The sequence below is a fragment of the Curtobacterium sp. PhB146 genome (genome assembly GCF_004342995.1).
Classification (GTDB): domain Bacteria; phylum Actinomycetota; class Actinomycetes; order Actinomycetales; family Microbacteriaceae; genus Curtobacterium.
Genome location: NZ_SMBN01000001.1, coordinates 168,972 through 396,202 on the forward strand (window position 1 = coordinate 168,972; position 227,231 = coordinate 396,202).

Annotated in this window: 223 protein-coding genes (2 of these 223 cut by a window edge); 67 read left to right on the forward strand and 156 right to left on the reverse strand. The window is 70.7% G+C overall.

Annotated features, from left to right (window positions below; translation table 11 throughout):
* The 6 genes from EDF33_RS00805 to nagA all read left to right on the forward strand — a co-directional run.
* A protein-coding gene (locus EDF33_RS00805; protein ID WP_132099080.1) for a GNAT family N-acetyltransferase crosses the window boundary here: on the forward strand, positions 1-503 show its 3' portion. It extends 424 nt beyond the left edge of the window; 503 of the gene's 927 nt are visible here — the last part of the coding sequence; its start codon lies off the left edge, out of view; it ends in the stop codon at positions 501-503.
* 76 nt (positions 504-579) lie between these two features.
* The gene (locus EDF33_RS00810) at positions 580-1,005 is read left to right on the forward strand and encodes a MarR family transcriptional regulator (RefSeq protein ID WP_123340932.1); all 426 of its coding nucleotides are present in this window, start codon (positions 580-582) and stop codon (positions 1,003-1,005) included.
* A 100-nt stretch (positions 1,006-1,105) separates the two neighbouring features.
* Positions 1,106-2,446, forward strand: coding sequence for an MFS transporter (locus tag EDF33_RS00815; RefSeq protein ID WP_132099081.1), 1,341 nt, complete (start codon positions 1,106-1,108; stop codon positions 2,444-2,446).
* An 84-nt stretch (positions 2,447-2,530) separates the two neighbouring features.
* Positions 2,531-3,391 (forward strand): formyltetrahydrofolate deformylase, encoded by an 861-nt coding sequence (gene purU, locus EDF33_RS00820; protein WP_123293261.1) that lies wholly within the window; start codon positions 2,531-2,533, stop codon positions 3,389-3,391.
* Positions 3,392-3,399: 8 nt separating this feature from the next.
* Positions 3,400-3,807 carry a YrdB family protein gene (locus EDF33_RS00825; protein ID WP_123671482.1) on the forward strand — a complete coding sequence of 136 codons (408 nt, stop codon included), beginning with the start codon at positions 3,400-3,402 and terminating at the stop codon, positions 3,805-3,807.
* Entirely contained in the window at positions 3,804-4,970 is a 1,167-nt protein-coding gene (gene nagA / locus EDF33_RS00830) for an N-acetylglucosamine-6-phosphate deacetylase (protein WP_132099082.1), read from the forward strand. Before EDF33_RS00825 ends, nagA begins: the two co-directional genes overlap by 4 nt.
* Here the strand turns inward: nagA and EDF33_RS00835 are convergent, their stop codons facing one another.
* From EDF33_RS00835 to EDF33_RS00855, 5 genes are all read right to left on the reverse strand, one after another.
* On the reverse strand, positions 4,971-5,273 hold the full coding sequence (locus EDF33_RS00835) for a hypothetical protein (protein ID WP_131921940.1): 303 nt from the start codon (positions 5,271-5,273) through the stop codon (positions 4,971-4,973).
* 48 nt (positions 5,274-5,321) lie between these two features.
* Complete coding sequence (locus tag EDF33_RS00840; protein ID WP_132099083.1) at positions 5,322-5,885, reverse strand: hypothetical protein; 564 nt, start codon at positions 5,883-5,885, stop codon at positions 5,322-5,324.
* Complete coding sequence (locus EDF33_RS00845) at positions 5,869-7,740, reverse strand: alpha/beta hydrolase (protein ID WP_132099084.1); 1,872 nt, start codon at positions 7,738-7,740, stop codon at positions 5,869-5,871. Before EDF33_RS00845 ends, EDF33_RS00840 begins: the two co-directional genes overlap by 17 nt.
* Entirely contained in the window at positions 7,737-8,015 is a 279-nt protein-coding gene (locus tag EDF33_RS00850) for a hypothetical protein (protein WP_132099085.1), read from the reverse strand. The genes EDF33_RS00845 and EDF33_RS00850 overlap by 4 nt, the downstream gene beginning before the upstream one ends.
* A 67-nt stretch (positions 8,016-8,082) precedes the next feature.
* Positions 8,083-10,539, reverse strand: a complete 2,457-nt coding sequence (locus tag EDF33_RS00855; RefSeq protein ID WP_243692320.1) for a GH92 family glycosyl hydrolase — start codon at positions 10,537-10,539, stop codon at positions 8,083-8,085.
* 126 nt (positions 10,540-10,665) lie between these two features.
* Here EDF33_RS00855 and EDF33_RS00860 point away from each other — a divergent pair, with 126 nt between their 5' ends.
* A complete protein-coding gene (locus EDF33_RS00860) occupies positions 10,666-11,556 on the forward strand; it encodes an alpha/beta fold hydrolase (RefSeq protein ID WP_132099086.1) in 891 nt (296 codons plus the stop codon).
* 8 nt (positions 11,557-11,564) lie between these two features.
* Here the strand turns inward: EDF33_RS00860 and EDF33_RS00865 are convergent, their stop codons facing one another.
* Complete coding sequence (locus EDF33_RS00865; RefSeq protein ID WP_132099087.1) at positions 11,565-12,461, reverse strand: SDR family NAD(P)-dependent oxidoreductase; 897 nt, start codon at positions 12,459-12,461, stop codon at positions 11,565-11,567.
* 77 nt (positions 12,462-12,538) lie between these two features.
* On the opposite strand from EDF33_RS00865, the gene EDF33_RS00870 reads away from it, so the two are divergent.
* Positions 12,539-13,114, forward strand: a complete 576-nt coding sequence (locus EDF33_RS00870) for a TetR/AcrR family transcriptional regulator (RefSeq protein ID WP_132099088.1) — start codon at positions 12,539-12,541, stop codon at positions 13,112-13,114.
* On the opposite strand, the gene EDF33_RS00875 is transcribed toward EDF33_RS00870, so the two are convergent.
* Positions 13,056-13,343, reverse strand: coding sequence for a hypothetical protein (locus tag EDF33_RS00875; RefSeq protein WP_123293251.1), 288 nt, complete (start codon positions 13,341-13,343; stop codon positions 13,056-13,058). The genes EDF33_RS00870 and EDF33_RS00875 overlap by 59 nt on opposite strands.
* A 45-nt stretch (positions 13,344-13,388) precedes the next feature.
* Between EDF33_RS00875 and EDF33_RS00880 the strand changes: the two genes are divergently transcribed.
* The gene (locus EDF33_RS00880) at positions 13,389-14,576 is read left to right on the forward strand and encodes an aminotransferase class I/II-fold pyridoxal phosphate-dependent enzyme (protein WP_132099089.1); all 1,188 of its coding nucleotides are present in this window, start codon (positions 13,389-13,391) and stop codon (positions 14,574-14,576) included.
* 9 nt (positions 14,577-14,585) lie between these two features.
* On the opposite strand, the gene nagB is transcribed toward EDF33_RS00880, so the two are convergent.
* Positions 14,586-15,371 (reverse strand): glucosamine-6-phosphate deaminase, encoded by a 786-nt coding sequence (gene nagB / locus EDF33_RS00885; protein ID WP_132099090.1) that lies wholly within the window; start codon positions 15,369-15,371, stop codon positions 14,586-14,588.
* 59 nt (positions 15,372-15,430) lie between these two features.
* On the opposite strand from nagB, the gene EDF33_RS00890 reads away from it, so the two are divergent.
* The gene (locus tag EDF33_RS00890) at positions 15,431-15,910 is read left to right on the forward strand and encodes an NUDIX domain-containing protein (RefSeq protein WP_123936898.1); all 480 of its coding nucleotides are present in this window, start codon (positions 15,431-15,433) and stop codon (positions 15,908-15,910) included.
* 179 nt (positions 15,911-16,089) lie between these two features.
* On the opposite strand, the gene EDF33_RS00895 is transcribed toward EDF33_RS00890, so the two are convergent.
* Genes EDF33_RS00895 through EDF33_RS00910 form a run of 4 tightly spaced genes read right to left on the reverse strand, consistent with a single transcriptional unit; the run spans position 16,090 to position 20,196 of the window.
* Positions 16,090-17,160 carry an ABC transporter ATP-binding protein gene (locus EDF33_RS00895; RefSeq protein ID WP_132099091.1) on the reverse strand — a complete coding sequence of 357 codons (1,071 nt, stop codon included), beginning with the start codon at positions 17,158-17,160 and terminating at the stop codon, positions 16,090-16,092.
* The gene (locus tag EDF33_RS00900) at positions 17,157-18,071 is read right to left on the reverse strand and encodes an ABC transporter permease subunit (RefSeq protein WP_132099092.1); all 915 of its coding nucleotides are present in this window, start codon (positions 18,069-18,071) and stop codon (positions 17,157-17,159) included. Before EDF33_RS00900 ends, EDF33_RS00895 begins: the two co-directional genes overlap by 4 nt.
* Complete coding sequence (locus EDF33_RS00905) at positions 18,068-19,048, reverse strand: ABC transporter permease subunit (RefSeq protein ID WP_132099093.1); 981 nt, start codon at positions 19,046-19,048, stop codon at positions 18,068-18,070. Before EDF33_RS00905 ends, EDF33_RS00900 begins: the two co-directional genes overlap by 4 nt.
* A gap of 5 nt (positions 19,049-19,053) precedes the next feature.
* Positions 19,054-20,196, reverse strand: coding sequence for an ABC transporter substrate-binding protein (locus tag EDF33_RS00910; protein ID WP_132099094.1), 1,143 nt, complete (start codon positions 20,194-20,196; stop codon positions 19,054-19,056).
* A gap of 194 nt (positions 20,197-20,390) precedes the next feature.
* Here EDF33_RS00910 and EDF33_RS00915 point away from each other — a divergent pair, with 194 nt between their 5' ends.
* On the forward strand, positions 20,391-20,828 hold the full coding sequence (locus tag EDF33_RS00915) for a YdeI/OmpD-associated family protein (protein ID WP_131877561.1): 438 nt from the start codon (positions 20,391-20,393) through the stop codon (positions 20,826-20,828).
* A 144-nt stretch (positions 20,829-20,972) separates the two neighbouring features.
* Here the strand turns inward: EDF33_RS00915 and EDF33_RS00920 are convergent, their stop codons facing one another.
* From EDF33_RS00920 to EDF33_RS00970, 11 genes are all read right to left on the reverse strand, one after another.
* Positions 20,973-21,836 carry an NAD(P)H-hydrate dehydratase gene (locus tag EDF33_RS00920; protein WP_132099095.1) on the reverse strand — a complete coding sequence of 288 codons (864 nt, stop codon included), beginning with the start codon at positions 21,834-21,836 and terminating at the stop codon, positions 20,973-20,975.
* The gene (locus EDF33_RS00925) at positions 21,826-22,566 is read right to left on the reverse strand and encodes a histidine phosphatase family protein (RefSeq protein ID WP_132099096.1); all 741 of its coding nucleotides are present in this window, start codon (positions 22,564-22,566) and stop codon (positions 21,826-21,828) included. Before EDF33_RS00925 ends, EDF33_RS00920 begins: the two co-directional genes overlap by 11 nt.
* A gap of 33 nt (positions 22,567-22,599) precedes the next feature.
* Positions 22,600-23,571 carry a hypothetical protein gene (locus EDF33_RS00930; protein WP_132099097.1) on the reverse strand — a complete coding sequence of 324 codons (972 nt, stop codon included), beginning with the start codon at positions 23,569-23,571 and terminating at the stop codon, positions 22,600-22,602.
* A gap of 289 nt (positions 23,572-23,860) precedes the next feature.
* The gene (locus EDF33_RS00935) at positions 23,861-26,974 is read right to left on the reverse strand and encodes a glycoside hydrolase family 38 C-terminal domain-containing protein (protein WP_132099098.1); all 3,114 of its coding nucleotides are present in this window, start codon (positions 26,972-26,974) and stop codon (positions 23,861-23,863) included.
* Between the two features lie 37 nt (positions 26,975-27,011).
* The gene (locus EDF33_RS00940) at positions 27,012-27,842 is read right to left on the reverse strand and encodes a carbohydrate ABC transporter permease (RefSeq protein ID WP_173169120.1); all 831 of its coding nucleotides are present in this window, start codon (positions 27,840-27,842) and stop codon (positions 27,012-27,014) included.
* A gap of 68 nt (positions 27,843-27,910) precedes the next feature.
* Positions 27,911-28,795 (reverse strand): sugar ABC transporter permease, encoded by an 885-nt coding sequence (locus EDF33_RS00945; protein ID WP_235035790.1) that lies wholly within the window; start codon positions 28,793-28,795, stop codon positions 27,911-27,913.
* Positions 28,796-28,969: 174 nt separating this feature from the next.
* Entirely contained in the window at positions 28,970-30,328 is a 1,359-nt protein-coding gene (locus tag EDF33_RS00950) for an extracellular solute-binding protein (protein WP_132099099.1), read from the reverse strand.
* A 225-nt stretch (positions 30,329-30,553) separates the two neighbouring features.
* Positions 30,554-31,396 carry a PhzF family phenazine biosynthesis protein gene (locus EDF33_RS00955; protein WP_123936908.1) on the reverse strand — a complete coding sequence of 281 codons (843 nt, stop codon included), beginning with the start codon at positions 31,394-31,396 and terminating at the stop codon, positions 30,554-30,556.
* Between the two features lie 122 nt (positions 31,397-31,518).
* Positions 31,519-33,930: a lamin tail domain-containing protein gene (locus EDF33_RS00960; RefSeq protein WP_132099100.1), complete on the reverse strand. Its 2,412-nt coding sequence runs from the start codon at positions 33,928-33,930 to the stop codon at positions 31,519-31,521.
* Positions 33,931-34,080: 150 nt separating this feature from the next.
* Positions 34,081-35,028, reverse strand: coding sequence for a hypothetical protein (locus EDF33_RS00965; RefSeq protein WP_132099101.1), 948 nt, complete (start codon positions 35,026-35,028; stop codon positions 34,081-34,083).
* 82 nt (positions 35,029-35,110) lie between these two features.
* Positions 35,111-36,391 carry an ROK family transcriptional regulator gene (locus EDF33_RS00970; RefSeq protein ID WP_132099102.1) on the reverse strand — a complete coding sequence of 427 codons (1,281 nt, stop codon included), beginning with the start codon at positions 36,389-36,391 and terminating at the stop codon, positions 35,111-35,113.
* Between the two features lie 85 nt (positions 36,392-36,476).
* On the opposite strand from EDF33_RS00970, the gene EDF33_RS00975 reads away from it, so the two are divergent.
* Together EDF33_RS00975 and EDF33_RS00980 are read left to right on the forward strand one after the other, a co-directional pair.
* Positions 36,477-36,932, forward strand: coding sequence for a GNAT family N-acetyltransferase (locus EDF33_RS00975; protein WP_111085338.1), 456 nt, complete (start codon positions 36,477-36,479; stop codon positions 36,930-36,932).
* Between the two features lie 30 nt (positions 36,933-36,962).
* Complete coding sequence (locus tag EDF33_RS00980; RefSeq protein ID WP_243692321.1) at positions 36,963-37,310, forward strand: MGMT family protein; 348 nt, start codon at positions 36,963-36,965, stop codon at positions 37,308-37,310.
* A 39-nt stretch (positions 37,311-37,349) separates the two neighbouring features.
* Here EDF33_RS00980 and EDF33_RS00985 read toward each other — a convergent pair whose 3' ends face one another.
* From EDF33_RS00985 to sucC, 8 genes are all read right to left on the reverse strand, one after another.
* Positions 37,350-37,775 (reverse strand): DUF805 domain-containing protein, encoded by a 426-nt coding sequence (locus EDF33_RS00985; RefSeq protein ID WP_123293233.1) that lies wholly within the window; start codon positions 37,773-37,775, stop codon positions 37,350-37,352.
* Positions 37,776-37,812: 37 nt separating this feature from the next.
* The gene (locus tag EDF33_RS00990; RefSeq protein ID WP_243692322.1) at positions 37,813-39,717 is read right to left on the reverse strand and encodes an ABC transporter ATP-binding protein; all 1,905 of its coding nucleotides are present in this window, start codon (positions 39,715-39,717) and stop codon (positions 37,813-37,815) included.
* Complete coding sequence (locus EDF33_RS00995) at positions 39,714-41,522, reverse strand: ABC transporter ATP-binding protein (protein WP_111085340.1); 1,809 nt, start codon at positions 41,520-41,522, stop codon at positions 39,714-39,716. Before EDF33_RS00995 ends, EDF33_RS00990 begins: the two co-directional genes overlap by 4 nt.
* A gap of 582 nt (positions 41,523-42,104) precedes the next feature.
* Complete coding sequence (gene purH / locus EDF33_RS01000) at positions 42,105-43,739, reverse strand: bifunctional phosphoribosylaminoimidazolecarboxamide formyltransferase/IMP cyclohydrolase (RefSeq protein ID WP_132099103.1); 1,635 nt, start codon at positions 43,737-43,739, stop codon at positions 42,105-42,107.
* Positions 43,736-44,329 carry a phosphoribosylglycinamide formyltransferase gene (purN, locus tag EDF33_RS01005; protein WP_123936914.1) on the reverse strand — a complete coding sequence of 198 codons (594 nt, stop codon included), beginning with the start codon at positions 44,327-44,329 and terminating at the stop codon, positions 43,736-43,738. The genes purH and purN overlap by 4 nt, the downstream gene beginning before the upstream one ends.
* 41 nt (positions 44,330-44,370) lie before the next feature.
* Positions 44,371-46,353, reverse strand: coding sequence for a DUF6350 family protein (locus EDF33_RS01010; protein WP_132099104.1), 1,983 nt, complete (start codon positions 46,351-46,353; stop codon positions 44,371-44,373).
* A 141-nt stretch (positions 46,354-46,494) separates the two neighbouring features.
* Positions 46,495-47,382, reverse strand: coding sequence for a succinate--CoA ligase subunit alpha (gene sucD, locus EDF33_RS01015; RefSeq protein ID WP_123340958.1), 888 nt, complete (start codon positions 47,380-47,382; stop codon positions 46,495-46,497).
* A gap of 11 nt (positions 47,383-47,393) precedes the next feature.
* Positions 47,394-48,563 carry an ADP-forming succinate--CoA ligase subunit beta gene (gene sucC, locus EDF33_RS01020; protein WP_132099105.1) on the reverse strand — a complete coding sequence of 390 codons (1,170 nt, stop codon included), beginning with the start codon at positions 48,561-48,563 and terminating at the stop codon, positions 47,394-47,396.
* A 357-nt stretch (positions 48,564-48,920) separates the two neighbouring features.
* On the opposite strand from sucC, the gene EDF33_RS01025 reads away from it, so the two are divergent.
* The 6 genes from EDF33_RS01025 to EDF33_RS01050 all read left to right on the forward strand — a co-directional run bounded on the left by EDF33_RS01025 (position 48,921) and on the right by EDF33_RS01050 (position 52,237).
* Positions 48,921-49,355 carry an ester cyclase gene (locus EDF33_RS01025; protein ID WP_132099106.1) on the forward strand — a complete coding sequence of 145 codons (435 nt, stop codon included), beginning with the start codon at positions 48,921-48,923 and terminating at the stop codon, positions 49,353-49,355.
* Positions 49,356-49,398: 43 nt separating this feature from the next.
* Positions 49,399-49,692, forward strand: coding sequence for a hypothetical protein (locus EDF33_RS01030; RefSeq protein ID WP_123340961.1), 294 nt, complete (start codon positions 49,399-49,401; stop codon positions 49,690-49,692).
* A gap of 61 nt (positions 49,693-49,753) precedes the next feature.
* Complete coding sequence (locus tag EDF33_RS01035) at positions 49,754-50,119, forward strand: hypothetical protein (RefSeq protein ID WP_132099107.1); 366 nt, start codon at positions 49,754-49,756, stop codon at positions 50,117-50,119.
* A 92-nt stretch (positions 50,120-50,211) separates the two neighbouring features.
* Complete coding sequence (locus EDF33_RS01040) at positions 50,212-51,015, forward strand: oxygenase MpaB family protein (RefSeq protein ID WP_165918687.1); 804 nt, start codon at positions 50,212-50,214, stop codon at positions 51,013-51,015.
* A 5-nt stretch (positions 51,016-51,020) separates the two neighbouring features.
* Complete coding sequence (locus tag EDF33_RS01045) at positions 51,021-51,629, forward strand: hypothetical protein (protein WP_111085350.1); 609 nt, start codon at positions 51,021-51,023, stop codon at positions 51,627-51,629.
* Positions 51,629-52,237 carry an FHA domain-containing protein gene (locus EDF33_RS01050; RefSeq protein WP_132099109.1) on the forward strand — a complete coding sequence of 203 codons (609 nt, stop codon included), beginning with the start codon at positions 51,629-51,631 and terminating at the stop codon, positions 52,235-52,237. Before EDF33_RS01045 ends, EDF33_RS01050 begins: the two co-directional genes overlap by 1 nt.
* A gap of 52 nt (positions 52,238-52,289) precedes the next feature.
* On the opposite strand, the gene EDF33_RS01055 is transcribed toward EDF33_RS01050, so the two are convergent.
* On the reverse strand, positions 52,290-56,711 hold the full coding sequence (locus tag EDF33_RS01055; RefSeq protein WP_132099110.1) for an FtsK/SpoIIIE domain-containing protein: 4,422 nt from the start codon (positions 56,709-56,711) through the stop codon (positions 52,290-52,292).
* A 107-nt stretch (positions 56,712-56,818) separates the two neighbouring features.
* Between EDF33_RS01055 and EDF33_RS01060 the strand changes: the two genes are divergently transcribed.
* From EDF33_RS01060 to EDF33_RS01105, 10 genes are all read left to right on the forward strand, one after another.
* On the forward strand, positions 56,819-57,115 hold the full coding sequence (locus EDF33_RS01060; protein ID WP_071404660.1) for a WXG100 family type VII secretion target: 297 nt from the start codon (positions 56,819-56,821) through the stop codon (positions 57,113-57,115).
* A gap of 100 nt (positions 57,116-57,215) precedes the next feature.
* A complete protein-coding gene (locus tag EDF33_RS01065) occupies positions 57,216-57,545 on the forward strand; it encodes a hypothetical protein (RefSeq protein ID WP_123936922.1) in 330 nt (109 codons plus the stop codon).
* Positions 57,546-57,547: 2 nt separating this feature from the next.
* Entirely contained in the window at positions 57,548-59,434 is a 1,887-nt protein-coding gene (locus EDF33_RS01070) for a putative T7SS-secreted protein (RefSeq protein ID WP_347812760.1), read from the forward strand.
* Complete coding sequence (locus tag EDF33_RS01075; protein ID WP_131877598.1) at positions 59,431-60,294, forward strand: hypothetical protein; 864 nt, start codon at positions 59,431-59,433, stop codon at positions 60,292-60,294. Before EDF33_RS01070 ends, EDF33_RS01075 begins: the two co-directional genes overlap by 4 nt.
* Positions 60,294-60,974 (forward strand): hypothetical protein, encoded by a 681-nt coding sequence (locus EDF33_RS01080; protein ID WP_132099112.1) that lies wholly within the window; start codon positions 60,294-60,296, stop codon positions 60,972-60,974. Before EDF33_RS01075 ends, EDF33_RS01080 begins: the two co-directional genes overlap by 1 nt.
* 5 nt (positions 60,975-60,979) lie before the next feature.
* A complete protein-coding gene (locus EDF33_RS01085) occupies positions 60,980-61,564 on the forward strand; it encodes a hypothetical protein (RefSeq protein ID WP_165918688.1) in 585 nt (194 codons plus the stop codon).
* A gap of 24 nt (positions 61,565-61,588) precedes the next feature.
* On the forward strand, positions 61,589-62,440 hold the full coding sequence (locus EDF33_RS01090; protein ID WP_132099114.1) for a phosphoribosyltransferase family protein: 852 nt from the start codon (positions 61,589-61,591) through the stop codon (positions 62,438-62,440).
* Positions 62,437-64,029, forward strand: coding sequence for a nicotinate phosphoribosyltransferase (locus EDF33_RS01095; RefSeq protein ID WP_132099115.1), 1,593 nt, complete (start codon positions 62,437-62,439; stop codon positions 64,027-64,029). The genes EDF33_RS01090 and EDF33_RS01095 overlap by 4 nt, the downstream gene beginning before the upstream one ends.
* Positions 64,026-64,676 (forward strand): NUDIX hydrolase, encoded by a 651-nt coding sequence (locus tag EDF33_RS01100; protein ID WP_132099116.1) that lies wholly within the window; start codon positions 64,026-64,028, stop codon positions 64,674-64,676. Before EDF33_RS01095 ends, EDF33_RS01100 begins: the two co-directional genes overlap by 4 nt.
* A gap of 18 nt (positions 64,677-64,694) precedes the next feature.
* Entirely contained in the window at positions 64,695-65,330 is a 636-nt protein-coding gene (locus tag EDF33_RS01105) for a pyridoxal 5'-phosphate synthase (protein ID WP_132099117.1), read from the forward strand.
* Positions 65,331-65,346: 16 nt separating this feature from the next.
* Here EDF33_RS01105 and EDF33_RS01110 read toward each other — a convergent pair whose 3' ends face one another.
* From EDF33_RS01110 to EDF33_RS01135, 6 genes are all read right to left on the reverse strand, one after another.
* Positions 65,347-65,727 (reverse strand): hypothetical protein, encoded by a 381-nt coding sequence (locus EDF33_RS01110; RefSeq protein WP_132099118.1) that lies wholly within the window; start codon positions 65,725-65,727, stop codon positions 65,347-65,349.
* A 331-nt stretch (positions 65,728-66,058) separates the two neighbouring features.
* Positions 66,059-68,479 (reverse strand): GNAT family N-acetyltransferase, encoded by a 2,421-nt coding sequence (locus EDF33_RS01115; RefSeq protein WP_243692323.1) that lies wholly within the window; start codon positions 68,477-68,479, stop codon positions 66,059-66,061.
* Complete coding sequence (locus tag EDF33_RS01120) at positions 68,476-69,852, reverse strand: SidA/IucD/PvdA family monooxygenase (protein ID WP_131877614.1); 1,377 nt, start codon at positions 69,850-69,852, stop codon at positions 68,476-68,478. Before EDF33_RS01120 ends, EDF33_RS01115 begins: the two co-directional genes overlap by 4 nt.
* Positions 69,849-71,270, reverse strand: coding sequence for a pyridoxal-dependent decarboxylase (locus EDF33_RS01125; protein ID WP_131877616.1), 1,422 nt, complete (start codon positions 71,268-71,270; stop codon positions 69,849-69,851). The genes EDF33_RS01120 and EDF33_RS01125 overlap by 4 nt, the downstream gene beginning before the upstream one ends.
* A 150-nt stretch (positions 71,271-71,420) precedes the next feature.
* Positions 71,421-73,865 (reverse strand): UvrD-helicase domain-containing protein, encoded by a 2,445-nt coding sequence (locus EDF33_RS01130; RefSeq protein WP_132099119.1) that lies wholly within the window; start codon positions 73,863-73,865, stop codon positions 71,421-71,423.
* A 12-nt stretch (positions 73,866-73,877) separates the two neighbouring features.
* The gene (locus tag EDF33_RS01135; RefSeq protein WP_132099120.1) at positions 73,878-74,888 is read right to left on the reverse strand and encodes a glycerophosphodiester phosphodiesterase family protein; all 1,011 of its coding nucleotides are present in this window, start codon (positions 74,886-74,888) and stop codon (positions 73,878-73,880) included.
* Positions 74,889-74,994: 106 nt separating this feature from the next.
* On the opposite strand from EDF33_RS01135, the gene EDF33_RS01140 reads away from it, so the two are divergent.
* A complete protein-coding gene (locus tag EDF33_RS01140) occupies positions 74,995-76,002 on the forward strand; it encodes a DUF817 domain-containing protein (protein ID WP_132099121.1) in 1,008 nt (335 codons plus the stop codon).
* Positions 76,003-76,038: 36 nt separating this feature from the next.
* Complete coding sequence (locus tag EDF33_RS01145) at positions 76,039-76,911, forward strand: Bax inhibitor-1/YccA family protein (RefSeq protein ID WP_111083414.1); 873 nt, start codon at positions 76,039-76,041, stop codon at positions 76,909-76,911.
* A gap of 304 nt (positions 76,912-77,215) precedes the next feature.
* Here EDF33_RS01145 and guaA read toward each other — a convergent pair whose 3' ends face one another.
* From guaA to EDF33_RS01170, 5 genes are read right to left on the reverse strand one after another with little or no spacing between them, the layout of a single operon-like run.
* Positions 77,216-78,796, reverse strand: coding sequence for a glutamine-hydrolyzing GMP synthase (gene guaA / locus EDF33_RS01150; RefSeq protein WP_111083415.1), 1,581 nt, complete (start codon positions 78,794-78,796; stop codon positions 77,216-77,218).
* Entirely contained in the window at positions 78,793-79,239 is a 447-nt protein-coding gene (locus EDF33_RS01155; RefSeq protein ID WP_132099122.1) for a DUF3817 domain-containing protein, read from the reverse strand. The genes guaA and EDF33_RS01155 overlap by 4 nt, the downstream gene beginning before the upstream one ends.
* 10 nt (positions 79,240-79,249) lie before the next feature.
* Positions 79,250-80,029 carry an SURF1 family cytochrome oxidase biogenesis protein gene (locus EDF33_RS01160; protein WP_123671443.1) on the reverse strand — a complete coding sequence of 260 codons (780 nt, stop codon included), beginning with the start codon at positions 80,027-80,029 and terminating at the stop codon, positions 79,250-79,252.
* Positions 80,030-80,034: 5 nt separating this feature from the next.
* Positions 80,035-81,486, reverse strand: coding sequence for a cation:proton antiporter (locus EDF33_RS01165; protein WP_132099123.1), 1,452 nt, complete (start codon positions 81,484-81,486; stop codon positions 80,035-80,037).
* 3 nt (positions 81,487-81,489) lie between these two features.
* The gene (locus EDF33_RS01170; RefSeq protein WP_071260110.1) at positions 81,490-82,020 is read right to left on the reverse strand and encodes a TrkA C-terminal domain-containing protein; all 531 of its coding nucleotides are present in this window, start codon (positions 82,018-82,020) and stop codon (positions 81,490-81,492) included.
* A gap of 75 nt (positions 82,021-82,095) precedes the next feature.
* Between EDF33_RS01170 and EDF33_RS01175 the strand changes: the two genes are divergently transcribed.
* The gene (locus EDF33_RS01175) at positions 82,096-82,596 is read left to right on the forward strand and encodes a hypothetical protein (RefSeq protein ID WP_132099124.1); all 501 of its coding nucleotides are present in this window, start codon (positions 82,096-82,098) and stop codon (positions 82,594-82,596) included.
* A gap of 133 nt (positions 82,597-82,729) precedes the next feature.
* Here EDF33_RS01175 and EDF33_RS01180 read toward each other — a convergent pair whose 3' ends face one another.
* From EDF33_RS01180 to EDF33_RS01210, 7 genes are all read right to left on the reverse strand, one after another.
* Entirely contained in the window at positions 82,730-84,616 is a 1,887-nt protein-coding gene (locus tag EDF33_RS01180) for a glycerol-3-phosphate dehydrogenase/oxidase (protein WP_131877628.1), read from the reverse strand.
* Positions 84,617-84,681: 65 nt separating this feature from the next.
* Positions 84,682-85,800: a GuaB3 family IMP dehydrogenase-related protein gene (locus EDF33_RS01185; RefSeq protein WP_123293181.1), complete on the reverse strand. Its 1,119-nt coding sequence runs from the start codon at positions 85,798-85,800 to the stop codon at positions 84,682-84,684.
* Between the two features lie 71 nt (positions 85,801-85,871).
* Positions 85,872-86,063: a hypothetical protein gene (locus EDF33_RS01190; protein WP_123936942.1), complete on the reverse strand. Its 192-nt coding sequence runs from the start codon at positions 86,061-86,063 to the stop codon at positions 85,872-85,874.
* Between the two features lie 189 nt (positions 86,064-86,252).
* Positions 86,253-87,071, reverse strand: a complete 819-nt coding sequence (locus EDF33_RS01195; RefSeq protein WP_123293180.1) for an ABC transporter ATP-binding protein — start codon at positions 87,069-87,071, stop codon at positions 86,253-86,255.
* A complete protein-coding gene (locus tag EDF33_RS01200) occupies positions 87,068-87,970 on the reverse strand; it encodes an ABC transporter ATP-binding protein (RefSeq protein WP_123293178.1) in 903 nt (300 codons plus the stop codon). Before EDF33_RS01200 ends, EDF33_RS01195 begins: the two co-directional genes overlap by 4 nt.
* Entirely contained in the window at positions 87,963-88,949 is a 987-nt protein-coding gene (locus tag EDF33_RS01205) for a branched-chain amino acid ABC transporter permease (RefSeq protein WP_123293176.1), read from the reverse strand. The genes EDF33_RS01200 and EDF33_RS01205 overlap by 8 nt, the downstream gene beginning before the upstream one ends.
* A 12-nt stretch (positions 88,950-88,961) precedes the next feature.
* Complete coding sequence (locus EDF33_RS01210) at positions 88,962-90,356, reverse strand: branched-chain amino acid ABC transporter permease (protein WP_235035783.1); 1,395 nt, start codon at positions 90,354-90,356, stop codon at positions 88,962-88,964.
* A gap of 242 nt (positions 90,357-90,598) precedes the next feature.
* On the opposite strand from EDF33_RS01210, the gene guaB reads away from it, so the two are divergent.
* The 3 genes from guaB (at position 90,599) to EDF33_RS01225 (ending at position 94,082) form a co-directional block, all read left to right on the forward strand.
* Positions 90,599-92,101 carry an IMP dehydrogenase gene (gene guaB / locus EDF33_RS01215; RefSeq protein ID WP_123293173.1) on the forward strand — a complete coding sequence of 501 codons (1,503 nt, stop codon included), beginning with the start codon at positions 90,599-90,601 and terminating at the stop codon, positions 92,099-92,101.
* A gap of 74 nt (positions 92,102-92,175) precedes the next feature.
* Entirely contained in the window at positions 92,176-92,559 is a 384-nt protein-coding gene (locus EDF33_RS01220) for a VOC family protein (RefSeq protein ID WP_131877630.1), read from the forward strand.
* 191 nt (positions 92,560-92,750) lie between these two features.
* Positions 92,751-94,082 (forward strand): ABC transporter substrate-binding protein, encoded by a 1,332-nt coding sequence (locus tag EDF33_RS01225; protein ID WP_123936943.1) that lies wholly within the window; start codon positions 92,751-92,753, stop codon positions 94,080-94,082.
* Positions 94,083-94,184: 102 nt separating this feature from the next.
* On the opposite strand, the gene rarD is transcribed toward EDF33_RS01225, so the two are convergent.
* Positions 94,185-95,147: an EamA family transporter RarD gene (rarD, locus tag EDF33_RS01230; RefSeq protein ID WP_207906611.1), complete on the reverse strand. Its 963-nt coding sequence runs from the start codon at positions 95,145-95,147 to the stop codon at positions 94,185-94,187.
* A 154-nt stretch (positions 95,148-95,301) separates the two neighbouring features.
* The gene (gene groES / locus EDF33_RS01235; protein WP_110893972.1) at positions 95,302-95,598 is read right to left on the reverse strand and encodes a co-chaperone GroES; all 297 of its coding nucleotides are present in this window, start codon (positions 95,596-95,598) and stop codon (positions 95,302-95,304) included.
* 160 nt (positions 95,599-95,758) lie between these two features.
* On the opposite strand from groES, the gene EDF33_RS01240 reads away from it, so the two are divergent.
* Positions 95,759-96,949, forward strand: coding sequence for a class I SAM-dependent methyltransferase (locus EDF33_RS01240; protein WP_132099125.1), 1,191 nt, complete (start codon positions 95,759-95,761; stop codon positions 96,947-96,949).
* Here EDF33_RS01240 and EDF33_RS01245 read toward each other — a convergent pair.
* The 6 genes from EDF33_RS01245 to EDF33_RS01270 all read right to left on the reverse strand — a co-directional run bounded on the left by EDF33_RS01245 (position 96,942) and on the right by EDF33_RS01270 (position 104,117).
* Complete coding sequence (locus EDF33_RS01245; RefSeq protein ID WP_132099126.1) at positions 96,942-97,733, reverse strand: DUF4190 domain-containing protein; 792 nt, start codon at positions 97,731-97,733, stop codon at positions 96,942-96,944. The two genes, EDF33_RS01240 and EDF33_RS01245, sit on opposite strands and share 8 nt — an antisense overlap.
* 89 nt (positions 97,734-97,822) lie before the next feature.
* Positions 97,823-98,878 carry a tRNA (adenosine(37)-N6)-threonylcarbamoyltransferase complex transferase subunit TsaD gene (tsaD, locus tag EDF33_RS01250; protein WP_111083431.1) on the reverse strand — a complete coding sequence of 352 codons (1,056 nt, stop codon included), beginning with the start codon at positions 98,876-98,878 and terminating at the stop codon, positions 97,823-97,825.
* Positions 98,865-99,422, reverse strand: coding sequence for a ribosomal protein S18-alanine N-acetyltransferase (gene rimI / locus EDF33_RS01255; RefSeq protein ID WP_243692324.1), 558 nt, complete (start codon positions 99,420-99,422; stop codon positions 98,865-98,867). Before rimI ends, tsaD begins: the two co-directional genes overlap by 14 nt.
* Entirely contained in the window at positions 99,419-100,054 is a 636-nt protein-coding gene (tsaB, locus tag EDF33_RS01260) for a tRNA (adenosine(37)-N6)-threonylcarbamoyltransferase complex dimerization subunit type 1 TsaB (RefSeq protein WP_132099127.1), read from the reverse strand. The genes rimI and tsaB overlap by 4 nt, the downstream gene beginning before the upstream one ends.
* A gap of 20 nt (positions 100,055-100,074) precedes the next feature.
* On the reverse strand, positions 100,075-102,687 hold the full coding sequence (locus EDF33_RS01265; protein WP_132099128.1) for a polynucleotide kinase-phosphatase: 2,613 nt from the start codon (positions 102,685-102,687) through the stop codon (positions 100,075-100,077).
* Positions 102,684-104,117, reverse strand: coding sequence for a 3' terminal RNA ribose 2'-O-methyltransferase Hen1 (locus EDF33_RS01270; RefSeq protein WP_132099129.1), 1,434 nt, complete (start codon positions 104,115-104,117; stop codon positions 102,684-102,686). The genes EDF33_RS01265 and EDF33_RS01270 overlap by 4 nt, the downstream gene beginning before the upstream one ends.
* A gap of 165 nt (positions 104,118-104,282) precedes the next feature.
* Between EDF33_RS01270 and EDF33_RS01275 the strand changes: the two genes are divergently transcribed.
* Entirely contained in the window at positions 104,283-104,510 is a 228-nt protein-coding gene (locus tag EDF33_RS01275; protein WP_123936950.1) for a type II toxin-antitoxin system VapB family antitoxin, read from the forward strand.
* On the forward strand, positions 104,507-104,911 hold the full coding sequence (locus tag EDF33_RS01280) for a DUF5615 family PIN-like protein (RefSeq protein WP_123936951.1): 405 nt from the start codon (positions 104,507-104,509) through the stop codon (positions 104,909-104,911). The genes EDF33_RS01275 and EDF33_RS01280 overlap by 4 nt, the downstream gene beginning before the upstream one ends.
* A 49-nt stretch (positions 104,912-104,960) precedes the next feature.
* Here EDF33_RS01280 and tsaE read toward each other — a convergent pair whose 3' ends face one another.
* From tsaE to glmS, 5 genes are read right to left on the reverse strand one after another with little or no spacing between them, the layout of a single operon-like run.
* Positions 104,961-105,473, reverse strand: coding sequence for a tRNA (adenosine(37)-N6)-threonylcarbamoyltransferase complex ATPase subunit type 1 TsaE (gene tsaE / locus EDF33_RS01285; protein WP_243692325.1), 513 nt, complete (start codon positions 105,471-105,473; stop codon positions 104,961-104,963).
* A complete protein-coding gene (gene alr, locus EDF33_RS01290; RefSeq protein WP_165901382.1) occupies positions 105,470-106,636 on the reverse strand; it encodes an alanine racemase in 1,167 nt (388 codons plus the stop codon). The genes tsaE and alr (EDF33_RS01290) overlap by 4 nt, the downstream gene beginning before the upstream one ends.
* Complete coding sequence (alr, locus tag EDF33_RS01295; protein ID WP_131877648.1) at positions 106,633-107,736, reverse strand: alanine racemase; 1,104 nt, start codon at positions 107,734-107,736, stop codon at positions 106,633-106,635. Before alr (EDF33_RS01295) ends, alr (EDF33_RS01290) begins: the two co-directional genes overlap by 4 nt.
* Complete coding sequence (locus EDF33_RS01300; RefSeq protein WP_123293157.1) at positions 107,733-108,107, reverse strand: holo-ACP synthase; 375 nt, start codon at positions 108,105-108,107, stop codon at positions 107,733-107,735. Before EDF33_RS01300 ends, alr (EDF33_RS01295) begins: the two co-directional genes overlap by 4 nt.
* Before the next feature lie 7 nt (positions 108,108-108,114).
* Entirely contained in the window at positions 108,115-109,962 is a 1,848-nt protein-coding gene (gene glmS, locus EDF33_RS01305; protein WP_123936953.1) for a glutamine--fructose-6-phosphate transaminase (isomerizing), read from the reverse strand.
* Positions 109,963-110,032: 70 nt separating this feature from the next.
* On the opposite strand from glmS, the gene EDF33_RS01310 reads away from it, so the two are divergent.
* Positions 110,033-110,518 carry a glutathione peroxidase gene (locus tag EDF33_RS01310; RefSeq protein ID WP_111083439.1) on the forward strand — a complete coding sequence of 162 codons (486 nt, stop codon included), beginning with the start codon at positions 110,033-110,035 and terminating at the stop codon, positions 110,516-110,518.
* 27 nt (positions 110,519-110,545) lie between these two features.
* Positions 110,546-111,490, forward strand: a complete 945-nt coding sequence (gene coaA, locus EDF33_RS01315) for a type I pantothenate kinase (protein WP_123339480.1) — start codon at positions 110,546-110,548, stop codon at positions 111,488-111,490.
* 227 nt (positions 111,491-111,717) lie between these two features.
* Here coaA and glmM read toward each other — a convergent pair whose 3' ends face one another.
* From glmM to truA, 5 genes are all read right to left on the reverse strand, one after another.
* Positions 111,718-113,091 (reverse strand): phosphoglucosamine mutase, encoded by a 1,374-nt coding sequence (glmM, locus tag EDF33_RS01320; RefSeq protein ID WP_132099130.1) that lies wholly within the window; start codon positions 113,089-113,091, stop codon positions 111,718-111,720.
* Between the two features lie 22 nt (positions 113,092-113,113).
* Positions 113,114-113,599, reverse strand: coding sequence for a 30S ribosomal protein S9 (gene rpsI / locus EDF33_RS01325; RefSeq protein WP_111083442.1), 486 nt, complete (start codon positions 113,597-113,599; stop codon positions 113,114-113,116).
* A 37-nt stretch (positions 113,600-113,636) separates the two neighbouring features.
* Positions 113,637-114,083 carry a 50S ribosomal protein L13 gene (rplM, locus tag EDF33_RS01330; RefSeq protein WP_071259898.1) on the reverse strand — a complete coding sequence of 149 codons (447 nt, stop codon included), beginning with the start codon at positions 114,081-114,083 and terminating at the stop codon, positions 113,637-113,639.
* A 331-nt stretch (positions 114,084-114,414) separates the two neighbouring features.
* Entirely contained in the window at positions 114,415-117,528 is a 3,114-nt protein-coding gene (locus EDF33_RS01335; protein ID WP_207906612.1) for an ExeM/NucH family extracellular endonuclease, read from the reverse strand.
* An 81-nt stretch (positions 117,529-117,609) separates the two neighbouring features.
* A complete protein-coding gene (truA, locus tag EDF33_RS01340) occupies positions 117,610-118,497 on the reverse strand; it encodes a tRNA pseudouridine(38-40) synthase TruA (RefSeq protein ID WP_243692326.1) in 888 nt (295 codons plus the stop codon).
* Positions 118,498-118,672: 175 nt separating this feature from the next.
* Between truA and EDF33_RS01345 the strand changes: the two genes are divergently transcribed.
* Together EDF33_RS01345 and EDF33_RS01350 are read left to right on the forward strand one after the other, a co-directional pair.
* Positions 118,673-119,686, forward strand: coding sequence for an ATP-binding cassette domain-containing protein (locus EDF33_RS01345; RefSeq protein WP_123293153.1), 1,014 nt, complete (start codon positions 118,673-118,675; stop codon positions 119,684-119,686).
* Complete coding sequence (locus tag EDF33_RS01350; protein ID WP_123339476.1) at positions 119,683-120,516, forward strand: ABC transporter permease; 834 nt, start codon at positions 119,683-119,685, stop codon at positions 120,514-120,516. The genes EDF33_RS01345 and EDF33_RS01350 overlap by 4 nt, the downstream gene beginning before the upstream one ends.
* 10 nt (positions 120,517-120,526) lie before the next feature.
* Here EDF33_RS01350 and EDF33_RS01355 read toward each other — a convergent pair whose 3' ends face one another.
* The 8 genes from EDF33_RS01355 to infA all read right to left on the reverse strand — a co-directional run bounded on the left by EDF33_RS01355 (position 120,527) and on the right by infA (position 128,247).
* Positions 120,527-123,733: a BTAD domain-containing putative transcriptional regulator gene (locus EDF33_RS01355; RefSeq protein ID WP_131877650.1), complete on the reverse strand. Its 3,207-nt coding sequence runs from the start codon at positions 123,731-123,733 to the stop codon at positions 120,527-120,529.
* A 41-nt stretch (positions 123,734-123,774) separates the two neighbouring features.
* Entirely contained in the window at positions 123,775-124,893 is a 1,119-nt protein-coding gene (locus EDF33_RS01360; RefSeq protein ID WP_123293150.1) for an aromatic acid exporter family protein, read from the reverse strand.
* A gap of 157 nt (positions 124,894-125,050) precedes the next feature.
* Positions 125,051-125,620, reverse strand: a complete 570-nt coding sequence (gene rplQ / locus EDF33_RS01365; RefSeq protein WP_131845954.1) for a 50S ribosomal protein L17 — start codon at positions 125,618-125,620, stop codon at positions 125,051-125,053.
* Positions 125,621-125,683: 63 nt separating this feature from the next.
* Complete coding sequence (locus tag EDF33_RS01370) at positions 125,684-126,679, reverse strand: DNA-directed RNA polymerase subunit alpha (protein ID WP_071259847.1); 996 nt, start codon at positions 126,677-126,679, stop codon at positions 125,684-125,686.
* Positions 126,680-126,869: 190 nt separating this feature from the next.
* The gene (gene rpsK / locus EDF33_RS01375) at positions 126,870-127,268 is read right to left on the reverse strand and encodes a 30S ribosomal protein S11 (protein ID WP_017885507.1); all 399 of its coding nucleotides are present in this window, start codon (positions 127,266-127,268) and stop codon (positions 126,870-126,872) included.
* Between the two features lie 9 nt (positions 127,269-127,277).
* The gene (rpsM, locus tag EDF33_RS01380; protein WP_058728274.1) at positions 127,278-127,652 is read right to left on the reverse strand and encodes a 30S ribosomal protein S13; all 375 of its coding nucleotides are present in this window, start codon (positions 127,650-127,652) and stop codon (positions 127,278-127,280) included.
* 186 nt (positions 127,653-127,838) lie between these two features.
* Positions 127,839-127,955, reverse strand: a complete 117-nt coding sequence (rpmJ, locus tag EDF33_RS01385; RefSeq protein ID WP_071276701.1) for a 50S ribosomal protein L36 — start codon at positions 127,953-127,955, stop codon at positions 127,839-127,841.
* Between the two features lie 70 nt (positions 127,956-128,025).
* Positions 128,026-128,247, reverse strand: a complete 222-nt coding sequence (infA, locus tag EDF33_RS01390; protein WP_017885509.1) for a translation initiation factor IF-1 — start codon at positions 128,245-128,247, stop codon at positions 128,026-128,028.
* 294 nt (positions 128,248-128,541) lie between these two features.
* Between infA and EDF33_RS01395 the strand changes: the two genes are divergently transcribed.
* Positions 128,542-129,828: an LCP family protein gene (locus EDF33_RS01395; protein ID WP_165901022.1), complete on the forward strand. Its 1,287-nt coding sequence runs from the start codon at positions 128,542-128,544 to the stop codon at positions 129,826-129,828.
* A 129-nt stretch (positions 129,829-129,957) separates the two neighbouring features.
* On the opposite strand, the gene map is transcribed toward EDF33_RS01395, so the two are convergent.
* The 44 genes from map to EDF33_RS01615 form a co-directional block, all read right to left on the reverse strand.
* Entirely contained in the window at positions 129,958-130,791 is an 834-nt protein-coding gene (gene map / locus EDF33_RS01400; RefSeq protein ID WP_123293145.1) for a type I methionyl aminopeptidase, read from the reverse strand.
* Positions 130,792-130,797: 6 nt separating this feature from the next.
* Positions 130,798-131,388: an adenylate kinase gene (locus EDF33_RS01405; protein WP_123293144.1), complete on the reverse strand. Its 591-nt coding sequence runs from the start codon at positions 131,386-131,388 to the stop codon at positions 130,798-130,800.
* On the reverse strand, positions 131,385-132,707 hold the full coding sequence (secY, locus tag EDF33_RS01410; RefSeq protein WP_111083457.1) for a preprotein translocase subunit SecY: 1,323 nt from the start codon (positions 132,705-132,707) through the stop codon (positions 131,385-131,387). Before secY ends, EDF33_RS01405 begins: the two co-directional genes overlap by 4 nt.
* 147 nt (positions 132,708-132,854) lie before the next feature.
* On the reverse strand, positions 132,855-133,319 hold the full coding sequence (rplO, locus tag EDF33_RS01415; protein ID WP_027466723.1) for a 50S ribosomal protein L15: 465 nt from the start codon (positions 133,317-133,319) through the stop codon (positions 132,855-132,857).
* The gene (rpmD, locus tag EDF33_RS01420) at positions 133,316-133,501 is read right to left on the reverse strand and encodes a 50S ribosomal protein L30 (RefSeq protein WP_173168934.1); all 186 of its coding nucleotides are present in this window, start codon (positions 133,499-133,501) and stop codon (positions 133,316-133,318) included. Before rpmD ends, rplO begins: the two co-directional genes overlap by 4 nt.
* On the reverse strand, positions 133,501-134,346 hold the full coding sequence (gene rpsE, locus EDF33_RS01425; protein WP_131877654.1) for a 30S ribosomal protein S5: 846 nt from the start codon (positions 134,344-134,346) through the stop codon (positions 133,501-133,503). The genes rpmD and rpsE overlap by 1 nt, the downstream gene beginning before the upstream one ends.
* Positions 134,343-134,717 (reverse strand): 50S ribosomal protein L18, encoded by a 375-nt coding sequence (gene rplR, locus EDF33_RS01430; protein ID WP_031259041.1) that lies wholly within the window; start codon positions 134,715-134,717, stop codon positions 134,343-134,345. The genes rpsE and rplR overlap by 4 nt, the downstream gene beginning before the upstream one ends.
* A gap of 2 nt (positions 134,718-134,719) precedes the next feature.
* Entirely contained in the window at positions 134,720-135,256 is a 537-nt protein-coding gene (rplF, locus tag EDF33_RS01435) for a 50S ribosomal protein L6 (protein WP_111083459.1), read from the reverse strand.
* A 6-nt stretch (positions 135,257-135,262) separates the two neighbouring features.
* Entirely contained in the window at positions 135,263-135,661 is a 399-nt protein-coding gene (gene rpsH, locus EDF33_RS01440) for a 30S ribosomal protein S8 (RefSeq protein ID WP_017885519.1), read from the reverse strand.
* Between the two features lie 153 nt (positions 135,662-135,814).
* Complete coding sequence (gene rplE / locus EDF33_RS01445; protein WP_111083460.1) at positions 135,815-136,408, reverse strand: 50S ribosomal protein L5; 594 nt, start codon at positions 136,406-136,408, stop codon at positions 135,815-135,817.
* Complete coding sequence (rplX, locus tag EDF33_RS01450; protein ID WP_111083461.1) at positions 136,408-136,767, reverse strand: 50S ribosomal protein L24; 360 nt, start codon at positions 136,765-136,767, stop codon at positions 136,408-136,410. The genes rplE and rplX overlap by 1 nt, the downstream gene beginning before the upstream one ends.
* Before the next feature lie 3 nt (positions 136,768-136,770).
* Positions 136,771-137,139, reverse strand: a complete 369-nt coding sequence (rplN, locus tag EDF33_RS01455) for a 50S ribosomal protein L14 (RefSeq protein WP_111083462.1) — start codon at positions 137,137-137,139, stop codon at positions 136,771-136,773.
* Positions 137,140-137,170: 31 nt separating this feature from the next.
* A complete protein-coding gene (rpsQ, locus tag EDF33_RS01460) occupies positions 137,171-137,455 on the reverse strand; it encodes a 30S ribosomal protein S17 (RefSeq protein WP_111083463.1) in 285 nt (94 codons plus the stop codon).
* Positions 137,455-137,775, reverse strand: coding sequence for a 50S ribosomal protein L29 (gene rpmC / locus EDF33_RS20650; RefSeq protein ID WP_111083464.1), 321 nt, complete (start codon positions 137,773-137,775; stop codon positions 137,455-137,457). Before rpmC ends, rpsQ begins: the two co-directional genes overlap by 1 nt.
* A complete protein-coding gene (rplP, locus tag EDF33_RS01470) occupies positions 137,775-138,194 on the reverse strand; it encodes a 50S ribosomal protein L16 (RefSeq protein WP_111083465.1) in 420 nt (139 codons plus the stop codon). Before rplP ends, rpmC begins: the two co-directional genes overlap by 1 nt.
* Before the next feature lie 2 nt (positions 138,195-138,196).
* On the reverse strand, positions 138,197-139,009 hold the full coding sequence (gene rpsC, locus EDF33_RS01475) for a 30S ribosomal protein S3 (RefSeq protein WP_017885527.1): 813 nt from the start codon (positions 139,007-139,009) through the stop codon (positions 138,197-138,199).
* Positions 139,009-139,401 (reverse strand): 50S ribosomal protein L22, encoded by a 393-nt coding sequence (gene rplV / locus EDF33_RS01480; RefSeq protein ID WP_111083466.1) that lies wholly within the window; start codon positions 139,399-139,401, stop codon positions 139,009-139,011. The genes rpsC and rplV overlap by 1 nt, the downstream gene beginning before the upstream one ends.
* Before the next feature lie 25 nt (positions 139,402-139,426).
* Complete coding sequence (gene rpsS / locus EDF33_RS01485) at positions 139,427-139,708, reverse strand: 30S ribosomal protein S19 (protein WP_017885529.1); 282 nt, start codon at positions 139,706-139,708, stop codon at positions 139,427-139,429.
* Between the two features lie 11 nt (positions 139,709-139,719).
* On the reverse strand, positions 139,720-140,559 hold the full coding sequence (gene rplB, locus EDF33_RS01490) for a 50S ribosomal protein L2 (RefSeq protein ID WP_111083467.1): 840 nt from the start codon (positions 140,557-140,559) through the stop codon (positions 139,720-139,722).
* Positions 140,560-140,577: 18 nt separating this feature from the next.
* Positions 140,578-140,877, reverse strand: a complete 300-nt coding sequence (gene rplW, locus EDF33_RS01495; RefSeq protein WP_111083468.1) for a 50S ribosomal protein L23 — start codon at positions 140,875-140,877, stop codon at positions 140,578-140,580.
* Positions 140,874-141,533 (reverse strand): 50S ribosomal protein L4, encoded by a 660-nt coding sequence (gene rplD, locus EDF33_RS01500; RefSeq protein WP_111083469.1) that lies wholly within the window; start codon positions 141,531-141,533, stop codon positions 140,874-140,876. The genes rplW and rplD overlap by 4 nt, the downstream gene beginning before the upstream one ends.
* Positions 141,534-141,535: 2 nt before the next feature.
* Positions 141,536-142,192 (reverse strand): 50S ribosomal protein L3, encoded by a 657-nt coding sequence (gene rplC, locus EDF33_RS01505; protein ID WP_027466731.1) that lies wholly within the window; start codon positions 142,190-142,192, stop codon positions 141,536-141,538.
* Positions 142,193-142,204: 12 nt separating this feature from the next.
* Positions 142,205-142,513 (reverse strand): 30S ribosomal protein S10, encoded by a 309-nt coding sequence (gene rpsJ, locus EDF33_RS01510; RefSeq protein WP_017885534.1) that lies wholly within the window; start codon positions 142,511-142,513, stop codon positions 142,205-142,207.
* Between the two features lie 510 nt (positions 142,514-143,023).
* Complete coding sequence (locus EDF33_RS01515) at positions 143,024-143,851, reverse strand: DarT ssDNA thymidine ADP-ribosyltransferase family protein (RefSeq protein WP_132099131.1); 828 nt, start codon at positions 143,849-143,851, stop codon at positions 143,024-143,026.
* 79 nt (positions 143,852-143,930) lie between these two features.
* Positions 143,931-144,908 (reverse strand): DNA topoisomerase IB, encoded by a 978-nt coding sequence (locus tag EDF33_RS01520; protein ID WP_123936960.1) that lies wholly within the window; start codon positions 144,906-144,908, stop codon positions 143,931-143,933.
* A 205-nt stretch (positions 144,909-145,113) separates the two neighbouring features.
* Entirely contained in the window at positions 145,114-146,301 is a 1,188-nt protein-coding gene (gene tuf, locus EDF33_RS01525) for an elongation factor Tu (RefSeq protein ID WP_123293136.1), read from the reverse strand.
* 147 nt (positions 146,302-146,448) lie between these two features.
* A complete protein-coding gene (gene fusA, locus EDF33_RS01530; RefSeq protein ID WP_111083473.1) occupies positions 146,449-148,566 on the reverse strand; it encodes an elongation factor G in 2,118 nt (705 codons plus the stop codon).
* 87 nt (positions 148,567-148,653) lie between these two features.
* Positions 148,654-149,124: a 30S ribosomal protein S7 gene (gene rpsG, locus EDF33_RS01535; RefSeq protein ID WP_055950927.1), complete on the reverse strand. Its 471-nt coding sequence runs from the start codon at positions 149,122-149,124 to the stop codon at positions 148,654-148,656.
* Positions 149,125-149,129: 5 nt separating this feature from the next.
* The gene (rpsL, locus tag EDF33_RS01540) at positions 149,130-149,498 is read right to left on the reverse strand and encodes a 30S ribosomal protein S12 (RefSeq protein ID WP_017885540.1); all 369 of its coding nucleotides are present in this window, start codon (positions 149,496-149,498) and stop codon (positions 149,130-149,132) included.
* Positions 149,499-149,727: 229 nt separating this feature from the next.
* Positions 149,728-150,939, reverse strand: a complete 1,212-nt coding sequence (locus EDF33_RS01545) for a hypothetical protein (RefSeq protein ID WP_131877656.1) — start codon at positions 150,937-150,939, stop codon at positions 149,728-149,730.
* A gap of 36 nt (positions 150,940-150,975) precedes the next feature.
* Entirely contained in the window at positions 150,976-151,461 is a 486-nt protein-coding gene (locus tag EDF33_RS01550) for a DUF6121 family protein (RefSeq protein ID WP_131877658.1), read from the reverse strand.
* Positions 151,462-151,488: 27 nt separating this feature from the next.
* Positions 151,489-152,055, reverse strand: coding sequence for a hypothetical protein (locus EDF33_RS20025; RefSeq protein WP_165918689.1), 567 nt, complete (start codon positions 152,053-152,055; stop codon positions 151,489-151,491).
* 176 nt (positions 152,056-152,231) lie between these two features.
* Positions 152,232-152,933: a hypothetical protein gene (locus EDF33_RS01560; RefSeq protein WP_132099132.1), complete on the reverse strand. Its 702-nt coding sequence runs from the start codon at positions 152,931-152,933 to the stop codon at positions 152,232-152,234.
* A gap of 1 nt (position 152,934) precedes the next feature.
* A complete protein-coding gene (locus EDF33_RS01565; RefSeq protein WP_132099133.1) occupies positions 152,935-153,705 on the reverse strand; it encodes a hypothetical protein in 771 nt (256 codons plus the stop codon).
* A complete protein-coding gene (gene pilM, locus EDF33_RS01570; RefSeq protein WP_132099134.1) occupies positions 153,702-154,754 on the reverse strand; it encodes a type IV pilus assembly protein PilM in 1,053 nt (350 codons plus the stop codon). Before pilM ends, EDF33_RS01565 begins: the two co-directional genes overlap by 4 nt.
* A gap of 66 nt (positions 154,755-154,820) precedes the next feature.
* Complete coding sequence (locus tag EDF33_RS01575; RefSeq protein ID WP_165918690.1) at positions 154,821-155,678, reverse strand: A24 family peptidase; 858 nt, start codon at positions 155,676-155,678, stop codon at positions 154,821-154,823.
* Positions 155,679-155,680: 2 nt separating this feature from the next.
* On the reverse strand, positions 155,681-157,573 hold the full coding sequence (locus tag EDF33_RS01580; RefSeq protein ID WP_132099136.1) for a hypothetical protein: 1,893 nt from the start codon (positions 157,571-157,573) through the stop codon (positions 155,681-155,683).
* On the reverse strand, positions 157,570-158,232 hold the full coding sequence (locus EDF33_RS01585) for a prepilin-type N-terminal cleavage/methylation domain-containing protein (protein WP_132099137.1): 663 nt from the start codon (positions 158,230-158,232) through the stop codon (positions 157,570-157,572). Before EDF33_RS01585 ends, EDF33_RS01580 begins: the two co-directional genes overlap by 4 nt.
* Complete coding sequence (locus EDF33_RS01590) at positions 158,232-159,575, reverse strand: prepilin-type N-terminal cleavage/methylation domain-containing protein (RefSeq protein ID WP_132099138.1); 1,344 nt, start codon at positions 159,573-159,575, stop codon at positions 158,232-158,234. The genes EDF33_RS01585 and EDF33_RS01590 overlap by 1 nt, the downstream gene beginning before the upstream one ends.
* A gap of 78 nt (positions 159,576-159,653) precedes the next feature.
* Positions 159,654-160,124, reverse strand: a complete 471-nt coding sequence (locus EDF33_RS20655) for a prepilin-type N-terminal cleavage/methylation domain-containing protein (RefSeq protein ID WP_279388033.1) — start codon at positions 160,122-160,124, stop codon at positions 159,654-159,656.
* A 185-nt stretch (positions 160,125-160,309) separates the two neighbouring features.
* Positions 160,310-161,542 (reverse strand): type II secretion system F family protein, encoded by a 1,233-nt coding sequence (locus tag EDF33_RS01600; RefSeq protein WP_132099139.1) that lies wholly within the window; start codon positions 161,540-161,542, stop codon positions 160,310-160,312.
* Complete coding sequence (locus EDF33_RS01605) at positions 161,542-163,065, reverse strand: type IV pilus twitching motility protein PilT (RefSeq protein ID WP_123936973.1); 1,524 nt, start codon at positions 163,063-163,065, stop codon at positions 161,542-161,544. Before EDF33_RS01605 ends, EDF33_RS01600 begins: the two co-directional genes overlap by 1 nt.
* Positions 163,066-163,084: 19 nt before the next feature.
* Entirely contained in the window at positions 163,085-164,752 is a 1,668-nt protein-coding gene (locus EDF33_RS01610; protein ID WP_111083486.1) for an ATPase, T2SS/T4P/T4SS family, read from the reverse strand.
* A gap of 178 nt (positions 164,753-164,930) precedes the next feature.
* A complete protein-coding gene (locus tag EDF33_RS01615; RefSeq protein WP_132099140.1) occupies positions 164,931-165,959 on the reverse strand; it encodes a GNAT family N-acetyltransferase in 1,029 nt (342 codons plus the stop codon).
* Positions 165,960-166,044: 85 nt separating this feature from the next.
* Here EDF33_RS01615 and EDF33_RS01620 point away from each other — a divergent pair, with 85 nt between their 5' ends.
* Positions 166,045-166,440 (forward strand): VOC family protein, encoded by a 396-nt coding sequence (locus EDF33_RS01620; protein WP_111083488.1) that lies wholly within the window; start codon positions 166,045-166,047, stop codon positions 166,438-166,440.
* A 129-nt stretch (positions 166,441-166,569) separates the two neighbouring features.
* Here EDF33_RS01620 and rpoC read toward each other — a convergent pair whose 3' ends face one another.
* The 6 genes from rpoC to EDF33_RS01650 form a co-directional block, all read right to left on the reverse strand.
* Complete coding sequence (gene rpoC, locus EDF33_RS01625) at positions 166,570-170,451, reverse strand: DNA-directed RNA polymerase subunit beta' (protein WP_111083489.1); 3,882 nt, start codon at positions 170,449-170,451, stop codon at positions 166,570-166,572.
* Between the two features lie 45 nt (positions 170,452-170,496).
* Positions 170,497-173,985, reverse strand: coding sequence for a DNA-directed RNA polymerase subunit beta (gene rpoB / locus EDF33_RS01630; RefSeq protein ID WP_111083490.1), 3,489 nt, complete (start codon positions 173,983-173,985; stop codon positions 170,497-170,499).
* 470 nt (positions 173,986-174,455) lie between these two features.
* Positions 174,456-175,067: a hypothetical protein gene (locus EDF33_RS01635; protein WP_132099141.1), complete on the reverse strand. Its 612-nt coding sequence runs from the start codon at positions 175,065-175,067 to the stop codon at positions 174,456-174,458.
* 306 nt (positions 175,068-175,373) lie between these two features.
* Positions 175,374-176,024: a response regulator transcription factor gene (locus EDF33_RS01640; protein ID WP_132099142.1), complete on the reverse strand. Its 651-nt coding sequence runs from the start codon at positions 176,022-176,024 to the stop codon at positions 175,374-175,376.
* Positions 176,021-177,388, reverse strand: a complete 1,368-nt coding sequence (locus tag EDF33_RS01645) for a histidine kinase (protein ID WP_132099143.1) — start codon at positions 177,386-177,388, stop codon at positions 176,021-176,023. The genes EDF33_RS01640 and EDF33_RS01645 overlap by 4 nt, the downstream gene beginning before the upstream one ends.
* Complete coding sequence (locus EDF33_RS01650; protein ID WP_132099144.1) at positions 177,385-177,918, reverse strand: hypothetical protein; 534 nt, start codon at positions 177,916-177,918, stop codon at positions 177,385-177,387. The genes EDF33_RS01645 and EDF33_RS01650 overlap by 4 nt, the downstream gene beginning before the upstream one ends.
* Positions 177,919-178,060: 142 nt before the next feature.
* Here EDF33_RS01650 and EDF33_RS01655 point away from each other — a divergent pair, with 142 nt between their 5' ends.
* From EDF33_RS01655 to EDF33_RS01680, 6 genes are all read left to right on the forward strand, one after another.
* Positions 178,061-178,903, forward strand: coding sequence for a fused MFS/spermidine synthase (locus EDF33_RS01655; protein ID WP_123339452.1), 843 nt, complete (start codon positions 178,061-178,063; stop codon positions 178,901-178,903).
* A 115-nt stretch (positions 178,904-179,018) separates the two neighbouring features.
* Positions 179,019-179,708, forward strand: coding sequence for a DUF4064 domain-containing protein (locus EDF33_RS01660; protein WP_131877683.1), 690 nt, complete (start codon positions 179,019-179,021; stop codon positions 179,706-179,708).
* Positions 179,709-179,833: 125 nt separating this feature from the next.
* Entirely contained in the window at positions 179,834-180,664 is an 831-nt protein-coding gene (locus tag EDF33_RS01665; protein WP_123936981.1) for a hypothetical protein, read from the forward strand.
* Positions 180,661-181,152: a SprT-like domain-containing protein gene (locus EDF33_RS01670; protein ID WP_131877685.1), complete on the forward strand. Its 492-nt coding sequence runs from the start codon at positions 180,661-180,663 to the stop codon at positions 181,150-181,152. The genes EDF33_RS01665 and EDF33_RS01670 overlap by 4 nt, the downstream gene beginning before the upstream one ends.
* Positions 181,153-181,199: 47 nt before the next feature.
* The gene (locus tag EDF33_RS01675; protein ID WP_111083499.1) at positions 181,200-181,895 is read left to right on the forward strand and encodes a CGNR zinc finger domain-containing protein; all 696 of its coding nucleotides are present in this window, start codon (positions 181,200-181,202) and stop codon (positions 181,893-181,895) included.
* Positions 181,896-181,971: 76 nt separating this feature from the next.
* Positions 181,972-183,231 carry an Nramp family divalent metal transporter gene (locus tag EDF33_RS01680; RefSeq protein ID WP_131877687.1) on the forward strand — a complete coding sequence of 420 codons (1,260 nt, stop codon included), beginning with the start codon at positions 181,972-181,974 and terminating at the stop codon, positions 183,229-183,231.
* Positions 183,232-183,249: 18 nt separating this feature from the next.
* Here the strand turns inward: EDF33_RS01680 and EDF33_RS01685 are convergent, their stop codons facing one another.
* Both EDF33_RS01685 and EDF33_RS01690 read right to left on the reverse strand, forming a co-directional pair.
* Positions 183,250-183,552, reverse strand: a complete 303-nt coding sequence (locus tag EDF33_RS01685) for a DUF427 domain-containing protein (protein ID WP_111083501.1) — start codon at positions 183,550-183,552, stop codon at positions 183,250-183,252.
* A gap of 67 nt (positions 183,553-183,619) precedes the next feature.
* The gene (locus EDF33_RS01690) at positions 183,620-184,225 is read right to left on the reverse strand and encodes a hypothetical protein (RefSeq protein WP_243692327.1); all 606 of its coding nucleotides are present in this window, start codon (positions 184,223-184,225) and stop codon (positions 183,620-183,622) included.
* A 97-nt stretch (positions 184,226-184,322) separates the two neighbouring features.
* Between EDF33_RS01690 and EDF33_RS01695 the strand changes: the two genes are divergently transcribed.
* On the forward strand, positions 184,323-184,955 hold the full coding sequence (locus tag EDF33_RS01695; RefSeq protein WP_123671409.1) for a GNAT family protein: 633 nt from the start codon (positions 184,323-184,325) through the stop codon (positions 184,953-184,955).
* A 3-nt stretch (positions 184,956-184,958) separates the two neighbouring features.
* On the opposite strand, the gene EDF33_RS01700 is transcribed toward EDF33_RS01695, so the two are convergent.
* On the reverse strand, positions 184,959-185,726 hold the full coding sequence (locus EDF33_RS01700) for a carbonic anhydrase family protein (RefSeq protein WP_132099145.1): 768 nt from the start codon (positions 185,724-185,726) through the stop codon (positions 184,959-184,961).
* 74 nt (positions 185,727-185,800) lie between these two features.
* Between EDF33_RS01700 and EDF33_RS01705 the strand changes: the two genes are divergently transcribed.
* The 3 genes from EDF33_RS01705 (at position 185,801) to EDF33_RS01715 (ending at position 187,357) form a co-directional block, all read left to right on the forward strand.
* Positions 185,801-186,283 (forward strand): hypothetical protein, encoded by a 483-nt coding sequence (locus EDF33_RS01705; RefSeq protein ID WP_132099146.1) that lies wholly within the window; start codon positions 185,801-185,803, stop codon positions 186,281-186,283.
* A gap of 131 nt (positions 186,284-186,414) precedes the next feature.
* Entirely contained in the window at positions 186,415-186,987 is a 573-nt protein-coding gene (locus tag EDF33_RS01710; RefSeq protein WP_123293403.1) for a DUF1684 domain-containing protein, read from the forward strand.
* Positions 186,988-186,997: 10 nt separating this feature from the next.
* Complete coding sequence (locus EDF33_RS01715) at positions 186,998-187,357, forward strand: GntR family transcriptional regulator (protein WP_165901018.1); 360 nt, start codon at positions 186,998-187,000, stop codon at positions 187,355-187,357.
* Between the two features lie 113 nt (positions 187,358-187,470).
* Here EDF33_RS01715 and EDF33_RS01720 read toward each other — a convergent pair whose 3' ends face one another.
* Complete coding sequence (locus EDF33_RS01720; RefSeq protein ID WP_131877693.1) at positions 187,471-188,304, reverse strand: endo alpha-1,4 polygalactosaminidase; 834 nt, start codon at positions 188,302-188,304, stop codon at positions 187,471-187,473.
* Positions 188,305-188,592: 288 nt separating this feature from the next.
* On the opposite strand from EDF33_RS01720, the gene EDF33_RS01725 reads away from it, so the two are divergent.
* Together EDF33_RS01725 and EDF33_RS01730 are read left to right on the forward strand one after the other, a co-directional pair.
* Entirely contained in the window at positions 188,593-190,200 is a 1,608-nt protein-coding gene (locus EDF33_RS01725) for a DEAD/DEAH box helicase (RefSeq protein WP_131845925.1), read from the forward strand.
* Between the two features lie 143 nt (positions 190,201-190,343).
* On the forward strand, positions 190,344-190,553 hold the full coding sequence (locus tag EDF33_RS01730; protein WP_111083508.1) for a CsbD family protein: 210 nt from the start codon (positions 190,344-190,346) through the stop codon (positions 190,551-190,553).
* Between the two features lie 103 nt (positions 190,554-190,656).
* Here the strand turns inward: EDF33_RS01730 and EDF33_RS01735 are convergent, their stop codons facing one another.
* Complete coding sequence (locus EDF33_RS01735; RefSeq protein ID WP_111083509.1) at positions 190,657-191,199, reverse strand: NUDIX hydrolase family protein; 543 nt, start codon at positions 191,197-191,199, stop codon at positions 190,657-190,659.
* A gap of 73 nt (positions 191,200-191,272) precedes the next feature.
* Here EDF33_RS01735 and EDF33_RS01740 point away from each other — a divergent pair, with 73 nt between their 5' ends.
* Complete coding sequence (locus tag EDF33_RS01740) at positions 191,273-191,890, forward strand: prolyl oligopeptidase family serine peptidase (protein WP_132099147.1); 618 nt, start codon at positions 191,273-191,275, stop codon at positions 191,888-191,890.
* A gap of 173 nt (positions 191,891-192,063) precedes the next feature.
* Here EDF33_RS01740 and EDF33_RS01745 read toward each other — a convergent pair whose 3' ends face one another.
* Positions 192,064-192,711 carry a PadR family transcriptional regulator gene (locus EDF33_RS01745; RefSeq protein ID WP_235035855.1) on the reverse strand — a complete coding sequence of 216 codons (648 nt, stop codon included), beginning with the start codon at positions 192,709-192,711 and terminating at the stop codon, positions 192,064-192,066.
* Between the two features lie 170 nt (positions 192,712-192,881).
* Here EDF33_RS01745 and EDF33_RS01750 point away from each other — a divergent pair, with 170 nt between their 5' ends.
* Together EDF33_RS01750 and EDF33_RS01755 are read left to right on the forward strand one after the other, a co-directional pair.
* On the forward strand, positions 192,882-197,672 hold the full coding sequence (locus EDF33_RS01750; RefSeq protein ID WP_132099148.1) for a DEAD/DEAH box helicase: 4,791 nt from the start codon (positions 192,882-192,884) through the stop codon (positions 197,670-197,672).
* Positions 197,665-198,444 carry a DNA-formamidopyrimidine glycosylase family protein gene (locus EDF33_RS01755; protein ID WP_132099149.1) on the forward strand — a complete coding sequence of 260 codons (780 nt, stop codon included), beginning with the start codon at positions 197,665-197,667 and terminating at the stop codon, positions 198,442-198,444. Before EDF33_RS01750 ends, EDF33_RS01755 begins: the two co-directional genes overlap by 8 nt.
* A gap of 37 nt (positions 198,445-198,481) precedes the next feature.
* Here the strand turns inward: EDF33_RS01755 and EDF33_RS01760 are convergent, their stop codons facing one another.
* On the reverse strand, positions 198,482-199,408 hold the full coding sequence (locus tag EDF33_RS01760) for a LysR family transcriptional regulator ArgP (protein ID WP_132099150.1): 927 nt from the start codon (positions 199,406-199,408) through the stop codon (positions 198,482-198,484).
* Positions 199,409-199,478: 70 nt separating this feature from the next.
* Here EDF33_RS01760 and EDF33_RS01765 point away from each other — a divergent pair, with 70 nt between their 5' ends.
* Positions 199,479-200,240 (forward strand): LysE family transporter, encoded by a 762-nt coding sequence (locus tag EDF33_RS01765; protein WP_131877704.1) that lies wholly within the window; start codon positions 199,479-199,481, stop codon positions 200,238-200,240.
* Between the two features lie 14 nt (positions 200,241-200,254).
* On the opposite strand, the gene EDF33_RS01770 is transcribed toward EDF33_RS01765, so the two are convergent.
* The 7 genes from EDF33_RS01770 to EDF33_RS01800 form a co-directional block, all read right to left on the reverse strand.
* On the reverse strand, positions 200,255-201,730 hold the full coding sequence (locus tag EDF33_RS01770; protein WP_123293079.1) for an amino acid permease: 1,476 nt from the start codon (positions 201,728-201,730) through the stop codon (positions 200,255-200,257).
* Between the two features lie 191 nt (positions 201,731-201,921).
* Positions 201,922-202,794: a hypothetical protein gene (locus EDF33_RS01775; RefSeq protein WP_207906613.1), complete on the reverse strand. Its 873-nt coding sequence runs from the start codon at positions 202,792-202,794 to the stop codon at positions 201,922-201,924.
* Positions 202,795-202,812: 18 nt separating this feature from the next.
* On the reverse strand, positions 202,813-203,634 hold the full coding sequence (locus EDF33_RS01780) for an alpha/beta fold hydrolase (protein ID WP_165918691.1): 822 nt from the start codon (positions 203,632-203,634) through the stop codon (positions 202,813-202,815).
* A gap of 152 nt (positions 203,635-203,786) precedes the next feature.
* Complete coding sequence (locus tag EDF33_RS01785) at positions 203,787-204,047, reverse strand: type II toxin-antitoxin system RelE/ParE family toxin (protein WP_123293075.1); 261 nt, start codon at positions 204,045-204,047, stop codon at positions 203,787-203,789.
* Positions 204,044-204,304, reverse strand: coding sequence for a type II toxin-antitoxin system Phd/YefM family antitoxin (locus EDF33_RS01790; RefSeq protein WP_123293073.1), 261 nt, complete (start codon positions 204,302-204,304; stop codon positions 204,044-204,046). Before EDF33_RS01790 ends, EDF33_RS01785 begins: the two co-directional genes overlap by 4 nt.
* Before the next feature lie 28 nt (positions 204,305-204,332).
* The gene (locus EDF33_RS01795; RefSeq protein WP_111083519.1) at positions 204,333-204,845 is read right to left on the reverse strand and encodes an MGMT family protein; all 513 of its coding nucleotides are present in this window, start codon (positions 204,843-204,845) and stop codon (positions 204,333-204,335) included.
* Positions 204,842-206,440, reverse strand: coding sequence for an AlkA N-terminal domain-containing protein (locus tag EDF33_RS01800; protein ID WP_243692328.1), 1,599 nt, complete (start codon positions 206,438-206,440; stop codon positions 204,842-204,844). The genes EDF33_RS01795 and EDF33_RS01800 overlap by 4 nt, the downstream gene beginning before the upstream one ends.
* Positions 206,441-206,737: 297 nt before the next feature.
* Here EDF33_RS01800 and EDF33_RS01805 point away from each other — a divergent pair, with 297 nt between their 5' ends.
* On the forward strand, positions 206,738-207,295 hold the full coding sequence (locus tag EDF33_RS01805; protein WP_131878082.1) for a molybdenum cofactor biosysynthesis protein: 558 nt from the start codon (positions 206,738-206,740) through the stop codon (positions 207,293-207,295).
* A gap of 34 nt (positions 207,296-207,329) precedes the next feature.
* Here EDF33_RS01805 and EDF33_RS01810 read toward each other — a convergent pair whose 3' ends face one another.
* The 5 genes from EDF33_RS01810 to folE all read right to left on the reverse strand — a co-directional run bounded on the left by EDF33_RS01810 (position 207,330) and on the right by folE (position 210,985).
* Entirely contained in the window at positions 207,330-207,872 is a 543-nt protein-coding gene (locus tag EDF33_RS01810) for a type 1 glutamine amidotransferase domain-containing protein (protein WP_111083520.1), read from the reverse strand.
* 115 nt (positions 207,873-207,987) lie between these two features.
* Positions 207,988-208,641, reverse strand: coding sequence for an HAD-IA family hydrolase (locus EDF33_RS01815; RefSeq protein ID WP_111083521.1), 654 nt, complete (start codon positions 208,639-208,641; stop codon positions 207,988-207,990).
* A 48-nt stretch (positions 208,642-208,689) separates the two neighbouring features.
* On the reverse strand, positions 208,690-209,460 hold the full coding sequence (locus EDF33_RS01820) for a pyrimidine reductase family protein (protein ID WP_131877708.1): 771 nt from the start codon (positions 209,458-209,460) through the stop codon (positions 208,690-208,692).
* Positions 209,457-210,395, reverse strand: coding sequence for a dihydropteroate synthase (folP, locus tag EDF33_RS01825; protein ID WP_131877710.1), 939 nt, complete (start codon positions 210,393-210,395; stop codon positions 209,457-209,459). The genes EDF33_RS01820 and folP overlap by 4 nt, the downstream gene beginning before the upstream one ends.
* The gene (gene folE / locus EDF33_RS01830) at positions 210,392-210,985 is read right to left on the reverse strand and encodes a GTP cyclohydrolase I (protein WP_123293064.1); all 594 of its coding nucleotides are present in this window, start codon (positions 210,983-210,985) and stop codon (positions 210,392-210,394) included. The genes folP and folE overlap by 4 nt, the downstream gene beginning before the upstream one ends.
* Before the next feature lie 176 nt (positions 210,986-211,161).
* Here folE and EDF33_RS01835 point away from each other — a divergent pair, with 176 nt between their 5' ends.
* On the forward strand, positions 211,162-212,634 hold the full coding sequence (locus EDF33_RS01835) for an NCS2 family permease (RefSeq protein WP_131877712.1): 1,473 nt from the start codon (positions 211,162-211,164) through the stop codon (positions 212,632-212,634).
* 144 nt (positions 212,635-212,778) lie between these two features.
* Here EDF33_RS01835 and EDF33_RS01840 read toward each other — a convergent pair whose 3' ends face one another.
* Positions 212,779-213,231: a hypothetical protein gene (locus EDF33_RS01840; protein ID WP_131877714.1), complete on the reverse strand. Its 453-nt coding sequence runs from the start codon at positions 213,229-213,231 to the stop codon at positions 212,779-212,781.
* Positions 213,232-213,366: 135 nt separating this feature from the next.
* On the opposite strand from EDF33_RS01840, the gene EDF33_RS01845 reads away from it, so the two are divergent.
* Positions 213,367-213,627, forward strand: coding sequence for a hypothetical protein (locus EDF33_RS01845; RefSeq protein WP_131877716.1), 261 nt, complete (start codon positions 213,367-213,369; stop codon positions 213,625-213,627).
* 19 nt (positions 213,628-213,646) lie between these two features.
* Here EDF33_RS01845 and EDF33_RS01850 read toward each other — a convergent pair whose 3' ends face one another.
* Positions 213,647-214,906, reverse strand: a complete 1,260-nt coding sequence (locus EDF33_RS01850; RefSeq protein ID WP_132099151.1) for an MFS transporter — start codon at positions 214,904-214,906, stop codon at positions 213,647-213,649.
* On the reverse strand, positions 214,903-215,475 hold the full coding sequence (locus EDF33_RS01855) for a helix-turn-helix domain-containing protein (protein WP_123671389.1): 573 nt from the start codon (positions 215,473-215,475) through the stop codon (positions 214,903-214,905). Before EDF33_RS01855 ends, EDF33_RS01850 begins: the two co-directional genes overlap by 4 nt.
* A 90-nt stretch (positions 215,476-215,565) precedes the next feature.
* Between EDF33_RS01855 and EDF33_RS01860 the strand changes: the two genes are divergently transcribed.
* Together EDF33_RS01860 and EDF33_RS01865 are read left to right on the forward strand one after the other, a co-directional pair.
* Positions 215,566-216,081: a DUF1697 domain-containing protein gene (locus EDF33_RS01860; protein WP_132099152.1), complete on the forward strand. Its 516-nt coding sequence runs from the start codon at positions 215,566-215,568 to the stop codon at positions 216,079-216,081.
* Positions 216,078-216,464 carry a VOC family protein gene (locus EDF33_RS01865; RefSeq protein WP_123671387.1) on the forward strand — a complete coding sequence of 129 codons (387 nt, stop codon included), beginning with the start codon at positions 216,078-216,080 and terminating at the stop codon, positions 216,462-216,464. The genes EDF33_RS01860 and EDF33_RS01865 overlap by 4 nt, the downstream gene beginning before the upstream one ends.
* An 80-nt stretch (positions 216,465-216,544) precedes the next feature.
* On the opposite strand, the gene EDF33_RS01870 is transcribed toward EDF33_RS01865, so the two are convergent.
* Complete coding sequence (locus EDF33_RS01870; RefSeq protein WP_131845909.1) at positions 216,545-219,055, reverse strand: glycosyl hydrolase family 65 protein; 2,511 nt, start codon at positions 219,053-219,055, stop codon at positions 216,545-216,547.
* A gap of 76 nt (positions 219,056-219,131) precedes the next feature.
* Complete coding sequence (locus EDF33_RS01875; RefSeq protein ID WP_132099153.1) at positions 219,132-219,899, reverse strand: HAD-IA family hydrolase; 768 nt, start codon at positions 219,897-219,899, stop codon at positions 219,132-219,134.
* A 145-nt stretch (positions 219,900-220,044) separates the two neighbouring features.
* Between EDF33_RS01875 and EDF33_RS01880 the strand changes: the two genes are divergently transcribed.
* Positions 220,045-221,400 (forward strand): APC family permease, encoded by a 1,356-nt coding sequence (locus EDF33_RS01880; RefSeq protein WP_132099154.1) that lies wholly within the window; start codon positions 220,045-220,047, stop codon positions 221,398-221,400.
* 24 nt (positions 221,401-221,424) lie between these two features.
* On the opposite strand, the gene EDF33_RS01885 is transcribed toward EDF33_RS01880, so the two are convergent.
* The 4 genes from EDF33_RS01885 to hxlB all read right to left on the reverse strand — a co-directional run bounded on the left by EDF33_RS01885 (position 221,425) and on the right by hxlB (position 223,978).
* Positions 221,425-222,165 carry an alpha/beta hydrolase gene (locus EDF33_RS01885; protein ID WP_132099155.1) on the reverse strand — a complete coding sequence of 247 codons (741 nt, stop codon included), beginning with the start codon at positions 222,163-222,165 and terminating at the stop codon, positions 221,425-221,427.
* The gene (locus EDF33_RS01890) at positions 222,162-222,656 is read right to left on the reverse strand and encodes a GNAT family N-acetyltransferase (RefSeq protein WP_132099156.1); all 495 of its coding nucleotides are present in this window, start codon (positions 222,654-222,656) and stop codon (positions 222,162-222,164) included. Before EDF33_RS01890 ends, EDF33_RS01885 begins: the two co-directional genes overlap by 4 nt.
* A 120-nt stretch (positions 222,657-222,776) precedes the next feature.
* A complete protein-coding gene (gene hxlA / locus EDF33_RS01895; RefSeq protein ID WP_111083537.1) occupies positions 222,777-223,403 on the reverse strand; it encodes a 3-hexulose-6-phosphate synthase in 627 nt (208 codons plus the stop codon).
* Between the two features lie 11 nt (positions 223,404-223,414).
* The gene (hxlB, locus tag EDF33_RS01900) at positions 223,415-223,978 is read right to left on the reverse strand and encodes a 6-phospho-3-hexuloisomerase (RefSeq protein WP_132099157.1); all 564 of its coding nucleotides are present in this window, start codon (positions 223,976-223,978) and stop codon (positions 223,415-223,417) included.
* A gap of 111 nt (positions 223,979-224,089) precedes the next feature.
* Between hxlB and EDF33_RS01905 the strand changes: the two genes are divergently transcribed.
* Positions 224,090-224,935, forward strand: coding sequence for a LuxR C-terminal-related transcriptional regulator (locus tag EDF33_RS01905; protein ID WP_132099158.1), 846 nt, complete (start codon positions 224,090-224,092; stop codon positions 224,933-224,935).
* On the opposite strand, the gene EDF33_RS01910 is transcribed toward EDF33_RS01905, so the two are convergent.
* Together EDF33_RS01910 and EDF33_RS01915 are read right to left on the reverse strand one after the other, a co-directional pair.
* Positions 224,919-225,620, reverse strand: coding sequence for a response regulator transcription factor (locus tag EDF33_RS01910; protein ID WP_131877734.1), 702 nt, complete (start codon positions 225,618-225,620; stop codon positions 224,919-224,921). The two genes, EDF33_RS01905 and EDF33_RS01910, sit on opposite strands and share 17 nt — an antisense overlap.
* A protein-coding gene (locus EDF33_RS01915; RefSeq protein ID WP_132099159.1) for an ATP-binding protein crosses the window boundary here: on the reverse strand, positions 225,617-227,231 show its 3' portion. The gene runs 878 nt beyond the window's last position; the window shows 1,615 of its 2,493 coding nt (coding positions 879-2,493); its start codon lies off the right edge, out of view; the stop codon is at positions 225,617-225,619. The genes EDF33_RS01910 and EDF33_RS01915 overlap by 4 nt, the downstream gene beginning before the upstream one ends.

Here is a 227,231-nt window from a genome sequence, read left to right on the forward strand (position 1 = left end):
CGACGGAGCGGGTGAGTGTGGCGTGGACGCCGGACCGAGGGCTGCCGATGCCGTCCTCGCTGCGCTTCCGCGCCGGTGACGACGACGAGTTCGTGGACCTGTTCGCCCGCGTCGCGGTGGGGAGCCTCGACGCCCACACCGTGGCGTCGGTGGACGAACTCGGCCCGCGGGGCGCCGCCGCCGACGACCTCGAGTTCTACCGCTCGCTGCCGGGGTCGCGCGACGGCTGGCGGGTCGCGCTCGACCCCGACGGCCTGGTGGTCGGGTTCGTCCTGGCGACGCGGACGGCGTACGACGCGGCGATCAGTTTCATCGGCGTGCTGCCGCAGCACCGTGGGCGCGGTGTGGTCGACGGGCTGCTCGCCGAGGGGCTGCGCGTGCACGCCGAGGCCGGGGAGCCGAAGGTGGTCGGCACGACGGACGCGGCGAACACCCCGATGCGCCGGGCGTTCGAACGGGCCGGCTTCGTGGTGACGAAGCGCCGCATCGTGTTCGAGCGCTGAGCCGATCCGGAGCGGCGGACCCGGAACTCGCAAGGCGACCTTGCAAGTTGCACTGTCGAAGTAGTACCGTGTCGGTATGGAATCACCCGATCCGACCGCGCTCGCCGGCGACCTGCTGACGCTCTACGGTCGGATCCGTCGCACGCTGCTGACCGGCAAGGCCGACGAGGTCACGGCGTCCCAGACCGCCGCGCTCGGCCGCCTGCTGCGGTACGGCGAGAGCACGGTCGCCGAGCTCGCCCGCGCCGAGGGCGTCCGGCCGCAGTCGATGGGCGCGACCGTCCAGGCGCTCGAGGACCTCGGCCTCGTCGAACGACGTCCAGACCCCGCCGACGGCCGCCGTGCGCTCGTCCGCGCGACCGACCAGGGCGCCCGTGCCCGCGAGGACGCCTGGACCACCCGCACCCGCGTCCTGACCGACCGGCTCGCCGCGCTGCCCGACGCCGACCGCGACACCGTCGCCCGAGCGATCGCGATCCTCGCCCCGCTCACCGAACGCTGACCCCGGAAGAAGCACTCCCACGTCCACCTCGACCACTCCCACCCCCGTCGTCACCCCGGGCAGCACCGGCAGTGGCTTCGGCCCGAAGCTCCTCATCCCGGTGCTCGTCGGGCCGCTGCTCAACCCGATCAACACCACGATGGTGTCCGTCGCGCTCACGCCGATCTCCCGCGACCTGGGGATCGGTGCGGCGCAGGCGATCTGGCTCGTCGCCGCCCTGTACCTGGCGAGTGCGATCGCGCAGCCGACGATGGGCAAGCTCGCCGACCGCTTCGGCCCGAAGAAGGTGTTCCTGACCGGGCTCGTGATCGTCGGTGTCGCCGGGGTCGTGCCCGAGTTCCTGACCGGCTTCGGCGGCGCGGTGTTCGCCCGCGTGCTCATCGGCATCGGCACCTCGTCGGCGTACCCGGCGGCACTCACCACTCTCCGACAGCACTCGGCGCGGATCGGGAAGCCGACCCCGCCGCTCGTGCTCGGAGCGCTGTCCATCACCTCGCTCGTGTCGGCGGCGGCCGGGCCTCCGCTCGGCGGCGCGCTGATCGCAGCGTTCGGCTGGCACGCGATCTTCCTGGTGAACGTGCCCCTGGCGGGGTTCGGCATCGTCGTGGCGTCGATGTGGCTGCCGTCCGACCGTCACCGTCCGCGTGACGACGAGGCCCTGCCCGTCCTGCAGGCGCTCGACCCGTTCGGCATGCTGCTCATGACGGGCACCGTCTCGGCGCTGCTCGTGTTCCTGCTCGACCTGTCCGCCGGCCTGTGGTGGCTGCTCGCGGTGGCGATCGTGCTGTTCGTCGCCCTCGTGCTGTGGGAGCTGCGCGCGGTCCGACCGTTCGTGGACGTCCGGATGCTCGCTCGGAACGGCGCGCTGTCCCGCACCTACGTGCGACTGTTCCTGACCTACCTGCTCGCGTACACGATGACCTACGGGTTCTCGCAGTGGGTGCAGGACGTCGCCGGGTACTCGAGCGACGTCGCCGGGTACATCCAGCTGCCGGCCGCGATCGTGGCCGGGATCGCGTCGTTCGTCGTCGCCCGGAAGACCGCCGTGCGCGGACCCCTGATCGTCGCGGCCGTCGTGCCGATCGTCGGCGGGGCGCTCCTGCTCTTCCTGCACACCGGGTCGCCGGTCGTGCTGCTCGCGCTGGCGCCGGCGCTGTTCGGCGTCCCGCAGGCCCTGGCGTCGGTGTCGAACCAGGCGGCGCTGTACCGGCTCGTGCCCGCGTCGTACATCGGCACCGCGGCCGGGTTGTCCCGCACGGCGGTGTACATCGGGGCGATCGGGGCCTCGTCGCTCATCGGTGGTGTGTTCGGCCAGGCCCCGACCACACCGGACCTGCACGTGCTGGCGTGGGTGATCCTCGGCGTCGCGGTGCTCCTGACGGTCCTGACCCTGGCCGACCGCCGCCTCCGCACGGCCGCCGCCGCCACGCCCGCTTCGTGAGCAGAAATGGTCGGGTCGCGTCACGGCACTCGACCATTTCTGCTCACGAAGCACCGCGCTCGCCGCGCCCGGTACCCTGATCCGGTGACCGACCCGACCCCCACGCACTGGACCCTGACGCTCGTCTGCGACGACCAGCCCGGGATCGTGCACGCCGTCTCCGGAGCGGTCGTCGCCGCCAACGGCAACATCACCGAGTCGCAGCAGTTCTCGAGCGTCGACACGAACACGTTCTTCATGCGCCTGCAGGTCATGGCGCCGGTGGACCGCGCGACCTTCGAGGCAGCCCTCGCCCCCGTCGCCGCCCGGTACGACGCCCGCGTCCAGCTCGACGTCGTCGGTCGCCCGCTGCGCAGCCTCGTCCTCGTGTCGAAGGCCGGCCACTGCCTCAACGACCTGCTCTACCGCCAGCGCGGTGGGCAGCTGCCGATCGAGGTCCCGCTCGTGCTGTCCAACCACCCGGACCTGTCCGAGCTCGCGTCGTTCTACTCGGTGCCGTTCGAGCACCGTCCGGTCACCGACGCGGACAGCAAGGCGGCCATGGAGCGCCGTGTCCTCGAAGCGGTCGAGGAGCACGACATCGAACTCGTCGTGCTCGCCCGCTACATGCAGATCCTGTCGCCGGAGCTCTGCGCGGCGCTCGAGGGCCGTGCGGTCAACATCCACCACTCGTTCCTGCCCGGCTTCAAGGGCGCGAACCCCTACCGCCAGGCGCACGCACGCGGCGTGAAGCTCATCGGTGCGACGGCCCACTTCGTCACGAGCGACCTCGACGAGGGCCCGATCATCGAGCAGAACGTCGTGCGCGTGGACCACACGAAGGACCCCGCCGAGCTGGTCTCCATCGGCCAGGACGAAGAGTCCCGCACCCTCACCCAGGCAGTGCGCTGGATCGCCGAGGACCGCGTCCTGCTCGACGGCGCCCGCACCATCATCTTCAAGTAGGCAGCACCATGACGAACGCCCCGCAGTCTCCCGTCGACTGGGAAGCAGTCCCCGGCCCGGCACCCGCCGGCAGGCAGCGACGGCCGTTCGACGTCTGGCGCGTGCTCCGCGTCCTGGTCTGCACGTTCGGCCTGCTCTCCCTGGCGTTCTGGGGCTACTGGTCGTGGCAGCTCCCCCTGCCCGGTTACCTGTTCATGGTCGGCGCCCCGCTGTTCGCGGCCGTCGTCTGGTACTTCTTCCGCTCGCCGGCGTCGCCGATCGAGACCGACATCGTCGGCAAGACGATCGTCGAGGTCGCGTTGGTCATCGCCGCGGGCGCGACCTGGATCTCCATCGGCCACCCGGTCGTGGGCTTCGTCTTCATCGTGATCGCCGCCCTGAGCGGCGTGATCGCGTTCCGCAGGGAGACCGCATGACCGCCACGGGCCTCCAGGCCGGCCGGGAGGCCCAGCGCACCCTGGTGCGCGCATCCCGCGTCGTCGACGCGGCCGGGTCCACGGCGGACGGCTGGGTCCTGCTCGCCGGTGACGTGGTGCACGCGGTCGGCTCCGGCCCCGAAGCCCCCGCGGCGGACCAGGTCGTCGACCTGGGCGACGCGGTCCTGACGCCCGGGTTCACCGACCTGCACGGGCACGGCGGTGCGACCGAGTCGTACGAGGACGACTCCTTCGCCGAGTCGCTGGCCGTCCACCGGGCGCACGGCACGACCCGGTCGGTCCTGTCCCTCGTCGCGAACCCGGTCCCCGCCCTCGCGGACTCGCTCGCGCGGATCCGTTCCGTGATGGCGACCGACCCACTCGTGCTCGGCGTGCACCTGGAGGGGCCGTTCCTGTCCCCGCACAACAAGGGCGCCCACAACGAGTCGTTCCTCATCGACCCGTCGCCCGCAGCGGTCGACGCGCTGCTCGAGGCCGGCGAGGGCGTCATCCGCCAGGTCACCATCGCGCCGGAACTGCCGGGCGCGCTCGACGCCGTCCGCCGGTTCGTCGCCGCCGGGGTCACCGTCGCCGTCGGCCACACCGTCGGCATGTACGACCAGGCCCGTGCCGCGTTCGACGCCGGTGCGACGCTGCTGACCCACGCGTTCAACGCGATGCCGGGGCTGCACCACCGTGCACCGGGGCCGATCGGTGCCGCGGTGGCCGACGACCGGGTGACACTCGAGCTCATCCTCGACGCCGTGCACGTGCACCCGGTCGTCGCGGACACCCTGTTCCGCGCTGCCCCGGGCCGGGTGGCGCTCATCACCGACGCCATGGGCGCTGCGGGCGCTGCCGACGGCTCGTACCGGCTGGGATCGCTCGACGTCACCGTGACCGACGGGGTCGCGCACGTCGCCGGGACCGACACCATCGCGGGGTCGACGTTGACGCAGGACGTGGCGTTGCGGAACGCGGTCTCGCTCGCCGGACGGACGCTGCCCGAGGCCGTCGCGGCCCTGACGAGCGTGCCGGCCGCGGCGCTGGGGCTCGGCGACCGACTGGGGCGGCTCGCGCCGGGGTACGCGGCCGACCTCGTGGCGCTGTCCCCGGCGCTCGAGGTGCAGCGGGTGTGGGGCGGCGGGCGCGAGCTGCGCTGATCAGCGCCGGACGAGTGCCCCCGCGACGAGCCGGAGCAGCAGGGCGACCGCGCCGAGCCCGGCGACGGCGACCCCGATGACGACCACGATGACGAGCCGGGTGAGGAAGTGCACCTCGGACTCGTCCTCGCGCACGCCGAGGGACGACGCACCCACGAACACGAACACCGCCGCGATGAGCAGCAGCCCCCCGATCCAGGTCGTGGCACGCAGGGCGGCCGGTGCTGGTGGCCGGTTGCGATCGTCCGGGGTCGTCGGTCGGGCCTTGGCGCCCTCGGTCTCCCAGTCGGCGAGTTCGGTCATGGTGCTCCCCCTCTGTCGGGTCGATCGTAGGGCCTGCCGGTCCGTCGGTCAGGGCAGGTCGGTGGGGCGTGGGTTCAGTGGTTCACCGAACTTCGGTGCCTTCCCCGGCACGCAGTGCCCGTCGATGGACACGTCGGCGTAGGAGTCGAACGCCTGGAAGAAGATCGCGAACCCGTCCGGAGCGGTGCCGCGGAGGTATCCCTGTGGGTAGCTGATGACGGTTCGCCGCGGCGTGAGCTCCTCGTCGTGCTCCACCACCGCACCGTCGTACCCGATCCCGGCGAGCGCCGTCACGACCCGCTCGGCGACCTCGTCGGGCGTCCCGGGGAGCGGGAGTCTCCGGGTGCTGGCGTACGTGTACTGGGCTGCGTCTTCGCCGTCGCTGCCACAGATGAGCCAGGCTGGATCGTCATCGCCCCAGCCGTCCTCGCCGACGACCGACCGGACGGCAGCGAAGACGTCCAAGACGTCCTGGTGGGATTCTTCGACGTTCATCGACGTGTCCTTCCGCATCGGGGAGTACGGGGCGACGTCGGCGCACCCGGCCAACAGCATCGTGACGGCGATCGATGCCACGACGGCTCCGCCCCACCGTTCAGAGCCTCGGGTCACCGGTGAGTCCTGTCTGCCAGCCGTACATGAGCCAATCGTCCTTCGTCTGCTGCCGCATCCGGTCGAAGGGACCGCCCTGTTCGGGGATCTCGTCGCCACGCCCCATGGCGGCCAGCGCGCTGTTGTGCTGCGCCGTGGTGCCGTCGTCGAAGTACGAGTACCGGCCGTCGCCGTTCCCACCGACGTAGGGGCCGTGCTGCGTGACGCCGTGCAGCGTGCCGTCACTGCCCCGCTGGGTCTCCGAGCTGAACTCGTGCGCGTCCCACGAGGACTCGGTCGGATCCCGCCGACCCGACAGGTTCTGGCCGGTGACGGCCCAGCCGTCCTTAGCGCCCTGGCTGGCGAAGACCTCGCCCGCCGGCACGTGCAGCGCCGAAGCCTTCGGTGCGACGTCCGTGACCCCGGCCGAGCCGAGCAGCACCACGTGGTCGGCGTGGGTCCTCGTCAACGCGATCGTCGCCACGTTCGTGCCGTAGGAGTGCCCCAGCACGGTCAGGTCGGCGTCGCGTCCGGCGGCGGCGCGTGCCGCGTGGAACCCGTCGAGGTCGGCCACGAGCCGGTCAGCGCCCTCGTGCGCCCGGCCGTTCGCGACCACGGCCGCGAACGACGGGTCGTCGGCCATCGGCGGGTGGTAGCCGATCCAGGACACCACGGCGATGTCACTGCGTCGGACACCACCCACGCGAGCTTGCTCGCGGCGCATGCCCCGTGCGATCGCGCTGTAGTTCTGCACCGTTCCGCGCTGGTCCGTCGCGGTGTTCATGCCCGGCACGATGACGCTGACGTGCGCGGCGCGGTCGAGGTCACCAGCGACGATCTGCGCGAGTGGTGGACGGTCGTCGACGAGTGACACGAGCGACACCGGGGTCGTGTCGAGGGTGTCCTGGATGTTCCGGTAGGCATCGCGCTGCCGCGACCACGTGGACAGCTCCGCTCGGGCGGCGGCAGCTCCGGCCGGGGTCTTCGCGGCGTCGAGCTGCTCCCGCCAGTGCGCGACCTGCCGTTCCGCGTGGGCGAGCCGGTCGACCAGCACCGTCGTGTTCGCCCGAACCCGTGCCCAGTACGCGACGCCGTTCAGGTTCCCGATCACCGTGGGCAACGCCACGACGAACGCCCGCTGGGCTGCCGACGGCGCTCCGTCCGGGCCGGACATCGCCTGCCACCACCCGGCGACGTCGGTGGCGTCGAGCCCTGCGAGACGCCGGGCGATGCGCGGGTCGTCCCGCAGCGCCGCGATGCTCTCGCGGTCGAGGGTGCCGAGCCAGGTGGTGAACTGCCCGTCGCTCATCGCCCGGGCGGCCGCAGCCGAGACCAGGCCGCCGAGCACCGCTCGGTCGTCGAGCGCAGACGCCGCCGCACGGTCCGCGGCAGCGCGTCGGGCGACGAGCTCGTCCCACTGCGCCGACAACCTCGCCTCGAGCCCCGCGAGCCAGACGCCGCTGTTCTGCACCTGCTGCAGGAGGACCTCGTCCGCCTCGACCGCATCGGGTCCGGCCGCCGTCCGGGTCGCGGCGCGGACCGCCCGCGCGTTCACCACGATGTCGTCGGCCGTGTTCCGGAGCGCCGTCTGCAGGCGAGCGGCTTCGTCCTGGATCTGCTGGACCTCGCGCGCGTAGTCGGCGAGCGCCGTCGCCGCGGCGTCCAACCGTGCGGCGACGCGGTGCGCACTCGCCGGCACCGTCGCTGCGACCGTCAGGAACTGCTGCTGCGCTGCGCCCTGCCACCCGGCCGCCGCGGACTCCGCCGCGACGAGCACGTGACGGGCTCCGTCGCGGACGGCATCCGCGTGCTCGTCGTGCAGGCGGGCGACGCGTTGGATGCCGTCCGGGTCTCCGGCGGTGGGGTCGGCACTCACCGGACCCGCCGGGCGAGGTCGGCGTCGGCACGCAGGACCGCTTCGGCAGCGGTGGTCACGTACCCACCCAGGGTGTCCGCGTCGTCACCGAGCGAACCGATCATCGCGTCGAGGGCCCGGGCCGACTGGACGAACGCCGACTCGACCGTCGCCGACCCGAACGTGCCGCTGTCCGCCCCGGACAGCGCACGCTCGGACCGGAAGTCACCAGCCGCCTGCAGGACCCCTCGTGACACCTCCTGCATCGTCGACAGGTCGACCACCAGATCCCCCATGCTGCCCCTTCCGCCCTCCGGACGGGGTCAACATATCAGTACTGGAGTACGACGTGTCAAGCGCTGTTCAGCGGTCGATCGGGCGTCCCCGAGTGCCGCTCGCCCACGTCGTGTCCGCCGTGTCCCCGACCCGGAGCGACAGCGTGCCGCCGCGGGTGACGAAGGACGCCGGGACCCACGACTTCTCGAGGGTCCGCCCGTCCAACCGCGCACCGTGCACGTAGGGCGCCGTGCCGGAGGACCGCACGACGATCCGCTCCCCGCTCGACCGCCGGATGTCGACCGAGCTGAACGTGGGGCTCCCGATGAGCATCTCCGCCCGCCCCGGCGTCTGCGGGAACAACCCGATCGACGCGAAGACGTACCAGGCGCTCATCGTGCCGAGGTCGTCGTTGCCCGGCAGCCCGCTCGGCCCGGTCGAGTACGCGTCGTCGACGACCCGGCGCACGGTCTCCTGCGTCTTCCACGGCTTGCCGAGCGCGTTGTACATCCACGGCGTGTGGATGTCGGGCTCGTTGGTCGGGTCGAACTTCGTGGCGTCGCCGCCGGTCACCGCGAACGCACCAGTGCTGTCGTGGAAGAACGCGTCGAGTCGCGCGACCGCCGCGTCGTCGCCACCGAGTGCGGTCGACAGCCCCTGCACGTCCTGCGGCACGAGCCACGTGTACTGCGCGCTCGTCCCCTGTGCGAACCCGGTGCCGGTCGAGGGCGACCAGTCGGGCGTCCACGATCCGTCGGCCTGCCGCGCGGCCTGGTACCCGACGGCGGCGTTGAAGGTGTTCTTCCAGTACTCGCCACGAACGCTGAACATCCGGGCATCGGAGCGCAGCCCGAGGGAACCCGCCCAGTACCCGAGCGCACTGTCGGAGATCGAGTCCTCGAGCGTCTCGGCAGCGCCGCCCCAGCACGAGCAGTCGTCGTTCGCGGCGTACTGGCGCTGCAGGTACTCGTCGAGCGCCGGGCGTTGCGCCAGGCACTGGCCCGGGCACCCGATGTCGCTCTCGGCGTCGGCGTTCTCGACGGTCGCCTGGTGCTTCAGCGAGGCGTAGGCGGCCCGCACGTCGAAGTTCCGGACCCCCATCGCGTACCAGGTGGCGAGGGTCGCGGCCGAGGGGTCACCCGTCATCACGTGCGTCGGCGCCCCGAGGTGGAGCCAGCGGTCCCACACCCCACCGTTCTGCTGGGCGAACCGCAGCATCGACTGCGCCATGTCCCCGGCGACGTCCGGCCGCAGCAGTGCGAGCAGTTGGATCTGCGCCCGGTACTGGTCCCACCCGGAGTACGTGCCGTAGACGGCGCGGTGCCCTCGGTCCATGCGGTGCACCCGCTGGTCCGGCCCCAGGTAGCGGCCGTCGCGGTCGTTCAGCGTGTTCGGCTGCATGAGCGCGTGGTACACAGACGTGTACAGCTGGGTGGTGCGGTCCGCGGTGCCGCCTCCGACGCGCAGACGCGACAGTTCGCGGTTCCAGGAGGCCCGTGTGCCGGCCGCCACACTCGCGACGGTCGAGCGCTGGGTCACCTCGCCGTCGCGGTTCGCGATCGCTCCTGCGGCGCTCACGTACGAGATGCCGATCTTCGCGTGCACCGTCGCACCGCGACGCGCGTCGAACCCGACCCACGCGCCGGAGCCGCGTCCGGCACGGTCGGCGCCGGTCAGGTAGCCCTCCCCACCGGAGGAGGACGTGCCTCCCGGTCGGACCGTGCCGTCCTGCCAGGTGCCGGTGCTCGTGAAGGCCTTGTCGAAGGTGGCCGTGAAGAACAGCCGGTAGTAGCTGCGCCGGTCGGGGTTGGTGGCCCCGCCGCCGTTCGCCCGGCGGCTGCAGAAGCCGCCGGTGAGGACGCTGCCGCTCACCGTGCGGGTGCGGGCGTCGACGCGGGTGGTCGCGGCCTCGCTGCCGTTGATCGAGTTCGAGGTCCGGAAGAGCAGGTTCGCGGCCTTCCCGGCGGGGAACGCGAACTCGCCGATCCCGGCCCGGGTGGTGACGGCGAGGTCGGTGCGGACGCCGTTGTCGAGTGCGACGCCGTAGCGCCCGGGGCTCGCGGACTCGTCGTCGTGCGAGTAGCCGGCGGCGTAGACCGCGTCGGTGCTGTCGGCCGACGGCGACGTCGTGATCGGGGTCGTGACCGGCATGATCGGCACGTCACCGGCGGCCCCCGGCGCGCAGCCGGCACCGTTCAGGTGCGTCAGGCTGAACCCGCGCAGCCGGTTCACGTCGTACGAGTAGCCGTTCGCGACCGGCGTCGAGGTCTGGTCGCCCGCGGTGCCGGTGGGACTCCACTGGAGCATGCCGAACGGTGCGGTCGCGCCGGGCCAGGTGTTGCCGTCGCCGCTCGTGCCGATGAACGGGTCGACGTACCGGGCGGGATCGGAGACAGTCCGCCCCGCCTGCGCTGCCTGCCCTGACGGCGAGGCGACGGCCGGCGCGGCGACGACCCCCGTCCCCAGCAGCGCGGCGATCGTGGCCACCGCGGCGAGCGGGAGCGGGCGGACGAGCGGGCGACGGTGCACGCGAGAACGGTTCACGTCGGCGACGCTAGCCCCCTCGGACGGGGGACGCGCGATCCGTCACCGAGCCCTCTCCTGCTGTTCACCACGGTCGGCGTGTTCGGGGCCCGCAGGCGGGTTCACCGCCGCTGGTAGCGTCCGGGCATGGTGTCGACGACCGACGAACCGGCCCGAGGACGCGTCCGCGACCTGCTCGGGCTGCCGTCCCCTGACGAGCTCCGTCCGGTGGCGGTCCGCCTGGAGCCGCTCGGACGCGACGGGTCGGTGCGGTGGGCACGCGTCGAGCTGGACACGGCCGACGGCGACACCATCCCGTGCTTCCTCCTGACCCCGGACCACGGCACGGGAACGGACGTCATCGCCGTCCACCAGCACGCGGGCGACTTCACCTCCGGGAAGAGCGAGACCGCCGGGCGGGCGGGGGATCCGACTCTCGCCTACGGCGTGGTGCTCGCTCGCAGTGGGGCCCGCGTGGTCATCCCCGATCTGATCGGTTTCGAGGAACGCCGACGCGACTGGACTGACGACCCGGCGGCCGACGAACGCCTCGACGCGCTCTTCCGTGTGGCGGACGGCAGCAGCCTGCAGGCGAAGCACTCGCGTGACATCGCCACGGTGACGTCCTGGATGATCGAGACGAGTACTGCCGACACCGAACTCGGCATCGTCGGACACTCCCTCGGCGGACAGGTGGCGCTGTTCGCACTCGCCGTGGACGCCCGACTCACGCGGGGCGTGGTCAGCTGCGGACTCGGGACGCTGGCCTCGTTCGAGGACGCTCGGATCCGCCACAACCCGGCCTGGTTCGTCCCGGGACTCACCGCCGCTGGCGACATCCCCCTGGTCGCGTCGGCCGTTGATCAACCGGTCCTCGTCGCGGCGGGACGGGACGACGGACTGTTCCCCCTCGCCGGCGTCCGGCGCGTCCTCGACGCGTTCCCTCCGGGTGTCGCGACGACCGAGGTGTTCGACGGCGGCCACACGATGCCGGCGCGCATCACGGAAGCGGCACTCCGGCACCTGCTGCCCACGTGAACGGATGATCAGGACCCGTCGCGCACCGCGACCTGGTCCACGAACGCCCGGACGCGAGCGCGGAACGCCGGGTCCGCCGCCGGGCCCTGCACCGGCACGACGTGCAGCCGCCGGTCACCACGGCGGAGGGCAGGTCCGACGAACACCCCCTCGGTGACGTCCGGGGCGGTGGCTGCCCAGAGGGTCGAACGAGCGCCGTCCGCAGCGGTCCGGGCCAAGCTGCGTGCGACCATGCCGCCGAGGCGCTGTGTCAGGGTCTCCGCCTGGCCGTTCATCCCCGTCGCCGCGATGCCGGGGTGCGCGATCACCGACCGGATGTCCGAACCGGCAGCACGGAGTCGTTCACCGAGGTCGACGCTCAGCGCTGCGGCCGCGGTCTTGGAGTCGGTGTACACACCGAACTGCGAGTAGTCGTCCGGACCGTCGACCCCGCCCGGACCGGGCACTCGGCGGGTGCGCTGCGACAGGTTCGAGCCGACGAGCACGATGCGGGGCGACGGCCCGCCGAGCAGCGGGAGCATCGCCTCGGCGAGCACGGCCGGCCCGACGACGTTCGTCGCCCAGGTCCGTTCGATGCCCTCGTCGGTTCGCCCGAACGTGCCGATCGTCGCACCGGCGTTGTTGACGAGGGCGTCCACGGCGATGCCGTCCTCGGCGAGCTGCCGGGCGAACGCCGTGACGGACGCGACGGACGCGGTGTCGACGAGCCGCGCCTCCAGGTCGAGCCCCACGGGGAGGACGCGAGCCGCCTTGTCGAGGTCACGCACGCCGGCGACGACGCGGGCGCCGGCCGACGCGAGGGTCGTGGCGACGACGAGGCCGAGCCCACCAGTCGCGCCGGTGACCACCACGGTCCTGCCGTGCTGGTCGGGCATCGCTGCCGGTTCCCACTCGAAGCTGTCCATCGTCGTCTCCTGCTCGTTCGGCGCACCCAATCGGATGATTCATCCGGAACGCTAGCACAACCGGATAGAGTGTCCACATGACGATCGCGATGGCCCGACCCGAGGCGCTGCGCTCCGACGCCCAACGCAACCGGACGGCACTGCTCGACGTCGCCCGCGCCTTCGTCGACCGGGGCGAACCGGCCCTGCTCAACGCCGTCGCGCACGAGGCCGGAGTGGGGGTCGGGACGGCCTACCGGCACTTCCCGAGCCAGCAGCACCTGCTCGAAGCGCTCGCGATCGACGCGCTCGAGGACATGCTCGACCAGGTCCGCGACGCCGTCGTGCTGCCGGACGCAGCCGATGCGCTCCGCGGGGTCGTCACGGCCGCGTTCCGGAGCATGGTAGACGACGCAGCCCTCGGTGACCTGCTGACGAACGGCGGGTTCTCCTGTGCGGACACCGCTGCCCTCGCCGGCGACCTGGTGGTGTCCGTCGACGCGCTGCTCGCGCGGGGACGCACCGAGGGGATCGTCCGGACGGACGTCGACGCCGACGACCTCCGCCGACTGCTGTGCGGGCTGCGCGAAGCGGCCGTCGCCGGCGGCACCCGGGTCAGCGATCCGGAGCGCTACGTCGAGATCCTGCTCGCCGGGCTCCGTCCGACGAGCTGACCGACGCCCTGATCGCGGCGAGGCCGACGAGCGCCCCGAACCCGCAGACGGCCACCGCCGCCACCGCGACCGCGATGTAGGCCGCTTCGGTCGAGGACCCCCGGTAGGGCATGTCGTCGAGCCATCCCAGTCCGGCGATCACGATCACCAGGCCGATCGCGACGCTGCCGGCCACCACCAGCACCGCATCACGGGCGGCCCGGAGCACGGTGCGCGAGCGGTGTTCCACGGGTTCATCCTGCCGGGCGGCGGCGGGCACTGTCAGGATGGGCGCATGAGCGTCATGGTCTCCGTGTTCGATGCGCACCGCAGCCGTACGAGCGAGAAGTACACCGCCTACCCGCCGGACGTCCTGCCGATGTTCGTCGCCGAGATGGACTCGATGCTCGCGGAGCCGGTGCGCGACGCCCTCGTCGCCGCGGTCACCAACGGTGACACCGGGTACGTCGGCCACGGTCGTGCGCTGCCCGAGGCGTTCGCGGACTTCGCCGAGAGCCGGTGGGCCTGGCGCGTCGACCCCGACCTCGTCCGCACCACCACCGACGTGTCGGTCGCTGCGGTGGAGATGCTCCGCCGGATCATCGAGCCGGGCGACCAGGTCGTCATCATGCCGCCCGTGTACCCGCCGTTCTGGGAGTACGTGTCCGAGGCCGGCGGCACCGTGACCGAGGTCCCGTTGCTCGCACCCGACGGCCCCGCGGACCCGTTCGACACCACGGCCGGTTGGCGGATGGACCTGGACGGCCTCGCGCAGGCGTTCGCCGACGGCGCGCGTACCGTGCTGCTCTGCAACCCGCACAACCCCCTCGGCCTGGTGCACGACCGCTCGTCGCTCGTCGCACTCGCGAAGCTCGCCGCCGAGTGGGACGCCGTGGTCGTCTCGGACGAGATCCACGCGCCGCTCGTGCACGCCGACGCGGTCTTCACGCCGTTCCTGGAGTCCTGCCCCGAGGGCGCCGCGCTCGGGGTCTCGTTGACGAGCGCGAGCAAGGCCTGGAACCTCGCGGGCACGAAGTGCGCGCTCATCGTCGGCGCCTCGGAGCGGGCCCGTGCCTGGTTCGACGCCCTGCCGACCGAGGTCGTCGAGCGCACGGGCATCCTCGGGTACACCGCGAGCGTCGCCGCGTTCAGCGAAGGGGGGCCGTGGCTCGCGTCCCTGCTCACCGAGCTGGCCGCGAACCGCCGCACCCTGGCCGAGCGGATCGGTGACGTCCTGCCCGGGGCGGAGTACCGGCAGCCGCAGGCGTCCTACCTGGCGTGGCTGGACCTGCGCGCCCTGCCGTGGGGCGACGACCCCGCGGCGCTGCTGGTCGACGAGGCGAAGGTGGCGCTCGCCTCCGGCCCGGCGTTCGGACGCCAGGGTCAGGGCTTCGCGCGGCTGAACTTCGGGTGCTCGGCCGAGACCCTGGACGACGGCCTCAGCCGCCTGCGCACCGCGTTCCGGCAGCGTGCAGACGGCTGATCGTCGGTCCTACTCGAACACCTGCCAGGCCGGCTTGTTCGCGTACGTGTAGCGGTAGTAGTCGGCGAGCTGCAGGCCGGCCGCGGCTTCCTCGTCGACGACGACCGTCGCGTGCTCGTGCAGCTGCAGCGCCGAACCGGGGACGAACGAGCTGAGCGGCCCCTCGACCGCGGCGGCGACCGCGTCGGCCTTGGCGGAGCCCTGCGCGACGAGGACGAGCTGCCGGGCGTCGAGGATGGTGCCGAGCCCCTGCGTCATGCAGTGCGTCGGGACCTGCTCGGGCGAGTCGAAGAACCGGGCGTTGGCGTCACGGGTCGACGGTGCCAGGGTCTTGATCCGGGTGCGCGAGGCGAACGAGGACGTCGGCTCGTTGAACCCGATGTGCCCGTTCGCTCCGATCCCCAGGATCTGCACGTCGATCCCGCCGGCGGCACGGATCGCGGCGTCGTACTCCTTCGCCGCGAACTCGAGGTCGTCGGCACGACCGTCGGGCACCCGCACCCGCGAGGGGTCGAACCCGAGCGGCGCCACGACGTCGCGCGCGATGACGCTGGCGTACGACTCCGGGTGCTCGAGCGGGATGCCGACGTACTCGTCGAGGGCGAACCCGCGAGCCTCGGCGAACGAGATCTCGCCCGCACCGACCCGACGCTGCAGGTCGGTGTAGATGCCCTGCGGGCTGGATCCGGTGGCGAGACCGATGACGGCGGACGGCTTCTTGGCGACGACGGACGCGATCTTGGCCGCGGCGACGCGACCGACCTCAGCCGGCGTGGGCAGGATGATGATCTCCACACGCCCATGCTACTGGTCATGACCAGTCTCCGACAGGGCGGGATCGGTAGCGTGGGGACATGCCCACCCCCGACTTCGTCCTGTCCCTCCGCTCGAGGATCGGCACCGATCCGCTGTGGCTGACGGGCGTCACCGCGGTGGTCACGCGGGGTTCCGGTGCCGACCAGGAGCTGCTCGTGGTCCGTCGTGCGGACAACGGCGCCTTCACCCCGGTCACCGGCATCGTCGACCCGGGCGAGGAACCGGCCGTCGCCGCCGAGCGCGAGGTCCTGGAAGAGGCGGACGTCGTCGCCGTGGCCGAACGGCTGGCGTGGGTGCAGGTGCTGCCGGAGATGACGTACCCGAACGGCGACCGGGCGCAGTACCTCGACCTCGTGTTCGCCTGCCGGTACGTCTCGGGCACGCCGAACCCGGCGGACGGCGAGAACACCGAGGCGTTCTGGGCCCGGCTCGACGACCTGCCCGACATGCCCGCGAACATGCGGGCCCGCGTTGCGGCCGCCCTGTCCGACGAGCGCGAGGCGCGCTTCCAGCGCTGACCCCACCGGACGGGAGGCCCGGTGCCAGGCCGTCACGCGCCTCCCGTCCGCCCGTGGTCGCGTCCACCCCGCGAAAGCGACAGTGTGCCGCCGACGTTCCGCGGGGAACCGTCGCTTTCGCGGAGGGGACGCGCCTGGCCCGGCGAGGACTGTCGCTTTCGTCGAACGAGCAGTCGCGGTCAGGTGAGCGGGGCCACCGCCACGGGGGCGCCGAGCAGGCGGACGGCGACGGACTCGCCGGCGGCGCGACGGTCGCCGACCTCGTGCTGCACGGTCACGACGGTGTCGTCGTCGAGCCGGACCGTGGTGCGGCGGATCGAGCCGAGGAAGCTCGACGACACGACGGTGCCGGTGATGCCCTCCGGGGCGAAGGCGACGTCCTCCGGTCGGACGTAGGCGAGCACCGGCCCGTCGGCGGCCGAGGCGTCGAGCGCGGGCACGCGGAAGCCGTACACGAACACGTCGCCGCCGCGCAGGTCGCCCTGCAGCCGGTTCGACTGGCCGACGAAGTCCGCCGTGAACGCCGACGACGGAGAACGGTAGAGCTCCTCCGGCGTGCCGATCTGCTCGATGTCGCCGGCATTCATCACGGCGATGCGGTCGGAGACGGCGAGCGCCTCTTCCTGGTCGTGGGTGACGAACACCGTGGTGATGCCGAGGTCGCTCTGGATGCGGCGGATCTCCTCACGGAGCGAGACCCGCACCTTGGCGTCGAGGGCGGACAGCGGCTCGTCGAGCAGGAGGACGCGGGGCCGCGTGACCAGGGCCCGGGCGAGGGCGACGCGCTGCTGCTGGCCACCCGACAGCTGGTGCGGGTAGCGCTCGGCGAACTCGCCCAGGTGCACCATGTCGAGTGCCTCGACGACGCGGCTCCTGCGCTCGGCGGCGGGGACACGGCGCATCTCGAGGCCGAACGCGACGTTCTGCCGCACCGTCATGTGCGGGAACAACGAGTACTGCTGGAACACCATCCCGATGTCGCGCTTGTTCACCGGGGTGGTGGCGACGTCCTGGCCGTCGATGCGGATGGCGCCGGCGTCGATGGCCTCGAGGCCGGCGAGCGCTCGGAGCGCCGTCGTCTTGCCGCAGCCCGACGGCCCGAGCAGGGACACGAACTCGCCCGGTTCGACGCGGAGCGACAGTCCGGCCAGGGCCCGGTGCGTGCCGTAGTGCTTCTCGACGGCCTCGAGCTCGACGACGGCGCCGGTGGAGGCGAGGGACGCCGGGGCTGCCGGTGCGGTGACGGTCATGCGGACTCCTTGACGCGGGTGGTGCGGACGGTGCGGGTACGGCCGCCACGACGGCCCGTCCCGATGCGGCCGATGACGACGAGCAGGACGAAGCCGAACACGAGGGCCGCGACCGAGAAGATCGCGGCGACGTACGGGTCGGTCTGCTGCACGAGCACGAGGGCGGTCTGGAAGGTGGTGCGGGACAGGAACGCGGCGAGCGTGTACTCGCCGAGGACCACCGTGATGGTGAGGAAGCACGCGGCGGTGATGCCCCGGCGGAGGTTCGGCAGGAGCACCCGCCAGGTGACCGTCCACCACGAGGCGCCGAGCGACCGGGCGGCCTCGGACAGCACCGTCATGTCCGTCGCGGTGATGGCGGCGGCGATCGGGCGGAACGCGAACGGCAGCGTGACGATGCCGATCGCGAAGGCCAGGGTCCAGGCACCGGACCCGAAGACCCGCGAGACCACCTGGTACACGGGGATGAAGCCGACGACGAGCACCACCACGGGGACCGTGATCGGGACGATGCAGACGAACTCGAGCACGCGGCGAAGCTTCGGGTAGCGCAACGCCGTGATGATCTGGGCGGGCAGCAGGACGAACAGCACGATGCCGACGGTGATGACCGCGATGAGCAGCGATGCCCCGAGGCCGTCGAACACCGGCTGGTAGGTGGACGCGTTGACCGGGTCGACGATGGCCGCCCAGTGCGCGAAGGTCAGACCGTCGTCGGTGCCCTGGCGGAAGGTGAACTGCACCAGCGCGGCCAGCGGGACGGCGAGGACGATCCCGACGACCGTGAGCACGGCCGTGGCGGTGCCCCGTGACGGGGCCGTGCCGAAGCGGCCGACGCGGGGCGGGCCTCCCGTCCGACCGGACGCGACCGACGTCGGACGCGACGGCCCCACCGGCGTTGCCGCGCTCATCGCTGCCACCTTGCGGCCCGGCGTTGCAGCAACGAGTACGCGCCCATGACGACCGCCATCACGACGACCATGCCGAAGGCGAGCACCCCGGCGACGTTCTGCAGACCGATGAGCGTTTCGCTGGTGAGCTGCGTGCGGATCGTGAGCGGCACGATGCCGCCCTGCGAGATGAGTGCCGCGGCGGTGGCGAACGACGAGAAGCCGTTCGCGAAGAGCAGGAGCAACGAGCCCCAGAACGCCGGTGCGAGCACGGGCAGGGCGATCCGGCGCCAGTACGTGGCGCGGGAGGCGCCGAGGGTGGCGGCGGCCTCGCCCCACTGCGTCTTCACGCCCTCGAGTGCGGGCATGAACGTGAGCACCATCAGCGGCACCTGGAAGTAGACGTAGGGGATCACGAGACCGGGCACCGTGTAGAGGAAGGCGCCGGTCGCGTTGCGGTCGACGTCGACGAGGGACACCAGCCACGTCGTGACGAGGCCCTGCACGCCGATCGTGGCGATGAACGCGAACGCGAGCATGACGCCGCCGAACTGGGCGAGGACGCTCGCGGCCGAGTCGATCATCGACCGGACGAGCCCGTCGGGCCGCAGTGCCGACAGTGCCCAGCAGACGAGCGCTCCGATGACGGCGCCGATCACGGCGGACACGGCGGACAGGCCGAACGAGCCGCCGAAGGCCCGCAGGACGGGGGGCTCGGCGAACGCTGCGAGGTTCGCGAGGGTGAACGCGCCGTCGTCGGTGAAGAACCCGCTGCCGACCGCGATCACCGCGGGGACGGCGAGGAAGAGCAGGACGTACGCGGCGAACGGGGTGAGGCCGAGCCAGGCCAGGCCGACACGGCGCCGGACACGGGGTCCGGCGCCGTGACGGACGGCATCGGCGGACGCTCGTGCGGACGGCGGGAGCACGGGGCTCGTCGCGCTCGTCGCCGGTGCGCTCGCCGCTGGCGCGGGCGCGCCCGCCGATGCGGTGGTCATGCTGGTCAGGACCCCATGGTCGAGGACCACTTGGCCGACAGCACCTTCGCGGCGTCTGCCACCTGCGCGTCGGTCAGCTCGACGTAGTCCTTCGGCGCACCACCGGCGGCGTCGAGGGCGTCCTGGTCGACCTTGCCGGACTCCTCCAGGGCGGCGAGGGTCGACGGGAACGCACCGGCCTGCAGGTACAGGTTCTGCGCCTCGGGGCTCGCGATGTACTCCTGCCACAGGCGCGCTGCGGCAGGGTGCGGGGCGTCCTTGTTGATGGCCTGCGAGTAGTACGAACCGAGCGCCTGACCCTCGGGCACGACGGTCTTCCAGTCCTTGTTGCCGCTCGCACCCGCTGCGGGGCCCCACGCGAGGTTGTTGTACGACCACTGGATGACCACGGGGGTCTCACCCGAGGCGACCGTGGCCTGCGTGGGCAGCACGTTCTGGAAGTTGCCGGCCTGCTTGAGCTTGCCGAAGTAGTCGACGCCCTTGGTGATGTCGTCGGCCGAGCCGCCGTTCTCGAGCGCGGCCAGGTAGACCGCGGACGCAGCCTGGTTCGCCTGCGTCGGGTCGCCCGCGATGGAGACCTTGCCCTTGTACTCGGAGCCGAGCAGGTCCGTCAGGTCCTTCGGGGCGTCCGTGATCTTCGACGAGTCGTAGCCGATCGACATCAGGCCCGTGTAGTCGCGGGTCCAGGCGCCGTCCTGCTCCTTGAGCGTGTCCGGGATGTCGCTCCAGTTCGCGACCTTGTAGTCCGTCAGCAGGTCGAGGTTCTCCTGCAGCACGGCGTTGCCGAGGTCGAGCACGTCGGGAGCGGTGGACTGCCCCTTCTGCGACTTCACCGCGGCGACCTCGTCGGCGCTGGAGCCGTTCGGGTTCGCGGAGTTGACCTTGATGTCGTACTTCTTCGTGAAGCCGTCGATGATCTTGCCGTAGTTGGCCCACGACGGCGGCAGCGCGATGACGTTGAGCTGTCCCTCGGCCTGCGCGGCCTTCACGAGGGCGTCCATGCCACCGGAGGCCTCGGCGCTCGTGGCGGTCTTCCAGTTCGTGTCGTCCTTCGTCGTGCTGGCCGAGCTCGTGGCCGAGCATCCGGCGAGGGTGACGATCGCTGCGGCGGCGAGGGCGATGCCGGCGATGGTGCGCTTGTGCTGCACGGGAGGTGCCTTTCGGGTGGGTGCTGCGGGTGCTTCAGGCGGGGCCGCGGTTCTCGGCCCGGGACGATCGTGGAGGCGGCCGGTTTCCGGCCCGTGCTGCGCCGGTGAACGGCTGCGGAACAGCGGGTGCGGCTGTACGATCTCGCCTGGCGGCACGCTCGGTGCGTGCTCCGGTTCACGGCCTGGAGGCACGGATGCAGTTCACGACGACGGTCCTGCTGGCGAGGAAGACGGCGACAGGGCTCCCGGTCCCGTCGTCCGTGATCGATGCGTTGGGTGCGGGGAAGCGCCCGCCAGTGGTGGTCACGATCAACGGCGGCTACACCTACCGGTCCACCGTCGGGGTCATGGACGAGCAGTTCCTGGTGCCGCTGTCCGCGTCGCACCGCGAGGCCGCGGGCATCGCTGCCGGGGACACCGTCGAGGTCACGCTCGTCGTCGACACGCAGCCCCGGGTCATCGACCTGCCCGACGACCTGGCGGCGGCGCTGCAGGAGGCCGGGGTCCGTGCGGCCTTCGACACCCTGTCGAACTCGCGGCAGCGAGCGCTCGCCGACCCGGTGTCGCAGGCGAAGGCGCCGGAGACCCGAGCGCGGCGCATCGCGAAGGCCGTGGAGGCGCTGCGGGGCTGAGCGGCGCGGGGCGGGGCGGCGCGGGGCGGGCGGCGCGGGGCGGCGGCGTACCTGGTCGATTCGGGCATACCTGGTCAGAAGTTCCTGGCAGGTATGCCCGAGAGCATGAGGTATCGCGCGCGCTCTGGGAAAGAACGGGCGAGCTCAGGCGCCGAGTTCGACGAGCACCCGCGGGATCTCGGTCACGAGTTCGCTCGCCAGGTACCCGAGGGGCCCGACCTGCACCGCGAGCCGATCACCGGCAGCCGCGTGCACGTAGGACGCCCACGCCACCGCCTGTGCCGGTTCCGCGCCACGAGCGAGCAGGCCGGCGACCGCACCCGACAGGACGTCGCCACTGCCGCTGGTGCCGAGTCCTCCGGAGCCGGTGCCCTTGATCCAGCTCCGCCCCTGGGGAGTCGCGATGGCGTCCCCCAGGGCCACGACCGCACCGAACCGCTGCGCGATCGCCATCGCGTCGGCCACGTCGTCGTCGCTGCCCTCCCGACCGAGGAGCCGTTCGGCTTCGCCGGAGTTGGGCGTCATCACCAGCCGACCCCGGAGCGGTTCCAGACGGTCCCGCACGTCGGCCGCCACCCCGAGGGCGAACGCATCGAGCACGACGGTGGTCTGTGGTCCGACGACGTCGGCGAGTCCGGCCACCAGGTCACGGGTGCCGTTCGGCTCGTCGAGTCCCGGGCCGACCAGCAGCGCGTCCGCACTCGCGGCGGAGGTGGCGATGCCCTCGATGGCGCCCACGGCGACGTGACCGTCCGCGTCCTCGTCGAGCGGTTCGACACCGGACTCGGGCACGGCGACCGCGACCTCGTTCGCGATGCTCCGCCCCACCGCGAGGGTGAGCCGCCCCGCTCCCACCCGGAGCGCAGCGAGCGCCGAGAGCATCGCGGCGCCGGGCGTCCGCGCTGCGCCGCCGACCACGAGCACCTGCCCGCGACCGTACTTGCCGGCGCCGGGCTCGGGGAGCGGCCAGTCCCGCAGGAAGTTCGGGGTGACGGTCTCAGCGGACATGCTCGTCGTCCTTCCGGCCGGTGTGCGCAGTGACCTCGTCGTCGTCGAGGTGCCCGACGGAGGAGAACTCCTCGAGCACCCACGGTGCGCCCGCCCGCTCGCGGCGGAGTCGGGTGAGGGAGGCGTTCGCGACCGCGTGCGTCCGAGCGAACTCCATGAGCGCCGGCTCGTCGAGGTCGAGGCACACCGCCACGACCAGCATCACGACGGCATCGTGCGCCGCGACGACGAGCCGCTCGGTGCCCTCGATCCGTTCGACGTCGACCAGTGCCGATCGGAGCCGGAGCATCACATCGGCCCAGGACTCGCCGCCCGCCGGCCGGTGGTAGTACTTGCCGAGCCACTGCCGGCGACGTTCCTCGTCGGGGTACCGGTTCCGGACACCCCGCAGGGTGAGCAGGTCGAGCACACCGAGCTCGCGGTCGCGGAGCCGCTCGTCCACCCGTTTCTCGGGCTCGGCCAGCCCGCCGGCCCCGAGCGCGATCTCGATGGTCTGCTGCGCACGCAGGTACGGCGAGACCCACAGCGCCACGGGGACTTCGTCGATGCCACGATCGGCGAGTTCCTGTCCGAGCGACCGCGACTGCGACTCGCCGAGCGGGCTCAGCGGGACGTCGGCGTCCCGGTACTCGACGTCGATGACGTCGTCGCCCGCGCCCTCTGCTCGGGCGGCGGCGACGTTCGCGAGCGATTCACCGTGGCGGACGAGCCAGATCTCCTGCACTGCCATGCCGCCACGCTAACCACGCCGCGCTGAGCCGGCTCACCGACGCCCACCGACTGCGGTGCGGCGGGCGCTCCGGACCGGGCGGATCGCACACGGCAACCCCGCGGCGCGGAACCGGAGCGCCAGCGCATCGAGGTCGAACAGGTCCCGCCACTCGAGCCGGATGATCGTCCGCACACCCGGCACCGTGAGCAGCCTGGCGTGGCGACGTTTCTCGTCCAGGAACACCTCGGTCTGGCTGCGACCGCCGAGGTACCGGTCCTGCGTGTACTTCGCGCGTCCGTCGATCTCGACGACGACGCCTTCTGCGGGGAACCAGAAGTCGACGGCGGACCGGCGACCGTCGACGACGAACTCCTGCTGCAGCACGGGGGCGGGCAACCCGAGCTCGCGGAAGACCACGCGCGCGAGTGACTCCGCCGGCGACCCCGAACGCCCGTCGGCCAGGTCGAGGACCTGCGCGGCCCGGGCCCGCCCGCGAGCACTCGGGTGCACCGCTCGCCACAGCTCGTCGCGCTCGGTCCCGTTGCGCAGCGCAGCGTCTGCCATGACGACCCCAGTGCGCAGGTCCCCGCTCATCGCGATGTCGATCACCGTCCGCGGGACCGCGGTCACGGCGAGGTCACCGATCCGGACCCGTTCAGCGCCGGACACCGGTCTCGTGTGCAGGACCAGCTCGGGGGTCCTGCCCCGGTACATCGACTCCGGCACGGTGGCGTGCACCGGGACGCTCCACCCGCCGAGCGCGGGCAGCCCGTGCACCGCGGCCGCCGAGTCGTGCGATGCCGTCGCCCGCGAGCCGAGCCGGCCGAGCCGCGCGTACACGCGGGTGACGTACCGCTGCCGTGGCCCGGCCGCGTCCCACGCTGCGCCGTCGACGAACGCGTTCGGCCCTGCCCGGACGAGTCGGCCCGGACCCTGGAGTCGGGTCCGGCGGCGCAGGGTGGTGGCGTCGAGTCCGGCCTCACGCGTGGCCGAGGCCCGGAGGATGGGCAGCGGTTGGTTCATGGAGGAGACGTTGCCCGACCCGCCACGCGCCCAGCGGGCTGACGTCGAGGTCTGTGGACGGGCCTCCAGGCCTGCCCGCCTGGGGAGGGAGGACGTTCCTTCCCAGAACGGCCGCGATGCCAAGCGGAATCGGGCGTACCTGGTCGGAACTTTCGACCAGGTACGCCCGAATCGACCAGGTACCCACCCACCCACGCCCGCACCACGCACAGAGCGGCGCCGGACGGAACGCACCCGTGTCCCGTCCGGCGCCGCGGTCTCTCCCCCGAGGGGGACCGGCCCCGCTGCCTCAGGCCCGGCGTACCCGCAGGGTCACGATCTCGAAGGGCCGGAGCGTGAGCACGACCGGCTCCCCCGAGTCCCACGAGTCCCCCAGCGGGCGTTCCAGCAGGTCCACCGTCGCCACCGAAGCGACGTCGAACCCGAACGACACCCCGACGTCGGTCGCCCGACCGCCGGAGGCCTCGTACAGTCGAACGACCACGTCACCGGAGCGGTCCTCGGCGAGCTTCACGGCCTCGACCAGGACCTGCGGCGACGACACCGAGACCAGCGGCGCAACCCCGGTCGTCCCCTCGACCGAGCGCACCGGCAGGTTCAGCCGGTAGCCGGAGTCGGCGGCGTCGAGCACCGACGCCCCCACCCGCAGCACGGTCCGGAACACGTGGTGCCCCTGGTCGGCGTTCGGGTCCGGGAACGTCGGTCCGCGCAGCAACGACTCGCGCACGAGCGTCGTGGTCCCGCCGTCGGGCCGCGTCGAGCGTGTGATGTCGTGTCCGTAGGTGGAGTCGTTCGCCACCGCGACGCCGAACCCGGGCTCGGCGACGTGCACCCAGCGGTGCGCCGACGTCTCGAAGCGGGCGTGGTCCCACGAGGTGTTCTGGTGGGTCGGCCGGTCGATGTGCCCGAACTGGATCTCGCTCGAGGCGGACGACGCACGGACGTCCACCGGGAACGCGAGCTTCAGCAGCTTCTGGTGCTCGTGCCAGTCGACCTCGGTCTCGATCACCAGCTCTGCGAGCCCGGCGACCGCCGAGTACCGGGTCGTGAGCGTCGACGACCCGAAGGACCGTTCCACCACGAGCGAGGAGCCGTCGATCGCGACCGACGACGCTGACAGGACGGTGCCGTTGCGCTGGTACGCGCGGTCGATGTCCCACGCCTCCCACTGGTTCGGGGTGTCGCGGAAGACGGTGTACTCGGCAGCTGCCGCACCCGGTGCGATCGCGTCGCGCCCGCTGGCGCGGTCGACGAGCGACACGACGTGGCCAGCGCCGTCGATGGTCGCCGTGACGACGCCCGTGTCGAACACGAAGTGGTCGCCAGAGCGGACGGGAGGCACGGGTCGCGGTTCCGAGCCGAGCGAACCACCCAGGGCGGCCGCGTCTCCCGCCGCGACCGGCGAGGCGTTGAAGCGCACGACGTTCCCGGACGAGCCGCTCCCGCCGACGGCGTCGGCGCCGGACGGCGCGTCGAGCAGCGCGCTGCTGCCGCCGGCGGCGGCCGACGACGAGGCCCCGACCCCGGCGAGCGCCGCAGCACCCCCGTTCGCGAGCGCGGTCGTCGCGTTGCCGATCAGCCCTTCGAGCACCTCGGCGATCTGCGCGTAGTTCTCCTCGGCGTTCTCGTAGACCCAGGCGATCGAGGACCCCGGCAGGATGTCGTGGAACTGCTGCAGCAGGACGGTGTGCCAGGCGCGCTCGAGCTCTTCGCAGGGGTAGTCGAGCCCGAGGCGCACGGCCGCGGTCGACGCCCACAGCTCGGCTTCGCGGAGCAGGTGCTCGGAGCGACGGTTGCCCTGCTTCGTGCGGATCTGCGACGTGTAGGTGCCACGGTGGAACTCGAGGTACATCTCGCCGGACCACACGCCGGGGGTCGGCAGCACCCGTTCGAGCTCCTCGAAGACCTGGGCGGGGGTGCCGAGCTGCACGCGCGGCGAGCCGTCCAGGTCGTGCTGGCGTCGGGCGGCTGCGACCATCTCGCGGGTGGGTCCGCCGCCACCGTCACCGAAGCCGTAGAGCAGCATCGAGGTGTTGGCGACGCCGCGCTCCTTGTTGTTCCGTTCGCCCCGGTGCAGATCGGCGGCGGAGACGTCGGAGTTGTAGGTGTCGGCCGGCGGCAGGTGCGTCAGGACGCGCGAGCCGTCGATGCCCTCCCAGTGGAAGGAGGTGTGCGGGATGACGTTCGTCTCGTTCCACGACGGCTTCTGGGTGACGAACCACTTCGAGCCGGCGGCGCGGACGATCTGGGGCAGCGCACCGGAGTAGCCGAACGAGTCGGGCAGCCAGGCCTCGGGGGTGTCGATGCCGAACTCCTCGAGGAAGAAGCGCTTGCCGGCGACGAACTGTCGTGCGAGCGCTTCACCACCGGGCAGGTTCGTGTCCGACTCGACCCACATGCCACCGACCGGGATCCACCGGCCCTCGGCGACGCGCTGCTTGATCCGGGCCCAGATCGACGGGTAGCCGTCGCGGATCCACGCGTACTGCTGCGCCGACGAGCACGCGAAGGTGAAGTCCGGGTCGCGGTCCATCAGGTCGAGGACGTTCGAGAAGGTGCGGGCGCACTTGCGGATCGTCTCGCGCACCGGCCAGAGCCAGGCGGAGTCGATGTGGGCGTGGCCGACGGCGATCGCCCGGTGTGCGGCGGCACTGGCGGGGACGGCCAGCACGGGTGCGAGGACCTGACGAGCATCGGTTGCGGTGCCGGCGACGTCGTCGGGGTCGAGCGCGTCCGCTGCCAGCTCGAGCGCGTGCAGGATGTCAGCGCCGCGGGTGCCGTCCGTGGGGAGTTCCGCCATCAGGCCGCGCAGGACCCAGAAGTCCTGCTGCAGCTCCCACACGGTGTCGTCGCGCTCGACGAGTTCGAGGGCGCGCACGCGGTAGATCGGCTTGTCACCCGCGGTGGAGCGCGACCCGAGGGGCGTCGCGCCCTGGAACGAGTCGCCGCCGATGTCCGGGTTCGCGCCGGCCTCGACGTACATCTCGAACGACTCCCCTGCGCCGACCTCGACCGGCACGGTGTCGTTCCGCGGCTCGACGCCCTTGATCGTGGAGCCGTCGGGCCGGTACGCCAGTCCCTCGGCCTGGAACCCCGGGTGCCGCTTGGTGAACCCGAGGTCGACGAGCAGTTCCGCAGTGGTCCCCGGCGCGGTACCGAAGTCGGCGGGGACGGTGCCGGTGATCCGGAACCAGGTGGTCCCCCACGGCCGGCCACCCCAGGCGCTGCCCACGGTGAACGGTGTGTACGCCTGCTGGACGGCGGAGTCGAACGGCACCGGCTCGTCCGGCACCTCCCACGCCTCGATCGTCACCGGCGCCGAGCGGCGGTGGACGGCGGGGTCGACACGGTCGCGGACGAGGCGGGCGATCCGGGCCTCGACGAGCGGTTCGTCCTGGTGCATGTGGTTCCTTTCGAGAGAGCCGGCCGGGGCCAGCAGATCAGCCCTTGATGCCGCCGGCGAGGGCGTTGCCGCCGCCGAGGCCTCGGGACACGATCACGTAGAGGGCGATGACGGGCACGGAGTAGACGATGGAGAACGCGGCGAGCTGTCCGTACGCGACCGCCCCGTTCTGCCCGAAGAAGTTGAAGATGCTCACCGCGGCGGGCACCTTGTCGGGCGAGAGCAGCAGGACGAACGGGACGAAGAAGTTCCCCCACGCCTGGATGAACACGAAGATGAACACGACGGCGATGCCCGGACGCATGAGTGGGACGACGATGCGCGTCAGGGTGGTCATCATCGACGCCCCGTCGGTCCACGCAGCTTCTTCGAGCGAGATCGGCACGGAGTCCATGAAGTTCTTCGCCATCCAGATCGCCATCGGCAGCGACGTCGCGGCGAGGAAGAAGATGCAGCCCCACACGTTGTCGATCAGGTTGAGCGACACGAACAGCGCGTAGACGGGCACCATCATGGCGGTGATCGGCAGGCCGGTCCCGAACAGGATGCTGTACAGGAACGGCTTGTTGACGCGCATCTTGTAGCGGGACAGCGGGTACGCGGCGAGCAGTGCGAAGACCACCGTGACGACTGCCGTGCCGCCGGAGAGCAGCAGGCTGTTCGCGAGCGGGATGAACGACAGCTCGGGTGTGAGCACCTTGGTGAAGTTGTCGAGCGTGAACTGCGTCGGCAGCTTCACGGACAGCGACGCCTGGGTGTCGACCGAGGCGAGGACGAGCCAGAGCAGCGGGACCGCGAAGCACACCGCGATGACGAGCAGCACGGTGTTCGCCACCCACCGCATGGTGCGGCCGCGGGGCGACGTCATGTGCAGCGAACCGGGAGCGGTCACCGAGCGGGTGGTGGTCGGGTCGAGGGACGGGGCAGCGATGGCCATCAGTCCACCTCCGGCTTGAGGGCTCGGATGTAGATGATCGAGAAGACCGCCCCCACCACGAGCAGGATGGTCGCGATCGCGGTCCCGAAGCCGAGCTGCGAGAACTTGAACGCCTCTTGGTAGGCGAGGATCGGCAGGGTCGACGAGTTCGTGCCCGGCCCACCCCCGGTCATCACGAAGATGAGGGTGAAGACCGACAACGTCTGCAGCGTCGTCAGCATCAGGTTCGTCGAGATGCTCCGTCGGATCACCGGCAGGGTGATGTAGACGAGGCGCTGCCACCCGGTGGCCCCGTCGACCTCGGCGGACTCGGTGATCTCCTCGGGGACCTCCTGCACGGCGGCGGAGTAGACGAGCATCGAGAAGGCCGTACCGCGCCAGATGTTCGCCAGGATCACGGCGAACATCGGAAACGTGTAGAGCCAGTTCGGTCCGCTGATGCCGATGGACTTCAGGAACTCGTTGAGCGTGCCCTCGTCGTTGAAGAACGCGTACGCGGCGAACGAGGCGACGATCTCGGGCAGGACCCAGGCGGCGACGACGAAGGTACCGACGATCGCGCGGACGGCCTTGTTGGCCGAGCGCATCAGGAGTGCGAGGCCGAGCCCCAGCACGTTCTGTCCCACGACCGCCGAGGCGAGCAGGAACACGACCGTCAGGATGACGGACTTCGGGAAGTCCGGGTCCTGGAACAGTTCGACGTAGTTCTGGAAGCCGACGAACTGCTGGTCAGCAGCGCCGGCGCCGGTGAGTGCGGAGTTCGTGAACGACCCGTAGAACGAGGAGATGACAGGGCCGAGCAGGAAGATGACGAGCAGGACGAGGGCGGGCAGGAGCGGGACCGCTCGACCGACGTTCCGCAGTGGTCGCCGCTTGCGCGGCACGGGTGGATCGGTGCGCTTCGGCGCACCGGGCGCCGACAGCGTCGGCGCGAGGGGGGTGCTGGACACGATGGGTGCCTTCCGGGTGCGGAGGGGTTCCGAAGGTGGGGAAGGACGGACCGGGAGGCGCGGTGCGGGGCCGCCCCGCGCCTCCCGTCCGTCAGTGGGTGACGTCCGTCAACCAGCCGAGACGGTGTTCTCCTTGCCGACCACCTGCGTGACGGCCTTGTCGTACACGGCAGCCGCCTGCTTCGGTGTCTGCTGTCCGGTCATCACCGACTCCATCGCGACCTGGATCGCGTTGGACACCTGCGAGTAGTCACTCGTCGCCGGGCGGAAGTTCGTGTTCTCCACCAGTCCGGAGAAGAACTTGAACGTCGGGTTGGCGTCGGTGTACGCGGTGTCGTCCGCGACGTCCTTGCGGACGGCGATCTGGCTGTTCTCGGTGTCGTACTGCAGCGAGCCGTCCTTGTCGAGGAAGCTCGTGATGAAGTCGAACGCCGCCTGCGGGTTCTTCGACTTCGCGCCGACCGCCAGGGTCCAGCCGCCGGACATCGAGTTGTAGCCCGGGTCCTGACCGTTCTGCGTCGGCATCGGTGCCTGACCCATCACGTCGTTCCACTCGGCCCACGGCGCGGTGCCGGACTTGAGCCACGTGCCGGACTGCCACGAACCGTCGAGGTCGATCGCGAGCTTGCCCTTCGGCAGCCACGTCTGCGCGATGGTCGTGCCGACGTTCGTGTCGAGCGCCTGCTGCGGTGTCGGGCCGAGGCCGCCCTGGTAGACGTCCTTCACGAACTGCAGCGAGTCCTCGAACTGCTTCGAGCCCGTGACCCACTTCTTGTCCTTGTAGAGCGTGTTGCCGGAGCCGTCCGCCCCGTACAGGAGCATCTCGAAGCCCTGCATGGTCGACGCCTCGCCCTGCGCCTTGCCCGAGTAGATGTTGAACGGGATGAGGTCGGGCTTCTTGTCCTTGATCGTCTTCGCCGCGGCGAGCACGTCGTCCCAGGTCTTCGGCTGCCACGGCACGGGCAGGCCGACGGACTTGAAGATGTCCTTGTTGTACCAAAGCGCGCGGGTGTCGGTGCCCATCGGGACGCCGTAGATCTTGCCGTCGTCACCCTGGCCGGCCTGCTTGGCGTTGTCGAAGAACTGGTCCCAGTCCTTCCACTTCGCCGTGTACTTGTCGAGCGGCAGGAGGTAGCCGGCCTCGGCGTCGGCCTTGACGAGGAACGTGTCCTCGTACATGACGTCGGGAGCCGTCGCGGGCGCCTTGTTCATGAGCGCGAGCTTCGTGTAGTAGTCGTTGCCCTGGGCCTGGATCGGGACGAGCGTGACCTTCTTGCCCGGGTTGTCCTTCTCGTACTCCTTCTTGACGACCTTCATCTGGGCGTCGAGCTGCTGGAAGGCTCCGAACTTCTGGTACGCGATCTTGATCGTGTCGCTCGAGGCGGACCCCGAGGCTGAGCAGCCTGCCAGGCCGACCGCGGCGACGGCCACGGCTGCGAGTCCGGCGATGATGCGGGTGCGTTTCATCGGTGCTCCTTTGCACGGGTGACATCCGCGGGCTCCATCGCCCGCGCGCAGGATTAGTCCAGCGTATGGACTTATCCGTGTCAAGGAGTTTTTCGCGCCGCGCGCGTCGGGTGCGCGTGGTCGAATCGGGCGTGCCGTGCCGAATCGGGCGTACATGGTCGGAACTTTCGACCAGGTACGCCCGATTCCGCTTCCCATCCCACGCGCTCTGGGAAGGAACGGCCGTCAGTCGATCGGGGTCGCGCTCCCCGTCACGGTGATCCCGCCGGACTCCGGCACGTCGACGAGCAGCAGGCTCGGACGACCGACGTGGCGCCCCTGCCGGATGACGACGCGGTCCCCCGGCTCGACGGCACCGACCTCGCGCAGGTACGCCCCGGTCGACGCCGCAGCCGAACCCGTCGCCGGGTCCTCGGTGATGCGGCCGGCGGGGAACAGGTTCCGCGCCTCGTACTCGCGCTCCCCGGTCCGGAGCAGCACCGTGACCGTCCCCTGCCAGCCGGCCTCGCGCTTGAGGTCGGCGAGCGGGCCGGGTGCGAACCGGAACTGATGGAAGAGCTCCGGGTCGTGCAGCACGACCACCGGGTGCCAGTTGCCGGCGAAGGACTCGAGCACCGGGAAGCCCGGCGCGATGTCGTCGGCCGTGAGCCCGAGCAGGTCGAACAACCGCGTGAGGAGCGCCGGGTCGATGTCCCGCGTCGCCGGTTCGACACTCGTCATCGCGACCTGGACCACTCCGTCCGGGCCGGTGGTGGCGTCGAGGGCGACCTCGCCGGCGGCCGTCGTGAACACTCGGCGGCCGAGCCCCTGCCGTTCGGCGAGCGCCACCGCGAGCGCGACCGTCGCGTGCCCGCAGAACGGCACCTCGGCGGCGGGCGAGAAGTAGCGGACGTGCGGGCCGGTCGCCGTGGTGCCGACGACGAACGCGGTCTCGGGGTAGCCGACCTCGCGGGCGACGGCGAGCATCTCGTCGTCGGAAAGCGCTGCTGCGTCGAGGACCAGGCCGGCGGGGTTGCCGCCCCCGGGCTCGGCAGCGAAGGCGGTGTACCGGAGGACGTCGATGCTCATGCTGCGACGCTACTGCGGGGGCGGCGAGGACTGCTGATCACGCATGGTGAGCAGGAATGGTCGGGTCCGCTGAGCGAACCCGACCATTCCTGCTCACGAAGTGCCCCCGTGGGGCGTGGGGGCTACTCCGCCGCCGCCGCCTTGCGACGGCGGACGATCAGCACACCCGCACCCGCGGCGAGCAGCAGGAACGCGATGAGTGCGCCGGCACCGAGGCCCTCGGCACCCGTGAACGCGAGCTGCCCGTCAGCGGTGATCGTGATCGGGGTCCAGCCCAGCACCGTGCCGTCCTCCGCGGTCACGACGATGCGGTGCTCGCCAGCCGGAGCATCGGCCGGGATCGTGACGCGCACCGTGCCGTCAGCGCCGACCGTCACGGTGCCGAGCAGCGTCGGCGTCGAGTACAGCCACACGTTCACCCGGTCGCCGGCGTACTGCGTGCCCACCGTGACCGTGATGGTCTCCCCCGCGCGGGCGGACGACGGGGCCGAGACGCTCCCACGGTTCGTGTCGGTCAGGCCGGTCTCCGAGGGAGCGACCGGGGCGATCGGAGCGGTCGGCGACGGGGTCGGCGTCGGTCCACCGGTCCCGGGGGTCGGCGCAGGCGTCGATCCGCCGTCACCCGGAGCGGGGGTGGGCGTGGGGGTCGGAGTCGGCGTCGGCGTCGGGTCCGTGCCCGGGTCGGTGCCGCCGCCCTCGCACGGGTACGTCCCGGTGCGGAGCGAGAACCCGTTCGTGTCGTTGTCGTCGGCGTAGAAGGTCGCACGCTGCCCGTCGGCGCAGACGCCGGAGATCGCGAAGCCCTCGTTGGCGAGCGTCCGGTCCGCGTTCGACGGCGCCTCGAAGACCTTCGCGGCGGTGAAGGCACCGTCGGTCAGCTCGTAGAGCGCGGTGCGTCCGGCGCAGGCGTCGTCGCACACCACCCAGAGCGCGTCGAGGGTCGGGTCGAACTGCACGTCGGCGACGACCGCGAACGGCAACCCGATGGTGGCAACGCGCTGGGACGAACCGTCCGCCATCAGGGCGTAGGCGTAGACGCTCGCGGTGCCCTCGACGCCGACGAAGAAGAGCCCCTCGCCGTGTCCGGCGTACGTCGACGGTGTGTAGGCCGCGCCGGTGTGCTCGTCGGCGAAGCCGTGCTCGGTGAGCCACGAGTCCGGGATCCAGGTGACGCCCTCGAGACCGGCGTTCGCGCCGAGCCCCGGGAAGTCGGCTGCGAGGTTCCACTCGTCGGTGGCGCGCAGCGACGACTCGGATCCGTCGGTGGTGGCGTACCGCAGGACCGACGGACGGCTGGTCTTCGACACGTCGTTGTCCCGCTCGGTCGACACGTACACGGCGCCCGGGTCGTCGCTCGTGACGGTGACGCCCTCGGCGTCCGGGGTCCCCGTGCCGTCGGCGTACCGCAGGTCCGTGCCCGCGGCGTTCGACGGCGCCCAGCCACCCTGCCCGTCCGAGGTCAGGTGGTAGAGCAGGCCGTCGCCGTTCTGCACGGCCCAGAGCTGGCCGTCCTCGGACGTGCTGGACGCGGTCCAGTCGATGCCGCTCAGGTCACCGGTGAAGGTGTCCTCGTCGTCGAGCACGGTCTCGTCCGGGCCGCCGGGCCAGGGCTCGGCGGTGACGACTCCGGCGAACCGGTTCGCGGTGCCCTTCGTCGACTCGGCGGTCTCGGCGAAGTCGCCGGTGCCGTCCGGGTTGCGGCCGTACGTGGCGGCAGCGTGGGCCGTCCACGAGTACGAGTCGACCAGCGCACCCCGCGGATCGAAGACCCGGGCGGAGTCGGCCTTGCCGAGCCCGAAGCCGAAGTCCGCCTCGTCGAGGACGGTGAAGCCCCCGGCCGCGATCGTCGTGCCGGCAGGGATCGTGTACGCGTGGTCGTCCTCGCTGTCCTTGAGGACGTACCCGCCCAGGTCGACCGTGGTGCTGCCGACGCTCGTCAGCTCCACCCAGTCGCCGGGGGTGCCGTCCTGCGACTCGACCTCGTTGATGCGCACGGGCGAGGAGCAGTCGTTGGCGGCCCCCTTCGTCGACGCGGTGGTGTCGACCAGCGCACCGGTCCCGTCGGCGCACCGGCCGTACGTGACGACCGCGTGGCTCGTCCACGAGTACCGGAGCACCAGGTCGCCGGCGGGGTCGTACACCCGCGCGGTGTCGGCGCCGCCGAGTCCGAAGTCGAACCCGGGCGCGGTCGCCGAGAGCTGGTCGATGACGAAGTACCCGCCGGGGGCGATCGTCGAGCCGGCGGGCAGGACGTAGGCGTCGTGGGTGCTGTCGTCGTCGAGGAACGCGTACCCGGTCAGGTCGATCGACGCCGACGACGTGTTCGCGAGCTCGACCCAGTCGGTGTCGTCGCCGTTCGACTCGACCTCGTTGACGACGAGGCCGTTCGGGGCGGCGGCGCCGACGCTCGGGTCGTCGTCACCGACGGCGGCGAGTGCCGGGCTGGCCGTGACGACACCGGCGCCGAGGGCCAGCGCGGTGACGATGGCAGCACCGAGCTGCACGGAGCGGGGGCGCAGGGCAGGAGTGCGCATGCAGGTCCTTCTCGGGAGGGGAGGGGAGACCTGCACGACTGTTCAGCACCCGGGCATCCGACCGGTGGCCGCCCGGTGAACGACAGGTGTCGCGCGGCGCCCGAGCGCCGGGATCCCTCGGTGACGCGACCCCGCAGTGCCCGGGATCCCTCAGCCCTGCGCGACTCCGGAGAAGTCGGGCGACCCGTCGGGCAGCGCCGGCAGTGGCGTGCCGTCGACGTACCGCGGCCACGCCAGGGCACGCGACGACGTCGGACGCGGCTCGTACCGGTACCGGTCCGCGCTGACCGGGCCGGCGGCCGTGGCAGCCGTGACAGCCGTGACAGCCGTGGCAGCCGTCGGGGCATCGGGCACCGGAGTGGCGGCCCACGTCGCGATCGGTGTCGCGGGCGCCGTCGGGGGTGCTGCCGGCGGCGCTTCCGGCGTCGGCCACGCTCCGACCGCCCCCGCCGGGACGGCGCCCCGCGGGCGGAAGAGCGCGTTGCTGAGCGGGACGACGACCGTTCCGAGCAGGTCGAGGATGACCACCACCCAGACGAGTCGCCAGTAGCCGCGGGCGTAGTCCACGTCGGGTGCGAGCAGCGGGATCGACAGCAGCAGTGCGAGCAGGGCGATGACCCCGACGGTGGCCTTCGCGACGACCTGGAGCGCCGGTGTCGGGTACCGGCGGTGGATGACGAGCAGCAGGTGCACGTGCAGGAGCGCCACGCGGGCGACGCCGACGAGCCAGATCCAGTGCCAGAACCGCTCGCCGACGAGCCAGAGGCCGTCCTCGCCGGAGGAGTCCGTCGGGGCGAGCCACACCTTGTACAGCCCCGCGACGAGCAGGTACATCGACGTGGCGATGCTGACGAACGCGAACGTGCCCGATCGGCGTGACGAGACGTCGGCGTCGTACCAGGACAGCAGGGCGAAGACGACCACCACGACGATCGTCAGGAGCAGCTGCACCGCGACCCGTCCGAAGTCGCCGACCAGCACCGCCACGATGCCGACGAGCCCGGCTGCGACGACCGCGCCGATGATCGTCCGGAACACGAGTGGCCGGACCTTCGCCCAGCGTCGGTCGATCGTGCCCGCGGCGCCGTTGTCCGTCATGTGTCCCCCGTCGTTCGCCGCCCACCTGGCGGATCCGTCGGTTCGCAGCGTAGCGGGCGGTGCGAGCCGCCCCTGACCGCCGTCAGCGGCGGATGAGCAGCCCGCTCGCCCGCGGGGACAACGCGGCGTCGAGCACCAGGCACGCTGCTCCCACCGCGGCGACGTCGGCACCGCGGTCGCTCTCGACCACGTCGACCGCGTGCTTCGGCACGAGCAACGGCGACCCGACGATCGCCGCGCGGGCGGCCGGCAGTGCGGCACTCGCGATGCGGGACCAGAACGGTCCGCCGAACACGACCCGGTCGATGTCGAGCAGGTTCACGATGACGACGGCGGCGTCGCCCATGACGGTGCCGGCCTCGGCGGCGAGCGTGATCGCGGCCTTGTCGCCGGCAGCGATGGCCTCGGCGAGTTCGTCCCAGGCACGGTTCACCGCGTCGACCGACCCGTCGGACGGCACGGGCGAGACCGCACCGGCAGCGTCGCCGCCGCCGGACAACGCCACCCCCCGCTCCCGCGCGATCCGCACGAGCCGGTCCGGCGCCACGGCCGCACCCACCTCTCCCCGGGTGCCGGACCCGTCCGGGGTGCCGGCGAGTGATCGCTGGTCGACCATGATGTGCCCGGCGTCCCCGGCGTTCGACCCGACCCCGCGCACGGGTTCGTGGTCGACGACGAGCCCGACGCCGAACCCGGTGCCGAAGTACACGAACGCGAAGTTGCGCGCCGACGACTCCCCCGCCAGGAACATCTCGCCGACCGCGGCGGCCGTGACGTCCTTCTCGAGCAGGACGGGGTAGCCCGTGGCCTCGGCGAGCGCGTCGCGCAGGGGCACGTCACGCCACCGGGGCAGGAACGGCGGGTCAACGACGATGCCGGCGTCGACGTCGATGGGGCCGGGGCTGGCGATCCCGACGCCGAGCACCCCGTCGACGTCCACGCCGGCGTCAGCGATCAGACCGTCGACGGCGGAGCCGATGGTGCGGACGACCTCGGACGGGTCGTCGGCGGTCGGCGTCGAGGTGGTGGACGAGGCGACGACGGTGCCGGCCAGGTCGAGGAGCACGTAGGTGACGACGGCCGGGTCGACGTGCACGCCGACCGCGTAGCGGCTGCCGGGTTCGAGCCGCAGGATGGTGCGCGGCTTGCCCCGACCGGCGACGACGGTGCCGGACTCGACGATCATGCCGGCCTCGATCAGGAACCGGGTGACGTTCGACACCGTCTGCGCGCTGAGGCCCGTTCGCGAGGCGAGTTCGACGCGGCTCAGGCCGTCCGGCGAGCGTCGGACGGCATCGAGCACGACCGTGCGGTTGAACCCGCCGATCGACGGGAGGTTCGCTCCACGCCGATGTTCTGCCATTCCGCGACCATACCGCGGCAACGGTGCGGTCTCGGTCTGCCGTCCGCGCTGGCCCCCACACGGGTCGCACCGTTACCCTGGCCGCATGGCCGACCTGCGTCTCGAAGAACTCTCCGCGAAGACCGCTGCCGCGGCGAACTCCCTGACGCTCAAGCCGGGTCAGGAACAGTTCGTGCAGCCGACCACCTACGGGGTCGCCGAGTCCGACGTCAAGCCGAGCTCCGCGTGGACCCGGGTGGTCCTGGACGGCGACGAGGTCCTGGGCCTCATCATCGGTTCGTTCGACGCGGACAACGCGCAGGAAGAGCTGCGCAGCGCCATCTGGCGGGTCAACGTCGCCGGCACGGCGCAGGGTCGCGGCGTCGGCCGCTTCGCCGTGCACGGCCTGGCGGACGAGGCCCGCAGCCGTGGGCAGGAACGCCTGACGGTCGTGTACGAGCCCGGTGGCGACGACAGCCCCGAGGCGTTCTTCCGTGCAGTCGGCTTCGAGGTCGTCCGCGAGACCCAGTACGGCGACCACTTCGCGGTCCTGACGCTCTAGTACGTCTCCGACGACGTACTCACCGACGACGTGCCCGAGGACGACGCCCCCGCGCCGGAGCAGGACTTCGGGGCGGCGGTGGCCGAGGTGGTCCGGATGATCCCGCCGGGTCACGTCATGACGTACGGCGACGTCGCCGCGGCGCTCGGCTCACGCGCGTCGCGTGCGGTCGGCAAGGTGATGGCGCACGAGGGCGCCGACCTGCCCTGGTGGCGCGTGGTGCGCGCGGGTGGGCACCCGCCGCTGCACCACGAGGCCCGTGCGCTCCAGCACTACCGCGCGGAGGGCACGCCGCTCGTGCAGGGGACGGCGGCCTGGAAGCTCGACATGCGTCGTGCCCGCTGGTCGCCGTCCACGGATGCGGACGACCCGTTCTGACGCCCGGCCCACGCACGTCGGCCGTCCGTCCGCCGGCGGTCAGCGGTCGAAGCGCTCGCCCTTCGGGCTGGTCGGGATCAGGCACAGCACGTACACGACGAGCGAGCCGATGCCGGGCACGACGTGCAGGAACTGCCAGAAGCCGGACAGGCCGGCGTCGTGCAGCCGTCGGGCGCCGAGGGCGAGCGACCCGATCAGGGTCGCGAGGCCCCAGAGGACGAACAGGTAGGACCCAACGGGGTTCTCGAACAGCGCGGTGTCCGGCGTGAACGCCTGCGGGACGAGCTGCAGCACGAGTCCGATCGCGAGCGACGTGATCCACCACCACCAGAACTCGGCACGCGAGGCCCGTCCGGTGAACACGGTGTACTTCCGCCAGAACCGCCGGACGGCCTCGGTGAAGGGTGCGCCGTAGAAGGGGTCGCGCAGGGCGACGCCGCCGGGCTGCACGCTGTCGTTGCTCATGGAGCAAGCCAACCACGTGGTGCAGCCCGGCTGCGTCCTACACGAGCGAGTCGCGCCAGGCCGCGTGCAGCTGGGCGAACCGCCCGGTACCCGAGATGAGGTCGGCGGGGGTGCCGTCCTCGACGATCTTCCCGTGTTCCATCACGAGCACGCGGTGGGCGATCGCGACCGTGGACAGGCGGTGCGCGATGATCACCGCGGTGCGGTCGGCGAGCAGGGTCTCCAGCCCTTCCTGCACCAGCCGCTCCGAGGGGATGTCGAGCGACGCCGTGGCCTCGTCGAGGATGAGCACCTTCGGGTCCGCGATGAACGCCCGCGCGAACGAGAGCAGCTGCCGCTGTCCCGCCGAGACACGACCACCGCGCTTGTTCACGTCGGTGTCGTACCCGTCGGGGAGCGCCATGATGAACTCGTGCGCGCCGACCGCCTTGGCGGACCCCTCGATCTCGGCGCGGGAGGCCCCCGGCTTGCCGAGCGCGATGTTGTCCGCGACCGTGCCGGAGAACAAGTAGGCCTCTTGCGTGACCATGACGATCGCGCGGCGCATGTCCTTCGTGTCGAGGTCGCGCAGGTCCACGCCGTCGAGCCGCACGGAACCGTGCGACGGGTCGTAGAAGCGCGCCATGAGCTTGGCGAGCGTCGACTTGCCCGCGCCGGTGGATCCGACGAGCGCGATGGTCTGCCCGGACGGGATGTGCAGGTCGAACTCCGGCAGGACGACCTTGCCCGCGTTGTACGCGAACACGACCTCGTCGAAGTCCATCTTGCCCGTGGCGTCGGCCAGCTTGGTCGGCTTCACGGGGTCCGGCACGCTCGGCCGCTCCTCGAGGACGCCGGAGATCTTCTCCATCGCCGCCGAGGCCGACTGGTACCCGTTGTAGAACATCGCGAGCTCCTGCGCCGGGTCGAAGAAGCGCTTGGCGTACAGCGCGACCGCGAGCAGCGCACCGACCTCGAGCGTCCCGCCGACGATCCGGAAGCCGCCGACGACGACGACCGCGGCGAGCGTGGCGTTGCCGATGAGCACGAGCACCGGGTCGAACGTCCCGAACAGGTTGAACACCTTCGTGTTCGCCAGCCGGTAGTCCTCGACGAAGCCGCCGTACTCGTCCTTGTTGCGCGACTCCTTGCGGAACGCCTGCACGGCACGGATCCCCGTCATCGTCTCGACGAAGTGCACGATCACGCGCGCCGAGGTGACGCGGGTGGCGCGGAACAGCGTCTGCGAGTTCTTCTGGAACCAGCGGATCAGGAACCAGAGCGGCACGAGCGACACCGCGAGCACGAGCCCGGACGTCGGGTCGAGCAGCACCAGGGCCACGGCGGTGAACACCATGTACAGCACGCCCTGGATGAGCTGGTTCAGGCCGGAGTCGAGCAACTCACGGATCGAGTCGAGGTCACTCGTCTGGCGGGAGATGATCCGGCCGGACGTGTAGGTCTCGTGGAACTCGAGCGACAGCCGCTGCGTGTGCAGGAACACCCGCTTGCGCAGGTCGAACAGGATCGCCTGGCTGATCCGTGCGGCGAGCACGGTGTACCAGGCGGTGAGCACCGCGCCGAGGACGGCCACGACGATGTACGTCGCGACGACGCCGAACGCCGGCACCCAGTCGTTCTGGTCCATCACGGCGGGCAGGGCGTTGTCGATGCCCCACGCGATGAGCGCCGGGCCCGCGACGGTGCCCGCCGTGGAGACCACGACGACGATCCCGAGCAGCACCAGGCGGAGCTTCAGCGGGGCCGCGAGGGAACCGAGCAGGGCGAGGGAGCGACGCCGCAGGCGCTTGCTCTCCGCCTTGGTGAAGTCCTCGCGCTCCTCGCCGCGCACGCCCAGGGTGGTGATCGAGGCGGTGACGGGCGCGGCAGACTGCGCGTCCGCAGCGTCGTCGGTGACCGGTGCCGTGCCTCCCGGCAGGTTCTGGTCCGTCTGCTGGCTCATGCCATCGCCTCCTGTCGTGCGGTCGCGTCGTCGTCGTCGAGCGACGAGATGACGTAGCGGTAGTGCTCGTTGGTGGCCATCAGGTCGTGGTGGGTCCCGACGGCGGTGACGACGCCGTTCTCCATCAGGGCGACCCGGTCGGCCAGCGTCACCGTCGACGGACGGTGCGCCACGATGAGCGACGTGGTGTCGGCGAGCACGCGCCGCAGGCCCGCCTCGACCCGTGCCTCGGTGTCGACGTCGAGCGCCGACAGCGGGTCGTCGAGCACGAGCACCGACGGCCGCGCGGCGATCGCGCGAGCGAGCGCCAGGCGCTGGCGCTGTCCACCGGACAGCGACAGCCCCTCTTCGCCCACCCGGGTGTCCACGCCGTCGGGCAGGTCGTCCACGAAGGACGCCTGCGCGATGTCGAGTGCCTCGCGCATGAGCGCCTCGGCCTCGGCACCCTGCACGTCCGGTCGACCGAGCAGCACGTTCTCACGCACGGTCGACGAGAACAGGGTGGCGTCCTCGAAGGCGACGCCGACGTGCCGGCGCAGTTCTTCGCGGGTGAGGTCGCGGATGTCGACCCCGTCGATCGTCACCGATCCGCCGGTCACGTCGTACAGACGCGGCACGAGCGAGAGCAGCGTCGTCTTGCCGCAGCCCGTGAGCCCGACGAGCGCCATGGTCTCGCCCGGCTGCAGCTGCAGCTCGACGCCGTTGATCAGGTCCGGGTACTGCGGCGCGGAGTCCTGGTACCGGAAGTGCACGCCGTTGAACGACAGTGCACCGTGCGGCTCCGCGATCGTCTTCGGGTCCTGCGGGTCCGTGATCGTGTTCTCGGAGTCCATGACCTCGAAGAAGCGGTCGACCGCCGTGCGGGTGTCGAACGTCATCGAGAGCAGGAAGCCGATCGACTCGATCGGGAACCGCAGCACCGTCGCCGTCGCGAAGAACGCGAACAGCTGACCGACGGTCATCTCGCCCTGCGACGCAAGCCAGATGCCGGCGAGCAGGCACAGCGCGAACGCGACGTCCGGCACGAGCAGCAGCCACAGCCAGATGCTCGCGATGGCCTTCGCCTTCTTGATCTCCGTGCCGCGCAGGGCTTCGGCCTGCTCGCTGAACTCCTCGAGCTTCGACCCGCCGCGGCCGAACGCCTTGAGCACGCGGATGCCGTGCACCGACTGCTCGACACTCGTCGCGAGGTCACCGACCTGGTCCTGGCTGCGGCGCGCGACGACGGAGTACCGACGCTCGAACAGCAGCCCGTTGATCCACAGCGGGATCGACGCGATCAGGAAGATCAGCCCGAGCAGCCACCCGAAGGTGAACAGCACGACGAAGCCGACGACGATCGTCACGACGTTCACGACGAGCAGAACGACACCGAAGGCCAGCCAGCGGCGGATCAACGACAGGTCCGACACGGAACGGGACAGCAGCTGCCCCGACTCCCACCGGTCGTGGAACGCGACGGGCAGGTCCTGCAGCTTCGCGTACAGCGAGTTCCGCATGCTGGCCTCGATCCGCGTCGAGGGGCGCATCACCATCCGGCGGCGCGAGGCGATGAAGAACGCCTCGAGCACACCGAGGGCGAGCACGCCGAGGCCGGCGGGCCAGATCTGTGCGCCGTCCTTCGATGACAGCGGGCCGTCGACGAGCCACTGCAGGACGTAGGGGATTGCGAGCGCCACCAAGGAGGCTCCCATCGCTGCGGCCATGCCGCCGATGAGGCGCCCCTGGTAGGGCTTCACGTAGGGGTAGATCCGCGCGATCGCGCGGAAGGTGGACGGGCGCGCCGTGGTGGGCGACTTGGACATGCGTTGCGTCCTCATGCGTCTGCCGGGTCCCCGGGTCGCGCTGCGCCCTGGCCGCCTGCTGCTTGCTTGCTGCTGGCGTGCGGTGCGTGCGCGGCCTCGACCTGGAGGCTCGGTGTGGCGTTGCGTGGTGATCGTCGGCCGGGCGCGTGGTCGCGCCTCCGCCGTCACTCGCGTGACGTCGGTCGGGCCGGAGGGCACCGGGAGACACTCGTCCCCCGGGTTCAGGCGGGTGGTTCGCGGACGCTGGTCGTGCGGCGCCGCGAGGCCGTGGGAACGGCCTGGCTAGACGGCGGCCGCGACGCGCGGTCGCGGTGCGATCAGGGATCGCCGTGCGGGAGTGGTCCCCACGACGGACACGAGACCTGCACGGGCGGCCGTCGCCACGGTTCCGGTCATGTTGTCCATCGTCACTCCAGTCGTCGTCTTCGTCACCGTTGTGTCCGCGGTGCCACCGGTCCCGAGGGACCGTCGGCTGCCTGTCGCGGAGCCTTACAGACTATTCACAGTGACTCTCAGCGCGCAATAGGGTGCCGCGATTTGTTCACTTCAGTGGAGGAAGTGGTGCTCGCCTCAGTGCTCGCCTCAGTGGAAGAAGTGGCGCTCGCCCGTGAAGTACATCGTGACGCCCGCGGCCGTCGCCGCGGCGATGACCTCGTCGTCGCGGACGCTGCCACCGGGCTGGGCCACCGCGCGCACACCGGCGTCGAGCAGCACCTGCAGGCCGTCGGCGAACGGGAAGAACGCATCGGACGCCGCGACGCTGCCGGTCGCGCGGTCACCGGCACGGTTGACCGCGAGGTGGCACGAGTCCACCCGGTTGACCTGGCCCATGCCGACCCCGACGCTCGCGCCCTGGTTCGCCAGCAGGATGGCGTTCGACTTGACCGAACGGCTCGCCTTCCACGCGAAGGCCAGGTCGGCGAGGGTCTGGTCGTCGGCGGGCGCGCCGGCGACCAGGGTCCACGTGGACTGGTCGAACGCCGTGAAGCGGTCGGCGTCCTGCACCAGGAAGCCGCCGGAGATCTGCTTGACCTCGCGCGGCGCCAGGGCGAAGTCGGCCGGCAGCGTGAGCAGGCGGATGTTCTTCTTGCGCGACAGGATCTCGAGCGCCTCGGGGTCGAAGCCCGGGGCGACGACGACCTCGGTGAAGATGTCCTTCACGGTCTCGGCCATCGCCACGGTGACCGGACGGTTCGCGGCGATGACCCCGCCGAACGCCGACAGCGGGTCGCAGGCGTGCGCGGCGGCGTGGGCCGAGGCGATCGGGTCGGCGGCGTCCGCCGGGGCGATCGCGATGCCGCACGGGTTGGCGTGCTTGATGATGGCGACCGCGGGGGTGTCGAAGTCGAACGCCGCACGGACGGCCGCGTCGGCGTCGACGTAGTTGTTGTACGACATCTCCTTGCCGTGCAGCTGCGTCGCCTGCGCGATGCCGGCGCCGTCGGTGCTCGTGTACAACGCGGCTGCCTGGTGCGCGTTCTCGCCGTAGCGGAGCGTGGCCGACAGGTCGGCGGTGAAGCCGAGGTGCTCGTCGAACGCGCCGGGCGTCTGGATGTCGCCGCTGGTCGTCGGCGCCGCAGCGGCCGCGACGACGTCGCTGGCGAAGTAGGACGCCACCGCGGTGTCGTACGCCGCGGTGTGCGCGAAGGCCTGGGCCGCCAGACGCTTGCGGAGCTCGAGCGAGGTGCCGCCGGCGCGGATGGCCTCGACGACCTCGGCGTAGGACGACGGTGAGACGACGATCGCGACGTTCGGGTGGTTCTTCGCCGACGCACGGACCATCGCGGGGCCGCCGATGTCGACGTTCTCGACCACGGTCGCGGTGTCGGCACCAGAGGCCACCGTCTCGACGAACGGGTACAGGTTCACGACGACGAGCTCGAACGCCGCGATCCCGAGGTCGGCGAGCTGCTGCTCGTGCGACTCGAGGCGCAGGTCGGCGAGCAGACCGGCGTGCACCGACGGGTGCAGCGTCTTGACCCGGCCGTCGAGCGACTCCGGGAACCCGGTGACGCTCGCGACGTCGGTGACGGCGTACCCGGCGTCACGGATCGTCTGGGCGGTGGACCCCGTCGACACGATCTCGACACCCGACTCGGCGAGGGCACCGGCGAGCTCGAGCAGGCCGGACTTGTCGCTCACCGAGATGAGTGCGCGGCGGACCGGCACCACGTCACGGTCGCGGTAGAGGCTGGGGTCGGCTGCGTGCACGCTCATGCGCTCGGGGTGCCCTTCAGGTCGGTGGTGCCGTTGGCGATGTCGAGGATGGTCTGGATGAGCAGGCGGCGCTCGACCGGCTTGATGCGGTCGTGCAGCGTCGACTCGGAGTCGCCCGGGAGCACGGGGACGCGCTCCTGGGCCAGGATCGGGCCGGTGTCCACGCCGTCGTCGACCGCGATGACGCTCGCGCCGGTCTCGGTGACGCCGGCTGCCAGGGCGTCCCGCACGCCGTGGGCGCCGGGGAACTCGGGCAGGTACGCCGGGTGGGTGTTGATGATGCCCGGGGCGAACTCGGACACCACGGCCGGGGGCAGCAGGCGCATCAGGCCGGAGAGCACGAGCAGGTCGGGCGACCACGGGCGGATCTGCTCGGCGAGCTCGTCGCCCCAGGCCGCGCGCGAGTCGAAGCGGGAGAACGGCACCGTGAAGGTGGGGATCGAGAACTCCTCACCCAGACCGAGACCCTCGGCATCGCGGTCGGCACCGATGGCGACGACACGGGCGGGGTACTCGGCGTCGAAGGTCGCTTCGAGCAGGGCTCGGAGGTTCGACCCGGTACCGGAGATCAGGACGACCAGTTCGAGCACGGCACCAACCCTACCGGGACCCGCGCGACGTGACGTCGGCGCTAGCGATCGTCCTTCGGGCGGCGCCACCAAGGCAGCTCCTCGTCGGGGATCTGGTCGGTGACGTCCCAGTTCGTCGGACGGGCCGCCTGGGTGGGAACGGCTGCGGGGGCCTCGGGTGCGGCCGGTTCGTCGTCGACGTCGTCCCGTCCGGCGACGAACTCCTCGGTGCTCCACGGGAACGCCGGCTGCGCGTCGGTGTGGTCGGGCGTGGACGTCGACGTGGCGGGCCGTTCCGGAGCGGGCGCAGGGCGCTGCTGCTCCGCTACGGCGTCGGCACCGGTCACGCGGTCGCGGAGTCCACCGGCTCGCTCGCGGAGTCCACCGGCACGCTCCCGCACACCGTCGGCGGCACCGTGCAGTCGATCGCGGAGGGCACCCATCGCGGCGCGTCCCGACGAACGGGGTTCGCTCGGGCTCTCGTCGGCCAGGCGCTCCGAGGCGACAGCGTCGGTCTTCGCCCAGGCCGGCAGTTCCACGTCGTGGTCCGGATCGCGCGGGGGCGTCCGAGGCGTTGCGACGGGCGCCGGCGCGACCGGCTCGTCGGCGATCGGTTCCGTCGGGCTGTCCACGGCGGTGCGGGGGCGGGCAGCGGTCGACCCGTCGTGGGACTCCTCGACCACGAACCGGTGCACGTCGGTGGTCCGTCCCGCGCCGGCCTGGTCGAGCGCGGCGAGCAGCGATCCCGTCCCGGCCTCGGCTCCGGTCCGGTCTGCGTCGTCGTCGTCCGTCTCGGTCCAGCGCTCCCGTGTCCAGCCCCGGTCCGGCAGGCGGACGAGGTCGCTGCCCGCGGCGAGGGCGATGACCGCCGGCAGGCCGATCTCGAGCGCGGCGAACCCACCCACCACCAGGGCGTGCGGGCCGACGTCGGCCAGTCGTCCGGGGCCGAACGATCCGGACGACACCCAGGCGATCAGCCCGGTCAGGACACCCGCGACGATGCCCGTCGCGACACCAGCGAGCGCTCGGTGGAGTGCGGAGTCGGCGTTCCCCAGCGCACGGACGAGTCGCGGGCGCATCGAGCCGCCGATCGCGAAGCCGGCGATCACCGGTACCAGGATCCAGACCAGGCCGAAGGTGTGGCCCGAGGTCGGCAGTGCGCCGAACACCGGCAGTCCGGGGATCGGTCCGAGGGTCGTGGCGATCGGGGACACGCTCGAACCGGTGCCGATGGCGAACCCGGGGCCGATCAGCCACGACGTCGCCCACCCGACGAAGTCCGGCAGGAACGCGAGCTGCCCGACGGTGAGGGCGATGCCGCCGATCACACCGGCGTGGGACTGCTCGTACAGGGTGATGACCTCGGCGAACGAGGTGAAGAGCAGGAACGCGACGACGACCCCGGCGAACGCGACGACGACTCCGGTGGCGGCGGTCCCGGCACGGAGACCGAACCCGGCGATCGCACGCCAGAGCACGGGCACGCGGTCGAGCAGGTCGAGCACACGCTGGGTGGCGGGGTCCGCCGGCAGGTCGCGCCGTCGTCGGCAGACCTCCGAGCTGATGAGCGCCGGGATCCCGAACCACAGTGCGGGCAGGACCACGGCCTGCCAGATCGTCGGCTGCGTGGCAGCGGAGGTCGACGACAGCGCGACGCCCAGGCCGAGCGCCGCGACGACCGCCGTCCCGACCAGCAGGCCGGTGGTGCGGTGCTCGGTCTCCGCGAAGCGTCGACCCGCACGGGCGCCGAGCCAGGCGGTCACGACCGCGAAGCCGAGCGCCGCGAGCGTCACGTGGATGGGATCGGCGGCACCGCTGACCCCGGAGCTCTTCGCCAGCGCGGACCCGAGCAGGAACGAGACGTCGACGCCGTGGCCGACGAGCCAGACGCTGCCGGTGGCCTTCCAGAACACGTCCCAGTCGATCTGCAGGCCGTACTCGAAGCCCCACAGCAGGGTGAGCGGCACCAGTGCGATCCCGATGCCGACGCCGACCGTCACGACCGCCTCGATCGCGGCGAGCAGAGCGGTTCCCAGGCGGTTCATCGCAGCGAGGATACGTGGAGGCGTGCCCTGCGCTGGTCAGCCGCGCTGGCCACCCACGCAAAACACCGGTGCTCGTCGACCGAACACGCGCAGGACGCGGTTCGACGGACGAACACCGGTGTTTGCGGAACGGACGAACCGCTAGCGGGCGGCGACGACCTCACGCAGCAGCGCAGCGGTCTCGGACGGCGTCTTGCCGACCTTCACGCCTGCGGCCTCGAGCGCCTGCTTCTTCGCCTCGGCGGTGCCGGCGGAACCGGACACGATCGCTCCGGCGTGGCCCATCGTCTTGCCCTCGGGGGCAGTGAAGCCCGCGACGTACCCGACGACCGGCTTCGTGACGTGCGCCTTGATGAACTCGGCTGCGCGCTCCTCGGCGTCGCCACCGATCTCACCGATCATCACGATGGCCTCGGTCTCGGGGTCGGCCTCGAACGCGGCGAGCGCGTCGATGTGCGTCGTCCCGATGACCGGGTCGCCGCCGATGCCGATGGCGGTCGAGAAGCCCAGGTCCCGCAGCTCGTACATCATCTGGTAGGTCAGGGTGCCCGACTTCGAGACGAGGCCGATCGGGCCCTTGCCGGTGATCGTCGCCGGGGTGATGCCGACGAGCGACTCCCCCGGGGTGATGATGCCGGGGCAGTTCGGGCCGATGATGCGGGTCGTCCCACCGAGCGCCTTGGCGTGCGCCCAGAACTCGGCGGCGTCCTGCACCGGGATGCCCTCGGTGATGACGACGACGAGCGGGATCGCGGCATCGATGGCCTCGAGCACGGCGTCCTTGGCGAAGGCCGGCGGCACGAAGACGATGGAGACGTCGGCACCGGTGGTGTCGATGGCCTCGCGCACGGTGCCGAAGACGGGCAGCGACACGTCCCCGTGGGTGACGGTGGTGCCGGCCTTGCGGGCGTTGACGCCACCGACGACCTGGGTGCCGGCCTTGAGCATGAGGGCGGTGTGCTTGGTGCCCTCGCCGCCGGTGATGCCCTGGACGATGACCTTGGAGTCCTTGTTGAGGAAGATCGACATGGTCAGTCCCTTCAGGCCGCGGCAGCGGCGAGTTCGGCGGCCTGCTCGGCCGCGTCGTCCATGGTCGCGGCGACGGTGACGAGCGGGTGCGCTGCCTCCGCCAGGATCCGACGACCCTCTTCCACGTTGTTGCCGTCCAGGCGCACGACGAGCGGCTTGGTGGCCGCGTCACCGAGGATCCCGAGGGCGGCGACGATGCCGTTCGCGACGGCGTCGCAGGCGGTGATGCCGCCGAAGACGTTCACGAAGACGCTCTTCACCTGCGGGTCGCCGAGGATGACGTCGAGGCCGTTGGCCATGACCTCGGCCGAGGCGCCGCCGCCGATGTCGAGGAAGTTCGCGGGCTTCACGCCGCCGTGGCGCTCACCGGCGTAGGCGACGACGTCGAGCGTCGACATGACGAGGCCCGCACCGTTGCCGATGACGCCGACCTGACCGTCGAGCTTGACGTAGTTCAGGCCGTGGGCCTTCGCCTTGGCCTCGAGCGGGTCCTCGCTGGCGGAGTCCTCGAGGTCCTTGTGCGCGGGGTGGCGGAAGTCGGCGTTCTCGTCGAGCGAGACCTTGCCGTCGAGCGCCAGGATCTGGCCGTCGCCGGTGCGGACGAGGGGGTTCACCTCGACGAGCGTGGCGTCCTCGCCCTTGTAGACGTCGTAGAGCTTCGAGAAGACGTCGGCCACCTGGTCGACGAGCTCCGCCGGGAAGCCGGCCTGCTCGGCGATCGCGCGACCGGCGGCCGCGTCGATCCCGGTGAGCGGGTCGACCTCGACGCGGGCGAGCGCCTCGGGCTTCTCGACTGCGAGCTGCTCGATCTCCATGCCGCCCTCGACGCTGGTGAGCGAGAGGTAGGAGCGGTTGGCCCGGTCGAGCAGCACGGAGAAGTAGAACTCCTCGGCGATGTCGGCGCCCTGGGCGATCATGACGCGCTGCACGGTGTGGCCCTTGATGTCGAGCCCGAGGATGACCTGGGCGTGCTCGAACGCTTCGTCGGGGGTCTTCGCCACCTTGACGCCGCCGGCCTTGCCGCGCCCGCCGACCTTCACCTGGGCCTTGACGACCACGACGCCACCGATCTTCTCGGCCGCCGCTCTCGCCTCTTCCGGGGTGTCGGCGATGATCCCCTGGAGGACGGGGACGCCGTAGGACTCGAAGAGGTCCCTGGCCTGATACTCGAAAAGATCCACGCTGTTCTTCTTCCCGCACGGTTCGTGCGATCGGCATCGGTTTCCCGGTCGCGCACTCCACATCGAGGGTCGCTCGATGTCGAGACAACGGCCGTCACGCAGCCTAGCGCGGCGACATGGACGTCGAGACAACGGGCGGCGCGGGACGCAGGGGAAGGCGCGGTCGCTCGACCACCCGTCGGCGACCGCGCTCCACTCCCCCGAGCACCGGCAGTGTGCACGGCCACCGTGACGGGGAGGTGTCCCGCAGGTGAACTCGCGCACCCTGGACGCCGCTCTCACCGACCCGGCGTACACCGGAAAGCCCGAACCACCGGCAGGCCCGAACCACCGGATGGCCCGAACGAAGGAGCGCGCATGACCGCGGAACAGAACCAGCAGGCACAGGAACGACTCGGCGAGATCCTGGAGGCGCGGGCCTTCGACCGCTTCCCCGAGGTGTGGGCCGAGGACGTCGTGGACCACGACCCCGCGCCCAGCCAGCAGCCCGGCCTCGCGGGGATCGTCGACTTCTGGACCGAGTTCACCACCGCGTTCCCGGACCTCACGCTCGAACCCGACCCGCTCGTCGTCACGGACGACTACATCACCGCGGTGTTCACGATCCGCGGCACCCACACCGGTCCGTTCCAGGGCCACGCGGCGACGGGTCGCACCTTCGAGGTCCGCGGCATCCAGGTCTCGAAGTTCCGTGACGGCAAGATCGCCGAACGCTGGGGTGCCACCGACGAGAAGGGTCTGGCGGAGCAGCTCGCGCTCGGCTCCGGCGACGTCCACTTCGTCAGCGCCTGAACACCATCGGACACCCGGCACCACCCACACCCAGGAGGACACCATGAGCGATCCCGGTATCAGCCCCGTCGACGACTTCGAGGCCCAGCAGCGCCGCGACGACGACATCGACCGCGAGCACGTCGGCCCGTACGAGGTGGACGAGTCCGAGGAGTCCCTCGAGACCGTGACGAACGACGCGGTCGCCGGCGAGACCGTCGAGCCGCAGCCCGGTGACGGTACCGACGACGGCCCGACCGGCGGCTCCCCACGCGAGGGCTCCCCCGACCTGTGGGAGCACGACGCCGACGAGGACCGGCCGGACCTGGGGGGCGACCTCGGCACCAAGCCGCTCTGACTGGCACCGCATGACCAGCGGCCCCCAGGGATCCGCGGAACACGGCCCGTAGCATCGGGCCGTGTTCCGTCGTGTCCGAGCCAGCGTCCGCAGCATGCCGTCGGCCGCCCGCCTGGTGGCGATCGCGGCGATGCTGCTCGTCGCAGCCTCCGCACACCTCGCCGCGCAGTCCGAGCCGGCAGGTCGATGGGTCCCGCTCCTCGCGGTCGCGGTGGTCGGAGCCGTCGTCACCGGAGCACCGAGCCGCCTCTGGCCGCTCCCCGCGATCTGGCTCGTGGCCACCCTGCTCGCCCTGACGGGCGACGTCCGGGTCGACGGCACGTACCTGGTGGCCGCCCTCGTGACCGGCGCGGTCGCGCTCGTCGCGGCGATCGCCGCTGATCTCGTCCCCGTCCTGCGGGCGCGACGCCGACGGGGTGGACCGTGACCACCCCACGGCCTGGAGGCCCGGTGCCGGGCCCGCCACGTCCCTCCAGTCACGGCCGTCACCCCGCTGGCGCGGTGCGCCGGAACCGGCTGGTGGGGCCCACCTCCCGTCCGTCGTCCGGTCGCGTCCACGACCGCAGCCTGCGTCGGTTCCTCGCCGACAGCACGCCCGTGGCCGCGGGCGGCCGCGCCATCCTGCTGCAGATCGCCGACCCGGTCGTCGCGGCGGGGGTCCGTCGGCACTCGGACTTCGCCCGTCGACCGCAGCAGCGGCTGGCCCACACCCTGATGTTCGTGTACGCCGTCGTCTCCGGCACGGAGCAGGACGCCGCGATCGCCGCGGGTTTCGTGAACCGGGCCCACGCCCCCGTGACCGGCGCGGACGACGTCGACCGGCAGCTGTGGGTGGCCGCGACCCTGTTCGACTCGGCTCGTCGGGCGCACGAGCTGTTCGGCGCTCCCGTCACGGCGGAACGCGCCGAAGCCGTGCTCGCCGCGTACGCCCCGATCGCGACGACGCTGCGGGTGCCCGCCGAGCGCTGGCCGACCTCGGTCGCGGCCTTCGACGAGTACTGGGCCGACGCCCTCGACCGGCTCGAGGTCACCGACGACGCCCGCGGGGTGGTACGTGACCTGCTCCACCCGCGGTTCGCGCCGCTCTGGGTGCGTGCCGCGATGCCGCTCGTCCGGATCGTCACGGTCGGGATGCTGCCGGAGCGGCTGCGGACCGCGTACGGGTTCGCGTGGGGGCCGCGCGAGCAACGGCGGTTCCAGCGGACGGTCGTCGCGGTCAGCGGCGTGCGGTCGGTCCTGCCCGGGGCCCTGCTGCGGCTGCCGGGTCCGCTGCTGCTGCGGGCGATGCGCCGGACGGCCGGGCGACACGCCACGGTACGGTAGCGGGCATGTCGGTCGACCACTTCGCCATCACGGTCCCGCGCTCCTGGTTCGAGCTGCCCGTCGAGCCGGAGCGCCGCGACGACCGGATCAGCGCCCTGGTGCAGGAGCGCATCGAGGACCAGCGCGAGCTCTGGGACCACCGGACCGAGATCGTCCGGGCCCTCCGTCGGTTCGCGCGGTCGGCGTGGGACAGCGGTGCGCGGTACTGCGCGGCCTTCGCCGAGCCGAGCGAGGACGGCATCGTCTCCGGCGCCCTGACCGTCACGGTCCTGCCGGCGCCCGAGGCCGGGGGCGACCCGCTCGCCGCCCTGACCGACCACGTCGCCGCGCTCGGCGGTGACGACGACGGCATGCACGTCGACGTGCACGAGGTCCCGCGCGTCGGTCGGGTGCCGCGCGTCTGGGGCGTCTCGACCGTGCAGGCGCCGGACGGCCGCGGCTCGTTCGACGTCGTGCTGATGCAGACGTTCGTGCCGGCCGGTGACCAGGTCGCGCTGGTGAGCGTGTCCTCGCCCGCGACCGACCTGGCCGAGCCGCTGTACGAACTGTTCGAGACCGTGACCGACACCTTCGAGCTCATCGACTCGGCCACCGTCGGCGGCGGGGTCGACTGATGCGGATCTGGCCGTTCCGGAAGCGTCGGAAGCCCGTCGGGCCCGTCGTCGAGCGGGTCACCGTCGACGACCTCGCGCGGATGGCGCAGCGCGGCGAACTCGCCCGCGCGGTCGTCACGCCGCCGCCGGCTCCCCGCGCCAGCGCCGACCGGGTGCGGGCGACCGTCGCGCAGCTGCCCGGGCGTCCCCTGGGCTCCGCCGGTGGCACGGCTCGCCGTGACGCGGCTCCGGCCCGGCAGACCGCGGCGGCCGTCCTGGTGCTCGACGACCACCAGCGGGTGACCGTGTCCGGTGGCGGGCTGATCGGCCGTGACCCGGCGAGCGCCCACCCGGACGGCGGCTACGCGCACATGATCGCGCTCGAGGACCCGGACAAGCTGCTCAGCCGCACGCACCTGGAGTTCGGCTTCGGTGCCGAGGGGTCGCTCTGGGTGCTCGACACGGCGTCGGCGAACGGGGTCGAGCTGCAGCGGCCGGGGTTCCCGGCGACGATGGTGCCGCCGGCGCAGCGCACCGTGGTGCAGCCGGGCGACGTGGTCGTGTTCGGCGGCCACACGCTGCGCGCCGAGCCGCAGACCGCGCTGGTCGGCGAAGCCCCACTCGGCTGACGCCGAGCGGCGCGGCGGCGCGACGCTGGCGCGCGACGTCGCGCTGTCCCCGTCAGTCGGCGGGCACCTGCATCAGCCGCAGCGCCTGGTCGGCGTCGTTGAGCAGCGCCCGACCCGGCACGCGGTCCTGCGTCACCAGGCTCTTCGACAGCTTCGTCCCGATCAGGTCGCCGTCGACGGTGCTGAGCGGCGCGAGCAGCATCCCGCGACGGGCCTTCTTCGCGTCGACCTGCCAGCCACGGAACCCGCTCGCGACGCCCTCGACGTCGCCGGCGATGACCAGCCCGACCGAACGACCCCGGTCGGAGTCCATGACCGCCCGGAACACCGGTTCGGCCGGGGTCTCCTTGAGCGCCTCGGCGTCGTCGACGAGCACGAGCGTGAAGCCGTCCGAGCCGGTGTCGATCGCGGCGGAGAGGCCCTCGGCCCCGATCCCGCCGTCGGTGACCACGGTCGCGCGCGGTGCACCCTCGAGTGCGCGGAGCGGGGAGTCCCGCGGCGTGACCGCGACGACCGACCCACCTGCGGACAGGACGTGCCGGGCCATCGCGACGAGCGCGGTGCTCTTGCCGGAGCGCGGGCTGCCGGCGACGATGAACACCGGGGTGTCGTGCACGAAGTCGTGGGTGAAGAGCCGGAGCTCGTCGCCGCCGACGCCGAGCGCGACCCGGCCGACCGAGGCGTCCGCCGAGGGCAGGTACCGCACGGCCTCCTCGAACGTGATGGACCGCGGCAGCACGTCGATCCGGAACGGCTTCGGCACGGTTGCTGGGACGTGGGCGCGGACCTCGTCGCCGATGCCGCGGATCGCCGCTGCCTGGTCGCGTCCGCCGAGGCCACCGGGGAGCACGGCGACCTGGGTCTCCGTCGCGGTGGCGTTCCGGAAGCCGCGGCCGGGCGGGATCGACTCCGGCAGCTTCTTGCCGTTGATGCCCTCGTAGTTGTAGTCGCCGCGGTCGGCCAGGGCGAGCAGCAGCTTCCGCTCCACCTGACTCGACATCCGGCCGGAGGTCAGCGTGCGGTCACCGGAGACGATCAGGTGCACGCCGACGCCGACGCCCTCGCGCAGCAGCGTCTGGACGGCGTCGTGCAGCGCACCGTTCTCGGCGTCGGCCAGGGTCGCCATGAAGCTCTCCCACTGGTCCAGGAACACGACGACGTGCGGCAGCGGGGTGGTGTGCTCGTCGGACCGCTGCTCGGCGATGGACGAGTACCCGCCGCTCGCGAAGGCCGCCTGGCGCTCCTGCACGGTGCGGAGCAGGATGCCGAGCAACCGCGAGACCCGGTCAGGCTCGTGCCGCTGCACCACGGCACCGCAGTGCGGCAGGGCCCCGAGCGCGAGCAGGGCGCCGTTGCCGCAGTCGATCCCGTACATGTGCACGTCACCGACGCCGAGGCGCAGGGCCATCGCACCGGCCAGGGTGCGGAGCGTCTGGCTGCGGCCGGAGCGCGGCGACCCGATGACGAACAGGTGGCCGTCGGCGTCGAGGTCGAACACGGCGGGGCGCTGCTGTTGGTCGGCGGGGTGGTCCTCGATGCCCCAGGCCACGGCGAGCGGCGGCAGCTCGGTGGCACCGGCAGCACCGGCGGCTTCGACGTCGTCGAGTCCGACGACCGCACCGAGGGGCGGCAGCCACGGCTTCCGCTGCTCGGGGGTGCCGAGGGCGCGGGTGGCGTCGCCGATCGACGCGACGAGGACGCTCAGGTCGGTGACCTCCACGTCGCTGGCGGCGGCCTCGACGGCTGCCGGGCGGGGGGCTGGTTCGCTGTACGAGGCGAAGGTGAGTTCGCGGACCAGGGCGGGCCGGGCCTCCTGGTCGTCCGTGCCGGGCCGACGCCCGCCCACCCGACCGGACTGGAAGGGCAGCAACGAGGCCGCGCCGAGCCGCACGTACGCGCGACCGGGCGTCGTCTTCGCGATCCGCGCGGCGTCGTTCGCGCCGATGACGTCCTGGCTCTCCGACTGGTCGGTGACGCGCAACGCGATCCGCAGGTTCGTGTTGGCGCGGATCTCGGGCGACACGACACCGCCGGGGCGCTGTGTGGCGAGCACGAGGTGGATGCCGAGCGACCGACCGCGCTGGGCGATGTTCACCAGGCCCTTGACGAAGTCCGGGAGCTCGCGGGCGAGCGAGGCGAACTCGTCGATGACGATGAGCAGCCGCGGCAGGCTCGGGATCGCGTCGCCCGACGCCGCGCGCTTCGCCTGCAGGTCCTGGTAGTCCTCCAGGTCCTTCGCGCCGACCTCCGCCAGGGCGTGCTCGCGGGTGCGCAGTTCCGCGCCGAGCGACTCCAGCGCCCGCTCCACCTGGTGGGTGTCGAGGTCGGTGACCATGCCGACCGTGTGCGGCAGGTCGACGCAGTCCTTGAACGCCGCACCGCCCTTGTAGTCGACGAGCACGAAGTTCATCTCGTCCGGCCGGTTCGCGACGGCGAGCGACGCGACGATCGTCTGCAGCAACTCGGACTTGCCGGAACCGGTCGTGCCGGCGACGAGTCCGTGCGGACCGTCGTTCCGCAGGTCGATCGCGAACGGCCCGTCGATCGAGGCGCCGATGACGGCGGTCGTGCTGCGTCCGCCGAGCAGCCACCGGGCCTGCACGGCCTCGGACGTCGGCGGTTCGAGCTGGAGGACGTCGAGCAGCCGCGCCGACGACGGGATGGCGCCGTCCTGCACGTCCGGGCTGGCGTCGACGATCGGCGACAGCGACCGGGCGACCCACTCGAGCCAGTCCTGGTCGACCAGGTCGGGTCGGGCATCGTCGATCCGCTCGCTGCGCTGCTGCGTGACCCGGATCCGGTCGTCGCGGACCACGACCACGGCGTCGCACTCCTCGGGCAGGAGCCGCTCGTCCAGGTCGAGGCAGATGCTGAACACCCCGACCGACGGCCCCTCCTTCAGCACCTGCACGAGCGACGGCATCGCACGCAGGCGTCGGGCGCCGTCCATCACGACCACGATCTCGTCGGCCGGCGGCGTCTTCTTGCCGATGCCGGCTTCCTTCCGGGCGTCGATGACCGCCGCGAGCTCGGCGATGGCCCGCGCGGTCGTCGCGGCGTTCGAGGCGATGCTCGTCATCGGCTGGTCGGCGCCGTCGCGGCGGACGTGCGGCAACCAGGACATCCACTCCCACAGCGCGGTCCGGGTGGTGTCGGTGAGCAGCGTGAAGGTGACGTCCTTCGGGCTCTGCAGCGTCGCGAGCTGCGCGACCACCCAGTTCGCCAGCCGTCGGGCGTCGTCGTCCGGGCCGGCGATGCCGATCACGCCGCGCTCCGCCAGGCGGATCCGGACCGGCACGTCGGTCGCCTCCCACGCGACGGTCCGCTTGTGCGACAGCTGTTCCGGGTCCTCGATGGTCACCTCGGAGCGCTGCGTCGCCGTGCCGACGCGGACGAGCAGGTGGTCGGGGTCGGTCCGACGCCGCTCCCACAGGCGCGGCAGCGGCGTGACCGCCGTCTCGTAGACGGCAGCCGGGTCGGGGGCGCTCGCGATCCAGCGTGCCCGTTCGGACTGGAGGCTCTCGGTCGCGTCCGCCTCGATGCGCGCCTTGGTGTCCTCGTACTCCACGATCCGCTGGCGGTACGTCTTCTTGCCCTGACGGCGACCCTGGAGGCCCGTGATGATCATCAGGATCGGCGACAGCAGGGCGATGAGCAGGTAGATCCAGCGACCGGTGGTCGACACGAACATCACGGCCATGCCCATCGGCGCCAGCGCCATCAGGATGGGCAGCGCCCGCGCCGGGGGCTCGGTCGGCGGGGCCGGCAGCTGGTAGCGGGTGTGCTCGTCGGGCGGGAGGATGCGCGGCGGGCGGTTGTACTCGAGCGACATGCCGTCGTCGGCCAGGGACAGGTGCGCCCCACGGTCCGGCGCCCGACCGAAGCCGAGCAGGACCCCGCCGATCGCCAGCTGCGCGGTCTCCGGCCAGTCGGTCTCCTCGGTGACGGCAGCACCGTCGAGCACCGCCCCGGCGAAGCCGTTCGCCGGACGGACCTTCGCGCCGTCGGCCGTGACCGACACGAGCAGGGCGACCTCCGGGACGGTCTCGGCCCCGGTGGCCTCGGCCTCGACCTCGGCGGTGGTGCTCACCGGGATGCGCACCGTGGCGTTCGTCGCCGTGCCGATCGTCACCGTGCCGGTGCCCACCCGCACGATGGTGCCGGCGTGCAGGCCCGAGACGATCCGGATCTCGGCGTCGGTCAGCGGACGGAGCGGCTGCGGCGGCACCTGCTCGAGGCTGCGGGCCACGACCACGCCCTCGCGCACACCGGACTCGGCGACCGTCGCCGCCAGGTCGAGCGGCTGCTCGCCGACGAAGTACGCCGGGGTCCGTCCGGAGGCCACGACGTCCGTCGCGATGAGGCGTTCGGCCTCGGCGACGAGCTCGCCGACCGCACGGGTGTCGTCCCCGTCGACGTAGACGTTGGCGGTCTGACCGCTCTCGCGGTCGACCATCGTGAACGTGAAGGTCATGGCATCCCCCGTAGCATTGACTACATGTCGCAGGACGATGGTAGTGTCCCCTGCAACACGCCCCGTTGGGGGGACATGACGAAACTCCGGGGAAAGGGAGTCACACCGTGGCGAACATCAACGTCTCGTACGCAGACCTCGAGGCAGCAGCCTCCGACCTCAAGGCGGGTCAGGCGGACATCGAAGACCGTCTCTCCGCCCTGCAGCGCAAGATCCAGCAGCTCATCTCCGACGGCTACGTCACCGACAAGTCGTCCGTCGCGTTCGGCGAGTCCTACGACGAGTTCAACCGTGGCGTGACCCAGACCGTCCAGGGGCTCGAGGGCCTGTCGACGTTCCTGTCGAAGGCGTCGCAGACCCTGTCCGAGACGGACGAGTCGCTCGCTTCCGGCCTCAAGGGCTGACACCGCTGACGACCCCGTGTCCCGCGATCGCGTGGGGCACGGGGTCGACGCGGTTCCGGTGGCGGTGGCTTCCGGTTCGTGATCGGGGAGGGATTGTTCCGTGGCTTCGAGACTGCTCGTTGACCTGATGGGGCTCGGGGAGCTCCAGACCGACCTGTCGACCGTGCACAGCACGCTCGAACAGGCGCACAAGCGCGTCGACGCGTCCGACGACGAGATCGGCTCGGGCACCGTGCAGGACGCCCTGCACGACTTCGACCACCGCTGGGGTGACAAGCGCGACAAGATCAGCGACTCGACGAAGGCGCTGGCGGACATGCTGAGCGCGTCCGTCGAGACCTACACCGAGACCGACGAGCAGCTCGCACAGGCACTGCAGGTCAACGACGAGAACGGCGGCGGCGGACCCGCTGCCTCGAGGGCGGAGTAGTCATGGGGCGGCCGTCGGGGTGGGATGTCGTCGATCAGGGTGATGATCCGGTCAAGGGTGATCCGTCGACGTTGCGGATGATGTCGCGGGAGTACCAGCGCATCTCCGACGCAGCCGATGACGCCTCGACCCGGCTGAAGTCGGTCAAGGGGTCCGGGTGGCTGACCGACTGGGAGGGTGAAGCCGCCGACGTGTTCGTCGATGCGATCGAGGACACCCCGTCGGACCTGACCAAGCTCGTCGACTCGTACGAACTCGCCGCGACCGCGTTGTCGGGGTGGGCGGACACGGTCGATGACACCCAGTACCGGGCCGACGGTGCGCTCGCGGACGCGAAGGACGCCTCCGGGGACCTCGCCGCGGCGCAGGACCGGCTCTCCGACGCGCAGTCGAACCTGTCGCACTACCAATCGGCATCGTCCGACCTGTCGAAGGTCGCGGACGATTACCCGGCCGGCTCCGAGGTGCCGGACGGGGTGGACGTACCCTCGCCGGCGCAGCTGCGGGCGGCGTCCGACAACGCCTCCGTCGCGCAGGGGTCCGTGTCGTCCGCGCAGGGCGACATCGCGGCGGCGCAGTCGCGGATCGACGCGGCGAAGCGGCTCGTCGCGGATGCGAAGGGTGACTGGCAGGACGCCGAGCAGCGGACCGCGACGAAGATCGGTGAAGCAGCCGACGCGGGCCTCGGGAAGCAGTCCACGTGGGACAAGATCTTCGGGTCCGAGGCGTGGGAGACCATCGTCTCCATCGCGAAGGTCGTCGTCGCCGTGGGCGGCATCATCGTCATGATCATCGGCGGGCCACTCGCCTGGATCGTGCTCGGCGCAGCCCTGCTCGTCCTCGCCGACACCCTGTACAAGATGTCGAAGGGCACCGCCGACGGGTGGGACCTCGCCTTCGCGCTGCTCGACTGCATCCCGGGGATGAAGGGGATCACCACCGCGGCGAAGATCGGCGAGGAGTTCGCGAAGGGCGCCTCACTCGCTGCCAAGTTCAGCTCGGCCGGTCGACACGTCGCCTCGGAGAGCCGACAGCTGTTCGCGCCGGGTCTGCACCTCGTCAACAACCTGCGCCACGGTGCAGCCCTCCGCTCGGTCGAGTCGCTCCGCGCCCTCGCCGTGCACGGCGGTTCCGCGGCGGTCGGTGCACTCCGACGTCCGGGCGACGGCTTCATCGCCTCGGTCCGGTCGATGCCGGAGATCGCGAACAAGGCCACGCAGGCGTACTGGGACAACGGCGGGTCCTCCCTCGCCGAGCTCGCGCGGCACTGGCAGGGTGGCAAGGGCGGCTTCCAGAGTGGCTACCTCGGTGTCGACCGCTGGGCGAACGGCGACGCCGACTCGCTCGTCGGGCAGACGCTCCAGATCAGCGGTCCTGGCCACGGCAACTTCTACGTCCCTGACGGCACCATGCACGCCGGCGGCAGCGCCTCGAACTACAGCGAGTCCGTGCAGGTGGGCGTCCAGTCCCACGCCGGTCACGACGGCGTCCCGGCAGGAGCGTCCACGCACCCCGACTACCGCAACACCGGCGACAGCTACCTGGTGAACCAACCGCTGCCACACGCCGAGGGCACCGCGCAGGCGAACACCCAGTTCGGCGGTGGCGGGCAGCACCAGCTCTTCACGGACAAGTCGACGAGCGACCTGGTGAACACCGGCGTGCTCAGCCCGGTCGACCAGGCGGGGAACGTCGTCCCCGACGGGATGAACCAGGTGCTGATGGACCCGGCCACGCGGAGTCCACAGCCGGGGGTCCTCACGACGAACCAGTACGCGAACGCGCTGCACGACCTCGGCTCGCGCGGGCCGGCCGTCGCGGCGGGCATCGTGACGGCGCCGTGGGACATCAGCGAGGCGACGCAGTCCGTCCAGGACCGACTGCGGTGACCCGCAGCGGCGTCACCCGGGCGGGTCACGAGCTCCTGGACCGTTCACCGTCCTGGAACGCCCTGCCCGAGCGCGCCGCGGACGGCCGGTGGACCATCACCGACACCGTCGACCCACTGTGGCCGGAGTACGGCGCGAGCCTGCGACTGCTCAACGCCCTGTCGGACGATGGCCACGAGGTCGAGGATCTCGACGGCACGCTGTTCGAACGCGGGCGACAGGTCGTCGTCCCGCGCGCGGCGCTCGTCCACACGACTTCCGCACCCGCGGTCCTCGAGTCGGTGGCCCTGCCGGACTCGTTCCACGTCGCATCGTTCGCCGTCGACGGCCGGACCGACGCGAACATCGAGGACGGCTGGCGGAACGAGTACGAACCGCGCCGCTTCCGCACGACGTTGAGTCCGGACCGAGCAGCGATCGACCGCCACGAACCCGGGGTGGTGCCGACGACGGTGTCCCGCATCGAGAAGACCGTGGAACCCCTGCCGGCCGATGCCCGCGGAACGTACACCGTGCCGTCGACCGGCCCGTACGAACAGGGTTGGGGCAGACTCGCTCCGATCGTCCGCACGATCGGCGACCTCGGGTACGACGTGCGTCCCGACCTCGGCGCGTACGCGACGCTGTCCGGTGTCGTCCGCCCGACGTGGGGCACCGAGATCCGCGGAGCCGACGACTGGGCCGAACTGCTCGCCCGGTTCGTGTTCCCGCAGGGCGTCCAGTCAGAGGTACTCTCCGACGGGTACGCGATCATCCGCGACATCCCCCACCCCGGCGACCCGCTGCACCCGACGTTCGCGCTCGTGTTCACACCCCCGTCGGCAGCACGACCGAGCCTGTTCGCGAGGATCTTCTCCTGATGAGCACCACCACGAACCTCACCTCCGCACAGCGACGCGCCCTGATGGTGCGCTCGCGGTTCGCGTTCGCAGCTGCCGAGGTCGTCGCGCTCCGACACGACGAGCAGGGAATCCCACTCGGCGTCGTCAGCCCCGAGGGCATCCCCCTCGCGCTGGCCTTCACCGATCCCGCAGCGGCCGTCGCCCGCATCCCGGCCGGGGTCGCCGCGACGCCGCTGTCACTGCCGATGTCACGTCTGGTCGCCGGCCTGCCCACTGACTGGGGTCTCGTGCTCGACATCGACCAGCCCTACCCGCAGGTCGTGCAGCCAGACGAGAAGCAGACGGTCATCGCCGCGGGTGGTCCGTTCCCCGACGGCGCCGAGGTCACGCTCCGCCCGGCACCGTCCGCGTCCCAGGGGTTCTCCGACGCACTCGCCGAACGAGCTCCGCTCACACCGGGCGTGGTCCGGGTGTGGCTGTTCCGCCACGGTGTCGACATCGTGCCCGAGGACCTCATGGTCGTGGTGGCGACGGCGGACCGTGACGCCGCGTTCGCCTTCTCCGAGATCGTGTTCGAGGTCGCACGCGCGCACGACGTGCCGGTGCCGGTCCTCACCGCCTGGATCGACGAGCTCCCCGTCGAGCACGCCACGTGGGTGCGTCAGCAGCCGCCGCTCGCGCACGTCGAACGGCACTGAGCCCGATGCACCGTGGACACCCGGCGGTCGTGGTCCAGCGGGTCGGCGTCCCGGTAGAACTGCACGTGGTCGTCGACTCGCGTGGCCGACCGGAACGGGAGCAGGCCGACCGCGGTGCCGCGGTGCAGTGGGCCTACAGCGATCCGACCGACCGTCCGACCGGTGCTGGGACCCAGTGCATCTCCAGCGACACACTCCGCCAGCGCGAGGCCACGGGCTCGGTACGGTTCGTCATCGACCCGGCGGGCCCGTCCCGCGCCGGTACGGAGTTCCTCCCACCTCCTCGGCCGCCGGTGCTCGCCACGCTCCGGTCCGTGACGCCGACGCCGCTCGGGACGGCCGCCGGCCTCTGGGCCGCGATCACCGCCGACACCGTCTCGCCCGGGCGGTTGCTCATGCTCCGTTCGGGTCGGTGGTCGCTCCCCGTGGTGCTGGCCCGAGACCCCCGGGCGACGGCTGCGGCGATCAGACACGCCCTCGGCGACCGCCCGCACCCGGCGATCTTCGTGGTGGAACGTCCCTCAGGGCTGCCGCGGCCGTGGCGGGCTGGAGCGCAGGCAGCGATCGAGGCCGCGTTCTTGTCCTTCTGACAAATACCGTAGTACGGTCGAGCCATGGCAGTCGAACTCAGCACCTGGGACGCCCAGGGCAACCAGATGACACCGACGTTCTCCACCATGCGGTTCCCCGCCGGTGAAGCCCACGTCAAGGTCGCGAACGACACCGCCGAGCCGGGGGGACTCATCGAGATCGCGACCCTGCGCGGCACGAGCGGCGACGACCTGATCATGCTCGGCATGTGGGCGGACGCCGTGCGGCAGCGCGGATCGAGGTCCGTCGCGCTCGTCCCCTACCTGCCCGGAGCCCGGCAGGACCGCGGCTTGCCGTTCGGCGCGAAGGTCTACGCGGACGTCCTCAACGGCTTCCACCTCGACCAGGTCATCGCGTTCGACCCGCACTCGCCGGTCATCGTCGGCCTGGTCGACAACCTGACCGTCGTCACGAGCGAGCAGGTCGTCCGTGACGCCGTGGTCGGCGCACCCGAGCACGACGGCGGCGCCCAGTACACCGGCATCATCGCTCCGGACAAGGGCGCGGTCCCCCGTGCAACCGCGGTCGCCGAGGCGTGCGGGCTGCCGCTCTACCGGGCCGAGAAGCACCGCAACCCCGACACTGGCAAGCTCGACGGCTTCACCTGCGAACCCCTGCCCGAGACCGGCCGGTTCCTGGTGGTCGACGACATCTGCGACGGCGGCGGCACGTTCATGGGGCTCGCGGGCTCGACGGGCCTACCCAAGGAACGCCTCGGCCTCTGGGTCTCGCACGGCGTCTTCTCCGGCCGGGCAGCACAGCTCGCCGACCACTTCGGCGAGATCGTCACCACCGACTCGTACCCGGCGCAGAACGCCATCGACGGCCTGCGCACGATCGCACTCACCCCCTACCTGACGGAGCAGATCCGATGACGCAGACCACAAGCACCACGACCACCGCGAACGCCGGAACGACCACCGGGATCGAGCCGCGCATCACCACGGCGAGCCCGATCGCGCCGCTACTGGCCGTCGACGGTTACAAGCACTCGCACCGGCAGGTCTACCCGGCCGGCACCACCCGCATCCTGATCAACTGGACGAACCGGTCGAACGCGCACATGCCCGAGTCGACGCACGCCGTGGTCTTCGGGCTGCAGGCGTTCATCCAGCGCTCGCTCGTCGAGGCCTGGGCACCGTTCTTCGCGGCGGACGAAGACGAGGTCGTCCGGCTCTTCGACGAAGCGCTGCAGAGCTACTTCGGCCCGAACCACATCGGCACCGACCACGTCCGGGCCCTGCACCGCCTCGGCTCCCTGCCCCTCGAGATCCGTGCACTGCCCGAGGGCACCCTCGCACCGATCGGCGTCGCGACCCTGACCGTCGAGAACACGATCGACGAGTTCTACTGGCTGCCCAACTACATCGAGACCGCCCTGTCGGCGTCGATCTGGCACCCGTCGACGGTCGCAACGAAGGCGCTCGAGTACCGCGACCTGATGGAGGACTGGGCCGCCCGCACCGGCGCGGTCCCGGCCGGCATCGACTTCGCCGCGCACGACTTCTCGTTCCGTGGGCAGTCGAGCATCGAGTCGGCCGCAGCGGGCGGCGCGGGCCACCTCCTGTCGTTCCTCGGCACCGACTCGATGCCGTCGCTCGACTTCATCGACCGCTACTACCCGGGCGACAACGGTTGGGTGGCCGCGAGCGTGCCCGCCACCGAGCACAGCGTGATGTGCGTCCGCGGCGCCGACGGCGAGCTGGCGACCTTCGAGCAGATCCTCGACGTGTACCCGACGGGCATCGTGTCGGCGGTCAGCGACGGCTTCGACCTGTTCAAGGTCATCACCGAGACCCTGCCGCAGCTCAAGGACCGCATCACCGGTCGTGACGGCAAGCTCGTCATCCGACCCGACTCGGGCGACCCGGTCGACATCGTCACCGGCACCGTGCACGGTGTCGACGAGGCGGAACTGTTCGCCGCCGACCGCAGCCACGAGCAGAAGGGCGTCGTCGAACTGCTCGACGAGATCTTCGGGCACACCGTGAACGAGCAGGGCTTCAAGGTCCTCGACCAGCACATCGGCGTCATCTACGGCGACAGCATCACGCTCGACCGTGCCCGTCGCATCTACGAGCGCCTGGCCGCCAAGGGGTACTCGAGCGACAACATCGTGCTCGGCATCGGGTCGTACACGTACCAGTACATGACCCGCGACAACCTCGGCAGCGCGGTCAAGGCCACGTGGGCACTCGTCGACGGCGAGCCCGTCGACATCCAGAAGGACCCGAAGACCGGCAGCGGCAAGAAGAGCGCGAAGGGCCGCATCGCCCTGCACCGCGACGAGACCGGCGAGATCCGGCAGACGGACCAGGCCACGGCCGACGACGAGGCGACCAGCCTGCTCCAGCCGGTGTGGGCCGACGGCCGCTTCACGCGCCTCCAGTCCTTCGCCGACGTCCGCCAGACGCTCCGCGACGAGCGTTCGGCTCGTGCCACCCGCCGGGGGGCCACCGCGTGACCGACGCCGCAGCGGCGATCCGCGACCAACCGCTCATCGCGATCGACGTCGTCCCGGTGTCCTTCGTGACGACGGACGGTCTACGGGTCGCCACCGCGCGTCGGGCGTACGCACCGTACGCCGGACAGGAAGCGCTCCCCGGCGTGCTCCTCGACGGCACCGAGATCCTCGCCGACGGTGCGCGGCGCGCCCTGCGGACCAAGACCGGCGTCGGCTCGACGGCGGTACGCCACCTCGCGCAGGTCGGCGCGTTCGACGGACCCGACCGCGATCCACGGAGCGCCGCGATCAGCATCGCGTTCCTCGCGGTCATCGACCCGGAAGCGCACGCCGACGCGACGTGGCACGACGTCGGCAGGCTGCCGCTCGGGCTGCCGTTCGACCACGACCGCATCGTCGACTCGGCGCTCGAGCGCGCACGGGTCCTCCTCTGGTCTGACCTGCCGTTCACGCGAGCGCTGCTCGGCGATCCGTTCACCACGGCGGACGCCGCTCGGCTGCGGATCGCCCTGACAGGGACCACACCAGACCCGGGCAACCTCAACCGGACGCTCCGTACGAACACTGCGCTTGCCCGGGTCGACCTCCCAGCGAGTGCGGGACCCCGGGGCGGGCGTCCCCCGGCAGCCTGGACGTGGCAGGACTGAGCACGGTTGGGTGGACCCATGTCCTCTTCCCTGTCCGGTGACGACTCTCTGCACCTGCCCGAGTTCGACGCACCCCCGGCGTCGCCGCTCGACCTCGCGCAGCAGTGGCTGGATGCCGCGGACGAACGCGACGTCTCCGAGCCGAAGTCGATGACCCTCGCCACGGCCGGTGCGGACGGCCGGGTGTCCGCCCGCACGGTCGACGTGAAGCGACTCGACGACCGCGGGCTCGTGTTCGGCACCTCGACGCTGAGTCCGAAGGGTCGTCAGCTCGCCGACAACCCGCACGCGGCGCTGCAGGTCTACTGGCGCGAGACCATGCAACAGCTCCGGTTCGAGGGCCGGGCGGTGCAGCTGTCCGACGATGAATCCGACGCGCTGTTCGCCGACCGGTCGCCGAAGTCCCGCGCCGCCACCGCCATCGCGGACCAGTCCGCCGTGCTCGAACCGCGGACGCTGCAGGACTTGATCGACGACGCCAACGTGCTGCTCGACGAGTCCGACGACGCCGTGCCACGGCCGGCTGGGTGGGTCGCGTGGCGGCTCGAGCCCGACGTGGTGGAGTTCTGGCACGGCAGCCGCGACCGGATGCACCGCCGCCTGCAGTACGTGCTCGCCGACGGCGCCTGGTCGGCCACCCGCCTGCAGCCGTAGTCGAGTCCGCTCCCGGTCAGTCCCGCTGCCACCACGACGGCTTCGCGGACTCGACGGTGATCGTCAGCGACCGCGCGTCGTCGGACTTCCTGCCCACCACGAACACCCTCGCCGTGGGGTCCGCGGCCATCAAGCGCCACACCGGCCACGTGTGCGGACCGAGCTTCGGGTCGTACCACGGCCCCGGTCCGTTGTCGCTCTCGACCAGCGCGCGCCGAACGCTGGCCGGGTCGAGTTCGGGAACGCCAGCAGCCCGTGCCTGCGTCAGGACACGAGCGACACCAGCATCGACGGCCGTCGACCGCGCGGCCCGGGCCAGCCGTAGCCGGCGTCGCGTGACCAGGTACCCGAGGGCGATGAGCCCCGCGGCAACCAGCACCGTGCCGACCAGGACCACTGCGGTACCGCGGTCTCTCGGCTGGTCCGCGACGACGACTCCCCCGACAAGGACCGCCCCGCCGAGCAACAGTCCGGCGCCTCGGATGCGCCTGACTAGCCGGAATGCACGGCGCCAGGTCTGATCCGCGTCGACAACGTGCCCGATGTCGACCGTGACCTCACCCGTCGCGCCGCCCCCGCCCGTCTGCACCCGTCCAGCACCCCGCACCCCGCACCGGCGCCGCTCCGGCTGGTGCGAGGTTGACCACTCCGTGCGCGCTTCTTGCGCTGCACGGAGTGGTCAACCTCGCACCGAGTAGGTCCGCCGTCCGCCGTCCGCCGCGCAGCCCCTACCGTCCGATCGGGTTCGCCATCGCCCCCGCCCGGATGAGCGACGACGACTGGTCCGCCAGGTCGACCATCGACAGGGTGTTCCGCAGCTGCAGCCGGTTCAGGCAGGAGTGCTCGAACGTCGGCACCCGCAGGTCCAACGGACGGCGGCGGTCCGGGTGCGCGGCGGCGTGCGCGTCGATGCACTCCCCCACGACCTCCCAGAACCGGCCTTCCGGCAGCACTCCGTCGTCGTCGAGGATCGCCGCGACGAACCGCAGCACCCCGTCGAACACGTCGGTGAACACCGCGAGCGCGGCTTCGTCGTCGGACACCGGGTGCACGATCCGGTCGATGTCGGCGGGCACGGGGCGATCGTCGTGCCGCCCGAGCACCGCGGCTTCCTCCCCGATGTCCTTCATGACGGCACGGACCACGGCACCGTCGCGGACGACGAGCACGAGGTTCTCGCCGTGTGGCATGAACACCAGGTCGTGCACGGTCAGGCAGTGCACGACGGGCAACAGGTAGGCGTCGAGCCAGCGCCGGACCCACTCGTCGGCAGGCAGCCCCGACGCCTCGATCAGCGCTGAGACGACGGCGTTCCCCGAGGCGTCCCGGTGCAGCAGCGCCGCCATCGTCAGCAGCCGCTCGCCGTCCGTCACCCGTGGCAGCGGGCTCTCCCGCCACAGGGCCGCGAGCATCTTGCGCTGCGGCGACGACACGTCGACCCGGTGGTACGCGTCGCCGGTGTAGCCGATGGCGGCATGCTCACGGAGCACCGAGAAGCCGGCGGCAGTCAGCGTCGGGTCGGCGGTGACGATCGACTCGACCCAGTCGTTCACCGCCGGAGTGTTCCGCATGTACGCGGGTGACATCCCCCGCAGGAACCCCATGTTCTGCACGGCGAGCGCCGTCTTGACGTACGAGCGCGTCGGGTCCGAGCGGTCGAACGCGGTGCGGATCGACTGCTGGGGCTGGTACTCGTCCGGCCCCTCGCCGAGGTCGACGAGGTCCTGCCGGCCCAGGTCGGGTGCGAACGTCACGGCGATCCGGTGCTGCCACTGCCAGGGGTGCACCGGGATCCACACGTAGTCGTCGGGGTCGAGGCCGCGGGACACGAGCACGGCCCGGAACCCAGCGATGGTCTGCGGGTCGAGCTCGGCCGACCAGTGGTCGCGCTCGGTCCGGTCCGCGGCGAGCGCCAGGTGCGTGTGCTGGCGTCGGGCGGCGAGCCATCGGTAGCGGAACCGGCCGCCGACCTCCGGCGCGAAGGCCCGGTACTCGTCGAGCCCGAACCCGATCCGCCCGTTCGCGGCGACGAAGGCTGGGTGACCCTCGGTCATCGCCGCCTCGACGTCCTGGAACGAGGCGACGGCAGCCTCGACGGAACCGCCCGCCCGCCCACGCGCGAGCTGCGCGGCGGACGGGCCGCCCCGCCGGTGCTTCGCAGCCGCGCTCGCCAGGGTCGACGCGATCTCCTCCAGGTACGTGCCGAGCAGCTCGTCGGGGATCCCGAGCACCTCGTGCAGTTCGAGCACGAACTCCTGCGCACTGAGCGACGCCGGCGTCCCAGCGCGAGTGCGCGTCAGCGAGGCTTCGTCGATCGACCAGTGTTCGAGCACGTGCTGCCGTGCCCGGAACCGGTAGGTCGAGTCCCCCGCGTCGAGCCGCCACCCCTCCCCGTCCGGCACGGGTTCGATCAGCCGCTCGTGGGTGAACTCGGCGATGGCCTTCGCCACCAGGTGGCGTTCAGCGGGTTCCAGGTGCTCGGGTCGCAGGTGCGCGGCCGGTCCGTCGTCGTCGGGCACGCCGATCCGGTCGGTGTCGAGCACCGACAGCAGTGCCCGCTTGCCGTCGACGTCGACCTGGCGCAGCGCGCGGAAGCCCACCTCGGCGTTCTTCGCCTGCACCGCGGTGTTCCGCACGTCCGGCTCGACGACGACCCGCCGCGCGCCGAGGACGTCGCGGCAGTGCTCGACGACGGCGCGCATCACGGCGCTCGTCAGTCCGTGCACACGACGGTCAGCGGGCGCCGGCGCGACGAGCAGGTGCATCCCGACGTCGCCGGGTTCGGCCGCCCACACGTCGGTGAGCAGGACGGCGGCGGGGTCGTAGGTCTCGACCAGGAAGCACGGCTCACCGTCGCGTCGGCCGAGCCACGCAGCCTGCGCCGGGTCCGCCTGCACGCCGGTCAGGTAGTCCCGGACGCCGTCCACGTCGAGGTCGCCCATCTCCCACCACGACGACGCCGGGTGGGCGAGCCACGACTGGACGACGGCGGCGTCGCGTTCCGGGTCCACGGGTTCGACGGCCAGGAGGCCCGGAGCAGCTCCGGCAGACACCGTCGCCTCGGGCGCACCGGCCAGTGCAGTGCGCGTCACATCTGTGCCCGTCAGATCCGTGCCCGTCAGATCGGCGCCCGTCACGTGCGCGCTCATGCGGGCACCTCCGTGCGCTCGGTCGCCTGCCGGGCCGGCGCGCGGTGCGCACCGGCGGGAGCGGCGGTGGACTGGTCCGTGGCGGGCAGGCCGAACTCCTGGAAGGCGATCCGGGCCTCCAGGCCGTACACGGGGCGACCCGTGACGGACCGGATGATCGATGCGTTCCGCCACGCACCCATGCCGAGGTCGGGCGCGGTCAGGCCGTGCGAGTGCTCCTCGGCGTTCTGCACCCAGATGCGTCCGCCGAGGGTGTCGACGTGGTGATCGCGCGCGACGGCCAGGCGACCACGGGAGTCACGGGCGACGAGGTGCTCGACGGGGTCGAGGAACCGTGGCGTGCGCGGCGTGTAGCCGGTCGCCAGGACGAGCCGCTCGACCTCGTGCTCGTACGTCTGGTCGAGCTGCTCGTGGCGGAGCGTCAGCCGGTACGTCCCCCGGTCGGCGAGCCACTCGGCGTCGACGACACTGGTCTCGGTGCGCAGGGTCGTCGGGATCGGGCCTCGAGCGCTGATCCGGTACAGCTGGTCGTAGAGCTCGTCGACCAGGTCCGCACTGATGCCCTTGTACAGCCCGCGCTGCTCGCGCCCGAGGCGGTCGCGAGCATCCTCGGGCAGGCCGTGGAAGTGGTCCGTGTACTCCGGACTCGTCATCTCGAGCGTGAGCTTCGTGTCCTCCATCGGGAAGAACCGCGGCGACCGGGTGATCCAGTCGAGTCGGTAGCCGTCCTGGCGCAGGTCCTCGAGCAGCTCGCGGTAGACCTCGGCAGCGGACTGCCCGCTGCCGACCACCGCGATCGAGGCGGCACCGCGGAGCGCGTCACGGTTCGGCAGGAACTCGGCGGAGTGGATGACCGGTCCGGCGATCCCGCGCAGCGGGGCGGGGACCGACGGCTCCGTCCCGATGCCGACCACGACGTGGCGTGCGCGGTACGTCTCGGGACCCTGATCGGTCTCGGCGTGCACCGTGAACACGTCCGTCGCCGGGTCGTGCTCGACCGCCGTGACGGACCGGCCCCACCGGAGCGTGTCGAGCCGGTCGGCGGCCCAGCGGCAGTAGGCGTCGTACTCGCTGCGCAGGGGGTGGAAGTCCTCGCGGATGTAGAACGGGTACAGGCGGCCGGTCTCCTTGAGCCACGCGAGGAACGAGAACGGCGAGGTCGGGTCGGCCATCGTCACCAGGTCCGCCATGAAGGGCACCTGGATCGTGGCGTCGTCGAGCATCATGCCGTGGTGCCAGGCGAAGCCGTCGGCGGCGTCGAGGAACACCGCGTCGAGGTCGTCGAGCGGGTCGGTGAGGCAGGCGAGGCCGAGGTTGAACGGGCCGATGCCGATGCCGATCAGGTCGTGGACGGGCTGCTCATCGTGGCTCATCGGATCGCTCCTTCCGTGGTGGTGGTGACGGCTCGGACGCGCTCCGCCGTCGCGGCGACGTGGTCGAGCGAGGCGCGCATCTGCGCCGGGGTGGTCTCGGGGTTGAGCAGCGTCAGCTTGTTGCAGGGTCGGCCGTCGATCACGGTCTTCGCGATGAGGACCCGGCCCTCGGCGAGCAGCGCCGCACGGATCGGGGCGACGAGCGCGTCGGCCTGCTCGTCGGTCACGCCGGCCGGCTGCCAGCGGAAGAGCACGGTACTGAGCTGCGTCGGGGCGACGAGCACCAGGTCGGGGTGCTCCTCGACGATCCGGTGGGTGGCGGCAGCGAGGTCGATGACGGCGTCGAACGCGGTGCCGATCGCGTCGGCCCCGGTCGCGCGCAGCGTCGCCCAGAGCTTCAGGGCGTCGAAGCGGCGGGTGGTCTGCAGCGACTTGTCGACCTGGTTCGGCTCGGCGGCGTCCTCGGGGTTGAGGTAGTCGGCGTACCAGGCCGTCCGGCGCAGGTCGGCCGGGTCACGGACGAGCAGCGCGCTCGAGGACACCGGCTGGAAGAAGGACTTGTGCAGATCGGTCGTCACGCTGCGCGCCCGCTCGATGCCGGCGAGCAGGTGCCGACGCGTCGGGGAGACGAGCAGCCCGCAGCCGTACGCGGCGTCGACGTGCAGCCAGACGTCCTCCAGATCACAGACGTCGGCGATCGGCTCGATCGGGTCGATGACCCCGCGGTCGGTGGTGCCGGCGGTCGCGACGACCGCGATCGGCGTCCCGCCCGCTGCCCGGGTCGCGGCGATCGCCTCCGCGAGGGCTGCCGGTCGCATCCGACCGGCGTGGTCCGTGGCGACGTCGACCACGGCCTCGAGACCGAGGAGTCGTGCCGACTTCGCGATGCTGAAGTGGGTCTCCGCCGTCGTGAACACGGTTCCGGCCACGCCGACGGCTTCGCGCGCCAGCAGCAGCGCCTGCAGGTTGGACTGCGATCCGCCCGAGGTGAACACCCCGTCGCCGGCAGCGAACCCGGCACGACGGGCCAGCCAGTCGACCACGTGGCGTTCGATGTCCGTGCCGATGCGGGACTGGTCCCAGGTGTCGACCGACGGGTTCACCGCGGCGAGGACGGACTCGGCGGCGACCGCGGGCAGTGCGACCGGGCAGTTCAGGTGCGCGAGGTAGCCGGGGTCGTGGAACCACACGGCCTCGCGGACGAACAGGTCGTCGAGTTCGGCGAGCGCCTGTGCCGTCCCGACGGGAGCGGCGTCCAGGTCGACCGCGCGCACGCGGTCGTGCAGCGCGTCCGGGGCGGTCGCGGTCGTCGGGCGGTCGACGGTGGCGAGTCGGTCGGCGAGCTGGTCCACCGTCGACCCGACGGTCGACCGGTAGCGCTCGGCGTTGGCAGTGGTCAGCAGTTCGATGGGTGTCACGTTAGGTAAGGCTAACCTCACCTGCTTTTCGGTGTCACCCGAACAGGGGTGGACTCCCAGGTCTCGGGCGTGGCGAGACGTCCTCGTGCCCACGACGAACGCACCCCGCCGGGGAACCGGCGGGGTGTACGGACGTTCAGCTAGCTCCGGCTAGAGCTTCTCGATCGGCGCGATCTTGATGAGCAGCTTCTTGCGGCCCGCGGAGTCGAACGCGATCTCGGCGATGCGCTTCGCGCCCTGGCCGGTCACCGCCGACACGGTGCCCTCGCCGAAGTCGACGTGCTTGATCCGGTCGCCGGCGACGAGTTCCATGTCGCCGTTGTCGCGGACCTGGCCGGACACCCGGTTCGCCCACTCGGTCTTCGGGCGGGTCTTCGACGCAGCGGCCGCGCGGTCGTACGAGCCACCGCCCCAGCCGCCACCGCCGCGGTAACCACCGCCACCGCCGCCGCCGATGCCGCCCTCGCGCTTCGCGTTGAGCGCGCGGGGCTGCGTGCCACCACGGCTGTTCGCCATGCCCGGCGACTGCTTCCACTCGATGAGCCCCTCGGGGATCTCCTGCAGGAAGCGCGACGGCATGGCGACGTTGACGTCACCGAACTGGGCGCGGGTCATCGCCAGCGACAGGAACAGGACCTTCTTCGCGCGGGTGATGCCGACGTAGAACAGCCGGCGTTCCTCCGACGGACCACCCGGTTCGTTCGCGGACATCCGGTGCGGCAGCAGGTCTTCCTCGACGCCGGTCAGGAACACGGCCTCGTACTCCAGTCCCTTGGCCGTGTGCAGGGTCATGAGCGACACCGTGCCGGACGAGTCGTCGAGCTCGTCCGCCGCTGCGACCAACGAGACCTCGGTCAGGAAGTCCGTCAGCGTGCCCTCGGGGTTGTTCTTCTGGAACTCGCGCGTCACCGCCACGAGCTCGTCGATGTTGTCGGCCCGGGCGGCGTCCTGCGCGTCGGGCGACTTCCGCAGGTTCTCGAGCAGGTGGGAGCCGTCGAGCAGCTGGGTCAGGGTGTCGACGACCGGCTGCGTCGGGGCCTTCTCGGACACGGAGTCCAGCAGCGCCGCGAACTCGGTGATGGCGTTCCGCACCTTCGGCCCGAAGCCGAGCTCACCCGCGTGCCGCAGGGAATCACGCATCGTGGTCTCGTGCTCGTCGGCGTAGCGCTGCAGGGTCGTCTCGGTGACGGAGCCGATGCCGCGCTTCGGCACGTTGAGCACACGACGGAGCGCCATCGGGTCGGCGGGGTTCGCCACGGTGATCAGGTACGCCATGGCGTCCTTGATCTCGGCGCGCTCGTAGAACTTCGTGCCGCCGAGCACCCGGTACGGGATCGCGGCACGGATGAAGATCTCCTCGAGCGCACGGGTCTGCGAGTTCGTCCGGTAGAACACCGCCATGTCGCGGTAGTCCATGCCGTCCTCGCGCAGGCGCTGGATCTCGTCGGCGACGAACTGGGCCTCGTCGTGGCCGGTGTACCCGGTGAAGCCGACGATCTTCTCGCCCGCGCCGACGTCGGTGAACAGGTTCTTCGCCTGACGGTCGAAGTTGTTCGCGATGACGGCGTTCGCGGCGTCGAGGATGGTCTGCGTCGAGCGGTAGTTCTGCTCGAGCAGGATCACCTTCGAGTTCGGGAAGTCGCGCTCGAACTCGACGATGTTGCGGATGTCGGCCCCGCGGAACGCGTAGATCGACTGGTCCGAGTCGCCCACGACGGTCAGGGACGCTCCGGCGATCGACCCGTCGCGCTCGCGCATGCGGGCGACGTGCTGGCCGGAGTCCTCGAGCTTGTCGACCTGCTCGACCGGCACCGGACGCGTGAGCTCGCGGATCAGGGAGTACTGCGCGTGGTTGGTGTCCTGGTACTCGTCGACCAGGATGAAGCGGAAGCGCCGCTGGTAGAGCGCAGCGACCTCGGGGAACGCCCGGAACAGGAAGACGGTCTGACCGATGAGGTCGTCGAAGTCGAACGCGTTCGCCCGGCGCAGGTCGTTCGTGTACCGACGGAAGACCTCGGTGAACATGACTTCCTGCGGGTCGTTCACGTTGATGTTGCGCGCGTACGAGTCGATGTCCTGCAGCTCGTTCTTGAGCTTCGAGATCTTCGACGCCGCGGCGCCCACCGTGAGCCCGAGCGTGTCCGCCTCGAGGTCCTTGATGATCCGCTTCAGCAGGGCCTTGGAGTCGGCGGAGTCGTAGATCGTGAACGACTGCGCGAACCCGAACCGCTCCGCCTCGCGCCGGAGGATGCGCACGCACGCCGAGTGGAACGTCGAGATCCACATGCCGTCGGACTCGCCACCCACCAGGGCCCGGACGCGCTCACGCATCTCGGCCGCGGCCTTGTTCGTGAAGGTGATCGCGAGGATCTGCGACGGCCAGGCTTCACGGTTGGCGAGCAGCAGCGCGATGCGACGCGTGAGGACGCTCGTCTTGCCGGATCCGGCACCGGCCACGATCAGCAGGGACTCGCCGCGGTACTCGACGGCTTCCTTCTGCTGGGGGTTCAGACCCGCGGTGAACGGGTCTTCGTACGCACGGGCACCGGCGCCCGGCTCGGGCGTCGATTCGAAGGGGTCGAGCACGATCGTCATGTTCGGGACAGTCTAAGCGGGACCCCCGACAGCCGACCGGGCGAGGACCGCCAGGTCGGTGTGGTCCGCGAACACCCCGTCGAGGCCGGTCCGGATCACCGAGGTGTACCAGCGCTCCCAGTCACCGAAGGCCGCGACGTCCCCACCGCGGCGCAGCGGCCCGGGCAGGAACCGGTTCTCCGGTCGGAGCGTCCACGTGTACACCGCGAGGCCCACGGCGTGCGCCCGGTCGACGACCGCGCTCCGGACCGGCGTCGGGTCCTCGAGCGCGACGCTGTCCACCCCGGCCATCAGCGTGCCGAGGTCGACGCTGATGCCGTGGAACTCGGTCGCGAACGACGCGAGCGCGTCCTCGGAACGCTCCGCAGCGTAGGTGGGGGCGAGCGATCCGTGGGACGCGACCTCGTCGGCGGCGCTGCCACGGGCCTCCTGGAGGTACACCAGCCGGCCACCCGTGTGCCGCTCGCGCAGGTCGCGGAGCACGCCCTTCTCGAAGCTCTCGACCGTGAGCCGCTCGTCACGGCGCCACCCGGCGTCCCCGAGCGCGCGGTCGACGAGTTCGTCCATCGGGAAGCCCGCGCGGTCGAAGAAGGCCGCGTGCTTGACCTCGGCGACGAGCCCGACCGGACGAGGCGCGGCGTCGAGGATCGCGAGCAGGTCCTCGAGGCGCAGGATCGGCTCCTCGCCGTCGTGCTCGGCCGACCCGGGCCGCAGCGCGGGAAGACGTTCCCGGGTGCGGAGCGTCTGCAGCTCGGCCCAGGTGAAGTCCTCGGTGAACCAGCCGGTCAGGCTCTGGCCGTCGACGGTCTTCGTCGTACGCAGGTGCCGGAACTCCGGGTGGTCCGCGACGTCGGTGGTGCCGGACACCTCGTTCTCGTGGCGGAGCACGAGCACGCCGTCCTTCGTGGGCACCAGGTCCGGCTCGATCGCGTCGGCACCGAGCTCGATGGCGAGTTCGTACGCGCTCCGCGAGTGCTCGGGGCGGTAGCCGGACGCACCGCGGTGGGCGATCACGAGGGTCATGGCGCGACCCTACTGGGCCAGGGTGACGGCGGGCCGCCCTGTGTCGCGGGACACACGCGCCCGGCCGGAGCCCGTGCATCTCAGCATCGGCGCTGACCATCGCTGCATGACCGTCCGATCGCTCTCCACCGCCGTCGAGGCCCGGATCGACCGTGCCGCCCGCCGACTGCTCGACGCCGGGCACCAGCCGCACCGGCCCGTCCGGTTGTTCGTCACCGAGTTCCTGGTGTTCGGTGCGAAGCAGGCGTGGGCGTGCGCGTTCGGGGCGCTGCTGCTCGGTTCGATGGCCGTGGCCTCACTGACCGTGCCGGCGGCGTTCCGGAACGACGCGCTGACCGTCGTGGCGGTGCTGCTGCAGCTCGGCATGCTCGTGTTCGGGCTCGAGACCGTGCGGGAACTCCGGGTCGTCCTGCTCTTCCACGTCGTCGGCACCGCCATGGAGGTCTTCAAGACGCACATGGGCTCGTGGTCGTACGAACCCGGCGGGCTGTTCGTGGTCGCCGGGGTCCCGCTGTTCTCCGGGTTCATGTACGGCGCGGTCGGGTCGTACATGGTCCGTGTGCACCGCCTGTTCGACCTGCGGTTCGACCGGTACCCGCGGCAGTGGCTGCTCGCCGTCGTCGCTGCCGGCGTGTACCTGAACTTCTTCGGGCACCACTTCCTGCCCGACGCCCGCTGGGTCCTGCTCGCACTCGTCGTGCTGCTCTTCGCCCGCACGACCATGCACGTCCGGATCCACCGAGCGACGATGCGCATGCCGGTGCTCGTCGCCATGGGACTCGTCGCCGTGTTCATCTGGTTCGCCGAGAACGTTGCGACCTGGGCCGGAGCGTGGAGCTACCCCGCGCAGCTCGCCGTCTGGCACCCGGTGGCCCCGACGAAGATCGTGGCGTGGTTCCTGCTCATGACGATCTCGGTCGCGCTCGTCACCTGGCTCTACCCGGCGGTGCCGTCGGGCTCGGCGCTGCCGTCCGGCTCGGCGCGTTGGACGGCGGACTCTCGACGACTTCGAGGCGCGCGCGCAGCGGGTGCCCATAGGCTGCCGTCGTCAGGGCCTCCGCGCCCGCGTCCGCTCGCCGCGAATCCTCAGCCTTCCGCGACCGAGCGCACCTAGGCTGAGAGGACTCATATCTCCTAGGAAGAGGACACCATGGCCTTCAAGCCCGGTTTCGACCAGTCCCCCGCCTTCAACGCCCAGGGACCCAACACCTGGGGCGGGCGCGGCGCTGGTCAGCAGCAGGCCGGCTGGGGACAGACCCCGCAGCAGGCACAGGGCGGGATGACCCCCGAGCAGCTGCAGTACATGTACGACCGCCCGGCGGCATCGACGGTCGACACCGACCGCATGTCGTACGAGGACACCATCGTCAAGACGCTGCTCGCCTTCGGCGTGCTGCTCGTCGGTGCGGTGGCCGGTTGGAACCTGCCCCCGATCGTGTGGATCGTCGGCGCGATCGTCGGGTTCGTCCTGGCGCTCGTGAACACCTTCAAGAAGAAGCCGTCGCCGGGTCTGATCCTGACATACGCGTTCTTCGAGGGGCTCTTCGTCGGCGGGATCTCGAACTTCTTCGAGTACAACTTCACGCAGACTGGCGGCATCGTCGCCCAGGCCGTGTTCGGCACCCTCGGGGTGTTCGCGGTCACGCTGCTCCTGTTCCTGTCGGGCAAGGTCCGTGCGACCCCGAAGGCCACCCGCTTCTTCCTCATCGCGATCGTCGGGTACATGGCGTTCTCGCTCGTGAACCTCGTCCTGATGTGGACCGGTGTGACCCAGAGCGCCTTCGGCCTCATGGGTGTGACGTTGTTCGGTATCCCGCTCGGCGTCCTCATCGGCATCTTCGTCGTGGTCATGGCGGCGTACTCGCTGATCCTCGACTTCGACCAGATCAAGACCGGTGTCCAGCGTGGCGCCCCGAAGATCTACGCGTGGACCGCGGCGTTCGGCCTCATCGTGACGCTCGTCTGGCTGTACCTCGAGATCCTGCGCATCCTCGCCATCGTCGCGAGCAGCGCGCGCAACTAGTACCACCGCGTACACGAAGGGCCCCGGCGCTGCCGGGGCCCTTCGTCGTTCCCGGGGTGCTGTGGGCGGGAGCGGCGGCAGCGCCAGTGGTCGCAACACCCCGCCGGTCGCCCGGCGAGTGGTCACGAAGTGTCGCCCGGGCCGGGGCCAATCGACAGTTCGTGACCGCTCGGCCCCGGGCCCGCGGGGTGTTGTCGCCACTCGACCACCCCCAGCAGCACCCATTCCCCCGGCAGCGCCGCCCCCGCACGCGCGGAGGCCCGGCACGCAGGGCGTGCCGGGCCTCCGGTCGTTCAGGGGAGCGTCACTCCCACTCGATCGTCCCCGGCGGCTTCGACGTGACGTCGAGCACGACCCGGTTGACGTCGGGCACCTCGTTCGTGATGCGGTTCGAGATCTTCGCGAGCACGTCGTACGGCAGGCGCGTCCAGTCCGCGGTCATGGCGTCCTCGGACGAGACCGGACGGAGCACGATCGGGTGCCCGTACGTGCGGCCGTCACCCTGGACACCCACGGAGCGGACGTCGGCGAGCAGGACGACCGGGCACTGCCAGATCTCCCCGTCGAGACCCGCTGCGGAGAGTTCCTCGCGCGCGATCTTGTCGGCGGCGCGGAGCAGCTCGAGCCGCTGCTTGTCGACCGAACCCACGATGCGGATGCCGAGCCCCGGTCCGGGGAACGGCTGGCGGCCGACGATGACCTCGGGAAGGCCGAGCTCGCGACCGACGGCACGGACCTCGTCCTTGAAGAGCGCACGGAGCGGCTCGACGAGCTCGAAGGTCATGTCCTCGGGCAGGCCGCCCACGTTGTGGTGCGACTTGATGTTCGCGGTACCCGCTCCGCCGCCGGACTCGACGACGTCGGGGTAGAGGGTGCCCTGCACGAGGAACTTGACCTCGCCGTCGTCACCGTCCCCACGCGCCTCGAGCACGAGCGCCTCGGCAGCGGCCTCGAACGTGCGGATGAACTCGCGCCCGATGATCTTGCGCTTCTGCTCGGGGTCGCTCACACCGGCGAGGGCGTCGAGGAACTGCTGCTCGGCGTCGATCGTGATGAGCCGGACACCCGTGGAGGCGACGTAGTCCTCTTCCACCTGCTTGCGCTCGTCGGCACGGAGGAGCCCGTGGTCGACGAAGACGCAGGTGAGCTGGTCACCGACGGCCTTGTGCACGATGGCTGCGGCGACGGCGGAGTCGACCCCGCCGGACAGGCCGGCGATCACGCGGTTCGACCCGACCTGGGCTTGGATCCGGGCGACCTGCTCGTCGATGACGTTGCTCGAGTTCCAGTCGCCGGGCAGACCGGCGGCGCGGTGCAGGAAGTTCTCGAGGACGGCCTGGCCGTGCTCGGAGTGCTTCACCTCGGGGTGCCACTGCACGCCGTAGAGCTTGCGCTCGTCGGACGCGAAGGCGGCGACGGGGGTCGACGCGCTCGACGCGAGGACCTCGAACCCCTCGGGGGCCTTCGCCACGGAGTCGCCGTGCGACATCCACGTGACCTGGGACCCGGGCTGCCCGCCGAGCAGGACGCTGTCGGTGCCGCTGACGTCGACGGACGTCGCGCCGTACTCACGCAGGCCGGTGTTCGCGACCTCGCCACCGAGGGCGGTCGCCATGGCCTGGAAGCCGTAGCAGATGCCGAGCACGGGGACGCCGAGGTCGAGGATGTCGCCGTCGAGGGACGGTGCACCTTCTTCGTACACGGACGACGGCCCACCGGACAGCACGATGGCTGCGGGGTCCTTCGCGCGGATCTCCTCCGCCGTGATGGAGTGCGGGACGATCTCGCTGTAGACGTTCGCTTCACGGACCCGACGCGCGATGAGCTGCGCGTACTGGGCCCCGAAGTCGACGACGAGGACGGGACGCTGTTCGGTCTCGCTCACCGAGCGGCCTCCTTCTCACGCTGCTGGGCAGCGATCAGCTCGTGGTAGGTGTCCATGGCCTTCTGCTGCATGCGGTGTTCGACCACGAAGGACATGAACGGGATGATGCCACCGAGGGCGATGAGCAGGAAGCGGGGGGGCTTCCAGCGCATGATGCTCCACAGACGGAAGTCCGTGAAGAGGTAGAGGACGTACAGCCAGCCGTGCGCGATGAGGATCGCGATCGACAGGTTGAACGTGCCGGGTGCTTCACCGGCCGTGCCGTTCGGCACGAAGAACGGGCCGTTGCCGAGCTGCATCTCGAGCTGGAGCGGCGTGTACTTGATGATGACCTCGATCACGAGGGCCAGCAGCAGCACACCGGTGATGTACGCGGAGACGCGGTACCACTTCACCGCACCCGGGATCTTCGGGATGTCGCGGGTTCGGACGGTCAAGGCCATGACGACCAGCCTACCGTCGGTCCGCGAGGGCCCCGTCGACGCTGAGGGCAGCCTCACGCCGCTCCTCTTCCTCGCGCTCCCAGGCGTCCTTCACGAACCGGTACCAGAGGAACACCGCGAAGCCGGCGAAGACGACCCACTCGATCGCGTAGAACAGGTTCAGCCAGTCGAACTGGACCTCGCGCGACGGCGCCCGGTCGGCGATGGTGCCGAGGTCGGCGGCCTGCGCGGTGGCACCGTCGGCGACGACGTACCCGAGGTACATCCGGTCGTCGAACGCCTTCCAGGTGTTCACGAAGCGCGCGGGTGCCACGGCGGAGTACTCCGCCTGCTTGTAGGTGTCCTGGTCGGGCGACTCGGCGGGGTAGTACCGGCCCTGCACCGTGAGCGTCTGCCCGTCCGTCAGGCGGTCACCACCGGCGACGGCGGCCGACCGTTGGTCGGACCACCCGATGACGACCGGGAGGCTCGCCCCACCATCCGAGTCCACCAAGTGCCCGACGGTCTGGTACGTCCCACCCCCGGTGCGGCCGGTCAGGATCGTGGTGTCGCCGGCGACGAACGTGCCGGTGACGGTGACCTTCTGGCCGGCGATGGTCTCGCTCGCGGGCTCTTCCGGGGCGGTGACCGCCTCGAGCGTCTTGCGGGTCTCGGTGGTCGCCGGCAGCGGCTTGCCGTTGGCGATGCTCCGCTCGAGCTGCCACTTGCCCAGCCCGGCGAACACCGCCGCGAGCACGAGCGCCAGCAACAGCAGCGCGATCCACCTCGGTCGTCGGGCAACGGCCCACATCTGTATCAGTACTCCGGATCGCGCTGTCGGACCGGACGCTCAGGGCGCTCGGTGGGGATCTCGACGGGCGACGTGACGGGTTCGTCGGTCGCCTCCGGTGACCCATTCTCCTGCTCGTCCCTGCCAGCGGCCTCCACGAGCGCGAACTCCTCCGCGAACTGGCGGTCCCGCTCGGCACGGCGGACCGCGGCGGCGGACGCTGCCTCGGCCTCCTCGGCCTCTGCTGCCTCGGCGGCGGCAGCCGCGGCGACCGCTCGGCGGCCACCGAGTCGTCCGCGCAGGCGGGCGAGGCGGGCGGGACGCACCACGAGGCGGCCGATCCGCTCCGAGTTCACCGCGAGCAGCGGCCCGAGGATCGCCATGACGAGGACGTAGAGGCCCGCGAACGCGGTGATCCGGGCCTCCAGTCCGGCGGCAGCCGAGAGCGTCGCGAGGATCAGCGCGAACTCGCCACGGTTCACCAGGATGACGGCGGTGTTGATCCCCTGTTGGACGTTGAAGCCGTTCATGCGCGCGACGATCTGCCCGGCGACCGCGTTGAGCACGACCGTCATGCCGATCGCACCGAGGACCGGCCAGAGCACCTCGCCGAAGGTCGACAGGTCGAGGCCGAGGCCGAAGTTCACGAAGAAGAACGCGGCGAAGACGTCACGCATCGGCAGGGCGAGCTGTTCGATGCGGTCGCGGTACCGGGTGGCGCCGCAGAGCAGCCCGATGACGAACGCGCCGATGGCGTCGGTCACGCCGAGCAGGTCGCCGATGCCACCGAACATCACGGCCAGCCCGAAGAACAGCACCGTGAAGAGTTCGTCGTCACGCGTCGCGAAGATCTTCGACACCCACTTGCCGGCGAACCGGGCGAGCGTGAACATCACGATGAGGAAGCCGAACGCGAGCGCGAGCTTGCCGACGACGGCCCAGGCGTTGGTGTCGCCGGACAGCACGACGGAGACGATCGCCAGGTAGACGGCGATGAAGACGTCCTCGATGACCGTGACGCCCAGGATCATCGGGGTCTCGTCGTTCGCGAGTCGTCGCAGCTCGATGAGGAGCTTCGTGACGATCGCGCTCGACGAGGTGGCCGTCATGCCGGCGATGATCAGGGCTTCCCGGGTGCCCCAGCCGAGCGAGAACCCGAACGCGAACCCGACGCCCATGTTGATGACGACGTAGGTGCCGCCCGACACCAGGAGCTTGCCGGCGTTGCCGTAGAACTCCTCTTGGTCGAACTCCAACCCGAGGTTGAACAGCAGCAGGATGAGCCCGAACGTCGCGATGAGCTCGATCGTGTGCGACTCGACGTTCAGGCCGATCCACGGCGTGTGCGGGCTCGCGATGAGCCCGACGATCATGTAGATCGGGATCGCCGGCAGACCGATGGTCTTGCCGAGCCGCCCGAGCACGTAGGCGATGACGAACAGCACACCGATGGTGAGCAGTTCACCGCCCAGGTGCATGCGCTAGCTCTTCCGCGGGGCCTCGGCCGATGCGGCCGCAAGCTCTCCGCTGCGGTAGAAGGAGAAGGCCTTGGCGACCTTCTCGGGGGAACCGGCGACGACGATGGTGTCACCGGGGAAGACGACGAAGTCCGGCGAGGGTGCCGGGTTGGCGCTGTCGCCACGGACCACGGCCACGACGGTCAGGCCGATGAAGCCGGAGTCGTGCAGGTCGCCGAGCGGCTTGCCGGCGATCGCGTCGTCGTAGTCGACCGAGAACCAGTCGATGGACAGCCCGGGGATCTCGTCGAGCTTGTCGAGGCCCTCGGTGATCCGGGTGCCACCCAGGAGTTCGGCGAGGGTGTGCGCCTCGTCCTCGCTGAGGCGCAGCGAGACCTTCTCGGACTTGTCGGCGCCGTCGGAGACGTCGGCGAACGAGATGAGGTCGGAGTGACCCGACCGGTGCGTGATGACACCGCACTTGCCACCGTCGTCGGTGTAGAAGCTGTGCAGCACGCCGACTCCGGGGAGTTTGACGCGATGGACGTCGACCATGATGGCTCCCTTTTCGAGTACGCCCATGCTAACCACCGCACGGCCCCGCGCATTCCGGTCGCTACTGTTCTGTGGATGGGGAGAACTCGGATCGTCGTCGGGGTCGTCGGGACGCTGGTCGTCACGCTGTACGCGGGGTTGCTGGCGCTCAACGCGCTCGTACTCGATCCGCTCGGCGCGGTGCCGGGGCAGTCGCTCGGTGCGATCTACGGCCACCTCGACGCGCAGGGGTACCGGGTGCGGACCGACGTCGTGGCCGTGCTCGTGATCGCGGCGGTCGGCATCGCGTTGGCGGTCACGGTCCTGATCGTGACGCTGGTCCGGCGGACGATGGCGCACTTCGCTGCCGCCTGGCTGCTGGCGATCGTGGCCGCCGGCGCCGTCCAGGTGTTCGGTTCCGGTTTCCAGCTCGGGATGGACGTGGCCGACGGGTACGGCATCGGCGGCGAGGACCACACCATCTGGGCCGGTGTCCTCTACGTCACCAGCCTCGTCGCGCTGCTCGCGATCCCGGTCGTGCTCGTGGTCGGCGAGCGACGCCGTGGCCGCGCCGTGTCGGGGACGCTGACCGCCTGACGGACACACCACGGGCCTCCCGTCCGGTGTTCCCGGTCGGGGCCCACGCCGCCGGTTCCGGGGCGACGCGCCAGCGGCGTCACGGCCGTGCCGGTGGGGAGAGGCCCGTGGCCGCGTCCGCAACGCGCGGTCGCTACTCCGGCTCGCTCGTCTTCTCCCCCACCACCTGCTCGTCGGACGCCTTCGCGCCCTCCGCGCCGCTGCTGCGGCCGCCGCCCACGACGACGTCGTCCTCGTCGAAGCCGAACGCGATGTCCGGTGCCTCGAGCCGCACCCGGTCCGCGCTCTCGTCGTCGGGCTGCAGCTGCGACTCGCGTTCCGCGGCCACACGCTTCAGGTAGTTCGACACCTCGTGTTCGGTGGTCTCCTGGTCCCAGCCGAGCACGTCGGCCATGAGCTTCGCGGCGACCGGGGCCGCCGACTCACCACGGTCCCAGGCCTCGATCGAGATGCGGGTGCGGCGGGCGAGGACGTCCTCCAGGTGCAGGGCCCCCTCGTGCGAGGCGGCGTACACGACCTCGGCACCGATGTAGTCGTCGGCTCCCGGCAGCGGCTCGGCCAGGGTCGGGTCCTGCTCGACGAGCTGCAGCACCTCGGTGGCCAGGGTGCCGTAGCGGTTCAGCAGGTGCTCGATGCGGACCTTGTGCACGTTGAAGCTGCGGGCGGTCCGTGCGCGGCGGTTCCACGCGGCCGGGTAGCCCTCGGCGCCGAGCAGTGGGATGTCCTCGGTCGTCGACGCCGGGACCTTGCCGTCCATCGCGGCGACGGCCTCGTCGATGGCGTCCTTGCCCATCACCCGGTAGGTGGTCCACTTGCCGCCGGCGACCACCACGAGCCCGGGCACCGTGTGCGCCACCACGTGTTCGCGGCTGAGCTTCGAGGTCTGGTCGGACTCCCCCGCCAGCAGGGGACGGAGGCCGGCGTAGACGCCCTCGACGTCCTCACGGGTGAGCGGGACGCGGAGCACCTTGTTGACGTGCTCGAGGATGTAGTCGATGTCGGCCGCGGTCGCCGCCGGGTGCGCCTTGTCGAGGTACCAGTCGGTGTCGGTCGTGCCGACCAGCCAGTGCCGGCCCCACGGGATCACGAACAGCACGCTCTTCTCGGTGCGCAGGATCATGCCCATGTTCGACTGGAACCGGTCGCGCGGGATGACCAGGTGCACGCCCTTCGACGCCCGCACCTTGAACTGCCCGCGGGTGCCGATCATCGCCTGGGTGTCGTCCGTCCAGACGCCCGTGGCGTTCACGACCTGCTTCGCGCGGATCTCGAACCGCTCGCCGGTCTGGATGTCGTGGGCCTGCGCGCCGACCACGCGCTCCCCGACCTTGATGAAGCCCTCGATCCGGATCCGGCTCGCGGCGTGCGCGCCGTAGGACGCCGCCGTGCGGACGAGTGAAGCGACGTAGCGGGCGTCGTCGACCTGGGCGTCGTAGTAGGTCATGCCGCCGACGAAGGCGTCCTTCTTGAGCGACGGCATGGAACGGAGCACCTGCGTGCGGCTGAGGTGCCGGTGGTGCGGGACCCCGGGCGGACGACCGCCGGACCAACTGAAGGCGTCGTACATCGCCATGCCGATGCCGATGTAGAACCGTTCCCACACGCGGTGGTTGAGCGGGTAGAGGAAGCGCACCGGCTTGACCAGGTGCGGGGCGATCCGCTGCAGCAGCAGGCCGCGTTCGATGAGGGCCTCGCGCACGAGCCCGAAGTTCAACTGCTCCAGGTAGCGGATGCCGCCGTGCACGAGCTTCGACGAACGGCTCGACGTGCCGGAGCCCCAGTCACGGGCCTCGACGATGCCGACGGTCAGGCCGCGGGTGACGGCGTCGAGCGCACTACCCGCACCGACGATGCCGCCGCCCACGACCAGGACGTCGAGTTCCTTCGTCTTGAGGGTCTCGATCGCCGCCGCGCGTTCGTCGGGGCCGAGCTTGGCCGCGGGGTCGAACCCCGCCCCCGGCACGACGTCGCCAGGACGTCCGGCCGAACTGGTCTGCTTCGTGGTGCTGGACTTCGCCATCGTCGCCTCCGGGTCACGGTCGGCGCCGAAGCGTCACCCGCGTCGGTGCGCGGGTGCCACCAGGATCACTGGTGGTACGGCGCCACGACCACTTCTACTCGCTGGAACTCCTTGACGTCGGAGTATCCGGTCGTCGCCATCGAGCGGCGCAGCGCACCGACGAGGTTGGCGCGGCCGTCGAAGGTCGGGGTCGGGCCGTTCAGCACGTTCTCGAGCGGGGCGATCGTGCCCACCTCGACCCGGCGGCCGCGGGGCAGCTCCGGGTGGTGCGCCTCGGCACCCCAGTGGAAGCCGCCACCCGGCGCCTCGGTGGCACGGGCGAGCGCGGTACCGAGCATGACGGCGTCCGCACCGACCGCGATCGCCTTGACGACGTCGCCGGCGGTGTCGAGACCGCCGTCGGCGATGACGTGCACGTAGCGGCCACCCGACTCGTCGAGGTAGTCACGACGCGCACCCGCGACGTCGGCGACCGCGGTGGCCATCGGCGCGTGGATGCCCAGCGCGGCACGCGTGGTGGACGCAGCACCGCCGCCGAAGCCGACGAGGACGCCGGCAGCACCGGTGCGCATGAGGTGCAGCGCCGACGTGTACGTCGAGGCACCGCCCACGATCACGGGGACGTCGAGCTCGTAGATGAACTTCTTGAGGTTGAGGGGCTCTTCGTTCTGCGACACGTGCTCGGCCGAGACCGTCGTGCCGCGGATGACGAACAGGTCGACACCGGCGTCGACGACCGTCTTCGAGAACTCCTGCGTGCGCTGCGGGCTGAGCGAGCCGGCGACCGGCACCCCGGCGGCACGGATCTCGGCCAGGCGCGCGGTGATCAGCTCCGGCTTGATCGGCTCGGAGTAGATCTCCTGCATGCGCTTCGTGACGTTGCCGTCGGTGAGCGACTTGATCTCGTCGTAGTAGGGCGTCGGGTCCTCGTAGCGGGTCCACAGCCCCTCGAGGTCGAGGACGCCCAGGATGCCGAGCTTGCCCATCTGGATGACCGTGGCCGGCGAGGACACGGAGTCCATCGGCGCGGAGAGGATCGGCGACGCGAAGGTGAACGCGTCGATCGACCACTGCACGCTGACGTCGCGCGGGTCACGCGTGCGCCTGGAGGGGACCACCGCGATGTCGTCGAACGCGTACGCCCGACGTCCGCGCTTGCCTGCACCGATCTCGACTTCGCTCACCCGGCAAGCCTACCGGGCAGGTCCGGGGGCGTGCACGGACCGGACGGTGCGGACCGGACGGCGGGGCGCGGTCAGCGGGGGCGGCGCGGGGTCCGGCGTCGCTTGCGGAGCACCCGCAGCACGAAGCCGAGCAGGAGCGCGAGCACCACGAGCACGACCAGGAGCGCAGCCGCCACCTTCACGAGCAGCGCCGCACCGACGAACAGCGCGATGAAGACCACCCACACCAGGGCGTCCATCGCGCCCGCCGACAGTCTCTGCACCTGCGGAACGATACCGACCCGGCGGACGCGGGGCGGGCCTCCCGTCAGAACCGGAGCCGGCCACGCACCGGGGTGGGCCAACAGACGACCGCATGCAGGAGCGGGGCCGTGCGGCGCGAAGCGACCACGCACGGCCCCACCCGTCGCGGATACCACCCCCACAGCGGTACCCGCAGTCGACACAGCGCGCTAGCGCCCTGCGTCGACGTCCTTGGCGAGCGTCCCGAGGTACAGCTCGATGACCTTCGGGTCGTCCGCGAGTTCCTTCCCCGTGCCCGAGTACGCGTTCCTCCCCTGGTCGAGCACGTACCCACGATCGCAGATCTGCAGACAGCGTCGCGCGTTCTGCTCCACCATGACGATCGACACACCGGCCTTGTTGATCCGGCGGGTCCGCAGGAACGTCTCGTCCTGGCGCACCGGGGACAGCCCGGCACTCGGCTCGTCGAGCAGCAGCACCTTCGGGTCCATCATGAGCGCACGTGCCATGGCGACCGACTGCCGCTCGCCGCCGGACAGGGACCCCGCCCGCTGACCGCGGCGCTGCGCGAGCACGGGGAACAGGTCGTAGATGACCTCGAGGCGCTCGGCGAACTTGCGGGGCCGCAGGTACAGCCCCATCTGCAGGTTCTCCTCGATGGACAGCGACGGGAACACGTTGTTCGTCTGCGGGACGAAGCCGACGCCGGCCTGCACGAGCTTGTTCGCCTTGAGGTTCGTGATGTCCTCGCCCTGCAGCGTGACCGACCCCTCGCGGATCGACACGAGACCGAACAGGGCCTTGAGCAGCGTGGACTTGCCCGCGCCGTTCGGCCCGATGATCCCGATCAGCTCACCGGGGTAGCAGTCCAGGTCGCAGCCGTTCAGGATGTTCACCCCCGGCAGGTAGCCGGCGACGAGGTTCTTCGCGCTCAGCACCGGCTCGCGTTCCAGCGTGGCGGTGCTCGCCTTCGGCGCTTCCGGACTGGAGGCGCTGCTCGCGTTCGTGGGGTCGACTGCGTCCGTCATCGGGTCTTCTCCTCTGCTGCTGCGTCCGCCGCGTCTTCTTCCGCGACTTCCTCCGCCAGTTCCTCGAAGGTCTCCTCGGTGAGGAGCGAGTCGTCACCCAGGTCGGTGTCGTGGTGCGCGCCCAGGTACGCGTCGATGACCGCCTGGTCGTCCATCACGGTGTCCGCCGGGCCCTCGGCGACGACCTTGCCCTCGGCCATCACGACCACCCAGTCCGAGATGTGCCGGACCATGTGCATGTCGTGCTCGACGAACAGCACGGTCATGCCGTCGTCGCGAAGGGACTGGATGTGCCCGAGCAGCGACTGGGTCAGCGCGGGGTTCACGCCCGCCATCGGCTCGTCGAGCATGATCATCGTCGGGTCGGACATCAGTGCCCTGGCCATCTCGAGGAGCTTCCGCTGGCCGCCCGACAGCGACCCGGCGTAGTCGTCCGCCTTGTCGTCGAGCTTGAAGCGGGCGAGGAGGTCCTCGGCCTTCGCGGTGATCTCCCGCTCGCGCTTCGCCCACACCGGCTTGATCAGCGCGGCGAAGAAGTTCTCGCCGGGCTGGTCGCGGGCGCCGAGCAGCATGTTCTGCATCACGGTGAGCCGCGACAACGCCTTCGTCAGCTGGAAGGTGCGGACCATGCCGCGGTTGGCGATGTGGGTCGCGCTGGTCTTCTGCAGCGTGGCGCCGTTGAACTGCGTCCTGGCACCGGGGCTGGGCTTGTCGAAGCCGGTCAGCAGGTTGAAGAAGGTCGTCTTGCCGGCGCCGTTCGGGCCGATCAGGGCGGTGATGGAGCCGCGCTGGACCTCGAGGTGGTCGACGTCCACGGCGGTCATGCCGCCGAAGTGCCGGGTGACGCCGTCGACCGTGAGGATCGGGTCGGCCTTCGTGTAGCCGTAGGTCTCAGACACTGAACGTCAGCTCCTTCTTGTTGCCGAGCAGGCCCTGTGGTCGGAACACGATCAGGAGCATGAGCGCGACGCCGACGAGCACGTACGAGAACTGCTCGGCCTGCTGGGCGTTCATGATCGAGTCGGGGATGAAGTCGCCGGCCAGGGTGCGGATGAAGAGCCGGACGACGAAGAACAGCACCGCGCCGAGCACCGGTCCGAACACCGTCGCGGCACCACCGAGGATGAGTGCCGTCCAGATGAAGAACGTCATCGAGCGGCCCATGGCGTCCGGTTGCACCGAACTCGGCAGGACGTAGATGATCCCCGCCAGCGCTCCGAGCGCACCACCGAAGACGAGCGCCTGCATCTTGTACGAGTACACGTTCTTGCCGAGGGAGCGGACGGCGTCCTCGTCCTCGCGGATCGCCTTCAGGACACGGCCCCAGGGGCTGCGCATGAGCAGGAAGAGCACGAAGGTGAACAGCGCGACGAGGGCCCAGGCGGCGATGCGGATCCACCAGCCGTTGACGCCGTTGTTCGCGTAGGTGAACCAGAGGATGGTCGTGGTGCCGTCCGGCAGCGGGCTCAGGGCGGTGAACGGGTCGCGGTAGCTCGACCCGGTGATGCCGTTGGAGCCACCCGTCGTCGTGGTCAGCAGGCTGGAGCGGCCGACCATGCGGATGATCTCGGCGCCGGAGATCGTCACGATCGCCAGGTAGTCGCCGCGGAGCCGCAACGTCGGGACGCCGAGGATGATCGCGAACACGATGGCGACGAGCAGGGCGATGAGCACGGCCATCACGAACGGCAGCCCGTTCGTGATCGAGATCGCGAATCCGTAGGCGCCGAGCAGCAGGAACGCCGCCTGGCCCATGTTCACGAGCCCGGTCAGGCCGAAGTGCACGTTCAGTCCGATGGCCGCCAGGGCGAACGCCGCGGTGGTCGGGGCGAGGGCCTCCTGGGTGAGCGAGGACAGCAGGTTGAGGATGTAGTCCATGCGCGTGCTCCCTTAGCCGACCCGCTCGGCGCGGCCGAAGATGCCCTGCGGCCGGAACAGCAGGATGAGGATGAGGATGACGAGGGCGGTGGCGTACTTGAAGTCACCGGGGAGCACGAGGTTCGTGAGCTCGACGACGACGCCGATGATCATCGATCCGACCAGCGCGCCGTAGGCCGTGCCGAGACCACCGAGGGTCACCGAGGCGAACATGAGCAGGAGCAGCTGCAGGCCGGTCTGCCAGTTCACGCCGTTCAGCACCAGGCCGAGCATCACGCCGGACAAGCCGGCGAGACCCGCGGCGAGGGTCCACACGAACCGGATGACCCGGTCGACGTCGATGCCGGACGCCGCGGCGAGCGCCGGGTTGTCCGACACCGCGCGGGTGGCCCGGCCGAAGCGGGTCTTCGCCAGGAACAGGCCGGTCGCGATCAGGACGACCAGCGCGATGCCCATCGCCACGTAGGACTGCACCGTGAGCGTGACCCCGGCGAACCGGACGGTCTCGGGGTTGCCCTGCTGGATCCGGACGGTCGCGGCGCCGAAGAAGTACTGGAACGCGTACTGGGCGGCGATCGACAGACCGATCGTCACGATCATGAGCTGCGTGAGGCTGATCCGCTTGCGCCGCAGTGGCCGCCAGATCCCGGCGTCCTGCAGGTACCCGGTCGCCGCGCACAGCAGCGTGACGACGATGCCGGTCACCCAGATGTTCCAGCCGAGCTGGTTCGCGAACACGTAGGCCAGCAGCCCGCCGAGGGTGACCTGCTCGCCGTGCGAGAAGCTCGACAGCCCCGTCGTGCCGTAGATGAGCGAGAGGCCGATCGACGCCAGCGCGATGAGCAGGCCGAGGCGGATCCCCGAGGCGAACTGCTGCCAGGCCCGCTGCGGGCTGACGCTCGACGAGTCCGTCGTGGTGGTGGCGCCCTTCTGGTCGGACAGCTGGAAGATCTGCCCGACGTTGGCGTTCAGGGTCGCCTGGACCTTGCGCTCCGCGTCCGCCGCGTTCGTCAGGTACTGGCCCTTCGGCAGGGTGTCCTGGTCGACGCTCACGGTGTACTCACCGGCCTCGTCGACGCTGACCGACCAGCGGCCGTCGGCGTTCGTGGTGGCGGTCTCGGCGAAGCCGCCGGGCCCGGCGACGTCGACGTCGACGTCGTCGGCCGGTTCCCGCTCGGAGTCGGTGATCGTGCCCTGGATGCACCCGTTCGTCGGGCTGACGGTGCAGGCCTGGCTGGTCGCCGGTGCCGACGTGGCACTGAAGGCCGGCAGGGTGACCGCCCAGTCGATCAGGAAGGTCGCCAGGAACGCGGCGACGAGCACGGCCGCCAGGACCGGTCGTCGCCGGGCCTGGCGGAGGCGGAACAGGCGCGGCTGCGCCCGTCCCGGAGGAGTGATGGATCCCACGGAAGAGCCTCTCGTTCGGATGTCGAGTGACGCTATGGGGATTGTGTGACACCCGTGTTTCCAACTCGTTCCCGCTGTGAGTCGTCGCGCAACCGTGACCTGTGTGGAGGAGAGCCGCGATCCGTTCTCCCAGGCGGAACGCGGAATAGCGGGACGGCCCACGCGCGTTACCATGTCCTATCCGGAACCCGCCGTTGCGTTCTCGGTGTCTCGACCACTTCACTCGCCCACGAAGGGGACCCATGGACCAGCCGGATCCGTTCGGATTCATCGGACTCACGTACGACGACGTCATGCTCCTGCCGGGGCACACCGACGTCATCCCGAGCGAGGCGTCCACCGCGTCCCGGCTCACCAGGCGGATCTCCGTCAACGTCCCGCTGCTCTCCGCAGCGATGGACACCGTCACCGAAGCCCGCATGGCCATCGCCATGGCGCGGCAGGGTGGCATCGGGATCCTCCACCGCAACCTCTCCATCGAGGACCAGGCGGCCTACGTCGACAAGGTCAAGCGCTCCGAGTCGGGCATGATCACCAACCCGGTGACCACCACCCCGGACGCCACCGTGGCCGAGGTCGACGCGATCTGCGGTCAGTTCCGCGTCTCCGGCCTGCCCGTGGTCGAAGCGGACGGCACCCTCGTCGGCATCATCACCAACCGCGACATGCGGTTCGTGGCGACGTTCGAGCAGTCGACCACCTTCGTGCGCGACGTCATGACCAAGGCGCCGCTGATCACCGCGATGGAGGGCATCGACCCCGAAGAAGCCATCGCGATCTTCGCGCAGCACAAGATCGAGAAGCTCCCGCTGGTGGACGCCGAGGGCAAGCTCCGCGGCCTCATCACCGTCAAGGACTTCGACAAGAGTGAGCAGTACCCGGACGCCACCAAGGACGACGAGGGCCGACTGCGCGTCGGTGCCGCGATCGGCTTCTTCGGCGACGCCTGGCAGCGTGCCGAGGCCCTGCGTGACGCGGGCGTCGACGTGCTCGTGGTCGACACCGCCAACGGCGAGAGCGAAGGCGTGCTCGACATGGTGCGCCGCCTCAAGGCCGACCCGTCCTTCGCGGACATCGACGTCATCGGCGGCAACGTGGCGACCCGTGCCGGTGCGCAGGCGCTCATCGACGCCGGTGTCGACGCTGTCAAGGTGGGCGTCGGACCCGGCTCGATCTGCACCACCCGCGTCGTCGCCGGCGTCGGCGTCCCGCAGGTCACCGCGGTGTACGAGGCGTCCCTGGCTGCGCGCGAGGCCGGCGTGCCGATCATCGCCGACGGTGGCCTGCAGTACTCGGGCGACATCGCCAAGGCCCTGGTGGCCGGTGCCGACACCGTCATGCTCGGTTCGCTGCTGGCCGGCACGGACGAGTCCCCCGGCGACCTGGTCTTCGTGGGCGGCAAGCAGTTCAAGGCGTACCGCGGGATGGGCTCCCTGGGCGCACTGCAGACCCGCGGCAAGAAGACCTCGTACTCGAAGGACCGCTACTTCCAGGCGGACGTCCCCAACGACGACAAGCTGATCCCCGAGGGCATCGAGGGCCAGGTGCCCTACCGCGGCTCGGTCGGCAACGTCGTGTACCAGCTCACCGGTGGACTCCGGCAGTCGATGTTCTACGTCGGCGGCCGCACGATCCCGGAGCTCAAGGCCCGCGGCAAGTTCGTCCGCATCACGGCTGCCGGGCTCAAGGAGTCGCACCCGCACGACGTCCAGATGGTCGTCGAGGCACCGAACTACCGCAGCTGAGCCGACTGCACCCCGAACGCCCCGCTCCCCACCGGAGCGGGGCGTTCGTCGTCTGCCGGCAGTAGTGTCACGGCATGGTCAGCGCCGTCTCCCACACCACGATCGACTGCCGTGACGCCTTCGCTCTGTCGGAGTGGTGGAAGCAGGTCCTCGGCTACGTCGACATCGCCGACGACCCGAACGGCCCCGGGCACGAGGAGTGCATGATCACCGCTCCCGACGGCTCGCACCAGGTGCTGTTCATCCAGGTGCCCGAGGCGAAGTCCGTGAAGAACCGGATCCACTTCGACCTGCGTCCCACCGACCGCACGCGCGATGCCGAGGTGGAGCGGCTGCGGGGGCTCGGTGCGACCGAACTCGCGGACCTCCGACACGACGACGGTGGGTGGGTGGTGTTCGCCGATCCGGAGGGCAACGAGTTCTGCGTGCTGCGTTCCGTGGCTGAACTCGACGGCTGACGCGCGGGCTGCGCGGCTCGCCGATCCCTGATCCTCCGCACAGAAACGATCACGGCTCGGTAACGAAACACTTTCCGTACCGCCCCGTCACACGGGCGAAACACCGGGACCCTACGTTTCTCGACATCCAGTGGAGGCGCCGCGTTCGACCCGAAGCGGCACGGCCTCCGCGCAGAGAAAGGGCTCCACGGATGATCAGAACCACCCGTGCCACCACGGCACTGGCGTTGGCAGGCGCAGCAGCCGTCCTGCTCGCCGCGTGTTCCACCACCAGCAGCGGCGACTCCCCTTCCAGCTCGGCGTCGAGCGATGCGAAGAAGGACCCCGCCGCCAGTTGCAAGGCCCCCGACACCCCCAGCACCGACGCACTGAAGATCGGCACGATCCTGCCGCTCACCGGTTCGCTGGCGTACCTGAACCCGCCCGCCGAGTCCGGTGTCGGCCTCGCGGTCAAGGACATCAACGCCGCGGGCGGCGTCCTCGACAAGGACGTCACCATCGACCCGGCGACGGACTCGGGCGACAGCAACGACATGACCGTGTCGAGCTCGGCTGCGACGAAGCTCGTGAACGCGAAGGTCCCGGTCGCGATCGGCGCCGAGTCGTCGTCGGTCACGCTCAACGTCATCGACCAGCTCACCAGCAACTGCATCGTCGAGATCTCGCCCGCGAACACCGCGAGCGACCTGTCCGGCTACTCGTCGTACTACTACCGGACCGCTCCGCCGGACTCGGTGCAGGGTTCGGCGCTCGGTCAGCTCGTGACCGGTGACGGCAACGCCAAGGTCGCGTTCCTCGTCTTCAACGACACCTACGGCACGGGCCTCCGCAACTCGGTGCAGTCCGCGGTCGAGGCCTCGGGTGGCCAGGTCGTCTACGGCGGCAAGGGCGAGGGCCAGGAGTTCCCGCCCGGTCAGACCACGTTCTCGTCCGAGGTGACGGCCGCACTCGCAGCCAAGCCGGACGCGATCGTCGTCCTGGCCTTCGACGAGACGAAGTCGATCATCCCGGAGCTCGTCTCGCAGGGGAACACGGCGAAGATCTACATGTCCGACGGCAACACGGCCGACTACTCGAAGGACTTCGACAAGGGCACCCTGACCGGCGCCCAGGGCACCATCCCCGGTGCCTCGCCGAAGGACGACTTCAAGAAGCAGCTGTCCGCCTTCTACAAGGACTCGTCGAACAAGACGCTCGCCGACTACTCGTACGCGGCGGAGTCCTACGACGCCACCGTCCTCGCCGCGCTCGCTGCGGTGAAGGGCAAGGGCACCGACTCGGGCACGATCCAGGCCAACATGGCCGCGGTCTCCGGAGCGGACGGCGGCACCGAGTGCGCCACGTTCAAGGAATGCGTCGCGCTCCTCGACGACGGCAAGGACATCCACTACACCGGCCCGTCCGGCATCGGTCCGTTCGACGACAACAACGACCCGTCGAGCGCCTACATCGGCATCTACAAGTTCGACGGCGACAACAAGCCCGTCTACCAGAGCGCCATCCAGGGCGCGGTCAAGAAGTAACCAGCACCACCTCACGAAAGCGACAGTTCCCTGCGGATCATCCGCAGGGAACTGTCGCTTTCGCGTGTGGGACGGGCGGACGGGAGGCCCGGGGTGCGTCCGTCAGGCGGGCTCGGCCGGAGCAGGTGCGAGCGCTAGGCGACGGGACGCCCGCGCGGCGACGAACGAGTCCGCCGTCAGCACCACGAGCGCCAACCACACGATGCCGAAGCCGAACCAGCGCGCGGGCGGCATCGCTTCATGCTGCACCACGACACCGACGAGCAACTGCATCACGGGCGCGAGGTACTGCGTCAGCCCGAGGGTCGACAGGCTCACCCGCCGCGCCGACGAGGCGAACAGCAGGAGCGGGACCGCCGTCGCCGGACCCGTGAGCACCGTCACGAGGACGTGCACCCAGCCCTCGCTCGTGAACGTCACGCCGCCGCCGAGCCCCGTCGCGCCGAGCACGACCAGCGCCACGACCGCGATCGGCAGCAGCCACACGGTCTCGATCGTCAGACCACTCAGCGCGTCGACCGTGCCGCCGACCCGCTTCTTCACCAGGCCGTACAGGCCGAACGAGCACGCCAGCACGAGCGAGATCCACGGCACCTGCCCGTAGCCGACGGCGATCACGACGACCGCCACGACGCTGATGCCGACCGCGGCCCACTGCGCCGGCCGCAGGCGTTCGCGGAGCACGACGACGCCGAGCGCGATCGTCACGAGCGGGTTGATGAAGTACCCGAGGGCGGCCTCGACCGTGTGGCCGGTCGTGGTCGCCAGGACGTACACGGTCCAGTTCACCAGGATGAGGACCGCGGCGAGCCCCATCACGGCCATCACCCGGCGCTGCGCCATCAGGGTGCGGGTCCGGAGCCACGAGCGGGTGACGGCGATCGCGACCGCGCAGAACACCAGCCCGAAGACGATCCGCCAGGCGACGATCTCGAACGCGCCGGCCGGGGCCATCGCCGCGAAGAGCAGGGGCATGAGGCCCCAGAGCCCGTACGCGATGATCGCCTGCACCACGCCGACGGATGCCTCGCTGCGGACGGGTCGCGCGGGACTCGGTTCACTCACGGAACCATCCTAGGAACGGCCACCGACGGGCCGGGCGTGCCACGGGCCTCCCGGTCGGAGCACGTGCACGCGACGGACCCGCCGGAAGCCCGCAGACGTACAAACGCCCCGCCGGCCGACAGGCCGAACGGGGCGTTCGCGTGGAGTACTGGACTCAGTTGACGACGACCGCGAGGACGTCGCGGGCCGACAGGACCAGCAGGTCCTCGCCCGAGTACTTGACCTCGGTTCCGCCGTACTTGGAGTAGATGACCTTGTCACCCACGGCGACGTCCAGCGGGACGCGGTTGCCGTTGTCGTCGATGCGACCGGGGCCCACGGCGACGACCTCGCCCTCCTGGGGCTTCTCCTTCGCGGTGTCGGGGATGACCAGACCGGATGCAGTGGTCTGCTCCGCCTCGACCTGGCGGATGACGATGCGATCCTCGAGCGGCTTGATGCTGACGGCCACGGTGACCTCTTCTTTCTCGGTACGGACTCGGTACAGATGAAAACCGGGTTGGCACTACGCACAGGAGAGTGCCAACGCCAACTCTAGGGGGACACTGGCACTCGGTCAATCCGAGTGCCAGCACATCAGGGGAACATCCAGCACCTGGGAGGATCGGGACATGGAAGCCGCCGAACTCGCCGCACTGCTGACCCCCGACGGGATGGCCCTGCTCGACCGTACCCCCGGCGTCTCGGACGGCGGCGAGATCGTCCGGGTGGTGTCGCGGCTCCGTGCCGAGGGGCACGACCCGCAGCTCGTCGCGGCGGTCCTGACCCAGGCAAAGCTCCGGCAGAAGGCCCGTGGCAAGTTCGGCGACTTCGCCGGACGCATGCTCTTCACCGAGGCCGGACTCGAGCAGGCCACCCGCCTGCAGGTCGCCGCCCAGCACGCCGGGCGCTTCGCCGCAGCCGGGCTGACCCGGGTCGCCGACCTCGGGTGCGGGATCGGCGGCGACGCGATGGCGATGGCGGCCCTCGAACTCGACGTCACGGCGGTCGACCGTGACGAGGTCACCGCGGCGGTCGCCACGCACAACCTCGCGGTGTGGCCGAACGCCCGGGTCGAACTCGGCGACGCGGCCTCGTTCGACGCCTCCCGCGTCGACGGCATCTGGATGGACCCCGCACGTCGGACCTCCGGCCACTCGGACACCCGTCGCCTGGCCGACCCGGACGACTGGTCACCCTCGTTGGACACCGTGTTCGCCACCGCGACGACGACGCCGACCGGCGTGAAGCTCGGGCCGGGCATCGACCGCGACCTGATCCCGGACACCGCCGAGGCGCAGTGGACGTCCGTCGACCGCGAGGTCGTCGAGCTCGCGCTGTGGTTCGGGCCCCTCGCCCGGCCGGGGATCCGCCGAGCGGCGACCGTCATCGGTGCACACGGCATCGCCGAGATGACCGGCCCGGCAGACTCCGAGGACGCCGAGGTGGGGCCGCTCGGTTCCTACCTGTACGAGCCGGACGGCGCCGTCATCCGCGCACGGCTCATCGGCGACCTCGCCCGCACCCTGGACGGCCACATGCTCTCCGACGGGATCGCGTACGTCACCTCGGACCGTGCCGTGTCGACGCCCTTCGCCCAGGGCTTCCGGGTGCTCGACACCATGCCGCTCGACGTCAAGCGGCTGGCAGCGCGGCTCGCCGCCGACGGCATCGGCACCGTCGAGATCAAGAAGCGCGGCGTCGACGTCGACCCGGCGCAGTTCCGCAAGCGCCTGCGGCTACGCGGGACCGGTCGTGTGACCCTCGTGCTCACCCGGCTGGAGGGCCGGCACGCCGCGATCCTGTGCGAGCGGCTCAGCTGAGGAACGCGCCGGTTCCCGAGTCGTAGCCGTAGTCGGAGTACGAGCTCTGGCCGATCACGCCGAGGAAGATGATGAAGGCGATCCAGATCAGCCAGATGCCGGTCATCACCCAGCCGGCGATGATGCCGGTCAGGGCGAGCGCTCGGCCGGCCTCACCGTTCTGCTTGATCTTGCCGAGCGCGACGTGGCCGAGGATCGCGCCGGCGGGGCCGAGCAGGATCGCGATGAACCACATCGGGACGGCGGCGAGACCGAACACGATCGACAGGATCGCCAGGGTGTTCGTCTTCGGGCGCTGCGCGTAGGGCTGGTAGCCCGTCGCACCGTAGGCACCCGCGGGCGCGTACGGCTGCTGATGCGGCTGCTGCTGCTGCGGCTGCGCGTAGGGGTTCTGACCGCCCTGCTGCTGCGCGTACGGGTTCTGCTGGCCGTACGGGTTCTGGGCGGCGCCGTACGGGTCCTGCGGCGCCTGCGGTGCCGAGTACGGGTTCTGCTGCTGCGGCTGCTGCGGAGCCGCGTACGGGTTCGCCGGCTGCGGCTGGCCGTACGGGTTGGACTGCTGCGGCTGACCGTACGGGTTCGGCTGCTGCGGTGCCGCGTACGGGCTCGACGGCTGCTGCTGCCCGTACGGGTTGGACTGCTGCGGCTGCTCGGGAGCCGACGGGGCCTGGGGTGCGTCGGGGGCCTGCGGTGCATCCGGAGCGGGCGTCCCCTCGGGCTGCCCGCCGGTCGTGCCGCCCGGCGTCGTCTCGCCCGGCTTCGGCCACTCGTTCTGATCGGACACCGTCAACCCCTCTCGGCGCCCGGTCTCTCCGACGCCACGTGAATCCTCCCACAGGCACCCGAGGGCCGACCGGTCGGAGCCCGGACGGTTCAGACCTGGACGGTCGTCACCGGCAACGTCGAGTCGGCCGCGATCCCGAGGTCGCTCGGCGCGTGCCCCTCGGCGACCAGGCGTGCGCCGACGGCCGCGATCATGGCGCCGTTGTCCGTGCACAGGTCGAACGGCGGGATCCGCAGCTGCACCCCCGCAGCGGCGCACCGCTCCTCGGCGACCTGCCGTAGCCGAGCGTTCGCGACCACACCGCCACCGAGCAGGAGTCGGTCCACGCCGGTGTCGCGGCACGCGTTCAGGGCCTTGGTCAGCAGGACGTCGACGACGGCTTCGCGGAAGCTCGCGGCGACGTCGGCCACCGGGACCTCGCGCCCTTCGTCGCGGCAGCGCTCGACCCAGCGCGCGACGGCGGTCTTCAGCCCGGAGAACGAGAAGTCGTACCGGTGCGCGGCCAGGTCCTTCGGCAGCGTCAGGCCGCGGGGGAACCGGATGGCCTTCGGGTCGCCGTCGGCCGCGGCCCGGTCGATCTGCGGCCCGCCGGGGTACGGCAGGCCGAGCAGCCGTGCGACCTTGTCGAACGCTTCACCCGCGGCGTCGTCGATGGTCTCGCCGAGCAGTTCGACGTCGCCGACCAGGTCCTTCACGAGCAGCAGCGAGGTGTGCCCGCCGGACACCAGCAGGGCGATCGTCGGCAGCTCGATGTCACTGCCGTCCGTGCGCAGGACGTCGGCACCGACGTGCCCGACCAGGTGGTTCACGCCGTACAGGGGCTTGCCGGTGGCGACGGCGAGCGCCTTCGCGGCACCCACCCCGACCATGAGCGCGCCCGCCAGACCCGGCCCGGCGGTGACCGCGACGGCGTCGAGTTCGTCGAGGGTGACCCCGGCCCGCTCGAGGGCCTCGTGCAGCGTCGGGGTCATCGCCTCGAGGTGCGCGCGTGCGGCGACCTCGGGCACGACGCCGCCGTACCGAGCGTGCTCGTCCATGCTCGACGCGATGACGTTCGCGAGCAGGGTGCTCCCCCGCACGATGCCCACGCCGGTCTCGTCACAGCTCGTCTCGATGCCGAGCACCAGTGGTTCAGCCACGCTCATCGAGCGCCTCCTGTCCGATCGGGCCGACCGTCGACGCCGTCGGCGTCGGCGCCGCGTCTGCCGCGACCGGCAGCTCCGCCCGCATCACCCACGCGTCGACGCCGTCCGGCTGGTAGTAGCGGGGCCGGGTCGCGATGTGCTCGAACCCGAACGCCGTGTACATCGACTGCGCGACGGGGTTGTCGGCGCGGACCTCGAGGAACACCTCGCGCACACCGCGGTGACGGGCCTCGTCGAGGAGGTCCGTGAAGAGCACCCGCCCGAGTCCCTTGCCGCGCTGCTCGGCTGCGACCGCGATGGTCTGCACGTCGGCGACCGGGTTGCCTGCCAGCGAGGACAGTCCGGCGTACCCGACGACCGACGGCGCGGCCGAGTCGTCGACGGTCTCGATCACGACGTAGTACCCGTGCGGCGAGTACAGCTCGCCCGACATCTGCGACGCCGACCAGGCGTCCGTCGGGAACGAGACGTGCTCGAGCCACATGATGTCGTCGAGGTCCTGCGGGTGCGCCCGCCGCAGGCGGAGCCCGTCCGGCACCGTCACTGCTTCACCCGCTTCGGCGCACCCGGCACCGTGACGTCGGGTTCCCGCAGGTAGAGGGGGGTGTCCTGGTCGAACCCCGCGCCGGACCGCAGGCGGTCCGCGGCGAGTGATCCGAGCCTCCAGGCAGGGATGGACAGGGCCGTCACGCGGTCCCAGCCCACCGCTTCGGGCCGGGAGGCACGGATCGCCTCGTCGAGATCGGCGGGCCTGGCGAGACCCGGACCCGCAACGCGCGTGCCGGTCTGGTCGTACGCGCTCCAGTAGACCTCGCGCCGGCGGGCGTCCGTCAGGACGACGAACGGTCCGTCCCGTCGGCCGTCGCGCTCGTCGGCCGCGACCGCGTCGTGGCTGACGAGCGGCAGGACGGGCACGCCGACGGCGGCGGCGAAGGTGCGGGCGGCGGCGATGCCGACGCGCAGACCGGTGAACGGGCCGGGGCCCATGCCGGCGACCACGCCCGTGACGTCCGCGCCGGTGATGCCGGCCTCGGCGAGCGCCTCGGCCAGGAACGGGCCGATCACCTCGGCGTGCCGGCGGCTGCCCTCGGTGTCGCGGGTCGCGAGGGGCGTGCCGGTGGCCGGGTCGACGACGGCCACGGAGGTTCCGGCGGAGGTGTCGATGGCGAGGAGCACCCGTCCATCGTAGGCGCGCGTCACAGGCGCGGGTCGACGGCCTCGGACTCCATCGCCAGGACCCCGAACACCGGCTGGTGCACCCGCCACAGCGGCTCGCCGGCCACGAAGCGTTCCAGGGACTCCAGCCCGAGGGCGTACTCGCGCAGCGCCATCGACCGCTTGTGCCGCAGGTCGCGGTCGCGCAGCCGAGCGAGGTTCTCGGCTTCGCTGTACTCCGGCCCGTAGATGATCCGCAGGTACTCGCGGCCGCGGACCTTCACCCCGGGTTGGACGAGTCCCTTCGGCCCGCGGACCAGGTTCGCCTCGGGCTTGACGACCGCGCCCTCGCCGCCGGCCTCCGTGATCGCCTGCCACCAGTCAGTCGCGGCGGCGCGGCTGGCATCGTCGGTGACGTCGACGAAGGCCGAGCGGGTGGCCCGGACCGCGTCGGGAGCCGCCGCCGCCAACCGCTCGGACACGTCGAGGTGCCAGCCGTGCGGTCGGTCGGCGAACGTCCGCCCCTCGGCGGCGAGGACTTGGAACGGCGCGAACCGGACTTCGTCGATGCCGGTCGACGGCGTCGCGTACCGCCGGTAGGACGCCGTGTAGGCGTCCGCAGCGGCCGCACGTCGGCGGGTCCGGTCGAGCAGGTCGGCGACGTCGACACCGGCGTCCCGTGCGGACTCGAGCGCGGCGACGGCGGTCGGGAACGCCCCAGCGGCTGCGGCACCGACCTCGGCGTACCAATCGCGGATCATCCCCTCGGCCTTCACCGCCCACGGCAGCACCTCGCCGTCGAGCAGCACCCAGTCCGAGTCGAGTTCCGCCCACAGTCCGGCCCGCTCGAACGCCTCGGACAACCGTCCGGCGAACGTCGTGGTCGTCGCCGCGTCGAAGAACGACCGGCCGGTGCGGGTGTACGCGACACCGTTCCAGCCGACGGGAGCGTCGAAGCGCGACGGGTCTCTGGCGAGCAGCACGGTGGCCCGTGAGCCCATGTGCTTCTCCTCCATCCGCACCGACTGCACGCCCTGGTCGCGGTAGTACGTGAACGCCTCGGCGGGGTGCTCCAGGTGGTCAGGGAGCGCGGACGTCGCAACGGGACTCATCGTCGGCGGCAGGTACGGCAGCCAGCGTGGGTCGATGGCGAACCGGCTCATCACCTCGAGGGCGCCGGCGGCGTGCTCCGCACGGATGCCGACCCGCCCGTGGTGCCGGGTCTCGACGATCTGCCGGCCGGTCACGTCCTCGATCGGGAGCACGCCGGGGACGCGACGTGGTGACGGGGCCGCACCGGGCCTCCCGTCCGTCGCGCTCGTCGTCGGACCGGACTCGGTCGGGCCACGCAACGGCTCGAGCGGCTTGGCCGCCTCGTAGTGGACGCGTTCCGCGTCCACCTGCACGAGCTCGCGCTCCGGGTACCGGAGCGCCGAGAGCTTCCCGCCGAACACGCAGCCGGTGTCGAGGCACATCGTGCCGTTGATCCACTCGGCGTCCACCGTCGGGGTGTGCCCGTAGAGCACCATCGCCGAACCCCGGTACGAATCCGCCCACGGCAGCCGCACGGGCAACCCGTACTCGTCACTCTCACCGGTCGTGTCGCCGTACAGCGCGAACGAGCGCACCCGACCGGACGCCCGGCCCTGGTACTGCTCCAGCATGCCGGCGTGCGCGACCACGAGCGCACCGTCGTCGAGCACGAGGTGCCCGACGAGTCCGCGGCAGAACTCCCGGACCTCGGCGCGGAAGTCCTCGGACTCGGCCGCGAGCTGCGCGAGCGTCTCGGCGAGACCGTGCGAGGTCTGGACCTTGCGGCCGTCGAGCGCGCGGACGAGCTTGTCCTCGTGGTTCCCCGGCACCGCGAGCGCGTGCCCGTTCCGCACCATGCCCATCACCAGCCGGAGGACGCCGGGGCTGTCCGGTCCACGGTCGACGAGGTCGCCGAGGAACAGCGCCCGTCGGCCATCCGGGTGCACGGCGTCGACGGGGCGGCCCGCCTCGTCACGGAGCAGCGTCCAGCCGAGCCGACCGAGCAACGCCTCGAGCTCCGACCGGCAGCCGTGCACGTCGCCGATGACGTCGAAGGGGCCGTGCTCGTCGCGCCGGTCGTTGAGCAGCGGCTGCCGGACGATCGTCGCCGCCGCGATCGCGTCCTCGCCACGGAGCACGTGCACCCGGCGGAACCCCTCCTTGTTCAGGCCCTTCAGCCCGCGTCGGAGCTGCCCCTGCTGGCGGCGCACCACATCGGCGCCGAAGTCACGATCGGTCCTGGCGGCGTTCCGCGCAACGCACACGGACTCCGGGACGTCGAGGACGATCGCGACCGGCAGGACGTCGTGGTCGCGGGCGAGCCGGACGAAGTCGCGGCGAGCCTCCGGCTGGACGTTCGTCGCGTCGACCACGGTGAGCAGGCCGTCGCGGAGACGCTGCGCGGCGACGTGCTTGAGGGCCGCGAACGCCGCCGGGGTCGCCGCCTGGTCGTTCTCGTCGTTCGAGACGAGGCCGCGGAACACGTCGCTCGACAGGGTCTCGTACCGGCCGAAGTGCTGCGCGGCGAACGTGGACTTGCCGGAACCGCTCGTGCCGACGAGGAGCACCAGGGACATCTCCGGGATCGTCAGGGCGCGGTCGCGGTCGTCGTGGGCGTTCATGCGCGGGTCTCCGAGCCGTCGAGGCGGCGGAACAGGGCGAGCTGGGTGGGTGGGCCGACCTCGAGGTCGTCGTCGCCGATCGGGCGGAACTCGACCGTGTAGCCGTGCCGGTCGCCGACCGCCGTGGCCCACGACCGGAACTCCGCACGCGTCCACTCGAACCGGTGGTCGGGGTGCCGGAAGCATCCGGCGGCGAGGCGTTCGAACCGGACGTTGTGTTCAGCGTTCGGCGTCGTGATGACTGCGGCGCGGGGTCGGGCGGCGGCGAAGACCGAGGTCTCGAGCGCCGGCAGCCGTTCGGGATCGACGTGCTCGACGACCTCCATCAGGACGATCGCGTCCAACCCTGCCAGGCGGTCGTCCGAGTAGGTCACCGACGACTGCAGCAGGCGGACCCTGGCACGCTGCGCGTCACCGGCCTCGTCGAGGTGCAGCCGTCGCTCGGCGCGTTCGAGTTCGCGCGGAGCGACGTCGGTGCCGATGATCGTGGTGAACGTGCGGTCGGCGACGAGGTGCCGGAGCAGCGCACCTTCGCCGCAGCCGACGTCCGCGACCGTCCGGGCACCGGTGTCGGCGAGGGCCGTGAGCACGGCTTCGGCACGGCGGCGGTACAGCGGGGTCTCGGTCTCGGTCTTCGTCGCGGTCGTCGTCTCGGTCTCGGCGACCGGCCCGGTCGTCGCGTCCTCCTCGGACCCGGTCAACCGGGTGGTCGCATCGGCCACCAGGGAACGCTGGTGCGCGAGGGACCGGGTGGTGATGAGGTCCCGCAGCGGGTGCTCGGCGAGCCAGCCCTCGCCGCGGCGCAGGAGCTTGCCAACCTCGTCGTCACCCACCCAGTAGTGCTTCGCGTCATCGAGGACCGGCAGCAGGACGGTGAGCTGCCGGAGGGCGTCGGACAGGCGGACGCTCCCCCGCAACCGCAGCCCCACGGTCGCCGCGTCACCCCACTCCGGACGGGTCTCGTCGAGCGGACGCCGGACCTCGTCGACGTCCCATCCCAGGGGCGCGAAGAGCCGGGTCGCGAGCCCGACACCGTGCTCGTCGACCTCGCTCGGCACGCTCGTCAGAGTGATGTCGAGCTCCATCGGTGCAGCGGCCCGCTCTGGGCGGGACTCGCTCGAGCCGGCCATCGCGCTGCGGAACACCTGCCCGATCGCCAGGGCCAGCATGGACGTCGACACGTACGGTCGGTCGTTGACGTAGCGGGACAGCGCTTGGGTGTCGGCACCGTAGCGCTTGCTCCGGGCAAGGGCGATCGAGTCGACCTCGAGCAGCAGCGCCACGGTGCACACCGCAGGCTTGTCCGCGGGGTAGAACACGTGCGCCGTCCCGACGCTCAGGTCGAAGGCCTGCGCTCGGCCGGGGTGCTTGTGCAGCAGGTGGGAGAAGTCCGGGGCAGCCTCGCCCCGGGTCGAGAGCGTCACGAGCACGCGGTCCTCCGTCGGTCGTCCTCCGGCGATCTCGCCAGCCGGTGGTGGACCGGAGGACGAGCTTACGGGGCTTCCGGCGGTCGGTGGAACCAGCGGGCCGTCCCATCACTCGCGTTTCTATATAAAGCGATGTATATTCGGACGCAGCCGCGAAGGAGGTCCGCCATGACCGTCACCACCATCGATCTCGATCCCGACGTGCTCAGCCTCGCCAAGGAACTCACCGGCGCGCGCAGCAACCGCGACGTCGTCACCCGAGCACTGCAGACCCTCATCGCGATCCGACGTCAGCCCGCCGCGGTGGAACGGGTCATCGAGCGGCAGTTCACCGACGAGCAGATCGCTGCCAGCACGGTGCACTACACAGCTCCGCACACCCCCGCCGGGCTGTGAGCGCGTACATCGTCGACAACTCGGTGTGGTGGAAGGCCGGGCGGTCCCCCGGGATCGCGGCCCGTCTCCGAGCAATCTCGACGCGCGACCTCATCCTGACCTGCCCACCGCAGGTCCTCGAGTACTGCTTCTCAGCTCGGACTGCGGCCGAGCACGTCGAGTTCCAGGCCGACATGGCGTTGTACCTGTCTGCCGAGGAGCACCCGACCACCGATGACGTGCTCGCGGTGCAAGCGGCGCTCTGGGCGGGCGGGTACGTCCGCGGCGCTGGAGTCACGGACACCCAGATCGCCGCGTACGCGATCGCCAACGACGCCACCGTGCTCGCTGCTGACAAGGACTTCGAGCACATCGCTGCGGTCGTCCCCCGCTTCCGCCACGAGTACGTCCCCGAGGGCTGAACACGCCGCCGTTGCGGTTCGACGTCGTCGAGGCCGATGGGCCGCAGGGTCAGAGCGAAACGCCCGCCCACCGCGGGCCGGTCGCGGTGACGACGACACGGCGGGGCTCATCGGGGACGTCGTCGGGGTCGTCGGACTCGGAGGTGCCGGAGGCGTCGGCGCCGGTGGCACGGGTGATCTCGACGTCGAGCACGCTGTCGCTGATGCCGTCGACCATGCCGCGGCCCCACTCGACCACGACGATCGACGCATCCCAGTCGAGGTCGAGGTCGTCGAGCTCGACGGGGTCGGACAGCCGGTAGGCGTCGACGTGCACCAGGTCCGGGCCGGCGTTGGTGGGGTGCGTCCGGGCGAGGACGAAGGTCGGGCTCGACACCTGGCCACGCGCGCCGAGAGCAGCGCCGAGGCCACGGGTCAGCGTCGTCTTGCCGGCGCCGAGCGGCCCGGTCAGCACGACCAGGTCCCCGGCACGCAGGACCGCGGCCAGCCGCGCCCCGAGCTGGCCCATCGCATCGGTGCCGTCGACGGCCGTGTCCAGCAGGACCCGAGCGGCGCCGGTCACGACTGGTCGCCCCGCAGGTACTCCCCGACGTGTCCCTCGATGTCGTGACCCTCGTAGAACCGTGGCACGCGGGGCCCGATGCGGCAGACGATCTCCTCGCCGATGGTGCCGAGCGCACGGCCCCAGTCGAGGACGGTCATCTCGTCGTGCTCGCCGGTGCCGAACAGGGTCACGGTGTCGCCGGTGCGGACGTCGTCGTCGCCGACGTCGACCAGGAACTGGTCCATGGCCACACGGCCGGCGACCGGGTAGCGCTTGCCGCCGATCGCGACCTCGATGCGGCCCTGCGCCAGACGGGGGACGCCGTCCGCGTACCCGACGGGCACGAGCGCGAGGGTGGTCTCCGAGGCGGTGCGGTACGTGTAGTCGTACGAGACGCCGGTGTCGACGGGCACCCGCTTGGTCTTCGCGACCGACGCCGTCAGGGTCATCACGGGTTCGAGCCCGAGGTCGGCCGCCGAGACACCGTCCGCGCCGGGGATGCCGAACAGGTTAGCGCCCATCCGGACCATGTCCTTGCGGAACTCCTTGCGCTCCAACCCGGCGAGCGAGGCGGCGACGTGCTCCATCGGGAGGTCGAGCCCGAGGTCGTCGGCCTGCTCCACGGCGGCGTCGAAGAGCGCCACGGCGTCGGCGTCGTCCTGGTCCGAGGACTCCGCCAGGTGCGTGTACGCCGCGACGACCTCGATGCGGCCGGCGCGCTGGGCGTCCAGCGCGAGCGACACGAGCGCTGGCCAGGCCGCCGGGGTCGCTCCGTCGCGGTGCAGCCCGGAGTCGAAGCCGAGGTGCACGCGCGCGGGTCGCTGGTCGACGGCGTCGATGACGCGCCGCAGCTCCGGCACGTTCGAGACACCGAGGTCGACGGCGGAGTCGATGGCGTCGCGGAAGTCCAGGGCGGGGTCGTGCTGCCAGGTGAAGAGGTGGACGTCCTCACCGACGCCGATCGACCGCAGACGCAGGGCCGCGGGGACCGTGAGCACCCCGATCCACCGGATGCCGGCGTCCACCGCGGCGAGCGCGATCGGCTCCAGACCGTGGCCGTAGGCGTCGGCCTTCATGATCGCCATGACCGCGACGGGGTCCATCCACTCGCGGACCAGGTCGAGGTTCGCGCGGTAGGCGTCCAGGTCGATCCGTGCCTGGCGCAGGGGTGCGGAGCTCACGTCGTCCTCCGGTGCACGCTGTGGCCGACCCGGGCGACCACCTCGTAGTTGATGGTGCCGATCGCGGCGGCCCAGTCCTCGACCGCGGGGTCGCCGTTCGCCGGGTCACCCCAGAGCACGGCTTCGTCGCCGATGCTGACGTCGGCGTCGCCGATGTCCACGTGCATGGCGTTCATCGCGACCCGGCCGACCACCGGGAACGTGCGGTCGCCGATGCGGACCGAGACCCGGTTGCCGAAGTCGCGGTCGAAGCCGTCGGCGTACCCGAGGCCGATGACAGCGAGGCGGGTGTCGGTCGACGCCCGCCAGGTGTATCCGTAGGACACACCCTCGCCGGCGCGGACGTCGACGGTGCGGAGCACGGCAGCGGTCACACGCATAGCGGGGCGGAGGCCGAGGTCGGCCGACGTGCGGTCGGTGAACGGGCTCAGGCCGTACAGGGCGAGCCCGACGCGGGACAGGTCGCGGCGCGTCTCCGGCACGGCGATGCTCGCGGCGCTCGCGGCGAGGTGCACCAGGTCGGGCACGATGCCGTTGGCGGCGAGGCCGTCGAGTGCGCGCTGCAGTGCGGCGTCCTGGTCGAGGTCGTCCGTGCGCGACGCGTTCGACAGGTGGGACATCAGCCCCTCGACACGGGTGCGGTTGCCACCACGGGCGAGGGCCCCGGCGGTCGCGAAGAGTTCGGTCCACTCGGACTCGACCGCACCGTTGCGGCTCAGGCCGGTGTCGACGCAGATGTGCACGGCGCCGACCTCGGAGTCGGCAGCGGCGGACAACTGCTCGACGCTCGACACCGCCGGGGTGATGCCGTACTGCGCTGCCCGGCGGAAGTCCTCGTCGGGGGCGTGCAACCACGCGAGGATCCGGACGTCCTCGTCGATGCCGCCCTGACGGAGCGCGACGGCCTCGTCGATGTCCGCGACGCCGATCCACTCGGCACCGGCGTCGACGAAGGCCCGTGCGGCGTCGAGCGCGCCGTGGCCGTAGGCGTTGGCCTTGACGACCGCGATGACGCCGGCCGGTGCGACCTGCTCGGCGATCGTCGCGTAGTTCTCGATCAGCGCTTCACGATCGACCGTGATGCCGGTGAACGCACTCACTTCGTTGTTCCCTCCAGGACCACGAACGCGGTCGCGATGCCTCCATCATGCGAGAGCGACAGGTGCACGCTCGTCACGCCACGCGCATCCGCCACCTGTCGCGCCTGTTGGTGCAGCGTCAGCGACGGGTTGCGCTGGTCGTCCGACACGACCTCGAGGTCCTGCCAGCTGAGCCCGGCACTGGAGCCGAACGCCTTGATCAGGGCTTCCTTGGCCGCGAACCGCGCAGCGAGCGACGCGATCGGCCGTTGTTCGCCGTCGCGGACCTGCTCGGCCGGGGTGAACAACCGCGCACGCATCGCCGGCGTGCGCGACAGCACCCGTTCGAACCGCTCCAGGTCCACCACGTCGACCCCGATGCCGATGATCATCGTGCGACTACTCGACGGTGACCGACTTCGCGAGGTTGCGCGGCTGGTCGACGTCGAGGCCCTTGGCCGCGGCGAGCTCCATGCCGAACATGTGCAACGGCGCCACGGCGAGCAGCGGCTCGAACAGCGGGGTCGCGAGCGGGATGCGCAGGACCTCGTCGGCGAAGGGCAGCACGGCGGCGTCGCCCTCTTCCGCGATGGCGATCACGCGAGCGCCACGGGCGCGGATCTCCTGGATGTTCGACACGACCTTCGGGTGCAGCGACCGCGGGTCACGCGGCGACGGCACGATGACGAAGACGATCTGCCCGGGCTCGATGAGCGCGATCGGGCCGTGCTTGAGCTCACCGGCGGCGAAGCCCTCGGCGTGGATGTACGCGAGCTCCTTGAGCTTGAGCGCGCCCTCGAGCGCGATCGGGTAGCCGACGTGGCGACCGAGGAACAGCACGCTGCGGGTGTCCGCCATCCAGCGCGCCAGGTCCTTGATGCCAGCGGCGTCCTCGATGGTCTGCTGCAGCTTCGGGGCCAGGCCCTCGAGCTCGGCGACCTGCTCGGCGATCTGCTCCGCCGTCATGGTGCCGCGAAGGGTGGCCAGGTGCAGCCCCAGGAGGTACAGCGCAACGCCCTGGGCGATGAAGGCCTTCGTCGACGCGACGGCGACCTCGGGCCCGGCGTGCGTGTAGATCACGGCGTCGGACTCGCGCGGGATCGTCGCGCCCTGGGTGTTGCAGATCGACAGCACCTGCGCGCCCTGCTCGCGGGCGTACTTGACGGCCATGAGCGTGTCCATCGTCTCGCCGGACTGGCTGATCGAGACGACGAGCGTGCGGTCGTTCAGCACCGGGTCGCGGTAGCGGAACTCGTGGGCGAGCTCGACCTCGACCGGGATCCGGGCCCACTGCTCGATGGCGTACTTGCCGAGGATGCCGGCGTACGCAGCGGTGCCGCAGGCGATCACGATGACGCGGTCGACCGTGGCCAGACGCTCGGCGATCGGGTCGAGGTCGGTCAGGGTGACGGCACCGTCGTGCACGCGGCCGAGGATCGTCTTGGCGACGGCCTCGGGCTCCTCGCTGATCTCCTTCGCCATGAACGAGGACCAGCCGCCCTTGTCGGCGGCGGAGGCGTCCCAGTTCACCTCGAACTCGCTCGGGGTGGCCGGGGTGCCGTCGAAGTGGATGACGTCGACGCGGTCGGGGCGGATCGTGGCGATCTCGTCCTGACCGATCGCGAGCGCGCGCTGTGTGTAGGCGACGAACGCGGCGACGTCCGAGCCCATGAAGTTCTCGCCGTCGCCCAGGCCCACCACGAGCGGGGAGTTGCGACGGGCGCCGACGACGACGCCGGGCTGGTCGGCGTGCACGACGAGGAGCGTGAACGCCCCGTCCAGTCGCTGCACGGCCTGCTGCATGGCGGCGGTCAGGTCACCGGTCTCGCGGAAAGCCCGACCGACCAGGTGCGCGGCGACCTCGGAGTCGGTCTCGCTGCGGAACTCGATGCCCTCGGCCTGCAGCTCGGCGCGCAGCTCGGAGAAGTTCTCGATGATGCCGTTGTGGATGAGGGCGAGCTTGTCGCCGTCGGCCAGGTGCGGGTGGGCGTTGCCGTCCGTCGGGCCGCCGTGGGTCGCCCAGCGGGTGTGCCCGATGCCCGTGGTGCCGTCCGGGATCGGCGACGACTCGAGCTCGTCGACGAGGGCCTGGAGCTTGCCCGCCTTCTTGGCGGAGACGAGGTCCCCCGCAGGATCGACCACGGCGATGCCCGCCGAGTCGTAGCCGCGGTACTCGAGGCGACGGAGGCCACCGAGGAGGACGTCCTGGCTGCTGTTGCTGCCGACGTAGCCGACGATTCCACACATGGAAGCGATCCTACGGTCTGCCTGAGCGCGGACCCTGCGAAGCAGCAGGGCTGGGGATAACGTTTCGGCCATGGGACGCTTCGACGACATCGCCATCACCACGCTGCACGGCGAGGACACCACGTTCGGTTCGTTCGCGGACAAGGCGGTGCTGGTCGTGAACGTCGCGTCGCGGTGCGGTCTCGCTCCGCAGTACGAGCAGCTCGAGGCCCTCCAGAAGCAGTACGGCCCGCGCGGCTTCACGGTCCTCGGGTTCCCGAGCAACCAGTTCCTGCAGGAGCTCGGCTCGTCCGAGGCCATCGACGAGTACTGCTCCACCACGTGGGGCGTCACCTTCCCGATGTCCGAGAAGGTCAAGGTCAACGGCAAGAGCGCGCACCCGCTGTACCAGGCGCTCAAGGAGACCCCGGACGCCGACGGCAAGGCCGGTCGGGTCAGCTGGAACTTCGAGAAGTTCCTCGTCGCCCCCGACGGCACCGTCTCGCGCTTCCGTCCGACCACGAAGCCGGACGCTCCCGAGGTGATCGCGGCCATCGAGGCCGCCCTGCCCGCCTGACGGTCACCCGTCTGTACGCTCGTCCCCATGCCGATCCCGGAGACCGCCGTCGCGCACCCGACCCCGTTCGTGGAGATCCCGCGGCACGAGTGGTCGCAGCTCGCACCCAAGGAGCACCTGTCGCTCACCGAGACCGAGATCGTGCAGCTGCGCGGGCTCGGCGACCGGTTGGACATGCAGGAGGTGCAGGAGGTCTACCTCCCGCTGTCACGGCTGCTGACGCTCTACGCGGCCGGCGCCCGCAACCTGCACGCGTCGACATCGGCGTTCCTGGGTGACCGCGCCGGACGCACGCCGTTCGTCATCGGCGTCGCGGGCTCCGTCGCCGTCGGCAAGTCGACCGTCGCCCGACTGCTCCGCGAGCTGACGAAGCGCTGGCCGGACACCCCACGCGTCGAGCTGGTGACCACCGACGGCTTCCTGTACCCGAACGCCGAGCTCGAGCGTCGCGGGATCATGGACCGGAAGGGCTTCCCGGAGTCCTACGACCGTCGCTCCCTGCTGCGGTTCGTCAGCCAGGTGAAGAGCGGCGCGACCGAGGTCCGGGCACCGTACTACTCGCACCTGGTCTACGACATCGTGCCGGACGCCGAGATCGTCGTCCGCCAGCCGGACATCCTCATCGTCGAGGGCCTGAACGTGCTCGCCCCGCCGGTGCACGGGCGGCTCGCGCTGTCCGACCTGTTCGACTTCACGATCTACGTCGACGCCAAGACCAAGGACATCGAGGCCTGGTACGTCGACCGGTTCCTGGCCCTGCAGGAAGAGGCGTTCTCGAGCCCGGACTCCTTCTTCCACCGGTTCGCCTCGCTGTCGCGCGACGACGCGGTGCGGACGGCGACCGAGGTCTGGCGGGCGATCAACGAGCCGAACCTGCTCGAGAACGTCCTGCCGACCCGGTCCCGGGCGACCCTGGTGCTGAAGAAGGCCGCCGACCACAAGGTGAACTCGGTCCTGCTCCGCAAGATCTAGCGCGGGCGCGCGCGGGTGCGCGGGCTTGCACCCCGGTATGGGCGTCGCGCCCCCAAGAGTCGGGGCGCAACGACCGCAGCGGGGCGCGCGACGCAAGCGGGGCGCGACGCGGTCGCGTGCTCGCCCGATTGCGCCCCGGTACGGGCATCGCGCCCCGCAGAGTCGGGGCGCAACGACCGCAGCGGGGCGCGAACGCGGCGCGCGCGCAGCGCGAAGTCGCGCCCGCCCTACGCGGCGTCGAGCGCCAGGCGCTCCTGCACGACGGCGGCGAGCTCCTCGGCGATGCGCTGGGCATCGTCCTGCGAGGCGGCCTCGACCATCACGCGCACGACCGGCTCGGTGCCCGACGGACGGAGCAGGACGCGACCGGTGTCACCGAGCGCTACTGAAGCCGCGGCGACCGCGTCCTGCACACCCTGGTCGGCGAGACCGTGCCGGTCGACCCCGCGCACGTTGAGCAGCACCTGCGGGAACACCGTCATGCACGAGGCGAGCTCCTGCAGCGACTTCCCGGTGCGCGCCATCTCGGCGACCAGGTGCAGCCCGGTCAGGATGCCGTCACCCGTGGTGGCGTACTCGTTGAAGATGATGTGGCCGGACTGCTCGCCACCGATGGAGTAGTCCCCCTCGTTCATCTTCTCGAGCACGTAGCGGTCACCGACGCCGGCCTCGATCACGGTGATGCCCGCATCCGCCATGGCACGCTTCAGCCCGAGGTTGGACATGACCGTCGCGACGAGGGTGTCGTCCTTCAGCCGGCCGCGCTCCTGCAACGACAGCGCCAGGATCGCCATGATCTGGTCACCGTCGATGGCGTTGCCCGCGGCGTCCACCGCCAGGCAGCGGTCGGCGTCGCCGTCGTGCGCGATGCCGATGTCCGCGCCGGCAGCCAGGACGGCGCGGGACAGGTTGTCGATGTGGGTCGAGCCGACGCCGTCGTTGATGTTCCAGCCGTCGGGCTCGGCGCCGATGAGCGTCACGCGGGCCCCGGCGTTCACGAACACCTCGGGCGAGACGCCGGCGGCAGCACCGTTGGCGCAGTCGAGCACGACGTGGATGCCGTCGAGCCGGTGCGGCAGCGTGCCGAGCAGGTGGACGACGTAGCGGTCCTCGGCGTCGGCGAACCGGGTGATCCGGCCGACGTCGATGCCGGTGGGGGTCGGCGCGGAGTGGTCGTGCATGGCCGCTTCGATGCGGTCCTCGACCTCGTCCGGCAGCTTGCGACCACCCGTGGCGAAGAACTTGATCCCGTTGTCCGGGGCAGGGTTGTGCGACGCGGAGATCATCACGCCGAAGTCGGCGTCGATGTCCGCGACGAGGAACGCCGCAGCGGGAGTGGGGATGACTCCGGCGTCGAGCACGTCGACGCCGGCGGAAGCGAGCCCGGCCGCGACGGCGGCACCGAGGAACTCGCCGGAGACGCGCGGGTCACGCGCGAGGACCGCGCGCGGGCGCGGTCGACCGGACGCCCGGCGGGCGTCGGCATGGTGTCCGTGTGTGAGGACGGCCGCGCTCGCCTGGGCAAGACCCAGTGCGAGCGCGGCCGTCAGCTCGCCGTTGGCGAGACCACGAACCCCGTCGGTACCGAACAGACGCGGCATTGCGATCTTCAGCCGGTGACGACTAGCGCTTCGAGAACTGCGAAGCCTTGCGGGCCTTCTTGAGACCGGCCTTCTTGCGCTCGATGACGCGGGCGTCACGGGTGAGGAAGCCGGCCTTCTTGAGGGTCGCGCGGTTGTTCTCGCGGTCGATCTCGTTCAGCGTGCGGGCGATGGCGAGGCGGAGTGCGCCGGCCTGACCCGAGGGGCCGCCACCGGTGATGCGGGCGACGACGTCGTACGAGCCGAGGAGCTCGAGGACCTTGAACGGGTCGTTGATGAGCTGCTGGTGCAGCTTGTTCGGGAAGTAGTCCTCGAGCGAGCGACCGTTCACGACGAACGTGCCGGAGCCCGGAACGAGGCGAACGCGCGCGATGGCCTCCTTGCGGCGCCCGACGGCACCGCCGGAGACGTTGAGGATCTGACGGGGAGCAGCCTCGGCAGCGGCGGGTGCGCTCTCCGTGGTGAAGCTCTCCGGGGTCTGGTCGAGGGAATCAGCGATCTGAGCCATGAGTTTCTCTATGTCCTTGAAGTCGTCGTGGCCGGAACTACTGTGCGACCTGGTCGAAGATGTACGCCTTGGGCTGCTGCGCGGAGTGCGGGTGCTCCGCGCCGGCGTAGACCTTCAGCTTCTTGAGCTGCTCGCGACCGAGGGTGTTCTTCGGCAGCATGCCGCGGATCGCCTTCTCGACGGCGCGGGTGGGGTGCTTCTCGAGCATCTCCGGGTAGGAGGTCGCCGTCAGGCCGCCCGGGTACCCGGAGTGGCGGTAGTAGACCTTCTTCGCGAGCTTCGAACCGGTCAGGGCGACCTTGTCGGCGTTCACGATGATGACGTAGTCACCCATGTCCATGTGCTGGGCGAAGGTGGCCTTGTGCTTGCCGCGCAGGAGCGCCGCGGCGTGGGTGGCGAGACGGCCGAGGACGACGTCGGTCGCGTCGATGACGATCCAGTCGTGCTGGACGTCTGCCGGCTTCGGTGAGAACGTGCGAGTCACAGGAGTGCTGCTTTCGTGTCGAGGTGAGGAGTCCGTGAATCCCACTCCGGTCGGGGTTCCCCACGGCAGAAGCCGGCGGAACGCCCGGATGGAGGGCTCATCTGACTGTCCGGCGCGCGTGGCGCACAGACCAAGGTGAGAGCTTAGCCGACGCGGGTCGCGCCGGTCAAACGCAGCCACTGCCGGACGGGAGGCCCGCGGCGGCCTCGCCACGGGCCTCCCGTCCGTCCGTGGGTCGCGCCCACCCCCGCATGGTGAGCAGCAATGGTCGGGTCGCGCACGGCGAACCCGACCATTCCTGCTCACGAAGTACCCCAGTGGGGCGTGGGGACTACTCCGCAGCCGCCGCCTTGCGACGGCGGACGATCAGCACACCCGCACCCGCGGCGAGCAGCAGGAACGCGATGAGCGCACCGACACCGAGGCCCTCGGCACCCGTGAACGCGAGCTGCCCGTCAGCGGTGATCGTGATCGGGGTCCAGCCGATCAGGCTCCCGTCCGCGGCCGTCACCGCGAGGCGGTGTGCACCAGCGGGGGTGTCCGACGGGATCGTGACGCGCACCGTGCCGTCAGCGCCGACCGTCACGGTGCCGAGCAGCGTCGGGGTCGAGTACAGCCACACGTTCACGACGTCACCCGCGTACTGCGTACCGACGGTCACCGTGATGGTCTCCCCCGCACGAGCCGACGACGGCGCCGAGACGCTCCCGCGGTTCGCGTCGGTCAGACCGGTCTCCGACGGGGCCACCGGCGGCACCGCTCCCGGAGCCGACGGGGTCGGAGCAGGGGTCGGCTTCGACGTGGGCGTCGGGGTCGGGGTCGAGCCGCCGTCACCCGGCGTCGGGGTCGGGGTCGGCACCGGGGTCGGGTCGGTCCCGGGGTCCGTGCCCGGGTCGGTGCCTGCAGCATCGAGGTCGAAGCCGACCAGGATCGGGTCGTGGTCGCTCGCGCGGAACACGTCGTCGGTGTACAGGTCCGACGCGTTGTAGTTGTAGCGGCTGTACTCCAGACCCACCGACTCGACCGAGTTGATGTTCCAGATGTCCACGCCCGTGACCGTCTCGGTGGCGGCCGGGGACGCGAACACGTGGTCGAGCGACCCGCTCAGGCCGGAGAACACGTACGAGTACTCGGTGGCGTCGAGCGCCGGGCCGAGGTCGGTGTAGCCGGCGTCGTCGAGGACGACCACCGGGTCCTCCTTGCTGTAGGCGTTGAAGTCGCCGAGCATGAACACCTTGTCGGTGCCGTACTGCGCCTGCATGTCGGTGGAGAAGGTCACGAGGGCCTTGGCCTGCCGCACCCGGTCGGCGTTCGAGGCGCCCTGGCCGTCACCCTGGTCGGCGTTCTCGCCGGTGCCGGAGCCCTTCGACTTGAAGTGGTTCGCGATCACCAGGAAGTCGTCGTCCGCGGTGCCGCCGACGGGGCGGAACGCGTCCGCGACGGGCTGCCGGGCGTTCGTGAAGGCGTCGTCGAGCAGGATCGTCGACGCACCGACGGGTTCGACGCGGTCCTGCTTGTAGATGAGCGCGAGGCGGATGACGTCCTCGCTCGCCGGGACGGTCGCGGGCGACTTCGCGTAGGCCCAGGTGTCCTCGCCGGTGGCGGCGTTCAGGGCGTCGACGAGCGTGGCGACCGCGGCGTCGCGGTCCTGGCCGAAGCGCGCCGAGTTCTCGATCTCCTCGAGCGAGACGACGTCGGCACCGAGGCCGTTGATCGCCTTGACGATCTTGACCTGCTGGCGCAGGAAGTCCTCTTCCTCAGCAGCACCGCGGGCGTCACAGCCGGAGTTCACCGTGACGGGGTCGCCCGCGCGGTCGGTGTAGTACGAGCACCCGGTGAGCTGGTCGCCCGTGGTCGGGAAGTAGTTCAGCACGTTGAACCCGGCGAGCTTGAGGTCGCCGCCGACGTCCTGCGGCTTCGCCTGCCGCACGTTCGAGAACGACGCGGGCAGGTCCGCCGCCGGGGTCGCACCGGTGATCGGCGCGGTCGGCTGGAACTTCCACCCGCTGTTGCGGTAGTCGAGGACGACCGGACCCTCGAACGTGGCGGTCGCACCGACGGTGACCGGGCCCTGGGTGAGCCAGGACACCGGGATGCCCTGGTTGGCCTTCGTCAGGAAGTTGGTGCTGGCACCGTCGTCGAGCGTGACCTTGCGCGCGGCGTTGGACGCCGCGGCAGCCGTCGCCTCGGCGCTGCCGGGGCGACCGACCTCGGTCGGCTGGACGAGCCGGCCGGCGCCGCTGGCGAGCACGACCTCGCCGTACTGGTTCGTCGTGTAGTTGTCGGCGACGGTGTAGGAGCCCTGCGGGGCGATGAGCATGCTCTCGAGCGACTCGCGCTGCGCGTCCGACGACGGGAACGCGACCGCGGCGGGCTGCGGGGCGGCGACGGCGTCGCTGAGCTTTTCGAGCGAGGATGCCCCCGACACCGTCAGCTCGGTCAGGCCGAAGTACTCGGAGACCGCACCGGTGACCCGCACGTGGTCGCCCTCGGCCACCAACCCGGCGGTCGCGGACGAGAAGACGAAGACGGCGTCGGACGCGGTGTGGGTGCCGAAGTCGATCGCGCCGCCGGTCCCCGGGGTCTGGATCGTGTAGCCGTTGAAGCCGCCGGACGCGTAGACCGCGGTCACGACGCCGTCGGTGGTGACGGTCTTGCCGGCGTAGGGCGAGGTGTCCGTGGTGCCCTGCAGCTGCGCGATGGTCACGGCCTCGGCAGGGGCGCCGGGGTCCGTCGGCTCCGTCGGGTCCGTCGGGTCGGTGGGCTCCGTCGGGTCGGTCGGCGCAGCCGTCTCACCCGCGGCGTTCCGCGGGGTCAGGGTCGTCGTCACCGAGAAGTCCGCGCCGTTGTCGTCGGTGTCCGCGGTGCCCTGGCGGACCAGGCCGTTCGGCACGGCGTTCGCACCCTCGACGGTGCGCACGGTGCCCTCGTACGTGTTCGAGGCGCCGTAGCCGAGCAGGTCGACGACGCCCGCGGTGCCGGTCGCCACGGGACCCGCGGCGAGGGCCACCGGTGTGGCGGCGTTCGACAGCACGATCGTGCCCGTGGTGCCGGAGGGGTTCAGCGACGCGGTGTCGTCCGCCGTCGGCAGGTCCGCACCGACCGCGGTGGCCCCACCGTTGCCGGCCATCGACACCAGGAACGTGCCCTCGGCCGGCACGGTGCCCTCGAGCGCGCTCGTCGAGAAGGTGCCGGTGCTCGTCGCCGAGCGGTACTGCAGCGACCAGCCGTCGAGCGACACCGGGGCGTCGGTCGGGTTGCCGATCTCGATGAACTTCTGGTTGTAGAAGGCGCCGTTGCTGCCGGCCTTCAGGTAGGCCTCCTCGATGACGAGGCCACTCCCCTCGGGGTTCGCGGTCGCTGCGGTGACGGTGACGAGCGGGGCCGCGAGGAGTGTCGCGGCAGCCGTGGCGCACAGCAGAGTGCGCCCGAGGGAGTTGGGCATGCCCGCACGCTACCGACCTGCGGAGTCCCTCAGGTTGCGTCGAGGTAAATGATTGCGTTCGGCAACATCAGGACGGGGCGTTCACTCCCGCCGCGCCCGCGTCTGCTCCGCCCGCCCCGCGAGCTCCGCGTCGGCCGGGTACCCCACCTCGGTCAGGGTCAGCCCCTTCGCCGGAGCGGTCTTGAACGCGCTCGTCCGCGTCTCGGCGACGCGGAGCTCCTCGAGTCGTTCCGGCCCGAACCGTCCCTCGCCGACGGCGATGGTCGCCCCCACCATCGCGCGCACCATGGAGTGGCAGAACGCATCGGCCTGGAGGCGCGCCACCAGCACGCCGTCCGGCTCGCGGTCCCAGCGGAACTCCTGCAACGTCCGGATGGTCGTCGCGCCCTCGCGCGGCTTGCAGAACGTCGCGAAGTCGTGCAGCCCCAACAGCGTCAGCGCACCGCGCTCCATCGCTGCCGGGTCGAGGCTCGCCCCGTGCCAGACCGTGTGCCCGCGCCGACGTGGATCGCGCGGGGCGTCGGCGTCCGCGATCCGGTACTCGTACCGTCGCCAGAGCGGCGAGAACCGTGCGTCGAACCCGTCGGGTGCGACCGACGCCCGGGTGACGACGACGTCGCCCTCGGGTGCCGCGATGCCGTTCACGCGTTTGACGAGCCCGTCCAGCGGCGAGCGCCCCGTGCCGCGTTTGGCGCTGAGCGCGTCCCACTGCTCGGCGGACAGGTCGAGGTGGGCGACCTGGCCGGTGGCGTGCACGCCGGCGTCGGTGCGTCCGGCGACGGTGAGCAGTGGCGGCTCGCCCCACCGGGTGAAGACGGTGGCGAGGGCGGCCTCGAGCGCGCCCTGCACGGTCCGCAGCCCGGGCTGCCGGGCCCACCCGGAGAACGCGGCCCCGTCGTACGCGATGTCCAGCCGCAGCCGGATCCCGGCAGCCTCGCCGCCGCCCTGCGGGCCCGCCGTCTCGTCCACGCGACCACCGTACCGGGGCTGCACCGCGCCTCCCGGCAGTCGGCGGACACCCGTCTGCACAACCGAAGGCCGCTGCGCCGCTGACGCGCGCTGTCCACCGGTGTCAGCGCCACGTCAGTGCCGCGTGAGCGCCCCGCGGCACCATCGTCCTCGACATCGACGAAAGGACATTTCGATGACCACGACACCGCTCGCGGTGGAGGCCTCCGGCCTCGTGAAGACCTTCGGGACGAACCGCGCAGTGGACGGTGTCGACCTCCGTGTGGAGGCCGGCACGGTCTACGGCGTGCTCGGTCCCAACGGCGCCGGCAAGACCACCACCATCTCCATGCTCGCGACCCTGCTCAAGGCGGACGGCGGCGAGGCCCGGATCTTCGGGCACGACGTCCGGCGCGAGGCGCAGACGGTCCGCACCCTGATCGGGGTGACGGGCCAGTACGCCAGCGTCGACGAGACGCTCAGCGCGACCGAGAACCTGGTGATCTTCGCGCGCCTGCTCGGGTTGTCCCGCGCGGACGCGAAGCGGAAGGCCGTGGAACTGCTCGAACGCTTCGGGCTGACCGAGGCCGCGTCACGCCCGCTCAAGGGCTTCTCCGGTGGCATGCGTCGCCGGCTCGACCTGGCTGCGAGCCTCATCGCGCAGCCGCCGCTGATCTTCCTCGACGAGCCGACGACGGGGCTCGACCCCCGCACCCGTGCGCAGATGTGGGACACCATCCGCGAGCTCGTGGCGACGGGTTCGACGGTGCTGCTGACGACGCAGTACCTGGACGAGGCGGACCAGCTCGCCGACCGCATCGCGGTCATCGACCACGGCAAGGTCGTCGCCGAGGGCACGAGCGACGAGCTGAAGGCCTCGATCGGCAGTTCGTCGCTGCAGCTCCGCCTGACCGATGCGCTCCGGCTCGACGCCGCGCGCACGATCGTCCGGAACACCCTCGGTGTCGACGCGGTGGCCAGCCCCGAGGGCTCGCGTCTCACCGCACCGATGTCGGACCCCGACCGCGTGACGGACCTGCTGGTGTCGTTCCGCGAGGCCGGCATCACCCTCGCCGAGATGAGCGTGCAGAAGCCCACCCTCGACGAGGTCTTCCTGACGATCACCGGCGCACCGGCGACCACCGACGACGACGGCACCGACGACGACAACGACAGCACCGACCGCGAACTCGCAGGGAGCATCGCATGACCACCATCACCACCACCACGGGCACCGCTGCGCCCCGGATCACCCCGCGCCCCGGCGTCGGTGCGACCGGCCTCGGCGCCACCGTCCGGCAGTCGCTCACGATGGCGTACCGCGGGCTGATCAAGGTCCGGCGCACCCCCGAGCAGCTGTTCGACGTCACCCTGATGCCGATCATCTTCACCGTGATGTTCACGTACATCTTCGGTGGTGCGATCGCGGGTGACGTCGCGAGCTACCTGCCGATCATCATCCCCGGCATCCTGGTCCAGACGAACATCACGTCGTCGATCGTCACGGGCGTGCAGCTGCGCGAGGACATGGACAAGGGCGTCTTCGACCGCTTCAAGTCCCTGCCCATCGCCCGGATCGCCCCGCTCGCGGGTGCGCTGCTCGCCGACACCGTCCGGTACGCGATCGCCACGACGATCACCTTCACGGTCGGCATCATCATGGGTCTGCGTCCGGCCGGCGGCTTCGGTGCGGTCGTCCTGGCCGGGTTGCTGGTCATCGTCGTCGCGTGGGCGATCAGCTGGATCTTCGCCTACTTCGGCGTCGTCGCGCGGACGGCGTCGAGCGTCTCCGGCATCTCCAACATGGTGCTGTTCCCACTGACGTTCCTGTCGAACGCGTTCGTGCCGGCGGACACCCTGCCGGACTGGCTGCGCTGGTTCTCCGAGGTGAACCCGATCTCGCACCTCATCACGGCGGTCCGCGAGCTCGTGAACCACGGCACGGTGGGCGTCGACCTCTGGATCAGCCTGCTCGGCGCAGCGGTCGTGGTCGCGGTGTTCGCGCCACTGACGGTCCGCGCGTACATGCGGAAGGCCTGACGGGCGCGGATCAGCGCGCGCGGAACCGCAGCTCCTCGAGCAGGAGCCGCGCCTCCGAGACGGCCTCGGTCCGGTTCGATCCGGCCGAGGCCGTCTCGGCGTCCGCCAGCACCGCGTCGCCGAGGGCGTCGGCCAGCACCGACCGCATCCGTGGGTGCGCGAGCACGCCGAAGTCCTGCCGCGAACCGAGTCGGGTCGCCAGCCCCCAGCAGCGAGCGGCGTGCTCCGGCTGTCCGTCACGGGCGGCGGCGAGCGCCAGGCCGAGCAGGGCGGTCCCGATCACGGGCAGGTCCAGCCACCACGGGTGGACGCGCAGCATCACGAGCGCACCGACGCGCAGGCGTCTCGCGACCGCCACGTCGTCGACCGGGAGGCCCGGCGCGGCTCCGTCGGACCGGTGCACCGCCGCCTCGTCCCGCGCCGCGATCCGCGCCGAGCCCGCCATGAGCGTCCAGTGCGGCGTCTGCTTCCGCAGGGGCAGCACGGAGTCCCAGGCGCGGGCGTACTCCGCCGCAGCGTCGTCGAGGGCTCCTTCCCAGCGCGAGCACTCCGCACCGATGGCCATCGCGAGCACGCCGATCTGCACCCGGTCCTCGTCGAACCCGCCGCGGGCCTCGACCGGACGGTGCTGCAGGTCGTCGGCGACCTGCCGGGCACGGACGACGTCGCCGGTGCTCGCGGCGCAGAGGCCGACGGTCCAGCCGATCTCGTACAGGTCGTCGTCGGCCCCGAACCGTTCGAGTTGCTCGCGGGCGACCTCGGCGGACCGCAGTGCGTCGGCGTGCCGGCCGGTCTGCGCCAGGAGCTGGGTCATGGTGACGGCGATCGACCCGGTGGTCCAGGCGTCGTCGCTCGACCGCGAGAGCGTCTCGGCGCGGGTCGCGTACCGCAGGGCGACAGCGGACTCCCCGTCGTTCTCGGCGAGCGGCGCGCTGAGCATGTTCGCCAGGCAGGCGACCCCGGGCTCCGGGTCGTCGCGGTAGCGGGCGAGCAGGGCGTACCCGTCGGCCGGTCGCCCCAGGGTGAGGAGCAGCGCTGCCTGGGCGTCGAGCACCGCGAACCCGGTCGTGCCGTCGCGCATCACGCGGCGCAGGGTCGACACGGCGAGGGCTGCGGTGCGCTTGTCGCTGAACGCGGACGACCCGCCGGTGACGACGAGTCCGAGCACGGTCGCGGCACGGTCCTCGGTCGCGGGTCCGGTACGGCGCAGGACCGGGACGACCTCGGGGCCGAGTGCGACGACCTCGCCGTGGGCCCCGCGCAGCGACCAGTAGCCGCCGAGGGCCGCGAACAGGTGCGCGACCGCCGCGGTGTCGTCGGCCGCCAGGCTCCAGCGGAGCAGCGTGACGAGGTTGTCGGATTCGCGGGCGACCTCGCGGAACCGCTCGAGCTGGGCGGAACCCGTGATGGTGAGGAGGTTGCGCTCGGCTGCGAACCCACGGCCCCAGCTGATCATGGCCGCACGGACGGCCTCGGTGGCGCCACGGTCCCCCAGCCGGGCCGCACCGAACTCCCGCACCGTCTCGAGCAGCCGGTACCGCACGGGCTCGCCCTCCTGCTCGACGAGCTGCACGAGCGACTGCTCCACGAGCTCGGCGAGGTCGTCGAGCGCGTCCACCCGGCGGTCCGGGGCCGCGACGGCCTCGACGGCGTCGACCGCGAGTCCGTCCGGGAAGAGCGCCAGCCGGGTCAACAGGTCCTGGGCCCCGTCGTCGAGCAGGCGCCAGCTCCACTCGATCACGGCGAGCAGGGTGCGGTGCCGCTCCGGGGCGCTCCGGTCGCCGCCGCGCAGCAGCGCGAACCGGTCGTCCAGCCGGCGCTCGATCTCGTCGGCGCTCATCCCCCGGATGCGTGCAGCCGCGAGCTCGATGGCCAGCGGTGACCCGTCGAGCCGCGTGCAGATCCGGCGCACCGCGTCCACCGGCAGCACGGCTCCGGGTCGTGCGGCCCGCGCCCGCTCGGTGAACAGCCGGACGGCCGCCCCGTCGGCCTCGACGGGCAGGGGCGCGAGGGGAGCCACGACCTCGCCGGCGATGGCGAGCGGCGCGCGTGACGTCGTCAGGATCCGCAGCTCGGGCACGGTCGCGAGCAGGTCCGCGGCGAAGGCGGCGACCTCGGCCACCAGGTGTTCGCAGTTGTCCAGGACGAGCACGGTCGGCCCGTCGGCGAGCGCCCGCACGACCCGGGTGCGCAGGTCGGCCGCGACGGCGTCCCGGAGCGACCTGGTGGAGCGGAACTCGGCGATCCCGAGCAGCGCGCCGAGGGCTGGCACGACGTCGTCAGCCGTGGCGAGCGGCGCGAGCTCGAACACGACGACGCCCTGTGTCGGCGGCAGGCCGGCGGCGACCGCCTGCGCGAGGCGGGTCTTCCCCAGCCCACCCGCACCGAGGATCGTGACGAGCCGTCCGGCGGACAGCAGGTCCGAGACGGCGGCGAGGTCGGCCTCCCTCCCGACCAAGGTGTTCGGCGCAGCACGCAGGCCGACGCGGCGGACGCTGCCCGTGGCGGGGCCGGACCGACGCAGCAACTCGGCGTTGAGGCGGACCAGGTCGGCCGAGGGGTCGGCGCCGAGTTCGTCGGCGAGCCGGTCACGGTGCGCTGCGAAGGCCGCGATGGCCTCGCTCGTGCGGCCGGCCGCGGCGAGGGCACGCATCGAACCGGCGACCGCGACCTCGTCGTAGGGGTTGGCGACGGCCTCTGCTGCCCAGAGTGCGGCGGCCTCGTCGGCGTCGCCCTCGTCGAGCAGTGCACCGCCGAGCGCGCGTCGGAGTGTCCGCCGGAGCGCTGCCGCACGGTCCGCGAGTGCTGCGCCCAGGTCGCCGTCGACGTCGGCGCCCGGTTCACCACGCCAGAGGTCGAGGGCGGCACGGACCGCTGCCGGCTCTGCCTCGCCCACCGCACGCTCGGCGCGGGCGAGGTCGACGTCCTCGGGGTCGCCGCCCAACGCGTACCCGGTGCTCGTCGACACCACGAGGCCGTCCGCCACGCTCCGGCGCAGTCGGGACACGAGCGTCTGCAGCGCCGCACGGGCACCCCGCGGCTGCACGTCCGGCCAGAGGTCGTCGATCAGGGACTCGGTGGTCAGGGCGTGGCCGCGCGCGAGCACCAGCGCCGTCACGAACGACCGAGCGAGCGCACCGGGCACCGGCGACTGCCGGCCGTCCGCACCCGTCACCGTGACCGGTCCGAGGACGTTGATTCGGGGCGGGACGGTCACGGTGCGAGTCTACGGAGCGCCGGTGTCACGGGGTCCTCGCGTCAGCCGCGCGGACGGTGGAACGCCGACGGCCCCGTGCGGGTGTCGAGGTTGTCCGTCGCACGGCGCTCGGACTCCACGATGCCGCGGAGCGCCACGAGCGCGGACGCCGTCACCGCGACGTGCGAGGGGTTCTCGCGCGAAGCGTCGAGCGCCTGCTCGAGTCGCTCGATCGCCTTGTCGCCTTCGTCCTCGGGGCACTCCCCGCGGATCATGCACGCGAGCTGACGGAGCGCCTCCGTGAGGGGCTCGGTGAACGCCGGATCCGGACGCCCGATGTTCGCGGACACCGGACCCGACCGGGCGACGAGCTCGGTGAGGTCCGTCGTGTACCAGGCGACCCGTTCGAGCGCCCGGAAGCGTGCCCCGTCCTGCTGGAGCCGAGCCCGTGACCCGCGGAGCGCCCCGCGGGGGTTGATCTTCCGGCTCTCGTGCGCGACGGACACCCGCGCGCGCACGTCGGCGATCGCACGGTCGAGCTTGTCCTGCTGCCGGTTCCAGGCGTCCTCGTCGCGTTTGCCGGTCTCCAGCACGCGCGCGAGCCCCTCGAGGTGCTCGGCCAACACGGCGTTCACCTCGTCGATCCGACGTTCGGCGTCCCAGAAGTGCAGCGGTGGGAACACCAGGAAGTTCACGAGCAGGCCGACGACGACGCCGACGCCCATCTGCACCAGGTACCCGAACGAGTAGCCTTCGGCGTTCGCCCCGCCGACGAGCAGCACGAACAACGCCGCCGTCGAGACCCAGGTGCTGCCCTCGCCGAGCACCCGGAACCCGCCGACGAGCACGCCGATGCCGACCGCCAGGGCCACGGCGAGGATCCCCGGGTCGCCCACGATCATCGTGAAGCCCGCGACGGCGATGCCGAGCAGGATGCCGACGAGCGTCTGGATGCCGTTGCGCAGCCCCGCGTAGACCGTCGTCTGCATCGCGACGATCGCCCCGAGCGGTGCGTAGTACGGGTAGTCGGACGCGACCCCGGGCACGTGCCTGGCGATGAACCAGGCCAGTGCCGCGGCGCCGGCGGCCTTGGCTGCGTGCAGCAGTCGCGGCTGTGTGCCGGACGTACGGCTCCACCGCCACGCGCGGCGACCGACGCCCGCGATGTGTTGGAACTCCATGTGGTGACTCTCCCTGTCGGGCGGACACGCTACGGGGCGCCCACTGGGAAGGCGACGGTCCTGCGTTCTCCGGACGTCGGGGAGCAGGGGTAGCGCTCCAGAACGCGACAAAGCCCCCGCGACCTGGGTCGCGGGGGCTTCGTGGTGACGCGGGGTCCTACTTGGTGTCGTCGCTCTTCTCGGCGGCGTCGGCCTCGACCTCGGCGGCAGCCTCGGTCTCGGTCTCCGACTCGACCGGCGCGGACTCCTCGGTGGTCTCGGTCTCCTCGACCGGGGCCTCCTCGGTGGTCTCGTCGGCAGCCGGCTCCTCGACCGGAGCGGCGGCGGCCGGAGCCGCGGTGCGCTTCACCGGGGCGGGCGTGCCCGACACCGGCTCGAGGACGAGCTCGATCGACGCCAGCGGGGCGTTGTCGCCCTTGCGGAAGCCGAGCTTCGTGATGCGGGTGTAGCCGCCCTGACGGTCCTCGACCTGCGGGGCGATCTCCGTGAACAGCGTGTGCACGACGGACTTGTCGCGCAGGGTCGCGATGACCCGACGACGAGCGTGCAGGTCGCCGCGCTTCGCGAACGTGATGAGCCGCTCGGCGACCGGACGGAGGCGCTTGGCCTTCGTCTCGGTGGTCGTGATGCGACCGTGCGTGAAGAGGGCGTTGGCGAGGTTGCTCAGGAGCAGGCGCTCGTGAGCGGGACCGCCACCGAGGCGGGGGCCCTTGGTGGGCTTCGGCATGTCAGTTCTCCAGTGGTGAAAGTGGTGCGCGCGGTGTCAGCGCGCTTGCGCGTGAGCGCGAGATCAGTTGTTGGACTCGTCCTCGTCGTACCCGCTGTAGAAGTGGGCGCCGTCGAATCCGGGGACGGTGTCCTTGAGGGACAGGCCGAGCTCGGTGAGCTTGTCCTTGACCTCGTCCACCGACTTCTGACCGAAGTTGCGGATGTTCATGAGCTGCGTCTCCGACAGGGCGACGAGCTCGGACACCGTGTTGATGCCCTCGCGCTTCAGGCAGTTGTAGCTGCGGACCGACAGGTCGAGGTCCTCGATCGGCGTCTGCAGCTCGTTCGACAGGACAGCGTCGACCGGCGCGGGGCCGATCTCGATGCCCTCTGCGGCCGTGTTGAGCTCGCGAGCGAGCCCGAACAGCTCGACCAGCGTGCGACCGGCCGACGCGATGGCGTCGCGCGGCGTGATCGCCGGCTTCGACTCGACGTCGACGACCAGGCGGTCGAAGTCCGTGCGCTCACCGGCACGCGTCGCCTCGACGCGGTAGGTGACCTTGAGGACCGGCGAGTAGATCGAGTCGATCGGGATCTGACCGGCCTCGGAGAACTCGGAACGGTTCTGCGTGGCCGAGACGTAGCCGCGGCCGCGCTCGATCGTGAGCTCGAGCTCGAACCGCGCGGTGTCGTTCAGGGTCGCGATGACGAGTTCCGGGTTGTGGATCTCGACGCCGGCCGGAGCGGAGATGTCCGCTGCGGTGACCTGACCGGCACCCTGCTTGCGCAGGTACGCGGTGATCGGCTCGTCGTGCTCGCTGGAGACGACGAGGCTCTTGATGTTGAGGATGATCTCGGTGACGTCTTCCTTCACACCGGGAACGGTGCTGAATTCGTGGAGGACACCGTCGATGCGGATGCTGGTGACAGCCGCGCCGGGGATCGAGGAGAGGAGCGTGCGGCGCAGCGAGTTGCCGAGGGTGTAACCGAAGCCCGGCTCGAGCGGCTCGATGACGAAGCGCGAGCGGTGCTCGGAGATCGACTCCTCGGTCAGGGTGGGGCGCTGTGCAATGAGCACTGTGGGATTCCTTTCGGCGAAGTGTCCGCTATATGACACTTGGCGGTACGACGGGGCCGCGTGGGCCCCGACGGGTCTGTTGAGTTGTGATCACGCGCACCGATGTGCGCGATCGAACGACCAGGAATGGCCGCGGGCCCTGCCCGACCCCGTCAGGGGACGAGCAGGGCGCGGCCGGTTGCTCCTCGCGTCAGACGCGACGACGCTTCGGCGGGCGGCAACCGTTGTGCGCCTGCGGAGTGACGTCGTTGATCGAACCGACCTCGAGGCCAGCGGCCTGGAGCGAACGGATCGCGGTCTCGCGGCCCGAACCCGGACCCTTCACGAAGACGTCGACCTTCTTGACGCCGTGCTCCTGCGCCTGACGCGCAGCGGACTCGGCGGCGAGCTGCGCCGCGAACGGCGTCGACTTGCGCGAACCCTTGAAGCCCACGGCACCCGAGGACGCCCAGCTGAGGACGGCACCCGACGGGTCGGTGATGCTGACGATCGTGTTGTTGAACGTGCTCTTGATGTGGGCCTGGCCCACTGCGACGTTCTTCTTCTCCTTGCGGCGCGGCTTGCGCGCGGCAGTCTTGGGGGTAGCCATCGGGGTCTCCTATCGAGCCTTCTTCTTGCCTGCCACGGTGCGCTTCGGTCCCTTGCGGGTACGCGCGTTGGTCTTGGTGCGCTGACCGCGCACCGGGAGACCACGACGGTGGCGAAGACCCTCGTAGCTACCGATCTCGACCTTGCGACGGATGTCGGCTGCCACCTCGCGGCGGAGGTCACCCTCCACCTTGAAGTTGCCCTCGATGAAGTCACGGAGGGCGACGAGCTGGTCGTCGGTCAGGTCCTTGACGCGGATGTCACCGGAGATACCGGTCTCGGCGAGTGCCTGGACCGCGCGGGTACGGCCGACGCCGTAGATGTACGTGAGTGCGATCTCCACGCGCTTCTCGCGCGGGATGTCGACGCCTGCTAGACGTGCCATGTGATGGCTGCTCCTGTTGTCGATGGAGGTGTGGAGCAGTACCGGTGCCCGGGCCTCCGACCCGAGGTGTCCCCCGGCCGTCGTGCGACCGGGTTCTGGTACTGCGTTGTCGATCTTCAGTTGTGGGTCGTGCTCGAGCAGCCTGCTGTCCGAGGGACAGCGTCGGCGCCGGTCACGCGCCCGGGACTAGCCCTGGCGCTGCTTGTGACGCGGGTTGCTCTTGCAGATCACCATGACGCGGCCCTTGCGGCGGATCACTCGGCAGTGCTCGCACATGGGCTTGACGCTGGGGTTGACCTTCATTGTTCTTTCCTCGTGCTCGCTGGCTTCGTGCGCGGCAGGATTGCCGAGCCGTTCCTTTCCAGCTCGCGGATCACTTGTAGCGGTAGACGATCCGGCCGCGGGTCAGGTCGTACGGGCTCAGCTCCACGATCACGCGGTCCTCGGGGAGGATGCGGATGTAGTGCTGGCGCATCTTCCCGGAGATGTGCGCGAGGACCTTGTGTCCGTTCGTCAGCTCAACGCGGAACATCGCGTTGGGCAGAGCTTCGAGCACCGAGCCTTCGATCTCGATGACGCCGTCTTTCTTGGCCATAGCCTCACTGTCGCTTGGTTGTGGAACAGGTGTGATCCCCGAACCGGTCTGCGGGTCGGTCGCCACACCCGAGAGGGCATGACACACCAAAGATCGATCTTATGTGGTAAACCCGCAATTGCCAAGTGCAGGCGCGGCACGCCCCCTCACCTGGGGCTTCCGCGAGCACGCCTGAGTGTTCCACAGTGGTTTGACGGCGTGCTCCGGGCCGGAGCTTGTGCCCGGACCGTAGCGTTGCTCCGCAGCCACGTCCGCCGCCCACGTACCCTGCGCGGACCACCGAACGGAGACCACGTGCCCGACGCCACACGACGCCCCTTCGCCGCACACGGCAAGCAGGCCCGCCGTCGCGGCTGGACCACGCTCGTGACCGTCGTGGCCTCGGCGCTGGCCGTCGTGCTCGTGAGCGGGACGAGCGTCGCCGCCATCGCCGGCGCCCAGCTGGCCACCGCACCGCAGACCGTGCAGCTCAGCACCGACGACCAGAGCACCGCGAAGACCGCCGACATCACGGCGATCAAGGGCGGGGCGAACATCCTGCTCATCGGCAGCGACACCCGCGTCGGACAGTTCGACTCCGACGAGGACGTCGAGGGCGCCCGCAACGACGTCACGATGCTCATCCACATCTCCGAGGACCACCAGCAGCTCACCGCGGTCAGCTTCCCCCGCGACCTGATGGTCCCGATCCCGGCCTGCACCAACCCCGCGAGCGGGACGACGTACCCGGCCTCGACCTCCGCCATGTTCAACACGGCGCTCGGCAACGGTGGCGTCTCGTGCGTCGTCGACACCGTCGAGAACCTCACCGGCCTGAGCATCCCCTACGCCGGGCTCATCACCTTCGACGGCGTGATCGAGATGTCGAACGCCCTGGGCGGCGTCGACGTCTGCGTCGCGGAGCCCATCGACGACACCTTCACCGGGCTGCACCTCACGGCCGGCTCGCACAACCTCGAGGGCTCCGACGCCCTCGCTTTCCTGCGCACCCGCCACGGCGTCGGCGACGGCAGCGACCTGGCCCGGATCAGCTCGCAGCAGGTGTTCCTGTCGGCGCTGCTCCGCAAGGTCACCTCCGACGGGACCCTGTCGAACCCCATCACGCTCTACAAGCTCGCCGGCGCGGCCCTGTCGAACATGACGCTGTCCGACGGCCTGGCCCAGACCCGCACCCTCGTCGGCCTCGCTTCGGCACTGCGCGGCATGAGCACCGCCAACATGCTCTTCGTGCAGTACCCCGTCGCCGACGACCCCGACGACAGCGCGCGGGTGATCGTCGACCAGGAGACCGCCCACACGCTCAACGTGGCGCTGCAGAACGACGTGAAGTCCTCGCTGAGCGACTCGAGCACCGGGCGCGCGTCCGAGGAGTCACCGACCGCCGGGGGCACCGCGACGACCGCACCGTCGACCGGCACCACACCGTCCGACACAGCGTCGGCGCCCGCGTCGAGCGGCGCATCGTCGGGGACGTCGTCCGCACCGAGCTCGTCCGCCACGAGCACGGCGACGTCGACCCCGCTGCCGTCGTCGATCACCGGGCAGAGCGCCTCCGAGCAGACCTGCTCCGTCGGCAACTGACCGCCGGACAGGGCTGACGGCGCGGCGCCCTCCGGGCACTGGGCAGACGCGTCTGCGCGCGGCGGGCGACGAGGCGGGGACGACCCGCGCCTCCTGGCCGTCGCGACCGAGGCAGCCTGGAGGCCCGTCCTACGGGATCGGGACGGGCGTCACGCCCAGCGGGGCCAGGCCCGCAGCGCCGCCGTCGGCGGCCGTCAGGACCCACACGCCGTCGGCGTGCACAGCGACACTGTGTTCCCAGTGCGCGGCGTCCTTGCCGTCCATCGTGCGGACGGTCCAGTCGTCGTCGTCCGTCGAGCTGTCGATCGTGCCCGCGGTGACCATCGGCTCGATGGCCACCACCAGGCCGGGCTTCACCGCCGGACCGGCACCGCGGACGCGGTAGTTGAAGACCGGCGGGTCCTCGTGCATGGAGCGACCGATGCCGTGCCCCGTGTAGTCCTCGACGATGCCCCAGGCGCCGGTCTCGTCGATCGCGTCCTCGACCGCGGAACCGACCTCGTGCAGGTTCTTCGCGTGGGCGAGCGCCGCGATGCCGTGCCAGAGCGAGCGCTCCGTGGTGTCGCAGAGCGTCTGGCGTGCTGCGGACACCTCCGCGTCACCACCGGGGACGACCGTGGTGAACGCGCTGTCGCCGTTCCAGCCGTCGACCTCGGCACCGGCGTCCACCGACACGATGTCACCGGGAGCGAGCACGCGGTCACCGGGGATGCCGTGCACGATCTCGTCGTTCACGGACACGCACAGCGTGTGCCGGTAGCCCGGCACGAGCTGGAAGTTCGGGATCCCTCCGCCGTCGCGGATCGTCCGCTCGGCGATCGCGTCGAGCTCACCCGTCGTGATGCCGGGACGGATCGCCGCACGCACGGCGTCGAGCGCCTCGGCGGTCAGCAGCCCGGGGCGCACCATGGCGCGGAGCTCGTCCGGCGTCTTGTAGATCGAGGGCTTGCGGAAGCGGACCACGCCGGGTCAGACGCCCGCGGTCAGCCCGCGAGCCGACAGCGCGGCCTGGATGCGGTCGCCGACCTCGTCGATCGCGCCGAGGCCGTCGACGTCGAGGACGAGACCACGGTCGCCGTAGGCACCGACGATCGGGGCGGTCTGCTCGGTGTAGACCTGCTGGCGACGACGGATCGTCTCCTCGTTGTCGTCACTGCGGCCCTGCTGCTCGGCACGCTTGAGCAACCGGCCGACGAGCTCGTCCTGGTCGGCGACGAGCTGCACGACCGCGTCGATCCCGGTGCCCTGCTCGGCGAGCAGCGCGTCGAGGTACTCGACCTGCCCGACCGTGCGGGGGTACCCGTCGAGCAGGAACCCCTCGGCTGCGTCGGCCTCGTTCAGGCGCGACTTCACGAGCTCGTTCGTCAAGGAGTCCGGCACGTAGTCGCCGGCGTCCATGATCGCCTTGGCCTGCACACCGAGCGGCGTGCCCTCTGCGACGTTCTTGCGGAAGATGTCGCCCGTCGAGACCGCCGGGATCCCGAAGGACTCGGCGATCCGCCCGGCCTGGGTGCCCTTCCCCGCTCCGGGGGGTCCGACGATGATGAGACGTGCGCTCAACGGAGAAGCCCTTCGTAGTGACGCTGCTGCAGCTGCGAGTCGATCTGCTTCACGGTCTCGAGACCGACACCCACGATGATCAGGATGCTCGCGCCACCGAACGGGAAGTTCTGGTTCGCGCCGAACAGCGCCAGTGCTGCCAGCGGGATGAGCGCGATGAAACCGAGGTAGAGCGAGCCGGGCAGCGTCACCCGGGTGAGGACGTAGTCGAGGTACTCGGCGGTCGGACGACCGGCACGGATGCCGGGGATGAACCCGCCGTACTTCTTCATGTTGTCGGCGACCTCTTCGGGGTTGAAGGTGATCGCCACGTAGAAGTACGTGAACCCGACGATGAGCAGGAAGTACAGCACCATGTAGAACAGGTTGTCGCCGGAGACGAGGTTGTTCTCGATCCAGGTGACCCACGCCGCGGGCTCGGAGCCGTCCGAGGGCTTGTTGAACTGCGCGACCAGGGCCGGCAGGTACAGCAGCGACGACGCGAAGATGACGGGCACGACGCCGGCCATGTTCACCTTGATCGGGATGTACGTGTTGTTGCCGCCGTACGTGCGTCGGCCGACCATGCGCTTGGCGTACTGGACCGGGATCCGCCGCTGCGACTGCTCGACGAACACGACGGCCATCATGATGACCAGTCCGACCAGGATGACGAACAGGAAGAGCTCGAACGACTGCGACTGCTCGATGGCCCACAGCGCCGACGGGAACTGCGCCGCGATCGACGTGAAGATGAGGAGCGACATGCCGTTGCCGATGCCGCGCTCGGTGACGAGCTCGCCCATCCACATGATGAGGCCGGTACCGGCGGTCAGCGTGACGACCATGAGCATGATCGCGTACCAGCTGTCGTTCGAGATGATCGACGAGCAGGAGGACGACGCGTTCGTGCCGAAGAGGGCACCCGAGCGGGCGACCGTGATCAGGGTGGTGGACTGCAGCACGCCCAGCGCGATCGTGAGGTAGCGCGTGTACTGCGTCAGCTTCGCCTGACCGGACTGGCCCTCCTTGTAGAGGGAGTCGAAGTGCGGGATGACCACGCGCAGGAGCTGCACGATGATCGACGACGTGATGTACGGCATGATGCCGAGCGCGAAGACCGAGAGCTTCAGCAGCGCGCCGCCGGAGAACAGGTTGATCAGGTCGTAGAGACCGCCGGACGACGAGGCGCTGGCGAGACAGCTCTGCACGGCCGCGTAGTCGACGAACGGTGCCGGGATGTACGACCCGAGGCGGAACAGCGCGATGATCGCGAGGGTGAAGCCGATCTTCTTGCGAAGATCAGGGGTGCGCATGATGCGCGCGACCGCTCTGAACACGAGGACTCCGAACTTCTGGGACCGGGGCCGTCGATCGCGGCCGTTCCGGTGTCGGTCGGCAGGGCCGACCAGGCTGGCGGATGCCGGCCACTGTCAAGGAAACCGTAACGGCGGCCCGTGCGCAAACGCACGGGCCGCCGACGGGGGTTACTGGGAGACGGTGCCGCCAGCAGCCACGATCTTCTCGGCGGCGGACGCCGAGACCTTGTCGACCGTGACCGTGATCTTCACGGTGATGTCACCCTGACCGAGAACCTTGACCTTCTCGTTCTTGCGGACGGCGCCCTTGGCGACCAGGCCCGCAACGGTGACGTCGCCACCATCGGGGTAGAGCTCCGAGATCTTGTCCAGGTTCACGACCTGGTACTCGACCCGGAACGGGTTCTTGAACCCGCGGAGCTTCGGGGTGCGCATGTGCAGCGGCATCTGCCCACCCTCGAAGCCGACCCGGACCTGGTAGCGGGCCTTCGTGCCCTTGGTACCACGCCCAGCGGTCTTGCCCTTCGAGCCCTCACCGCGACCCACACGGGTGCGGTCCTTCTTGGCGCCCTCTGCGGGGCGGAGGTGGTGCAGCTTCAGCACCTGCACGCGCTCGTTCTTCTCGTCGCTCATGCGTCGACCTCCTCGACCTTCACGAGGTGCGCCACCGTTGCGATGTACCCGCGGTTCTGGGCGTTGTCCTCACGCTCGACCGTACGGCCGATGCGCTTGAGACCCAGGCTGCGGAGCGTGTCGCGCTGGTACTGCTTCTCGCTGATAACGGACTTGATCTGCGTGATCTTCAGCGTCGCCATCACGCACCTGCCTTCTCGGTCGCGGCACGCAGTGCTGCGGCCTCGGCCTGGAGCAGACGAGCCGGGACGACCCGCTCGACGTCGAGGCCACGACGGCTCGCGACGGCGCGGGGCTCCTCGAGCTGCTTCAGAGCCTCGACGGTCGCGTGCACGATGTTGATGGTGTTCGACGAACCGAGCGACTTGCTCAGGACGTCGTGGATGCCGGCGCACTCGAGCACGGCGCGGACGGGACCACCGGCGATGACACCGGTACCCGGGCCAGCCGGACGCAGGAGGACGACGCCAGCAGCGGCTTCACCCTGCACGGGGTGCGGGATGGTGTTGCCGACGCGGGGGACGCGGAAGAAGTTCTTCTTCGCCTCTTCGACACCCTTGGAGATCGCCGTGGGGACCTCCTTGGCCTTGCCGTAGCCGACGCCCACGAGGCCGTTGCCGTCACCCACGACGACGAGCGCCGTGAAGCTGAAGCGACGACCACCCTTGACGACCTTCGACACGCGGTTGATGGTCACCACGCGCTCGAGGAACTGGCTGTCGCCACCGCGGTTGTTGCGGTCGCGGCCCTGCTGACGGTCACGACCGCCACCACGACGGCCGCGGTTGTCAGCCGAGTCGCGGTTGTTCGATGCGGAACCGGCAGCGGTCTCGACGGGACGCTCGGCGACGGCAGGTGCCTCCGCCTCCTTGCCCTTCGCGGCGGTGTCGGTGCCCTCAGCGGCTGCCTCGGTGCCCTCAGCAGTTGCCTCGGTGCCCTCAGCGGTCGCCTCGGTGGTCTCGACGGCGTCCGTGGCCTCGACGGCCTCGGTCTTGGCGTCTTCGTTGGTGTTCGCGTTGTCGCTCACAGGTTCAGCCCTCCTTCACGGGCACCATCGGCGATCGCGGCGACGCGACCGGCGTACTTGCTGCCACCGCGGTCGAAGACCACGGCCTCGACGCCAGCCGACTTCGCGCGCTCGGCGAGGAGCTCACCGACGCGACGGGCCTTGGCGGTCTTGTCGCCGTCGAACGAGCGGAGGTCTGCCTCCATCGTCGAGGCGCTTGCGAGGGTGTGACCCTTCGCGTCGTCGATGACCTGCACGAACACGTGACGCGACGAGCGGGTGACGGCGAGACGGGGACGAGCCTCGGTGCCGGTGATCTTCTTGCGGAGACGGTTGTGACGACGCGCCTTGGCGGCCGCCTTGCTCTTGCCTCGTGTCTTGAGGAGTCCCATGATCACTTACCTGACTTTCCGGCCTTGCGGCGCACGTTCTCGCCGGCGTAACGGACACCCTTGCCCTTGTACGGCTCGGGCTTCCGGAGCTTCCGGATGTTCGCCGCCACTTCGCCGACTGCCTGCTTGTCGATGCCGGCGACCGTGACCTTGTTGTTGCCCTCGACCGCGAAGCTGATGCCCGCGGGCGGCTCGACCGTGATCGAGTGGGAGTACCCGAGCGCGAACTCGAGGTTCGAGCCCTTCGCCTGCACGCGGTAACCGGTGCCGACGACCTCGAGGCCCTTGGTGTAGCCCTGGGTCACGCCGATGATGTTGTTGGCGATGAGGGTACGGGTCAGGCCGTGGAGCGAACGCGACTCGCGCTCGTCGTCCGGACGGGTGACGAGAACCTGGTTCTCCTCGACCTTGGCCTGGATGGGCTCCGCGATGACGAGCGCGAGCTCGCCCTTCGGGCCCTTGACCGCCACGCTCTGACCGTCAACGGAGACGGTCACGCCGGCGGGGATGTCGATGGGAAGACGTCCGATTCGTGACATTGTCGATCACCACACGTAGGCGAGGACTTCCCCACCCACGCCCTTCTGCTCGGCTTCGCGGTCGGTCAGCAGGCCGGACGAGGTCGAGAGGATCGCCACGCCGAGGCCACCGAGGACCTGGGGGATCTCCGTCGACTTCGCGTAGACCCGGAGGCCCGGCTTCGACACGCGCTTGATGCCGGCGATCGAACGCTCGCGCTCGGGGCCGTACTTCAGGTCGATGGTGAGGGTCTGCCCGACTCGGGCGTCCTCCACCTTCCACTCGCTGATGTAGCCCTCACGCTTGAGGATGTCGGCGATGTTCTTCTTGAGCTTGGAGCTCGGGAGCGCGACGGCGTCGTGGTGCGCGGAGTTCGCGTTCCGCAATCTGGTCAGCATGTCTGCGACCGGATCGGTCATCGTCATGATGTTCGTCCATTTCTCGCCTGGTTTCGACACCCGTTCCACGAATGCCGACCTGAGCGATCGAGTGATCCCGGGGCGGTTCCCCAGGATCGGTGTGTTCGTGCGTGCGGGCCGGAGGACGTGAATCCTCCGGCCCGCACCGCCCGAAGTAGTTTAGACCGTCTGCTCGTTGGAGCGGAACGGGAAGCCGAGCTGACGGAGCAGCGCGCGTCCCTCGTCGTCCGTCTTCGCGGTGGTGACGACAGTGATGTCGAAGCCGCGGACACGGTCGATGCGGTCCTGGTCGATCTCGTGGAACACGGACTGCTCCGAGAGACCGAACGTGTAGTTGCCGTTCCCGTCGAACTGCTTGTCGCTGAGACCGCGGAAGTCGCGGATGCGGGGCAGTGCGAGGGAGATCAGGCGGTCGAGGAACTCCCAGGCGCGGTCACCACGGAGGGTGACGTGCGCACCGATCGCCTGACCCTCGCGCAGCTTGAACTGCGCGATGGACTTGCGAGCGATGTTGACCTGGGGCTTCTGACCCGTGATCGCCGTGAGGTCCTTGATGGCCCCCTCGATGATCTTCGAGTCGCGAGCGGCCTCGCCGACACCGGTGTTCACGACGACCTTGACCAGGCCGGGGACCTGGTTGACGTTCGCGTAGCCGAACTGCTCGGTGAGCGTGGCCTTGATCTCGTCCTTGTACTTCTGCTTGAGGCGCGGCTGGGCCTTGGGGGCCTCAGTCGTTGCAGTCGTGTCAGTCATCAGAGCGTTTCACCTGACTTCTTGGCGTAGCGGACACGGACGGTCTTCTTGACCCCGCCCTTCTCCACCTCTTCGGTACGGAAGCCGACGCGGGTCGGCTTCTTCGTCTTCGGGTCGACGAGAGCGACGTTGGACACGTGGATCGAGGCTTCGTGCTTCTCGATGCCACCCGTCTTCGAGCCGCGCTGCGTCTGGCCGACGCGGACGTGCTTCGTGACGAAGTTCACGCCCTCGACGACGACGCGCTGCTTGTCCTTGAGGACCTCGATGACCTTGCCCTGCTTGCCACGGTCGCCGCCACGCTCCTGCGTCGCGCCCGTGATGACCTGGACGAGGTCACCCTTCTTGATGTTCGCCATGGCTTACAGCACCTCCGGCGCGAGCGAGATGATCTTCATGAACTTCTTGTCACGGAGCTCGCGACCGACCGGACCGAAGATGCGCGTGCCGCGCGGGTCGCCGTCGGCCTTGAGGATCACTGCCGCGTTCTCGTCGAACTTGATGTAGGAGCCGTCCTGACGACGAGTCTCCTTCTTGGTGCGAACGATGACCGCCTTGACGACGTCACCCTTCTTCACGTTGCCGCCGGGGATGGCGTCCTTCACCGTGGCGACGATGACGTCACCGAGACCGGCGTAGCGACGACCCGAACCACCGAGCACGCGGATGGTCAAGATCTCCTTGGCACCCGTGTTGTCGGCGATCTTCAGGCGGGATTCCTGCTGAATCACTGCTGTCTCCTATTCCGAAGCAGGCCGAGGCCTACTTGGCCTTCTCGAGGATCTCGACCAGGCGCCAGCGCTTGGAAGCGCTGAGGGGACGGGTCTCGCTGATCACGACGAGGTCGCCGACACCAGCGGTGCCGAGCTCGTCGTGGGCCTTCACCTTGGACGTGCGACGGATGATCTTGCCGTAGAGCGCGTGCTTCACGCGGTCCTCGACCTCGACCACGATGGTCTTGTCCATCTTGTCGCTGGTCACGTAGCCGCGACGCGTCTTGCGGTAGCCGCGAGTGAGGGCGGCGGAGGTCTTCTCTTCGTTCGCCATTACTTCTCCTCGGCGGTCTCGGCCTCGGTCGACTCAGCCGGCTTGTCAGCCTTCTTCGTCGTCTTCTTGGCCTTGGTGGCGGTCTCGACGGGCGCGGGAGTGGCACGGATGCCGAGCTCGCGCTCGCGGAGGACGGTGTAGATGCGAGCGATGTCGCGCTTGACGGCACGGAGACGACCGTGGCTCTCCAGCTGGCCGGTGGCCGACTGGAAGCGGAGGTTGAAGAGTTCCTCCTTGGCCTTCTTCAGCTCGTCAGCGAGACGCTCGTTCTCGAACGTGTCGAGCTCCGTCGGACGGAGCTCCTTGGAACCGATCGCCATTATGCGTCGCCCTCCTCGCGCTTGATGATGCGTGCCTTGAGGGGCAGCTTGTGGATTGCACGGGTCAGCGCCTCACGGGCGATGTCCTCGGTGACGCCGGAGAGCTCGAAGAGCACACGACCCGGCTTGACGTTGGCGACCCACCACTCGGGCGAGCCCTTACCGGAACCCATGCGGGTCTCAGCCGGCTTCTTCGTGAGCGGACGGTCCGGGTAGATGTTGATCCAGACCTTGCCGCCACGCTTGATGTGACGCGTCATGGCGATACGAGCGGACTCGATCTGACGGTTGGTCACGTACGCCGGGGTGAGGGCCTGGATGCCGTAGTCGCCGAAGCTGACCTTGGTACCACCGGTTGCCTGACCCGAACGCTTCGGGTGGTGCTGCTTACGGTGCTTGACTCGACGGGGAATAAGCATGGTTACGCCTCAACTCCTGCGCCGGCCGGCGCGTCCTGCGGGGCCTGCTGCGGGCGGCGGTCACCGCGGTCGCCGCCACGACGGTCGCCGCCACGGTCGCCACGCTCACCGCGCGGGCCGCCACGACGCTCGGGGCGCGACGAACGCTGGTTCGCCTGCTCGCGAGCGAGCTCCTTGTTCGTGATGTCGCCCTTGTAGATCCAGACCTTCACGCCGATGCGGCCGAACGTGGTCCGGGCCTCGTAGAAGCCGTAGTCGATGTTCGCGCGGAGGGTGTGCAGCGGCACACGGCCTTCGCGGTAGAACTCCGAACGGGACATCTCGGCGCCGCCGAGACGGCCCGACACCTGGATGCGGACACCCTTGGCGCCGGCGCGCTGTGCACCCTGCAGGCCCTTGCGCATGGCGCGACGGAACGCGACACGAGCGGAGAGCTGCTCGGCGATGCCCTGCGCGACGAGCTGGGCCTCGGTCTCGGGGTTCTTGACCTCGAGGATGTTCAGCTGGATCTGCTTCTTGGTGAGCTTCTCGAGCTCACCACGAACGCGCTCCGCCTCGGCGCCGCGGCGGCCGATGACGATGCCCGGACGCGCCGTGTGGATGTCCACGCGGACACGGTCACGGGTGCGCTCGAGCTCGATGCGAGCGACACCGGCGCGGTCGAGGGTCTTCTTCAGGTACTCGCGCACCTTGATGTCCTCGGCCACGTAGTCGGCGTAGCGCTGACCGGCCTTCTTGCTGTCGGTGAACCAGTGCGAGACGTGGTCCGTCGTGATCCCGAGACGGAAGCCGTACGGGTTGACCTTCTGGCCCATTAGTTGCTCGCCTTCTTGCTCGTCGCGGCAGCCTCGGCCTCTTCCGGCGTCGCGAGGACGACCGTGATGTGGCTGGTGCGCTTGTTGATGCGGAAGGCCCGGCCCTGGGCGCGCGGCTGGAACCGCTTCAGGGTCGTTCCCTCGTCGACGAAGACGCGGCTCACGTAGAGGTCGCGCTCGTCGAGGAAGCTGTTCGTCGAGTCAGCCTTCACCCGGGCGTTCGCGATCGCCGAGGCGACCAGCTTGTACACGGGCTCCGAAGCGCCCTGGGGGGCGAACTTCAGGATGGCGAGCGCCTCGTGGGCCTGCTTGCCGCGGATCAGCTCGATGACGCGACGGGCCTTCTGAGGCGTGACGCGGATGTGTCGCACGCGTGCGATCGACTCCACCATTTCGTTCCTCCTCTGCGTCCCCGCGTTAGCGGCGACGGCCCTTCTTGTCGTCCTTCACGTGACCACGGAAGGTGCGGGTCGGCGCGAACTCGCCGAGCTTGTGACCGACCATCGACTCGGTGACGAACACCGGGATGTGCTTGCGGCCGTCGTGCACCGCGATGGTGTGACCGAGCATGTTCGGGACGATCATCGACCGTCGCGACCAGGTACGGATCACGTTCTTGGTGTTGGCCTCGTTCTGCGTGACGACCTTGCGGAGCAGGTGCTCGTCGACGAAGGGGCCCTTCTTCAGACTGCGTGGCATCTTCTGAACTCCTACTTGCGCTTCTTGCCGGCGTTACGGCGACGGACGATGAGCTTGTCGCTCGGCTTGTTCGGCTTGCGCGTGCGACCCTCGGCCTGGCCCCAGGGGCTGACCGGGTGACGACCACCGGAGGTCTTGCCCTCGCCACCACCGTGGGGGTGGTCGACCGGGTTCATCGCGACACCACGCACGGTCGGGCGGACGCCCTTCCAGCGCATGCGGCCGGCCTTGCCCCAGTTGATGTTCGACTGCTCGGCGTTGCCGACCTCGCCGATCGTGGCGCGGCAGCGTGCGTCGACGTTGCGGACCTCGCCCGACGGCAGACGGAGCTGCGCGTAGGGGCCGTCCTTGGCGACGAGACGCACCGAGGCGCCGGCCGAGCGGGCCATCTTCGCGCCGCCACCGGGGCGGAGCTCGATGGCGTGCACGACGGTACCCACGGGGATGTTGCGCAGCGGCAGGTTGTTGCCGGGCTTGATGTCGGCGCCGGGGCCCTGCTCGATGACGTCGCCCTGCTTGAGCTTGTTCGGCGCGATGATGTACCGCTTCGTGCCGTCCACGTAGTGCAGGAGCGCGATGCGCGCAGTGCGGTTGGGGTCGTACTCGATGTGAGCGACCTTGGCGTCCACGCCGTCCTTGTCGGAGCGACGGAAGTCGATCACGCGGTACTGGCGCTTGTGGCCACCACCGATGTGACGCGTGGTGATGCGGCCGGAGCTGTTGCGACCACCGGTCTTCGGCAGCGGACGAAGCAGGGACTTCTCCGGAGTCGAACGGGTGATCTCAGCGAAGTCGGCGACCGACGAGCCGCGACGACCGGGGGTCGTCGGCTTGTAGTTACGAATAGCCATGATTTATCCCTCTGGTCCTCAGCCGACAGCCGTGAAGATGTCGATCGAACCGGACTTGAGCGTCACGATGGCGCGCTTGGTGTCCTTGCGCTTGCCGAGACCGAACTTGGTGCGACGGGTCTTGCCCGGGCGGTTCAGCGTGTTGATGCTCGCGACCTTGACCTCGAAGATCTTCTCGATGGCGAGCTTGATCTCGGTCTTGTTCGAACGGGGGTCCACGATGAACGTGTACTTGCCCTGGTCGATGAGCGCGTAGCTCTTCTCCGAGACGACCGGCGAGATGATGACGTCGCGCGGGTCCTTGTTGAAGCCGCTCATGCGGTGATCTCCTTCGCGGTCTTCGACGCGATGAAGGCGTCGAGGGCGCTCTTGCTGAAGACGACGGCGTCCGACTTGAGGACGTCGTAGGCGTTCAGCTGGCCGTACGAGAGCGCGTGGACGTTCGGCAGGTTGCGGATCGACTTGAGCGTCAGCTCGTCGTTCGACTCGAGCACGATCAGCACGTGCTTGACGGGCGCGACCTTCTCGAGGAGCGTGCGAGCGACCTTGGTCGACGGCACGTCGGCCTCGACGAAGCCGTCGACAGCCGAGATGCGGCCACCGCGGGCGCGGTCCGAGAGCGAGCCGAGCAGCGCTGCGGCGATCATCTTCTTGGGGGTGCGCTGCGAGTAGTCGCGGGGGGTCGGCCCGTGGACGACGCCACCACCGGTGTGCTCGGGAGCACGGACGGAACCCTGACGGGCGCGGCCGGTGCCCTTCTGCTTGAACGGCTTGCGACCGGCACCGCGGACTTCGCCGCGGTTCTTGGTCTTGTGGGTGCCCTGACGCGCGGCTGCGAGCTGCGCGGTGACGACCTGGTGGATCAGCGGGACGTTGGTCTCGACGTCGAAGAGAGCTGCGGGCAGCTCGACGGTGCCGGACTTGACACCCGATGCGTCGAGGACGTCGATCGTGGTTGCGGTCGTGGTGGCCATGATCACTTACCCTTCACGGCGGTGCGGACGAAGACGGAGCGGCCACGAGCACCGGGGACGGCGCCCTTGACGAGCAGCAGACCCTTCTCGGCGTCGACGGCGTGCACCGTGAGGTTGAGGACGGTCACGCGGTCGCCACCCATACGACCGGCCATGCGCATGCCCTTGAAGACACGCGACGGGGTCGAGGAAGCACCGATCGAGCCGGGCTTGCGGTGGTTGCGGTGTGCACCGTGCGAGGCGCCGACGCCGTGGAAGCCGTGGCGCTTCATGACACCGGCGAAGCCCTTGCCCTTGGAGGTACCGACGACGTCGACCTTCTGGCCCGCCGTGAACGTGCCGTCCACGGTGAGCTCCTGGCCGAGCGTGTACTCAGCGGAGTCGTTGGTCCGGATCTCGGTGAGGGTGCGACGCGGGGTCACGCCAGCGGCCTCGAAGTGGCCAGCGGCCGGCTTGTTGACCTTGCGCGGGTCGATGGCACCGGCGGCGATCTGGATCGCCTCGTAGCCGTCGCGCTCAGCGTTGCGGATCTGGGTGACCACGTTCGGGCCGACCTCGATCACGGTGACGGGGATGAACTTGTTGTTCTCGTCCCACACCTGGGTCATCCCGAGCTTCTTGCCGAGGAGGCCCTTGACGGTCTTGGTTGAGTTCGCCATTGGTCAGCCCCCTTACAGCTTGATCTCGATGTTGACGTCTGCCGGCAGGTCGAGTCGCATGAGCGAGTCAACGGCCTTCGGCGTCGGGTCGACGATGTCGATGACCCGCTTGTGCGTGCGCTTCTCGAAGTGCTCGCGCGAGTCCTTGTACTTGTGAGGGGAACGGATCACTGCGATCACGTTCTTCTCGGTGGGGAGTGGCACCGGGCCGACCACGGTTGCACCGGCACGGGTCACCGTGTCGACGATCTTCCGGGCCGACGTGTCGATGACCTCGTGGTCATACGACTTGAGCCGGATGCGGATCTTCTGTCCCGCCATGTGTCTCTTGTCCTCTCTCTGCGCCGCGCACCCGCAGGCCGCCTGACGCCGCTCGGCTCCGCATTGCTGCAGACCGTGCTGTTTTCCTGAACCAACCGGCCGCATCCGCTGGGGATGACCGCTGTTCACCTGTCAACCGCGCGGGCGACCTTGGCCGTCCAGCGTGGGCAATCGACTTCCTCGCACTCCGGGCGCAACAGTGTCGCGTCCGTCATGACCTCGGGGAGTCGTGTTCTGCTGCCTGCGGCCCAACCCAGCCCTGCTGAACAGGGGGGTTGTGCACTGCCAGAGCAGTGATCCTGCGGACTCGCACCCGCGGGGAATTCGGAACCGGACAAGTCTCGCATGTCCCGAGCCCACGTGCAACCCGGGCGTGTCGCGATGTGCCGGGCGTGTCGACACCGGCTCGCTTCCCCGGATCCACGCGGATCGGACGGCCTGGAGGCACGGGTCGCCGCCGCAACGCGGAGCGCCCTCCGGACATGGTCCGGAGGGCGCTCGTGGAGACGGTTACTCGGCCGTCACCGGAGGGACGAACCACGGCGGGAAGACCGCCACGCGCGGCGCGTGGCCGCCGTGGTCGGCGAGCACCGCACGGACCGTCTGACGGGCCTTGTCGTTCGGGACACCGATCACCGCGACGGACGAGAACGGCACGCTCGGCCCCGCGAGGAGCTCGAGTCCGAGCATCTCGGGGTCGGAGAAGTCGGTGCGGCGGATCAGGTTCGTCCCGGCGTCGGGGCCGACGGCGAACCGGACGTCGTCGGCGTCGGCGTCCTGGTCGGCGACGACCACCGAGCCACCGAACGCCGAGACCGGGACGACGAGCACGACGTAGTCCACCGCGCGCGTGCGTCGGGCGGCGTCGGACCACCGCTCCCCGACGGCGCCGGTGCGGAGTTCGTCCCACCGGACGGCATCCGGCGACAGGGTGAACGGCACGTGGCTCGCGATGGTGCTGCCGTCGGGCGCTTCGGCCTCGGCGCGTGCGGCCCGGGTCTCGGGGCTGCTGACGTCGACGGCGGGCTCCGCCTGGTCGGCCGCCAGGATGGCGCCGGACCCGACGATGCCGTCGAGGTTGTCGATGTGGGTCACGTGGTGCGCACGCAGCGACGCGAACACCCGAGCCTCGGGCAGGTCGGCCGACGACGACCGGAGCGACGTCGGTGAGCGCAGCGACGTCCCGGGGCCGGAGGCCGGCGGGTCGACGCGCAGGTTGGTGGTGATGCGGGTCCGCCGTGGCGCCGGAGCGGCTGGGATCGCCGACTCCTCACGCTGCCGGGGCGCGCAGATGTCGCAGAGCTCGGTGGGGAAACCGTGGATGCACTCGTCAGTCACGACTGTTGTGGGTCCTTCCGTGCCGTGTGGGGTGGTCCGGCACGTCGACCAACGCTACGTCATCCGGACGCTCCCGGGGTCATTGTCGGTAGAGCAGTGCCCGGACCTCGGACTCGGCGGCGTGGATCCGGGCCGGATCGATGGTCTCGCCGTGCTCGTAGGCGTCGAGCAGCCGCGGGTCGATGTAGCTCTGCCGGCACACCGTCGGGGTGTTGCCGAGCTCGTCGCTCGCGGCCTTCACGGCATGGGACACCGCACGCTTCCGCTTCGCCTGCGACGACAGCGGACCGGTCTGGGCAAGGTCGACGGCCGCGGCCACCGTGCCGTGCAGGGTGCGGAAGTCCTTCGCCGTGAAGTCGTCACCAGCACGCTCCTTGACGTAGGCGTTGATGTCCTCGGCGGACAACGGCTCCCACTCGTCACCGCGGCGTTCGCGGAACGACAGCAGTCGGGCGTTCGGCCCACGGCGCTTCATGCCGGCGATCACCGTCGCGAGGTCGGCGTCGTGGATCGACGACGACCACTCCTGCCCGCTCTTGCCGGGGAAGTCGAGCTCGATGTCGTCACCGGAGACGTGGGCGTGCGCGCACAGCAGGGTCGACAGTCCGCGGCTGCCGTGCTCGCTGGCGTACCGCTCCGATCCGACCCGCAGCGAGCCCTGGTCGAGCATCCGGAACGCTGCGGCCAGCGCTCGGCGGCGATCGGGTTCCGGTCGTCGGAGGTCCTGCGTGACCCCGCGCCGTGCGACCGGCAGCGACTCCGCGAGGGCGAGCGCCCGGTCGTACTTGATCCGGTCCATCCGTTCGCGCCACGACGGGTGGTACATGTACTGGCGGCGTCCGGCTCCGTCGATGCCGGTCGCGAGGACGTGCCCGTTCTCGTACGGCGAGATCCAGACGTCGTCCCAGGCCGGCGGGATGACGAGGTCCTCGAGCCGCTGACGCACCGAGGCATCGGTGACGGTCGCACCGTCGGGGTCACGGTACGAGAAGCCGCGGCCGCTCCGGACACGGTGGTAGCCACGACCGGAGGTCGTGGAACGGCGCAGACGAGTCACCCGGCCGAGCCAACTCCCCGCTGCCTGGGACGCCGTACGGGGCGGACGGACGCCGTCGTGGCGGGCGTACCCCGGGCCTCCCGTCCGCCGCCCGCCAGGGCCGTGAGCGGCCGACAGTGGCTCCGAGCGCTGCCACGTCGACCGGGGCAACGACACAGCGGGGCCGAGCCCGAAGGCTCGACCCCGCTGCGGCAGGTAACCGGAGTTACTTGAGGATCTTCTCGACCGTACCGGCGCCGACCGTACGACCACCCTCACGGATGGCGAAACGGAGGCCCTCTTCCATGGCGATCGGCTGGATCAGCTCGACGGTCATGGCGACGGTGTCACCGGGCATGACCATCTCGGTGCCCTCGGGCAGCGTGATGACGCCGGTGACGTCCGTGGTGCGGAAGTAGAACTGCGGACGGTAGTTCGCGTAGAACGGGTTGTGACGCCCGCCCTCTTCCTTGGTCAGGATGTAGGAGTTCGCCTGGAACTCGGTGTGCGGCGTGACCGAACCCGGCTTCACGACGACCTGGCCGCGCTCCACGTCCTCCCGCTTGAGGCCACGGATGAGCAGACCGGTGTTGTCACCGGCGACCGCCTGGTCGAGCAGCTTGCGGAACATCTCGATGCCCGTGACCGTGGTCTTCTGCGTCGCGCGGATGCCGACGATCTCGACCTCGGCGTTCAGGTTGAGCGTTCCACGCTCGACACGACCGGTGACGACCGTTCCACGACCGGTGATCGTGAAGACGTCCTCGATCGGCATCAGGAAGGGCTGGTCGGTGGCGCGCACCGGGTCCGGCACGTGCTCGTCGACCTGGGCCATGAGCTCCTGGACCGACTTGACCCACTTCTCGTCGCCCTCGAGCGCCTTGAGCGCCGAGACCTGCACGACGGGGGCGTCCTCGTCGAACTGCTGCGAGCCGAGGAGCTCGCGGACCTCGAGCTCGACGAGCTCCAGGATCTCCTCGTCGTCCACCATGTCGGACTTGTTCAGCGCGACGACGATGTAGGGGACGCCGACCTGGCGGGCGAGCAGCACGTGCTCACGCGTCTGGGGCATCGGGCCGTCGGTGGCGGCGACCACGAGGATCGCGCCGTCCATCTGCGCCGCACCCGTGATCATGTTCTTCACGTAGTCGGCGTGACCGGGGGCGTCGACGTGCGCGTAGTGACGCTTCTCGGTCTGGTACTCGACGTGCGAGATGTTGATCGTGATGCCGCGCTGGCGCTCCTCGGGAGCGTTGTCGATCTGCGCGAAGTCACGGGCCTCGTTGAGGTCCGGGTACTGGTCGTGCAGAACCTTGGTGATCGCCGCCGTGAGCGTGGTCTTGCCGTGGTCGACGTGACCGATGGTTCCGATGTTGACGTGCGGCTTGGTGCGCTCGAACTTGGCCTTGGCCACTGTGGGTCCTCCTCAGGACTCGGAAGCGTCATCCCCGGCCGGCCCTGGATGGGCTCGCGACCGTTGATGCGCGGTGTGTGTCTGTACTTTACTTGGTGGCGAGGGGCCCGTCGCCGGGCACCCCCGCCTGTGGAGAAGCGCTGAGCGCTACTCCCCCGCGTTCTTCGCGATGATCTCCTCGGCGACCTTGGCCGGGACCTGGCTGTAGGTCTCGAAGGTCATCGAGTAGACCGCACGACCAGAGGTCTTCGACCGCAGGTCGCCGACGTAGCCGAACATCTCGGACAGCGGCACGCTCGCGCGGACCACCTTGACGCCCGAGGCGTCCTCCATCGAGGCGATCTGGCCACGACGGGAGTTCAGGTCACCGATGACGTCGCCCATGTACTCCTCAGGAGTACGGACCTCGACGGCCATGATCGGCTCGAGGATCGCGGGACCGGCCTTGCGGGCCGCTTCCTTGTAGGCGATGGAACCGGCGATCTTGAACGCCATCTCGGACGAGTCGACGTCGTGCGCCGCGCCGTCCTTGAGGATGGCCTTCACGCCGACGGTCGGGTAGCCCGCGAGGATGCCGACCTGCATGGCGTCCTGGATACCGGCGTCGACCGAGGGGATGTACTCGCGCGGGACACGGCCACCGGAAGTCGCGTTGACGAACTCGTAGACCTTCTCGCTCGTGACCTCCATCGGCTCGAGCGCGATCTGCACCTTCGCGAACTGACCGGAACCACCGGTCTGCTTCTTGTGGGTGTAGTCGTAGCGCTCGACGATCTTGGTGAGCGTCTCGCGGTAGGCCACCTGGGGCTTGCCGACGCTCGCCTCGACGTGGAACTCGCGCTTCATGCGGTCGACGAGGATGTCGAGGTGGAGCTCGCCCATGCCCTTGATCGTCGTCTGACCGGTCTCGGCGTTGAGCTCGACGCGGAACGTCGGGTCCTCTTCGGCGAGCTTCTGGATGGCCGTGGAGAGCTTCTCCTGGTCAGCCTTCGTGTTCGGCTCGATCGCGACCTCGATGACCGGCTCCGGGAACGTCATCGACTCGAGGACGACCTGGTTGGTCGGGTCGCACAGGGTGTCACCGGTGGTGGTGTCCTTGAGGCCGATGACCGCGTAGATGTGGCCAGCGGTCACGTTGGCGACCGGGTTCTCCTTGTTGGAGTGCATCTGGAAAATCTTCCCGATGCGCTCCTTCTTGCCCTTGGTCGAGTTGATGACCTGTGCGCCGGACTCGATCGAGCCGGAGTACACGCGGACGTAGGTGAGGCGACCGAAGAAGGGGTGCACCGCGACCTTGAACGCGAGAGCCGAGAACGGCTCCGACGCGTCGGGCTTGCGGATGATCTCCTTCTCCTCGTCCTTGACGTCGTGGCCGATCATCGGCGGCACGTCGAGCGGGGACGGGAGGTAGTCGATGACGGCGTCGAGCATCGGCTGGACACCGCGGTTCTTGAACGCGGAACCGCACAGCACCGGGTAGAGCGTGCTGCTCACGGTGAGGGCGCGGATCGCGGCCTTGATCTCGTCGACCGAGAAGTCGGTGTCGCCCTCGAGGTAACGCTCCATGAGGACGTCGTCCGCCTCGGCCACGCGCTCGATGAGCTTCTCGCGGTACTCGGCGGCGCGGTCCTGCAGGTCGGCCGGGATCTCTTCGATCTCGTACTTCGCACCCATCGCGACGTCACCCTTGGCGTCGCCGCGCCAGGTGAGTGCACGCATCTGGACGAGGTCGACGACGCCTTCGAACGAGCTCTCCGAACCGATCGGCAGCTGGAGCACGAGGGGCTCCGCACCGAGGCGGTTGATGATCGTGTCGACGGTGTAGTAGAAGTCCGCGCCGAGCTTGTCCATCTTGTTGACGAAGCAGATGCGCGGGACGTTGTACTTGTCAGCCTGACGCCACACGGTCTCGGACTGGGGCTCGACGCCCTCCTTGCCGTCGAAGACGGCGACCGCACCGTCGAGGACGCGGAGCGAACGCTCCACCTCGACCGTGAAGTCCACGTGACCGGGGGTGTCGATGATGTTGATCTGGTTGTTGTCCCAGAAGCAGGTCGTCGCGGCCGACGTGATCGTGATGCCGCGCTCCTGCTCCTGCGCCATCCAGTCCATCGTGGCAGCGCCGTCGTGGACCTCACCGATCTTGTGCGTGATGCCCGTGTAGAACAGGATGCGCTCGGTCGTCGTGGTCTTGCCGGCATCGATGTGCGCCATGATGCCGATGTTGCGGACCTTGTTCAGGTCGGTGAGCACGTCCTGTGCCACAGGGTTCCTCCGGAAGAGTTGTAGGAGAGGTTGGCGGCCGTCCGGGCGCCGGGGTTCTTGACCACCGGTGCCCGGACGGTGCCGGGACTACCAGCGGTAGTGGGCGAAGGCCTTGTTCGACTCGGCCATCTTGTGCGTGTCCTCGCGGCGCTTGACCGCGGCACCGAGACCGTTCGACGCGTCGAGGATCTCGTTCATGAGACGCTCGGTCATCGTCTTCTCGCGACGGGCCTTGGCGTACGAGGTCAGCCAGCGGAGCGCGAGGGTGTTCGCGCGGTGCGGCTTGACCTCGACCGGGACCTGGTAGGTCGAGCCACCGACGCGGCGGCTGCGGACCTCGAGGGTCGGACGGACGTTGTCGAGCGCCTTCTTGAGCGTGACGACAGCATCCTGCTGGTTCTTGGCAGTGACGCCCTCGAGTGCACCGTAGACGATGCGCTCGGCGAGGCCCTTCTTGCCGTCGAGCAGGATCTTGTTGACGAGCTGGCTGACGATCGGCGCACCGTAGACCGGGTCGGCGACGACGGGACGCTTGGGGGCGGGACCCTTACGAGGCATCTAACTCAACCCTTCTTCGCGCCGTAGCGGCTACGAGCCTGCTTACGGTTCTTCACGGCCTGGGTGTCCAGGGCGCCACGGATGATCTTGTACCGCACACCGGGGAGGTCCTTCACACGACCGCCACGGACGAGCACCATCGAGTGCTCCTGGAGGTTGTGGCCCTCACCGGGGATGTACGCCGTGACCTCGGTGCCGTTCGAGAGCTTCACACGAGCGACCTTGCGCAGTGCAGAGTTCGGCTTCTTCGGGGTGGTGGTGTAGACGCGGGTGCACACACCACGCTGCTGGGGGTTCGCCTTCAGGGCGGGCGCCTTGGTCTTGGTGACCTTCGGCGTACGACCCTTGCGAACCAGCTGCTGAATAGTAGGCAACTGTTCTCCTGGTTCTTCGCTCGTGCTCTCTGGCCGGCGCGATCCGCCGGCTTCCTCGTCCCACGCTGATGACCGCCTGACGGCGGAGGAACCTGCGGGGGGACGGAGTGGTCCGACTGGGCGATCTCGCTCGCCGGACTTTTCGGGCGCGCCCGAGGGCGCACACCCAGAAGAGACTACCCGCGTAACGGGACGAAATCAATCCGGGCCGGCACCACGCCGGACACCGTCATGAGCCGGTGTCCGAGGACCCGTTGCCGACCGCCGACCGGAACGTCGCGCCCGAGCTCGAGAACCCCGTGATGTACCCGCTCGCGTTGACGTTGAGCGGTCCGGCCGTGGCCGTCCCGGTACCGCCCGCGCCGGCGATGTCCGCCGTGAAGGTGGCCCGGCCGAAGGTGGTGGTGGAGACGAGCCAGCCGTTCGTGGTCCAGCTGCCGACGGCGACGGTCGGCCGCGACTCGAGCGTCCACTTCTCGTTCGTGTAGGTGTACGCGGGGTTCTCGCCGTACGCGTAGAAGCTGCACCCGGCCGGTGCGGCGTCGTTCGAGGCGATGCAGCCGTCCACCCAGGCGTCCACGGCCCGCTTCGCCGCCTGGTCGCCCGCGTTCGTGAGCGTCGCGGTCATCTGCACGGGCGTCGAGGTGCTGCCACCGAACCCGCCCACGACGGCGCTGCCACCCGTGGCCTTCGTCCACTTGCCGCCGTCGTACGTGACCGCGTAGGTGCCGGGGAGGGCGCGGAGACCGACGGTGCCGTCCTTCGGGGTCTTCGTCGACGTGCCCGCGACCTGCACCGAGGCGCCGGCCGGACCCCGGACGCTGACGTCGACGCTGCCGAGCTCCGGCGCCTGCAGCTCCCACACCGGGAACACGCCCCAGTCGGTGCCGGTCTTGTCGAGCGTGAAGGTCGCCGCGACGTCACGGCCGGCCTGGCGCAGGTAGGCGCGGACGGTGGCGGTGTCGCCGTCCGTGCGCGTCGCGGCCACCCGGTAACCGGTGACCTTCGCGGTCGCCTTCGCGTACGCGGCGTCGGTGAGGAGCACGTCCGACTTCGTCCGGTCGATGCCCGCTGCGTCGAGGGCGTCGGTGACCTTCCCCGCGGTCAGGTCGTCGAGGAACGCCCGCACGGGGCGGTCGGCCGAGTGGGTGGCCGATCCGATCAGCGACCCGGCGATGCCGCCGACCAGGAGCAGCGACAACGCCGCGATGCCCGCGATGATCCCGACGACCTGGCCGCGGCGGAGCTTCCGGCGCGGAGCGCGCGACGCGGTCGGAGCGTACTGCGCGCCGTGCGCGGTCGTCCCGACCTGCGCCGTCGACCCGGCCGGCGCGTTCTGCGCGGCCGCGGGCGTCTCTTGCGTCCCGCGGATCGACGCCACCGACGGCACGGCTCCCCAACCGTCCTGCTGGTCCGGATCCGGCGTGTGCTGGTCGCTCATCGTTCCCCCGTTGCGTGTGCGTCGTGCCCGGGCAGACTACCGCCCGACGGTGTCGTCACCCGCGACGGTCGGCTCCTGCCGCTGCCCTGCCGTGGATGTCGAGCCCGTCGTCCGGGCCTGGTGCCGGGCCATGGAGATCCCGCCGATCACCGACAGGAGCGCCACCACGACGGAGCCGACGACGAACGGCCCGAGTGCGTAGCCGGCCGGGAAGACGAGGAGCTCGGTCAGGTCGCGGCGGATCGCCGCGTACCCGACGGCACCGACGCCGAGCATGACCAGGTAGGCGGTCGCGGCGGCGACCAGGCCGGTGACACCGGGGTTGCCCTCTCGCGCGCCGACCGCGGTCGCGAGGAACACCACCACTGCGGCGCCGATCACCATGGCCGGGCCGAGGTACGGGGTCGCGTCCGGCTGCGCGATCGCCTCGACGTCAGCGAGGAGCGCTTCGAACCCCGCGACGGCGACGACGAGCGCGATGAAGAGGACGGACGTCATCGTCGCGATCAACCACCGGGACATGAGGTGATCGTATCGCCGACGGGACCGTCAGCGGGTGGCTTCGGTCCGCTCCGCGTGGTCGGCGCCTTCAGGGGAGCCTGCGCTCTCCGCGCTGTCTGCACGCTCCACGTGCCCCTGCGCTGCGGCGACCAGGGCCAGTGCGATCGTCGCGGTGATGATCGGGACGGTCTCGGTCATCGGAGCGACCTGCGTCGTGCTCGTGGTCGGCGCTGCCTGGAGGCCCGGGGCTGCGTCCGCCTCGGAGGGCTCCTCCGGTTCGTGGTCGCGCAGGGCCGGGCCGATGATCGGCAGGACGCCGGTGGTCGACGCCGGCTCGGCGTGCAGCACGGTCGCCTCGGAGGCCGCCGGCTCGCCGCGTTTCGCCGCGCGACGGGCGCGTCCCATCTTCACCAGGACGACCACGGCGACGATCGCCCAGATGCCGTTGACGATGGTGGACGGCACCGCGTGGTGCGCGGCCACGTTGACGGCGACGGCCAGCCCGCCGACGAGGTTGAAGAGCTGGTAGACCGGCCCGTTCGGGAGCTTCCCCGTGGAGAAGAGAATGTAACCAGCCAGCACGGTTACAGCGCCGAACCAACCAAGGAATTCCACGATTCCGACCAACACGCGCGACTCCGGGCACGACGGGAACGGCCGGTTCGAGCCGACCGTTCGAGAGGGGGATGAGCAGCCGCGATCACGGCGTCGTGAGCATCGTACGCACACCGACGGGTGTCGCGGAAGAGGGGTCGGCGTGGCGCGTCACACCCCAGTGGGAGGGGGTCGGATCAGCCCTTGGCCGAGGCGCTCGCCTCGGTCGTCAGGACGTACACGTACCCGCCGAAGGTCCACGTCGTCGAGGCGGCTGCGGCCTGGTCGGTGGAGTCCTGCGTGGCCGACGACGAGACGGTGTTGACGAGGAAGAGACGGGCTCCGTCCTGGAGTCCACCGACGAACGCGAGGGCTTGGTCGAAGGACCCGTCGACCGACACGGAGACCGGGATGGCGGAGAAGTTCTCGCCCGAGATCGCCGGGTCGGTGAGCGGCGTGGTGGCCGCGGCGGTGGGTTCAGCCGTCGCCCCTTCCGTCGCCTCGTCGGTCGGGGCTGCGTCAGCGTCCGTGGCGGTACCGGCCGAGACGGGTGCGGTGTAGGCGACCGCGTCCGACGTCGTGATCGCGGAGACCTTGACGCCGGAGGTGGCGGCGACCCCGTCGACCGCTCCGTAGAAGGACGACATGTTCGCCCCCGACGGCACCGAGGCCGTGAGCTTCGCGAGCTCGGCCTTGAGCGCCGGCAGGGACTTTGCGCGGTCCTTGAGCCGGGCCAACTCCGCCGCCGTCGTGCGGTTCGTCGCGTCCACCGAGGTCTGCTCGACCCGGTCGTTCGCGGCCTGAGCGAGTTGCGGCTGCACACCGAGGAAGAACCCGGCGAGCGCCACGACGACCATCGCCACCACGGCGATCAGCATGTTGAGTCGGTTGCGGGTCATCTCACTCGCCCTTGTCCTGGTACTTGCCGTCGTAGGCGGCATCGTCGACGTGGATCGTCATGTTCACCGTGTAGGTGCCGGTCGTCTCGTCGAGGGTGACCGAGTTCGCGGTCGCGTCGACGAAGCCGGTCAGCCCCTTGACGGCGTCGAGCCACTCCGGCACCGACGGCAGGGTCGGGCTCTGGGCGTCGATCGTCAGGGTCGCGACGCGCTGCCCCTGCAAGGGAGTGTCCGCCTGGGCATACGCCTCGAGCGGCGTCGCAGAATCGATGGCGACACCGGTGATCGCGACCCCGGCCGGCAGTGAGGACTTCAGCGACGTCAGGTAGGGCTGCCAGGCGATCTCGGTGGAGCCGCCGACGGACCGTGCGGCCTCGCGCAGCACCGTCCCGGTCTCGGTCTCGCGGACCTCCTTGAACTGCGCCTGCTGTCGCAGGAGGGAGAGCGTCTGGTTCTGCGCGTCCACGAGGTCGTCGTGCGACTGCGTGCTGAGGAGATCGGCGCCGCCGATCGCGATGCCGACGAGGACGGCGACCAGGACGACACCGGCCCACATGCGGCGGACCACCCTGCGCGCTCGGCGATCGGCGAGCACCTCGGTGGGCAGCAGGTCCGCACTGGGACGTCTGCCGATCACGATCTCGTTCGCGTTGCCCCGACTCTGCCGCCTGACACGCTCGGCACTGTCCACCGCCACCCGGGCGGCGGCGCTGTCCGCGTTGCCGCGTCGACGAGCAACCGTGGGCAGCATCGACTTGGTCGTCTGGCTCATGCTGCCTTCCCTCCGGCCGCGAGTCCCCAGGCGACCGCGATGGACGCGCCGTGCGCGTGCAGGTCCTCAGTCCGGACCGACTTCGCGACGGCCGCGTTGGCGAAGGGGGCACCGAACCGGACCGGCGTCCGGGTGAACTCCGACAACGCGACCGCGAATCCGGGAAGGGCCGCTCCCGCACCGCTGAGCAGGATCTCCGCGACGGGCTCCTCCGGGTGGGTGTTCGCGAAGTAGTTGATCGTGTTCCGCAGACTCGCGAGCATCTCGCCCACCGTCTCGCGGACTGCAGCGACGGCGAGCGCGTCGTCGCCCGTCTGCGCGGTGAGCGGGTCCATGCCGAGGTGTCGTTTCACGGCCTCGGCAGCGTTCTCGTTGATGGACATCCGTCCAGCGAGCATCCGCGTGATGTCGTCGCCACCCGTCGGGATGATGCGGACGAACTTCGGAACCCCGTCGGTGACGACCACCACGGTCGTCGTGTTGCCACCGCACTCGACGATGGCCACCGTTCCCCGCCTGCTCGTCGGAGCGAGCACCCGCGCGAGCGCGAACGGGATGAGGTCCACGCCGACCGGGTTGAGGCCAGCGTTCTGGACGGCGCGCACGTTCGCGAGGACCGCGTCCTTCACGGCGGCGACGAGCAGGCCGGTGACGGTGGGGCCGTTCTCCCCGAAGCCCTCACCCGTCGGGTAGAAGTCGAGGATGGCGTCGCCGACCGGCACCGGGAGCATGTCCTGCACCTGGAACGGCAGGGACTCACGGATCTGCGCGATCGGGGCACGTGGCACGGTCAGGTCCCGCGACAGCACACGCTGGTTGCCCATGCCGAGCACGACGTCCTTGGACCGGAAGCGTCCGATCGACCAGAGCTGGCGGAGTGCACCGGCGACGGTGTTGGGCTCGACCACCTCACCCTGACGCGTGGCGCCCTCGGGGACCGGGACCTCGGCGAACCGCACGATGGTCGGCTTCGGCCGATCGGCGTCCTGCACCTCGACCGCGCGGATCGCTGCGGCGCCGATGTCGACTCCGACGATGCTCTTCGGCATTGCTGGTCCTTCCGTGACCGTCTTCGGGTCGGTCTGATGGTGCGGTGCGGCGTCGTGGGTCCGACGTCAGGCGAGCCCGAGCACACCCAGGTACAGGTCCCAGACCGGCGCACCGACGGCGATGCCGAGCCAGGCGCCCGCGAGCATCCAGGGGCCGAACGGGATCCCGCTCCGGCGGCCCGCCCGGCGTACGACCAGGAGGACGATTGCGAAGGTACCGCCGAGCAGGAACGCCCCGAAAGAACCCACTGCGAGGGGTCCCCATCCGAGGTACGCGAGCACGAAGCCGAGGACGCCGGCGAGCTTCACGTCGCCGAGCCCCATCCCGCCGGGCACCGCGACCGCGAGCGCGAGGTAGGCGAACCCGAGGACGACGAGACCGATGGGGCCCCGGAGCGCAGCAGCCCAGTCACCGGAGACCGCCGACGCAGCGAGCAGGAGCAGCGGCAGCACGATGTAGGCCGGCAGCACGATGCGGTTCGGCAGCGTGTGCGTGTCGAGGTCGATCAGTGCCAGCGAGACGCTGGTCGCCATCAGGTAGAGGAACGCTGCGAGCAGCAACACGCCGTGGACGACACCCCGGGTGCCGTCGAGGTCGGCAAGCGGCGACCACGGCGCGAGCGCCGAGAAGATCGTCACCGCGACGAACAGGAGGCCCGTGGCGGTTTCCACGAGCGGGTACCGGGCCGAGATCGGCACACCGCAGTCTCGGCACCGAGCGCGCAGGAGGAGCCACGACAGCACCGGCACGTTGTCGCGTGATCGGATCTCGTGTCCGCAGCCCGGGCACGCGCTCGCCGGCGCAACGACGGACATGCCCGCAGGGACGCGGTACACGACCACGTTCAGGAAGGAGCCGATCGCCAGTCCGAGCAGCCCGACGAGGACGGTGACGAACGGTGCGACGGACGACAGCGCGGTCATGGTCACTTGCCCGTCGGGGTGCCGTCGGCGCGGTATGCCGTGGCGGACTCGGTCTCCGTGGTCACGCCGTAGGTGGTCGAGACGGGCTGCAGGAACTTGGGCGGGGCGGAGGTCTTCAGTCGTCGGTCGTAGGAGTAGGCCTTCGCGTAGCCCGTGGACCAGCTACTGCCGCCCGAGTACGAGGTACGCACCGATCCGCGGAACTGCTGCGCGATGGAACCGTAGATCGTGAGGGTGCCGAGGTTCGCGCCGAACGCGCCGTTCTGGACGTTGAAGGTCCCGAGGTTGCTCGCGATCGCGGCGTCGACCTCGATGTTGGTGGTCGCCGCCAGGTTCGCGGACGATCCGTTCGACGTGGAGCAGGCGCTGCTGGTTCCCGAGGAGCACGAGATGGGGTTGTAGATCGAGACGGCCTTCTGCCCGACGATGCCGAGCATGTCGTCCGAGCTCCGGCCGTTCTGGTAGACGATGCTGCCGGTCACGTACACGAAGTTCTCGGCCGCGAGGGTCATATGCCCGCCGAACGAACCGGACACGAAGACGTCGCCGTTTCGGCACCCGTAGTACCCGGAGTCACCGAGACTCCCGGTGAACTCGTTGTTCTTCGGGTACCCGAGTCCGTTGCCGTAGTCGGAGGTCGTCGTCGCGTTGCTCCCGCTTCCGCTCTTGACGTTCTGCTGGCAGTACACCGGTGCCCCCGCGGTCACGGTTCCGTTGACCGTTCCGCTCGGCGTCGTGTTGGCGGCCCAGTAGTTCGGATCGCCGCTGACGCTCGGAACCGTCTGCACGTAGACGAGGTTCGCCGGCAGGGTCGGGATCACCGCACCCGAACCCCCGAGCGCCGACACGGATCCGCACAGCGCGTCATTGGTGCTGCCCCCGGTGATCGTGCCGTTCGTCGCCCCGGTCAGCTGGGTCTTCTTCGTCCACGGCGAGACGACTCGCATCTTGCCCCCGGCCAGGAAGGTGATCGAGGTCGGTCCGGTGTAGACGCACCCGGGCTTCGCGACCTTGTCCGGGATGTCGGTCCGGGCCTCTTGCTTCATGTTCGCGTTCGTGCTCGGCATCGGCAGCGTGCCCGCGGTCGTGATCGGGCCGCCGTTGAACTTCGTCGAGGTCTTGCAGGCCGAGCTGATCGCCGTTTCCTTGCTGGTGTAGAAGAAGCCGGCGGCGCCCGTGTCCTGCACGGTCGAGTTGAAGGTCGCGCCGCAGGCGGTGATCACGTCGTTCGTCCGCACCGGGCCGTCGAGTGTGTCTCCGGAGGCGAACTGGACGGCGTTGCAGCTGGTGGTCTGGTTCCAGTTGCTGTCGTTGCGGTGCGCTGACGTGCACCGCGCCGATCCGCCGGTGACGGTCTCGCCCGTGAGGCTCGGGTCCTGCGACTCGTAGTTGGTGAAGTAGAGGTAGTTGACGAACCCGTCGCCGCGCAGGTCGACGACGAGCGTGCGGGTCGCGGTGTCCGCCTTGCCGGTGACCCGCAGTCGCACCTTGCCGGTGTTCGCGTAGTCGGAGTTGTCGACCTCGTACCGGAAGAACTGGTCGGTGCTGCCGACGACCGGGGCCCAGGTCCCGCCCAGTGCGGTCCCGAACGCCTTGTTGGTGCTGTCGAGAGAGTAGGTACTCGTACTCGAGAATGCGGTGCGAACGCCGTAGTTGACGTAGGAGTTGTCCGCGGCGAGGCGGCCCTGGTAGTCGGAGAGGCCTGCGTACGCCGCGGCCATGGCCTTGTTGTAGTCGTCGTCGTTCGACGCCTTCGTCGCACCGCTCGTCGCGGTGGCGACGACGAGCGACAGCACGATCATGAGTACCGCGCCGAGGCCGATGACCGCCGCCAGAGCGACACCGCGTTCGTCGTCGCGTTCGCGCAGGGCGCGGACCAGTCGGATGAGCATCATGACTCCGTCGCTGCGCCGTAGTCGAGGTTGCGCAGGTTGATGGTGGCTTGGAACGTGGTGTCGTTCGCCGTCGTGCCCGATGCGGATGCCACCTTGAGGTTGACGTCGACGGACCGGATGGAGTCGAGGGTGGCGGACGTCGGGCTGATCGTGTCCCCCGACGCGTTGACGTAGCCGAACAGGGCGCTGTTGGCGCCGCTCGTCCGGACGACGTCGGCCAGGACGACGGTCTTCGTCGTGCCGGTGAACGTGCAGTACCCGCTCGCAGGACAGTCTCCACGCTGCAGCTGCATGCGGAGCTTGGTGCCCTGCACGTCGATGGTGACCTTGGTGAGTCCGGCTCGAGACGTCGAGAGATCGACGCCGGAGTAGAACTGCATGCTCGTCGCCGAGGCGCTCTCGAACGCCGCTCGGTTCGTCGTCTTCGTGACCTGCCACCGCGATGCTTCGCGCAGGTAGCGACTCACCTGCGTCATCGAGGTCGTTCCTTGGCGAGTGCTCTCGTTCACTGAGGAGACGGTCCGCTGCGCCTTGAGCATCGACACGAAGAAGCTGCCGACCAGCGTGAGGAGCAGCGACGTGATGAGCATCGCAACGAGGAGTTCGACGAGGGTGATCCCGCGTTGGTCGCGGTGGAGACGGCGGAGCAGCGCGCGCATCAGCCGGCCGGCCGCGGGTCGACCATGACGGCGCCACCGGTGACGACCCCGTTGGTGACCATGGCGGCGTTCTCCGTCTTGAGCGTCAGGGCGTTGGTCGTGGAACCGGCCGACGACCCCGAGTAGAGCCTCCACGTGCCCCACGGCAGCGCAATCGTCGCGGTGTCCGCCTTCAGCACGGGGAACTGCAGGGTCATGCCCACGGCGCACCCCGGGTCACCGTTCACTGGCGTTGTGGTCTTCGCGGTCAGGTACTGGCCAGCGGTGAGCTTGGAGAGTTTGACCGCGCCCATCTGCACTGCGACGGTCGACGTGTTGTTCGCAGGTTCGGACGGCGTTCCGACCTTGCCCTTCGCGTTGGGGGTCGTCCAGGATCCCGGCTCGGGGGCGATGCATGTCGTCGAGGACGCGGAGCCCGACGCATCCACGACGTAGGTGCCGGCAACCGCCCGGTAGCCGACCCCGAAGGGGAACAATGATGCGGACCCAGCCGTGTTCGTCAGTTGTGTCGTCCCCGAGGCCGGGTTGATGAGCGTGGTCGGCATGTTCGTGGGGAGGACCGCACCGACCGATGGTGTGGTCGTGTACCCGAAGGTGTACTTCGCCGCCGCGTCGAAGCTGAACGCAGCCGCTCCGGATGCGCCAGCAGCGACGGTGACCGTCTGCGATGACGGGCTGGCCTGCTGGTTCGTGTCGACGTACCCGGTCCGGGCGACCTTCACCGTGTAGGTGCCGGGCGCGACACCGGAGACGTAGGTGCACCCTTCGGCGTCCGTCGCGGGGACGGTGACGCCGTCCGGACCGGTGATCGTCGGGACGATTCCCGAGACCCCGACGCCGTTCGCGTTCGCCACGCCGATGAGGATCGAGCCCGTGGTGTCCGAGTTGATGTTCGTGAGCGGGGCGATCGCGCTGGACATCGTCACCTGCTGCGAACCAGACGACGACGCGCTCGTCTTCCAACTGACCGTGACGGTGACGGCCTTGTACGACAGCGAGCCGTCACCGGTTCCGCATGCGGTCGCGCTGCCGGAGGAACGCGTCCAGGAGACCTCCCGCGTCAACGCGAACGTCTGGTTGCCGACCGTCGGCGTCGCGGTGCCGCTCTTGATGTCGAAGATGCTGGGGAGGTCGCGGAGGCTGTCGATGTCCTCCATCGCGACCGTCGACGCGACCTCGCGAGCGCGGGTGTCCTTCGAGAGGACGAGCGACGCAGTGATGCCGGCGGCGATCCCGGCGGCGATGACGGCGAAGATGGTCATCGCGACCATCACCTCGATGATCGTGAAGCCGTCCTCGTTGCCACGGGCGGAACGCAGTCGATCGGCGATGCGCGAGATCATGGCGTTCCTTTCCTCGTGTCGGTTGCCGAGACGCCCAGAAGGGCTGCGATCCGGGGACCACAGCCCATCCGGGACTGGTTACGAGGAGGCCTTCGTGAAGACGCCTGCGCTGCACGTACCCTCAGCAACGCCCGACGCGTCGGTGGCGCCGAAGGTCTTCCCGGTGGAAGTGCTCTTCCCCTGGATGCAGAACGCGCTCTTGTCGGTGGTCACCGTGTAGGTCAGGGTCGTGTCAACGCCAGAGGTGCTCCCCGCGGCCTTGTAGTCGCCCGACGTGAGTTGATCCGCGGTCAGAGATGCCGGGAGGGTGCTCGTCGCTCCGTTCGTCATCACAGTGACGACCGCGGTCTTCGCGTTGGAGATGTCGGACTTCACAGCGGAGTTCTTCGCGTTGTTCTGCACGCTGATGTAGACCGGGATGGCGATCGCGGCGAGGATGCCGATGATGATGACGACGACCAGGAGCTCGATGAGGGTGAAGCCCTTCTCGTCGTCCTTGAGGAGACCCTTGCGGCGAGCGTCGAGCTTGCCCATGAGAGCGAAGTACATGATTGTTCCATTCTGCGGGAATGAGGATGAATTGAATTTCGGGGCTTGCTCGGCCGCCGCACATCAGCGTATTGGCGGCGAATCCACCGGGTAATCCCGAGAACGGGGGGCAACCAGGGCGCAAAACACCCCCAGTGCGGGGGATGCGGCAATTGCGCACCTCCCCCGCACTGGGGGTGGAATGACTAGGAGGCGTTCTGGACGACGTTGGTGATCTGGAAGATCGGCATGTAGAGCGCGATGATCATGCCACCCACGACGACACCCAGGAACGCGATCAGCAGCGGCTCGATCAGCGATGTCAGGGCATCAGTGGTCGCCTCGACCTCGGCGTCGTAGAACACCGCGATCTTCTCGAGCATGATCTCGAGCGATCCGGCGTCTTCACCGACAGCGACCATCTGCGTCACCATCGCCGGGAAGACTGCTTCCTTGGACAATGGCTCAGCAATTGATTCGCCTTTTCGCACGGCTTCTGCGACATTGTCGAGCGCGCGTTTCACGACGAAGTTGTTCGAGACCTCGCCGACAATGCGCAATGCCTGCAGGATGGGCACGCCGGCGCCGATCATGTTCGAGAAGTTCCGGGAGAACCGTGCGATGACGATCTTCTTCTGCAGCGGTCCGAACACCGGCAGCCTCAGGGTGATGGGGTCGACGAAGGCGCGGACCCGGTCGGTGTTCTTGTTCGCACGCCACCAGAACCAGAAGGCCGCGATGGCGATCGCGAGCGGGATCGCGATGTACCGCATGGCGTGGGACAGGTACACGAGCATCATCGTCGGCAGTGGGAGCTTGCCGCCGAGCGACGAGAACATGTCCTGGAAGATCGGCACGATGAAGATGAGCATGATCGCGACGGCGAGGAGCGACATCACGAGCACGACCACCGGGTAAGTCATCGCCGACTTGATCGTCGTCCGGAGCTTGTGCTCCTTCTCGAAGTTCGTGGCGATGGAGTCCATGGCCTGGTCGAGGAACCCACCGGTCTCGCCCGCGCGGATCATGTTGATCATGATCGGCGGGAAGTCGACCGGGAACTTCGCCACCGCGTCGGAGAACGAGACGCCGCGCTCGACGTCGTCGCGGACCTTGCCGAGGATGTCCTTGAGCTTCTTGTTCTCGGTCTGGTCGGCGAGGATCGACAGCGCGCGCAGCAGCGAGAGGCCCGAGGTGAGCATCGTCGAGGCCTGCCGCGACATGATCGCGAGGTCCTTGAGCCCGACGCCCTTCTCGAACCCGGGGATCTTGATCTCGGTCTGCAGGCCGGTGCCGGCCTTGGACTCCGTGATCGCGATCGGCGAGACACCCATGCCCCGGAGCCGCTGGACGACCGCGCCCTCGGACGAGGCGTCGAGACGGCCCTTGACGAGCTTGCCGGCACCGTCGCGCCCGCGGTAGTCGAATGCGAGGGACATCAGTAGCCTCCGGAGAACTTGTCGCCGAAGTCGATCCCGCTGGCGGCGATCGCGGCTGCCGAGGAGTCGGACGGGGACTCGACGCGCTGCACCAGCCGGTCGAAGCCCTCTTCGTCGTGCACCTTGTCCATCGCGGCCTTGCGCGAGATCGTGCCGACGTTGACCAGTTCGGCGAGGTCCTGGTCCATGGTGTGCATGCCCAGGTCACGGCCGGCCTGCATGGCGGACGTGATCTGGTAGGTCTTGCCCTCGCGGATCAGGTTGCCGATGGCGGGGGTGATCGTCATGATCTCGGTGGCGACCACCCGGCCGACGCCGTTGGCCTTCGGCACCAGGGTCTGACAGACGACGCCCTGCAGGGTCGCCGCGAGCTGCGTGCGGATCTGGCCCTGCTGGTGGGGCGGGAAGACGTCGATGACACGGTCGATCGTGCCGGGGGCGCTCTGCGTGTGCAGGGTGGCGAACACCAGGTGACCGGTCTCGGCCGCGGTGAGCGCGACCGAGATCGTCTCGAGGTCGCGGAGCTCCCCGATCAGGATGACGTCGGGGTCCTGACGCAGCACGTGCTTCAGTGCGGCGGCGAAGGAGTGCGTGTCGGCACCGACCTCGCGCTGGTTGATGATCGCCTTCTTGTGCTCGTGCATGAACTCGATCGGGTCCTCGACCGTCACGATGTGGTCGGCCCGGCTCTCGTTCACCAGGTCGATCAGGGCGGCGAGGGTCGTGGACTTGCCGGAGCCGGTCGGGCCGGTGACCAGGACGAGTCCGCGGGGCAGGCCGGCGAAGTCGCCGACGTGCTCGGGGATGCCGAGCTGCTTGAGCGTCTTGATCTTGGTGGGGATGATGCGGAAGGCCGCACCCCAGTTGCCGCGCTGCTGGTAGAAGTTCACGCGGAAGCGGTACTCCGGCGACAGCGAGTACGCGAAGTCGAGTTCCTGCTCCTGGTCGAACTGGCCGGCCTGCTCGACCGACAGCATCGTCTTGAGTGCGGCGATGACCTTGCCGCGCGACCACGCGCCCCCGGGGACTGCGGGACGGAGCGAGCCGTCGACGCGGACGGTGGGCGGGGCGTCGGCGGTGACGTGCAGGTCGGACGCGCCCTGGTACACGACCTGGGCGAGCGCGGTGATCAGGTCGGGGTCGGCGACCTCGCGCGCGTGGCGGGAGAACTCGATGTCGCCGCCGATCGTGGCGGTCGGTGCCGGGGCGCCAGCCGTGGGGAGCTGCTGCGTCGGCGCCTCGGCGTAGCCGTAGGTCGCGATCGACGACGGCACCCCGGCGGGCGGCGTCGCCGGAGCGGCGAGCGGCTGCGCGACGGGCACGGCGACGGGCGACCCGGACGGTGCCGGCCAGCCGGCGGTGTCGTCCCCGAGGTCGTACACCTGCTCCGGAGGGGCCGACGCTGCGGCGGCAGCCAGGCGTGCTGCACGGCGGGAGCCCACCTCGGTGCCGGGGTTGCCCGGGTGCCAGCCGGCGACGGGCTCGTCGCCGGGGTGCGTGATGTCGTACACGGAGTCGGTCATCTGCTGCGCTCTCTCGTGACTACGCGACCACGCGCAGGATCTCGTCGACGCTCGTGAGACCGAGCTTGACCTTCTCGAAGCCGTCCTGGCGGAGCGTCAGCATCCCCTGCGCCTGGGCGACGCGGCTGATCTCGGCGCTCGAGGCGCGCGAGACGGCGAGGCGTTCGATCTCCTCGGTGACGGTCATGACCTCGTGCAGGGCGATGCGGCCGCGGTACCCGGTGTTCGAGCAGACCGCGCAGCCGATGGGGGCGAAGAACGCCGGGACCTCGTCGCCGGGGCGCAGGAACCCGAGGGTGCGGAGCTGTTCGGCCTCGTACACGGCGGGGGCCTTGCACCGGTCGCACAGCCGTCGCGCCAGACGCTGGGCCACGACGGAGTCCAACGCGGAGCCGACCAGGAAGGGCTCGATGTCCATCTCGGTGAGTCGGGTCACGGCGGAGGGGGCGTCGTTCGTGTGCAGGGTGGACAGCACCAGGTGGCCGGTGAGAGATGCCTCGATGGCGATCTGGGCGGTCTCGTGGTCGCGGATCTCACCGAGCAGGACGACGTCGGGATCGGATCGCAGGATCGAGCGCAGCGCCGAGGCGAAGGTCAGCCCGGCCTTCGGGTTGACCTGCACCTGGTTGATGCCGGCCATCCGGTACTCGACCGGGTCCTCGACCGTGATGACGTTGATCTCGGGCTTCGCGACCGCGTTCAGGGTCGTGTACAGCGTCGTGGACTTGCCGGAGCCGGTGGGCCCGGTGACCAGGATCATGCCGTAGGGCTTCGAGTACGACCGCTGGTACGCCTGGAAGTTCTGCTCGAGGAGGTTGAGGTCCTTGAGGGTCAGCGACGTGTTCGTGTTGTCGAGGATCCGCATGACGACCTTCTCGCCCCACACGGTGGGCAGCGTCGCCACGCGGAGGTCGATCTGGCGGCCACCGTGGCGGACCGACATGCGGCCGTCCTGCGGCTTGCGACGCTCGGCGATGTCGATGTCGCTCATGATCTTCAGGCGGCTGATGACGCCGTTCTGGATGTTCTTCGGCGCCGGGGCCATCTCGTGCAGCACACCGTCGATGCGGTAGCGGATCCGGACCTCGTGCTCACCGGGCTCGATGTGGATGTCCGAGGCGTGGTCCTGGATCGCCTGCGAGACGAGCAGGTTCACGAAGCGGACGATCGGGACGTCGTCGAGGGCGCCGTCGGCCAGGTCCACCTGGGCCGAGGAGCTGACCGAGGCTTCTTCTTCGAGCGACGAGGTCAGGTCGTTGAGTTCGTCGTCGGCACGCAGGTAGCGGTCGAGCGCGGTGAGCAGGTCGCGCTCGTCGACCTGGAGGGGCTTGATCGGCCGGCCGGACGCAGCGCGGGCGTCGTCGATCGCCAGCACGTTGGTCGGGTTGACCATCGCGAGGATGAGCAGCTCGCCCTCGAATCCGACGCCGAGGACACCGTGGCGCCGGCAGAGCGCAGCGGGGAGGATCGAGACAGCGGTGCCGTCGACCGGGTAGTCGGTCAACGGGACGGTGCGGGAGTTGTTCGACGCCGCGCGGGCGGTGATGAACTGCGCCTCGCTCACGACGCCCTGGTCGACCAGGCCGCGGATCGCGCGCTCGTCCAGGTCCTCGTCGCCCGTCATCGAGTCGAGGTGCTCGATCGGCAGGGCGCCGTTCAGGATGAGGATCTCGGACAGGGTCGCCATGAGTCCTGTGCCTCCTTGGACTCGCGCGCGGCGAGACGTGGTCGGGTTGCGCACCACCAGGGATGTGGCGCTCGACCACGCTACTTCTGCGTCAGTCGTCGGCCGCAGTCCCAGAAGGAGGGGGCGGAGGGGGTCTGGATGCACCCAGAACTGGGGTCCAGGACCCCCGACGCGACGGTCAGAGCGACGTCGACGCGGTGACGTGGACCTCGCCGGCGACGAACCCGAGTCGCTCGTAGATGCGCCCGGCTCCGCTCGGGTTCTCGGCGTCGACGTGCAGCACCGCCGCGGACAACCCGTCGGCGCGGATCGCCTGCAGCGTGGCGTCGAGGACGATCGGGGCGAGCCCCGTCCCCCGAGCTGCACGCACGACGCCGACCCAGTGCACGTACCCGTACGAACGGCCCCGGGCAGCGAACCCGTCGGGCTCCACCTCGACGATCGTGAACGCCACGACCGAACCGTCGGCACCGACGACGACCCGCGACAGGTCCAGCCGGCTCTTGTCCGAGGTGAGGAACCCCCGCCAGTCCGACGCGACCATCGGCTGGGAACCCCAGTGGTCGCGGAAGGCGTCGTTCTTGGCCGTCCGGAGCGGCTCGATGTCGTCCGCGGTGACGGGCCGCAGGACGAACCCGTCCGCCAGCACGGGCACCCCGTCGGTGTCCGGACCGCGGTCGTCGAACACGACCTGCATGTCGAGCCAGGTGCGCACCGGCGCGAAGCCGTGGTGCGCCGCCAGCCGGAGCGCCGAGGACCCCCGGCGCCCACCGACGTCGAGCGTCGCCGGCAGGTCGACGTCGAGCGTCGCCAGGCGCTGCCGGGCCCGGCCGACCTGCCATCCGAGCACCCGCCGTCCGATCCCCTGCCCGCGCAGGTCGGGGTGGACCGCCCCGTCGAGCACGGCGCGCGCAGCGGTGACCCGGGAGGGGACGTCGATGACGATGCCGTAGGCCTGCACATGCCCTCCAGCATCGACGCCCACCACGGTGTCCCTGGTGACGTCCAGCCCCTCGGTGGACAACGACCGTTCGAGGTCGGCTGTGGAGGGACGAGCGTGCGGGTCGTCCACCGCGGCCGACGCGACCGCGACGGCGTGCATCGCGCCGACGTCGTCGAGCCCGCCCGCCCGGAACGTCAAGCCGCTGATCGGCGTGGGGAACGAGAGGGGTGCCGGGGCCGTGATCCGTTCGCGCAGGGTCGCCATCCCTCCAGCCTGCCAGTTCCGTCGCGCAGCGAGACGCCGCGGAAAGCCCCTCGACGAGCAGGCCCGACCGGGACCATGATGAGTCATGGACATCACGAGCGTGACCGTGGGGCTGCCCGTCACCGACATCGAGGCGTCCTGCCTCTGGTACGGCGCCGTCTTCGAGCGCACCGAACCAGACCTCGAACCCGAGGACGGTGTCGCCGAGTACGAGGTCGGCGGGATCTGGATCCAGCTCTACGAGGACGACTCCGCTGAGGAGAACCCGGTGAGCGTCCGGTTCGGCGTCGACGACGTCGGGGCGCAGCACGCCCGCATCGGCGCACTCGGCATCGACATCGGACCGGTCGAGTGCGTCGACGGCGCCGTGAACTGGTTCGACGTCCGCGATCCCGACGGCAACGTCCTCAGCCTGTTCTCCCTCGTGGACGAGACCGGTCGCGGTTCGGGACGCGACAACGGCGCGGACCGCGCGCTCTAGACGCACCCGCCTGACGGACTGGAGGCCCGTGGCGGCCCCGCCCCGCGCCTCCCGTCCGTCACGTGGTGACGACACGACGAAGGCCCCGCCTCCTTGCGGAGACGGGGCCTTCGTGGGATCACATCAGACTCAGTTGTACGTGCCCGGCGTGAAGTCGTCCGACGAGAAGCTGTCGAAGTCGACGAAGCTCAGGTCGGCGTCCGAGAACGACGAGTCGTCCGCGAAGATGCGGTTGGGGTACCGCTCTGCCTTCGCTTCTTCCGTCGCGTTCACGTCCACGTCGCGGTACCGGCTGAGGCCCGTCCCGGCGGGGATGAGCTTACCGATGATGACGTTCTCCTTGAGGCCGACGAGGTGGTCCTGCTTGCCCTCCATGGCCGCCTGCGTGAGCACGCGGGTGGTCTCCTGGAAGGAAGCGGCGGACAGCCACGACTCGGTCGCGAGGGACGCCTTCGTGATGCCCATGACCTCCTGGCGAGCCGAGGCGGTCTTGCGACCCTCCTGCAGCGCCGCACGGTTCAGCATGTTGTAGCGCGACCGGTCGACGAGCTCGCCCGGCAGCAGGTCGGTGTCGCCGTGGTCGACGACGGTGACCTTGCGGAGCATCTGACGGACGATGACCTCGATGTGCTTGTCGTGGATCGGCACACCCTGCGAGCCGTAGACGTCCTGCACACCGTTGACCAGGTGCTTCTGGACCTCTCGGACACCCTTGACCCGGAGGACTTCCTTCGGGTCGACGGTGCCGGCGATGAACTGCTCGCCGAGCTCGACGTGCTGGTTGTCCTCGATGAGGAGCGTCGCACGCTTGAGCACCGGGTAGATGAACGGCTCGTCACCGTTGTCCGGCGTGAGGATGATCCGACGACCCTTGTCCGTGTCCTCTACGACGACGCGGCCGGGGGCCTCGGCGATCGGGGACGCGCCCTTGGGCGTACGGGCCTCGAAGAGCTCCGTGACACGCGGCAGACCCTGGGTGATGTCGTCGGCCGAGGCCGAACCACCCGTGTGGAAGGTACGCATCGTCAGCTGGGTACCGGGCTCACCGATGGACTGCGCGGCGATGATGCCGACTGCCTCACCGATGTCGACCAGGTTGCCGGTGGCGAGCGAACGGCCGTAGCACTTCGCGCAGACACCGACGGCCGACTCGCAGGTCAGGACCGAGCGCACCTTGATGCTCTCGACACCGGCTGCCAGCAGCTTCTCGAGGAGCACGTCACCGACGTCCTCACGAGCCTCGGCGACGACCGTGCCCTTGGCGTCCACGGCCTCGGTGGCCAGGGTGCGCGAGTACACGGTGTTCTCGACGCGCGGGTCGCGGACCAGCTTGCCGTCCGCGTCCACGGTCGCGATCGGCAGCTCGAGGCCACGCGTCGTACCGCAGTCGTCCTCGCGGATGATGACGTCCTGCGAGACGTCCACGAGACGACGGGTGAGGTACCCGGAGTCCGCGGTACGGAGCGCGGTGTCGGCAAGACCCTTGCGAGCACCGTGGGTGGCGATGAAGTACTCCGCCACGGTCAGGCCCTCGCGGTACGAGTTGATGATCGGGCGGGCGATGATCTCGCCCTTCGGGTTGTTCACCAGACCACGCATACCCGCGATGTTGCGGACCTGCAGCCAGTTACCACGAGCACCCGACGACACCATGCGGTTGATCGTGTTGTCGACGGGGAAGTTGTCCCGCATCTCCTGCGCGATCTCGTTGGTGGCCTCGGTCCAGATCTTGATCAGGTCGGCGCGACGCTCGGAGTCGGTGATCAGACCCTTGTCGAACTCGCCCTGCACCTTGGCGGCCTGGATCTCGTAGCCCGCGATGATCTCCTTCTTGCGAGGAGGCGTCACGACGTCCGACAGGGCGACGGTCACACCGGAGCGCGTGCCCCAGTAGAAGCCGGCGTCCTTGATCCGGTCCAGCGCAGCGGCCGTCTCGGTCTTGGAGTACCGCTCGGCGAGGTCGTTGACGATCGCGGACAGCACACCCTTGTCGGTGACCTTCTGGACGAACGGGTAGTTCGCCGGGAGGGTCTCGTTGAAGAGCGCACGGCCCAGGGTCGTCTCGAGGAGGACGGTGTCGCCCTGCTCGTAGCCCTCGGGAGCTTCACCCTCGGCGAAGTGGACACCCGTCATGCGGATCTTCGCCATGGCGTTGAGGTGCAGCGTGTGCTGGTCGTTGGCCAGGATCGCCTCGGCGACCGAGGAGAACGCACGGCCCTCACCGACGGCGCCCTCGCGGACGGTCGTCAGGTGGTGCAGACCGATGATCATGTCCTGTGCGGGCAGGGTCACCGGGCGGCCGTCGGACGGCTTCAGGATGTTGTTCGAGGCGAGCATCAGGATGCGGGCCTCGGCCTGGGCCTCCACCGACAGCGGCAGGTGCACGGCCATCTGGTCACCGTCGAAGTCCGCGTTGAACGCAGCACACACGAGCGGGTGGAGCTGGATGGCCTTGCCCTCGACGAGCTGCGGTTCGAACGCCTGGATGCCCAGACGGTGCAGCGTCGGCGCACGGTTCAGCAGCACGGGGCGCTCGCGGATGATCTCCTCGAGCACGTCCCACACCTGCGGACGCGAACGCTCGACCATGCGCTTGGCCGACTTGATGTTCTGCGCGTGCGACAGGTCGATCAGGCGCTTGATCACGAACGGCTTGAAGAGCTCGAGCGCCATCTGCTTGGGCAGACCACACTGGTGCAGCTTCAGCTGCGGGCCGACGATGATGACCGAACGGCCCGAGTAGTCGACGCGCTTGCCGAGCAGGTTCTGGCGGAAACGACCCTGCTTGCCCTTGAGCATGTCGCTCAGGGACTTCAGGGCGCGGTTACCGGTACCCGTGACCGGACGTCCACGACGACCGTTGTCGAACAGCGCGTCAACGGCTTCCTGCAGCATGCGCTTCTCGTTGTTCACGATGATCTCGGGGGCACCGAGGTCGAGCAGGCGGCGGAGACGGTTGTTGCGGTTGATCACACGACGGTAGAGGTCGTTGAGGTCCGACGTGGCGAAACGGCCACCGTCGAGCTGCACCATCGGGCGCAGTTCCGGCGGGATGACCGGCACGACGCCGAGCACCATCGCTGCCGGCGAGTTGCCGGTGGCGAGGAAGGAGCTGACGACGCGCAGACGCTTGATCGCACGGATCTTCTTCTGGCCCTTGCCCTCGGCGATCTGCAGACGCAGCGCCTCGGCCTCGGCAGCCAGGTCGAACGCCTCGAGCCGGAGCTTGATCGCCTCGGCGCCCATGTAGGCGTCGAAGTAGATCCCGAACCGGTCCTGGAGCTCGTGGAAGACGGCGTCCTCGGGCTTGAGGTCGCCCACCTTGAGGTTGCGGAAGTCCTCCCACACACGCTCGAGACGGGTGATGTCCTCGTCGAACGACTTGCGGACCTGGGACATCTCCTTCTCGGCGGTGTCCTTGGTGCGGCGCTTGACGTCGGCCTTCGCACCCTCTTCCTCAAGGGCTGCGAGGTCGTCCTCGAGCTTCTTGAGGCGGTCGGCGATGATCGAGTCGCGCTGGCCCTCGAGGGTCTTGATCTCGAGACGCATCTCGTTCTCGAGGCCCGGCATGTCCGCGTGACGGCCCTCTTCATCGATGTCGATGATCATGTACGCCGCGAAGTAGATGACCTTCTCGAGGTCCTTCGGCGCCATGTCGAGGAGGTACCCGAGGCGCGACGGGACGCCCTTGAAGTACCAGATGTGCGTGACGGGGGCAGCGAGCTCGATGTGGCCCATGCGCTCACGACGGACCGAGGACTTGGTGACCTCGACGCCGCAGCGCTCGCAGACGATGCCCTTGAACCGGACACGCTTGTACTTGCCGCAGGCGCACTCCCAGTCGCGGGAAGGACCGAAGATCTGTTCGCCGAACAGACCGTCCTTCTCGGGCTTCAGGGTGCGGTAGTTGATGGTCTCCGGCTTCTTGACCTCGCCGTACGACCACTGACGGATGTCCTCGGCGGTCGCGAGGCCGATCCGAATGGCGTCAAAGGAAGTTGCTTCGAGCAATGTTCTTCTCTCTTGCTTGATTCAGGCTTCGATGTACGGGCGGGATCAGATGTCGTCGACGGACGACGACTCGAACCGCGAGGAGATGTTGATGCCCAGCTCCTCCGCAGCGCGGAAGACCTCGTCATCGTTGTCGCGCAGGCTGACCGCCTGGCCGTCGGCCGAGAGGACCTCGACGTTCAGGCAGAGCGACTGCATCTCCTTCATGAGGACCTTGAAGGACTCGGGGATGCCGGGTTCCTGGATGTTCTCGCCCTTGACGATCGCCTCGTAGACCTTCACGCGGCCGAGGATGTCGTCGGACTTGATCGTCAGGAGCTCCTGGAGGGCGTAAGCGGCGCCGTACGCCTCGAGCGCCCACACCTCCATCTCACCGAATCGCTGGCCACCGAACTGCGCCTTACCACCCAGCGGCTGCTGCGTGATCATCGAGTACGGACCCGTCGAACGAGCGTGGATCTTGTCGTCGACCAGGTGGTGCAGCTTGAGGATGTACATGTAGCCGACCGAGACGGGCTCGGGGAACGGCTCGCCGGAGCGACCGTCGAAGAGCTGCGCCTTGCCGGACGAGCCGATCAGGCGCTCGCCGTCGCGGTTCGGGAGGGTCGAGTCGAGGAGGCCCTCGATCTCGCGCTCGTACGCACCGTCGAACACCGGGGTGGCGACCTTCGTGCCCGGAGCGGCGCTGTGCGCTGCCTCGGGGAGGGCCGATGCCCACTCCTGGATGCCCTCGACGTTCCAGCCCTGCTTGGCGAGCCAACCGAGGTGGATCTCGAGGACCTGGCCGAAGTTCATGCGGCCGGGGACGCCGAGCGGGTTCAGGACGATGTCGACCGGGGTGCCGTCGGCGAGGAAGGGCATGTCCTCGACCGGGAGGATGGTCGAGATGACGCCCTTGTTGCCGTGACGACCGGCGAGCTTGTCACCCGCGGTGATCTTGCGCTTCTGGGCGATGTAGACGACCACGCGCTGGTTGACACCAGAGCCGAGTTCGTCGTCGCCGTCCTGCGAGTCGAACACCTTGACGCCGATGATCGTGCCCTCTTCACCGTGGGGCACCTTCAGCGAGGTGTCGCGGACTTCGCGCGACTTCTCGTTGAAGATGGCGCGGAGGAGGCGCTCTTCAGCGGAGAGCTCGGTCTCGCCCTTCGGCGTGACCTTGCCGACCAGGATGTCGCCGGGGCGGACCTCGGCACCGATGCGGATGATGCCACGCTCGTCGAGGTCGGCCAGCAGGTCCGGGCTGACGTTGGGGAGGTCACGGGTGATCTCCTCCTTGCCGAGCTTCGTGTCGCGGGCGTCGACCTCGTACTCCTCGATGTGGATCGAGGAGAGCGTGTCGTCCTTGATGAGGTTCTGCGACAGGATCATCGCGTCCTCGTAGTTGTAGCCCTCCCACGGCATGAACGCGACGAGGAGGTTCTTGCCGAGCGCGAGCTCGCCGTTCTCCGTCGCGGGACCGTCGGCGATGACCTCGCCCTGCTCCACACGCTCGCCGGCCGAGACGACCACGCGGTGGTTGTAGCTCGTGCCCTGGTTGGAGCGGTCGAACTTGCGCAGGTAGAAGGTCTGCGTGCCACCCTCGTCGAGCTGCAGGGTCACGGCGTCTGCCGAGACCTCGGAGACGACACCGGCCTTGTCGGCGGTGACGACGTCACCGGCGTCGATCGCGGTGTAGCCCTCCATGCCGGTACCGACGAGCGGCGACTCGGAACGGAGCAGCGGGACGGCCTGACGCTGCATGTTCGCACCCATGAGGGCGCGGTTCGCGTCGTCGTGCTCGAGGAACGGGATGAGCGAGGTCGCGACCGACACCATCTGGCGCGGCGAGACGTCCATGTAGTCGACTTCGCCCTTGGCGACGAGTTCGACCTCGCCACCCTTCTTGCGGACGAGGACCTTGTCGTCGGCGAAGTGGAACGAGTCGGTCAGCGGCGCGTTGGCCTGCGCGACGACGAACTCGTCCTCTTCCGAGGCGGTCAGGTAGTCGATGGTCTTCGTGACCTCGCCGTTGACGACGCGACGGTACGGGGTCTCGATGAAGCCGAACGAGTTGATCCGACCGAACGACGCGAGCGAACCGATCAGGCCGATGTTCGGGCCTTCCGGGGTCTCGATCGGGCACATGCGGCCGTAGTGCGACGGGTGGACGTCACGGACCTCGACGCCGGCACGCTCACGGGACAGACCACCCGGGCCGAGGGCCGAGAGACGACGCTTGTGCGTCAGGCCCGCGAGCGGGTTGTTCTGGTCCATGAACTGCGACAGCTGGGACGTTCCGAAGAACTCCTTGATCGCGGCGACGACCGGACGCACGTTGATGAGCGTCTGGGGCGTGATCGCCTCGATGTCCTGCGTGGTCATGCGCTCGCGGACGACGCGCTCCATGCGGGACAGACCCGTGCGGACCTGGTTCTGGATGAGCTCGCCGACGGCGCGGATGCGACGGTTGCCGAAGTGGTCGATGTCGTCCACGTCGAGGCGCAGCTGCACCGGCTCGCCGTCACGCACGCCGTTCAGCGTGGTCTTCTCGGCGTGCAGGGACACGAGGTACTTGATCGTCGCGACGATGTCCTTGACGGTCAGCACCGAGTCGGACAGCGGGGCGTCGATCCCGAGCTTGCGGTTGACCTTGTAACGGCCCACCTTCGCCAGGTCGTAGCGCTTCGAGTTGAAGTAGAAGTTGTCGAGCAGCGCACGCGCGGCCTCGGCAGCGACCTGCTCGCCCGGGCGCAGCTTGCGGTAGATGTCCTTGAGCGCCTCTTCCTTCGTGAGGATGGCGTCCTTCTCGAGGGTCGACTCGATCGAGGCGAAGCCCTGGAACTCCTCCATGATCTCCTCGCTGGTCAGACCCAGCGCCTTGAGGAAGACCGTGACCGACTGCTTGCGCTTGCGGTCGATGCGCACGCCCACCTGGTCGCGCTTGTCGATCTCGAACTCGAGCCACGCACCACGCGAGGGGATGACGCGAGCGGAGTAGATGTCCTTGTCGGACGTCTTCTCCTGCTGGCGCTCGAAGTACACGCCGGGCGAACGGACGAGCTGCGACACGACGACGCGCTCGGTGCCGTTGATGATGAACGTGCCGCGTTCGGTCATGAGCGGGAAGTCGCCCATGAACACCGTCTGCGTCTTGATCTCACCCGTCATGTGGTTCATGAACTCGGCGTTGACGTACAGCGGAGCGGCGTAGGTCTTGCCGCGCTCCTTGCAGTCGTCGATCGAGTACTTGGGGTCCTCGAGCTCGGGCGCCGTGAACGAGAGCTGCATGGTCTCGCCGAGGTCCTCGATCGGGGAGATCTCCTCGAAGATCTCCTCCAACCCGGAGTGCAGGGCGAGGTCGGTGCGACCCTGCTCCTGTCCCTCTGCGAGACGGGCCTTCCAGACGTCGTTGCCGACGAGCCAGTCGAAGCTCTCCGTCTGGAGTGCGAGCAGATCAGGAACCGTGAGGGTGTCCGTGATCTTGGCGAACGAGAGTCGCGAGTGGTTGCGACCGTTCTTGGGGTTGGTGGATGCGTTGGGCGCAGCAGCCAAGGGTGTGACCTCCGTAGGCCCCGTCGGGCCGATACTGACGAGCAGCATGTAGGTGAGTAGATGATCGCTCGGCGATCCCCGCGAGTTCTTGCCCTGCGACCACGCCGACGCGTGCCTGACGCGGAACGTCGGTGCACGTGTGGGATGATCTCCGTGAGCGGGACCCGCCGCCATATACGGGTCCGGCTGCACCAGGGCGAGTTGAGCTTGTCCAACTCAGAACTCTGCGTCGACCGCAATATGACGACACGGATGCCAGGGAGCGCGAACTGCCATCATAGTTCGCGCCGAGTCGTGCTGTCCAGTCCTGGCTTGACCAGATTCGGCAGTGGCGTGTATAAGCCGCTCCGTGCCCGCGGAATTCCCGGCCCGCGCCCGGCCCGCAACGGCCCGCGCCCGGCCCGCGACGGCCCGCAACGGCCCGCAACGGGCCTGCGCACCCGGCCTGCGCAGTGGACCCGGCCGTGCGCTCAGCCGAGGCGCTCGCGCTCGACGTGCGCCGCGCCTCCCGGCTGGACCTGCCGCCCCGCCAGCGCACGGAAGGCGTCCTCGGGTCGACGGGTGCGCACGAAGGTGACGCGACCACGGTCGTCGGTGAGCTCGATCCCGAGTCCGGGGGTGAGGATCAGGGCGCGCACACCGCGACCGATCCGCAGGCCGACGCCGCCGTAGGTGCGGGCGTCCGCCTCCACGAGTCGGACGTCGGCGATGCGCCGACGTGCGATGCGCCGTGGCGGCAGCGGCCGGAAGTGCAGCGTGACGTGCGTGTCGGTGACAGCGAACCCGGCTCGTGCGAGCAGCAGCAGCACGCCCGCCACGACGGCGACCAACGCCGGAACGATGAGCGCGGTCTCCGGTGCGTCGCCGGGCCAGGCGGTCACCGCCGCGGTCAGGCCGAGGCCACCGAGGAGCAGGACCGCGCCGACGACACGCATCCAGGTGGGCGCCGCCTCGTGGTCGGCGTGGGCCGGACGGGAGGCGCGGGGCACCCGCGTCGTCCGGCTCGCGGTCGTGCGCGTGGTGTCGCGGGTCGTCGGTGCGGCCGGGCGTGCGGTGGGCACGCTCATCGTGTCAGCGGTCATGTCGGGTCTCCTGCGGCTCGGCGGAGTGTTGCATCCCGTATTTTACATGACGGGTGCGATGTGATCACGGCCAGCGCGCGCGGGTGACCGGAAGGGGCACGCGGACGCGTGCCGACGGCGCGCACGCTCGAGCGGTGGGGGCGCTCGACGGCACGTCGTGGTCACGTCGGGAGGGCGGACGCGCGAGGTGTGGGGCACTGCACGCATCGACGCGGTCCCGCGTGACGACCGGATGAACAGTACGGAACGAGTCTTGGCGTCCGCTGGCCGTCCATGTGTACGCATTCACGTACCGGCCAGGACCGGTCAGCGCAGGACGCGCGCGACCGCCTCGGCGCGGGTGGTGACCCCGAGCTTCGCGAACACCTGGTTCACGTACGACTTCACCGTCGGCACCGTCAGGAACAACTCCGCCGCGATCTGCGGGTTCGTCCGGCCGGCCGCGATGCGCTCGAGCACGTCGGCCTCGCGCGGGGTCAGGTCCGGGAACCGGTCACGCAGCGCCGGCACAGCGGGTGTGGGCCCCGTCGCCCCGCCGCCGGCGAGCTGCGCCACCAGCCGCGCCCCCACCGTCGCGTCGAACGTCGACTGCCCCGACGCGACCGCCCGGATCGCCGTCGCGATCTCGGTCCGTCCGGCGTCCTTCGTCAGGTACCCGCGCGCACCGGCCCGGAGCGCGGTCACGATCGACTCGTCGTCCGCGTAGGTCGTCAGCACGAGCACCGCCACCTGCGGGTGGTCGGCCACGATGCGCGCGGTCGCCGTCGGCCCGTCGGTGCCCGGCATGCGGAGGTCCATCAGCACGACGTCGGGAGCGTCACGGTCCACCGCTGCGATCGCCTCGGCACCGTCGGCGGCCTCACCCGTCACCTGCAGGTCCGGCACGAGCGACAGCACCGTCACCAGGCCGTCGCGGACGATCGCCTGGTCGTCGACGACGAGGACACGGATGGTCACGAGGCGTCCACCTCGTGCTCGGCCACCCGGTCCACCGGCAGGTGCAGCGCGACGACGAACTCGTCGTCGGACCGCTCCGCTTCGACCGTCGCACCGCTGCCGAGCTCCTCGACGCGCTCGCGCATCCCGAGCAGCCCCTGGCCGCCGCCGGTGAGCGGGTTGGCCACGACGACGTCCACGGCGTCGCCGTCGCGGACGACGGACAGTGACACGGGGCGGCCGGGGGCGTGCCTACGGGCGTTGCTGAGGGCCTCGCGGACGACCTGGACGACGGCGGCGCGGTGCGCCTCGTCGAGTGCGGCCAGGGTCGCGTCGCCCTGCACCACGATGGTGCCGCCGAACGAGCGGTGAGCGGCGACCAGGGCGGTCAGGTCGGTGCGGTCCGGCACGTGGTCGGTGCGGTCGGTCTGGTCGGTGTGGTCCGGCACCTGGTCGGTGGACGGCCGGGAGGCGCGGCTCGCGTCCGGCACGTCGGCTCCGGTGGTCCGCGTGGCCGTGTCCGGGGCCGTGGTCCGGCCCGGGGTGGTGGCGCGGTCCGCGGTCGTGGTCGGGTCGGGGGCGGCCCGGTCCGGGGTCGCGGCCCCGTCCGGGGTGGCACCGGGCTCGGCGTCCGCGTCGTCGCGGAGGGCGTGCACGGCTCGGCGGGCCTCGGCGAGGCCGTCCGCCGCCAGGGTCCTGGCCTCGCCGGCACGCTTCGTCGCGTCGTCGACCCGGCCGGCCTCGAGCAGGGCCTCGACCGCGTCGAGCTGCAGCACGAGACCGCCGAGCGAGTGCGCGAGGACGTCGTGGATGTCCCGCGAGGCCCGGGACCGATCGGCGAGGAGCTGTGCCCGCTGCTGGTCCTGCTCGGCCTGCCGCGCGCGCTGCGCCGCGACCCGGAACTGCCGGCGGCTGAACCCGATGAGCACGCCGAGCAGCAGCCCGCCGCTCGTGCCGAGGACGAACTGGACCGAGGCGTGCTCGATCGTCGCGCAGACGGCGATGACCACCATCGCCCCCACCGCCGCCACCGCCGCGAGCCAGACCGGCACCCGGAGGTTCGCGCCGAGCAGGACGATCCCGACGATCACGGGGACGATCATGAGCGAGTCCGTCGCCACCACGGTCAGGGAGCCGGCGACGATCATCACCACGCCCGCGACGACGAGCAGCTGCGGCGTCCGGCCGAACTCGCGGAGCGCCCACGCGGCGAGCGCCACCGCGCCGAGCACCCACACCCACGCGGGCGGCTGCAGCTCGAGTCCGTTCTTCACGAACCAGAACCCGACGATCACGATGCCGAGGGCGTTGAGTCCCCAGGCGGTTGCCGAACGGGACCGACCCCCGGGGAGGTCGGTCGGGTCCTGTCCGCTCAGCAGGGTCACCGGACCATCATGCCGCGGGTGGTGCGGCGGCTGGCGGTCCGGTCTCCGCGGTCTCCGCGCGGGATGCGCTGGTCGATGACGACGGCGCGGGCGGCGCGGTTCAGGGCGAGCACGAGCAGGATCGCGCCGGTCGAGGTGAGCAGGTGCGCACCGAGGTGGCCGCCGAGCACATCGAGGCCGACGCGCACGGCGATGAGCACGATCCAGAGCGACGCACCGAGCCACCCCGTGCGGGACTGGATCGTCCGACCCTTGCTGTCCGGGGTGGCGACCGTGCGGAACCGGGTGATGGTGCCCATCGTCAGGCCCACACCGATCGTGATCAGGGCCTCGATGCCGAGGAACACGACGTCGGTCGTGGTGATCGTCGCCCCCGACTGCGCCAGGACCACCACACCGACGATCGCCATGATCATCGGCGTACGCCAGATGCGCGCCGGGTCGAGGTACTGCCAGGTGGCCTGGCGGTACCCGAGGAAGCCGACGAGGGCGACGCCGATCAGGACGTTGACGAGGAGCTGGACCGACATGGTGTGCCTTTCGAGGTGACCCGGCGGGACGTCCCCGACCGATGGATCCAGCCTCGTTCCGGTGCGTCCGCGGGCACACCAACCAGGGGTGGGGGCCCGGGTGGTGATCGCGGTGCCGGTCGGGTGGTGTTCGATTGACCGCATGGCTGATGCGTTCGACGGGTTCCGGATCGGTGCGGGCTACTCGGTGGTCGAGCCGGACCGGCACCGCCCCGGGTCCTTCACGCTCGTGGTGGACGGCACGCCGCAGTCGCACGTCGACCTCGAGGACCCGACCCACCTGGCGTTCGAGTACATCCGGCGGATCGGGCACGCCATCGACCTGCTGCCGTCCGGCCCGGTCACGGCGCTGCACCTCGGCGCCGGTGCCCTGACGCTCCCCCGGTACGTCGCGGTGACCCGGCCGGGCTCGCGCCAGCAGGTCATCGAGCTCGAGCGCGACCTGGTGGACCACGTCCGCGAGGTCCTGCCGTTCCCCCGCGGTGCGTCGATCCGGGTGCGGTACGGCGACGCGCGCGAGGTGCTCGGCAAGCTCCCCTCCGGGCTGCGCGGCACGGTGGACCTGGCGGTGGTGGACGTCTTCGGCGGCTCGCAGATCCCGGCGCACGTGACGAGCATCGAGTTCTACCGCGAGGTCGCCGCGTTCCTGTCGCCGACCGGCATCGTCGCGGTGAACGTGGCCGACGGCGCTGGTCTCGCGTTCGCACGGGGGCAGGCGTCGACGCTGCAGGCCGTACTGCCGTCGGTCGCAGCGGTGGCGGACACCGGCATGCTCAAGGGGCGTCGGTTCGGGAACATCGTGCTGCTCGGCTCGCCGACCGACCTGCCGATCGCCGAGATGCCGCGGCGGTACTCGTCGGACCCGATGCCGGCGAAGGTCGTGCACGGGGCCGAGCTGCGGGCGTTCATCGCCGGGGCGCCGATCGTCACCGACGCGACGGCCGTGGCGTCACCGGAGCCGAACCGGAGCGTGTTCGGCGCCTGACCCCGCGGTGGCGACGGGGAGGCGCGCCAGGCCGTTCCCGGGCACTCGGCGGGTGCGGCTGTCAGGATGGTCTGAACGACCGCGCAGGTGCGCGACCGAGCGATGGGATCCCCTGATGACGAACGACGACCGGAGCAACCAGGACCGGACGGGCGACGGCCAGGCGCCGAGCTGGGGCGAAGCCCCGCAGCAGCAGCCCGCCGCCGACGCACCGCGGTACGGCGAGCGGAGCGACCCGACGCCGCAGTACGGGCAGTCCGCCCCGCAGTACGGCGAGCAGCAGAACCAGTACGGGCAGCAGCAGCAGTACGGGCAGCAGCAGGACCAGTACGGGCAGCAGCAGCAGCAGTACGGCCAGCAGCCGTACGCCGCGGCGCCCGCGAGCTCCGGTTCGCCCGCGTGGCAGAGCTACGAGGAACCGAAGGCCAAGAAGAAGACCGTCGGCGTGATCGCGTTCGTGGTCGGCCTCGCCGCCCTGGTCGTGGGAGCCATCGGCGGGTACCTGTTCGGGCAGTCGTTCGGCGCTTCCGACGCCTTCCGCGACTCGATGCAGAACAGCGGAGCGACGCCGAGCGACGCGCAGATCACCGAGCTGATGACCTCGTCGAACGTCATCACCGGGTCCCTCATGTTCTACCTGGGCACGGCCCTCGGCCTGTGGGCGATCGTGCAGGGCATCATCGCTGCCGTCACCAAGCGTGGCCGCGGTTGGGGCGTCTTCGCCATCGTCCTCGCCGTCGTCGCGCTCATCGTCTTCGTCGTGGCGGTCGGCGTCGCTGCGGTCGCGGCGAGCGGGATGTCCTGATCCGCCGAGCCGGTCCGGAACGGCCCGTCGTGCTCCGGCACGGCGGGCCGTTCTCCGTCCACCGGCGCGAAGCCTGAGCGCGTCGCACCGGCCGCTCCCGGCAGAGCGCGGCTACCCTCGAACCGATGTCCCTCCCGCCCGACGACCGTCAGCAGCCCGACCCGTCCGACCCGTCCCGTGAACCGCGCCACGCGGCTCCCGTGACGGCCGGGGTCAGCCCGGGCAGCACCTTCGCACCCATCAGCCTGCGGCCGGCGGTCGACGTCGACGCCGTGCACCAGCGTCTGCGCGACCTCGGTCAGAGCCGCAGCACCGAGGCGCTCGCGGAACGCGCCGAACTCCTCCGCCTGCTCGGCCGTCTCGACGAGTCCCTCGTCGTCGCGGAGGAGGTCTTCCGCCTCGCGATGTTCACGGGCGAGCGCCAGGACAAGGTCGCCGCCCGGATCCGGCGCGCGCACATCCTGCACGACCTCGGTCGCCACGACCGTGCCGCGACCGAGGCCGCTCTGGCCCGCGACACCGCCGCGACCGAGGAGTGGCCGGAGCTCGAGGGCGCCGCCGCCGAGATCGAGGGGTGGTCGCTGTTCGAGAACGACCGCTTCGAGGAGGCCCGCGCCGCGCTGTCCCGCGCCTACCAGGCGTTCCGCCAGGCCGGTGCCCCGTCCGAGCGCACCGACGCGCTGCGCACCGCGGTCGAGGCGGCGATGCGTGCCTCGATCACGCACCCCGCCGAACCCGCTGACAAGCCGCGGACGGCCCGCGAGGTCGCCGCCCGCCGTGCCGAGGACGACGAACCGACCATGCGCGTCGCCGAGCCGGTCAAGCAGGTCCCGCCGATCCGCCGCCGGGTGCTCGGGGCGCCGGACGCCGCGCGCACCGAGGCCGACGACATCTGGGGACGGATCGCCGCGCGGGCAGCCAAGAAGGGCCAGGCCGACCCCCGCGCCGACCAGTGACCGCACTCGAGACGGTCCGTTCCCGAGCCGAGGCACTCATCACCGAACACCTCGGCGCGGGCTCGTGGGCCTTCGGGTTCGACCACGCGAAGACCCGCGCAGGACAGTGCGACTTCGCCCGGAAGCGCATCACCGTCAGCCGGCACCTGGCGACACGGTTCTCGGACGACGACGTCGAGCAGGTCCTGCTGCACGAGGTCGCGCACGCCCTCGCCGGAGCACGTGCGGGCCACGGCCCGAAGTGGAAGCGGACCGCGTCCGCCATCGGGTACACGGGTTCGCGGCTGCACGACGGCCCGATCGCCAGCGAGCTCGCACCGTGGATCGGGACCTGCCCCGCCGGACACGAGCACTTCCGCTACCGGACGCCCACCCGCCAGCTCGCCTGTGCCCGGTGCTCCCGCCGGTTCGATCCCCGCAACGCCATCGTCTGGCGGCGCCGGAGCGAGGCTGACACCCCGTCGACAGTGGCCTCGACTACCGCATGAGTCCGTCCGCGCGCGGAGGCGCGCCGGTAACCCGTTAGCCTGGACGGATGCACACGGGGCAGCACATCCGCACGGACGCCGGATCCACCTGGTTCTTCGACGCCGGTCGGATCGCCCTGGACTTCGCGCACACCGGTGGGTTCGCCGACGACCCGGACGGCCGACGCCCTCGATCGCAGCTCGGTGAGCTGCTCGCGAGCCCGGCGGACCTGGACGAGTGGCTCAGCGACCACACCGAACCGATCGACGTCGGGGCGAGCGCGCGCGAGCTGCAGGACGCACGCGCGCTCCGCGCGGCGATCGCCCGACTCGCCGTCGCCGCGGCCCCCGGCCCGGCGACCACCGCGGCCGAGCGCACCGCCGTCGCGGCGGGCCTTCGTGCCGGGACCGGCCGCACGCGCCCCGCGCCCGACGACATCGACACCGTCAACCTGTTCGCCGCCCTGCCGGACGTGCCCCCGAGCCTCCCGGGTGGCCGACGCCGTGCCGGAGCGAACCGTGTCCGCCTGGCCCAGGCACTGTCCAGCGTCGCGCGCGACGCCGTCGCGCTGTTCACCGAGGTCGGCTTCGACGACGTCGAGGCCGACGGCCGACCGACGCGTCTGAGCCGCTGCTCGGCCGACGACTGCGCGCTGGTCTTCTACGACTCCTCGCGGGGCGGGACGCGTCGCTGGTGCTCGATGCAGCGGTGCGGGAACCGCGCCAAGGTCCGTGCGCACCGCGCTCGGCGCGCGGCGGTCTGAACCACCCTCCAGCCAGCCGACAAGGTAGCGCGAAGAAAAAGATTCGGCGCACCGAATTCTCTGGCATGCTGGTCCCGTGACCGACACCGCCGCCGCCAGGACCACCGAGCAGCCCTCCGGCACGCCGCGCCGCCGCGCCGCCGGCCTCACCTTGCTCGGCCCGGCGTTCGTCGCGGCCATCGCCTACGTCGACCCCGGCAACGTGGCGGCCAACCTCACCGCCGGGGCGAAGTACGGCTACCTGCTCCTCTGGGTCCTGGTCGCCGCGAACGCGAGCGCGGTCGTCGTGCAGTACCTGTCCGCCAAGCTCGGCGTCGTCACGGGCAGGTCCCTCCCGGAGCACCTCGGCCTGCGGATGCGTCGCACTCCGAGGCTGCTGTTCTGGGGGCAGGCCGAGATCGTCGCGGCCGCGACCGACATCGCCGAGGTGATCGGCGGCGCACTCGCCCTGCACCTGCTCTTCGGCCTGCCGCTCGTCGCCGGTGGGCTCATCACGGGCGTGGTCTCGATGCTCCTGCTGACCCTGCACAGCCGCCGCGGGACCCGCACCTTCGAAGCCGTCGTCACGGCGATGCTCGCGATCCTGACCGTCGGCTTCTGCGCCGGGCTGCTCTTCGCGCAGGTCTCCCCCGCCGAGCTCGTCAGCGGCCTGGTGCCGCGGTTCGAGGGCTCCGAGTCGGTGATGCTCGCGGCGTCGATGCTCGGCGCGACGGTCATGCCGCACGCGGTCTACCTGCACTCCGCGCTGGCCCGCGACCGGCACGGCGACGTCCCCGCCGGCCCCGAGCGCCGCCGCGTGCTCGTCGCGACCCGGTGGGACGTCGGTCTCGCGCTGGTGGTCGCCGGCGGCGTGAACATCTGCATGCTCGTCCTGGCCGCGGCGACCCTGCCCGGCGTCGCCGACACCGACTCGATCCCCGGTGCCCAGCGGGCGATCGCCGACCACGTCGGGCCCGTCGTCGGGGTGCTGTTCGCGGTGGGGTTGCTGGCGTCGGGGCTGGCCTCGACCTCGGTCGGCTGCATGGCCGGCGCCGAGATCATGAAGGGGCTGCTGCACGTCCGGATCCCGCTCGTGGCGCGGCGTGTGATCACCCTGGTGCCGGCGATCGTGCTGCTCGCGATCGGTGCCGACGCGACGATGCTGCTGGTGGTGAGCCAGGTCGTGCTGAGCTTCGGGATCGCCTTCGCGATCGTCCCGCTGGTCGTCTACACGTCGCGCCGCAGCATCATGGGCACGGACGTGAACGCCGCGACCACCCGCGTGGTGGCGTGGGTGATCGCGGCGGTCATCGTGGCGCTCAACGTCGCGCTGATCGTGCTCACGGTGACGCAGTGAGCGCCGGGACGCTGGTCGTCACTCGACGACCGTGACGTCCTTCCAGAACGCGACGTAGCCCGAGTAGTCCTTGCCGACGCGGTCGAACGACGACGGGATCGGCGTCGGGTAGGACCACGCGCGGTCCTGCAGCGCCTGTCCGTCCACGTTCACCGTGAAGTACTGGGTGTCGCCCTTCCACGGGCAGTGGTACTGGGTGGGGCTCTCGGTGAACAGCTCGGACTTCACGCTCGACGGCGGGAAGTACCAGTTGCCCTCGATCTTGATGAGGTCCTCTTCCGGGGCCTCCGCGATCACCGTGTCGCCGACGACTGCCTTCATGCGTTGCTCCTTCGCTCGCTGGTGCCGGACGGCCTGGACGGCGCTCCGGTCCCTGTCCGCCCGAACGCTACGCCCGGCCCCACGATTCCCGCAGGACGACCAGTTCCGGTCCGACGGCGAGCGCCGCGTGCACCGGCTCGCGACCGAGGACGGCCGCGCTCTCGGAGGCCGTGACCAGGTGCTTCACCGCGCGCCGGACCCCGGTGTACGCCGCGCAGGCCGCGGCGGCCTCCGGTGAGGTGTGGTCGATCCCGACCGCGGCGAGCGCGTCGACGACGGCGCCGGCGGCGAGCAGGTCCTCGACGGCGAAGTCGGGTGCGTCGGGCACGTCGACGGTCTCGCCCGCGGCCTCGGCCGCGTCATCCAGCGCTCCGGGATGGTGCAGCCCGGCGGCGACGACCGCGACGACGCACCGGTCGCCACGATCGGCCTGGAGGCCCGTCACCCGTTCCGCGATCGCACTCGCGTTGCCGAGGTGGCCGAGCACGACCTCCGGACCGTCCGGCAGCTGGGCGGTCGCGTTCCGCAACGCGCGGCGCTGCGCCGCCGCGTCCGGCGAGCTCGGCAGGACGTCCACCCAGACGACGAGGTGTGCGCCGTGGGCGATGCGTGCCGCACCACCGGTGCCCCACGCGAACCGGACCTGGTACTGCTCCTGGGTGCGTTCTGCCACGTCCGTCACGATAGCCGTCCGGGCGATGCTGTCCCTCTCCACAGGGTGGCCGTCCCGACAGGCTCCACCATGGTCGACGACCGTAGGATGCACTTCCATGGAGATCGCCCCCGCGCCCACCCTGACCGGCGACCGTGTGACGCTCGAGCCCCTCGCGCAGGAGCACGCGGACGACCTGCGGGCAGCGGTGACGGACGGCGATCTGTGGCGCACCTGGTACACCTCGGTCCCCGCGCCGGCCCAGGTCGAGGACGAGATCGACCGACGCCTCGCCGAGCACGAGGCCGGCCGCATGGTGCCCTTCGCGGTGCGTGACCGTCCGACCGGCCGTGTGGTGGGCTCGACGACCTTCATGAACATCGACGCGGGCAACCGGCACGTCGAGATCGGCAGCACGTTCCTGGCGAAGTCGGCGCAGCGATCGGGCATCAACACCGAGGCGAAGCTGCTGATGCTGTCCCATGCGTTCGAGGCCTGGCAGTGCATCGCGGTGGAGTTCCGCACGCACTGGCACAACCACCAGTCCCGCGCCGCGATCGCCGGTCTGGGCGCGAAGCAGGACGGCGTGCTGCGGAACCACTCGATCGGTCGCGACGGCACGCTCCGCGACACCGTGGTGTTCTCGATCATCGCCTCGGAGTGGCCGGCGGTCCGGCTGTCCCTGGCCGAGCGGCTCCGGCGGCACGACCGCGCCGAGGGGTCCCGCCGCCGGTCCGCCCGACACGCCTGACCGTCAGAGCCGGTCGCGCACGATCCGGTCCCCGAGCGGCTGGACCGGCCGGGCGTTGTGGTCGTGTACGGCCTCGAGGGCGGCGAGCTGGTCGGCGCCGAGTTCGATCGGGTCCTCGAACACGATCCACCGCACTCCCTCGGTGCAGGGCGGCGTGGTGAGCGAACCGTCGTAGGTCACGAAGGAGCGATCGTCCGGCAGCATCGCCTCGACGTCGACGGTGCTCTCCCGACCGGTTCCGGCCGTGGCGCCGGCGACGTAGCTGTCGTACGCGGGGTTGTGCGCGCCCCGCTCGGCGAGGACCCCGACGACCGTCAGGGCTCCGCGGTCGTCCGCGTGCACGAAGTGGAACTCGGCGGCGAAGCGGTCGCCGTCGACGGCGTGCTCGGAGCCGGCGTGGAAGTGCATCTGCACCAGGTCCAGCGCGTCTCCGTCGATGGTGGTCGAGGCGCCGTCGTCGGCGGTGAACTGCACGGTGTGCCCGTTGTCCGCCGTCGCTCCCCGCACCGGGCCCGATCCGACGAGGTCGAGCTCCGGGCCGTCGTCCGCCTCGGGCAGGTCGATCGGGGACTGCCGGACACCCGTTCCGCACAGCGCGTCGTCGTCCGCCAGTTCCCCCCAGTGCGCCGGCCCGCTCGCGCCGTCGTAGGACCACACCGCGCCCTCGTCGTGTGCGGGGACGACCGACGCCGAGTCGGTGGCGCACCCGGCGAGGACGAGGAGGGCGGCAGGAGCGAGGAGCAGGGGCAGACGAGAGTGAACGGAACGCATGCCTCCCAGATTGACATACTCGTATTTCACATTTGCCGAGAGCGGTCGTCGGCCGCGAGCGTAGGGTCCTGGGCATGCACGTCGGTATCCGGATCGTCCTCGATGCGCCGGTCGACGCCGTGCGCGATGCCCTGCTGTCCCCGTCCGTGATGGTCGCGGTGACGAAGCCGTTCCTGGTGTACCGCTCGCGCAGCCCCGAGGGGTTCCCCGAGCGGTGGGAACCGGGGCACCCGCACCCGATCACCGCGAGTGCGTTCGGCCTCGTGCCGAGCGGCGACACGCACGTCGACCTCGACCTGTACGAGATCGACGGCGTCCCCGTGCAGCGTGACAACGGCGGCGGTACGAGCGGGCTGTTCGGCCGCATGACGATGCGCCACCGGATGGCGGTCGTGCCGGCTCCCGGCGACCGGACGCTGCTCATCGACCGCCTGACCTACCGGATGCGGCCGTGGCCCCTCGGCGCACTGCTGTGGCCGGGGATGTGGGTCATCTGGCAGTGGCGGGCGTACCGGATGCGTGCGCTCGCGCCCACCTGGCGGACGGATTCTGCCTGACCGAGGCGAGTCGGGCCTCCCGTCCACCGCGGAGCGGGCGTAGCCTCGACCACGTGAGCCAGACGCGCCCCCAGGAGCCGACGACCGACGACCGTGTGCGCAGCACGCTGGCGACCGTGGACTGGCGGCGCATGACGTTCGACCTGTACCGCCGTGTCCGCGCGACGCCCGATCCCCAGACGGCGCACGCGCTGTGGCGGGAGACCCGCGACGCGATGTTCGCCGAGCACCCCGCGTCGCCGCTCCTGGACGAGGACGCCCGCGACTTCGAGTCGCTGCCCGTGCCGGACTACGACCCCGCCTGGCGGTTCCAGGTGCGCATCGAACCGGCCGAGCCCGCCGAGTTCGACTACGAGACCGGCACCGACGGCACCGTGCACTTCGACCGCCTCGGCGTCGTGACGGTCCCGGGCGTCGGCACGCTCGACGTCTGGTCGCACGGCGGCTACGCGGGCGGGCTGTTCGTCCCCGTGAAGGACTCCAGTGCCGGCAAGGCCCGCGGCACGTACGGCGGCGGACGCTACCTGCTCGACACGATCAAGGGCTCGGACCTGGGCGGCGACGACGCCGACTCGCTCGTGCTGGACTTCAACTTCGCGTACAACCCGTCGTGCGCGTACGACCCGGCGTGGGCGTGCCCGCTCGCGCCTCCCGGCAACACCGTGCCGGTGCCGATCCCGGTCGGCGAGCAGTACGACTTCTAGGGTGGAACGCATGGCAGGACTGGTCGCACTCGACGCCGGCGGACGCGTGCCGCCCTTCGAGCAGGTCCGCTCGCAGATCGCGGCACAGATCGGCGCGGGGTACCTCGTCGACGGCGAACGGCTGCCGAGCGTGCGGGGGCTGGCCGACGAGCTCGGGCTGGCGGCCGGCACGGTCGCGAAGGCCTACCAGCTGCTCGAGGAGGCCGGGCTCGTGCACACCGCTCGTGGTGCCGGCACCCGGGTGGTGCGGCCGGCCGAGGTGCCCGACGCGGTCGCCGACGCCGCACGTGCGCTCGCAGCCGCTGCCCGCGCGGCGGGACTGTCGGCCGACCAGGCGGCCACCGCGCTCAAGGACGCCTGGCCCGCGTAGGCGCGGGGCTTCGGGGGCGTACCTGGCGCTTCCGGGCGTACCTGGTCAGAAGTTCCGGCCCGGTACGCCCGATTCGACTTCCCATCGCGGGCGTTCTGGGAAGGAACCCGCGCTCAGCAGTGCTCGAAGACGTAGGCGTCGTCGGTCGGCGTGACCAGGTCGCGGTCGCGCAGGATCGTCATCGCCGGGCGGCTCTTCAGCCCGCAGACCGAGCCCCACGAGCGCTCGAGGGTGTCCGCGTACTCGATGTCGATGACCCGCTTGCCGTAGGCCTTCGTGTACGCCGAGCACTCCCGGTACTGCACGCACTCCTCGGCGACGACGAAGTCGAACCCGGTCTGCTTCCGGCCGGAGGCCCCGAGCTGCGGCGTGTTCTTCTGCCCGACGGCCAGGCCGTGGCGGTGCCCGGTGTCGACGAGTGACTTCGCCAGCGCCAGGTTGCCGGCGCGCGTCAGACGCTTCCCGCTCCGGGTCCACGAGTCGAGGTTGTCGAACTCGACCGCGTCGAACCCGCGGTCGCCGCAGCGGGCGATGGACTTCGCGAGCACCTTCGTGATGAGCGCGCGCTTCGCCGCCGTCCGGGTGTCGAGGAGCATCTCGTCCGGCCAACCCGGGTCGGACACCGGCTTGCCGGCCCGGTCGCGCAGGATCGCCGACGGGTACGACCCCGTCCACGTGCGGGCGGACTCGGGCTGCGTCTGGAACCCGTTGACGTAGCAGATGTCGTACTTGCCCTTCGCGGGCTTCGCGGTGCTGTCCCGCTCGACGATCGTCACACCGGACGGCGGCGTGTAGGAGCCGCCGAGCTGGTAGTCCGGGCGCCCCGAGGTCGGCAGGTTGCGGTAGCTCGCCGCAGCGCTGGTCGGAGCAGCCTCGGCGCAGCCGGCCGTGCCGAGGACGGCCACCAGGGCCATCGCGGTGGTGATCAGGACGGTTCGCGTACGCACCCGGGAATCCTCGCATGCGCACGGCGAACGGACCGGTCCTGGGTTCTGCGGGGTCCACACGCTATGCTGGTGGTACTCGAGACGCCGATCGTCTCGTGCGTCGTACGGACGCCCCGAACTCCCGACCACGTTCCACTGATCCTCTGGTCGATGATCGAGCACCTCCCGAAGGTGCCCAGGCTTCTCTGCTGCGGCGACTGCGCCAGCCACCTCTGTTGGCGCGCATCCCGCCCGCGCGCTGCCTCAGAGCGCGCCCACAGCCGGTCTCATCCGGCTCGAAAGGTCACCATGACCACCAATGACCTCCGTTTCTCCGACCTGGGCGTCCCCGCGCCGATGGTCGCCGTCCTCGCCGACCAGGGCAAGGAGACCGCGTTCCCGATCCAGGAGGACACGCTCCCCGACTCCCTGCAGGGCAAGGACGTCCTCGGCCGTGGCCGCACCGGCTCCGGCAAGACGATCGCGTTCGCGATCCCGCTCGTCGCGCGCCTCGCCGCCAGTGGCCGCAAGCGCCGCGCCGGCCGCCCCCGCGCCCTGGTGCTCGCCCCCACCCGTGAGCTCGCGACCCAGATCGACGTCGCCCTCGCCCCGCTCGCCAAGGCCATGGGCCTCAACACCACGACCATCTTCGGTGGCGTCGGACAGGGCCGTCAGGTCGACGCCCTGCGCGGCGGCGTGGACGTCGTCGTGGCCTGCCCGGGTCGCCTCGCCGACCTCATGCAGCAGGGCCACGTCAACCTCGGTGACATCGAGGTGACCGTCCTCGACGAGGCCGACCACATGGCCGACATGGGCTTCCTGCCCGGCGTGACCAAGATCATGCAGGCGACGCCCGAGCAGGGACAGCGTCTGCTGTTCTCCGCCACGCTCGACAACGGCGTGGACAAGCTCGTCAAGAAGTTCCTGCACAACCCGGTGATGCACTCCGTCGACGAGGCGAACAGCCCCGTCGAGGCGATGACCCACCACCTGTTCGAGGTCGCCGACGCCGACGCGAAGAAGCACCTCGTGAGCACCCTCGCCTCGGGCAACGGTCGCCGCATCCTCTTCATGCGCACGAAGCACCACGCCAAGCGCCTCGCCAAGCAGCTCAGCAGCCAGGGGATCCCGGCCGTCGACCTGCAGGGCAACCTGTCGCAGGGCGCCCGTGAGCGGAACCTGGCGAAGTTCTCGTCCGGCGAGGCCCTCGTCCTCGTCGCCACCGACGTCGCCGCCCGTGGTGTGCACGTCGACAACGTCGAGCTCGTCGTGCACGTCGACCCGCCCACCGAGCACAAGGCGTACCTGCACCGCTCGGGCCGTACCGCCCGTGCCGGTTCGTCCGGTGACGTCGTCACGGTGACGATGCCCGCCGAGCGTCGCGACGTCGCGCAGATGATGCGTGCCGCCGCGATCAAGGTCACCCCGCAGCAGGTCACCGCGACCTCCCCGGCGGTCACCACGCTCGTCGGCGAGATCGCCCCGATCCGCCACGTCGCCGAGGACCAGCCCGCGCAGCAGCAGCGTCAGCCGAAGCAGCGCTCCGCCGATTCCGCCGGTGACCGTGGTCGTCGTGGTCGCGGCGGCCGTCCGGGAGGCTCGGGTCAGCCCGCGCGTGCCGGCTCGGCTTCCGAGTCCGCCGGTTCGGCCGGGGGCCGTCAGGGCCGTCCGGCTCGTGGCGCACGTTCCGAGGGCACCGGGCGCTCCGCCGCCGCGGGCGCGGGCTCGACGGGTGGTCGCCGTACCGGCGGCAGCCGCCGCGCCGGCAGCGACACCGTGCGCGGTGGGTCCTCTGCCGTCTGGTCCTCGGACGGTGGCTACGCCGCGGGCCGTGGAGCCGGCCAGGAGTCGGGCGGGGGCCGTCGTGGCTCGTCGCGCCGTGCCTCCCGTCCGGCCGGCGCTGCCGACCGCCACTGACCTGTCGACCCGGCCCGCGCTGACCAGCGGGGGACAACCTTGGGGGCGCCTGCGAAGCGGACGCCCCCGAGGCGTAGGTTCTCCTTCACCGGATGCCGCGCGAGCGGCTGACGGGGAAACGTCCGCTGTTGGAAGGAGTGCCTATGGCTGGGATCGAAGACATCAAGAACGCCGCTGAGAAGGCGGCAGGCAAGGTCAAGGAGGCCGTCGGGAACGCGACGGACAACGACCACCTCAAGGCTGAGGGCAAGACCGATCAGGTCAAGGCCGACACCAAGCAGGCGGGTACGAACGTCAAGGACGCCGCTTCCGGCGTCGCCGACAGCCTCAAGAGCGACCGCGACACGAAGTAACAAGCCGGTCAAGCACCGCGCTGCGAAGCCCCCGGATCCGATCGGATCCGGGGGCTTCGTCGTGTTCGGGGGGCTCCGTCGTGTTCGGGAACCGAGCCGGTCGCTACATGAGCGCGCCGACCGACGCGAGGCCCGCGCGCAGCAGGGCGCCGCGGCCACCCTCCATGTCGTCGGCGACGCCGTCCGACGCGGCTTCCATCGGGGTCATCCAGGTGAGCTCGAGGGCGTCCTGCCGGGGCTCGCACGTGCCGGTGACCGGAACGACGTAGGCCAGCGAGATCGCGTGCTGCCGTTCGTCGGTGTACACCGAGGCGCCGGGCAGCGGGAAGTACTCGGCCACCGTGAACGGCGTCGGGCTCGACGGCAGCTGCGGGAACGCCATCGGACCGAGGTCCTTCTCGAGGTGCCGGAACAGCGCCGTGCGGATGGACTCGCCGAACATCACGCGACCGGACACCAGGGTGCGGACGATCGAGCCGCTCGGGGCCACGCGCAGCAGCACCCCGACCTCGGTCACAACGCCGAGCCCGTCGGTGCGGACGGGGATCGCCTCGACGTAGCAGATGGGGAGTCGACGACGCGCGTTGGCGAGTTCCTCGTCGGACAGCCAGCCGGAGTCGGGGTCGGGGGTTTGCAACGAGGCCATGCACCGTGTCTACCAGGGACGGCGTCGAGTTCGGCGGAAGGCGCGGGACTTGGGGATGGTTAGCGTTGTCCACATGATCGATGCAGACCTGGTGCAGTGGACCCGTCCCGCGGAAGAACGCGCAGGGACACCGCTGCTCGTGACCATGCACGGGGTGGGGTCGAACGAACGCGACCTGCTCGGACTCGCCCCCGCGCTGCCGGCGGCCTGGACGATGGCGTCACTGCGGGCGCCGATGGCTTGGGGCCAGGGGTTCAGCTGGTACCCGCTCGGGACGCCGGGCTCCCCCGCGCTCGAGCCCGTCGACGCCGCGGTTGCCGGGGTGCTCGCGTGGATCGACTCCGTCGCCGCCGACCACCCGCGGATCGGACTCCTCGGGTTCTCGCAGGGCGGGTCGATGGCGCTGCAGCTGCTGCGCGCACGGCCCGCGGCGTTCGCGTTCGCGGTGTCGCTGTCCGGGTTCGTCGTGCCGGGGGTGACGGACTCGCGCGACGAGGCCGTCGCCGCCGTCCGGCCGCGGGTGTTCCTCGGGCACGGCGACCTCGACCCGGTGATCCCGGCGGAGGCCACCGCGCGGACGCAGGCGTGGGCGGCGGCGAACACCACCGTGACGGACCGGACGTACGAGGGCCTGTCGCACGCGGTGTCGGCAGCGGAGCTGTCGGACGTCGCGGCGTTCATCGGGGCGTAGGCGCGGGGCGCGCTTGGTGCGACGCGCAGCCCGCTTGGTGAGCAGAAAAGGTCGAGTCCAGGCTTGCGGACTCGACCATTTCTGCTCACGATGCGCCGGGGTCAGCCCCGGCGACGACGGACGGGAGGCACGGTGCCAGCTGGCACCGTGCCTCCCGTCCGTGGGTTCCGCCGTCAGTCGGCGAGGATCTGCAGCAGGTCCTTGCGGAGCTGGTCGACCTTGGCGGTGGCGGCCTTGGCCTGGTCCTCCGTCGCGGTCGTCCGGTACATCTGCAGGACGCCCATGGTCTTCCGGAGCGCCTCGAAGAACTCGCGCTGCGCGTCCGGGATCCCGGGGGCCGCGTCGAGTGCCGCTGCGATCTCGTCGGCCTTCGCCTCGGCCTCGGCCTTGCCCGCGTCGGTGAGCTCGAAGAGCGTCTTGCGGCCGTCGCCCGACGAGACCACGAGGTCTTCGTCGACGAGCTGCTGGAGCGTCGGGTAGACCGAGCCGGGACTCGGCTTCCAGGCGCCGCCGGTGCGCTCGGCGATGGTCTTGATCACGGCGTATCCGTTCTGCGGCCCCTCGGCCAGCAGGCCGAGGATCGCGAGGCGGACGTCACCGCGGCGGCGGCGTTCGCGACCGAAGCCGGGTCCGCCGAAGCCACCGAAGCCGGGGCCGAAGCCCATGCCCGGCCCGAAGCCCGGGCCGAAGCCACGGCCGCCTCGGCCGCCGTGCTCGTGGTCACCGCGGTCGCGGCCGGGGAAGCCGGCGCCGTGGTGCTGCCGCGCGCCGCCGAAACGGGGGCCGCGCGGGTGGTGGTTGCTGTCGTTGTCGTTGTGCATGGGGCGCATGGTGCGTCCTTCCTTGTTGCTGAGTCGGCTCGCGATCGGTCTGACCGGTTTCGTCTTCGTCGTATCGCGATGTGTTTACGATAGATCGCTAACTATCGTCTTGTCAAGGGGTACTCCCCGCTCGGCCTGCTGTCGGTGGTGGCGGGCAGGATGGGCGGACCATGACGGACGTCTTCGAGCGCTTCTCCCCCGCGACCGCGGAGTGGTTCCGAGGTGCGTTCGACGCCCCGACACCGGCGCAGGCGGGCGCCTGGGACGCCATCTCGACGGGGCAGCACGCACTCGTCATCGCGCCGACCGGTTCCGGCAAGACCCTGGCCTCGTTCCTGTGGTCGATCGACCGGCTCATCAGCGCGACCGACCGGCCGCCGGCCAAGCAGCGCACACGGGTCCTGTACGTCTCGCCGCTCAAGGCCCTCGGCGTCGACGTCGAGCGGAACCTGCGCAGCCCGCTCGTCGGCATCACGCAGACGGCCAGGCGGCTCGGTACCGAACCACCAGAGGTCACCGTCGGGGTGCGCAGTGGCGACACCCCGTCGACGGACCGGCAGAAGCTGCTCCGCCAGCCGCCGGACATCCTCATCACGACACCCGAGTCGCTGTACCTCATGCTCACCTCGCAGGCGCGCGAGACCCTGGTCAACGTCGACACCGTCATCGTGGACGAGGTGCACGCGGTCGCCTCGACCAAGCGCGGAGCGCACCTGGCCGTCTCGCTCGAACGGCTCGACGACCTGCTCGACAAGCCGGTGCAGCGCATCGGGCTGTCCGCCACGGTCCGGCCGCCGGAAGAGGTCGCCCGGTTCCTCGGCGGCCGTGCGCCGGTGACGATCATCGCCCCGCCGGCGCAGAAGACCTTCGACCTGCGCGTGGTCGTGCCGGTCGACGACATGGCCGAGCTCGGTGCTCCGCCGGTCGGTGCGGACGCGTCCGATGCGCCCGCGAACGGCTCGATCTGGCCGCACGTCGAAGAGCGTGTGGTCGACCTCATCGAGGAGCACCGGTCGACGATCGTGTTCGCGAACTCGCGGCGACTGGCCGAGCGACTCACCGCGCGGCTGAACGAGATCCACGAAGAGCGCGTCCTCGCTGCGGCGGCTCCGGCTTCGGCCGCGGTGGGCGATGCGCTGGTGCCGGCAGGTGTCTCGCCGGCCGACGACGGGCTGCCGGTGGCGCGGGGTCGCCCGCAGTCGCCCGCACGGACCTCGGCGCACGCGGTCGCACCCCAGGGCACGAAGCGGCCGCCGGCGCAGATGATCGGCGCGTCCGGGCAGACCGGTGGCGGCGGCTCCGACACCGCAGTGCCCGTGCTCGCCCGCGCCCACCACGGCTCGGTGTCGAAGGACCAGCGCGCCATCATCGAGGACGACCTGAAGTCCGGTCGGCTGCGGTGCGTCGTCGCGACGAGTTCGCTCGAGCTCGGCATCGACATGGGCGAGGTCGACCTCGTCGTCCAGGTCGAGGCGCCGCCCTCGGTCGCGAGCGGTCTGCAGCGCGTCGGGCGTGCCGGGCACCAGGTGGGCGAGATCTCCCGCGGAGTGCTGTTCCCGAAGCACCGCGCCGACCTCGTCAACAGTGCGGTCACGGTCGAACGGATGGTCTCGGGGCAGATCGAGTCGATCTCGGTGCCGGCGAACCCCCTCGACGTGCTGGCGCAGCACACCGTCGCCGCGGGAGCGATCGACACCGTCGACGTCGAGCACTGGTTCGACCTGGTCCGGCGGAGCGCTCCGTTCAGCGGGCTGCCCCGCTCGGCGTTCGACGCCACGCTCGACCTGATCACCGGGCGGTACCCGAGCGACGAGTTCGCCGAACTCCGCCCGCGGCTGGTGTGGGACCGCGTGCACGGCACCCTGACCGGACGCCCCGGCGCCCAGCGGCTCGCGGTGACGAGCGGCGGCACGATCCCGGACCGCGGCATGTTCGGCGTGTTCATGGTCGGCGAGAAGGCCTCCCGCGTCGGCGAGCTCGACGAGGAGATGGTCTACGAGTCCCGCGTCGGGGACGTCTTCGCGCTCGGTGCCACGAGCTGGCGGATCGAGGAGATCACCCACGACCGGGTCATCGTGAGCCCGGCGTTCGGACAGCCCGGTCGGGTGCCGTTCTGGAAGGGCGACGGCATCGGCCGCCCCGCCGAACTCGGTCGCGCGACGGGGGCGTTCGTGCGCGAGGTCGAGGGCGCCTCGGACGACGACGCCCGCGCCCGGGTCGCCGCTGGCGGCCTCGACGAGCGTGCCGTCACGAACCTGCTGACCTTCCTGCGCGACCAGCGGGCGGCCACCGGTCACGTGCCGAACGACACGACGCTCGTGGTCGAGCGCTTCCGCGACGAACTCGGCGACTGGCGGCTCATCCTGCACTCGCCGTACGGCATGCAGGTGCACGCGCCGTGGGCCCTGGCGGTCGCGGCACGGTTGCGCGAACGCCACGGCATCGACGGCGACGCGATGGCCGCCGACGACGGCATCGTGGTGCGCATCCCCGAGACCGACGCCGAACCGCCGGGCGCCGACCTGTTCGTGTTCGAGCGCGACGACCTCGAGGCACTCGTCACGGACGAGGTCGGTGGCTCGGCGCTGTTCGCCGCGCGGTTCCGCGAGTGTGCGGCGCGCGCCCTGCTGCTGCCCCGTCGGAACCCCGGGCAGCGTTCGCCCCTGTGGCAGCAGCGGCAACGCGCCTCGCAGCTGCTCGAGGTGGCCCGGAAGTACCCGTCGTTCCCGATCGTGCTCGAGACCGTGCGCGAAGTGCTGCAGGACGTCTACGACGTGCCCGCCCTGCTCGGCATCGCCGACGAGATCGCCGGCCGCCGCATCCGCCTGGTCGAGACCGAGACCGAGACGCCGTCCCCGTTCGCCCGTTCGATCCTGTTCGGGTACGTCGCCGCGTTCATGTACGAGGGCGATTCCCCGCTCGCCGAGCGCCGGGCCGCGGCACTGTCGCTCGACTCGACCCTGCTCGGCGAACTGCTCGGCCGCGCCGAACTGCGGGAGCTGCTCGACCCGGCGGTCATCGCCTCGGTGGAAGAGGACCTGCAGCGGCTGTCGCCGGACCGCCGGGCGCGCGACGCCGAGGGGCTGGTCGACGTGCTGCGGCTCGTCGGCGCGCTCGACCTCGACGAAGCCGTCGACCGGAGCTGGCTGGCGGCGTCGGACGACCGCTCCGCCGCTGCGACCGAGGTGCAGACCGTGCTCACCGCGCTCGAACGCGACCGCCGTGTCCTGTCGTTCTCGCACGCCGGGTCCACCCGCTGGGCCGTCATCGAGGACGCCTCGCGCCTGCGCGACGCCCTCGGGGTCCCGCTGCCGATCGGCGTGCCGACCGCGTTCGTCGAACCCGTCGCCGACCCGCTCGGTGACCTGGTCGGCCGGTACGCCCGGTCGCACGGGCCGTTCTCGGCGCAGGAAGCCGCCGGCCGCCTGGGCCTCGGGGTCGCCGTCGTGCAGGACACCCTGCGCCGTCTGGTCGCCGACCGGCGTGTGGTCGAAGGCGAGTTCCGCCCGGATCGGCAGGGCGCCGAGTGGTGCGACGCCGAGGTCCTGCGCCGGATCCGCACGAAGTCCCTCGCCGCGCTCCGCCACGAGGTCGAGCCGGTGTCGCCGGACACGCTCGCGCGCTTCCTGCCCGCCTGGCAGCACGTGCAGACCCCCGGCACCCGCGGCGGCCTGCGCGGGGTCGACGGGGTCCTGCAGGTGATCGACCAGCTCGCCGGCGTCGCCCTGCCCGCCAGCGCCTGGGAGACCCTGGTGCTGCCCGCGCGGGTGACCGACTACTCCACGAACATGCTCGACGAGCTCACCGCCACCGGCGAGGTCCTGTGGTCCGGCGGCGGGACCCTGCCCGGCAACGACGGGTGGGTGCGCCTGCACCTCGCCGAGACGGCGTCGACGACGCTCGCCGAGCCCTCCGGCGACGAGACCACCGAGCTGCAGCGCGACGTGCTCGGTGCCCTGGCCGGCGGCGGCGCGTACTTCTTCCGCCAGCTCGGGCAGGCCGTCGGCAGCACCGACGACCCGGCCCTGACGACGGCGCTGTGGGACCTCGTCTGGGCCGGACAGATCACGAACGACACGTTCGCTCCGCTCCGCTCGATGCTCGGCGGCAAGGCGAAGAGCAGCAGCGCCCCGCGGGCTCGTGCGTACCGCGGGCGCCGCCGTCCGACGATGCCGACGCAGTCCGGCCCGCCGTCCGTCGGTGGCCGCTGGTCCCTGCTCCCCCTGGCCGAGTCCGACTCGACCGTGCGGGCCGCCGCGACCGCCGAGCAGCTGCTCGAGCGCTACGGGGTCGTCACGCGCGGGGCCGTCCAGGTCGAGGGGGTCCGAGGTGGGTTCGCGGGCGTGTACCGGGTGCTCTCGCGGTTCGAGGAGTCCGGGCGGGCGCGCCGCGGCTACTTCATCGAGGGGCTCGGGGCCGCACAGTTCGCCACGGGCCCGACCATCGACCGGCTGCGGACCTACGCCCGTGACCTCGACGACGACGAACGCGTCGACCCGGACCGGAAGCGCGAGGCACTGACCCTGGCCGCGACCGACCCCGCGAACCCGTACGGGGCGTCGCTGCCCTGGCCGTCCGACGACCGCGCGGCGGACGACACGGACGTCACGGGCGCCGACGTCGCTGCTGTCGCTGCGGCTGCGCAGAAGGCCCCGGCACCGGCCACCACCGGCGCGCGCGGCCACCGGCCCGGGCGCAAGGCCGGAGCACTCGTCACCACCGTCGACGGCCGGCTCGCGGTGTACGTCGAGCGGGGCGGCAAGTCGGTGCTGACCTTCACCGACGACCCCGCCGACCTGGCCGTCGCAGCCGCGTCCATCGCGGGCATCGTGCGCACCGGACTGCGGAAGCTCGCGGTCGAGCGGGTCGACGGCGAGTTCGTGCTCGGTACCCCGCTCGGCACCGCGCTGGGCGACGCCGGGTTCACCGCCACCCCGCAGGGACTCCGGCTCCGTGCCTGAGGGCGACACCGTCTACCGGGCAGCGCACCGGCTGCACACGGCGCTCGCGGGCAAGGTCCTGACCCGGAGCGACTTCCGGGTGCCCGCGTTCGCGACCGTCGACCTGGTCGGCCGCACCGTGGACGAGGTCGTGCCCCGTGGCAAGCACCTGCTGCACCGGATCGGGGACCTGACCGTGCACTCGCACCTGAAGATGGAAGGGCGGTGGGACGTGTACGCCCCCGGTGAGCGCTGGCGGCGTCCGGCGCACCAGGCACGCGCGATCCTCGATGCCGAGGACGTCTCGACCGTCGGGTTCACACTCGGGGTGCTCGAGGTGGTCCCGCGCGACCAGGAGTCCGAGGTCGTCGGGCACCTCGGCCCGGACCTGCTCGGGCCCGACTGGGACGCCGACCTGGCACTCGAGAACCTGACGCGGGATCCTGCACGTCCGGTCGGACTGGCGCTGCTCGACCAGCGGGTGCTCGCCGGCCTCGGCAACGTCTACCGCAACGAGCTCTGCTTCCTGCGCGGGGTCCTGCCGACCCGACCGGTGGCCGAGGTGCACGACGCCGGCCGGACGATCTCCTTGGCGAGCCGGCTCATCCTGGCGAACCGCGACCGCAGCCACCGGGTGACGACGGGGATCGACCGCCCGGGGCGTCGGTTCTGGGTCTACGGACGAGCGGGCAAGCCGTGCCTGCGGTGCGGCACCCGGATCCGGCGAGGAGACCTCGGTGACTCGGAGCTCACCCTGCGGGACACCTACTGGTGCCCGCGCTGCCAGACCTGAACCGCGGTCGCAGCGACGAGCACCGGCACGTGCCTGCTCACCGGGTGACGGGGTGCAGGCGCTCGGCGGCGGTCGATCGCACCGCGTCCGTGACCCGCTCGAGCAAGGGTGATGCCAGGTTCCACCGCTGCCACCACAGGGCGACGTCGGCCCGGCGGGTCGGGGTGAGCTCGAGCAGCTCGCCTCGCGCCAGGGCATCGATGCACTGCGCCTCGGGCAGCATCCCCCACCCGAAGCCGAGCGAGACCGCCCGTGCGAAGTCGGCCGAGGTCGGGACGAAGTGGCGTGGACCGGAGGGCGCGTGGCCGAGCACCCGGCGGAGGTAGCCCTGCTGCAGGTCGTCGTCACGGTCGTAGTCGACGAGCGGCACCCGGTCGAGGCGGCTCAGCATCCGCCGCTCGGTGTCGGCGTCGGACAGGTAGCGGTCGACGAACGCCGGCGATGCCACCGCCCGGTACCGGTCGATGCCGAGCGGTACCGACGAGCAGCCCTGCACGGGGTCCGCCTCGGCCGTCACCGCACCCATCACCGTGCCGGCGCGCAGCAGCTCGGCGGTGCGGTCCTGGTCCTCGCGGTGCAGGTCGAAGACCACCTCGGTGTCGACACGGACGAGTGCGAGCGCGTCGAGGAACCACGTGCCGAGCGAGTCGGCGTTGACGGCGAGCGGGATCGACGGCACCGCGGTCCCCGATCCGTCGGCATCGGTCTCGCCGAGTGCGCGGGCGGTCTCGTCGTCGAGCAGCCGCACCTGGCGTGCATGCCGGAGCACGACGGCGCCGTCGGCCGTCGGGGTGACCGGGGTCGTCCGCTGCAGCAGGACCCGGCCGACCTGCTGCTCCATCGACCTGATGCGCTGCGAGACCGCCGACGGGGTGATCGCCAGGGCTCGGGCGGCCGCGTCGAGGGTGCCGTGGTCGACGGCGATCAACAGGGTCTCGAGGTGCTCGCGCTGGAATCGGACCATGCAGTGCAGCTTACGGCGCTGTAGGAACGTGAGCTGGTCTACAGACGGGGGCGCGCCTAGCGTCGTGGAGATGACCGCATTCCTCCCCCTGCTCGCCGGCCTCGGCACCGGACTCGCCCTGATCGTCGCGATCGGTGTGCAGAACACCTACCTGCTCCGGTTGGCGGTCAGCTCGGGCCTGCGGGTGGTGACGGCGGCGGTCGTCGTGTGCGCGGTGTCGGACGCCGTGCTCATCGTCGCCGGGGTGCTCGGCGTCGGGGCCGTGGTCGAGCGGTTCCCGGTGGCGCTCGTCGTCGTGCGGTTCGTCGGGGCCGCGTTCCTCGTGACCTACGGCGTGCTCGCCGCGCGACGGGCACTGCGGCCGTCGAGCGACGCCATGCGCGTGGCCGACGACGCGGCGGACGACGTGACCATCGCGACTCGCGTCGCCGACCAGGCGGCGGACGACGGCGTGCCGGAGCCGGCCGCGGGCAGTGGACCCGAGCGCCCGGGGACGGTGGTGGCGGGGCGGACGCGCACCGTGCCTCCCGGCCAAGCGGTGACCATGCGAACGGCAGTGGCGACCATGCTCGTCTTCACGTGGGCGAACCCGCACGTGTACCTGGACACGCTGGTGTTCCTCGGGTCCGTCGCGAACCAGCAGGGCCCGGACGACCGCTGGCTCTGGACCGTCGGCGCGGTTGCGGCGAGCTGCCTGTGGTTCGGCGCGCTCGGGTTCGGCGGGCGACTGCTCCGACCGCTGTTCGCGAAGCCGCTGACGTGGCGGGTGTTCGACGGTCTGGTCGCCGTCGTGATGCTGGGCTTCGGGGTCCTGTTGGTCGTCGGCGCATAGGACGCCGGAGCCCGCTACTGCTGGCCCTTGCCGACCCGGCTGTTGCGGCGGCTGTAGCCGAAGTAGATCGCGAAGCCGATGACGAGCCAGACGACGAACCGCAGCCAGGTCTCGACCTCGAGGTTCAGCATCAGCCAGAAGCACAGCACCGCCGACAGGATCGGGATCACCGGCGACCACGGCACCCGGAACGAGCGCGGGGCGTCCGGGCGCGACTTGCGGAGCACGATGATGCCGATCGACACCAGCACGAAGGCCGACAGCGTGCCGATGTTGATCATGCCCTCGAGCTTGTCGACCGCCGTGAACCCGGCGAGCAGCGCGACGACGACGCCCGCGACGACCTGCACGCGCACCGGCGTCTGCGTCTTCGGGTTCGTCTTCGAGAACCAGCGCGGCAGCAGGCCGTCACGGCTCATCGCGAAGACGATGCGGGACAGACCGAGCAGCAGCACCATGACGACGGTCGTCAGACCGATCAGGGAGCCGATGGCGATGATGCCGGCAGCCCACGGCAACCCGACGATGTCGAAGGCCGAGGCCAGGGACGGTGCGTCCTCCTGCGCGAGGCGCTGGTAGGAGACCATGCCGGTGATGACGATGCTGACGCCGACGTAGAGCAGCGTCACGATGCCCAGGCCGATGAAGATGCCGCGGGGCAGCGTCTTCTGCGGGTTCTCGGTCTCCTCCGCGCTGGTCGCGACGACGTCGAACCCGATGAACGCGAAGAACACGAGCGACGCCGCGGCGAGCAGCCCGAAGACGCCGTACTGCGCGGGCTCGGAACCGGTGAACCACGACACGAGCGACTGGGTCCAGACGCTGCCCTCCGCGCCCTTGGCGGGCTCCGACGGCGGGATGAACGGGGTGAAGTTCGCGGCCTTGACGAAGAACGCGCCGGCGACGATGACGAACACCACGATGGCGACCTTGATGATCGTGATGACCGCCGAGACCCGCGACGACAGGCGGGTGCCGAAGGCGAGCAGCACCGTGAAGATGCCGACGATCAGGACCGGGCCCCAGGTGAACGGGATCGGGCCGAGCTGGATCGTGCTCGGCAGGGTCACACCGAACACGTCGAACGCGGTGCTGAGGTAGATGCCCCAGTACTTCGCGATGACGGCGCTGGCGGTGAGGGTCTCGAGGATGAGGTCCCAGCCGACGATCCAGGCGAGGAGCTCGCCCATCGTTGCGTAGGTGAACGTGTAGGCCGAGCCGGCGACGGGGATCGTCGAGGCGAACTCGGCGTAGCACATGATCGCCAGGCCACACGTGACGGCGGCGAGCAGGAACGAGATGATGACGCCGGGCCCGGCGAAGTTCGCGGCGGCGTTCGCGCCGACCGAGAAGATGCCGGCGCCGACGGCGACCGCGATGCCCATCGCGGCGATGTCGAACGTCTTCAGGGAGCGTTTCAGGGACCGGCCCTGCTCCTCGGAGTCGGCCAGTGAGGCCTCGATCGACTTGATGCGGAGCTTCGTTGCCATGGGGTGGATCCCGTCATCGACTGGGCGGCGGACCCCGTGACATTACTGGTGTACCACCCCGACACGCAAACAGCGGAGCCGCTGGGCACATGGGAACCAGGTTCCGGACGCGGAACCAGGGAACGGCGCGGTGCAGTGTCCGGAACCAGGTTCCGTGGGCAGGGCGGGTCGACCGGGAGGCCCGGCTCGGCTCAGGCGGATCGGCGCCAGTCCGCCAGGAACCGCGCTCCGGCCTCGTCGTGGATCACCCCGTCGGGCGCGGTGAGCACCGGGTACGGCGTCGCCGGCACGCCGTCCGAGGGACGGACGTCGACGTGCGCGACCTCGTGGCCGTTCGCGTGCAGCCAGTCCGCCATCGCGTAGTCGCTGCGCGAGTCGCCCATCGTGCGCCAGGCCGCCGGCAGCTCGCCGTCCTGTGCCAGGAGCTCGAGCGACCGCTCGGCGCCCATGTCCTTGCCGCTGCGGTCGGACTCGACGTCGGTCGAGATGATCGTCGGGTCGATCCGCCACTGCACGGCACCGTCGGCGTCGGGTCGGACGTCGTCGAGACGGCGCACACCCAGGCCGCGACGCTCGAGGGCCGCCATCGCCTTCGCGTCGAACTCGGGCTGCCGAGCCAGGTACGTGGCGTTCGGCACCTCCACCCGCTGCTCGATCGACACCATGGCGCGCTTCGTCTCGTCGAAGAACACCAGGTCGGCGTACTCGGTGCGGACGAGCTCGCGCATCTCGTCGGCGTAGTCGCGCGGGAGCGCCAGGTCGTCGGCGACGGTGAGCTCGCTCATGCCGCCCTCGTACTGCGGGCCGATCGAGCACCAGACGGCGCCCTTCTCGCAGACGGCGTGCACGCGGCCACCCTCGGCGAGACCACCGGCGAGCAACGGACCGACCACCTCGCTCCGGATGAATGCGTCGCTCCGGCCGGTGTTGAAGACGACGGGGATGCCCTCGGCGGCGAGGGCGACGAGGTCCTCGATGATGCTCGGGATCGCGATGGTGCGGGAGACGGGGCTGGCGATGGGCCCGTCGACGTCGAGCAGGAGACCGAGACGAGGTGCGTTCACCACGCCATCCTCTCGCAGTCAGCTGCTCGGTGAGACGACCCGGACCAGGAACCCGTCGAGCACCGCGCCGATCGCAGCCGGGTCGGGCACGTGACCCTGCCCGGGGACCTCGACGTAGCCCGAGCCCGGCACGGCCTCGACGACCGCTCGGGCCGCCTGCCGCATCCACTCGTGGCCGTCGCTGCCCGCGGCGACGAGCACCGGGACACCGACCGCTGCTGCCACCCGCTCCGGGATCGCCAGGCCGTTGAGCACCCGCACGTCGCGGCTGAGCACGTGGGCGTCGACGACGAGCGACCGCCAGAGCGCACCCTTCAGCCGCAGCGCCGAGATCTGCCCCATCGGCACCCCCAGGACGTGCGCGAGGAACGCCCGGACCGCTTGGGCGCGACGGCCGGCGGCGACGTGTTCGTCGAGCAGGTCGGCGAAGACGACGTCGTCGGCGTGCGGGTCGACCGTCGCTCGGTACGGCGGCTCCCACAGCACGGCGGCCCCGAGCGGGACGCCGGCGGCGAGGCCCCGGAGGACCACCCCCGCGCCGACGCAGAGGCCGAGCGCGGCGACGGGTCCGTCCACACTCGCGACGACGGCCGCGAGGTCCTCGACCTCGCGTTCGATCGTCCACGGGGTGGTGTCACCGCTCGCACCGCGGCCCCGCCGGTCGTACGTGATGACCCGGTAGCGGTCCTGCAGGCCGCCGGTCAGGTGCTCGACGGTGGGGGTGCCGTGGTGGTCGAAGGCGCCACCGACCACGACGAGCGCCGGACCGGTCCCCGCGTCGGACACGGCGATCACCGTGCCGTCGGCGGAGACGACCGTGCGGTCGACGTGCTGGTCCATTGGGGGCCTTCCGAGGGTGGTTCGACGGCGCTGCGTCGGGTCCTCGGGAGGGACCGGGCGGGTCGGTCCTCGAAGCATGGCATCGGAGCGCTCCCACGTCACCACCCGCAACCAGGGGGAGACGACCGATCCGGGTCCGGGTCCGGCTCCGCTCAGCGGTCGCGGTAGATCGCTCGGCGGTGGCCGGCATCGACGACGATCACGATGAGTCGGCCGTCGTCGATCTCGTAGATCAGACGGTAGTCACCTGATCGCACCCGCCAACCGGGTCGGTTCACGAGCTTCCGAGCTGCCGGGGGCCGCGGGTGGTCGGCGAGGATCGCGAGGAGTCCCTCGATCCGCCGACGACCGTCGGGCGGGAGCTTGCGGATGACACGTTGCGCGGACGGGATGACCTCGACCGACCAGGTCATCCGAGTCCGAGTTCGCGCTTGAGATCGTCCCACTGCACGTTCTCGCCGCCGATGCGCTTGTTCTCCGCGATGGCAGCGTCGTACGCGACCAGGTCGTCGAGGTCCTCGGCCGCCTCGAGCAGGCGGTCCAGGACATCCGCGTCCACCACCGCCGCGACGCGCTTGTTGCGCCGGGTCAGGTAGACGGGTTCGTGCCGGGCGTCATCGATGATCGACGCCAGGCGGCCACGTGCTTCGGAGATCGACACTTCGCTCACCTGTACATTCTAGAGCGTTTTGTACAACTCAGACGAGCGCCGTGGTGCCGACCGACTCCCGTTCGAGCAACGATCGCTTGACGTCGAGCCCCCACGCGAAGCCCCCGAGTGTGCCGTCGGACCGCAGTACCCGGTGGCACGGCACGAACAGTGCGGGAGCGTTCCGTGCGCACACGCTGGCGGCGGCCCGCACGGCGTCCGGACGGCCCATCGCCCCCGCGAACTCGGTGTAGGTCAGGGTGCCGCCGGCCGGGATACGGCGGAGCTGCCGCCACCCCTCGGTGAACAGGTCGGTGCCGAACTGCCGGACCGGCACCTGCATGGCGTGCTCGACCTCGCCCGAGTAGAAGGCGTCCACGGCATCAGCGGCGGCGACCGTGCCGTCGACGATGCGACTGGGCCGGTACCGGTCGGCGAGCCGCCCGAGGATCCGGTCGACGGAGTCGGTCCAGCCCGAGGCGAGGACACGGCCCTCGGCGTCCTCGAGCACGGTGAAGGCCCCGTCCGGGGTGTCCAGGGTCTGGATGGTTGCGTCGGTCATCGTTCGTCCTTCCGAGGGTCGTTGTCTGCGTGCCGCGCACGGCCGGTGCCGTGCACTCGCGCGCCGGCGGCCGTCGCGATCGCGCGGTCGATGATCGGTCGCCAGCAGTGCATCGTCAGGTAGCTCCGCCAGGGCGCCACCTGCTCCGACCATAGGGAGAGCTCGCGCGCCGTACCGGGCAGTCCGAGTTCCTGTGCACCGTTGCGCACCGCGAGGTCGCTGTGGAGGAACACGTCGGGGTGGTGCCGGACCCGGAGCGCCACGTAGTCGGCGGTCCACGGCCCGATGCCCTTCACCGCCAGCAGCCGCTCGCGCAGCTCGTCGAGGGACTGTCCGCCGTCGATGACGAGCGACCCGTCAGTGAGCGCCGCGGCGACCCGCAGGATCGTGTCGACGCGGGCGGCCGGACCGCGCAGCACCTCGTGGCCGCGGGCGGCGATGACCTCGGCGGACGGGAACAGCAGGCCCCCCGGCAGGATCGCCGACGGCACGGCGGCACCGAGCGCCGCCACGAGCCGCGTCTGGGCCGTCCGGGCCGCGGCGACGGAGACCTGCTGCCCGATGAGGGTGCGGAACACGATCTCGTGCGCGTCGACGGCACCGGGTAGCCGCAGGCCGGGGACCCGCTGCACCGCCGCAGCGAGCTCGGGCACGGAGCCGAGCACCGCGTCGACGGCGACCGGGTCGGCATCGAGGTCGAAGTACGACCGGACGCGGGCGACGAGCGTCGGCAGGTCGGACAGGTCGGTGACGCGCACCCGCAGGTCGATCCCGGTACCGCGACCGGCGGCCGTGGAACCGGCCGCCCCCGCGACCGCGGCCGATGCGCTGAACCAGCCCGGGCCTCCCGGCAGGTCGAGCAGCCGTCCGTAGGAGGTGACCCGCCCGGATTCGTCGGTGTCCACCTGCTCCAGGCCCGGCAGGGCGTGCAGTGCGTGCCAGTCGAGGAGCCCCTGCGCGTCGAACGGCGGCCGCGCGGGCAGGTGCACGTGCAGTGCGCCGTCGGACGCGGGCCGGAGCGTCCGACGGGCGCGCAGCTCGGACGGGGTGACGGCGAAGACCTCGCGGACGGTCTCGTTGAACTGGCGGACGCTCGCGAACCCGGCCGCGAAGGCGACGTCCGCGATGGGCAGGTCCGACGACGTCAGCAGCGTGCGTGCCGTCTGGGCGCGGTGTGCGCGGCTGAGCGCCTTCGGGCCGGCACCGAGCTCGGCCGTCATGATGCGGTTGAGCTGGCGTTCGGAGTAGCCGACCCGTGCGGCGAGCCCCGGGACGCCGTCGCGCTCGACGACGCCGTCGAGGACGAGGCGCATGGCGCGGCCGGCGACGTCCTCGCGCAGGTCCCACTCGGGGCTGCCGGGGGTCGCTTCGGGCAGGCAGCGCTTGCAGGCACGGAAGCCTGCCAGGTGCGCTGCTGCGCTCGTGCGGTAGAAGGTGACGCCGGTCTCGCGGGGCGTGCGTGCCGGGCAGCTCGGTCGGCAGTAGATGCCCGTGGAGTGCACGGCGGTGACGAACTGGCCGTCGAAGCGTGCGTCGCGCGAGGCGACGACGCGGTAGCGCTCGGCGTGCAGCTGGTCGGTTCCGGGGATGGTCACGGTCCCAGCCTGACACGCACCACCGACCGCGACTGGCGGAAATCGGACGGCACGGCAGTCGCGTGCGGGCGCGCCTGCGTGGCGCGTCGCGTGGTCCGGGCGGGCCCGAGGTTCCGAGATCTCGGCATGTCGGCGCTCCGTGTGCCCACCCGTGGAACCTCGGCGCCACACCGACGGCGTGTTGTGGAACCTCGGCGCCGGGGCACCGACGACGGTCGACCGGGAGGCCCGGCTAGCGTTGGGCGGGTGACCTCCGGAGACGACGTGGCCGGGTCTGACCACCGGGTCGGCTCCGACGTGCTCGCCGACTCCGCCGACCTGCCGTTCCGGACCGACGTCGAGATCGCACTGCTGCTCGTGTCGCGCCGCCACCGCTACGAGGGCAGGCCGGCCGACGGTGCCCTGCCGGTCCGGTCGGACGACCCGGACGAGCTGCGCGACCGCATCGAACTCCGCGCCGGCCTCGGCATCGTCGGCGACCGCTACTTCGCGGCGCGGGCGCACGTGCACGCCTCGGTGACGGTCATCGGGCTCGAGGGCCTCGAGGAGGTCGGACGATCACTCGGCGTGCCGGTCGATCCCGTGGCGACCCGGCGGAACGTGTTCCTGCGGGGCGCCGACGTCGAAGCGCTCCGGGGCGAGCCGTTCTCGCTGCAGAGCCCCGGCAGCGGTGCCGTGCTGTTCCGCGGGTACCGGCCGGCGAACCCGTGCGCCTGGATGGACCACGAGGTGGCTCCGGGGGCGTTCCGGGCGATGCGTGGACGGGGCGGGGTGCGGTGCGACCCCGAGTCCGACGGCGTGCTCGCCCTCGGACCCGCGGTGCTCCGGACGACCCGCCCCGTCGCGCTGGGCTGACAGCGGCAGCGCCGTCAGCGGCAGCGCCCTGCGCTCACGCGGTCAGCGCGCTCTCGATCGCGTCGACGAAGGCCGGCAGGTCGTCGGGGTTCCGCGAGGTGATGATGCCGCCGTCGACCTGGACCTCCTGGTCGACCCACTCGGCGCCGGCGTTCCGGACATCGGTCTGCAGCGACGGGAACGAGGTGATCGTCCGTCCGCGCAGCACACCGGCCTCGATGAGGGTCCACGGGCCGTGGCAGATCGCCGCGACGGGCTTGTTCGCCTCGACGAACGCCGTCACCAGGGAGACCGCCGAGTTGTCCTGTCGCAGGGTGTCCGCGTTGATGGTGCCGCCGGGGACCACGAGCGCGTCGTACCCGGTCACGTTGACACCGGCGATGGTGGTGTCGGGGTCGAGGGACTTGCCGGGGTCCTTGTCGCCGACGAGGGTCGCGATCGAACCGGAGTCCTGCGCCGCCACGGTCACCGTCGCGCCGCGCTCGCGGAGCTGGTCGACGGGCACGACGATCTCGTCCTGCTCCACGCCGTAGTTCGTCGCGATGACGAGGACCTTCTTGCCGTCCAGGGTTGCCATGGTCGCTCCTTCCGCGGCCCGGTGGTTCCGGCCGCACGTGCGGCCCGGTGGTTCCGGCCGCACACCCGAGGGTCGTCGGGGAGCGCTGGGCGTGCCCGCAGGACGCAGCGGGTCCTCAGCCGCGGATGCGGAAAGCGGACCCTTCGGCCTCGACGGTGATGCCGTCGTACCCCGACACCCGGTAGAGCCCGGCCGTGACGTCCGACTCGTGCGGGCCGACGACGACCGTGGTCGCTCCCGAGGCGATGGCCGACTCGAGGCCGGCGGGGGCGTCCTCGAACGCGACGCAGTCGGTGGCCGCGACACCGAGCAGCGCGGCACCCCGCAGGTACCCGTCGGGGTGCGGCTTGCCGTGCTCGACGTCCTCGGACGGCACGAACGCCGTCGGCATGGTCAGGCCCGCTGCAGCCATCCGGCCGGCGGCCAGGTCGCGCGGTGCGCTCGTCACGAGCGCCACCGGGACCCCGGCGTCGAGGAGCCGGTCCACGAAGGCGGCGGCACCGGGGATCTCGAAGATGCCCTCGCTGCTCGCGCTCTCCTCGGCGACCAGTGCCGCGGCGATGCGGAGCTGCTCGTCGCGGTCCAGGTCGGGCAGGAAGTGCTCGATCGTACTGATCGCCTGACGGCCGTGCGAGAAGGCGAGGATGTCGGCCGGGTCGATGCCGCGGTCCTGACCGAAGCGGGTCCAGGTCGCCTCGACCACCGCGGTCGAGTCGACGAGGGTCCCGTCCATGTCGAAGAGGACCCCGGACGCCACGATGTCGATCACGCGCCCGACCCTAGCCGACGCGGTCGGCCGGCACCGGGACTCGGGCGCTCAGGCCGGGACTCGGGCAGGCGGCTCCGCCCGGACGTACCGGGTCAGCAGCACGTCACCCGCACCGCGGAGCACGTGCGCGGGCCGCATCCGTCGCAGCTCTGAGGAACTGCCGCGGGCGATCCGGGGCCCGGCGCCGCCCTCGAGCGACGGGTCGATCGTCAGGGTCAGCTCGTCGACGGCGTCCGCGGCGATGAGCGACCCGAGGAACGACGGGCCACCCTCGCAGTGGATCGTGCCGAGCCCCCGCGCCACCAGTGCGTCGCGGACGAGCGACACGTCGACCGAGTCGGGGTCGGTGTCGGTGCTGCAGGGCACGACGTCGGCGACGGACGACAGCGCGACCCCGACGTCCGACGCCGCCGCAGCCGCGGAGGTCAGGACGACGGGCCGGACCGGGGCCTCGGTGAACACCCGGGATCCGGCGTCCAGCGACAGTGACCGCGACACGATCGCGAACACCGGGTGGTCGGGCAGGCCGTGCGCCCGGCGCCAGGCCACGTCGGCGTCGTGCAGGACCATCGGCCCGTAGCCCTCGTCCCGCACGGTGCCGGCTGCGACGAGCACCACGTCGGCGACCCGGCGGAGCAGGTCGAACACGCGCAGGTCGTCCGGGCCGCCGAGCGACCCCGAGACCCCGGCGGCCGAGGCGGACCCGTCGAGCGTCGCCACGAAGTTCACCCGCAGCCACGGCGCCGAGGCACCCGCGGTGTACAGGTCGATGAGGTCGTCGTCGGACAGGTCCGCGATCGACGGGGGCAGGAGGTTCACGTGTTGTGCCGCGCTTCCACTGGGGCGCGCCAACCGAGCGTCGCCTCGACCATGCGCATCGCGTCGACGCTCTCGGCGACGTCGTGCATCCGGACGATCCGCGCCCCGAGCATCGCGCTCACGGTCGCGACGGCGAGCGAGCCCGCCAGGCGTTCGCCGCGCGGGCGTCCGAGCGACTCCCCCACGAAGTCCTTGTTCGACACCGCCGCGAGCACCGGGTAGCCGAGCGCCACGACCTCGGGCAGGCGCCGGGTGACCTCGAGCGTGTGCACGGTGTTCTTGTTGAGGTCGTGGCCCGGGTCGACGACGATCCGCGACTCCGGGATCCCCGCGGCGAGCGCCCGGTCGACGCGCTCCCGCAGGAACCCGACGACGGACGCCGTGACGTCGTCGTACTGCGGCGGCGCTGCGAGGGGCCGCCGGGGCTCGGCGAGCGAGTGCGTGATGACGATCGTCGCCTCGGAGTCCGCGACGACGGCCGCCATCCGGGGATCGGACAGGCCGGTGGTGTCGTTGACCACGCTCGCGCCAGCTGCAATCGCCGCTGCGGCGACCTCGGGGCGGAACGTGTCGACGCTGATGGTGACGTCGGACTCCTGGGCGAGCTGCTCGACGACGGGCACGACGCGGTCGACCTCGTCCGCAGCGGGCAGTTCCGGCCCCGGAGCGAACTTCACGCCGCCGATGTCGACCCAGTCGGCGCCCTGTTCGGCAGCCCGGACGGCGGCGGCGACGGCGCGGTCGAGCTCGAAGGTGGCACCGCGGTCGTGGAACGAGTCGGGCGTGCGGTTCACGATCGCCATCACGGCGATGCGGTGGTCGAAGTCGAACGTTCTGCGTCCGATCGTACGGACCGGCTGCCGCAGGTCCGGCACGACCCAGCCGGGTGCGGTCGATCCTGCCTGGAGGCCCGTGGCGGCCCCCTCAGTCGTCACGCGTCCGCCTCGGGGTCGGGTACACGCCCCGCACCGATGAGCGCAATCGCCTCCGCCCGGCCCGCGGCGTCGGCCAGCGAGCCGTTCGCCGCGACCGTGACCGTCGTCGAGCCGGTCTGGCGCTCCCCGCGGGTCGTCACGCACTGGTGCTGCGCGTCGAGGACCACGAGGACCCCCTCGGCGCCGAGCCCCTCGGCGATCGTGGCAGCGACCTGCTCGCCCAGTCGTTCCTGCAGCTGCGGACGCGAGGCCACGGCGTCGAGCACCCGCGAGAGCGTTCCGAGCCCGATCAGACGGTCACCCGGCGCGTAGGCCAGGTGCGCGACCCCGAGGAACGGCAGCAGGTGGTGCTCGCAGACGGACCGGAACTTCACGTCGCGGACGATGACGAGTCGGCCGCGTTCACCGTCCTCGGCGTGCACCGTGCCGTCGCGGGCGATGGCAACGGCGTCCGTGCCGATGCCGGCGAAGAACTCGGCGTACGAGTCGGCGACCCGAGCGGGTGTGCGTTCGAGTTCGGGGCGGTCGGGATCCTCGCCGATGCCGAGCAGGAGTTCGCGCACCGCGGCCTCGACGCGGGCACGGTCCATGCGTGACGTCACCGGTCCATCCAACACCAGCCATGGCCGGAGAACGCGAGCCGGCGCACGGCGTGACGTCCCCCGATCACGCGGGTCGGGCCTCCCGGTCGAACATCGGCGCACCCTGCGCGCCCTGTGAGGATCCTGTGACATGCCGGAAACCCAGCAGGCTTTAAACTTGCTCGGTGAGCGCCACGAAGACCGACACCCCACCCCGGAACCGCTTCGCGACCGGCCTCGATCGATACTTCTCCATCACGAAGCGCGGATCCACGATCCCGCGCGAGGTGCGAGGCGGACTCGTCTCGTTCGTGACGATGGCGTACATCGTCATCCTCAACCCGCTGATCCTCGGTGGGTTCAGCGCCGACCAAGCCGCCAAGGACGTCTCCGGCGGCTGGCTCGAGAACGCGCAGGTCGCCGCCGCGACCGGTCTCGTCGCCGGCCTGATGACCATCGCCATGGGCGTCATCGCGAACCTGCCGTTCGGCATCGCCGCGGGCCTCGGGATCAACTCGTTCCTGGCCGTCAGCGTCGTGCAGCAGGTCACCTGGGCCGAGGCGATGGGACTCGTCGTCATCAACGGCGTGATCATCGTGGTCCTGGCGTTGACGGGGATCCGGACGATGATCTTCACCGCCGTCCCGGCGCAGCTGAAGGCAGCGATCACCGTCGGCATCGGCCTGTTCATCGCCTTCATCGGCCTCGTCGACTCGGGCTTCGTGCGCTCGTCCGGGCTCGCGTCGCCGCCCCTGCAGCTCGGTGAGGACGGCTCCGTCGGCGCCCTGCCGACCATCGTGTTCCTGATCGGCCTGGTCATCATCGGCACGCTCATGGCCCGCAAGGTCAAGGGCGCGCTGCTCATCGGGATCGTCGCGACGACGATCATCGCGATCATCCTGCAGGCGATCTTCCAGGTGCCGACCTCGGTCGACTCGAAGACCGGCTGGAACCTCAACGCCCCCGGCCTGCCGAGTGCGCTCTTCGCGTTCCCCGACCTGTCGCTCGTCGGCCACGCCGACCTGTTCGGTGCGTTCAGCCGCATCGGGCCGTTGGCCGCGTCGATGCTCGTCTTCACCCTCGTGTTCACGAACTTCTTCGACGCGATGGGCACCATGACCGGCCTGGCAAAGGCCGCCGGCGTCGCGAAGCCCGACGGCACGTTCCCCCGCCTGAAGTCGGCGCTCGTCGTCGAGGGCGTCGGCGCGATCGCCGGCGGCGGCGCCTCGGTGTCGTCGAACACCGTCTTCATCGACTCCGCCTCCGGCATCGGCGAGGGCGCACGCACCGGCATGGCGTCGGTCGTCACCGGCCTGCTGTTCCTGGCGTCGATGTTCCTCACCCCGCTCACGCAGGTCGTCCCGCTCGAGGTCGCCGCCGCCGGACTCGTCGTCGTCGGCGCCCTGATGGTCGCGCAGGTCGCGGACATCTCGTGGACGGACTTCGGCTCGGCCCTGCCCGCGTTCCTGACGATCGTCGTCATGCCGCTGACCTACTCGATCGCGAACGGCATCGGCGTGGGGTTCATCAGCTGGGTCCTCATCAAGCTGCTGTCCGGCCGGGGCCGCGAGGTGTCGTGGCTGCTCTACGTCGTCGCCGCGGGCTTCCTGCTGTACTTCGCACGAGGGCCGCTGGAGGCACTGCTCGGCGTCGGCTGAGGCCGGGGCGCCGGCCCGGTCGGTCTGCAAGAGCGACAGTTCCTGTGGGGCCGTCCGAGGGTGGTCCACGAAAGCGACAGTTGTCCGCGAAACATCCGCGGAGAATTGTCGCTTTCGCGTTCGGGCCGGCCGGGAGGCCCGTGATCAGTCCGGCAGGTCGTCCGGCGTCGCCTCGTGGTGGCGTCGACCGCCGGACCGCCGGTCCTCCTTCATGCCCGCCTCGAACAGGTGGCGGCGCCCCTGCACGAGCTCGTCCCGCGCAGTGCGCTCCAGCTCCTTCGCCAGCGCGTAGTACCCGTCGTCGTAGTCCTCGACGACCTGGAACGTCCAGCGGCCGGCGATGACGTTGCGACCCACGAGCTCGGTGTCGATGCGGTCGGCGAGTTCGGTGTGGCCGGCCTTCCGGAGCTGCTCGACGGCTTCGCCGAGGTTCAGGTCGGCGGTGCCCGTCAGGCGGTGGAAGCCGTAGAGCAGGCCGCGGGCGTGCTCGATGACCTCGACCGCAGCCGACAGTGTGCCGAGCGCCTCGACCGTGGCGTCGGAGACCCCCGCGGGGACCTTGTGATGTTCGTCGGGGCCCTGATCGTCGTTCGTCATGCTCCCCGTCTACACGAGGGCATCTGCGACCGCGGACGGTCTCGTCCGCGACCCGCCGTCACGTCGGGGAGCGCTTGCGGGGTCTCGCCAGGCGACTTAGCATTCGAACACACGTTCGAACGAGGAGACCCGATGATGATCACGGAGACGGCCGCCACGGTGTGGTGGTCCGAGGGCGCACCGAGCCGGCTGGTCTGGGGCGGGCGCCGCTGGCGGGTGAGCGACACCCCGACCCGTCTGACCGTGACGCGGGCCGAGCTGCCGACCGCCATCACCCACGCCCCCGAGCGCACGGTCGGCTGGCGGTTCCAGGCCACGGCCGACGACGGGGACACGCTGGTGGTCGACATCGTGCCCGAGGGCACCGGCTGGGGCGTCGCGCGGACGTGGACGTGAGCGCCGCCCCGGATGCGGACTACGTCGTCGCGCGCTCGACCGGCGCCCGCTCCGGAGCCGGTCGTTCCATGAGGCGCCAGGCGCCACCCGTCAGCGGCGCGAGCGTCACGACGGTGTAGAGCACGACGACCGCTCCGAACGTCGCCTGCACACCGACGCCCTCGGCCGCGAACCCGGCGAGCAGTCCGCCGAGCGGGATGCCCGCCCAGGACCCCGCTCCGAGCAGCCCGAACACCCGGGCGCGCATGTGCGCCGGGATGCGCTCGAGCTCGACCGCACCGAGGATCGGGTTGAGTGCGCCGGCGGCGAGGCCCGACAGCGCCGAGGCAGCGAGCATCCACGGCAGCCCGAGGCCGAGCGCCGGCACCAGGAGCGAGGGCCCACCGGCGAGCACGAAGCACACGACGAACGTGATCCGACGGGGGACGCGGTGTGCGACGTACCCGAAGGCCACCGAGCCGAGGAACGCCGCACCGCCGAAGGTCCCGGTCACGAAGCCCAGCGCCTGCGCCCCGCCGAGTGTGTCGGCGGCGTAGAGCGGGAGCAACGTCGTCGACCGGGCCGCGTCGAGCAGGTTCGTGATCAGCACGAGGGCGATCACGAGCCGGAAGAACGGATCGCGGACGCAGAACCGGAACCCCTCGGCGATGTCCCGCCAGTACCCGTTGGTCGGAGCCGCATCAACGGTCGCCGCCGCCCCGTCGCCGTCCGCCGGCCGGACCAGCACCGCAGCGAGCAGCGCTGCGGTGCCGAACGCCACCGCGGTGCAGACGAGTGCGGCCATCGGTCCGGCAGCCGCGACGAGCACCCCGCCGAGCGGCGCGCCGATGAGCACCGAGAGTCGCTGGGACGCCTCGAAGTGACCGACCGCGCGCTCCAGCGGAACGCCGGCCGATCGTGCGAGTCCCGGGAGCAGGACCCGACGTGCGGACTCCCCGGGCAGGTCGAACAGGCCGCTCACGAACACGAGCGCCAGGAGTGCCCAGAACGGCAGACCCACCGTCCAGGCGAGGATCGGCATCGCCAGGAGGGTCGCACCGCTGACGAGGTCCGACGCCACACTCGAACAGACGAACCCGACCCGCTCGACGAGCGCCCCGCCGAACGGGCCGCCGAGGACGATCGGCACCGTCGCGGCGAAGGCGGCGATCCCGACGTCCGTCGCCGAGCCGCCCCGGGCCAGGACGGCGAAGGGCACGGCCACGGTCGTGACGACGTTGCCGGTCCGCGAGACGACCTGGACCGCGAGCAGCGCCCGCAACCGTGCCCGGGCGTTCACGGTCGCCCCATCCGGTAGCTCTGCGTGACGGCGATGACGCGCTCCGACCCGTCACCCGGCGTGTGCGCGTCGCTCACGGCCGTCCATCGCTCGACGACGGCACGCAGTTCGGCGCCGAGGCCGGTGAGTTCCTCGGCGGTCAGCCGCAGCACCTCGTCGGAGCTGGTCGACGCCGCGACCCACTCACGGCCGAGTACCGGCGCCTGGTCGATGAACCGCCCGTACTCGGCCGCGTACGCATCGGCGACGGTGTGGTCGAGTGCCGTCGTGGCGAGCATCCGTTCCGGGTCGTCGAACGCATCGGCGAGGTCCCACGACGTGTGGTCCGCAGTCGCACGCCACCACCGCTCCCGCCGGTCCGAACCGAGCTCCGGCGCCGGCTCGATGAAGTCCGCGTCGGCCAGGCGCTTGCAGTGGTAGCTGATCGTGCCGGGTGCCTCGTCGATCTCGTCGCCGAGCATCGCCGCAGTCTGTGGACCACCGGAGCGCAGGAGCCCGACGATCCGCAGTCGGGTCGGGTGGGCGAGGGCACGCATGTGGGCGGCGTCGTCGAGTCTGCGCACGGTCATGCTCTGACGATAGATGCACAAGAACTCTTGCGCAATGCTTCTTGTGTAGTTGATCGGTTGAGACGGCCGCCACCGCGCTACGGTTCCGGCATGGCGAAGTGGATCGCGCTGCTGCGCGGAGTGAACGTCAACGGCATCACGATCAAGAACGCCGAGCTCGCGGAACTGCTCCGTGGACTCGGCTTCGACGACGTCCGCACGGTGCTCGCATCCGGCAACGTGGTGTTCGGGACGGACGCCGACGCGCCGACCCTGAAGGCCACGATCGAGCAGGCACTCCGTGACCGCTTCGGCTACGACGCGTGGATCGTGCTCGTCCCGCACGACGACCTCGAACGCATCGTCGAGGGGTTCCCGTTCGACCGGGCCGACGATCGGCACGACTACGTGGTGTTCGGCTCCGACGACGACGCCCTCGATGCGCTGCTCGCCGACCTCACGCTCGACGCCGCCGTGGAGCAGGTCGCCCGGAGTGACGGGGTCGTGTACTGGTCGTGCCCGAAGGGGTCGAGCACGGACACCGTGTTCGCGAAGCGGGCCGGGGCAGCACGCTTCAAGCGCTCGACCACGACGCGCAACACGAACACGCTCCGGAAGCTCCTGTGACCCGGGGAGCCCTGCACCACGTCGAGCTCCGCACCGCCCACCTCGACACGGCGAGCAGGGCGTGGGGCTGGCTGCTCGGCGAGCTCGGGTACACGCCGTTCCAGGAGTGGCCAGCGGGCCGGAGCTGGCGACTCGGTGACGTCTACCTCGTTCTCGAGGCCGCACCGCTCGACGGCGCGCACGACCGCCGACGGCCCGGGCTGAGCCACCTCGCGTTCCACGCCGGCGACGCCGGACAGGTCGAGCAGCTGTGGACGGACGCACCGGCGCACGGCTGGACCCGCCTCTACGAGGACCGGCACCCGTACGCCGGCGGTCCAGACCACCGTGCTGCCTTCCTGGAGGACGCCGAACGCTTCAAGGTCGAGCTCGTCGCGAGCTGACGGGGTCGAGCGGGCCCCTGCCGACAGCCGACGTGACGCCCTACGCGGTCGTCTCGTCGGCCGACGGCCGACGTGCCGCCCTAAGCGGTCGTCTCGTCCACGTCGAAGTCGCGCTGGAGCGAGATCGTCGGGATCGAGGCCGTGATCACGGAGCCGTCGGCGCGGAGCGTGCCCTGGATGTCGCTCGTGGTCGGTGCGTGCCCGGACATCCGCGGCCCCTGGTGCGGCAACGGAACAACGGTCGGCTCGCCGGCCTCGATGTCCCACTGCTGGTTGTGCACCCAGGCGGTGAAACCCGTGCCGGACTCGACCGTGAAGGTCATGGCGTCCTGCCCGAGGTCGACCCGGACCCGCGACCCGCGCACGGTCAGACGGTAGGTCAACGAGTCCCAGTGCCGCGGCAGTCGCGGGTTGAACGTCATCCGGCCGCCGTGGTCGCGCATGCCGCCGAACCCGTTGACGAGCGCACCCCAGATGCCACCGGTCGACGCGATGTGCACGCCGTCCGAGGTGTTGCCGTGCAGGTCGGCCAGGTCGACGTAGAGCGCCGTCTGGAAGTACTGGTCGGCGAGGTCGTGGTACCCGACCTCGGCCGCCATGATCGACTGCACGACCGCCGACAGCGTCGAGTCGCCCGTGGTGAGCGCGTCGTAGTAGTCGAAGTCGCGACGCTTCTCGGCCGCGGTGAACTCGTGCCCCTGCAGGAACAGCGCGAGCACGACGTCGGCCTGCTTGAGCACCTGGAACCGGTAGATGACCAGCGGGTGGTAGTGGAGCAGCAGCGGACGCTTGGACTCGGGGGTGTTCTCGAGGTCCCAGAGTTCCTTGTCGAGGAACTGGGCGTCCTGCGGGTGGATGCCACGGTGCGGGTCGAAGGGGATCTCCATCGACTCGGCGGCGTGCTCCCACTCGACGAGCTCGTCGGGGCGCAGACCGGTGCGGCGCACCATCCGGTCGTACTCTTCGACGTCGTCGGCGGCGAGTTCGCGGCACGCGTTCACCGCGAACCACAGGTTCGCCCGCGCCATGACGTTCGTGTAGAGGTTGTCGTCGACGACGGTCGTGTACTCGTCGGGACCGGTGACGCCGTCGATGTGGAACTTCTTGTCGCCGTTGGAGCGCCAGAAGCCGAGGTCGGCCCACAGCCGAGCGGTCTCGACGAGCACGTCGATCGCCCCGCGCTTCAGGAACTCGGTGTCACCGGACGCCCGCACGTACTGCATCAGGGCATGGGCGATGTCGGCGTCGATGTGGTACTGCGCGGTGCCGGCGGCGTAGTACGCGCTCGACTCCTCGCCGTTGATCGTGCGCCAGGGGAACAGGGCACCCCGTTGGTTCAGCTCGCGTGCCCGCGAGCGTGCGGCGTCGAGCATGTTGTAGCGGAACCGCAGCGCGTTCCGGGCGACGATCGGCGCCGTGTACGACAGGAACGGCAGGACGTAGATCTCCATGTCCCAGAAGTAGTGCCCGCCGTAGCCGGAGCCCGTGACGCCCTTGGCGGCGATGCCGTGCCCGTCGGTGCGGGCCGTGGCCTGCGCGAGCATGAACAGGTTCCACCGGACGGCCTGCTGGATCTCCGGCTGCCCGGCGATCTCGACGTCGCTGCGTGCCCAGTAGTCGTCGAGCCAGACGCGCTGCTTCTCGAACGTCTCGTCGATGTTCTCGGCGTGCGCCCGATCGAGCGTGCGGTCGCAGCGGTCGGCGAGTTCGCGCACCGGGACACCGCGGGAGGTGTGGTACACCACGTGCTTGACGAGTCGGATCGGCTGCCCGGCACGCGCCTGGACGCGGTAGACGTGCTTCGCCAGGTCGTCGTCGATCGACGACGACTCGTCCCAGCTGTTCTCGGTCTCGAGGTGGTGCTCCACACCGACGCAGATGGTCATGCCGGAGCTCGACGCCTGGTACCCGAGCAGTGAGCGGGCACCGGTGCTGCGCTTGAGCTTCGGTTCGAGCACCCGGTCGGTGAAGGCCTCGGCCTTGCGCGGGTCGAAGGCGTTCGCGGCCGCCCGCATCCCGGCGTGGTACTCGTCCTGCACGTCCTGGCGGTTCAGGATCTGGCTGGACAGCAGGATCGAGGCGTCCGCGTCGAGCACGGTGACCTCGTAGTCGATGACGGCGAGGTGCCGATCGGTGAACGACACCAGGCGGCGGGACCGGATCAGCACGCGCTTGCCGGAGGGCGTCGACCACTCGGTCTCGCGGAACAGGTAGCCGCCGCGGAACTCGAGGCGCCGCGTGTGGTGGAGGATGTCCGCCTCGGCCAGCACGAGGGGTTCGTCGTCGACGTAGAGCCGGATCACCTTGGCGTCGGGCGCGTTGATGATCGTCTGGCCGGTCTTGGCGAACCCGAAGGCGTCTTCGGCGTGCCGGATCGGCCAGGTCTCGTGGAACCCGTTGATGTACGTGCCGTACTGCACACCGCCGCGGCCCTCGTCGAGGTTGCCGCGCAGGCCGAGGTACCCGTTGCCGACGGCGAAGTTCGTCTCGGCGACGCCCTGCTGGTCGGGGGTGTACTCGGTCTCGACGAGGGCCCACTCGTCGATCGGGTACCGGACGCGGTCGAGCGGGTCCGAGGTGATGGGGTTCATGGTGCTCCGTGGGAAGGGAGGGTGGCGTGGGGACGTCGGTTCGACCGGGAGGCGCGGCTCGCCTCCGGCGCGCTGGCTACGTCGTGCTGGTGGTCGCGTGGGGAAGGTCCGCGACCAGGTCGGCGAGGTCCGTCACGACGACGTCGGCACCGTGTTCACGCAGCGCGTCGGCGCCCGCTCCGCGGTCGACCCCGACGACGAGCCCGAAGGCCCCGTTCCGGCCGGCTTCGACACCACTGGTGGCGTCCTCGACCACGACGCACTCGGCGGCGGTCAGTCCGAAGCGCCCGGCCGCGTCCAGGTAGGTGTCGGGGGCGGGCTTGCCGGCCAGGCCGTCCTGACGGGCGACGAGCCCGTCGACCACGACCGTGAACCGGTCGAGGATGCCGGCGGTCCGCAGCACCGAGACGGCGTTCGCGGAGCTCGAGACGACCGCGACGTGGAAGCCGGCGTCGATCGCGGCGGTGAGGAACCGGAGCGAGCCGGGGTACGGCTCGACGCCGTGTTCGTCCAGCTCGGCGGTGAACTCGGCGTTCTTCCGGTTGCCGAGACCGCACACGGTGTCGTCGTCCGGGCCGTCGTCCGGGGTGCCCTGCGGCAGGTCGATGCCCCGCGACTCGAGGAGCGACCGCACGCCGTCGTACCGCGGCTTGCCGTCGATGTACGCGAAGTAGTCGGCCTCTGTGTACGGCGCGACCCCGTGCGCTTCGAGGTACGGCGTGAAGAGCCGGCTCCAGGCGCGCATGTGCACGTCGGCGGTGGGGGTGAGGACACCGTCCAGGTCGAACAGGAGCGCTCGCGTGTCCGCGAGTCGCGCGGGTGTGCGCCGGGTCGGCGTCGTCATCTGCAGCCCTTCAGGGAACGGGGTTCGTGGACGTTGCTCTCGTCGAGTCTAGGACCGCTCAAGCACGCGTGTTCAACCGCGGCCGGCGGCCTGTGAACTCCCTGAGCCGCCGGTCGACACGCTGGTCCGGACGGAAGGCTCCACCATGACCAGCGACACCGCGGCGCCCCAGCACGACGGCGCCGGATCCAAGCTCAAGCAGGCCATCACCGGGCCGCTCCTGTACCTCTTCATCCTCGGCGACGTCCTCGGCGCCGGGATCTACGCACTGATGGGCACCCTGTCGAAGGACGTGGGCGGTGCACTCTGGGCACCGCTCCTGCTGGCACTGCTGCTGGCCCTCCTCACCGCGGGCTCGTACGCGGAGCTCGTGACGAAGTACCCGAAGGCCGGCGGCGCTGCGGTGTTCGCCGAGCGTGCCTACAAGACGCCCATCGTGTCGTTCCTGGTCGGGTTCAGCATGCTCGCGGCCGGTGTCACGAGCGCTGCGGGTCTGTCGCTCGCGTTCGCCGGCGACTACCTCGGCACGTTCGTCGACCTGCCGCCCGTCCCGACCGCGATCGTGTTCCTCGCGCTGATCGCCTGCCTGAACGCCCGCGGCATCTCGGACTCGCTGAGGAGCAACGTCGTGATGACCGTCATCGAGGTCTCCGGGCTCGTGATCGTCATCGTGGTCGTCGCCGTGATGCTCGGCGGCGGAGGCGGCGACGTCTCCCGCATCGGCGAGTTCCCGACCGAGGCGAACCCGGCGCTCGCGACCCTGAGCGCGGCGATCGTCGCGTACTACTCGTTCGTCGGGTTCGAGACCTCGGCGAACGTCGCGGAGGAGGTCCGCGAGCCGAGCCGGGTCTACCCGAAGGCCCTGTTCGGTGCCCTCGCCACCGCGGGCGTCGTCTACGTCCTGGTCGGCCTCGCCAGCTCGATCGCGTTGCCGGCGTCCGAACTGTCGGACTCGACCGGGCCGCTCCTGGCCGTGGTGTCGGCCAGCGGGGTCCCGATCCCGGACTGGGTCTTCAGCCTCATCGCCCTGGTCGCCGTCGCGAACGGCGCCCTGCTCACCATGATCATGTCGAGCCGGGTGACCTACGGCATGGCGGAGCAGCGTCTGTTGCCCGCGCTCTTGGCCAAGGTGCTGCCGAACCGGAAGACCCCGTGGACCGCCATCGTGGCGACCACCGTCGTCGCGATGCTCCTCACCCTGGTCGGCGACGTGGGCGTCCTGGCCGAGACCGTCGTGCTCCTGCTGCTCTTCGTGTTCATCAGCACGAACGTCGCCGTGCTGGTGCTGCGCCGCGACCGCGTCGACCACGACCACTTCCGCGTGTGGACGTTCGTCCCCGTGCTCGGCGTCGCGTCGTGCGTGCTGCTGCTGACGCAGCAGAGCGGGCAGGTCTGGCTCTACGCGGCGATCCTGCTCGCCGTCGGCGTGGTGCTGTACTTCGTCGCCCGGATCACCGGGCGACGCTCTGGACGCGACCACGAGGCGGGCGTCATCCGCTGACGCGACGCGCCACGGGCATCCCGGTCAGCGCAGGCCAGGGGCCGGCGGCAGGTCGCGCGCCCATTCCTCGATCGCCGAGGAGATCTGCTCGCGGGCGGCCTCGCGGCTGATGGTCGCCGTGCGGTCGCCCGGCTGGTCCCCGTAGGCGCCGAAGTCGGCGTGGTTCGAACCCTGGACCTCGGTCATCGTCGCGGTCGACGGCAACAGGTGCCGGGCCGCGTCGACCTTGTCGGGGGTCGAGAGCCCGTCACGCGAGCCCGAGACGCTCAGCACGTCGATGTACGAGCTGCTGATGTCGTTCGCGCAGTAGCTGCCGAGCAGCAGCAGGCCGTCAGCGTCCTGCGCGAGCTGGCAGGCGCGGACCCCGCCCAGCGAGTGCCCGCCGACCGCCCAGGTCGCGACGTCCGGCGCGTGCGCCTCGAAGGTGGAGAGCGGTCGGGTGTCGAAGAACGCGAGGTTCAGGGTCGGCTTCGTGATGACGACCGTCGTGCCGTTCGCGACCACCTGCCGGAAGGTCGCCATGTACGCGTACGGATCGACCTTCGCACCCGGGATGAACACGATGCCCTTGCCGTCGGCCCGCCCCGTGGGCGTCATCACCACGGAGTCACCGGCATCCTGGACCGACACACGGTCGTCGCGCCAGACCTGCAGCGCAGCGCTCCGGGTGCCCTGCATCACGATGTGCGCCCAGACGAGGAACACCACCACGACCACCAACAGCACGGCGACGATCCACGCGGTCCACCGCAGTACTCGGTTCATGCGACCACCGTACGGCGCATCAGCACCTCGTTCCGACCGTCGGGCAGGGGATCGCCCGGTTCGTCGAGTGCGGTGAACCCGGCGCGTTCGTAGGTGTGCCGGGCGACGGTGTTGTCGGGCATCACGGAGAGTTCGAGCGCCCTGCCACCGGAGGCCGCTGCCCACTCCGCGATCGCCTCGATCAGGGCACGTGCGACGCCTCGGCCCCGGGCTGCGGGGTCGACCCACATCGAGATGAGTTGGGCTGGCGCACCGGCGTCGGCGCCCGGGACACCGCTCGCCATCCCGACGACGTCACCCTCGCCGGCGACCGCCAGCAGGTCGAGCGCACCGGGGATCGACAGGCGTGTCCGCCAGCGGTGCTCGGGGGCGTCCGCCCAGTCCTGCAGCGTCGAGCCGAACGCGTGCGGGGAGTCGGCGAGCGCCCGCAGCCGGACGGGTCGCCAGACGTGCCAGTCGTCCGCGGTCACGCGGCGCAGCTCGATCGTCACGCCTCGACGGTACCGGCGGAGGTCCCTCGGTGAGCAGAAATGGTCGGGTGCGTGATGCGCACTCGACCATTTCTGCTCACCATCGCGGCGCGGCCGCCGCGGGCACACGCGCCGCGGGCGCTACGCCGTGATCGCGGCGCGGATCTCCGCGGCTGCTGCGCCGACGTCCGACGCGCTGTAGATCGCGCTGCCGGCGACGGCGATGCGCGCACCGGCCTCCTGCACCGAGGCGACGGAGGACGCGTTCACGCCACCGGCGATCGAGAACGGCACACCCGACTCCTTGCCGGCGTCGAGCAGCGTCGAGAAGGTGAAGCCCTCTTCCGCCTGCTCGTCGAGCCCGGCGTGCACCTCGACGAACTCGGCGCCGAGCGCGACGACCTCGCGGGCACGGGCGGCCTTGTCGGAGACGCCGATCAGGTCGACGACGATGCCCTTGCCGTGCTTCTTCGCGGCCTTGACGGCACCGACGATGGTCGAGTCACCGGCGACACCGAGGACGGTCACCAGGTCCGCGCCCGCCGAGAACGCGATGTCGGCCTCGAGCTCGCCGGCGTCCATCGTCTTGAGGTCGGCGAAGACGATCTTGTCCGGGTGGGCTTCCTTGATCGCGGTGACGGCGGACAGGCCGGCGCTCTTGATCAGGGGCGTGCCGAGCTCGAGGACGTCGACGTGCGGCGCGGCCGCGGCGGCGAGTTCGAGGGCGGCTTCGGTGGTCAGGGTGTCCATGGCGAACTGGAGCTGCATGTGGATGCCTTTCATTCGAGGTTTGCGTGTCGGGGCCAGAGGTTGTCGGCGGACTGCCCGCCGCGGGACCAGAGCGTGTGGAACAGGGCGTCGCCGACCAGGGCGACGGCCTGCTCGAAGAGACTGCCGGCGTACTGCGCCGAGGCCGTGCCGGAGCGGTCGGTCTTCGTCGCTGCCGGCAGCACGAGGGTGACGTCCGCGACCTCGGACAACGGGGAGTCGTCGGTGGTCGACAGGGCGACGACGGACGCGCCGACGTCGTGCGCGGTGCGGGCGGCCTGCACGATGCCGGTGGTCGTGCCGGAACCGCTCGCGACGAGGAGCACGTCCCCGGGCCGGATCGCGGGCGTGGTGACCTCTCCGACGACGTGGACGTCGCGACCGAGGTGCATGAGCCGCATCGCGGTCATGCGCAGTGCGAGTCCGGAACGGCCGGCACCGTGCACGAAGACACGGTGGGAGCGGTCGATCAGGTCGAGGGCGCGCTCGGCCGCCGCGTCGTCGACGTTCGCGGCGAGGTCGGTGACCTCGCGCACGATCACGTCGAACGCTGCGGGGACGGTGGGTTCTGCCATGTCCACGAGCATGCCGTCGCGCGGCCCGCCGCACCGCTACCCGCGTCGGCAGGCATCCCACCCGATCGGGTGGCCCCGTCCGCACGGGTGGGACAGGTAGGTTCGGCTCCCATGGACGCCATCGCACCCGACCGGGAGGCCCGTGGCGAGCCCGCCAGTCGGCTCGCCGCCTCGGAGCACGCCCGGACCGTCGCCGAGCAGGCGGACCGTCAGGCGCTCACCCTCGAGTCCGTGCTCGCCGTGCTCCGGTCACCACGGGTGTCGGACGCCGCCGCGCGGGCCGAGGCCGTCGAGATCGCGTCGGCAGCACTCGTCGACCTGCGCACCGAGACCGACCACCAGCGCAGCACCCTGCTCGAGCCGGTCACCGGGGCGTTCTCGCGCCTCCGAGCCGACCTGCGCCCGCTCGTCCGGTTCGGCGACCTCGACGTGCAGTTCGTCGAGCCGCCGACCACCGGCCGCGCACTGCCGGGCGACGTCGCTCACGCGGCCCGCGCCATCGTCCGGACCGCCGTGCTCGCCCTGGTCGACGGCGGTGCGGCCAAGCGGGTCCGCATCCAGTGGGACTGCGACGGCCGGAACCTGCTCATGCAGCTCCGTGACGACGGCTCCGGCACCCTCGACGTGCACGACGACGCCATGCGGCCGATCGCAGAACGGGTCGTCACCCTCGACGGCCGGGTCCAGGTGTCGAGTACGCCGGACTGGGGCTCGGTCCTCGACATCTCGCTGCCCCTCGACCCGTCGCCGACCGAGGTGGACTCGGTCGCGGACGACGACCTCACCCCGCGGGAGCGCGACGTGCTGCGGCTGCTCGCGACGGGCATCGGCAACCGCGAGATCGCCGAGGGCCTGGGCATCAGCGTCAACACGGTGAAGTACCACGTGGCGAACCTGCTCCGGAAGCACGGGGCCCGCACCCGTGCCGAGCTCGCCGCCTTCAGTTCCCGGGCGTGACCCCGGAGGGGCTGAAGCGGTAGCCCATGCCGGACTCGGTCACCAGGTACCGCGGGGTCGCCGAGTCGGGCTCGAGCTTCCGCCGCAGCTGCGCCATGTACAGCCGCAGGTACCCGGAGTCGTTGCCGTGCGACGGCCCCCACACCTCGGTCAGGAGCATCTCGCGGGTCATCAGCCGGTCGGGGTTCGTGACGAGCACCTCGAGCAGGCGCCACTCCGTCGGGGTCAGCCGGATCGCGGGACCGCTGGCCGGGGTGACCTGCTTCGCGACGAGGTCCACGACGAGGTCGCCGATCCGGATCGTCGGCGCGCTGTCGACGCCGGCCGGGGCACGGCGTCGTCCGAGGGCTCGCAACCGCGCCAGCAGCTCGTCCATCTGGAACGGCTTCGTCACGTAGTCGTCCGCGCCGGCGTCGAGTGCGTCGACCTTGTCGGACGAGTCGGTCCGGCCGGACAGCACGAGCACCGGCACCTGCGACCACCCCCGGATGCCCTCGAGCACCCCGATGCCGTCGAGCCGGGGCATGCCCAGGTCGAGCAGCACCAGGTCGGGCCGTTCGGTGATGACGGCGTCGATCGCCGCGCGCCCGTCCTTCGCCGTCACGACCTCGTACCCGCGGGCGGCGAGCGTGACGGTGAGCGCTCGGACGAGTTGCGCGTCGTCGTCCGCGATCAGGACCTTCACCGGAGCTCCACTCCCACGTGCCCGGCGATCGGAAGCCGCACCACGACGGTGAGCCCACCACCCGGGGTGTCGTCGACCTCGATCGTGCCGCCCATGCCCTCGGTGAAGCCCCGCGCGAGTGCGAGCCCGAGCCCGAGGCCCGTCTCGTTGTCGGTGTCGCCGAGCCGCTGGAACGGCTGGAAGACCTCGTCGACCCGGTCCGACGGGATACCCGGACCGTGGTCGGCGATCCGGAGCTCGACCCCGCCTCCGAAGGCGCTCGCCGCGACGCGCACGCGGGTGCCGTCGGGTGCGTAGCGGACGGCGTTCGCGAGCAGGTTCACGACGACCCGCTGCAGCAGGACGGGGTCGGCGAGCACCGGCGGCAAGTCCGCCGGCAGGTCGAGGTCGACGTCGTCGGGCCCGAGCTCGAGCTCGTCGAGCGCCGGTGCGACCACGGTGTCGAGGGCCAGCGGCCCCGACGCGACCGCGAGCACACCCGCCTGCACACGACTGACGTCCAACAGGTCTGCCAACAGCACCGCCAGCTGACCGAGGCTCTCGTCGGCGGTCGCGAGCAGCGCCTCCCGGTCGGCCCTGGACAGGTCGACGTCCAGCGCACGCAACGACTGGACGGCGGCCGAGGCGGCCGCGATCGGCCGACGCACGTCGTGGCCGACGGCCGCGAGGATCGCACTGCGGACGCGGTCAGCCGCCGCGATCCGCTCCGCGTCCAGCGCGGTGCGCGTCAACGAGCGGTGTTCGACCGCGGCGTCGAGCTGCTGCTCGACGACGCGCAGCAACCGGCGCTGCGTCGGGTCGTCCGGAGCGCCCGCAAACTCGAGCACGGCACCGGACGGGAGGCTCGTGGACGCGTCCGGCGATTCGCCGAACGTCCCCGACGTGGCCGGTTCCTCGTTCCCCTGCCGGATCCGGACACCGGCGAACCCGAAGGCCTCGCGGGTGCGTTCGAGCAGGGCCTGCAGGGCGTCGTCGCCGCGGAGGACGCTGCCGGCGATCCCCATCAGCAGACCCGACTCCGCCGCGGCGCGACGGGCAGCACGCGAACGTCTGGCGGACCGGTCGACCACGAAGCTGACGAGCACGGCACTGATGACGTACATGACCAGGGCGAAGAGGTGCCACGGCTGCTGCACCGTGACCATGTGCAGGGGTTGGACGAAGAAGAAGTCGAGGCTCAGTCCGGACAGCACCGCCGTGAACACCGCCGGCCACATCCCGCCGACGAGCGCCACGACGAGCACCAGCAACTGGTACGCCAGGACGTCCACGGTGATGGCGTCGGGGTCGCTGCCGATCAACAGGACCCAGGTGAGCAGGGGCCCGACCAGGACCGAGAGCACGAACGCAGCGAGGACCCGTCCGCGGGACAGACTGCCGCCGAGCTTGGGCAGGGCGAAGCCACCACCGGCGCGCTCGTGCGTGACGACGTGCACGTCGATGTCGCCCGACTCCCGGATCACCGTGTTGCCGATGCCCGGGCCGGTCAGGGCCGCGGCGAGCCGACTGCGACGGCTGACGCCGATGACGATCTGGGTCGCGTCGATCGACCGCGCGAACCGCACGAGGGTCGACGGCACGTCGTCGCCGACCACCTGGTGGTACGTCCCG

Bases quoted from the DNA above. Each gene is read 5' to 3' on its own strand.
- EDF33_RS00810 (WP_123340932.1), top strand. From the start codon at position 580: ATGGAATCACCCGATCCGACCGCGCTCGCCGGCGACCTGCTGACGCTC.
- EDF33_RS00825 (WP_123671482.1), top strand. From the start codon at position 3,400: ATGACGAACGCCCCGCAGTCTCCCGTCGACTGGGAAGCAGTCCCCGGC.
- nagA (WP_132099082.1), top strand. From the start codon at position 3,804: ATGACCGCCACGGGCCTCCAGGCCGGCCGGGAGGCCCAGCGCACCCTG.
- EDF33_RS00835 (WP_131921940.1), bottom strand. From the start codon at position 5,273: ATGACCGAACTCGCCGACTGGGAGACCGAGGGCGCCAAGGCCCGACCG.
- EDF33_RS00850 (WP_132099085.1), bottom strand. From the start codon at position 8,015: ATGGGGGATCTGGTGGTCGACCTGTCGACGATGCAGGAGGTGTCACGA.
- EDF33_RS00860 (WP_132099086.1), top strand. From the start codon at position 10,666: ATGGTGTCGACGACCGACGAACCGGCCCGAGGACGCGTCCGCGACCTG.
- EDF33_RS00865 (WP_132099087.1), bottom strand. From the start codon at position 12,461: ATGGACAGCTTCGAGTGGGAACCGGCAGCGATGCCCGACCAGCACGGC.
- EDF33_RS00870 (WP_132099088.1), top strand. From the start codon at position 12,539: ATGACGATCGCGATGGCCCGACCCGAGGCGCTGCGCTCCGACGCCCAA.
- EDF33_RS00880 (WP_132099089.1), top strand. From the start codon at position 13,389: ATGAGCGTCATGGTCTCCGTGTTCGATGCGCACCGCAGCCGTACGAGC.
- EDF33_RS00890 (WP_123936898.1), top strand. From the start codon at position 15,431: ATGCCCACCCCCGACTTCGTCCTGTCCCTCCGCTCGAGGATCGGCACC.
- EDF33_RS00895 (WP_132099091.1), bottom strand. From the start codon at position 17,160: ATGACCGTCACCGCACCGGCAGCCCCGGCGTCCCTCGCCTCCACCGGC.
- EDF33_RS00900 (WP_132099092.1), bottom strand. From the start codon at position 18,071: ATGAGCGCGGCAACGCCGGTGGGGCCGTCGCGTCCGACGTCGGTCGCG.
- EDF33_RS00905 (WP_132099093.1), bottom strand. From the start codon at position 19,048: ATGACCACCGCATCGGCGGGCGCGCCCGCGCCAGCGGCGAGCGCACCG.
- EDF33_RS00915 (WP_131877561.1), top strand. From the start codon at position 20,391: ATGCAGTTCACGACGACGGTCCTGCTGGCGAGGAAGACGGCGACAGGG.
- EDF33_RS00920 (WP_132099095.1), bottom strand. From the start codon at position 21,836: ATGTCCGCTGAGACCGTCACCCCGAACTTCCTGCGGGACTGGCCGCTC.
- EDF33_RS00925 (WP_132099096.1), bottom strand. From the start codon at position 22,566: ATGGCAGTGCAGGAGATCTGGCTCGTCCGCCACGGTGAATCGCTCGCG.
- EDF33_RS00930 (WP_132099097.1), bottom strand. From the start codon at position 23,571: ATGAACCAACCGCTGCCCATCCTCCGGGCCTCGGCCACGCGTGAGGCC.
- EDF33_RS00935 (WP_132099098.1), bottom strand. From the start codon at position 26,974: ATGCACCAGGACGAACCGCTCGTCGAGGCCCGGATCGCCCGCCTCGTC.
- EDF33_RS00940 (WP_173169120.1), bottom strand. From the start codon at position 27,842: ATGACGTCGCCCCGCGGCCGCACCATGCGGTGGGTGGCGAACACCGTG.
- EDF33_RS00950 (WP_132099099.1), bottom strand. From the start codon at position 30,328: ATGAAACGCACCCGCATCATCGCCGGACTCGCAGCCGTGGCCGTCGCC.
- EDF33_RS00955 (WP_123936908.1), bottom strand. From the start codon at position 31,396: ATGAGCATCGACGTCCTCCGGTACACCGCCTTCGCTGCCGAGCCCGGG.
- EDF33_RS00960 (WP_132099100.1), bottom strand. From the start codon at position 33,930: ATGCGCACTCCTGCCCTGCGCCCCCGCTCCGTGCAGCTCGGTGCTGCC.
- EDF33_RS00965 (WP_132099101.1), bottom strand. From the start codon at position 35,028: ATGACGGACAACGGCGCCGCGGGCACGATCGACCGACGCTGGGCGAAG.
- EDF33_RS00970 (WP_132099102.1), bottom strand. From the start codon at position 36,391: ATGGCAGAACATCGGCGTGGAGCGAACCTCCCGTCGATCGGCGGGTTC.
- EDF33_RS00975 (WP_111085338.1), top strand. From the start codon at position 36,477: ATGGCCGACCTGCGTCTCGAAGAACTCTCCGCGAAGACCGCTGCCGCG.
- EDF33_RS00985 (WP_123293233.1), bottom strand. From the start codon at position 37,775: ATGAGCAACGACAGCGTGCAGCCCGGCGGCGTCGCCCTGCGCGACCCC.
- EDF33_RS00990 (WP_243692322.1), bottom strand. From the start codon at position 39,717: ATGAGCCAGCAGACGGACCAGAACCTGCCGGGAGGCACGGCACCGGTC.
- EDF33_RS00995 (WP_111085340.1), bottom strand. From the start codon at position 41,522: ATGTCCAAGTCGCCCACCACGGCGCGCCCGTCCACCTTCCGCGCGATC.
- purH (WP_132099103.1), bottom strand. From the start codon at position 43,739: ATGAGCGTGCACGCAGCCGACCCCAGCCTCTACCGCGACCGTGACGTG.
- EDF33_RS01010 (WP_132099104.1), bottom strand. From the start codon at position 46,353: ATGAACCGCCTGGGAACCGCTCTGCTCGCCGCGATCGAGGCGGTCGTG.
- sucD (WP_123340958.1), bottom strand. From the start codon at position 47,382: ATGTCGATCTTCCTCAACAAGGACTCCAAGGTCATCGTCCAGGGCATC.
- EDF33_RS01025 (WP_132099106.1), top strand. From the start codon at position 48,921: ATGACCGCGGAACAGAACCAGCAGGCACAGGAACGACTCGGCGAGATC.
- EDF33_RS01030 (WP_123340961.1), top strand. From the start codon at position 49,399: ATGAGCGATCCCGGTATCAGCCCCGTCGACGACTTCGAGGCCCAGCAG.
- EDF33_RS01045 (WP_111085350.1), top strand. From the start codon at position 51,021: ATGTCGGTCGACCACTTCGCCATCACGGTCCCGCGCTCCTGGTTCGAG.
- EDF33_RS01050 (WP_132099109.1), top strand. From the start codon at position 51,629: ATGCGGATCTGGCCGTTCCGGAAGCGTCGGAAGCCCGTCGGGCCCGTC.
- EDF33_RS01055 (WP_132099110.1), bottom strand. From the start codon at position 56,711: ATGACCTTCACGTTCACGATGGTCGACCGCGAGAGCGGTCAGACCGCC.
- EDF33_RS01070 (WP_347812760.1), top strand. From the start codon at position 57,548: ATGGGGCGGCCGTCGGGGTGGGATGTCGTCGATCAGGGTGATGATCCG.
- EDF33_RS01080 (WP_132099112.1), top strand. From the start codon at position 60,294: ATGAGCACCACCACGAACCTCACCTCCGCACAGCGACGCGCCCTGATG.
- EDF33_RS01085 (WP_165918688.1), top strand. From the start codon at position 60,980: ATGCACCGTGGACACCCGGCGGTCGTGGTCCAGCGGGTCGGCGTCCCG.
- EDF33_RS01090 (WP_132099114.1), top strand. From the start codon at position 61,589: ATGGCAGTCGAACTCAGCACCTGGGACGCCCAGGGCAACCAGATGACA.
- EDF33_RS01095 (WP_132099115.1), top strand. From the start codon at position 62,437: ATGACGCAGACCACAAGCACCACGACCACCGCGAACGCCGGAACGACC.
- EDF33_RS01105 (WP_132099117.1), top strand. From the start codon at position 64,695: ATGTCCTCTTCCCTGTCCGGTGACGACTCTCTGCACCTGCCCGAGTTC.
- EDF33_RS01115 (WP_243692323.1), bottom strand. From the start codon at position 68,479: ATGAGCGCGCACGTGACGGGCGCCGATCTGACGGGCACGGATCTGACG.
- EDF33_RS01120 (WP_131877614.1), bottom strand. From the start codon at position 69,852: ATGAGCCACGATGAGCAGCCCGTCCACGACCTGATCGGCATCGGCATC.
- EDF33_RS01130 (WP_132099119.1), bottom strand. From the start codon at position 73,865: ATGACGATCGTGCTCGACCCCTTCGAATCGACGCCCGAGCCGGGCGCC.
- EDF33_RS01135 (WP_132099120.1), bottom strand. From the start codon at position 74,888: ATGACCCTCGTGATCGCCCACCGCGGTGCGTCCGGCTACCGCCCCGAG.
- EDF33_RS01140 (WP_132099121.1), top strand. From the start codon at position 74,995: ATGACCGTCCGATCGCTCTCCACCGCCGTCGAGGCCCGGATCGACCGT.
- EDF33_RS01145 (WP_111083414.1), top strand. From the start codon at position 76,039: ATGGCCTTCAAGCCCGGTTTCGACCAGTCCCCCGCCTTCAACGCCCAG.
- EDF33_RS01155 (WP_132099122.1), bottom strand. From the start codon at position 79,239: ATGGCCTTGACCGTCCGAACCCGCGACATCCCGAAGATCCCGGGTGCG.
- EDF33_RS01160 (WP_123671443.1), bottom strand. From the start codon at position 80,029: ATGTGGGCCGTTGCCCGACGACCGAGGTGGATCGCGCTGCTGTTGCTG.
- EDF33_RS01165 (WP_132099123.1), bottom strand. From the start codon at position 81,486: ATGCACCTGGGCGGTGAACTGCTCACCATCGGTGTGCTGTTCGTCATC.
- EDF33_RS01170 (WP_071260110.1), bottom strand. From the start codon at position 82,020: ATGGTCGACGTCCATCGCGTCAAACTCCCCGGAGTCGGCGTGCTGCAC.
- EDF33_RS01175 (WP_132099124.1), top strand. From the start codon at position 82,096: ATGGGGAGAACTCGGATCGTCGTCGGGGTCGTCGGGACGCTGGTCGTC.
- EDF33_RS01180 (WP_131877628.1), bottom strand. From the start codon at position 84,616: ATGGCGAAGTCCAGCACCACGAAGCAGACCAGTTCGGCCGGACGTCCT.
- EDF33_RS01195 (WP_123293180.1), bottom strand. From the start codon at position 87,071: ATGACGGACGCAGTCGACCCCACGAACGCGAGCAGCGCCTCCAGTCCG.
- EDF33_RS01205 (WP_123293176.1), bottom strand. From the start codon at position 88,949: ATGGACTACATCCTCAACCTGCTGTCCTCGCTCACCCAGGAGGCCCTC.
- guaB (WP_123293173.1), top strand. From the start codon at position 90,599: ATGGACCAGCCGGATCCGTTCGGATTCATCGGACTCACGTACGACGAC.
- EDF33_RS01220 (WP_131877630.1), top strand. From the start codon at position 92,176: ATGGTCAGCGCCGTCTCCCACACCACGATCGACTGCCGTGACGCCTTC.
- EDF33_RS01225 (WP_123936943.1), top strand. From the start codon at position 92,751: ATGATCAGAACCACCCGTGCCACCACGGCACTGGCGTTGGCAGGCGCA.
- EDF33_RS01240 (WP_132099125.1), top strand. From the start codon at position 95,759: ATGGAAGCCGCCGAACTCGCCGCACTGCTGACCCCCGACGGGATGGCC.
- tsaD (WP_111083431.1), bottom strand. From the start codon at position 98,878: ATGAGCGTGGCTGAACCACTGGTGCTCGGCATCGAGACGAGCTGTGAC.
- EDF33_RS01265 (WP_132099128.1), bottom strand. From the start codon at position 102,687: ATGAACGCCCACGACGACCGCGACCGCGCCCTGACGATCCCGGAGATG.
- EDF33_RS01275 (WP_123936950.1), top strand. From the start codon at position 104,283: ATGACCGTCACCACCATCGATCTCGATCCCGACGTGCTCAGCCTCGCC.
- EDF33_RS01300 (WP_123293157.1), bottom strand. From the start codon at position 108,107: ATGATCATCGGCATCGGGGTCGACGTGGTGGACCTGGAGCGGTTCGAA.
- glmS (WP_123936953.1), bottom strand. From the start codon at position 109,962: ATGTGTGGAATCGTCGGCTACGTCGGCAGCAACAGCAGCCAGGACGTC.
- EDF33_RS01310 (WP_111083439.1), top strand. From the start codon at position 110,033: ATGGGACGCTTCGACGACATCGCCATCACCACGCTGCACGGCGAGGAC.
- coaA (WP_123339480.1), top strand. From the start codon at position 110,546: ATGCCGATCCCGGAGACCGCCGTCGCGCACCCGACCCCGTTCGTGGAG.
- glmM (WP_132099130.1), bottom strand. From the start codon at position 113,091: ATGCCGCGTCTGTTCGGTACCGACGGGGTTCGTGGTCTCGCCAACGGC.
- rpsI (WP_111083442.1), bottom strand. From the start codon at position 113,599: ATGGCTCAGATCGCTGATTCCCTCGACCAGACCCCGGAGAGCTTCACC.
- EDF33_RS01335 (WP_207906612.1), bottom strand. From the start codon at position 117,528: ATGCCCAACTCCCTCGGGCGCACTCTGCTGTGCGCCACGGCTGCCGCG.
- EDF33_RS01345 (WP_123293153.1), top strand. From the start codon at position 118,673: ATGACCACGACACCGCTCGCGGTGGAGGCCTCCGGCCTCGTGAAGACC.
- EDF33_RS01350 (WP_123339476.1), top strand. From the start codon at position 119,683: ATGACCACCATCACCACCACCACGGGCACCGCTGCGCCCCGGATCACC.
- EDF33_RS01360 (WP_123293150.1), bottom strand. From the start codon at position 124,893: ATGGAGTTCCAACACATCGCGGGCGTCGGTCGCCGCGCGTGGCGGTGG.
- rplQ (WP_131845954.1), bottom strand. From the start codon at position 125,620: ATGCCGAAGCCCACCAAGGGCCCCCGCCTCGGTGGCGGTCCCGCTCAC.
- rpsK (WP_017885507.1), bottom strand. From the start codon at position 127,268: ATGGCTACCCCCAAGACTGCCGCGCGCAAGCCGCGCCGCAAGGAGAAG.
- rpsM (WP_058728274.1), bottom strand. From the start codon at position 127,652: ATGGCACGTCTAGCAGGCGTCGACATCCCGCGCGAGAAGCGCGTGGAG.
- rpmJ (WP_071276701.1), bottom strand. From the start codon at position 127,955: ATGAAGGTCAACCCCAGCGTCAAGCCCATGTGCGAGCACTGCCGAGTG.
- infA (WP_017885509.1), bottom strand. From the start codon at position 128,247: ATGGCCAAGAAAGACGGCGTCATCGAGATCGAAGGCTCGGTGCTCGAA.
- rplO (WP_027466723.1), bottom strand. From the start codon at position 133,319: ATGAGCGACGAGAAGAACGAGCGCGTGCAGGTGCTGAAGCTGCACCAC.
- rpmD (WP_173168934.1), bottom strand. From the start codon at position 133,501: ATGGCGACGCTGAAGATCACGCAGATCAAGTCCGTTATCAGCGAGAAG.
- rplR (WP_031259041.1), bottom strand. From the start codon at position 134,717: ATGGGACTCCTCAAGACACGAGGCAAGAGCAAGGCGGCCGCCAAGGCG.
- rplF (WP_111083459.1), bottom strand. From the start codon at position 135,256: ATGTCACGAATCGGACGTCTTCCCATCGACATCCCCGCCGGCGTGACC.
- rpsH (WP_017885519.1), bottom strand. From the start codon at position 135,661: ATGACGATGACCGATCCGGTCGCAGACATGCTGACCAGATTGCGGAAC.
- rplE (WP_111083460.1), bottom strand. From the start codon at position 136,408: ATGACTGACACGACTGCAACGACTGAGGCCCCCAAGGCCCAGCCGCGC.
- rplX (WP_111083461.1), bottom strand. From the start codon at position 136,767: ATGGCGAACATCAAGAAGGGTGACCTCGTCCAGGTCATCACGGGCGCG.
- rpsQ (WP_111083463.1), bottom strand. From the start codon at position 137,455: ATGGCGAACGAAGAGAAGACCTCCGCCGCCCTCACTCGCGGCTACCGC.
- rpmC (WP_111083464.1), bottom strand. From the start codon at position 137,775: ATGGCGATCGGTTCCAAGGAGCTCCGTCCGACGGAGCTCGACACGTTC.
- rplP (WP_111083465.1), bottom strand. From the start codon at position 138,194: ATGCTTATTCCCCGTCGAGTCAAGCACCGTAAGCAGCACCACCCGAAG.
- rpsC (WP_017885527.1), bottom strand. From the start codon at position 139,009: ATGGGCCAGAAGGTCAACCCGTACGGCTTCCGTCTCGGGATCACGACG.
- rplV (WP_111083466.1), bottom strand. From the start codon at position 139,401: ATGGTGGAGTCGATCGCACGCGTGCGACACATCCGCGTCACGCCTCAG.
- rpsS (WP_017885529.1), bottom strand. From the start codon at position 139,708: ATGCCACGCAGTCTGAAGAAGGGCCCCTTCGTCGACGAGCACCTGCTC.
- rplB (WP_111083467.1), bottom strand. From the start codon at position 140,559: ATGGCTATTCGTAACTACAAGCCGACGACCCCCGGTCGTCGCGGCTCG.
- rplW (WP_111083468.1), bottom strand. From the start codon at position 140,877: ATGAGCGGCTTCAACAAGGACCCGCGCGACGTCATCATCTCGCCGGTC.
- rplD (WP_111083469.1), bottom strand. From the start codon at position 141,533: ATGGCCACCACGACCGCAACCACGATCGACGTCCTCGACGCATCGGGT.
- rplC (WP_027466731.1), bottom strand. From the start codon at position 142,192: ATGGCGAACTCAACCAAGACCGTCAAGGGCCTCCTCGGCAAGAAGCTC.
- rpsJ (WP_017885534.1), bottom strand. From the start codon at position 142,513: ATGGCGGGACAGAAGATCCGCATCCGGCTCAAGTCGTATGACCACGAG.
- rpsG (WP_055950927.1), bottom strand. From the start codon at position 149,124: ATGCCTCGTAAGGGTCCCGCCCCCAAGCGTCCCGTCGTCGCCGACCCG.
- EDF33_RS01545 (WP_131877656.1), bottom strand. From the start codon at position 150,939: ATGAGCGACCAGCACACGCCGGATCCGGACCAGCAGGACGGTTGGGGA.
- EDF33_RS01550 (WP_131877658.1), bottom strand. From the start codon at position 151,461: ATGTCCCGGTGGTTGATCGCGACGATGACGTCCGTCCTCTTCATCGCG.
- EDF33_RS01560 (WP_132099132.1), bottom strand. From the start codon at position 152,933: ATGACCCGCAACCGACTCAACATGCTGATCGCCGTGGTGGCGATGGTC.
- EDF33_RS01565 (WP_132099133.1), bottom strand. From the start codon at position 153,705: ATGAGCCAGACGACCAAGTCGATGCTGCCCACGGTTGCTCGTCGACGC.
- pilM (WP_132099134.1), bottom strand. From the start codon at position 154,754: ATGCCGAAGAGCATCGTCGGAGTCGACATCGGCGCCGCAGCGATCCGC.
- EDF33_RS01575 (WP_165918690.1), bottom strand. From the start codon at position 155,678: ATGACCGCGCTGTCGTCCGTCGCACCGTTCGTCACCGTCCTCGTCGGG.
- EDF33_RS01580 (WP_132099136.1), bottom strand. From the start codon at position 157,573: ATGATGCTCATCCGACTGGTCCGCGCCCTGCGCGAACGCGACGACGAA.
- EDF33_RS01585 (WP_132099137.1), bottom strand. From the start codon at position 158,232: ATGCGCGCGCTGCTCCGCCGTCTCCACCGCGACCAACGCGGGATCACC.
- EDF33_RS01590 (WP_132099138.1), bottom strand. From the start codon at position 159,575: ATGATCTCGCGCATCGCCGATCGACTGCGTTCCGCCCGTGGCAACGAG.
- EDF33_RS20655 (WP_279388033.1), bottom strand. From the start codon at position 160,124: ATGTACTTCGCTCTCATGGGCAAGCTCGACGCTCGCCGCAAGGGTCTC.
- EDF33_RS01600 (WP_132099139.1), bottom strand. From the start codon at position 161,542: ATGTCCCTCGCATTCGACTACCGCGGGCGCGACGGTGCCGGCAAGCTC.
- EDF33_RS01605 (WP_123936973.1), bottom strand. From the start codon at position 163,065: ATGACCGACTCCGTGTACGACATCACGCACCCCGGCGACGAGCCCGTC.
- EDF33_RS01610 (WP_111083486.1), bottom strand. From the start codon at position 164,752: ATGGCGACCCTGTCCGAGATCCTCATCCTGAACGGCGCCCTGCCGATC.
- EDF33_RS01615 (WP_132099140.1), bottom strand. From the start codon at position 165,959: ATGGCGACCCTGCGCGAACGGATCACGGCCCCGGCACCCCTCTCGTTC.
- EDF33_RS01620 (WP_111083488.1), top strand. From the start codon at position 166,045: ATGGACATCACGAGCGTGACCGTGGGGCTGCCCGTCACCGACATCGAG.
- EDF33_RS01635 (WP_132099141.1), bottom strand. From the start codon at position 175,067: ATGACCGCTGACACGATGAGCGTGCCCACCGCACGCCCGGCCGCACCG.
- EDF33_RS01650 (WP_132099144.1), bottom strand. From the start codon at position 177,918: ATGTCGGTCCAGCTCCTCGTCAACGTCCTGATCGGCGTCGCCCTCGTC.
- EDF33_RS01655 (WP_123339452.1), top strand. From the start codon at position 178,061: ATGGCTGATGCGTTCGACGGGTTCCGGATCGGTGCGGGCTACTCGGTG.
- EDF33_RS01660 (WP_131877683.1), top strand. From the start codon at position 179,019: ATGACGAACGACGACCGGAGCAACCAGGACCGGACGGGCGACGGCCAG.
- EDF33_RS01665 (WP_123936981.1), top strand. From the start codon at position 179,834: ATGTCCCTCCCGCCCGACGACCGTCAGCAGCCCGACCCGTCCGACCCG.
- EDF33_RS01675 (WP_111083499.1), top strand. From the start codon at position 181,200: ATGCACACGGGGCAGCACATCCGCACGGACGCCGGATCCACCTGGTTC.
- EDF33_RS01685 (WP_111083501.1), bottom strand. From the start codon at position 183,552: ATGAAGGCAGTCGTCGGCGACACGGTGATCGCGGAGGCCCCGGAAGAG.
- EDF33_RS01695 (WP_123671409.1), top strand. From the start codon at position 184,323: ATGGAGATCGCCCCCGCGCCCACCCTGACCGGCGACCGTGTGACGCTC.
- EDF33_RS01700 (WP_132099145.1), bottom strand. From the start codon at position 185,726: ATGCGTTCCGTTCACTCTCGTCTGCCCCTGCTCCTCGCTCCTGCCGCC.
- EDF33_RS01705 (WP_132099146.1), top strand. From the start codon at position 185,801: ATGCACGTCGGTATCCGGATCGTCCTCGATGCGCCGGTCGACGCCGTG.
- EDF33_RS01710 (WP_123293403.1), top strand. From the start codon at position 186,415: ATGACGTTCGACCTGTACCGCCGTGTCCGCGCGACGCCCGATCCCCAG.
- EDF33_RS01715 (WP_165901018.1), top strand. From the start codon at position 186,998: ATGGCAGGACTGGTCGCACTCGACGCCGGCGGACGCGTGCCGCCCTTC.
- EDF33_RS01725 (WP_131845925.1), top strand. From the start codon at position 188,593: ATGACCACCAATGACCTCCGTTTCTCCGACCTGGGCGTCCCCGCGCCG.
- EDF33_RS01730 (WP_111083508.1), top strand. From the start codon at position 190,344: ATGGCTGGGATCGAAGACATCAAGAACGCCGCTGAGAAGGCGGCAGGC.
- EDF33_RS01735 (WP_111083509.1), bottom strand. From the start codon at position 191,199: ATGGCCTCGTTGCAAACCCCCGACCCCGACTCCGGCTGGCTGTCCGAC.
- EDF33_RS01740 (WP_132099147.1), top strand. From the start codon at position 191,273: ATGATCGATGCAGACCTGGTGCAGTGGACCCGTCCCGCGGAAGAACGC.
- EDF33_RS01745 (WP_235035855.1), bottom strand. From the start codon at position 192,711: ATGCACAACGACAACGACAGCAACCACCACCCGCGCGGCCCCCGTTTC.
- EDF33_RS01750 (WP_132099148.1), top strand. From the start codon at position 192,882: ATGACGGACGTCTTCGAGCGCTTCTCCCCCGCGACCGCGGAGTGGTTC.
- EDF33_RS01760 (WP_132099150.1), bottom strand. From the start codon at position 199,408: ATGGTCCGATTCCAGCGCGAGCACCTCGAGACCCTGTTGATCGCCGTC.
- EDF33_RS01765 (WP_131877704.1), top strand. From the start codon at position 199,479: ATGACCGCATTCCTCCCCCTGCTCGCCGGCCTCGGCACCGGACTCGCC.
- EDF33_RS01770 (WP_123293079.1), bottom strand. From the start codon at position 201,730: ATGGCAACGAAGCTCCGCATCAAGTCGATCGAGGCCTCACTGGCCGAC.
- EDF33_RS01780 (WP_165918691.1), bottom strand. From the start codon at position 203,634: ATGGACCAGCACGTCGACCGCACGGTCGTCTCCGCCGACGGCACGGTG.
- EDF33_RS01785 (WP_123293075.1), bottom strand. From the start codon at position 204,047: ATGACCTGGTCGGTCGAGGTCATCCCGTCCGCGCAACGTGTCATCCGC.
- EDF33_RS01795 (WP_111083519.1), bottom strand. From the start codon at position 204,845: ATGACCGACGCAACCATCCAGACCCTGGACACCCCGGACGGGGCCTTC.
- EDF33_RS01810 (WP_111083520.1), bottom strand. From the start codon at position 207,872: ATGGCAACCCTGGACGGCAAGAAGGTCCTCGTCATCGCGACGAACTAC.
- folE (WP_123293064.1), bottom strand. From the start codon at position 210,985: ATGGACCGTGCCCGCGTCGAGGCCGCGGTGCGCGAACTCCTGCTCGGC.
- EDF33_RS01840 (WP_131877714.1), bottom strand. From the start codon at position 213,231: ATGACGAACGACGATCAGGGCCCCGACGAACATCACAAGGTCCCCGCG.
- EDF33_RS01845 (WP_131877716.1), top strand. From the start codon at position 213,367: ATGATCACGGAGACGGCCGCCACGGTGTGGTGGTCCGAGGGCGCACCG.
- EDF33_RS01855 (WP_123671389.1), bottom strand. From the start codon at position 215,475: ATGACCGTGCGCAGACTCGACGACGCCGCCCACATGCGTGCCCTCGCC.
- EDF33_RS01860 (WP_132099152.1), top strand. From the start codon at position 215,566: ATGGCGAAGTGGATCGCGCTGCTGCGCGGAGTGAACGTCAACGGCATC.
- EDF33_RS01870 (WP_131845909.1), bottom strand. From the start codon at position 219,055: ATGAACCCCATCACCTCGGACCCGCTCGACCGCGTCCGGTACCCGATC.
- EDF33_RS01875 (WP_132099153.1), bottom strand. From the start codon at position 219,899: ATGACGACGCCGACCCGGCGCACACCCGCGCGACTCGCGGACACGCGA.
- EDF33_RS01880 (WP_132099154.1), top strand. From the start codon at position 220,045: ATGACCAGCGACACCGCGGCGCCCCAGCACGACGGCGCCGGATCCAAG.
- EDF33_RS01885 (WP_132099155.1), bottom strand. From the start codon at position 222,165: ATGAACCGAGTACTGCGGTGGACCGCGTGGATCGTCGCCGTGCTGTTG.
- hxlA (WP_111083537.1), bottom strand. From the start codon at position 223,403: ATGCAGCTCCAGTTCGCCATGGACACCCTGACCACCGAAGCCGCCCTC.
- hxlB (WP_132099157.1), bottom strand. From the start codon at position 223,978: ATGGCAGAACCCACCGTCCCCGCAGCGTTCGACGTGATCGTGCGCGAG.
- EDF33_RS01905 (WP_132099158.1), top strand. From the start codon at position 224,090: ATGGACGCCATCGCACCCGACCGGGAGGCCCGTGGCGAGCCCGCCAGT.